General features: G+C 34.4%; 197 protein-coding genes and 1 other RNA gene (1 of these 198 cut by a window edge). 132 read left to right on the top strand and 66 right to left on the bottom strand.

The window, feature by feature from the left end:
• From AAC069_RS10660 to AAC069_RS10625, 8 genes are all read right to left on the bottom strand, one after another.
• Positions 1 to 1752, bottom strand: the 5' portion of a protein-coding gene (locus AAC069_RS10660) for a DNA gyrase/topoisomerase IV subunit A (RefSeq protein ID WP_339920452.1). It extends 885 nt beyond the left edge of the window; the window shows 1752 of its 2637 coding nt (coding positions 1-1752); its start codon is at positions 1750 to 1752; its stop codon lies off the left edge, out of view.
• Between the two features lie 52 nt (positions 1753 to 1804).
• On the bottom strand, positions 1805 to 3667 hold the full coding sequence (locus AAC069_RS10655) for a DNA topoisomerase IV subunit B (RefSeq protein ID WP_339920451.1): 1863 nt from the start codon (positions 3665 to 3667) through the stop codon (positions 1805 to 1807).
• Between the two features lie 137 nt (positions 3668 to 3804).
• Complete coding sequence (locus AAC069_RS10650; RefSeq protein ID WP_339920450.1) at positions 3805 to 4332, bottom strand: NAD(P)H-dependent oxidoreductase; 528 nt, start codon at positions 4330 to 4332, stop codon at positions 3805 to 3807.
• Positions 4333 to 4664: 332 nt separating this feature from the next.
• Complete coding sequence (locus AAC069_RS10645) at positions 4665 to 6869, bottom strand: penicillin acylase family protein (protein WP_339920449.1); 2205 nt, start codon at positions 6867 to 6869, stop codon at positions 4665 to 4667.
• Positions 6870 to 6987: 118 nt separating this feature from the next.
• Entirely contained in the window at positions 6988 to 7419 is a 432-nt protein-coding gene (locus AAC069_RS10640; protein ID WP_339920448.1) for a thioesterase family protein, read from the bottom strand.
• A complete protein-coding gene (locus AAC069_RS10635) occupies positions 7416 to 8591 on the bottom strand; it encodes an acyl-CoA dehydrogenase family protein (RefSeq protein ID WP_339920447.1) in 1176 nt (391 codons plus the stop codon). Before AAC069_RS10635 ends, AAC069_RS10640 begins: the two co-directional genes overlap by 4 nt.
• 27 nt (positions 8592 to 8618) lie before the next feature.
• Positions 8619 to 10766, bottom strand: coding sequence for a 3-hydroxyacyl-CoA dehydrogenase NAD-binding domain-containing protein (locus AAC069_RS10630; protein ID WP_339920446.1), 2148 nt, complete (start codon positions 10764 to 10766; stop codon positions 8619 to 8621).
• A 21-nt stretch (positions 10767 to 10787) separates the two neighbouring features.
• Positions 10788 to 11987: an acetyl-CoA C-acetyltransferase gene (locus AAC069_RS10625; protein WP_339920445.1), complete on the bottom strand. Its 1200-nt coding sequence runs from the start codon at positions 11985 to 11987 to the stop codon at positions 10788 to 10790.
• Between the two features lie 142 nt (positions 11988 to 12129).
• Between AAC069_RS10625 and AAC069_RS10620 the strand changes: the two genes are divergently transcribed.
• The 6 genes from AAC069_RS10620 to AAC069_RS10595 all read left to right on the top strand — a co-directional run bounded on the left by AAC069_RS10620 (position 12130) and on the right by AAC069_RS10595 (position 18329).
• Positions 12130 to 12786, top strand: coding sequence for a transglutaminase family protein (locus AAC069_RS10620; RefSeq protein WP_339920444.1), 657 nt, complete (start codon positions 12130 to 12132; stop codon positions 12784 to 12786).
• A complete protein-coding gene (locus AAC069_RS10615) occupies positions 12786 to 13355 on the top strand; it encodes a TetR/AcrR family transcriptional regulator (protein ID WP_339920443.1) in 570 nt (189 codons plus the stop codon). Before AAC069_RS10620 ends, AAC069_RS10615 begins: the two co-directional genes overlap by 1 nt.
• 355 nt (positions 13356 to 13710) lie before the next feature.
• Positions 13711 to 14430, top strand: coding sequence for a DUF4339 domain-containing protein (locus AAC069_RS10610; RefSeq protein ID WP_339920442.1), 720 nt, complete (start codon positions 13711 to 13713; stop codon positions 14428 to 14430).
• A gap of 567 nt (positions 14431 to 14997) precedes the next feature.
• Positions 14998 to 15336, top strand: coding sequence for a P-II family nitrogen regulator (locus AAC069_RS10605; RefSeq protein WP_091086863.1), 339 nt, complete (start codon positions 14998 to 15000; stop codon positions 15334 to 15336).
• 36 nt (positions 15337 to 15372) lie between these two features.
• A complete protein-coding gene (locus AAC069_RS10600; protein WP_339920441.1) occupies positions 15373 to 16569 on the top strand; it encodes an ammonium transporter in 1197 nt (398 codons plus the stop codon).
• 656 nt (positions 16570 to 17225) lie between these two features.
• Entirely contained in the window at positions 17226 to 18329 is a 1104-nt protein-coding gene (locus AAC069_RS10595; RefSeq protein WP_339920440.1) for a DUF3667 domain-containing protein, read from the top strand.
• 85 nt (positions 18330 to 18414) lie between these two features.
• Here the strand turns inward: AAC069_RS10595 and AAC069_RS10590 are convergent, their stop codons facing one another.
• Complete coding sequence (locus AAC069_RS10590; protein ID WP_339920439.1) at positions 18415 to 18771, bottom strand: hypothetical protein; 357 nt, start codon at positions 18769 to 18771, stop codon at positions 18415 to 18417.
• Between the two features lie 296 nt (positions 18772 to 19067).
• Between AAC069_RS10590 and AAC069_RS10585 the strand changes: the two genes are divergently transcribed.
• From AAC069_RS10585 to arsB, 5 genes are all read left to right on the top strand, one after another.
• Complete coding sequence (locus AAC069_RS10585) at positions 19068 to 19328, top strand: heavy-metal-associated domain-containing protein (protein ID WP_339920438.1); 261 nt, start codon at positions 19068 to 19070, stop codon at positions 19326 to 19328.
• Positions 19329 to 19623: 295 nt separating this feature from the next.
• Positions 19624 to 19956: a metalloregulator ArsR/SmtB family transcription factor gene (locus AAC069_RS10580; RefSeq protein WP_339920437.1), complete on the top strand. Its 333-nt coding sequence runs from the start codon at positions 19624 to 19626 to the stop codon at positions 19954 to 19956.
• 18 nt (positions 19957 to 19974) lie between these two features.
• Entirely contained in the window at positions 19975 to 20445 is a 471-nt protein-coding gene (locus AAC069_RS10575) for a DUF6428 family protein (RefSeq protein ID WP_339920436.1), read from the top strand.
• Between the two features lie 18 nt (positions 20446 to 20463).
• Entirely contained in the window at positions 20464 to 21096 is a 633-nt protein-coding gene (locus AAC069_RS10570) for a protein-tyrosine-phosphatase (RefSeq protein ID WP_339920435.1), read from the top strand.
• A 1-nt stretch (position 21097) separates the two neighbouring features.
• Positions 21098 to 22168, top strand: a complete 1071-nt coding sequence (arsB, locus tag AAC069_RS10565) for an ACR3 family arsenite efflux transporter (RefSeq protein ID WP_339920434.1) — start codon at positions 21098 to 21100, stop codon at positions 22166 to 22168.
• 257 nt (positions 22169 to 22425) lie between these two features.
• Here the strand turns inward: arsB and AAC069_RS10560 are convergent, their stop codons facing one another.
• Positions 22426 to 22800 carry a hypothetical protein gene (locus AAC069_RS10560; protein WP_339920433.1) on the bottom strand — a complete coding sequence of 125 codons (375 nt, stop codon included), beginning with the start codon at positions 22798 to 22800 and terminating at the stop codon, positions 22426 to 22428.
• A gap of 236 nt (positions 22801 to 23036) precedes the next feature.
• Between AAC069_RS10560 and AAC069_RS10555 the strand changes: the two genes are divergently transcribed.
• Positions 23037 to 24080 carry a glycosyltransferase family 9 protein gene (locus tag AAC069_RS10555; protein ID WP_339920432.1) on the top strand — a complete coding sequence of 348 codons (1044 nt, stop codon included), beginning with the start codon at positions 23037 to 23039 and terminating at the stop codon, positions 24078 to 24080.
• 85 nt (positions 24081 to 24165) lie between these two features.
• Here AAC069_RS10555 and AAC069_RS10550 read toward each other — a convergent pair whose 3' ends face one another.
• Positions 24166 to 24912 carry an NUDIX domain-containing protein gene (locus AAC069_RS10550; RefSeq protein ID WP_339920431.1) on the bottom strand — a complete coding sequence of 249 codons (747 nt, stop codon included), beginning with the start codon at positions 24910 to 24912 and terminating at the stop codon, positions 24166 to 24168.
• Between the two features lie 159 nt (positions 24913 to 25071).
• Here AAC069_RS10550 and AAC069_RS10545 point away from each other — a divergent pair, with 159 nt between their 5' ends.
• The 11 genes from AAC069_RS10545 (at position 25072) to AAC069_RS10495 (ending at position 40367) form a co-directional block, all read left to right on the top strand.
• Complete coding sequence (locus tag AAC069_RS10545; RefSeq protein WP_339920430.1) at positions 25072 to 27540, top strand: glycoside hydrolase family 3 C-terminal domain-containing protein; 2469 nt, start codon at positions 25072 to 25074, stop codon at positions 27538 to 27540.
• A gap of 107 nt (positions 27541 to 27647) precedes the next feature.
• Entirely contained in the window at positions 27648 to 28466 is an 819-nt protein-coding gene (panB, locus tag AAC069_RS10540; RefSeq protein ID WP_339920429.1) for a 3-methyl-2-oxobutanoate hydroxymethyltransferase, read from the top strand.
• A 99-nt stretch (positions 28467 to 28565) separates the two neighbouring features.
• Positions 28566 to 29255 (top strand): RNA pseudouridine synthase, encoded by a 690-nt coding sequence (locus tag AAC069_RS10535; RefSeq protein WP_339920428.1) that lies wholly within the window; start codon positions 28566 to 28568, stop codon positions 29253 to 29255.
• 73 nt (positions 29256 to 29328) lie between these two features.
• Positions 29329 to 30657 (top strand): aldehyde dehydrogenase, encoded by a 1329-nt coding sequence (locus AAC069_RS10530; protein ID WP_339920427.1) that lies wholly within the window; start codon positions 29329 to 29331, stop codon positions 30655 to 30657.
• A complete protein-coding gene (locus AAC069_RS10525) occupies positions 30648 to 31385 on the top strand; it encodes a nitroreductase family protein (RefSeq protein WP_339920426.1) in 738 nt (245 codons plus the stop codon). The genes AAC069_RS10530 and AAC069_RS10525 overlap by 10 nt, the downstream gene beginning before the upstream one ends.
• A 42-nt stretch (positions 31386 to 31427) precedes the next feature.
• On the top strand, positions 31428 to 32216 hold the full coding sequence (locus tag AAC069_RS10520) for a hypothetical protein (RefSeq protein WP_339920425.1): 789 nt from the start codon (positions 31428 to 31430) through the stop codon (positions 32214 to 32216).
• A gap of 635 nt (positions 32217 to 32851) precedes the next feature.
• Complete coding sequence (locus AAC069_RS10515) at positions 32852 to 36370, top strand: PAS domain S-box protein (RefSeq protein WP_339920424.1); 3519 nt, start codon at positions 32852 to 32854, stop codon at positions 36368 to 36370.
• Between the two features lie 95 nt (positions 36371 to 36465).
• A complete protein-coding gene (locus AAC069_RS10510; protein WP_339920423.1) occupies positions 36466 to 37326 on the top strand; it encodes a neutral zinc metallopeptidase in 861 nt (286 codons plus the stop codon).
• Between the two features lie 228 nt (positions 37327 to 37554).
• On the top strand, positions 37555 to 37938 hold the full coding sequence (locus AAC069_RS10505; RefSeq protein WP_339920422.1) for a hypothetical protein: 384 nt from the start codon (positions 37555 to 37557) through the stop codon (positions 37936 to 37938).
• 286 nt (positions 37939 to 38224) lie between these two features.
• On the top strand, positions 38225 to 39511 hold the full coding sequence (locus AAC069_RS10500) for a DEAD/DEAH box helicase (RefSeq protein WP_339920421.1): 1287 nt from the start codon (positions 38225 to 38227) through the stop codon (positions 39509 to 39511).
• Positions 39512 to 39821: 310 nt separating this feature from the next.
• Positions 39822 to 40367 (top strand): hypothetical protein, encoded by a 546-nt coding sequence (locus AAC069_RS10495; RefSeq protein WP_339920420.1) that lies wholly within the window; start codon positions 39822 to 39824, stop codon positions 40365 to 40367.
• A gap of 221 nt (positions 40368 to 40588) precedes the next feature.
• Here AAC069_RS10495 and AAC069_RS10490 read toward each other — a convergent pair whose 3' ends face one another.
• The gene (locus tag AAC069_RS10490) at positions 40589 to 41287 is read right to left on the bottom strand and encodes a pseudouridine synthase (RefSeq protein ID WP_339920419.1); all 699 of its coding nucleotides are present in this window, start codon (positions 41285 to 41287) and stop codon (positions 40589 to 40591) included.
• Positions 41288 to 41544: 257 nt separating this feature from the next.
• Positions 41545 to 43080, bottom strand: a complete 1536-nt coding sequence (locus tag AAC069_RS10485; RefSeq protein ID WP_339920418.1) for a YifB family Mg chelatase-like AAA ATPase — start codon at positions 43078 to 43080, stop codon at positions 41545 to 41547.
• A 550-nt stretch (positions 43081 to 43630) separates the two neighbouring features.
• On the opposite strand from AAC069_RS10485, the gene AAC069_RS10480 reads away from it, so the two are divergent.
• The 8 genes from AAC069_RS10480 (at position 43631) to AAC069_RS10445 (ending at position 54996) form a co-directional block, all read left to right on the top strand.
• Positions 43631 to 45103, top strand: coding sequence for a sodium:solute symporter family protein (locus AAC069_RS10480; protein ID WP_339920417.1), 1473 nt, complete (start codon positions 43631 to 43633; stop codon positions 45101 to 45103).
• A complete protein-coding gene (locus AAC069_RS10475) occupies positions 45084 to 45518 on the top strand; it encodes a GNAT family N-acetyltransferase (RefSeq protein ID WP_339920416.1) in 435 nt (144 codons plus the stop codon). Before AAC069_RS10480 ends, AAC069_RS10475 begins: the two co-directional genes overlap by 20 nt.
• A gap of 6 nt (positions 45519 to 45524) precedes the next feature.
• Entirely contained in the window at positions 45525 to 46697 is a 1173-nt protein-coding gene (locus AAC069_RS10470; RefSeq protein WP_339920415.1) for an amidohydrolase, read from the top strand.
• The gene (alr, locus tag AAC069_RS10465) at positions 46669 to 47820 is read left to right on the top strand and encodes an alanine racemase (RefSeq protein ID WP_339920414.1); all 1152 of its coding nucleotides are present in this window, start codon (positions 46669 to 46671) and stop codon (positions 47818 to 47820) included. The genes AAC069_RS10470 and alr overlap by 29 nt, the downstream gene beginning before the upstream one ends.
• Positions 47820 to 48893: an alanine/ornithine racemase family PLP-dependent enzyme gene (locus AAC069_RS10460; protein ID WP_339920413.1), complete on the top strand. Its 1074-nt coding sequence runs from the start codon at positions 47820 to 47822 to the stop codon at positions 48891 to 48893. The genes alr and AAC069_RS10460 overlap by 1 nt, the downstream gene beginning before the upstream one ends.
• 170 nt (positions 48894 to 49063) lie before the next feature.
• On the top strand, positions 49064 to 52057 hold the full coding sequence (locus AAC069_RS10455; protein WP_339920412.1) for an amidohydrolase family protein: 2994 nt from the start codon (positions 49064 to 49066) through the stop codon (positions 52055 to 52057).
• 43 nt (positions 52058 to 52100) lie between these two features.
• Positions 52101 to 53405, top strand: a complete 1305-nt coding sequence (locus AAC069_RS10450; protein WP_339920411.1) for an amidohydrolase family protein — start codon at positions 52101 to 52103, stop codon at positions 53403 to 53405.
• Between the two features lie 277 nt (positions 53406 to 53682).
• A complete protein-coding gene (locus tag AAC069_RS10445; RefSeq protein ID WP_339920410.1) occupies positions 53683 to 54996 on the top strand; it encodes an ammonium transporter in 1314 nt (437 codons plus the stop codon).
• A 179-nt stretch (positions 54997 to 55175) separates the two neighbouring features.
• Here the strand turns inward: AAC069_RS10445 and AAC069_RS10440 are convergent, their stop codons facing one another.
• Genes AAC069_RS10440 through AAC069_RS10430 form a run of 3 tightly spaced genes read right to left on the bottom strand, consistent with a single transcriptional unit; the run spans position 55176 to position 59853 of the window.
• On the bottom strand, positions 55176 to 57209 hold the full coding sequence (locus AAC069_RS10440) for a cytochrome c biogenesis protein CcdA (protein ID WP_339920409.1): 2034 nt from the start codon (positions 57207 to 57209) through the stop codon (positions 55176 to 55178).
• Positions 57209 to 58519 carry a tRNA lysidine(34) synthetase TilS gene (gene tilS / locus AAC069_RS10435; RefSeq protein ID WP_339920408.1) on the bottom strand — a complete coding sequence of 437 codons (1311 nt, stop codon included), beginning with the start codon at positions 58517 to 58519 and terminating at the stop codon, positions 57209 to 57211. Before tilS ends, AAC069_RS10440 begins: the two co-directional genes overlap by 1 nt.
• Before the next feature lie 47 nt (positions 58520 to 58566).
• Positions 58567 to 59853, bottom strand: coding sequence for an anthranilate synthase component I family protein (locus AAC069_RS10430; protein WP_339920407.1), 1287 nt, complete (start codon positions 59851 to 59853; stop codon positions 58567 to 58569).
• 243 nt (positions 59854 to 60096) lie between these two features.
• Here AAC069_RS10430 and AAC069_RS10425 point away from each other — a divergent pair, with 243 nt between their 5' ends.
• Entirely contained in the window at positions 60097 to 60474 is a 378-nt protein-coding gene (locus AAC069_RS10425) for a DoxX family membrane protein (RefSeq protein ID WP_339920406.1), read from the top strand.
• 86 nt (positions 60475 to 60560) lie between these two features.
• Here the strand turns inward: AAC069_RS10425 and lpdA are convergent, their stop codons facing one another.
• Both lpdA and AAC069_RS10415 read right to left on the bottom strand, forming a co-directional pair.
• Positions 60561 to 61964, bottom strand: coding sequence for a dihydrolipoyl dehydrogenase (lpdA, locus tag AAC069_RS10420; protein WP_339920405.1), 1404 nt, complete (start codon positions 61962 to 61964; stop codon positions 60561 to 60563).
• Positions 61965 to 62119: 155 nt separating this feature from the next.
• The gene (locus AAC069_RS10415; RefSeq protein WP_339920404.1) at positions 62120 to 62578 is read right to left on the bottom strand and encodes an Lrp/AsnC family transcriptional regulator; all 459 of its coding nucleotides are present in this window, start codon (positions 62576 to 62578) and stop codon (positions 62120 to 62122) included.
• A gap of 157 nt (positions 62579 to 62735) precedes the next feature.
• Here AAC069_RS10415 and AAC069_RS10410 point away from each other — a divergent pair, with 157 nt between their 5' ends.
• Together AAC069_RS10410 and AAC069_RS10405 are read left to right on the top strand one after the other, a co-directional pair.
• Positions 62736 to 63368: a MarC family protein gene (locus AAC069_RS10410; RefSeq protein WP_339920403.1), complete on the top strand. Its 633-nt coding sequence runs from the start codon at positions 62736 to 62738 to the stop codon at positions 63366 to 63368.
• Positions 63369 to 63388: 20 nt separating this feature from the next.
• Positions 63389 to 64588: an aminotransferase class I/II-fold pyridoxal phosphate-dependent enzyme gene (locus tag AAC069_RS10405; protein WP_339920402.1), complete on the top strand. Its 1200-nt coding sequence runs from the start codon at positions 63389 to 63391 to the stop codon at positions 64586 to 64588.
• 258 nt (positions 64589 to 64846) lie between these two features.
• Here the strand turns inward: AAC069_RS10405 and AAC069_RS10400 are convergent, their stop codons facing one another.
• Positions 64847 to 65887, bottom strand: coding sequence for a cysteine synthase family protein (locus AAC069_RS10400; RefSeq protein WP_339920401.1), 1041 nt, complete (start codon positions 65885 to 65887; stop codon positions 64847 to 64849).
• A 70-nt stretch (positions 65888 to 65957) separates the two neighbouring features.
• A complete protein-coding gene (locus tag AAC069_RS10395) occupies positions 65958 to 68018 on the bottom strand; it encodes a S9 family peptidase (protein WP_339920400.1) in 2061 nt (686 codons plus the stop codon).
• Between the two features lie 142 nt (positions 68019 to 68160).
• Between AAC069_RS10395 and AAC069_RS10390 the strand changes: the two genes are divergently transcribed.
• Positions 68161 to 68481, top strand: coding sequence for a YbaB/EbfC family nucleoid-associated protein (locus AAC069_RS10390; protein WP_091086995.1), 321 nt, complete (start codon positions 68161 to 68163; stop codon positions 68479 to 68481).
• Positions 68482 to 68547: 66 nt separating this feature from the next.
• Here AAC069_RS10390 and AAC069_RS10385 read toward each other — a convergent pair whose 3' ends face one another.
• A complete protein-coding gene (locus AAC069_RS10385; protein WP_339920399.1) occupies positions 68548 to 69567 on the bottom strand; it encodes a GntG family PLP-dependent aldolase in 1020 nt (339 codons plus the stop codon).
• A 91-nt stretch (positions 69568 to 69658) separates the two neighbouring features.
• On the opposite strand from AAC069_RS10385, the gene prfB reads away from it, so the two are divergent.
• Positions 69659 to 70760 (top strand): peptide chain release factor 2 gene (gene prfB / locus AAC069_RS10380; protein ID WP_339920398.1). Its coding sequence is split into 2 segments (ribosomal slippage): positions 69659 to 69721 and positions 69723 to 70760, totalling 1101 coding nucleotides; the frame shifts between segments, so codons are not numbered across the junction.
• A gap of 96 nt (positions 70761 to 70856) precedes the next feature.
• Here the strand turns inward: prfB and AAC069_RS10375 are convergent.
• Positions 70857 to 71573, bottom strand: a complete 717-nt coding sequence (locus AAC069_RS10375) for a L,D-transpeptidase family protein (RefSeq protein WP_339920397.1) — start codon at positions 71571 to 71573, stop codon at positions 70857 to 70859.
• Between the two features lie 235 nt (positions 71574 to 71808).
• Here AAC069_RS10375 and AAC069_RS10370 point away from each other — a divergent pair, with 235 nt between their 5' ends.
• Entirely contained in the window at positions 71809 to 72507 is a 699-nt protein-coding gene (locus AAC069_RS10370; protein WP_339920396.1) for an energy transducer TonB, read from the top strand.
• 66 nt (positions 72508 to 72573) lie between these two features.
• Here the strand turns inward: AAC069_RS10370 and AAC069_RS10365 are convergent, their stop codons facing one another.
• A complete protein-coding gene (locus tag AAC069_RS10365; RefSeq protein ID WP_339920395.1) occupies positions 72574 to 73485 on the bottom strand; it encodes a phospholipase A in 912 nt (303 codons plus the stop codon).
• Positions 73486 to 73670: 185 nt separating this feature from the next.
• Between AAC069_RS10365 and lpxD the strand changes: the two genes are divergently transcribed.
• The 6 genes from lpxD to AAC069_RS10335 all read left to right on the top strand — a co-directional run bounded on the left by lpxD (position 73671) and on the right by AAC069_RS10335 (position 81527).
• The gene (gene lpxD, locus AAC069_RS10360; RefSeq protein ID WP_339920394.1) at positions 73671 to 74669 is read left to right on the top strand and encodes a UDP-3-O-(3-hydroxymyristoyl)glucosamine N-acyltransferase; all 999 of its coding nucleotides are present in this window, start codon (positions 73671 to 73673) and stop codon (positions 74667 to 74669) included.
• Positions 74670 to 74823: 154 nt separating this feature from the next.
• Positions 74824 to 76452 carry a carboxyl transferase domain-containing protein gene (locus AAC069_RS10355; protein ID WP_339920393.1) on the top strand — a complete coding sequence of 543 codons (1629 nt, stop codon included), beginning with the start codon at positions 74824 to 74826 and terminating at the stop codon, positions 76450 to 76452.
• A gap of 476 nt (positions 76453 to 76928) precedes the next feature.
• Positions 76929 to 78131, top strand: a complete 1203-nt coding sequence (locus AAC069_RS10350) for a PAS domain-containing sensor histidine kinase (protein ID WP_339920392.1) — start codon at positions 76929 to 76931, stop codon at positions 78129 to 78131.
• Between the two features lie 347 nt (positions 78132 to 78478).
• Complete coding sequence (locus AAC069_RS10345; protein WP_339920391.1) at positions 78479 to 78991, top strand: GNAT family N-acetyltransferase; 513 nt, start codon at positions 78479 to 78481, stop codon at positions 78989 to 78991.
• A 55-nt stretch (positions 78992 to 79046) separates the two neighbouring features.
• Positions 79047 to 80609, top strand: coding sequence for a S41 family peptidase (locus AAC069_RS10340; RefSeq protein ID WP_339920390.1), 1563 nt, complete (start codon positions 79047 to 79049; stop codon positions 80607 to 80609).
• Positions 80610 to 80900: 291 nt separating this feature from the next.
• A complete protein-coding gene (locus AAC069_RS10335; RefSeq protein ID WP_339920389.1) occupies positions 80901 to 81527 on the top strand; it encodes a hypothetical protein in 627 nt (208 codons plus the stop codon).
• Between the two features lie 81 nt (positions 81528 to 81608).
• Here AAC069_RS10335 and AAC069_RS10330 read toward each other — a convergent pair whose 3' ends face one another.
• Both AAC069_RS10330 and AAC069_RS10325 read right to left on the bottom strand, forming a co-directional pair.
• Positions 81609 to 82655 (bottom strand): AMP-binding protein, encoded by a 1047-nt coding sequence (locus tag AAC069_RS10330; protein WP_339920388.1) that lies wholly within the window; start codon positions 82653 to 82655, stop codon positions 81609 to 81611.
• Between the two features lie 15 nt (positions 82656 to 82670).
• Positions 82671 to 83606 (bottom strand): CPBP family intramembrane glutamic endopeptidase, encoded by a 936-nt coding sequence (locus tag AAC069_RS10325; RefSeq protein WP_339920387.1) that lies wholly within the window; start codon positions 83604 to 83606, stop codon positions 82671 to 82673.
• Positions 83607 to 83717: 111 nt separating this feature from the next.
• Between AAC069_RS10325 and arsC the strand changes: the two genes are divergently transcribed.
• The 3 genes from arsC to fumC all read left to right on the top strand — a co-directional run bounded on the left by arsC (position 83718) and on the right by fumC (position 88558).
• Complete coding sequence (gene arsC / locus AAC069_RS10320) at positions 83718 to 84059, top strand: arsenate reductase (glutaredoxin) (RefSeq protein WP_339920386.1); 342 nt, start codon at positions 83718 to 83720, stop codon at positions 84057 to 84059.
• 148 nt (positions 84060 to 84207) lie between these two features.
• Entirely contained in the window at positions 84208 to 86625 is a 2418-nt protein-coding gene (locus tag AAC069_RS10315) for a TonB-dependent receptor (RefSeq protein ID WP_339920385.1), read from the top strand.
• Positions 86626 to 87160: 535 nt separating this feature from the next.
• Complete coding sequence (gene fumC, locus AAC069_RS10310; protein ID WP_339920384.1) at positions 87161 to 88558, top strand: class II fumarate hydratase; 1398 nt, start codon at positions 87161 to 87163, stop codon at positions 88556 to 88558.
• A gap of 119 nt (positions 88559 to 88677) precedes the next feature.
• Here fumC and AAC069_RS10305 read toward each other — a convergent pair whose 3' ends face one another.
• Positions 88678 to 89880: an NAD(P)-dependent oxidoreductase gene (locus AAC069_RS10305; protein ID WP_339920383.1), complete on the bottom strand. Its 1203-nt coding sequence runs from the start codon at positions 89878 to 89880 to the stop codon at positions 88678 to 88680.
• A gap of 246 nt (positions 89881 to 90126) precedes the next feature.
• Here AAC069_RS10305 and AAC069_RS10300 point away from each other — a divergent pair, with 246 nt between their 5' ends.
• The 3 genes from AAC069_RS10300 (at position 90127) to AAC069_RS10290 (ending at position 92343) form a co-directional block, all read left to right on the top strand.
• Complete coding sequence (locus AAC069_RS10300; RefSeq protein WP_339920382.1) at positions 90127 to 91323, top strand: serine hydrolase domain-containing protein; 1197 nt, start codon at positions 90127 to 90129, stop codon at positions 91321 to 91323.
• A gap of 96 nt (positions 91324 to 91419) precedes the next feature.
• Positions 91420 to 91815: a transfer-messenger RNA gene (gene ssrA, locus AAC069_RS10295) on the top strand.
• 210 nt (positions 91816 to 92025) lie between these two features.
• Entirely contained in the window at positions 92026 to 92343 is a 318-nt protein-coding gene (locus AAC069_RS10290) for a hypothetical protein (protein ID WP_339920381.1), read from the top strand.
• Between the two features lie 70 nt (positions 92344 to 92413).
• On the opposite strand, the gene AAC069_RS10285 is transcribed toward AAC069_RS10290, so the two are convergent.
• From AAC069_RS10285 to AAC069_RS10250, 8 genes are all read right to left on the bottom strand, one after another.
• On the bottom strand, positions 92414 to 92884 hold the full coding sequence (locus AAC069_RS10285; RefSeq protein ID WP_339920380.1) for an OsmC family protein: 471 nt from the start codon (positions 92882 to 92884) through the stop codon (positions 92414 to 92416).
• Between the two features lie 144 nt (positions 92885 to 93028).
• Positions 93029 to 96067, bottom strand: coding sequence for an efflux RND transporter permease subunit (locus AAC069_RS10280; protein WP_339920379.1), 3039 nt, complete (start codon positions 96065 to 96067; stop codon positions 93029 to 93031).
• On the bottom strand, positions 96067 to 96996 hold the full coding sequence (locus tag AAC069_RS10275; RefSeq protein ID WP_339920378.1) for a biotin/lipoyl-binding protein: 930 nt from the start codon (positions 96994 to 96996) through the stop codon (positions 96067 to 96069). Before AAC069_RS10275 ends, AAC069_RS10280 begins: the two co-directional genes overlap by 1 nt.
• Positions 96986 to 98227, bottom strand: a complete 1242-nt coding sequence (locus AAC069_RS10270; protein WP_339920377.1) for a TolC family protein — start codon at positions 98225 to 98227, stop codon at positions 96986 to 96988. Before AAC069_RS10270 ends, AAC069_RS10275 begins: the two co-directional genes overlap by 11 nt.
• Positions 98228 to 98304: 77 nt before the next feature.
• On the bottom strand, positions 98305 to 98739 hold the full coding sequence (locus tag AAC069_RS10265; RefSeq protein WP_339920376.1) for a PepSY-like domain-containing protein: 435 nt from the start codon (positions 98737 to 98739) through the stop codon (positions 98305 to 98307).
• A 152-nt stretch (positions 98740 to 98891) separates the two neighbouring features.
• Positions 98892 to 100043, bottom strand: coding sequence for a serine hydrolase (locus tag AAC069_RS10260; RefSeq protein WP_339920375.1), 1152 nt, complete (start codon positions 100041 to 100043; stop codon positions 98892 to 98894).
• A gap of 59 nt (positions 100044 to 100102) precedes the next feature.
• Positions 100103 to 101371, bottom strand: a complete 1269-nt coding sequence (locus AAC069_RS10255; RefSeq protein ID WP_339920374.1) for a HAMP domain-containing sensor histidine kinase — start codon at positions 101369 to 101371, stop codon at positions 100103 to 100105.
• Positions 101368 to 102048: a response regulator transcription factor gene (locus AAC069_RS10250; protein WP_339920373.1), complete on the bottom strand. Its 681-nt coding sequence runs from the start codon at positions 102046 to 102048 to the stop codon at positions 101368 to 101370. Before AAC069_RS10250 ends, AAC069_RS10255 begins: the two co-directional genes overlap by 4 nt.
• A 181-nt stretch (positions 102049 to 102229) precedes the next feature.
• Here AAC069_RS10250 and AAC069_RS10245 point away from each other — a divergent pair, with 181 nt between their 5' ends.
• Positions 102230 to 102967, top strand: a complete 738-nt coding sequence (locus AAC069_RS10245; protein ID WP_339920372.1) for a phosphatase PAP2 family protein — start codon at positions 102230 to 102232, stop codon at positions 102965 to 102967.
• A 126-nt stretch (positions 102968 to 103093) separates the two neighbouring features.
• On the top strand, positions 103094 to 103945 hold the full coding sequence (locus AAC069_RS10240) for a DMT family transporter (RefSeq protein WP_339920371.1): 852 nt from the start codon (positions 103094 to 103096) through the stop codon (positions 103943 to 103945).
• 66 nt (positions 103946 to 104011) lie between these two features.
• Here AAC069_RS10240 and AAC069_RS10235 read toward each other — a convergent pair whose 3' ends face one another.
• Complete coding sequence (locus tag AAC069_RS10235; protein WP_339920370.1) at positions 104012 to 104779, bottom strand: LexA family transcriptional regulator; 768 nt, start codon at positions 104777 to 104779, stop codon at positions 104012 to 104014.
• A gap of 134 nt (positions 104780 to 104913) precedes the next feature.
• Between AAC069_RS10235 and dinB the strand changes: the two genes are divergently transcribed.
• Together dinB and dnaE are read left to right on the top strand one after the other, a co-directional pair.
• Positions 104914 to 106071, top strand: a complete 1158-nt coding sequence (gene dinB / locus AAC069_RS10230) for a DNA polymerase IV (RefSeq protein ID WP_091087106.1) — start codon at positions 104914 to 104916, stop codon at positions 106069 to 106071.
• Entirely contained in the window at positions 106071 to 109124 is a 3054-nt protein-coding gene (gene dnaE, locus AAC069_RS10225; protein WP_339920369.1) for a DNA polymerase III subunit alpha, read from the top strand. The genes dinB and dnaE overlap by 1 nt, the downstream gene beginning before the upstream one ends.
• Before the next feature lie 30 nt (positions 109125 to 109154).
• Here dnaE and AAC069_RS10220 read toward each other — a convergent pair whose 3' ends face one another.
• Both AAC069_RS10220 and AAC069_RS10215 read right to left on the bottom strand, forming a co-directional pair.
• Positions 109155 to 110840: a hypothetical protein gene (locus AAC069_RS10220; RefSeq protein ID WP_339920368.1), complete on the bottom strand. Its 1686-nt coding sequence runs from the start codon at positions 110838 to 110840 to the stop codon at positions 109155 to 109157.
• A 691-nt stretch (positions 110841 to 111531) separates the two neighbouring features.
• Positions 111532 to 113109 (bottom strand): GMC family oxidoreductase, encoded by a 1578-nt coding sequence (locus tag AAC069_RS10215; RefSeq protein ID WP_339920367.1) that lies wholly within the window; start codon positions 113107 to 113109, stop codon positions 111532 to 111534.
• Between the two features lie 218 nt (positions 113110 to 113327).
• Between AAC069_RS10215 and AAC069_RS10210 the strand changes: the two genes are divergently transcribed.
• The 7 genes from AAC069_RS10210 to AAC069_RS10180 all read left to right on the top strand — a co-directional run bounded on the left by AAC069_RS10210 (position 113328) and on the right by AAC069_RS10180 (position 119481).
• Positions 113328 to 114230 carry a DUF6268 family outer membrane beta-barrel protein gene (locus tag AAC069_RS10210; RefSeq protein WP_339920366.1) on the top strand — a complete coding sequence of 301 codons (903 nt, stop codon included), beginning with the start codon at positions 113328 to 113330 and terminating at the stop codon, positions 114228 to 114230.
• 175 nt (positions 114231 to 114405) lie between these two features.
• Positions 114406 to 114561: a hypothetical protein gene (locus AAC069_RS10205; RefSeq protein WP_339920365.1), complete on the top strand. Its 156-nt coding sequence runs from the start codon at positions 114406 to 114408 to the stop codon at positions 114559 to 114561.
• A gap of 269 nt (positions 114562 to 114830) precedes the next feature.
• Positions 114831 to 115505 (top strand): response regulator transcription factor, encoded by a 675-nt coding sequence (locus AAC069_RS10200; protein ID WP_339920364.1) that lies wholly within the window; start codon positions 114831 to 114833, stop codon positions 115503 to 115505.
• 18 nt (positions 115506 to 115523) lie between these two features.
• Positions 115524 to 116864 carry a HAMP domain-containing sensor histidine kinase gene (locus AAC069_RS10195; protein ID WP_339920363.1) on the top strand — a complete coding sequence of 447 codons (1341 nt, stop codon included), beginning with the start codon at positions 115524 to 115526 and terminating at the stop codon, positions 116862 to 116864.
• A 107-nt stretch (positions 116865 to 116971) separates the two neighbouring features.
• Positions 116972 to 117148: a hypothetical protein gene (locus tag AAC069_RS10190; RefSeq protein ID WP_339920362.1), complete on the top strand. Its 177-nt coding sequence runs from the start codon at positions 116972 to 116974 to the stop codon at positions 117146 to 117148.
• Between the two features lie 140 nt (positions 117149 to 117288).
• On the top strand, positions 117289 to 119067 hold the full coding sequence (locus tag AAC069_RS10185; RefSeq protein WP_339920361.1) for a HAMP domain-containing sensor histidine kinase: 1779 nt from the start codon (positions 117289 to 117291) through the stop codon (positions 119065 to 119067).
• 9 nt (positions 119068 to 119076) lie between these two features.
• The gene (locus tag AAC069_RS10180) at positions 119077 to 119481 is read left to right on the top strand and encodes a response regulator (protein ID WP_339920360.1); all 405 of its coding nucleotides are present in this window, start codon (positions 119077 to 119079) and stop codon (positions 119479 to 119481) included.
• Between the two features lie 95 nt (positions 119482 to 119576).
• Here AAC069_RS10180 and AAC069_RS10175 read toward each other — a convergent pair whose 3' ends face one another.
• The 3 genes from AAC069_RS10175 to AAC069_RS10165 form a co-directional block, all read right to left on the bottom strand.
• Positions 119577 to 120293, bottom strand: coding sequence for a hypothetical protein (locus AAC069_RS10175; RefSeq protein ID WP_339920359.1), 717 nt, complete (start codon positions 120291 to 120293; stop codon positions 119577 to 119579).
• A 193-nt stretch (positions 120294 to 120486) separates the two neighbouring features.
• The gene (locus AAC069_RS10170; protein ID WP_339920358.1) at positions 120487 to 122067 is read right to left on the bottom strand and encodes an NADP-dependent glyceraldehyde-3-phosphate dehydrogenase; all 1581 of its coding nucleotides are present in this window, start codon (positions 122065 to 122067) and stop codon (positions 120487 to 120489) included.
• A 64-nt stretch (positions 122068 to 122131) separates the two neighbouring features.
• A complete protein-coding gene (locus AAC069_RS10165) occupies positions 122132 to 122443 on the bottom strand; it encodes a rhodanese-like domain-containing protein (protein ID WP_339920357.1) in 312 nt (103 codons plus the stop codon).
• A gap of 297 nt (positions 122444 to 122740) precedes the next feature.
• On the opposite strand from AAC069_RS10165, the gene AAC069_RS10160 reads away from it, so the two are divergent.
• From AAC069_RS10160 to AAC069_RS10150, 3 genes are all read left to right on the top strand, one after another.
• Positions 122741 to 123367 (top strand): Crp/Fnr family transcriptional regulator, encoded by a 627-nt coding sequence (locus tag AAC069_RS10160; RefSeq protein WP_339920356.1) that lies wholly within the window; start codon positions 122741 to 122743, stop codon positions 123365 to 123367.
• A gap of 75 nt (positions 123368 to 123442) precedes the next feature.
• A complete protein-coding gene (locus tag AAC069_RS10155; protein ID WP_339920355.1) occupies positions 123443 to 124231 on the top strand; it encodes a sulfite exporter TauE/SafE family protein in 789 nt (262 codons plus the stop codon).
• Positions 124232 to 124307: 76 nt separating this feature from the next.
• Positions 124308 to 125582 (top strand): FAD/NAD(P)-binding oxidoreductase, encoded by a 1275-nt coding sequence (locus AAC069_RS10150; RefSeq protein ID WP_339920354.1) that lies wholly within the window; start codon positions 124308 to 124310, stop codon positions 125580 to 125582.
• 76 nt (positions 125583 to 125658) lie between these two features.
• Here AAC069_RS10150 and cydB read toward each other — a convergent pair whose 3' ends face one another.
• Together cydB and AAC069_RS10140 are read right to left on the bottom strand one after the other, a co-directional pair.
• The gene (gene cydB, locus AAC069_RS10145; RefSeq protein WP_339920353.1) at positions 125659 to 126735 is read right to left on the bottom strand and encodes a cytochrome d ubiquinol oxidase subunit II; all 1077 of its coding nucleotides are present in this window, start codon (positions 126733 to 126735) and stop codon (positions 125659 to 125661) included.
• 5 nt (positions 126736 to 126740) lie between these two features.
• Complete coding sequence (locus AAC069_RS10140; protein ID WP_339920352.1) at positions 126741 to 128072, bottom strand: cytochrome ubiquinol oxidase subunit I; 1332 nt, start codon at positions 128070 to 128072, stop codon at positions 126741 to 126743.
• Between the two features lie 242 nt (positions 128073 to 128314).
• On the opposite strand from AAC069_RS10140, the gene AAC069_RS10135 reads away from it, so the two are divergent.
• The 14 genes from AAC069_RS10135 to AAC069_RS10070 all read left to right on the top strand — a co-directional run bounded on the left by AAC069_RS10135 (position 128315) and on the right by AAC069_RS10070 (position 139198).
• Positions 128315 to 129733: an MBL fold metallo-hydrolase gene (locus AAC069_RS10135; protein ID WP_339920351.1), complete on the top strand. Its 1419-nt coding sequence runs from the start codon at positions 128315 to 128317 to the stop codon at positions 129731 to 129733.
• Between the two features lie 107 nt (positions 129734 to 129840).
• Entirely contained in the window at positions 129841 to 130056 is a 216-nt protein-coding gene (locus AAC069_RS10130; RefSeq protein WP_339920350.1) for a DUF2892 domain-containing protein, read from the top strand.
• Positions 130057 to 130065: 9 nt separating this feature from the next.
• On the top strand, positions 130066 to 130365 hold the full coding sequence (locus AAC069_RS10125) for a DUF202 domain-containing protein (RefSeq protein ID WP_339920349.1): 300 nt from the start codon (positions 130066 to 130068) through the stop codon (positions 130363 to 130365).
• A complete protein-coding gene (locus AAC069_RS10120) occupies positions 130358 to 131194 on the top strand; it encodes a methyltransferase domain-containing protein (protein ID WP_339920348.1) in 837 nt (278 codons plus the stop codon). The genes AAC069_RS10125 and AAC069_RS10120 overlap by 8 nt, the downstream gene beginning before the upstream one ends.
• 195 nt (positions 131195 to 131389) lie before the next feature.
• On the top strand, positions 131390 to 131695 hold the full coding sequence (gene trxA / locus AAC069_RS10115) for a thioredoxin (RefSeq protein ID WP_074722772.1): 306 nt from the start codon (positions 131390 to 131392) through the stop codon (positions 131693 to 131695).
• The gene (locus tag AAC069_RS10110; protein ID WP_339920347.1) at positions 131692 to 131886 is read left to right on the top strand and encodes a DUF6132 family protein; all 195 of its coding nucleotides are present in this window, start codon (positions 131692 to 131694) and stop codon (positions 131884 to 131886) included. The genes trxA and AAC069_RS10110 overlap by 4 nt, the downstream gene beginning before the upstream one ends.
• Before the next feature lie 62 nt (positions 131887 to 131948).
• On the top strand, positions 131949 to 132542 hold the full coding sequence (locus AAC069_RS10105; protein WP_339920346.1) for a TetR/AcrR family transcriptional regulator: 594 nt from the start codon (positions 131949 to 131951) through the stop codon (positions 132540 to 132542).
• Positions 132539 to 133795, top strand: coding sequence for a TolC family protein (locus AAC069_RS10100; protein ID WP_339920345.1), 1257 nt, complete (start codon positions 132539 to 132541; stop codon positions 133793 to 133795). Before AAC069_RS10105 ends, AAC069_RS10100 begins: the two co-directional genes overlap by 4 nt.
• Positions 133796 to 133837: 42 nt before the next feature.
• Positions 133838 to 134716, top strand: coding sequence for an HlyD family efflux transporter periplasmic adaptor subunit (locus tag AAC069_RS10095; protein WP_339920344.1), 879 nt, complete (start codon positions 133838 to 133840; stop codon positions 134714 to 134716).
• 19 nt (positions 134717 to 134735) lie between these two features.
• Complete coding sequence (locus tag AAC069_RS10090) at positions 134736 to 135023, top strand: hypothetical protein (protein WP_339920343.1); 288 nt, start codon at positions 134736 to 134738, stop codon at positions 135021 to 135023.
• On the top strand, positions 135023 to 135919 hold the full coding sequence (locus AAC069_RS10085; RefSeq protein ID WP_339920342.1) for an ABC transporter ATP-binding protein: 897 nt from the start codon (positions 135023 to 135025) through the stop codon (positions 135917 to 135919). Before AAC069_RS10090 ends, AAC069_RS10085 begins: the two co-directional genes overlap by 1 nt.
• 110 nt (positions 135920 to 136029) lie before the next feature.
• Complete coding sequence (locus AAC069_RS10080) at positions 136030 to 136764, top strand: ABC transporter ATP-binding protein (protein WP_339920341.1); 735 nt, start codon at positions 136030 to 136032, stop codon at positions 136762 to 136764.
• A gap of 112 nt (positions 136765 to 136876) precedes the next feature.
• Positions 136877 to 137983 (top strand): ABC transporter permease, encoded by a 1107-nt coding sequence (locus AAC069_RS10075; protein ID WP_339920340.1) that lies wholly within the window; start codon positions 136877 to 136879, stop codon positions 137981 to 137983.
• A gap of 90 nt (positions 137984 to 138073) precedes the next feature.
• The gene (locus AAC069_RS10070; RefSeq protein ID WP_339920339.1) at positions 138074 to 139198 is read left to right on the top strand and encodes an ABC transporter permease; all 1125 of its coding nucleotides are present in this window, start codon (positions 138074 to 138076) and stop codon (positions 139196 to 139198) included.
• Between the two features lie 28 nt (positions 139199 to 139226).
• Here AAC069_RS10070 and AAC069_RS10065 read toward each other — a convergent pair whose 3' ends face one another.
• The 3 genes from AAC069_RS10065 to AAC069_RS10055 all read right to left on the bottom strand — a co-directional run bounded on the left by AAC069_RS10065 (position 139227) and on the right by AAC069_RS10055 (position 149317).
• Complete coding sequence (locus tag AAC069_RS10065) at positions 139227 to 141374, bottom strand: ATP-binding protein (RefSeq protein ID WP_339920338.1); 2148 nt, start codon at positions 141372 to 141374, stop codon at positions 139227 to 139229.
• Between the two features lie 81 nt (positions 141375 to 141455).
• Positions 141456 to 142883 carry a PAS domain S-box protein gene (locus AAC069_RS10060; protein ID WP_339920337.1) on the bottom strand — a complete coding sequence of 476 codons (1428 nt, stop codon included), beginning with the start codon at positions 142881 to 142883 and terminating at the stop codon, positions 141456 to 141458.
• 74 nt (positions 142884 to 142957) lie between these two features.
• Positions 142958 to 149317 carry a PAS domain S-box protein gene (locus tag AAC069_RS10055; protein WP_339920336.1) on the bottom strand — a complete coding sequence of 2120 codons (6360 nt, stop codon included), beginning with the start codon at positions 149315 to 149317 and terminating at the stop codon, positions 142958 to 142960.
• Positions 149318 to 150022: 705 nt separating this feature from the next.
• On the opposite strand from AAC069_RS10055, the gene AAC069_RS10050 reads away from it, so the two are divergent.
• From AAC069_RS10050 to trpA, 21 genes are all read left to right on the top strand, one after another.
• The gene (locus AAC069_RS10050) at positions 150023 to 151336 is read left to right on the top strand and encodes a TolC family protein (protein ID WP_339920335.1); all 1314 of its coding nucleotides are present in this window, start codon (positions 150023 to 150025) and stop codon (positions 151334 to 151336) included.
• A 58-nt stretch (positions 151337 to 151394) separates the two neighbouring features.
• A complete protein-coding gene (locus AAC069_RS10045; RefSeq protein WP_339920334.1) occupies positions 151395 to 152474 on the top strand; it encodes an efflux RND transporter periplasmic adaptor subunit in 1080 nt (359 codons plus the stop codon).
• Positions 152475 to 152706: 232 nt separating this feature from the next.
• Entirely contained in the window at positions 152707 to 155928 is a 3222-nt protein-coding gene (locus AAC069_RS10040) for an efflux RND transporter permease subunit (RefSeq protein ID WP_339920333.1), read from the top strand.
• Between the two features lie 130 nt (positions 155929 to 156058).
• Positions 156059 to 156364: a hypothetical protein gene (locus AAC069_RS10035; RefSeq protein ID WP_339920332.1), complete on the top strand. Its 306-nt coding sequence runs from the start codon at positions 156059 to 156061 to the stop codon at positions 156362 to 156364.
• Between the two features lie 15 nt (positions 156365 to 156379).
• Entirely contained in the window at positions 156380 to 156565 is a 186-nt protein-coding gene (locus tag AAC069_RS10030; protein WP_339920331.1) for a DUF2892 domain-containing protein, read from the top strand.
• Between the two features lie 308 nt (positions 156566 to 156873).
• Positions 156874 to 157305 (top strand): hypothetical protein, encoded by a 432-nt coding sequence (locus tag AAC069_RS10025; protein WP_339920330.1) that lies wholly within the window; start codon positions 156874 to 156876, stop codon positions 157303 to 157305.
• A gap of 2 nt (positions 157306 to 157307) precedes the next feature.
• On the top strand, positions 157308 to 157766 hold the full coding sequence (locus AAC069_RS10020; RefSeq protein ID WP_339920329.1) for a MarR family transcriptional regulator: 459 nt from the start codon (positions 157308 to 157310) through the stop codon (positions 157764 to 157766).
• 24 nt (positions 157767 to 157790) lie between these two features.
• Complete coding sequence (locus AAC069_RS10015; protein ID WP_091087247.1) at positions 157791 to 158423, top strand: nitroreductase family protein; 633 nt, start codon at positions 157791 to 157793, stop codon at positions 158421 to 158423.
• A 264-nt stretch (positions 158424 to 158687) separates the two neighbouring features.
• The gene (locus tag AAC069_RS10010) at positions 158688 to 159227 is read left to right on the top strand and encodes a GNAT family N-acetyltransferase (RefSeq protein ID WP_339920328.1); all 540 of its coding nucleotides are present in this window, start codon (positions 158688 to 158690) and stop codon (positions 159225 to 159227) included.
• A 39-nt stretch (positions 159228 to 159266) separates the two neighbouring features.
• The gene (locus AAC069_RS10005; protein WP_339920327.1) at positions 159267 to 159836 is read left to right on the top strand and encodes a DUF4256 domain-containing protein; all 570 of its coding nucleotides are present in this window, start codon (positions 159267 to 159269) and stop codon (positions 159834 to 159836) included.
• Positions 159837 to 160222: 386 nt separating this feature from the next.
• Complete coding sequence (locus AAC069_RS10000; RefSeq protein ID WP_339920326.1) at positions 160223 to 160678, top strand: MarR family transcriptional regulator; 456 nt, start codon at positions 160223 to 160225, stop codon at positions 160676 to 160678.
• Positions 160679 to 160688: 10 nt separating this feature from the next.
• Positions 160689 to 161321, top strand: coding sequence for an NAD(P)H-dependent oxidoreductase (locus tag AAC069_RS09995; RefSeq protein ID WP_339920325.1), 633 nt, complete (start codon positions 160689 to 160691; stop codon positions 161319 to 161321).
• Positions 161322 to 161360: 39 nt separating this feature from the next.
• Positions 161361 to 161927, top strand: coding sequence for a YceI family protein (locus tag AAC069_RS09990; protein ID WP_339920324.1), 567 nt, complete (start codon positions 161361 to 161363; stop codon positions 161925 to 161927).
• Between the two features lie 330 nt (positions 161928 to 162257).
• On the top strand, positions 162258 to 163658 hold the full coding sequence (locus tag AAC069_RS09985; RefSeq protein ID WP_339920323.1) for an anthranilate synthase component I family protein: 1401 nt from the start codon (positions 162258 to 162260) through the stop codon (positions 163656 to 163658).
• Between the two features lie 70 nt (positions 163659 to 163728).
• Positions 163729 to 164295 (top strand): aminodeoxychorismate/anthranilate synthase component II, encoded by a 567-nt coding sequence (locus AAC069_RS09980; RefSeq protein ID WP_339920322.1) that lies wholly within the window; start codon positions 163729 to 163731, stop codon positions 164293 to 164295.
• A gap of 112 nt (positions 164296 to 164407) precedes the next feature.
• Positions 164408 to 165400, top strand: a complete 993-nt coding sequence (trpD, locus tag AAC069_RS09975; RefSeq protein ID WP_339920321.1) for an anthranilate phosphoribosyltransferase — start codon at positions 164408 to 164410, stop codon at positions 165398 to 165400.
• Positions 165401 to 165485: 85 nt separating this feature from the next.
• The gene (trpC, locus tag AAC069_RS09970) at positions 165486 to 166268 is read left to right on the top strand and encodes an indole-3-glycerol phosphate synthase TrpC (protein WP_339920320.1); all 783 of its coding nucleotides are present in this window, start codon (positions 165486 to 165488) and stop codon (positions 166266 to 166268) included.
• Between the two features lie 158 nt (positions 166269 to 166426).
• Complete coding sequence (locus AAC069_RS09965; protein WP_339920476.1) at positions 166427 to 167029, top strand: phosphoribosylanthranilate isomerase; 603 nt, start codon at positions 166427 to 166429, stop codon at positions 167027 to 167029.
• Between the two features lie 17 nt (positions 167030 to 167046).
• Entirely contained in the window at positions 167047 to 168228 is a 1182-nt protein-coding gene (gene trpB, locus AAC069_RS09960; RefSeq protein ID WP_339920319.1) for a tryptophan synthase subunit beta, read from the top strand.
• A gap of 85 nt (positions 168229 to 168313) precedes the next feature.
• The gene (locus tag AAC069_RS09955) at positions 168314 to 168634 is read left to right on the top strand and encodes a gamma-glutamylcyclotransferase family protein (RefSeq protein ID WP_091087285.1); all 321 of its coding nucleotides are present in this window, start codon (positions 168314 to 168316) and stop codon (positions 168632 to 168634) included.
• 53 nt (positions 168635 to 168687) lie between these two features.
• Positions 168688 to 169449: a tryptophan synthase subunit alpha gene (gene trpA / locus AAC069_RS09950; RefSeq protein ID WP_339920318.1), complete on the top strand. Its 762-nt coding sequence runs from the start codon at positions 168688 to 168690 to the stop codon at positions 169447 to 169449.
• Positions 169450 to 169560: 111 nt separating this feature from the next.
• Here trpA and AAC069_RS09945 read toward each other — a convergent pair whose 3' ends face one another.
• The gene (locus AAC069_RS09945; RefSeq protein ID WP_339920317.1) at positions 169561 to 170112 is read right to left on the bottom strand and encodes a DUF4494 domain-containing protein; all 552 of its coding nucleotides are present in this window, start codon (positions 170110 to 170112) and stop codon (positions 169561 to 169563) included.
• A 182-nt stretch (positions 170113 to 170294) separates the two neighbouring features.
• Positions 170295 to 170699 (bottom strand): hypothetical protein, encoded by a 405-nt coding sequence (locus AAC069_RS09940; RefSeq protein ID WP_339920316.1) that lies wholly within the window; start codon positions 170697 to 170699, stop codon positions 170295 to 170297.
• A gap of 224 nt (positions 170700 to 170923) precedes the next feature.
• Between AAC069_RS09940 and AAC069_RS09935 the strand changes: the two genes are divergently transcribed.
• The 4 genes from AAC069_RS09935 to AAC069_RS09920 are packed head-to-tail and all read left to right on the top strand — an operon-like array spanning position 170924 to position 175551.
• Positions 170924 to 171556: a TetR family transcriptional regulator gene (locus AAC069_RS09935; RefSeq protein ID WP_339920315.1), complete on the top strand. Its 633-nt coding sequence runs from the start codon at positions 170924 to 170926 to the stop codon at positions 171554 to 171556.
• On the top strand, positions 171546 to 172871 hold the full coding sequence (locus AAC069_RS09930; protein WP_339920314.1) for a TolC family protein: 1326 nt from the start codon (positions 171546 to 171548) through the stop codon (positions 172869 to 172871). Before AAC069_RS09935 ends, AAC069_RS09930 begins: the two co-directional genes overlap by 11 nt.
• A 12-nt stretch (positions 172872 to 172883) precedes the next feature.
• Complete coding sequence (locus AAC069_RS09925; protein WP_339920313.1) at positions 172884 to 173963, top strand: HlyD family secretion protein; 1080 nt, start codon at positions 172884 to 172886, stop codon at positions 173961 to 173963.
• 1 nt (position 173964) lies between these two features.
• The gene (locus tag AAC069_RS09920; RefSeq protein ID WP_339920312.1) at positions 173965 to 175551 is read left to right on the top strand and encodes an MDR family MFS transporter; all 1587 of its coding nucleotides are present in this window, start codon (positions 173965 to 173967) and stop codon (positions 175549 to 175551) included.
• A gap of 57 nt (positions 175552 to 175608) precedes the next feature.
• Here the strand turns inward: AAC069_RS09920 and yaaA are convergent, their stop codons facing one another.
• Positions 175609 to 176367: a peroxide stress protein YaaA gene (yaaA, locus tag AAC069_RS09915; protein WP_339920311.1), complete on the bottom strand. Its 759-nt coding sequence runs from the start codon at positions 176365 to 176367 to the stop codon at positions 175609 to 175611.
• Between the two features lie 179 nt (positions 176368 to 176546).
• Between yaaA and AAC069_RS09910 the strand changes: the two genes are divergently transcribed.
• The 4 genes from AAC069_RS09910 (at position 176547) to AAC069_RS09895 (ending at position 181084) form a co-directional block, all read left to right on the top strand.
• Complete coding sequence (locus AAC069_RS09910) at positions 176547 to 177071, top strand: N-acetyltransferase (RefSeq protein WP_339920310.1); 525 nt, start codon at positions 176547 to 176549, stop codon at positions 177069 to 177071.
• Positions 177072 to 177392: 321 nt separating this feature from the next.
• On the top strand, positions 177393 to 178583 hold the full coding sequence (gene nhaA / locus AAC069_RS09905) for a Na+/H+ antiporter NhaA (protein ID WP_339920309.1): 1191 nt from the start codon (positions 177393 to 177395) through the stop codon (positions 178581 to 178583).
• On the top strand, positions 178564 to 179916 hold the full coding sequence (locus AAC069_RS09900) for a TIGR00341 family protein (RefSeq protein WP_339920308.1): 1353 nt from the start codon (positions 178564 to 178566) through the stop codon (positions 179914 to 179916). Before nhaA ends, AAC069_RS09900 begins: the two co-directional genes overlap by 20 nt.
• A 304-nt stretch (positions 179917 to 180220) precedes the next feature.
• On the top strand, positions 180221 to 181084 hold the full coding sequence (locus AAC069_RS09895) for a hypothetical protein (RefSeq protein WP_339920307.1): 864 nt from the start codon (positions 180221 to 180223) through the stop codon (positions 181082 to 181084).
• 47 nt (positions 181085 to 181131) lie between these two features.
• Here AAC069_RS09895 and AAC069_RS09890 read toward each other — a convergent pair whose 3' ends face one another.
• Entirely contained in the window at positions 181132 to 183621 is a 2490-nt protein-coding gene (locus AAC069_RS09890; protein ID WP_339920306.1) for a zinc-dependent metalloprotease, read from the bottom strand.
• 225 nt (positions 183622 to 183846) lie between these two features.
• Between AAC069_RS09890 and AAC069_RS09885 the strand changes: the two genes are divergently transcribed.
• From AAC069_RS09885 to AAC069_RS09865, 5 genes are all read left to right on the top strand, one after another.
• Positions 183847 to 184692 (top strand): methylated-DNA--[protein]-cysteine S-methyltransferase, encoded by an 846-nt coding sequence (locus tag AAC069_RS09885; RefSeq protein ID WP_339920305.1) that lies wholly within the window; start codon positions 183847 to 183849, stop codon positions 184690 to 184692.
• A gap of 3 nt (positions 184693 to 184695) precedes the next feature.
• Entirely contained in the window at positions 184696 to 185205 is a 510-nt protein-coding gene (locus AAC069_RS09880) for a GNAT family N-acetyltransferase (protein ID WP_339920304.1), read from the top strand.
• 116 nt (positions 185206 to 185321) lie between these two features.
• Positions 185322 to 185570, top strand: coding sequence for an Ada metal-binding domain-containing protein (locus tag AAC069_RS09875; RefSeq protein ID WP_339920303.1), 249 nt, complete (start codon positions 185322 to 185324; stop codon positions 185568 to 185570).
• Positions 185546 to 186157 carry an alpha-ketoglutarate-dependent dioxygenase AlkB gene (locus tag AAC069_RS09870; protein ID WP_339920302.1) on the top strand — a complete coding sequence of 204 codons (612 nt, stop codon included), beginning with the start codon at positions 185546 to 185548 and terminating at the stop codon, positions 186155 to 186157. The genes AAC069_RS09875 and AAC069_RS09870 overlap by 25 nt, the downstream gene beginning before the upstream one ends.
• A 106-nt stretch (positions 186158 to 186263) precedes the next feature.
• Positions 186264 to 186524 carry a hypothetical protein gene (locus tag AAC069_RS09865; protein ID WP_091087359.1) on the top strand — a complete coding sequence of 87 codons (261 nt, stop codon included), beginning with the start codon at positions 186264 to 186266 and terminating at the stop codon, positions 186522 to 186524.
• A gap of 250 nt (positions 186525 to 186774) precedes the next feature.
• On the opposite strand, the gene AAC069_RS09860 is transcribed toward AAC069_RS09865, so the two are convergent.
• From AAC069_RS09860 to AAC069_RS09850, 3 genes are all read right to left on the bottom strand, one after another.
• Positions 186775 to 190812: a PAS domain S-box protein gene (locus AAC069_RS09860; protein WP_339920301.1), complete on the bottom strand. Its 4038-nt coding sequence runs from the start codon at positions 190810 to 190812 to the stop codon at positions 186775 to 186777.
• 224 nt (positions 190813 to 191036) lie between these two features.
• Positions 191037 to 192077 carry an RluA family pseudouridine synthase gene (locus AAC069_RS09855; protein WP_339920300.1) on the bottom strand — a complete coding sequence of 347 codons (1041 nt, stop codon included), beginning with the start codon at positions 192075 to 192077 and terminating at the stop codon, positions 191037 to 191039.
• Complete coding sequence (locus AAC069_RS09850) at positions 192067 to 192684, bottom strand: PASTA domain-containing protein (RefSeq protein WP_339920299.1); 618 nt, start codon at positions 192682 to 192684, stop codon at positions 192067 to 192069. Before AAC069_RS09850 ends, AAC069_RS09855 begins: the two co-directional genes overlap by 11 nt.
• A gap of 382 nt (positions 192685 to 193066) precedes the next feature.
• On the opposite strand from AAC069_RS09850, the gene AAC069_RS09845 reads away from it, so the two are divergent.
• From AAC069_RS09845 to AAC069_RS09835, 3 genes are all read left to right on the top strand, one after another.
• On the top strand, positions 193067 to 194038 hold the full coding sequence (locus tag AAC069_RS09845; RefSeq protein ID WP_339920298.1) for a D-alanine--D-alanine ligase: 972 nt from the start codon (positions 193067 to 193069) through the stop codon (positions 194036 to 194038).
• Positions 194039 to 194154: 116 nt separating this feature from the next.
• Positions 194155 to 194610, top strand: coding sequence for a pantetheine-phosphate adenylyltransferase (gene coaD / locus AAC069_RS09840; protein ID WP_091087394.1), 456 nt, complete (start codon positions 194155 to 194157; stop codon positions 194608 to 194610).
• Positions 194611 to 194704: 94 nt separating this feature from the next.
• On the top strand, positions 194705 to 195283 hold the full coding sequence (locus tag AAC069_RS09835) for a PhnA domain-containing protein (protein ID WP_339920297.1): 579 nt from the start codon (positions 194705 to 194707) through the stop codon (positions 195281 to 195283).
• 169 nt (positions 195284 to 195452) lie between these two features.
• Here the strand turns inward: AAC069_RS09835 and AAC069_RS09830 are convergent, their stop codons facing one another.
• Entirely contained in the window at positions 195453 to 196802 is a 1350-nt protein-coding gene (locus AAC069_RS09830) for a DEAD/DEAH box helicase (protein WP_339920296.1), read from the bottom strand.
• A 130-nt stretch (positions 196803 to 196932) separates the two neighbouring features.
• On the opposite strand from AAC069_RS09830, the gene AAC069_RS09825 reads away from it, so the two are divergent.
• Entirely contained in the window at positions 196933 to 198660 is a 1728-nt protein-coding gene (locus AAC069_RS09825; protein ID WP_339920295.1) for a M14 family metallopeptidase, read from the top strand.
• Between the two features lie 6 nt (positions 198661 to 198666).
• Here AAC069_RS09825 and AAC069_RS09820 read toward each other — a convergent pair whose 3' ends face one another.
• Positions 198667 to 199269 (bottom strand): NUDIX domain-containing protein, encoded by a 603-nt coding sequence (locus AAC069_RS09820; protein ID WP_339920294.1) that lies wholly within the window; start codon positions 199267 to 199269, stop codon positions 198667 to 198669.
• Between the two features lie 7 nt (positions 199270 to 199276).
• Here AAC069_RS09820 and pyrE point away from each other — a divergent pair, with 7 nt between their 5' ends.
• The gene (pyrE, locus tag AAC069_RS09815) at positions 199277 to 199927 is read left to right on the top strand and encodes an orotate phosphoribosyltransferase (RefSeq protein ID WP_091087409.1); all 651 of its coding nucleotides are present in this window, start codon (positions 199277 to 199279) and stop codon (positions 199925 to 199927) included.
• Positions 199928 to 199939: 12 nt separating this feature from the next.
• A complete protein-coding gene (locus tag AAC069_RS09810; RefSeq protein WP_339920293.1) occupies positions 199940 to 200332 on the top strand; it encodes an SRPBCC family protein in 393 nt (130 codons plus the stop codon).
• 196 nt (positions 200333 to 200528) lie between these two features.
• Here the strand turns inward: AAC069_RS09810 and AAC069_RS09805 are convergent, their stop codons facing one another.
• Positions 200529 to 201257 (bottom strand): biotin--[acetyl-CoA-carboxylase] ligase, encoded by a 729-nt coding sequence (locus AAC069_RS09805; protein WP_339920292.1) that lies wholly within the window; start codon positions 201255 to 201257, stop codon positions 200529 to 200531.
• A 96-nt stretch (positions 201258 to 201353) separates the two neighbouring features.
• On the opposite strand from AAC069_RS09805, the gene rsfS reads away from it, so the two are divergent.
• From rsfS to AAC069_RS09770, 7 genes are all read left to right on the top strand, one after another.
• The gene (gene rsfS / locus AAC069_RS09800; RefSeq protein ID WP_074722868.1) at positions 201354 to 201725 is read left to right on the top strand and encodes a ribosome silencing factor; all 372 of its coding nucleotides are present in this window, start codon (positions 201354 to 201356) and stop codon (positions 201723 to 201725) included.
• Positions 201726 to 201743: 18 nt separating this feature from the next.
• Positions 201744 to 203669, top strand: coding sequence for an ATP-dependent zinc metalloprotease FtsH (ftsH, locus tag AAC069_RS09795; RefSeq protein ID WP_339920291.1), 1926 nt, complete (start codon positions 201744 to 201746; stop codon positions 203667 to 203669).
• 113 nt (positions 203670 to 203782) lie between these two features.
• Positions 203783 to 204388: a lactate utilization protein B/C gene (locus AAC069_RS09790; protein WP_339920290.1), complete on the top strand. Its 606-nt coding sequence runs from the start codon at positions 203783 to 203785 to the stop codon at positions 204386 to 204388.
• A 1-nt stretch (position 204389) separates the two neighbouring features.
• On the top strand, positions 204390 to 205235 hold the full coding sequence (locus AAC069_RS09785; protein ID WP_339920289.1) for a phosphatidate cytidylyltransferase: 846 nt from the start codon (positions 204390 to 204392) through the stop codon (positions 205233 to 205235).
• Positions 205225 to 205878, top strand: coding sequence for a phosphatidylserine decarboxylase family protein (locus tag AAC069_RS09780; RefSeq protein WP_339920288.1), 654 nt, complete (start codon positions 205225 to 205227; stop codon positions 205876 to 205878). The genes AAC069_RS09785 and AAC069_RS09780 overlap by 11 nt, the downstream gene beginning before the upstream one ends.
• The gene (locus tag AAC069_RS09775; protein WP_339920287.1) at positions 205878 to 206147 is read left to right on the top strand and encodes an acyl-CoA-binding protein; all 270 of its coding nucleotides are present in this window, start codon (positions 205878 to 205880) and stop codon (positions 206145 to 206147) included. The genes AAC069_RS09780 and AAC069_RS09775 overlap by 1 nt, the downstream gene beginning before the upstream one ends.
• 8 nt (positions 206148 to 206155) lie before the next feature.
• Positions 206156 to 206932: a superoxide dismutase gene (locus AAC069_RS09770; protein WP_176980590.1), complete on the top strand. Its 777-nt coding sequence runs from the start codon at positions 206156 to 206158 to the stop codon at positions 206930 to 206932.
• 105 nt (positions 206933 to 207037) lie between these two features.
• Here AAC069_RS09770 and AAC069_RS09765 read toward each other — a convergent pair whose 3' ends face one another.
• Complete coding sequence (locus AAC069_RS09765; RefSeq protein WP_339920286.1) at positions 207038 to 208906, bottom strand: alpha-amylase family protein; 1869 nt, start codon at positions 208904 to 208906, stop codon at positions 207038 to 207040.
• A gap of 322 nt (positions 208907 to 209228) precedes the next feature.
• On the opposite strand from AAC069_RS09765, the gene AAC069_RS09760 reads away from it, so the two are divergent.
• The 7 genes from AAC069_RS09760 (at position 209229) to hemN (ending at position 219112) form a co-directional block, all read left to right on the top strand.
• A complete protein-coding gene (locus AAC069_RS09760; RefSeq protein WP_339920285.1) occupies positions 209229 to 210857 on the top strand; it encodes an OstA-like protein in 1629 nt (542 codons plus the stop codon).
• Between the two features lie 51 nt (positions 210858 to 210908).
• Positions 210909 to 211745 (top strand): prolipoprotein diacylglyceryl transferase, encoded by an 837-nt coding sequence (gene lgt / locus AAC069_RS09755; RefSeq protein WP_339920284.1) that lies wholly within the window; start codon positions 210909 to 210911, stop codon positions 211743 to 211745.
• 40 nt (positions 211746 to 211785) lie between these two features.
• Positions 211786 to 212982 carry an aspartate aminotransferase family protein gene (locus AAC069_RS09750; RefSeq protein ID WP_339920283.1) on the top strand — a complete coding sequence of 399 codons (1197 nt, stop codon included), beginning with the start codon at positions 211786 to 211788 and terminating at the stop codon, positions 212980 to 212982.
• A 132-nt stretch (positions 212983 to 213114) separates the two neighbouring features.
• Entirely contained in the window at positions 213115 to 214509 is a 1395-nt protein-coding gene (locus tag AAC069_RS09745) for a tetratricopeptide repeat protein (protein ID WP_339920282.1), read from the top strand.
• Positions 214510 to 214511: 2 nt separating this feature from the next.
• Positions 214512 to 215264: a shikimate dehydrogenase gene (locus tag AAC069_RS09740; protein ID WP_339920281.1), complete on the top strand. Its 753-nt coding sequence runs from the start codon at positions 214512 to 214514 to the stop codon at positions 215262 to 215264.
• Between the two features lie 331 nt (positions 215265 to 215595).
• Positions 215596 to 217608: a DUF349 domain-containing protein gene (locus tag AAC069_RS09735; protein ID WP_339920280.1), complete on the top strand. Its 2013-nt coding sequence runs from the start codon at positions 215596 to 215598 to the stop codon at positions 217606 to 217608.
• A gap of 139 nt (positions 217609 to 217747) precedes the next feature.
• Complete coding sequence (gene hemN, locus AAC069_RS09730; RefSeq protein ID WP_339920279.1) at positions 217748 to 219112, top strand: oxygen-independent coproporphyrinogen III oxidase; 1365 nt, start codon at positions 217748 to 217750, stop codon at positions 219110 to 219112.
• Between the two features lie 179 nt (positions 219113 to 219291).
• On the opposite strand, the gene AAC069_RS09725 is transcribed toward hemN, so the two are convergent.
• The 9 genes from AAC069_RS09725 to AAC069_RS09685 form a co-directional block, all read right to left on the bottom strand.
• Positions 219292 to 219501: a DUF465 domain-containing protein gene (locus AAC069_RS09725; RefSeq protein WP_339920278.1), complete on the bottom strand. Its 210-nt coding sequence runs from the start codon at positions 219499 to 219501 to the stop codon at positions 219292 to 219294.
• A gap of 32 nt (positions 219502 to 219533) precedes the next feature.
• Positions 219534 to 220235 (bottom strand): sulfite exporter TauE/SafE family protein, encoded by a 702-nt coding sequence (locus tag AAC069_RS09720; protein WP_339920277.1) that lies wholly within the window; start codon positions 220233 to 220235, stop codon positions 219534 to 219536.
• 56 nt (positions 220236 to 220291) lie between these two features.
• Positions 220292 to 220741 carry a FixH family protein gene (locus AAC069_RS09715; RefSeq protein ID WP_091087481.1) on the bottom strand — a complete coding sequence of 150 codons (450 nt, stop codon included), beginning with the start codon at positions 220739 to 220741 and terminating at the stop codon, positions 220292 to 220294.
• 117 nt (positions 220742 to 220858) lie between these two features.
• Positions 220859 to 222277 (bottom strand): cytochrome c oxidase accessory protein CcoG, encoded by a 1419-nt coding sequence (ccoG, locus tag AAC069_RS09710; protein ID WP_339920276.1) that lies wholly within the window; start codon positions 222275 to 222277, stop codon positions 220859 to 220861.
• Positions 222278 to 222303: 26 nt separating this feature from the next.
• Positions 222304 to 223200, bottom strand: a complete 897-nt coding sequence (locus tag AAC069_RS09705) for a cbb3-type cytochrome c oxidase N-terminal domain-containing protein (RefSeq protein WP_339920275.1) — start codon at positions 223198 to 223200, stop codon at positions 222304 to 222306.
• Positions 223201 to 223224: 24 nt separating this feature from the next.
• Positions 223225 to 223395 carry a CcoQ/FixQ family Cbb3-type cytochrome c oxidase assembly chaperone gene (locus AAC069_RS09700; RefSeq protein ID WP_339920274.1) on the bottom strand — a complete coding sequence of 57 codons (171 nt, stop codon included), beginning with the start codon at positions 223393 to 223395 and terminating at the stop codon, positions 223225 to 223227.
• 5 nt (positions 223396 to 223400) lie between these two features.
• Positions 223401 to 225590: a cytochrome-c oxidase, cbb3-type subunit I gene (ccoN, locus tag AAC069_RS09695; RefSeq protein ID WP_339920273.1), complete on the bottom strand. Its 2190-nt coding sequence runs from the start codon at positions 225588 to 225590 to the stop codon at positions 223401 to 223403.
• Positions 225591 to 225592: 2 nt separating this feature from the next.
• Positions 225593 to 225784 (bottom strand): cbb3-type cytochrome oxidase assembly protein CcoS, encoded by a 192-nt coding sequence (ccoS, locus tag AAC069_RS09690; RefSeq protein WP_091087498.1) that lies wholly within the window; start codon positions 225782 to 225784, stop codon positions 225593 to 225595.
• A gap of 95 nt (positions 225785 to 225879) precedes the next feature.
• Positions 225880 to 228258 carry a heavy metal translocating P-type ATPase metal-binding domain-containing protein gene (locus AAC069_RS09685; RefSeq protein ID WP_339920272.1) on the bottom strand — a complete coding sequence of 793 codons (2379 nt, stop codon included), beginning with the start codon at positions 228256 to 228258 and terminating at the stop codon, positions 225880 to 225882.
• Between the two features lie 105 nt (positions 228259 to 228363).
• Here AAC069_RS09685 and AAC069_RS09680 point away from each other — a divergent pair, with 105 nt between their 5' ends.
• Positions 228364 to 229044 (top strand): Crp/Fnr family transcriptional regulator, encoded by a 681-nt coding sequence (locus tag AAC069_RS09680; protein ID WP_339920271.1) that lies wholly within the window; start codon positions 228364 to 228366, stop codon positions 229042 to 229044.
• A gap of 9 nt (positions 229045 to 229053) precedes the next feature.
• Here the strand turns inward: AAC069_RS09680 and AAC069_RS09675 are convergent, their stop codons facing one another.
• Positions 229054 to 230502: an amino acid permease gene (locus tag AAC069_RS09675; protein ID WP_339920270.1), complete on the bottom strand. Its 1449-nt coding sequence runs from the start codon at positions 230500 to 230502 to the stop codon at positions 229054 to 229056.
• Positions 230503 to 230686: the final 184 nt, after the last annotated feature.

The raw sequence follows: 230686 nt of genomic DNA, 5'->3' as shown, positions 1-230686 counted from the left end.
GGATTTACCGTCACGATAAATCACATTATAAATGGTACGTTTGTCACTTTTGTCAAAAATGGCGACGTGAATAATATCTTTACCCACAAAGGTTTTGGCATCCACTTTAGTCACCATCATGCTTCCGTCACGTAGAAAAACAATGACATCGTCAATATCTGAACAATCCGTAACATACTCGTCTTTTTTCAAACTCGTTCCTACAAAGCCTTCTTCTCTATTAACGTATAGTTTAGTATTCCTTAAAATTACTTTTGTAGCTTCGATATCATCAAAAACACGAAGCTCTGTTTGACGTTCGCGACCTTTTCCGTATTTCTCTTTCAGCTTTATAAAATAAGCAATAGCAAAATCAATTAAATGCTCTAAGTCATGTTTTACTTGTTCGATATTTCCTTCTAAAGCTTCAATTTTATCTTGTGCCTTATTGCTATCAAATTTAGAGATACGCATGATTCGGATATCTAACAAACGTAGAATATCTTCTTCTGTTATAGCACGTTTTAAATGTTTAATGTGTGGTTTTAAACCATCATCAACTGCTTGTATAACATCTTCTCTCGTGGTTTTTTCCTCAATGTCACGGTAGATTTTGTTTTCGATAAATATTCGCTCCAAAGACAAGAAGTGCCATTGTTCTTCCAGTTCACTTAATTGAATTTCAAGTTCGCTTTTTAGTAATTGAACCGTTCTGTTAGTCGAAATTTTCAACATATCAGAAACACCTATAAACAAAGGTTTATTGTCTTCAATAACGCAACCTAGTGGCGCTACAGATGTTTCGCAAGCCGTGAAAGCAAATAAAGCATCTATTGTTTTATCTGGAGAAACTCCTGGAAAAAGATGAATTAAAATTTCAACTTCGGCAGCTGTATTGTCTTCAATCTTTTTGATTTTGATTTTTCCCTTATCATTGGCTTTCAAAATACTGTCGATCAAGGTAGTCGTATTTGTCGAAAACGGAATTTGGGTAATCACTAAGGTATTCTTGTCCAGTTGCGCAATTTTTGCACGCACACGCACACGGCCGCCTCGCAATCCATTATTGTAGTTAGAGATATCTGCGATACCCTGAGTCATGAAATCCGGATAAATAGTAAAAGGTTTCCCCTTCAATATTTTTACCGAAGCATCGATTAACTCATTAAAATTATGTGGTAATACTTTTGTCGAAAGTCCTACTGCAATACCTTCAGCACCTTGCGCTAAAAGCAATGGAAACTTAACGGGAAGATTGTTAGGTTCAGCTCTTCTTCCATCATACGACATTCCCCAATCAGTAATTTTAGGACTATAAATAACCTCCAAAGCAAACTTAGACAAACGAGCCTCAATATAACGAGAAGCTGCAGCTCCATCACCGGTCAGGATATTTCCCCAGTTTCCCTGGCAATCGATCAATAATTCTTTTTGCCCAATCTGTACCATCGCATCACCAATACTCTGATCCCCGTGAGGATGGTATTGCATAGTGTGACCCACTACGTTAGCGACTTTATTATAACGACCGTCATCTAACTCCTTTAGAGAGTGCATGATTCTACGTTGAACTGGTTTAAAACCATCTTCAATTGCAGGAACAGCACGTTCCAGAATTACATAGGAAGCATAATCCAGAAACCAATCCTTATACATTCCCGTAACTTTGGTAATAGTATCGTTCTCGTCTTCTCGATTATCATAAAAATGCTGTCCTTCAGGCTTTTTTGATTCTTGTTGCTCTTCTGGATTTATATTTTCTTCTTCGTCCATTTATTTTCTTTGAATTGTATAAGAAAAGCTCTTATCAACTTTATATTATTTTTTATACTGCGTCAATCACGTCTAATTCCACTTTCAAGTTCTTGATGATAAATTCTTGTCGGTCTGGCGTATTTTTCCCCATGTAGAAAGAAAGCAGTTGTTCAATCGAGGTGTTTTTATCCATCATAACGGGATCAAGACGAATCGTATCGCCAATAAAATTTTTAAACTCATCAGGAGATATCTCTCCCAAACCTTTAAATCGGGTAATTTCCGGTTTTGGTTTCAGTTTTTCAATGGCTGCTTTTCGCTCGTCCTCAGAATAGCAATAAATAGTTTCTTTCTTATTTCGAACCCTAAAAAGAGGTGTTTGTAAAATATACAAATGCCCTTCTTTTATCAATTCAGGAAAAAACTGTAGAAAAAAAGTAATTAACAATAAACGAATGTGCATTCCATCGACATCGGCATCCGTTGCGATCACAATATTGTTGTAACGCAGGTTTTCCATGTCATCTTCAATGTCTAATGCAGCCTGCAATAAATTGAATTCCTCATTTTCATAAACAATTTTCTTGCTCATGCCGTAGGAGTTCAATGGTTTTCCACGCAAACTAAAAACGGCCTGTGTATTCACATCACGAGATTTCGTAATCGAACCCGATGCAGAATCTCCCTCAGTAATAAAAAGCGTACTTTCTAGATTCCTCGGGTTTTTTGTATCAGTAAGATGTGCACGACAATCTCTTAATTTTTTATTGTGCAAATTTGATTTTTTAGCTCGGTCTTTGGCTAATTTTCGAATACCTGATAATTCTTTTCTTTCTCGTTCTGCTTGAAGAATTTTGCGTAATAAAGCATCGGCAGTCGCCGTATTTTTATGTAAGTAATTATCTAATTTAGTTTTAACAAAATCATTTACAAAAGTACGCACGGACGGCATCCCTGGTTCCGACCCAATATCAGTAGAACCTAACTTGGTTTTCGTCTGTGATTCAAATACTGGCTCCATCACTTTGATACTAACAGCACTCACAATCGATTTTCGCACATCTGAAGCTTCAAAACTTTTGTTGTAAAACTCACGAATGGTTTTTACAATTGCTTCACGATAAGCCGCAAGATGCGTTCCTCCTTGTGTGGTGTTCTGTCCGTTTACAAACGAATGGTATTCCTCGCTATATTGTGTTTTACTGTGTGTTAATGCGATTTCGATATCCTCTCCTTTCAAGTGAATGATAGGATATTCTAAATCATCTGCATGAATTGTTTCTTCCAATAAGTCTTTCAGCCCATTTTCAGAAAAATATTTTTCTCCGTTGAATACTATTGTTAGTCCATTATTTAGGTAACAATAATTCTTCAACATCTTAATTACATACTCATAGCGGTATTTGTAATTTTTGAAAATGGCTTCATCCGGAATAAAAGTCACCTTTGTTCCTTTTCTCTTCGTGGTATCAATAACATCTTCTTCCAGCATTAAATTCCCTGCTGAAAATTCGGCTGCCTTTTGTTTCTCATCACGAACGGATTCTACGCGAAAGTAATTAGATAAAGCATTTACTGCTTTTGTTCCTACTCCGTTCAAACCAACAGATTTCTTAAAAGCTAAGGAATCGTATTTCCCCCCTGTGTTCATCTTAGAAACTACGTCAATCACTTTTCCAAGAGGAATCCCACGACCGTAATCCCTAACGGTAACCGTTTTATCCTTGATAGTCACCTCGATAGTTTTACCGGCACCCATAACGAATTCATCGATACAGTTGTCCAGCACCTCTTTTAGAAGGATATAAATACCGTCATCAGGAGAAGAACCATCTCCCAATTTCCCAATATACATACCAGGACGCATACGGATGTGCTCTTTCCAATCGAGCGATCGGATATTATCTTCGGTATATTGATTTTGATCTGACATTTTAAATTTTGTGGATTTTGTGCTAATATAGGATATCTCAATATATTTTAAAAGAGTACGCCCTCAAAGTTATTAAGAATGATATTGACAATTGTTTTTACAAACAATTTCATACTTTAAAGAGAACAATTACAATTTTACATTTCGAAATTCCGCACAATTTCTTTGAGTTGGTTGTCTAATTCAGGATTAGTTATCTTCCCGTTTTCAACATCAAAATTACTATAAAAACTAGGGAGTGAGAATGCTGCTTTTATATTTCCTCCGTAATATGGAAACGCATTTTTAGCGATACCCAAAACATTTGCTGCTCCTTTTTTTCCATCTGAGGTGGACATTAGAAGCATTGGCTTTTCCTGAAAAACTTTTCCAGAAATGCGCGAACACCAATCAAAAATATTTTTAAAAGCCGCTGAATAGTTTCCGTTATTTTCAGCCATGGAAACCACTAAAACATCCGCAGTGCCAATTTTATCCAAAAACTTTTGCGCTAACGGATGTTCTCCAATATGCTCTTCAATATCCACACTGAATATTGGCATCTGGTACGCATTTAAATCAAGCACTTCAACTTCTCCGTTTTCAAATAAACCGGCAGCATATGTTGCTAATTTTTTATTGATGGAATTTCTACTGGGGCTTGCGCCAAAGGCTATAATTTTCATAGTTCTTTTATTTCCTTAAAAATACTAAAAAAAAATGGCTTATCAAATTTCAACATGCTGAATTGGCTGTTCTAAATTAGAAGAACAGGGCAGAATTTCGAATCTTGATGTTTTTACGAATGCTTTAATAATGAACTGTATGCTATGATGTACTAAAAGAAATTGGAAAATTATTCACACCACTAACTCAATCGAAAATCTAAAGGCTAAAACTAAAGCTGAGAAGAAAATTACTTAATCACGAATGGTATTTACAACTAGAACTATTTTACGATAAAAACCGCTTAGAAGAAGTTTCTCCCAAGCGGCTTTTTATTATTTTCTATTAGCTGTTATTCTCCGGGGTGGTAGTTTCGTTGCGCATTTTTCTCAACATCTTCTTTGTAGAAAAGTACATCTTTGAATGCGCCTTTCTGATACATTTCTGCTTGATCATTAAAATGTTTCGATTTAGGATCTCCACTATTTCCCCCCGCCAATAAAGACTTAGCTTTTATTTTATCTCCAAATTCTACAGCGCACACGAAACTATTTCCGCTGTAACCATACCTTTTCTTTGTGTTTTTTTGATAACTACTTTTATAAGCTGGTAGACAGCCCCAAAGTGAGGAAGAAGTGCCTATAGGCAAACTGGCAATGGTATCATCATAATCGAGATTTATATCTCCAGACAGTCTTTGAAAACGATTGATTTCGCCCCAAGGAATTCGCCATGTTCCAAATTTAGTTTTCAAATCCTTAACTACCAGTTGCAGTTGCGGTAGCAGTTCGTCCGGAGAAGCATTTTTTGCAAAATTTACTGTGTTTTCAACTTGGTCTAATTCACCTTCATTAATGTAAGTCTTCCTAATGATAGGGTCTAAGATAAATCCCCATTCGTTAGCCAAAGTTGTAGCTACCGAATTCTCGTTTGCATAGTAGTCCCATTTTTTTAAAACGGCTATCGGTTCCGCCAAGTCTGCATAAAGGGTAGTATCTGTTTTTATATTTTTTTCAAAACTAGAAACTAAGGCAGGAATTAGCACCTCAAAAATGGAGAGCTTCGTATCATATCCATCAGCAATTACTTTATCTAAAGTATATTTTTCGCCTTTACTCAATAAACGAACTGCATTTACTCCTCTAAAACTTTCTCCATCCGGTGCCATATAAGGTAAATAGTCCTTCTCTTTCGGACTTTCAGCACCAGCAGCTGAATAGGGTGTGGAATTGCAATTTTGCAGCCAACCACTAGAAGGGTTATAGGAATGAACCGTTTCCGACACTTCATGCAAACCTTTCCATTGTGTTGCTGATGTCGTTCCGTCAACAACTTTCGACCAGTTTAAGTTTTTATCTCTAAGAGGAATAAAGTTCCCATGCCAATAGGCAATATTCCCTTTATTATCAGCATAAACGGTATTATTTGAAGTGTTGGCTTTCAGGTCCATTGCTTTTTTATAGTCGTCAAATCCTTTCGATTTTGTCCTTACCCAGCTTTGAACAAGACTATTCATATTTCTATTACTTGATTTTAGGCTAATCCACTTTCCATCTCTTTCGGCCATTATCGGACCATGGTTGGTAAAGTACGTTTTGAATTCTTTCGCGATTAATTTTCCTTTTTGAAGGTATTTAATCGTAATTGTCTTTTCGATAACAGGTACCAATTTTGAATCGTATTCATAGAATAGTTTTTTATTCTTAGTTATTATTTTTTCTGTATACATATCTGCTACATCGACATTTGAAGAGGTATGCATCCATCCGCAGTTTTCATTAAATCCTTGATATATAAAAAATTGCCCCCAAGTTACAGCTCCATAAGCATTCAAACCTTCTTCACTGCTTATCTGTATTTCAGGTCTGAAATAAAAAGTCGTATGAGGATTGATGTAAAGAATAGCATTTCCTGAAGCGGTTTTGGCTGGAGCCAAAGCAAAGCCATTGGACCCCGTTTGCATGTCTTTTTCCCTTTCAATATAAGAAACCTTATCGCCATTACCGGAGTAAAAAGATTTCAGTTCGCCAGTGGTTAAATCTGCAGTACTTATGGCTCCAATACTTCCGTCTGTCCAAAGTAAAGGAAACCAAGGTTCAAAATGAGTCAATAAAGCAGGCTTTACTTCAGGGTGTTTATAAAGGTAAAAGTTGACTCCATCAGCATAGCCGTTTAATAGTTTTTTCAACCAAGGAGCTGCTTTTTTGTAATCGGCTTTTGCTTCATCTACATCAATGAGAAGACATATCTCCAAATCATTATATAAAACCGATGGCCCTTTGATTTCAGAAAGACGACCCAATTTTTCGATATAATTCATTTCAACACGCTTAAAATCATCTTCACATTGGGCATAAAGCATCCCAAAAACAGCATCAGCATCGGTTTTACCATAAACATGTGCAATACCCCATTTGTCCCTAATAATGGTAACTTCTTGTGCTAATTTTTGAAGTCTATTAATTTCTTTACTAGCTATATCTTGAGAAAATGATTGCAAAATACAGAAGAAGAATAAAAGCAGTAGTTGAGTCGTTTTTTTTGTAATAAGTGCCATTATATCTATGTTATTATTTCTGGTTAGTTAAGATTTACTTTTTTACTGAATTTTACGGTTCAAGTTAGCTATTCTATTCCTTATCAATTTATAAATTATTGTTAATCAATCTAATAAATTAAATGCTTTCTAAATTATTTATTTGAAGGACTAATTCTTTTGGGACTAGAATTTTACTTTGGGTTTTGAAATCAAATAAAATGACCTCATGTGTTTTTATCGCCACTAATTTCTGGCTTTTTTCACTGTAATAAAAAGATTTTAGGACGATTCTATCCTCTCTGATTTCTTCCGTTTTTGTTCCAGTATGGATGGTATCCGGATAGGTTACCGGAGCAATATATTTAACCGACTGGAATCCTAAAATAATACCAGTTTTCATTTTATCATCTTCCGATGAAAAGAATCCAAGCGCTCTAAAATAATCAATCCTGGCTGTTTCGCCCCATCGAACATATACCACATTATTTACGTGTTGCAACGCATCCATTTCTCCCCACTGCACTTCAAAAGTCGAAATAACAGGGTACTGTTTTAAAATATCTTTCATTTTTTCAATAGGTCTTTAAACAATCCGCGGGCGATCACTATTTTCATAATTTCATTCGTTCCTGCATAAATGCGGGCAACACGATTGTCAGCATACATACGAGCAATGGGGTAATCCCACATATATCCATAGCCTCCAAATAACTGTAAACATTCATCAACAACGCTACCGCACATATCAGTTGCCGAATATTTTATCATTGAAGCGGTTTCAGTCGTTAATTTGTGATCCACTAATAATTCAATACAGCGATCTAAAAAAGCCTGATGTATTTGCATTTGGGTGGTACATTCGACTAGTTTGAACTGGGTGTTTTGAAATCCCGCAATCTGAGTTTTAAAAGCCTCTCTTTCCGTCGTGTAAGCGATGGTATCTTCAATTGCTCCTTCGGCTGTTGCTACTGCAAAAATCCCTACTGTCAATCTTTCACGAGCCAATTCTTCCATCATAATTTTGAACCCCATTCTCTCCTCTCCCAGTCTGTTCTCTTTTGGTACTTTTACATTATCAAAAAATAACTCACAGGTGTCTTGAGATTTCATTCCTATTTTCTTAAAAGGAATTCCTTTACTGAAACCCTCCATCGATGATTCCATAATAAGTAAAGTAACTCCTTCCTGATCTGTATTGACATTTGTTTTTACCGCTACAATAGCCATGTCGCACATAAAACCATTGGTTATAAACGTTTTTTGCCCATTTACTATATAATGGTCTCCTTTATCTTCGGCCGTGGTTCTAAGTGCTTTCAAATCACTCCCACAATTAGGCTCAGTCATCCCTATGGCGGTAATCATTTCGCCTTTGGCCATTTGTGATAAATACTTCTGCTTTTGAGCCTCTGTTCCATATTTCAACAAATAAGGCGCTACGATATCAGAATGCAGTGAAAAACCGGGCCCACTAATTCCTTTTTTTGCAAATTCTTCGATGAATAAAGCGTTAAATGAAAAATCAAGTCCTCCGCCTCCGTACATTTCAGGCATATCGATGCACAATAATCCCAAATCCCCAGCTCGTTTCCATATTTCACGGCCTACCATCCCCTCTTTTTCCCAATCATCCAGCTTATCCATTATTTCATTCGAAATGAATTCCTGAATCATTCCTTGCATCATTTTATGTTCTTCTGATGCGTAGATCTTTCTTTCTATTAATATATTCTGTAACATATCTTTCAGTTTTTTAGTTAGTCAATTTTAGTTCTCGTAGAAAACTCGGCCTGTTTCTGCGCTTTTAATTCGTTCTTGTAAACTTTCGGGTATCTTAAATCGCTCTCCGTACTTCGCTTCTAATTTAGTGCTATACAAGGCAAATTCCTCGGCTCCTATATAATCAATGTACGACATCACTCCTCCAGTGTGTATTGGAAATCCTAATCCTAAAATCGAACCTACATCAGCATCTTTAGGTTCTTGAAGCACTCCGGAGTCTAAGCATTTATATGCATCGATAACCATAGCGAATAACAATCTTCTACCCACTTCCTCTTCATCATAACTGGCTTGAGGAGGATAAATTTTTGACCATTCTTTCCAAATTGATTTCTTCTCATTTATTGGATAATCATAAAAGCCTTTCCCTTCTTTTTTACCTGTTCGTCCATGAGTTTCAATGATAGAAACCAAAGTCTGCCGTAAATTAATTTCATGTGGCGTTAAATTGGGGTCTTCGCTCATTATAGCCAACATTAAGTTCAAATTAATCTCATCTGAAATCGCCAATGGACCTACTGGCATACCTATCTTTTTAGCCACATTTTCAATTACAGCAGGCGGAACCCCTTCGGTAAGCATCGCAATTCCTTCATTTATAAATTTACCAAAAACTCTTGAAGTAAAAAAGCCCCGACCGTCATTTACAATAATGGGAACTTTGCCAATCGCTGTTACATAATCTATGGCTGCTGCCAAAGTTCCTTCGCTTGTTTCTTTACCTACAATTACTTCTACTAACTGCATCTTTTCTACAGGTGAAAAGAAATGCAATCCAATAAACTTATTCGGTCTGACCGAGGCTTTCGCAAGTTGGCTTATGGGAATCGTTGAAGTATTCGAAGCATAAATTACCGACGCATCAATCACTTTTTCGGTTTCAATAGTAATCGTGTTTTTTAATTTTTCATTTTCGAAAACGGCTTCAATAATCAAATCACAAGACGCTAAATCAGCATCTGAATCCGAAGCTTTAATTTTTTGCAATAGTGCTTCTATTTTGGCTTCAGTTGTATATCCGTTTTGTAATTTTTTTTGCTCTTGGATCTTTATATAGTCTTTCCCACTTTCTGCTTTTGCTATGCTAACATCTTTCAGCACCACATCTATTCCTGCCTTTGCATTTACATAAGCAATCCCGGCTCCCATCATTCCAGCACCTATAACGCCTACTTTTTTGAAAGAAACTCGGTCATAGCCTTTCGGTTTTGATTTTCCTCTGGCGGCATCGTTTATAAAAATAAAAGAAGCGCGGATAATATTTTTGGTTTCTTTACTAAATAAGGTATCTACAAAATACCGGGCCTCAATTTCTAAAGCTTTATCAATGTGACAGGCTGCGCCATAATAAATCGCACTCAGTACATTTTTAATATGCGGTAAATTTCCATGGGTTGTTTTATAAGCCATCGCATTCGCAACACTGAAAAATTCAGTGACTCCCGAAATTTGTCCAACACCCAATGGAGTTCCGGGGACTTTAAATCTTTTGTTGTCCCAAGGTTGTTCGCTTGATCCCTTAGTAATAATCCAGTTTTTAGCCAGCATTACGATATCATCTTCAGGACTGCATATTACATCGACAAGACTGTCTTTCAAGGCTTGTTCTGCTGTTAGTTTTTTAGACTGTGTAATATATTGGATGGTTTTCTGTGACCCCAGCATTCTCAAAAAGCGTTGTGTCCCACCTGCTCCAGGGAATAACCCAACGGAACATTCGACCAATCCTATATAACTTTTTGGATGGCTACTCATGATTCGGTAATGGCAGGCTAATGCTATTTCGCATCCTCCCCCAAGTGCAAGACCGTTTATGGCAGCCACAACCGGTTTGCCACAAGTCTCCATTTTCCGTAAATAGGTATTGGTTTGCATGAGCATATCAAAACATTCTTCTTTTGATTTATCATAATTTAAAAACCATTTTAAGTCACCTCCGGCTATAAAATCTTTTTTAGCGGAAGCAATAACAATTCCTTTTACGATGTCATCTGCTATGGCTTGGTTTATAGTCGAAAAGAACTCGGCCATAGTTGCTTCATTCATGATGTTTACCGGAGAATCAGCAACATCCCAAGTAACAACTGCGATACCATCATTATCAATACTATATTTTATATGTTTATTAATCATAATCTAAAGGATAATTGGTTTTTAAATACGTTCAATAACGGTTGCTATTCCCATTCCCCCACCAACACATAAAGTTGCCAAAGCGGTACTTTTATTTTGACGTTCTAATTCGTCCAAGGCAGTTCCAAGAATCATGCAGCCCGTCGCTCCTAACGGATGCCCCATCGCTATTGCTCCTCCATTGACATTTACAATAGAATGATCAATATTAAAATGATCCATCAAACGCATTGGAACCACGGCAAAAGCTTCATTAACCTCAAATAGATCAATATCACTAGCATTCATTTTGGCATTTCGCAATGCTTTTTTAGTAACCGGAATAGGCCCTTCAAGCATTATTAAAGGTTCACTGCCCAATACGGCACCCATTCTGATTATCGCTCTTGGCTTTAATCCGAGTTTCTCCCCTACTTCTTTCGAACCAATCAACATTAATGAAGCACCATCAACCAGCCCTGAGGAATTACCAGCATGATGTATATGATTTATTTTTTCGATTTCTAAATATCGATCTATGGCTGTTTGATCAAATAATTGTTCGCCCATTCTTTCAAATGCTGGCGATAATTTAGATAATATTTCTAAAGTTGTATTTGCTCGAATGTATTCATCCTTTGCCAAATGAACCAAGCCATTTATATCAGTCACTGGAATTATGGATTTATCAAAAAAGCCATTTTGTTGCGCAAATGCAGCTCGTTTTTGAGAATTTACCGCAAAGCCATCTACATCGTTTCGGGAATATCCATATTTTGTTGCTATTAAATCGGCAGAAATTCCTTGAGGAACAAAGTGCCCAAAAGCAGCATTGGGTTCCATTAGCCAAGCAGAACCGTCAATTCCCATAGGTACTCTTGACATAGACTCTACTCCACCAGCGATAATCAACTCAGACCATCCTGATTTAATCATAGCTGCGGCCTGATTAATTGCCTCTAGTCCAGAAGCACAGTAACGGTTTAGGGAAACGGCAGAGAGGTGATCGCCATAATTAGAACACTGCGCAGCAACTTTGGCAACATTTCCTCCTTGTTCCCCTGCTTGAGTCACACAACCAACAATTAAATCTTCTACTAAACTAGTGTCTAAATCGTTTCTTTCTTTTAAGGCGGTCAACAAAGTAGTTAATAATTGAACCGGACTAACCGGGGCTAAAGAACCGTTGCCTTTTCCAATTCCCCTGGGCGTCCGAACTGAATCGTAGATATATGCTTCCATTTTTATAAATTAAAGTTACCACTTGGTAACACCAACTAAAAAATGTTACCATACGGTAACAAATATACTTCAATATATCTTAATTTAAATTATTAAAGCATTAATTTTGCACTTAACCAATAGGTTACATAATTTACTCACTATGGAGCAATACACACAAGAGACTTATCATTTCGATTTAACAGACGATAAGATACAAGCTATACACGCCTTTTTAAGTACCGATGGAGCAACGACACCTAAAGAATTTGCGATAAAAGCGTATGAATACGTTCGCGATAACTGGCCGTATTACCCCTATCGTTTTAGTTTAATAAATGAAGACTGGCGCGCATCAGAGTTAACAACCCATAAAAGTGGCCATTGTATTGATAAAGTAATTATTTTGATTGCGATTTTACGAGCACAGAAAATTCCAGCTAGACTGGGGTTGGCAAAAGTAAAAAACCACATAGCGGTAGATCAGATTGTCGAAAAATTTGGCTCAGATGTACTTGTACCGCACGGCTATATCGAGATTTACTTAGATAATAAATGGATTAAAGCCACACCCGCTTTTAACAAAGAACTCTGTGAGCTCCTCAATGTAAAAGTTTTAGAGTTTGACGGAGAAAATGATTCTATATTTCAAGAATTTGATCAAACCGGTAAGAAAGCTTTCATGGAGTACCTTGAAGATTACGGAACTTTTAATGAAGTACCCTTACCGTATATGTTCGAATTATTACAACAACATTATCCCCGCATAATTGAATCCGGAATAACATTAGGCGGTGTATTATCTCTATCCAAATTGTAATGAAAAAAGACAGAGCAGCTACCGAAGAAAAGATCTACACAGCCTTTTTGGATATATTAAAAGAAAAAGGCCCTCAAGGAGTTGGGATAAATGCCATTGCCAAGCAAGCAGGAGTTTCTAAATCATTAATCTACCGCTATTTTGGTGGTATGAAAGGTCTACTGTTGCTTTTTGCCCAAAAAGGAGACTTCTTTAAATCCCTTTCAGTCATTGAGGAAAAAAAAGATAATTTAGAAAATTTAAAAGACTTCATTAAAGAAGGAACCAAAGAATTACGAGAAAACACTTTAACCCAAGAAATTTTACGCTGGCAATTAATCGAAAATAATGAAGACACGAAAAGTCTTTTCAAGTACTTCAACGCACAAGTAGGCAAAACATTTACCACAAACACAAAAGACGAATCCCTTAACTCTGCTTTTCAGCTGATGCTAGGTGGCTATGTTTACTTTACCTTATTATCTAAATTTAATAAAACATTTATTGCAACGGATTTGACATCAGAAAAAACATGGGAAAATTTTGATGAGGCTATAGCCAAAACAATAGAATTGTTCAGTAAAACCTAACGGGAATCTAAAATCTACTATCCTTATTATTACAAGAGAAAGCTATTACAACTTAAGTACAATCTATTCACTCTCCTTCGGAAAAGTAAAATTACAAAGCTTTACGAATCTACCAAATTACTCAAGTCACAATACAACTACTACCATTGTCTTTTCTATAAAACACAAATAAGGATTTTATAAAATAGTTATATAATTACTATATAGTACTGCAATAGGCATGTTGTTTGCTTTCTAATAGAGTCCTTTCTACTATCTGAATAAGAACTATGTTCTTGGACTATTTTTTTAACCAAAGAATGTAGAAAGAACGAAAATGAAAGAATCATAATAGAACCAAATTAAAATAACGCCTATGAATACCTATTACTTACACGACGGAACTACTGATAGCGGTCCTTTTAATTTTGTCGAACTGAAAGAAAAAAAAATAACCAAAACTACTTCCGTATGGTGCGAAGGAATGGAAGATTGGAAAGATGCGGGCGATGTAGAGGAATTACGAAAAATATTATTCTCAACTCCTCCTCCAATAAAATCATTTGTCACTCCCTCGGCTAATTCAATAACTAGATCTTTAAATGAGGTCCGGAGTTTTGCAAGCGCAAATAAAACCCTCCTATTTATCGGCGCAGGAACTTTCGTTTTAATAATTGGAACTTTAATTTTCAATACTATCCTAGAGAGTCGAACCTTAAAATTAGAGGAGAGGAATAATCAAACGGAATACAACAACAAGCAGTATAAAATACAAGAGCAAGAAATTGAAGATCAAAATAATTTTATTGCTGAGCGAGAAAAAATAGAGTTAGAAAGGGTTGGTAAAGAAAGAAAACTGGCCATCAATAGTCGGCTTTTAGATATTAAAAATTTACTTGCCGTTACACACTCCAATTTAAATAATTCAAAAAACGAATTAAATGATGCACGTGACTTTCAGTTTTTGAGAACAAATAATGAACGAGAAGACGAAATTAGTTCAATTGCAAATAACATTGTTTTTTGGCGGAATGAAATCGAAAAACTTGAAAAAGAAATGAGCATGTTATATCTGGAACTTGAAAAAATACACTAAACTAATTCTCAATATTTAGGCATTATCAAGACCTAAATTCTTAATTAATAATCAAGGAACAGCCTTTAATCCAATAAGGATTAAAGGCTGTTTTTTTTATGCCTAATAATCAAAAAAAATACTGCTAACTTTTCTTTACTAAAATAAAAAGCAGAACAACTTAATTTTACTGTAAAAAAAGCAAATACTTATTTTACGTTCTTTTTAACCAAAAAAAATAGATTCGAAACTAATAAAAACGCCAAAAACTATTAAAATAAAATATTTACCCCTAAAAGATAGGGGGTATAAGTAAAAATATCAATTATGAATATTTCGATATTTTACTGTAAAAATACCAAATAACTAAAATTAGGAAGTCATTTTTTGTAATTGATAATTCTTTCCAAATTGGATCAAAAACATCAATTATTCTTTCTTGTCTTAAAGAAAAGTTAATAAATTCGTCAAAATCAGTTACTAAAAATCGTGTCAAAAACGAATTTATTTAACCTATTTCAAAAGTTAAATTAATGAGCACATAATAACCAAAACCAATTAATCAATATTAACTAAATTATCTATCTAATGAAAAAAATCGAAGCTGTTATTCGAAAATCAAAATTTGATGAAGTTAAAGAAGCTTTACACAAAATCGAAGTCAATTTTTTTACCTACTGGGACGTTACTGGAGTCGGCAATGAAAAAGAAGGGCATGTATACAGAGGAATAACCTATAGTACCACAGACATTCAACGAAGATATATTTCCGTTGTCGTTTCTGATCAATTTTTAGAAAAAACAATTGATGCAATTTTAGAAGCGGCATCATCAGGAATGGTTGGTGATGGTAAAATATTTGTTTCTGAAATTCAAGAAACCTATAGAATCAGAACTAAAGAAAAAGGATCTGACGCGCTTAACTAACCAACCTCTATAAACTAACTAATAAAAAAATATACTATGGATACGAATGCTGTATTAGACTTAATGTGGGTGGTAATCTGCGGAATTTTAGTGTTTTTTATGCAAGCCGGATTTACTTTGGTGGAAGCTGGATTTACCAGATCAAAAAACACTGGAAATATAATAATGAAAAACTTGATGGACTTTTGTATCGGTACCATCGGATTTTGGGCAATTGGATACACTATTATGTACGGAGATTCCATCGGCTCATTTATAGGAAACCCAACTTTGTTTTTTGACAGTGTAAAAGACATGCACAGTCTATTTTTTCAAACTGTATTTGCTGCAACTGCAGCTACAATAGTATCTGGTGCTATTGCTGAAAGAACAAAATTTTCTACCTACCTTATCTTTTCTTTAATGATGACCGTATTTATCTATCCAATTTCAGGTCACTGGGTTTGGCAAGGTGACGGATGGTTAACTAAATTAGGCTTTATCGATTTTGCTGGTTCAACTGTTGTACACTCCGTTGGAGGTTGGGCTTCATTGGTAGCTGCTATAATGGTAGGCCCCCGAATTGGGAAATACACAAATGGTTTATCAAACCCTATTCCAGGTCACAATCTAATGATAGGGTCACTAGGAGTTTTTATCCTTTGGCTGGGTTGGTTTGGCTTTAATGCTGGATCTCAATTAGCAATATCCGGTGATAGTGCCAATGCGGTAGCCGGAATTATCATCACAACAAATATTGCAGCAGCAGCAGGAGCTTTGGCTGCCATGTTTGTAACATGGGCACTTTACGGAAAGCCCGACATCTCTATGACCTTAAACGGTGTTTTAGCCGGTCTTGTAGGAGTTACAGCTGGTTGTGCTGCAGTAAGCCCAGTTGGAGCAGCGTTTATTGGACTAATATGCGGTACCGTGGTTGTATTTGCAATTGAATTTATAGACAAGAAACTTAAAGTTGATGACCCAGTTGGAGCAGTTTCTGTACACGGAGTTTGTGGTGCACTAGGAACTTTATTAGTTGGTGTTTTTGCAACTGAAGGTGGTTTACTTTACGGAGGCGGATTTGCTCAATTAGGTGTTCAAGCAATTGGTGTTTTTGCAATAGCTGCATGGGCAATCATTACTTCTTTTATTGTATTATTTATCTTAAAGAAAACAATGGGACTTAGAGTAACTAAAGAAGAAGAAATTGATGGCTTAGACATTCATGAACACGGAACTAATGTGTATAACTAATCAACTCTTAAAAAAATTGAATTAAAAATCACACATCAAAATCAAGCGCGAAGTCTATATAATGAAATAGCGTAAATTATAAATAAAGCCTGTAACAAAAGTATTTTTTTGTTGCAGGCTTTATCTTTTTAGAGTTCAAAACAACATTAATCATTTCAAAAAACAGAATCACACACGACTTTCGATATCTCAATCATCTATAAAATGTCTTTACTCATTAATTTTCATGTGCGATAAAGTAGCATTGTATCATTATTATTTAGTTAATAATGCCCGTTAAGGATTGAAATAAAAATAAGATTACCAATAAGTTACACCCAAGAGGTACATAAAACCTATCAGCTGTCTATATATAATCAATTAGTTATTTTTTTTCACACTGAGTCGCATTAATATTTAATGACCTTACAGGAAATCTTTAGATTGAAACCTACTTAAAGCTGACGATTTTTAATTTATTAACAGATAAAATCTATTTTTATATAATCTGATGCCTGTCAAAGAATATTGTTAACACACCATTCTGATAGCTGATGCCCGGTCAATTGCTATATTACTTATAAAGTTGAAGTATGTTAAATCTTATAGAAATAATAATAGAACGACCTGAAAAATTAATAAATTTACAATCTTGAATTGATTACCAATAACTGCCCATGTCAAAAGAAAAAGTACGTCTAGATAAAACCTGCCTCAATTGTAACCATGTTGCCGACCAACGGTATTGTCCAAATTGCGGACAGGAAAACACAATCAGCCGTAAGTCTTTTCATCATATCTTTATTCATTTTTTTGAAGACTTAACCCATTACGACAATTCCTTTTGGAAGACAATATTTTCTTTGTTTTTTAAACCAGCCGCTTTAACTAAAGCGTACATGTCAGGAAAGCGCTTGTCTTATTTAAATCCTATAAGACTTTATATTTTTATAAGTTTTGTGACTTTTTTAATGATCTCCTTATTTCCTAATAATCCCGAAAAAGAAATTACAGCCGCTGTTACAAAACAAAAACAAGTAATAATACCCACCATAGATTCCTTGCATATAGAAGAAAAGAGCGTAGATGGATTAACAAAGGTCGGGTTGCTATCGCAACAGAACAATGACACGATAAAAAAAATACTACAGCAAACAGATAAAATTGAAAAAATAAAGCAAGCCCAAACTACTGATTCTATTCCGAAAAAAGAAGTTGCTGATTTTGGATACAAATCCATCAACGAATTAGATTCCATCCAGAAACATGGAAGTAAAAAGATACAGGTAAGCGATACCGAATATTGGTTCCTGAAAAAATGGTTAACCGTTAAAGAAGAAAATACAAACGAACAAATTGTAGAAAAGTTCACTGAATCATTTACAAATAATTTACCGAAATTATTGTTTATGTATATGCCAGTTTTCGCCTTTGTTTTATGGCTTTTTCACGATAAGAAAAAATGGTATTACTATGATAGCGGAATCTTTACTCTGCATTATTTTTCATTTATTCTTTTACTGGTGTTGACCCTGTTTTTTATCGATAAAATCTTTATCCTATTTGGGAAAAACCCTATTCTAGAATGGGTACATTTTAGTTTAAAATCGTTGGGGATATTTTGGATGATTTATTATTTCTTTCCGGCACACCGTCGTTTTTACGGGGACAAATTTATAGTCTCCTTAGTCAAAAGTAGTGTTATAATCATTATTAATTCAGTCGTTATTACCTTACTATTAGTGCTTTTTGCATTATATACGTACAGTAATATTCACTAAAAAACCAACAATAATCCTGCTTAAAACTTTAGTTTAACGGCATGATAAGCTGCAATTAATTCAAAAGCTATTTATTGCTATTTAACTATCCATTGTCTTCCTCCAAATCGTTGTGGTTATCACCGCCGATGCTGTAGTGGTTATTCTCTTCATCCTCGCTTCCTATCTCCTCTTGCGCATCGTCTAATTCTGATCCTGGAATATCTAAATCTCCTCCTGACATATCTTCTTCGAAATTTTTTTCATTGAATTCTGTTCGGTTATTAATTTCAACCGGTATTTTCTTTTTAGTGATATCAGCAGGATTGATGTCCCCTTCCTTATGTCCCTTATTGTAGATATCTTCACTTGGCGGATAGTTTATAGAATCCGGTAATTTATCTTTATCTGCTTCTTCCGTTTTCTGAGATTTAGGACTTGGTTTATTATCTTTATTTTCCATCTTACTTAAGGTTTTAACTAATTGATATATAATACACTAAGTTAGTGATTAATTTACAAAAATAGCCGTTATCTCTTTGTTTAAATACAATGAGATAAGTAACCCCTTCTCATCAAAGTCCATTTAACGTAAGTTCAACACCTCTTATTTGTTTACAAATAAAACAGCTAGTATGTCAACCTAAAATACCATCCTGCTTATTATAGTTTGTACCTAATAAATGACTAAATTTATACTACTAAAATAGGGTGCTATTTTCATCTTGTTTTTTTCACTAATCTTAAAACAATACAAACATGAGTTTACTATCACAAAATGTTATTCCAGGAAATCACGGTAAAACTTTTGGAACAAACGCGATGGAAGAAAACGATTTAACAGCAATTAAAAATAGCCTGTTAGAATTAGAAGGAATTGTTGACATTATCCTGAATACTGAAATTTTTCCTCGAGAATTTACGGTACATACAAACCAAATCGTTTCATTAGCAGATATTGAACACAAAGTAAAAACCGTGGGGTTTCATGCTATCGCAAAAGAGACGTTTGAGCTATAGCAGTGCTCGGAAATAAACTACCTCCGAGGATAGCCTAGGGTACTACTAAAATAATTGCCATAGATTCACTGATTTTCAAAAAATTATTTTTTAATGTGTAAATCTGTGGCAAAAAAAAGCGAAACCGAATTACTAGCCGTTACAACTAAAAGATATCAAAAGATACCAAGGAGCTAGCTAGTTCAACTAAACAAGAGTATTCTCCACTACTCTTACTATGTTTCATAAAAATAATTATTCAAAAATTTGCTTGTTACCTAACCATATCGTAATATTGCAATATAAATATATAACGATGGGAATTACTAAAACAGAACACTTTACAGAAGAGCAAAATGAGTTAGCAATCTTAGCGAAAGCGATTGGACATCCTGCTCGTATCTCCATAATTCAGCATCTGATAAAAGTAAACAGCTGTGTTTGCGGAGACATCGTAAACGAATTACCTCTCGCTCAGCCCACGGTATCCCAACACTTAAAGGAATTAAAAAATGCCGGACTTATCAAAGGAAGTTTTGAAGGAAACGCTATTTGTTATTGCCTCGATGAAGAAGGCTTCAATAAAATACGAGGTTTTTTCAACCAAGTAAATACGTATTTAGAAAACAAAAAAAATCAATGTTGTTAATTTTTAAAATATAAAAAAATGAAGTTATCAGAAATTAAAAAACAGCTAAGCACATTAGAAAATGTAACTTTCCTATTGCCAAACGGCACTTATGTTCCAGAACATTTTCACGTTACTGAAGTAGGTTTAATTACCAAAAATTTCATTGACTGTGGAGGAAAAGTAAGAAACGAAACCGTGGTAAACTTCCAATTGTGGGATGCCAATGATTTTGAACACCGTTTAAAACCAAAGAAACTCTTGGATATTATTACACTATCTGAAAAAGTTTTAGGAATTGAAGACTACGAAATAGAGGTCGAATACCAAGCAGAAACTATTGGTAAATACGACTTAGGATTCAACGGAAAGGATTTTATATTATTGAACAAACAAACTGCATGCCTAGCAGAAGATGCATGCGGAATTCCGCAGGAAAAGCAAAAAACAAAATTATCTGAAATTCCAACACAAACGAATAGCTGTACTCCTGGTGGAGGTTGTTGTTAACTAAAATCTACTCCGTATATGTCTCAATTAAACACCAGTACATTCCCTTCGATAGAAAATGAAATTCGTTCTTTTCAATTCGGAACTATTTCTCCGGAAAGAAAAGCAATATTGCTTCCACTTATTGATTTTATTCAAGAGAAAGTTAGCAACGAACAAGACATCCGACTCAACTTTATTTGTACCCACAATTCAAGGAGAAGTCATTTATCGCAAGTATGGGCACAAACGGCGGCAGCACATTTTAATGTGAAAAACGTGTTTTGCTATTCGGGTGGAACAGAAGCTACGGCATTATTCCCGATGGCTGCCAAAACATTAGAACAAGCAGGATTCGAGGTAAACCCTCTTTCTGAAGGCACGAATCCCGTTTACAGCATTAAATATAGTGAGAATGAACATCCTATTATTGGATTTTCTAAAACCTATGACGACAGTTTTAATCCGCAATCCGCCTTTGCGGCAATATTGACTTGCTCAAATGCTGATAACGGCTGCCCTTTTATTGCCGGCGCTGAAAAACGCATCCCGATCACTTTTGAAGACCCAAAAGCGTTTGATAATACACCTCAACAAGAAGAAAAATACAAAGAAAGAAGCATCCAGATTGCAACGGATCTCTTCTATGTATTCTCACAAATAAAAAAATAATATGTCCGCAACTAATTGCACTCCTGCATTAAACAGAAAAAAACTAGGGTTTCTCGATAGTTATTTAACCCTTTGGATATTCCTTGCCATGGCATTAGGTGTTGCCATTGGAAACTTCTTTCCTTCTAGCGGAGATTTTATCAATTCCTTTTCCAGTGGAACCACTAATATACCGTTAGCAATTGGACTTATCCTAATGATGTATCCGCCATTGGCAAAAGTGAAATACGAACAAATGGGAGAAGTCTTTAAAAACACTAAAGTACTAGGTGCTTCCCTATTCTTGAATTGGGTTTTAGGCCCGATCTTAATGTTTGCATTGGCATTAATTTTCCTCAATGGCTATCCTGAATACATGATTGGCGTAATCCTAATCGGGCTCGCGCGTTGCATTGCCATGGTTGTAGTTTGGAACGACCTTGCTGATGGAGATAGAGAATATGCAGCTGGATTGATTGCCTTAAACAGCATTTTTCAAGTATTACTTTATAGTGTTTATGCATATATTTTCATCACCGTACTTCCTCCCTATTTTGGCTATACCGGTTTTGAAGTCAACATCAGTATTGGACAAATTGCCGAGAGTGTCGGTATTTATTTGGGAATTCCCTTTGCATTAGGAATCATCAGTCGATATGCTTTAATCCATTTAAAAGGAGAAGACTGGTTCCAGAATAAATATGTCCCTTTTATCTCCCCCATTACTCTTATCGCTTTATTATTTACAATTGTAATCATGTTTAGCTTGAAAGGAGAATTAATCGTTCAAATTCCTATGGATGTAGTTCGAATCGCCATTCCACTTGTCATCTACTTCACTTTGATGTTTGTATTGAGCTTCATGGTTGGGAAATACTTTGGCGCCGACTATTCCAAAAGTACCGCTATTGCCTTTACAGCCACAGGAAACAATTTCGAATTGGCCATTGCAGTTGCCATAGGCGTATTTGGCATCAACAGCGGACAAGCTTTTGCTGGTGTTATAGGCCCGTTAGTAGAAGTTCCGGCATTGATAGCCTTAGTGAATGTCGCTTTTTGGTTTCGAAAAAAATACTATCCAACTACGGCATAAAAATTAAAAACCACCCTTTTATCTAAAAATAAGAGGGTGGTTTATTTTTTAGGAGCTATTTCCCGTTATCCGCTGTATCTTTATACTTGCCGAAAACGGAAGCTATAAAGGATGCCGCTTCTACCGGGGCTAGGCATTTCGTGCTAAAATGAAACTCCAATTCATTCAAGATCTAAATCTTAAATGCAATAAAACAACTATATTAGCAGAACCGTTCGCATTGCTTAATGAGTAAAGTCAACAGTTAAAAAATTTAACTAAAGCTTAGTTGATTTACCAACCGTCAAATAAATGTGATTGTTGGGATACAGAAATTCCATCTTAGTGTTCTGTTTGTTAATTTTCATATCAACAGTACCTTTCTCATTTTCCAAGGAATAAAGTATGTAATTAGGATCGGGAGCATACACCACTGACTTCATAATTTTATACTTTAATTTCATATTAGTAAAAAAGAATACTACATCATTCTTTTTTCTGTCGAGGAACACAAACGAATATTCATTTCCTGAAATATCGCATTCTCCAATCTTAAAAGGAACTTCGTCAACACAATAGCGCTGCACATTAAACACTTGTTCTTGAGAATACATAGAACCCGACAACAATAAAAGTGCAATAAAATACTTCATGGTTTTTACTTTTCTTAAATTGTACTAGAGTAATACAATCCGATGCACTAATGCAAAACACATGCCACTAAAAAAAAACTTAGACTACAGCCTTATGCTTTTTTACTTAAAGGACCGCTTTCCTTCTTTAGGATATAAAAAAAAATCGTTTCTTTGAAAACTATTTTACAATAGCTAAGAAAATAAGATTTGAAGCTTATATCAAAATACAGATTAAAATAATTTTTATATAAATCATGGGTTTAAAAACAGACATTAACGCATTAAGACGAAAACTGATGCGTCGCCTTACGAAGAACGTCGGTGCTTCACAATTTGATCAAAATATCGATTTGACAAAGGTGGAGTTTAAAAAAATTCTAATTTGTAGACCCAACCCTAGATTAGGGAATCAATTGTTAATCACTCCGCTAGTACAAGATGTTATTGCAACTTTTCCAGACTGTGAAATAGATTTATTTGTCAATGGTGGTCTAGCACCTATTATTTTTAAAAATTACACCAACATAAATCGAATAATTCGTCTCCCAAGAAAACCTTTTAAAGAGATTACTAAATACGTTAAGGGATGGCTTTCCTTAAAAAAATACAGTTATGACATTGTGATAAATGTAGTAGAAAACTCTTCGTCTGGAAGATTATCTGCGCAATTTGTGAATTCAAAATATAAGTTTTTTGGAGATGATGTTGATGATATTCAATTAAAGCACAACGATTATGAGCATATTGCTAAATATCCCGTTTACAACTTTAGACATTACTTAACTAAACTTGGATTTAAAGAAAACAATAGCCCTCTTCCTAATTTAGACTTAAAGCTAAGTCCTTCAGAACTTGCGGAAGCCAAAAAGACACTATATACTATTGTACAAAACGACAAGAAGACCATTTGCATCTTTACTTTTGCTACAGCTGATAAATGCTACCCAGAGTCCTGGTGGGCACCTTTTTATGACCGATTAAAAGCGGAATATTCAGACTACAATATCATTGAAGTATTACCCGTAGAAAACGTTTCGCAAATCGGTTTCAAAGCACCAACATTTTACAGTAAAGACGTTCGCGAAATAGGTGCGCTTATGGCAAACACCGAAGTATTTATAGGAGGCGATAGCGGAATTATGCATTTGGCCAGCGCATCAAAAGTACCTACTGTTGGTCTTTTTTCTCGTGATAATATAAAGATGTATCAACCTTACGGAAACGGTAGTATAGCCATAAATACCAATACTGATTCTATTGATGATTACATTGCCGTATTAGACAAAATTCTTAGATAGTATAGCTTTTATAAATTCAATTACGTCGAATACCGTTTGCGTAAACCATAAAAAAAGAAGCCATCATGCTTCTTTTTTTATTTTATTACCAACCGTTATTTAATCCCTCTTTCAAGGCTTTATCATATTTATCCAAATCAAAACGATACAAGCTCGGAGCTTTATGTGCGCCGCCTTTTCTACTCTCGTCTAGACTCACAAGAATATCATACCGCAGCATTTTTCTATAGAAATTACCGCGATTCAGTTTTTTACCCAGAATAATTTCATACAGTTTTTGAAGTTCGGGCATCGTAAATTTTTCGGGCAGCAAATTATAACCTATCGGCTTATCATTTAACTGCTTTCGCAAAGTGGATAATGCCTTGTCAAAAATAATTTGATGATCCATCATAAATTCCGTTAATTCCTCTATTGGCATCCATTCGCAAGGATCAAAAACTTCATCAATAACTAAATTCACTTTAGAATAATCAACTAAAGCATAAAATCCCACTGAGACAAAGCGCTGCTTATTCCATAATGTATCAGAATACTCCTTAAAAAAACTTTCTGAACGATCTAAATCACCAAAAGTGCTAAATTGGCTCAAGTAAATATTTTCTGCCCCTGTACGGCTTTTAAGAATTCTACTAGCAGCCTCATTTAAATTTTCACGTTTTTTAATATAGCCCCCAGGAAGTCCTAACAATTGTTTTTCCTTCATTTTTAGAACTAATACTTTCAGTGCGCCATCGTGAAACCCAAATACAACACAATCGATAGAGATACTGGGCATGTATATTTCCCAAGACTCCTTCGACTTTTCTTCAATAATTTTTTTGAACTCCATATTATTTAATTGGCCGTAAAAATACGAAACTGATTATAAATCTATCTTTTAAAAACTGATAATCAGAAAAATATCCTTTTTTTATACAAATAACAAAGAAAAATTATTAATATTGCTTCATATTGAAGCAATAAAAGGCTATTAACAAAAAACAACCACATGAGAAGCAAATCAATTTCAACAATCGCAAAAACATCATTGCTTTCTGCATTAGTGTTTTCAGGAATTTCTTGGGCAAGCAACCCAGAGAAAAAAGCCCCAAAAAGCACTCCGATTATAACCGTAAATGGTTTTACATTTTCTGATCTAAATAGAAATGGAAAATTAGATAAGTACGAAGATTATCGACTCTCAACTCAAGACCGAATACAAGACCTTATAAATAAAATGACCGATGACGAAAAGGCAAGTATGCTTATCGGAATTGGAATGCCCGGATTTGATATGGTGGAAGCCAAATTTATTTCTGGTGGTTTTCAAGGAAAAGTTCCCGGAGCTGCAGGTGGAACATTTGAATTAAAACGATTAGGAATTCCTACAGTTGTAGTTTCTGATGGACCTGCTGGACTACGAATCAAGCCAACAAGAGATAATGACGTAAACACCTATTATGCAACTGCCTTTCCCGTTGGAACTGCCCTTGCCTCTACTTGGAATACAGAATTGATCAATAATGTTGGAAAAGCCATAGGTAACGAAGTGAAAGAATATGGAGTTGATGTATTGCTTGGACCCGGAATGAATATTCATAGAAACCCATTGTGTGGAAGAAACTTCGAATACTATTCTGAAGACCCGTTATTGACCGGAAAAATAGCCGCCTCAATTATAAATGGAATTCAATCCAACGGTGTTGGAACTTCTGCTAAGCATTATGCAGCTAATAATCAAGAAACAAATAGAATGAGTGTAAACGCACACATCAGCGAAAGAGCGATGCGTGAAATTTACTTAAGAGGGTTTGAAATCACGGTTAAGGAGTCGCAACCATGGACCATTATGTCTTCCTATAATCTTATTAATGGAACATATACATCTGAAAGAAAAGATTTACTAACCACAATATTGAGAGATGAATGGGGATTCAAAGGATTAGTAATGACAGACTGGTTTGGTGGATACAAAGGCTTTACATCGGCATTTGAAAAAGGTGCAGTCAATGATGTAACTGCACAATTATCAGCTGGAAATGATTTATTAATGCCTGGACTACCTTCACAAAAACAAGCTATTCTAGAGCATATGAAAAGTGGAAAACTATCTGCAGCGGTAGTCAACACGGATTTAACCAGAATCTTGGAATTGGTTTTTAAATCACCATCAATGAATAATTATAAGTATTCTGACAAACCGAATTTAAAAGAAAATGCTGAGGTTACCAGACAAGTCGCTGCTGAAGGAACAATTTTATTAAAAAATGATAATAATACATTACCATTTAATTCAAAAAAATCACCGTTGGCTGTTTTTGGAATTACTTCTTATGACTTTATTTCTGGTGGAACAGGAAGTGGTGATGTGAATGAAGCTTACAGTATCTCACTAATCGACGGTTTGACAAACGCAGGCTTTTCTATTGATACTGAATTAGAGGGAATGTACAAACCTTATGCAGCAGATAAAAAAGCACAAGAATTGGAACGTCGTGAAAGAGAAGGCGGCTTAATGGCCACTCCTCATCGTATCGCTGAATTGGAGTTAAGCAAACAAATATTGGAAAACAAAGCCAAATCATCTGAGATTGCACTAATTACAATTGGTAGAAATGCTGGTGAGAATGCAGACAGAAATGTGGAAAACGATTTCAATTTAGCTATTGATGAGGTAAATTTAATTGACAATGTAGCAGCGGCTTTTCATGCTCAAGGCAAAAAAGTAGTTGTTGTTTTAAACATCGGTGGTGTTATAGAAACAGCAAGTTGGAAAAATAAAGTAGATGCTATCCTATTACCATGGCAACCGGGACAAGAAGGAGGAAATTCTGTTGCAGATGTTTTTACAGGAAAAGTAGCCCCTTCAGGAAAATTAACAATGACTTTTCCCGTAAAATATGAAGATACACCATCTGCAAAAAATTGGATTGGAACTCCCGCTGAAAACCCTACAAGTGTAACGTACGAAGAAGGTGTTTATGTTGGATACCGTTATTTCAATACGTTTAAGGTAAAACCATCTTATGAATTTGGTTACGGATTATCGTATACTTCTTTTCATATTTCAGAAATAAAATTAAGTTCAAATACATTTTCGAATAAAATGGTCGTTACTGTGACCGTGAAAAACACAGGCAAAACAGCCGGTAAGGAAGTAGTTCAATTGTATCTTTCTGCACCTTCACAAAACATTGACAAACCTAGCTCAGAGTTAAAAGCTTTTGGTAAAACAAATTTATTACAAGCTGGAGAAAGTCAAACTATCGTTTTGACATTGAACCCTAAGGATTTGGCATCATTTGTTAGCAACAAAAACGCATGGATTGCTGAAGCCGGTTCTTATAAAGTGGCAATTGGAACTTCATCATTAGACATGAAGGAAACAGCAAATTTCACATTAGCAAAAGAAACTGTAGTTGAAAAAACAAACTCTTCATTTGCTTTGGACACAAAGTTTACAGATTTGAAGCACTAATTCCGTGACTACTTAATTTATAAAAATGGATTCGATGAAAGTCGAATCCATTTTTATATTACATAATCATTTGTTTTACTACTTTTACAACTCATAAAAAGAAAACTATGTCTGTCGCAAAAAAAGATTATAAAAGAATTACCACTAAGTCCTTAATTGAAATGAAAGCAAATGGAGAAAAAATCTCTATGCTTACCGCTTATGATTACACCATGGCTAAAATTGTGGATACAGCCGGTATTGATGTTATTCTTGTGGGTGATTCTGCTTCAAATGTGATGGCTGGACATGAAACAACTTTACCTATTACTTTAGACCAAATGATATATCACGCCTCTTCTGTTGTTAGAGCAATAGAAAGAGCCTTAGTAGTGGTGGATTTACCTTTTGGAAGTTACCAATCAGATCCTAAAGAAGCTTTGCGTTCATCAATCCGAATTATGAAAGAAAGCGGTGGACATGCCGTAAAACTTGAAGGTGGAAAAGAAATTAAAGAATCAATTAAAAAAATATTAAATGCAGGTATTCCAGTAATGGGACATTTGGGTTTAACACCGCAATCGATCTATAAATTTGGAACCTATACCGTTCGTGCCAAAGAAGAAGAAGAAGCTGACAAATTAGTTGAAGATGCTCAATTGTTAGAAAGATTAGGTTGTTTCGCTTTGGTTTTAGAAAAAATCCCTGCTCATTTAGCTGAAAAAGTAGCCAAAAGTATTTCGATTCCAGTAATAGGAATTGGTGCTGGAGGTGGCGTTGACGGGCAAGTACTTGTTATTCACGATATGTTAGGAATGAATAATGAATTTAGCCCTCGTTTCTTAAGAAGATACATGAATCTATACGAAGGAATGACAGCCGCTATTGGTCAATATGTTGCCGATGTAAAATCAAGTGACTTCCCAAATGACAAGGAACAATATTAAAAATAGAAAAGTCAATTCCTTAAAGTAATCTATTTTAAGGAGTTGCTATTAAAATAAGATAATCCCTCGCTTACAATACCTACATTATAAAAATTTATTTTGAAAATAATTTCGAACAAAAACAATCTCCAAGTATTACATGAAGACAACCATATTATTGTGGTGAACAAACGAGTAGGCGATATTGTACAAGGCGATAAAACAGGCGACAAACCTTTATCGGAGGTCGTAAAAGAGTATCTCAAAGAAAAGTACAATAAACCAGGAGAAGTTTTCCTTGGTGTAGTGCACCGTTTAGACAGGCCTACAACCGGAATAGTAGTTTTTGCCAGAACTAGCAAAGCGTTACCCCGCTTGAACGAATTATTCAAAAACAGGGAAACTCAAAAAACCTATTGGGCAATTGTAAAAAACAAACCCGCTAACTCTCAAGACAAACTGATTCATTTCATTAAAAGAAACGAAAAAAACAATACCTCAAAAGCGCACATAAAAGAAGTTCCTGACAGTAAATTAGCGAGCTTGGACTATACTATTTTTAAGGAACTGAACAATTACTTTGCATTAGAAATCAATCTGCATACAGGAAGACATCATCAAATTAGAGCGCAACTTTCATCCATAGGCTCTCCAATAAAAGGAGATTTAAAATATGGTTTTGACCGAAGCAATCCTGATGGTGGCATCCATCTGCATGCCCGAAAATTAGTTTTTGTTCATCCAGTCTCCAAGGAAACGCTATCCATCATTGCCCCAGTACCGAATGAAGTTATTTGGAATGCATTATAATTTTAGTTGAATAAAAAATCATTTTTAAAATTTAAGAATTAACTTGCATAGAAATTAATTATCCAAATTTATAATGAACTATAAGACTAATATCGAATATAGAAAAGAGACTTTAATAAAACTGCTCAATACTATTATAATTCATGAAGATGAGATCATTAAAGCTTTATATGATGATTTCAAGAAGCCTGCTTTTGAGGCCGTTCTAACGGAAACCAGCTATGTTATTTCGGAATTAAAGGACACCATCAAGAATATACACAAATGGGCAAAGCCAAAAAGGGTTTTTCCATCACTGCTAAATTTTCCTTCTAAAGATTATATTTACAAAGATCCTTATGGAAAAGTATTAATTATTGCTCCATGGAATTACCCGTTCCAGTTGGCTCTTTGCCCTTTGGTTTCTGCAGTTGCTGCCGGAAATCAAGTAGTCATCAAACCTTCTGAATTAACGCTTAATACATCCGCTATTATTGCTAAAATAATAGCAAAAACGTTCCATGTGAATCACGTTGAAGTTATTCAGGGTGGTGTCGATGTATCCAAAAATTTACTTTCGCAACGCTGGGATTATATCTTTTTTACCGGAAGCGTTCCCGTGGGAAAAATAGTTGCCCAAGCTGCAGCAGAACACCTCACTCCCGTAACATTGGAACTTGGAGGAAAAAATCCGTGTATTATTGATGAAACTGCTAATTTGAAATTGGCAGCCAAAAGAATTGTTTGGGGAAAATTCATTAATGCGGGACAAACCTGCATTGCTCCAGATTATATCATGATTCAGAAAGACATGAAAAGTAAGTTTATCGACTATATGAAAGAGGAAATAACCGCTGCATATAGCAATAAACCAGAAGAATCCCCTGATTTTGCTAGAATTGTCAATGTTAAAAATTGGAGTCGATTAACCGCGATGATTGACAACGACAAAGTCATTTTTGGTGGCCAATCTGATGAATCGGACTGTTATATAGCGCCAACCCTTATTGATGAATCTGATGTTGACAGTCTTATTATGAAAGACGAAATATTTGGCCCGTTGTTACCTATTCTTGAATATTCCAGTGATGCGGATATACACGCCGTGATTTCAAAATATGAGAAACCATTGTCTTTATATATTTTTACTGAGAATAAAGTATTTGCAAAACAAATTATTCAAAACTACTCTTTTGGAGGAGGTTGTATAAATGACACAGTAGTTCATTTTTCAAATAAACGTTTGCCTTTCGGAGGTGTAGGTCATAGTGGCATTGGTGCCTATCATGGGTCGTTAAGTTTTGACACTTTTTCACATAAAAAATCAATTGTAAAAAAAGCAAATTGGCTGGATTTACCAATGCGATATGCACCGTATAAAGACAAATTAGCTACAATCAAGAAATTACTTAAATGGATTTAATGAAAGAGAAATCAGTAAGCGAAGCCATTCAATACAGACGCTCCGTGCGGGTCTTTAAAGATGAAGCCCTTGATAATGAGAAAGTAAAAGAATGTATCCGTCTGGCTACACTCGCCCCTACAAGCAGTAATATGCAACTCTGGGAATTCTACCAAATTACCTCAGCCGATGTTCTAGAAAAGCTCACGCAAGTAAGCTTTAATCAAAATGCAGCAAAAACTGCCAAGCAAATGGTTGTCGTGGTGGCTAGAAAAGATCTTTGGAGAAAAAGAGTACAGTCTAACGTAACTTTTTTAAAATCACAGTACGGTGAAAAATCAGCTACTGACTATTCGAAAAGAGAAAAATTTGCCCTGAACTATTATCAGAAAATTGTTCCAACGCTCTACTTTGATTTCATAGGAATCTTGGGAGCCGTAAAATTTCTTATTTTTCAAATCATCGGACTATTTAAACCTATTTACAGACAAGCCCGAAGAAGCGATATGCGAATAGTAGCTCAAAAAAGTGCTGCATTAGCCGCGCAAAACTTTATGATTAGTATGGCTGCCATAAATTATGACACCTGCCCTATGGAAGGTTTTGATTCTCTAAGGGTAAAAAGAATATTAAATTTACCGGCTGCAGCTGAAATAAATATGATTATCGGCTGCGGAATTCGAGAAGAGTCCGGCGTTTATGGGGAACGATTCAGAGTTCCCTTTGAAGAAGTCTATTTTAAATTATAAACCAACTTTACTATTTTAAACCACTATTAAACCCAATAAAAAATGAATCTAAAAAAAGACCGTATAGAAGAAATAGTACGCAATGGCTATCAATTAGATTTTGCGAATGTTTTCAACAAAGCATTTGAAAATTATAAAAAAATAGCCCTATATGCAGGACTCATGATATTTGTATTTATGGTAATTTTAATGGCAATCATAGCAAGTGTGGGTATAAGTCTTTTCGGAATAGCTGCACTATCTCAGGAATCATTTCAAGAGTTAAGCCTAAATCTGAAAAACATTAGCGGAGTCTATCTAATTATTTATATGGGAGTATCGATTTTCTTTTCCTCTTTAATTAGTCCATTGCAAGCCGGACTAATTAAAATGGCTTACTGCGCTGAAAGAGATGAGGAATTTCACGTTTCAACCGTTTTTAGTTTTTATAATGCAAAGTATTTTCTGCAAATTTTTGTTGCAACATTTCTAATTTTGATCTGCAGCCAAGGAATAGAAATGGCCTTAAATTATAGTGGTATTAGACTGGTAGGAAGCATGATTTCAGTTGCTATATCTTTTTTTACAATACTAACTATTCCACTTATCATTTTCAGCGACCTAAACGCATTAGATGCGATAAAATATAGTTTTTCAATTGTATTAAAACAACCTCTAATCCTTCTTGGCCTTATACTTGTAGCAATTATTGGATCAATGGTTGGATTTATTGGATGTTGCATTGGAGTGTTTTTCACTCTTCCATTCATGTATTCCATGTACTATGCTATGTACGACGAAATTATCGGATTTGACAATGAGGAAGAAACAGAGACATCTAATCTATTGTAAATAATACGAAACGCGATTTAATTTATTATAAGTAAATCGCGTTTATATTATAAAAAAATCATTAAATTACTAACCTATAAATTTCAATTTTACAATTCAAAAATATATTCTCTATGGTATTTTACTATAGCCTTTTTTATACTATTATTTCAGATTACAGTTCCTTTTGTTGGATAAGCTCTCTAAAAGCAATACTGTCATCTGCGGTCTTCACTGAAATAATCATTTCAAACGAAACCTCTATATTATGGGGAGGGTTACTCCTTTTCATTGCTCATTTATTTTTTACTCTTAAGAATACAAAAAACAAACTAAAGAGTACATTAATTGAAAAAAACAATGAAGAATATCTACGTAATAAAGAATACCAGCTTTATCTTCTATTCTTAGGAGTTGTAAATATTATAGCTGAAATTAATTATGAAATTTTTAGTGTCAGGCCCAAAAGTTTGCTCATATTAAATATCAGTACTGCATTATTCTTTATAATTATATACTTACTTAGTACGAAGTCATCTTTTCTTTTTCGGAACATCCGAACTATCTTCATTGTATTTTATCTATTCTATTTTACGATGATTTGTAGAAATTTACTTTTTAGATCGACCGACATTATACCTGTCATCGCTTTTATAATGAATTTTTATTTTGCGTACATCATTTTTAAACCTATAAAATTATATTGGTATTTTGTGGCATTTGTTTTTTCATACATTGCTGTTGTTACTTATTTTGAAATGCTACCCATTAAAACAACTATAGCATTATTCAATTTTTCTATAATTGTTTTTACGATAAATTATATTCAGCATATCATAGCTCTAAATATTAGGGACAAATTCCGTTTTTCAGATCAAATAATAAATAATGGGAACTCTCTTATTGTTGTATCCACTAGAAACGGAGAAATTTTATTCTGTAGCGAAACGATTACTCCTATTTTAGGGTATTCTGTAGATGAGGTTATGGGAATGCGATTCTGGGAGGTAACTGAAGATCCAGACTTTACTGGTGCAAAATTTCATGAAAACACAACTTCTGAAAGAGTTTTTGTAAGGAAACTAAAGACTAAAAATGGAACATACAAGCATATAGAATGGCATGATAAAAGATATACTGAGGATCTAATAATTGGTATTGGACATGAAGTTACTCAACAAATAGAAACACAAAAAAGATATGAAAACATAGTTGAATCTGCTTATGATATAATTTATGAACTAGACCGTTATGGCGCCTACGTCTTTATAAATAAAAACTCCGAGATAATAACTGGGTTTAGTCTAACAGAATTGTATAGTTCTAAATTTGAGCGTTTAATCAAAGATGGTTATCAACAAAGAGTCCTTGAATTCTATACCAATTCTACAGAAGAAATGGAAAGCTTCCCTACTTTTGAATTTCCTATCATTAAAAAAAATGGAGATGAAATATGGCTTTCTCAAAAGGTAACAATCAATAGAGATGAAAACAGAAAAATAACAGGATATTCAGTAATTGCTAGAGATATTACTTTCCTAAGAACCATTGAAAAAGAAAAAGCAGAACGACAATTAAAAAATCTAAAATACAGCGCTGCTTTAAAAGGGTTCACTGCAAAGAGTTATTCTAATAACGAAAGCTTAGAATACAAACTGCAAACAATTTTAGAAACCACCGCTAAAACAATAGGAATCAATCGTGCGGGTTACTGGAACTATTTTGAAGACAGGATTAGTTGTGTAAAACTATATGATTTTAAAAGTAATACATTTTCATCCGAGCAAGAGATAACAAAAAAATCATCTCCAAAATACTTTTCAACAGTTGAAAACAAAATACAAATTGTCGCTTCAGATGTCTGTACAAATGAAATTACTAAGGAATTATGTGTTGATTATATTCAAGAAAACAACATAGTTTCACTTATCGATACCCCCGTTTTTATTAATGGTGAATTAAAAGGAATTCTTTGTATTGAAGCTACTGAAGACGTGAAGCAATGGGATAATGAAGACATCAATTTCTCACGATCTGTTTCTGATATTATTGCAATAGCATTTGAGTCTAAAATGAGATTGGACATCGAAAACAGATTGACTTATAAAAGTGAGTTACTGGCAGCAATGACCCAATGCACAGAAAAATTTTTAAATAGTAAAGATATTGCCGATATTTTTTCTGATGTATTGATTATTATGGGGAATGCTACCAAATCACATCGTGCCTATTACTATGAAAACGATCCTTCTACTAATTTAATTAGCCAGAAATACAGATGGATAATGAACAATACAACATTAACCGAAAATAACCCTAAACTTCAAAATATACCGTATGATTACTTCGAAGAATTAATTGAACCGATATTAAACAATAAAATTTACGAAGCGACCGTATCCAAAATTAAAAATGAATCATTAAAAAATAAGTTGATTAATGTAGATGTAATTTCATTGATCCTTTTCCCAATTTTCATAAAAAATAAATTTCATGGCTTTTTAGGATTTGATGATACCTCCGAAGAAAAGAAATGGACTGAAGACGAAGTTAATATTCTGCAAACATTAGCCAGAAACGTTGCCTCCTCTATTGAACGTATCGCCGGAGAAACAGCAATTTATGAGAGTGAAGAAAAATTCCGTTTATTAGCCAATAATATCCCAGGCGCTGTTTATCTTTCAGACAATGATGAAAAATTTACCAAAATATATCTCAATGATGAGATTAAAAAGTTAACAGGTTATGATAAAATCGAATTCTTGGAAAAAAGAATTTTTTATATCGACCTAATTCACCCTGAAGATTATGAAAGAGTACTTGGTGAATCTAGAGAGAAGCTATCCAAATCTGAACCTTTCCATTTCACGTACCGCATCTTAAATAAAGCTGGTGAAATCGTTTGGGTAGAAGAGTTTGGTGATGCTGTAATCCACAATGGCAAAATCACTTATATTGAAGGCATAATGCTGGATATCACTAAAAGAAGAATGACGGAAGATGCCATAAAAGGGCTTGAATATGCTGAAGCTGCCAATAAAGCCAAGTCAGAGTTTCTGGCTAATATGAGCCATGAAATCAGAACTCCTTTAAATGGAATCATAGGTTTTACTGATCTATTGATGAAAACTAAGCTTGAAGAAGTCCAGGAAAAACATATGATTACCGTTAATCAATCTGCTCATTCCTTATTAGGAATTGTAAATGACATCCTCGATTTTTCTAAAATTGAAGCGGGCAAACTTGATTTGCACGTCGAAAAACATAAAATTGAAGACATTTTAAACCAAATTATTGATTTAATCCATTACGAATCCAATCAAAAGAAGCTACAACTAGACCTTGTAGTAGCGCCAGAAATACCTGCTTATTTTTGGGTAGATAGCATTAGGTTAAAACAAATCCTAATCAATCTTTTAGCTAATGCCGTGAAATTCACAGAAAAAGGATTTGTAAAACTGGGCATTTCACTAATCAACGGTACTAATTCTAACAGCAAAATCCGTTTTGCTGTGCTTGATACCGGGATTGGAATTTTAAAGGAAAATCAAAAGAAAATATTTAAAGCTTTCTCCCAAGAAGACAGCTCCACAACTAAAAAATTTGGAGGTACTGGTTTAGGCCTAACAATTTCAAACAAATTACTAGGACTAATGGACAGCCGCTTGCAACTTAGTAGCAAACTTGGAGTTGGTAGTACCTTTTATTTCGATTTGGACTTACAAACAACTAATGAGCCAGAAGTAGAAACTATACTTATAAGCGATAAAGAAGTTGTTGACCATTTTGCTTTTCAAACTGATGCTCGATTGGAAGCATTAAAAGTAATGCTCGTTGAGGATAATAAAATTAATATGTTATTGCTCAAAACAATTATTAAAAATGTACTTCCCAAGGCCGTTATTCATGAAATCCCAAATGGATTAGAAGCTGTAAAAGAGTTTGAAAATATTTTACCGGATATCATATTTATGGATATACAGATGCCAATAATGAATGGGTATGAAGCTACAATAGAAATAAGAAAATTAAAATTAGGTGCATCAGTTCCAATAATAGCGATCACAGCGGGCACTGGAGCAGAAGTAAATGACAAGTGTATTGCGGCAGGGATGAATGATTATATTTCAAAACCCATTATAAAGCGAGTGATAGAAGACACTTTATTAAAGTAGGTAACTTCGTAGAAGCACAAAAAGTTTATTTTTAATTAAAAAATTATATATCTTCGATACTCTTTTATAAAAAAAGCATCAAAAATTGAAATCATATGAAGTGGAAAGGACGTAGACAAAGTGACAATGTAGAAGATAGAAGAGGAATGTCTTCAGGTGGTAAAACAGTTGTAGGAGGAGGTATTATAGGGATTATAATACTATTGATAAATGTTTTTGGAGGTGAAAATGCCCAAATGCTTACGCCAGTTTTAGAACAAATGAATCAAGGACAAAGTACTCCTACCGAACAACGGGATCTAACTGCAAAAGAACTGGAAGAGCAAGCCTTTGTGGAAACATTGCTCGCAGATAATGAAGATGTTTGGACTAAAATTTTCAATGAAAATAATTTGAATTACAAAAAACCAAATATTGTATTATTCATTGGTGGAGTTGAAACCGGGTGTGGTAATGCATCATCTGATTCAGGTCCTTTCTATTGTCCTGCAGATCAAAAGGTATATATGGATTTAGCTTTTTTCGAAGAATTGAAAACTCGTTTTGGAGCTCAAGGCGGAGATTTTGCTACTGCATATGTAATCGCACATGAAATAGGCCATCACGTACAAACATTATTAGGTACTTCTGATAAAATGAGACGGTTACAGCAAGGTAAAAGTAAGGCTGAAGCCAATAAATTATCTGTGGCATTGGAATTACAAGCTGACTTTTATGCAGGAGTTTGGACACATTACAACCAGAAAATGAATAACATACTGGAAGATGGAGATCTTGATGAAGCATTAAGTGCTGCACATGCCGTAGGCGATGATGCTATTCAATCTAAGATGCAGGGACATATTGTGCCGGAATCCTTTACACACGGAACATCTGAGCAAAGAAAATATTGGTTTATGAAAGGCTATAAAACGGGTGACATCAAACAAGGAAATACTTTTGACGAAATAAGATAAAAATAAAGACACTAGAATTATTAAAAATCGGGACTCGCTCCCGATTTTTTACGTTTTAAACTACTTCATAGAATGATAACAAATTTTCTTTAAAGCAAAAAAAAATATTATTTAAAATACCATTCATCGACACTTTCCATACAGTCGTCTCTATAAAAATACCTGTTGACTTATAAAAATCATTGCATTTGTTTATATCAATAACTTTATATCAAATAAGTAAACGATATGAAAAACACAAATCAACTAGGATTATGGATGGATGACTCTGTTGCCTATTTAATACAGTTTACCACAAAACCTTTTACAATTCAAACAATTGTGCGTGAGTTCCAAACAGAAGAAAAAAAATCAAACCCTTTAAAAAAAATTTTATTACTAAGTCGTTATAAAGAAACCAGTTTAAACAAACATTATAATAAAATGGGTAAGGAGCTGTTAAAATATGAGAAAATAGTCCTCTTTGGCCCTTCTACCTCTAAACTTGATTTTTTTGACTTTTTAAATGAAGACGAACGTTTTTTGAAATTAAAAATAGAAATCAAGGACGCTGATAAAATGAATGTAAATCAACAGCATGAGTTTATAAAAGAATACTTTGAACAACATTAATATTCTTACATTACAATAATATATCATAGCTTAATAGTAGTCCAAAAGCAATTGTTATAAACTACTTTAATAATTACATTCTCGATAAAGTTATACTATCAATAACTTCATTATTTGACTTGGCATGACCATTCTCCTCCTTGCCCTTCCTTTATTAGATTGAAATGAAATCAATTTTATATTTCAACAAAGTGAAACATTCAAACCAGATAGGAAAAATTAGCAGTATCTTTGCCAGCTTAAGGAAGTAAGCTAAATAATAGTGTTTACTTCATAAACATAATTTATGTCATTTAACTCATTAGGCTTATCTGATGCTTTATTAAAAGCCATCAGCAAAAAAGGGTACACAACCCCTTCTCCAATACAACAAAAAGCAATTCCACCAATTTTAGAAGGAAAAGATGTATTAGCATCTGCACAAACAGGAACAGGAAAAACAGCAGGTTTCACGCTACCAATATTACAGACATTATCGCAGGGAAAACACTTAAGCCACAGACCTATTCGTGCCTTAATATTAACTCCAACGAGAGAATTAGCTGCTCAAATACTTGCTAATATAAAAGAATACGGTGAATTTTTAGATTTACGCTCCGCCGTTATTTTTGGAGGTGTAAACCAGAAGCCACAAGTAGCTCAACTACGACAAGGTGTCGATATTTTAGTTGCCACTCCAGGTCGATTAATCGATTTACAAAATCAAGGTTTACTTACGCTTTCAAAAGTGGAAATCTTAGTTTTAGACGAGGCAGATCGAATGTTAGACATGGGTTTTTTAAGAGACATTGAGCGCATACTGAAGGTATTGCCTGCAAAAAGGCAAAACTTAATGTTCTCTGCAACATTCTCAAAAGATATTAAGAAATTGGCAATGGGTATTTTGCATAAACCCGTTTCCGTTGAAGCTACACCAGAAAACACTACTGTTGATGCTATTACTCAAAAAGTATATCCTGTTGCGAAAGAGAAAAAAACAGAATTGATTATTAAATTGATTACTGAAGGAAACTGGAAACAGATTTTGGTATTTACTCGAACAAAACAAGGTGCAAATAAACTTACTGAAAGCATGATTAGCGCTGGTATTCAAGCAGCAGCAATTCACGGAAATAAGGGACAAGGGGCACGAACAAAAGCTTTAGCTGGTTTTAAAAACGGGAATATAACCGCTTTAGTAGCTACAGATATTGCGGCTCGTGGTTTGGACATTCCATTATTACCTCATGTTGTAAATTTTGAATTGCCTAATATTCCTGAAGATTACGTTCACCGTATAGGTAGAACAGGAAGAGCTGGAGCAAATGGAGAAGCGATTTCTTTATTTAGCCCAGACGAAACTACTTTTTTACGCGATATCGAGAAATTGATTGGTATGAAATTGCCTATCGAAAATATCGCAGGTTTTGAGCCAGATCCTAAAGCATCAACTCAACCTATTAAGCAAGGACAAGGCAGGCAACAACGCAATTCAACGCCAAAGAAACCAAAAACAGAATCTACAAACCGAAGCAGCAATAATAGCTTTGGTCCTAGACGTCCTAATACTAGTAATGACAGACGTTCAAACTAAGAAGTTAAATTTTCTTTTTTTTAGGAGCAGAATGATTTCGTTTTTTTAGACGTCTTCTCCCGCTATACACTACAATCCTTGTGAGGGCTAAACACTAGCCCACACAGGGATTTTCGTTTCTATCGGGGCTATTTAGAGCGCTTAATTTTCAATAATAACATTTTGGAAATACATCTCACAATTCTAAAACACTCAGATAATTTGTAATAAAAATATTATTTATATATTTGTTTAGAAACCGCTACGCAATAGCAACTATCTACCCGGTAGCTGTAATATTTTAGAATGTATATCTAAAAAAGGAAATCATATGAACAAACAGGAGTTTAATGACTTACAAAATAAATTTGGTGAGGAAACTAAAAAAAGAAAGTTTCAAAAAGTCTTCAATTTCTTTTCAACTCTAATTTCTATACTTGGAATAACAGTTATATCTTATTACTTTCTCGAAACATTTTTTATAAAAAATGATACTCAAAAATTAAAAATAGAAAATCAAAATATACAACTTCAGAAGCGTATAACTGAGTTAGAGAATAAGCTGAGAACAAAGGACACAGCTATTTCCATTACATCAGCAACTGAAAACCGAATTCAAGAATTGGAAAAGAAGATTGAGACGTTGAACAATATTATTATTGAAAATCCTGAGAAGTCATTAACAATTCCACTTTTAAATAAAGATATTGAAAACATCAAAAGAGAAAACGAGTTACAAATTGAATTAATTAAGGATAAAGTTGAAAGCGTTGTAGATTTAAATAAGTGGATTCTAGGCTTAATATTTTCGTTATTAATTACAATTGTAATCTCAAACTTGGCCAAAAATAAATCAAAGAATAATCTAGAAGAATAAATTTAATGATTTTTATCTAATGCAAAGTAAAGGCATAGTCTCAAGACTTTGTTTGAAATTTTAATATTCTTAAAAATCCCAAACGATACAAAAGTCTACTGCCTTTTCTCGTAAATGTCTCAAGAATTGATTAAAAATCTGAAATCCGTTCCTCTTTATACTGAAAACAATTATTTCAAAATACAACACTAATTTAAAGAATTAATTTACGAATAAGTATTCTATTCGTACTTATTCAAATCTAGCTCAAGAATAGTACCCACTCTGCTAAACTCTTCATTAATCTTTGCATTCAAGATTAGTTCTTCATTTGTTATTGGATGGTTAAAAATTAACTGATGTGCATGAAGCATCATTCCTTTCATTTCAAAATTCTCCAACCATAATTTATTTTGTTTGTTACAACCATGTGGACGACTTCCTAAAATGGGATGAAAAATATGTTTGAAATGTTTTCGTAATTGATGCATACGTCCAGTTTCAGGAATCGCTTCTACCAAACAATATCGTGAAGTTGGTTGATTGTTAAATTCTAACTCAATTTCGGTACTTTGCAATCGATGAAAGTATGTTATTGCGTTTTGTATTATGCCGTCATCATTGGTTAAATCATAATCAATCGTTAGTTCTTCGGGTGACCAACCACGTAAAATTGCTAAGTATTTTTTTTCGACTTCGCGTGTGGCAAAACGATCATTCATAATTTTTAAAACATCTTTATTCAACGCAAATAACAAGACACCAGATGTTTTGCGATCTAATCGATGAATAGGATAAACGTGTTGCCCTCCTATTTGATTTCTCAATTCTTGAATAGCAAAAACTTTTGCATCGCGCGCGTAAAATGATTTGTGGACCAACAATCCACTTGGTTTATTAATTGCTATAATATATTCGTCCTGGTAAAGAATTTCTAACATTTGGCAAAAATAAAAGAGATTTCGATAGAAAACTCTTTTATGACTTATTTATTTCAATACTTTTCTTTTTTCATTTTAGCTCGAGAAACAAAATAGAAGATTACGATTGCTAAAACTGTTATTAAAATTTTATCCCCCGCTGGCGCAGATTTTCCATCCGTACCCATTCCAATAATAAATCCCATTACGTAAGCAAATAATGTGATTCCTCATTCTACGGAATGACAAAATAGTGGGTTTTTATACTTAACTCTAAATCAACCCAACCAACCATCACGATCTAAGCTTCTATACTGAATTGCTTCAGCAATATGGGACGAAACTACGGTAGGAGCGGCATCAAGGTCGGCGATAGTTCTAGCTACCTTCAAAATACGATCGTAGGCCCGAGCAGAAAGATTCAGTCGCTCCATTGCGGTTTTTAAAAGTTGTTTAGAAGTATCATCAAGAGCACAATATTCCCTAATGTGCTTGGTGTTCATTTGTGCATTGTAATGTATGTTGTCCATTTGCTCAAAACGTGCGGATTGTAATTCTCGCGCTGCCGTCACTCTTTTTCTTATATCAACACTACTCTCCGCCTTTTGATCATCTGATAATTTTTCGAAAGGAACGGGAGTCACTTCGATGTGAATGTCTATTCGATCCAGTAACGGCCCCGAAATTTTACTCAAATAGCGCTGCATCTCATGTGGAGAAGAAGTTTGTGGAGAATCAGGATCGTTAAAAAAACCACTCGGACTTGGATTCATACTCGCAACCAACATAAACGACGAAGGATAAGTCACCGTAAACTTGGCTCGCGAAATCGTTACTTCTCTATCTTCCAAAGGTTGACGCATAACTTCTAACACATCTCGTTTAAATTCTGGTAATTCATCCAGAAACAAAACCCCATTATGTGCCATCGATATTTCACCCGGTTGCGGATAACTTCCCCCACCAACAAGCGCAACATTTGATATCGTGTGATGCGGGCTTCTGAAAGGTCTTTGATTCATCAGACCAACCTCTTTCAATTTACCCGCAACACTATGAATTTTAGTAGTTTCTAATGCTTCTCGCAAAGTCATAGGAGGCAAAATACTTGGCAATCGTTTGGCGAGCATCGTTTTCCCAGCACCAGGAGGTCCTATTAAAATAATATTATGCCCACCCGCAGCGGCTATTTCCATGCAACGTTTAATACTCTCTTGTCCTTTTACATCCGAAAAATCAAACTCTGGAAAATCTAAATCCTTATAAAATTCGGCTCTGGTATCTATTGTTGTTGGTTCTAAAGTTCCTTTTCCTTCTAAGAAATCGATAACTTCCTGAATATTCTCAACACCATACACGTCTAATCCAGTAACGATAGCTGCTTCTTTCACATTTTGCTTTGGAAGAAAAAAACCTTTAAACCCCTCTTCTTTGGCTTTGATGGCAATAGGTAATGCCCCTCGAATGGGTTGTAAGCTACCATCCAGCGACAACTCGCCCATAATGATATATTTATCGACATCAATCGCCTTAATTTGCTCAGACGCAACAAGGATTCCGATAGTCAAAGTTAAATCATAAGCTGAACCTTCCTTCCGCAAGTCGGCAGGAGCCATATTAATCGTTATCTTTTTTCCGGGCATGGAGTAACCATTATTCTTTAGAGCAGCAGCAATTCTATAGCTACTTTCTTTGATGGCGTTATCTGGCAACCCCACTAAATGATATCCAATTCCTTTATCAATATTCACTTCGACTGTAATTGTTGTAGCTTCTACTCCAAATACGGCACTTCCAAAAACTTTAACTAGCATAGAAGATAATTTTATTAAAAATAATGAATTTTAATATACCAATCCTCACAATTTTTAGAATTACATAAAACAATTAGCAAGCCGCCGTTCGCCGATGTATAATAGTAATTCATAACGTAGAATAACACAATCAGTCCAAAAAACAGCTTCGGCTTTTTGCTTATTTCAGATTAAACACGAAGGATAAACAATTCATTCAGCTTAAAAACGAAAAACACATAACTAATTGAATTTCAAATAATTTAATCGATTTTTTAAAACAGATTCTAGTTTGTTTCTATGCCTCGAAAATGTCATTTATGAATCGAGCAAAAAGAGTCTTATTGCTTCCTTAATAGCTTTTTGGATATATTTTCTTATATTTGCCGCTAATAATTTGCTTTTTCGGGGTTAAAAACGAATTATTATCAATAATTCTTACAGCCAAATCTAAGATTTCATAATCCTGAAATCAACTTGAAAAAACATACCTTTTTTGCAGTTCGCTGCATCTTTTGCCTTTTGGAAAAATTCCATTTGCAGGCTACTAAATAATCTGAATTAACAAGAAATGCACATAATAGATTATATAATCTTTGTCGTTTACATGCTGGCTATGTTAGGTGTTGGTCTCTATTTTTTCAATAAAAATAAAACTGCCGAGGACTTTTATGTTAGTGGAAGAAACATGAGCAGCTGGCATATTGGACTATCTGTAGTCGCTACTGATGTTGGTGGTGGATTCTCAATTGGACTGGGAGGACTTGGTTTTACGATGGGAATATCCGGTTCTTGGATGCTATTTACAGGACTTCTTGGTGCTTGGTTAAGTGCCGTATTCCTAATCCCGAAAGTAAGCCAGTTGGGACACAAATATAAATTTTTCACTTTCCCTCAAATCTTCGGTCATTTTTACAATGGAAAAGTCGCTCTTTTAGCTGGTATTATTTCTGCAATTGGGTATATCGGATTCACCAGTTCTCAGGTTTTGGCTGGAGCCAAATTAGCTTCGGCAACAATTGACGGTTTGAATATTCAAACTGCCTTAATTGTCATGGGAGTTATTGCGGTGGCTTATACTTCTATTGGAGGATTAAAAGCAGTGATTTACACTGATACGATTCAATGGTTAATCCTTATAGGTGGATTAGTTTTTATAGGAATACCAGTTGCTTATAATGCAGTAGGTGGATATGATGCCATTAAAGAAACATTAGATCCTAAATATTTATCACTGACTAATGTAACTTGGTATCAATTACTAAATTGGTCCGTCACCATTATTCCTATTTGGTTTGTGGGTATGACGCTATACCAAAGAATTTATGCCAGTAAAGGGGAAAAAGAAGCAAAGAAAGCCTGGATAATTGCCGGAGTTTTCGAATGGCCTATAATGGCGTTTATGGGAGTTATTCTTGGAATGCTAGCAAAAGTAGCTGCAACCAAAGGCATGTTTGACGGAATTACAGACGCTGCGTCAATGGACAGCGAAATGGGATTACCTATTTTACTAGCTACCATTTTACCGATCGGGTTAATGGGGTTGATGCTTTCTTCCTATTTTTCGGCCATACTTTCTACCGCCGATAGTTGTTTAATGGCTGCTTCGGGAAATATCGTTACTGATATTATTGCTAAATTTTCTAAAAAAGAGTTAACTCATAAAAAAGAACTTCAGCTTTCTCAGATCGTAACCTTACTAGTTGGAATTTTTGCGATTTTATTGGCTTCTCAAATGCAAAACGTACTGGAACTGATGCTCTACTCCTACGCCTTTATGGTTTCTGGATTATTCATCCCCGTTCTAGGTGCTTTATTTTGGGAAAAAAGCCACCCAATAGCCGCTTTTTGGAGTATGCTTTTCGGAGGAGCAACCACAATTTTACTTATAATTACCGAAAATAAGTTACCTTTAGGAATAAAATTACCCGAACATTTAGACGCAAATATTTACGGAATAAGTATTTCACTATTATTGTTCGTTACAATATCAATTTATCATCATAACAAAAAAGAAAAACAAAATGGAATTCAAAATAATTAATAGCACTTCAGGAGAAGACAAAACATATACAAATCAAATTATTGCTCAGTTTCTTTTTACTCATTTAGAAGAGTATGGAGATAAAGTTGAAGACATTTTAAAATGTATCGCTTACGTTATGAACCCTGATAAAGGAGGGAATATAGTAGTAGGTTTAGACGAAGATAAAATTGTTGGTGTTGTTATTCTAAACAATACAGGGATGAAAGATTTTATCCCAGAGAATATTTTAGTGTATATAGCTGTTGACAATAGCCAACGCGGTAAAGGATTTGGAAAAAAATTGATGCAAAAAGCAATCTCTATTGCTGAAGGAAACATAGCACTTCACGTAGAGCCAGACAATCCAGCTAAAGGATTATATGAAAAATTAGGTTTTACTAATAAATACCTAGAAATGCGTCTTATCAAATAGTCCAAAATGGAGAATTTAAACCAACGCGTAGAACCACTTGTTCTACTGCGAAAGGAACTACATAAATACCCGGAAGTTTCTGGAAAAGAAGTGGAAACTGCAAAAAGAATCACTTCTTTTCTGGAAAATTATCCAGCTGATGAAGTCATAACTACTATTGGAAAAACTGGAATCATTGCCATTTATAAAGGGGAGAAACCAGGGAAAACGGTATTGTTTAGATGTGAACTGGATGCCTTACCCATTGAAGAAATCAATACGTTCGAACATCGTTCGCTAAGCAATGGTGTTTCTCATAAATGTGGGCACGACGGTCATATGGCAATTTTATGTGGTTTAGCAACCCAATTATCCCAACACAAGCCTGAAACAGGTAGAGTAATTCTTTTATTCCAACCTGCTGAAGAAGATGGTAGCGGTGCGCAAAAAGTATTTTCAGATGCGAAATTTGAAAGATTTCGACCTGATTATGTTTTTGCCTTGCACAATTTACCTGGATATCCAAAAAATCAGATTGTAGTTAAAAACGATACTTTTACTTGCGCCGTGAATAGTATTATAATAAAATTGGATGGGATTACCGCACATGCCGGAGAACCTGAAAAAGGAATAAATCCTGCCTTAGCAATAGCTTCGATTATTACCCAATTTAATACTTTTATTCAGGCTGACATTTCAAAGGAAAATTATTGTCTGATCACTCCTATTTATACCAAAATGGGTAAAAAGGCTTACGGTGTTTCTGCTGGAGCTGGAGAGGTTCATTTTACAGTGAGAAGCGACAGTAATTCTCAGATGAGAAAGATAGAAACCAATTTAGAAAATATAGCCCAGGCTGTTGCAGATGAATACCGATTGAAATGCAACATACAATGGACACAAGGTTTCCAAGCTAACGAGAATGATGAAACGGCTGTTCACTTCATCAAGGAAGCAGCAAAAAAAAATAACTTTGAACTACTGGAAAAACAGACCCCTTTTACTTGGGGAGAAGATTTCGGTTTGTTTACTCAGCACTTTAAAGGTGCAATGTTTGGACTGGGATCAGGAATCGACACGCCAGCCTTACACAATCCAGACTATGATTTTCCTGATGATATTATTGCAACAGGAGTATCTATTTTCCATCATATAAGCAAACATATTACAAATGCACACCAATTCAACAATAGAACTTAATACTACCGCTTATCAAAAGAATCTTTCTTTTCTTCGAACTACTTTTGGAAAAAAAGTAAGAATTTCATGTGTTGTAAAAGGTAACGCTTATGGACATGGAGTGGAGGAAATTGTTTCGATGGCCTATGCTAGCGGCATCACCCATTTCTCCGTTTTTGATGTACAAGAAGCAAAAACCGTAAAAGCAGAATTAGAGGATAAAGCCACTGTAATGGTAATGGGGCTCGTTCAAGACGAAGATATGGAATGGGTGGTTGCTAACAATGTAGAGTTTTTTGTTTTTGATAAAGCTCGCTTGACAAAAGCAGCAAAAACAGCAAAAAAACTTGATAAAAAAGCAATTGTACACATTGAAGTTGAGACTGGAATGAACCGTACTGGCTTTGAAAAAAACGAACTAAATACCGTAATTGCTTTTCTAAAAAAAGAAAAAGAACACGTTTTCTTTAAAGGACTTTGTACCCATTATGCAGGTGCCGAAAGTATAGCGAACTACTATAGAGTTGATAAGCAAATTAAACGATTCGAAGATATTTATCAATATCTTTGTAAGAATGAGCTAAAACCAGAAATAAAACATTCAGCCTGTTCAGCGGCATCAATCATGTTTCCTGAAACTAGAATGGATATGGTACGAATTGGAATCCTTCAATATGGCTTATGGCCAAGCCCTGAAGTATTTGTTAATTTTTTAAGCACAAAAAAAAGCAAGATAGATCCTCTTCAAAGAGTTATTACTTGGAAAAGTAAAATAATGAGTGTGAAAAAGGTGAAAATTGGAGAGTTTATCGGATATGGAACCAGTTTCCTTGCAGAAAGAAAAATGAAAGTTGCTGTTATTCCTATTGGCTATTCCCATGGCTATAGCCGTTCACTAAGCAACCAGGGAAGGGTTCTTATTGATGGACAACAGTGTATTGTAGTTGGCTCTGTAAACATGAATATGATGACTGTTGATGTTACAAACCTTGAATCAGTAAAGAAAGATGATGAAGTGGTGCTTATTGGCTCTCAAAATGATCTTTCTGTATCTATAGCTTCTTTTAGTGACTATAGTAATCAACTGAATTATGAATTATTAACCCGAATTTCGAAAACGATTCCACGTAAAATTATAGAATAATGGCCTTTATAAAACTATACCGAAAAAAATTAGAGGAGAATTATACTTTCTTGAATAATATTTTTGAATCAAGAAATATAGAATGGGGTGTTGTGACGAAGCTTCTATGTGGGAATAAAATTTACTTGAAAGAAATTATCGCATTAGGTGTAAGAGAAATGCATGATTCCCGAATCAGTAACTTAAAAAAAATAAAGGCGCTAGATCCTACGATCCAAACCGTTTATATCAAACCACCTGCTAAACGAAGTATTGAAAATATTGTACACTACGCAGATGTAAGTTTCAATACTGAAATCGATACCATAAAAATGCTTTCTAAAGAAGCAAAAAAACAAAATAAAATCCATAAAATCATTATTATGATTGAGATGGGTGATTTGCGTGAAGGTGTAATGGGTGAAGAACTAGTTGAGTTTTACGGTAGTATTCTAAGTTTACCAAATATTGAAATTCGAGGTATTGGTACCAATCTTAATTGCCTGAGCGGTATAATGCCTACCCAAGATAAATTAATTCAGCTGAGTCTATATAAGCAACTAATCGAAGCTAAATTTAATATTAAGATTCCATGGGTTTCAGGTGGAACTTCTGTAGCGATACCATTGATGCTGAAAAACGCACGCCCTATGGCGGTGAATCATTTCAGAGTTGGAGAAGCACTATTTTTTGGTAAAGACCTATTCACCGGCGAAACGATTAAAGGAATGCACAATGATGTATTCAAACTGTACTCAGAGATTATCGAAATTACTGAAAAACCAGACGCTCCCACAGGTGAATTAGGAGAAAGTGGAGTTGGGAATACTTATGTAATGGAAGATGATGCCGATTTAGGAGTTACTTCTTTACGTGCAATACTGGATATTGGACTTTTGGATATGCAACCACAATATATTGAAGCAGAAGATCCTGATATCACTATCGTCGATGCTAGCTCTGATATGTTAGTAATTGACATTTCAAATTCAAAAAAGAAATATAAAATAGGAGATCTAGTCTCTTTTAAGATACAATATATGGGAGCCTTATATCTCCTAAATTCAGATTACATCGAAAAAACCATTGGTTAGAATACCATTGAAAAATCGTAAAAGGGAAGATAAACAAAAGTTGTCTTCCCTTTTTTAGTGAAATAAAAACAACTCACCACTTAAATAAAATAAACAAGTGTTAATTAATAGATTTTTTAACATTTAAAGACAGTTATTCTATACTTTTAGAGAAAATTAACAAGAAACCTATGAAAAGAATAGTTACCCTTATCTTTTTATTAATTTTTATACCAAAAATTAATGCTCAAGACTACTTTCCTAATAACGAAGGTGTACGAAACAAAAACAACAATTATACTGCTTTTACCAATGCCAAGATTTTTGTAACTCCAACACAAATAATCGAAAAAGGAACTTTACTTATTCAAAATGGAAAAGTAATTGCGGCAGGAACTTCAGTAAACATTCCAAAAAACACTATTACTGTAAACTTAGAAGGAAAATCAATTTACCCTTCTTTTATTGATATGTATACTAGTTTTGGAATGGACAAACCAAAAAAAACAGAAGGTAATCGCCAAAGTCAGTCGTATGATACCAAGCGAGAAGGCTATTATTGGAATGAGCACATCCGTTCAGAAGTCAATGCTTATGACAATTTCAAATACGACCAACCAAAAGCCGAAGAATTATTGAAAGCCGGATTTGGTGTAGTGGGTACGCATGTTCAAGATGGTATCGCCAGAGGAACTGGTTCATTAATCGCTTTAAATAACAGTGATCAAAGTAATCGCTTACTAACCGCTAAAATTTCTAATCATTTTGGTTTTACCAGAAGTGCTACTTCTAATCAGGCCTATCCTAGCTCATTAATGGGTATGATGGCACTCTTAAGACAAGTAAATCATGATTTGAAATGGTATAAAAATGGAAATGCTGAAACTAAAGATTTGTCATTGGCTGCTTTAGCTGAAAACGAAAAGTTAATTCAAATATTTGCTACTGAAGACAAACTCAATAGCATGCGAGCTTCAAAGATCGCTAAGGAATTCGGTTTGAATTATGTTATGAAGGGAATAGGGAATGAATTTGAAAGAATTGAAGAAATTAAAAATACTAATGCTCAATTTATTATTCCAATAAATTTTCCTGAGGCTTACGATGTATCTGACCCAAATCAGGCAAATCAAATGGAATTAAAAGACCTACGCTTTTGGAATCAAGCGCCTACTAATCTTAAAGTTCTAACAGACAATGGAATCGTATTTGCACTGACTACGGACAAGTTAAAAAAAACAGAGGATTTTAGAACAAACCTACTTAGAGCTATACAATATGGGTTTGACAAAACAAAAGCATTAGAAGCACTAACAACGGTACCTGCTTCGCTATTAGGAAAAAGTAATGAAATTGGAAGTTTAAAAATTGGAAACTACGCCAACTTTATCATTACCTCAGGTGAAATCTTTAATGACCAAACGAAAATCTATGAAAACTGGGTTCAAGGGTCTAAATATGTTGTCAATGATATCAATGTGAAAGATATTAGAGGTGAATATGATTTGACTATTGCCGATAAAAAATACAAATGGAAAATTACCGGTGAGATAGAGACTCCTAAATCTGAAGTCAATACTGCTGATTCTAAAAAATTAAGCTCTAAACTTTCGATTTCTAACAACTGGATTTCAAATGTGCTAAAGTCAACCGATTCTACACAAACAACATTCACCCGATTAATAGGCTACATAGAAGACGTACAAACACTTTCTGGAAAAGCGATTTTATTTGATGGAAATGAAGTAAAATGGTCAGCTAATAAAATTGCTCCATTTGTGAAACCTGTGGATTCATTAAAGTTGCAAAAAAACAATGTTATTATGGCTACAACATTTCCGAATGTAGCTTACGGTAATACCAAGAAATTAACTACCGAAACTCTACTATTCAAAAATGCCACGGTATGGACAAATGAGAAAGAAGGTATTATTGAAGAAACAGACGTTCTAGTTAAGAATGGAAAAATCGCCGCTATTGGTAAAAATCTTTCTGATGCATCTGCAACTATTATTGATGCAAAAGGAAAGCATTTGACTAGTGGAATTATTGATGAACATTCTCATATCGCAATTTCTAATGGAGTAAATGAAGGTGGACACAACTCAAGTGCCGAAGTATCCATACAAGATGTAGTTAATTCTGAAGACATAAATATTTATAGAGAACTTGCCGGTGGAGTTACTACTTCACAGTTACTGCATGGTTCTGCAAATCCTATCGGTGGACAATCTGCCATTGTAAAGTGGAAATGGGGACAAGATGCAGATGAAATGCTGTATAAAAACCAACCTAAATTCATCAAATTTGCATTGGGTGAAAATGTAAAACAGTCCAACTGGGGAAATGTAAACCCAACTCGTTTCCCTCAAACAAGAATGGGTGTTGAACAAGTATTTACTGATTATTTTCAACGTGCCAAGGAATATGATCTAGCATGGAAAAACTATAATTCGAAAAAAGGAAAAGGGAATGCTCCCCGTGTAGATTTAGATTTACAAACGGTAGCTGAAATACTGAATAAAGAGCGATTTATTAGTTGTCATTCTTATGTTCAATCAGAAATTTTAATGTTGATGAATGTTGCCGATAAATTTAACTTCAGAGTAAATACCTTCACTCATATTCTAGAAGGTTATAAAGTAGCCGACAAAATGAAAGAACATGGCGTTGGTGCTTCCACTTTCTCAGACTGGTGGGCTTACAAGTTTGAGGTAAATGATGCCATTCCTTATAATGGGCCAATAATGCATAATGCAGGATTAGTGGTAGCCTATAATTCTGATGATGCTGAAATGTCAAGAAGATTAAATCAAGAAGCTGCAAAAGCAGTTAAATATGGAGATATTTCTGAAGAAGATGCTTGGAAGTTCGTGACTCTTAATCCAGCCAAGTTATTGCATATAGATGACAAAGTAGGAAGTATAAAAGTAGGTAAAGACGCTGATATAGTTCTTTGGAACAACAATCCCTTATCTATATACGCTAAAGCAGAGAAAACTCTAATTGAAGGTGTAGTATATTATGATGTTCAAAAAGATGAGCAACAAAGAGTAGCTATTGCCAAAGAAAGAAACGAGTTAATTGGTCAGTTATTACAAGAGAAAAACAAAGGCGCAACTACTCAAGAACCAAAGCGCAAAGAGAAGAAAGAATACCACTGTGATACATTAGAACTGGAATAAATCGAATTTTAAGAATCACAATTACCTAATAAATTATAAACAAATGAATAAACACATATATATATTAGTATTGGTATTAAGTTTATCAATCCTTGCAAATGCACAACAAACACCTGCTCCAAAACAATCAAAATCAATATTGATTCTAAATGCCAAAGCTCATATTGGTAATGGACTAGTAATCGAAAATAGCGCTTTAGGTTTTAAAGACGGTAAGATTACCATGATGGCAGATGCTACAGCAATTAGAATAGATAAAAGTGCCTATGATATTACTATTGATGCCAGCGGTAAAGAATTGTATCCTGGTTTCATAGCACCAAATTCCACATTAGGATTAGTAGAAATTGACGCCATTAAATCATCTGACGACGAAAATGAAATTGGACAAATAAATCCCAATGTAAGAAGTATTATAGCCTACAATGCAGAATCAAAAGTAATTGAAACCGTACGACCTAACGGTGTTTTAATTGCTCAAATTACACCTCGTGGAGGGCGTATATCAGGAACCTCATCTATAGTTCAGTTAGATGCTTGGACTTGGCAAGATGCAGTTATGAAAGAAAATGATGGAATTCACCTTAATTTTCCTTCCAGCTATAAGAAAAGTGGATCTTGGTTTGAGCCAGGAAGTATTGAAGAAAATAAAGATTACAAAACTCAAATCAATGAAATCGTTACTTTTTTGACAAATGCTAAAGCCTATCAAGTAGATAATGTTAAAGAACGTAATTTAATTTTGGAATCGGCAAGAGGATTGTTTGATGGTTCTCAAACTTTATTTATAAATGCTAATGAAGAGAAACAAATTATTGATGCTGTCCAATTAGCTAAAAGTAATGGTATTAAAAAAATGGTAATTGTTGGTGGATACGAAGCATACAAGACTGCTGAATTATTACAAAAAAACAATATCGGTGTACTTTTAAAAAGAGTCCATGATATGCCAGAACATGAGGATGATGATGTCGACCTACCCTATAAAGCGGCAAAATTATTAACCGATAAAGGAGTTTTAGTAGGACTAGAAAATAGCGGCTCTCATGAACGAATGAATACCAGAAACCTACCATTTTTAGCTGGTACATGTGCCGCCTACGGTCTAGACAAAGAGCAAGCTTTGCAATTAATCACTTCTAACACTGCCAAAATATTAGGAATAGATGCTCAATGTGGCACATTAGAAATAGGAAAAGACGCCACCTTATTCTTGTCTGCGGGTGATGCCTTAGACATGAGAACTAATAAAGTATCACATGCTTTTATTCAAGGTAGAATGATAAGTCTGGAAACTCATCAATCTGTACTGAATAAAAGATATAAAGAAAAATACAATCAAAACTAGTTGTCATAAAACAACTTAGTCTTTTCTTATAAAAAACAGACAATTTACGCGATCGTAAATTGTCTGTTTTTTTTTGATTTAGTACAAAACAATAAAATTCTGAATATTCCATTTCCGAATACATTAGCGAATACTTATTTTCCTAGCACAAATCAAACATACCCGCAAAAAAATAGGGGTCAAAATACTAAAAACATAAAAATAATGAGTTTTACATCAATATTAAGAGGGATGTTGAATGATTTTATACTTTTGTCAAAAATTAATTCAAAACAACATGAGAAAAATCGTTTTAAGTATCCTACTAATTTCCCTTTTAGTAGTGACCCTATTTTCAACTTCCATTCTTTCTGCACACCCTATCCCTGCCGAAGCAGTAGCATTCGATACTGGAGATACAGCATGGATGATAGTTGCTACAGCACTTGTTTTAATCATGACTCCTGGTTTAGGATTCTTCTACGGTGGAATGGTAGGTAAAAAAAATGTAATCAGCACAATGTTGCAAAGTTTCATGGCTATGATAATTGTAACCATACTTTGGGTTGTAATTGGATTTGGTTTGTCTTTTGGACCTTCAATTGGAGGTATTATCGGTAATCCTTTGCCTAACTTGTTCTTCCAAGGTGTTGGTACAAACACAGCCTGGGTTGCTGCACCAACTGTTCCCTTTCTATTATTCGCTTTATTTCAAGCAAAATTCGCAATAATCACACCCGCATTAATAACTGGAGCTTTTGCTGAAAGGATTCGCTTTTGGGCTTATCTATTATTCATGGTTCTATTCATCATATTAATTTATGCACCCTTATGTCATATGACTTGGCATCCAGAAGGATTATTCTTCAAGATGGGAGTTCTTGATTTTGCTGGTGGAACTGTCGTACATATGAGTGCTGGTTGGGCAGCATTAGCTGGCGCAATGTTTTTAGGTAAAAGAAAAGCACAAAAATCAAATCCTGCACGTATTACTTATGTATTATTAGGAACTGGTTTATTATGGTTTGGATGGTTTGGATTCAATGCAGGTTCTGCTTTAGGTGCAAATGGATTAGCTGTACAAGCTTTAGGAACAACGACTGTAGCCGCAGCCGCAGCCGGAATGGCTTGGGTATTTCTAGATAAAATTCTTGGTCATAAACTTTCAGCAATGGGAGCTTGTATTGGTACCGTAGTAGGATTAGTAGCTATTACACCTGCCGCAGGGTTCGTAAGTATGCCACATGCAATATTCATTGGTATTTTTAGTAGTATTGTAAGCAACCTTGTAGTAAGTACGTTTCCAAAAGGTAAAATTGACGATGCGTTAGATGTATTTGCTTGCCACGGTGTTGGTGGAATGACAGGGATGTTATTGACAGGAGTTTTTGCTTCTAAAGCAGTAAATTCAGCTGTTACAGATCAGGGACTTATATTTGGTGAAACAACATTATTTGTTCATCAGCTAACGGCTTTGATTATTGTATCCTTATTTGCTTTTTCAGCATCTTATTTCTTATTCTTTATTGTAAATAAGATAACTCCACTAAGAGTAAGTGAAGATAAAGAAGAGTTAGGTTTAGACATCTCTCAACACGGAGAGTTTTTATAAAAGTATTTATAAAAAAACTTGTAGTAAGGCTAGCCTAACACAAAAAATCCCAATCTGAATTTCAGATTGGGATTTTCTATTTCATACCGATTATGAACTTATAGTCCAATAAAAATCGTACTTTCCTATTATGTCAAAAAATCGACACAAGTTATCGGCCAAAGAAAGTATAAATAGTATTATTTCTTAAAATTAGAAATTCCTGATTTCAACCAAGTTCCATATTCTTCAATACTCACATAACTAATAGTTGGCTTTTCTTCATTTAAGCTATTGCCTTCTAAATCCGTTAAAACATATAAAGGCTGTGTATTAGTTTTATATTTTGATATCATAAAATCAGTCCACTTATCCCCTACTGTTTCAATTTCAGAACCTGTTGTTTTCGATATAAACTGTTCGTTTTTAGGCAGATTTCGTTTATCATCAACATACAAAGATATAAGTACTACTTCATTGTTTAGAATAGGCAAAATCATAGCATCAGACCAGACATTATTTTCCATTTTTCTACAATTTACACAGGCATAACCTGTAAAATCAAGCATAATAGGTTTATTTACTGTTTTGGCATAAGCCAATCCTTTTACATAATCATCAAAAACCACTATACCATGAGGTCCACTTTTAGCCCCTTCGGGTAAAATAACACTTGTCACACTACTTGCTGAACCGCCTAATCCCTTAGGACTTTCACTGTATTCTAATGTAGGAGGAAAAGCACTAATGATTTTTAATGGTGCTCCCCAAAGTCCTGGAATCATATACACAGTAAAAGTTAAAGCTAGCAATCCCAACATTAATCGCCCTACTGAAATATGCGTCAATGGACTATCATGTGGTAACGTGATTTTTCCGAATAAATAAAAGGCCAATGTTCCAAAAATAGCAATCCAAATAGCTAGAAACACTTCTCTTTCCAACAAATGCAACTGCAATACCAAGTCGGCATTTGATAAGAATTTAAAGGCTAAAGCCAATTCTAAAAATCCTAAAACAACTTTTACCGTATTCAACCATCCACCAGATTTTGGTAATGAATGCAACCATCCTGGAAACATAGCAAAAAGCATAAATGGTAAGGCTAATGCCAATGAAAAACCAAACATTCCAATAATTGGAGCGATCCCCCCTTTGGAAGCGGCTTCCACCAATAAGGTGCCTACTATCGGTCCCGTGCAAGAGAACGATACAATTGCAAGTGCCAATGCCATGAATAAGATCCCTATAATCCCTCCTCTATCAGCTTGGCTGTCTACTTTATTTGCCCAAGAATTAGGTAACATAATTTCGAATGCACCCAAAAATGAAGCCGCAAAAACAACTAATAAAACAAAGAAAATAATATTAAACCACACATTTGTCGATAGAGCATTCAAAGCATCAGCACCAAAAATCCAGGTTACTAAAAATCCAAGAAGTACATAAATAACAATAATTGAAATCCCATAAATGATTGCATTTCTAATCCCTTTTGCCTTTGTTTTACTTTGCTTGGTGAAAAAACTAACCGTCATAGGAATCATTGGAAAAACACATGGAGTAAGCAAGGCAGCAAACCCTGATAAAAATGCTATAAAAAATATAGACCACAATCCCCTTTGGGTATCTGATTTGGGTTCTGCAACTACTTCTTTTTCAGGTGTCGCAACTACCATGTTACTTGTACCAAGACTCGGAGCTAAAGAATCTTCTTTTATCGTATCACTTTCAACAGCAACTACAACAGCAGCGGCTTCTTTTGGCACTGCGACAACTGCTGTACTAGCAGGTATAGAAAAAGTGAATTTCTTCTCTAAATTAATACATACTTCTTTACAAACCTGATAATTCAACTCGGCTTCAACTTTAGTCAGCTTTGGATTCGTAACATGTATTATCTGTTGTATTTGAGCTTTTCTTTGAAAATACGTTTCATTTACTTCAAAAATATCATTATAAGCCGTTTTGGTTTTGCTTTCTTTCGCTTTACCTACAAGATTAAAATTACCTTTTTGGTTTTTAAAAATAACTTCTAATGCCAGTGGGCCACCATCTGGAGTAAACTGGGAATACAGATGCCAGTCTTTTTCAATTACGCCATCAAAAGTCAACAAATAAGTGTTGTCTGATGTTTTTTCAATTTTTGTTGTCCATTTTACTGGATCTAATATTTGAGCATTTACATTGGCAAAAGCCAAAAAAGTGACAAGGATAACTAATATTTTCTTCATTATTCTAATTCTATTTTTAATATATTTTGTGTTTTGCTTTCTACTCTAAATCGTTCATCTTGTCTAATACCAATAACCCAAACAATTTTATTTCCTGACCATAAGATCCAGACATTTTCTTTTTCTAACAAGGATAATTTTTCATCTTTAAAAAGCTTACTCACTTTTTTCGACTTGCCTTCCATTCCAAAAGGCTGAAAATTATCCCCGTCATTCCACCTGCGTAAAACTAAAGGGAATTCTAATTTATTTTGATCAACAAATATAGCCGAATTTGTAGGAATGTAAATGTCTTCTACTTTACAAAAGCTAAGATTTAAGGGAATCTTAACGTCTTCCATCCCTTCATCAATAAAATACTCCTCCGAAATAGCATCTAAATCAATTGGGCTTAGAATTAGTGAATCCCTGTCCTTCAATAATCGAAACTCAGCAGAAAAAACATGTTTCCCTGATTGACTTTCGACTAAATCATATATATCATCCCAAGCAGTAAAACCAAATTCATGCAACCATTGATATAAATAGGAAGTATAGTTTGGTAATTTTCTTAATTGGTTTAAATCAAAATAAATCCCTTCCTCTTCTTGCTTTGCTACCTGCTGGTACACCATAATAGAAGCGTCTTCAACCATGGCCTGTGATTCCTGCAAATAGGATTGTGTTTTTTGAAACGAAGGAATAAAATGTGGGTTTAATTCTTTTAATAATGGAACTAAATCATGGCGAATCTTATTGCGCAAATACTTATCGGAGGCATTGCTGCTGTCTTCTCTCCACTCTATTTTGTTATCTTTGGCATAGTTTGCAATTTCCTCCCTCGAAAAAAGCAAAAGAGGACGTATAATTTTGTCGTTTTGCGCTGGTATACCGACCAAACCTTCCAGCCCGGTACCTCGGCTTAGATTGATAAGAAATGTTTCTATATTGTCATCTGCATGATGAGCAGTAAGAACATAATCAAACCCCTCTGTTTCCAAAAGCTCATAAAACCAATTGTAACGTAAATCACGAGCTGCAACTTGTGTCGAAAGCTTGTAATCTTTGGCGAAAGCCTCAGTATCAAATTGGGTCAAAAACAGTGGGATATTATTAGTACTAGCATAATCTTGAACAAAATTTTGATCTCCGAAACTTTCTAATCCCCGCAATTGAAAATTACAATGAGCCAAAGCAATTGCGTAGTCCAGTTGATTGAACAATTGAGCCATTACAATACTGTCCAAGCCTCCGCTGGTAGCCAGAAGAAGTTTTTTATTTTCTAAAAAAGGGAAGTTTTGAGTAATATGATTTTTGAGTCTATCTAACATAGTTCAAAAATAAAGATTAAAATTCAATATCGAATTATGAATGTCGATTATTGCAATACTTCACGCATTGCTTTTGCTTTAAGCAAACATTCTTCATACTCGCTTTCTGGAATTGACAACGCAGTAATGGCGCTACCTACAGAAAAAGAAACGTACTGATTTTCCTGATTGTACAAAATACTTCTGATGATTACATTAAAGTCGAAATCTCCACTGGGCGTAAAGTAACCCACTGCTCCACTGTACAATCCTCTTTTAGTTTCTTCCAAGTCTTCAATAATTTTCATGGCCGAAATCTTAGGTGCGCCGGTCATACTTCCCATAGGAAAAGACTTCCTTATAGCATCAACAGCGCCATATTGATAATCTAATTTAGAGGTAACCGTAGAAATCATTTGGTGGACTTGCATAAAAGAATAAATACCACATAGTTCTGTAACCTGTACCGATCCTTTTTGTGCGGTATGCGATAAGTCATTACGCACTAAGTCCGTTATCATAATATTCTCGGAACGCTCTTTCGGGTCTGATGCAAGCCTCCTCTTCGATTCTTCGTCCTCAATTGGATCCAGAAATCGTTTTGAGGTTCCTTTTATAGGTTGCGAAACAAGAAGTTCTCCTTCTTTTTTCAAATACCGCTCCGGTGATGCCGAAAGTAAAAATTGACGGTGATTTTTAAAAAAGACAGCAAATGGAGGTTGAGAAATTTCGTTAAGTTTAAGGAATTTATCCAGTGGATTTATAATCGTATTTTCAGCATAAAATTCCATACAAAAATTAGCTTCATACAAATTCCCCTGATTAATATGAGTGAGCATTTTTGAAATTTTTTTGAGATATTTTTGTTTTGAAATTCTCTGTTTGACTTCAACTGCTGTTGTACGCAATTCTACATCGGTAGTTTGCAAATTTATCTCGTCGAAATCAACCGATAATTCATCATCGCACATGGTTAGATATTGAATTTCGACCTCGTTTCCTCTTAATAAAAATATTTTTTTAGGTTGAAAGAAAAACAAATCTGGAAAATACAAACCATCAAAATTATTCGATTGCAAATCCTCTATGTCATTTTTTAAATCATAAGATAAATAACCAAAAAGCCAGTCTTTTGTAATTTGCTGGTATTGTTTTAAATCCTCAAAAGCATTATGATAGTCTGTTTTTATTGACGTAAAAGCGTCTACTGCTACAACACAATCAAAACTTGAATGCTGCTGCGGATAATCATTACTATCCATAAAAATAACTTCACGAAACTGTTGCGACCAAATTAGAAGTTGTTTTTTAAACAATTTTGGATTTGAAATCGGCTTATGAATTGATGTTCTCAAAAAAATTTTGGCTTTAAAACTCAAAATTACAATAAAAATTTCCCTTTAATATATCGTTATAAGAAAAATCAGTTGTTTTTTTTTGTAAATTTACAATAACACGCTAATATTAAAACACTTAATTAAATTACAATTGTTTTTTTTCTGATAGAAACGGTAATCAAAATGGAATATAGTATTAAAAATAAATGAGCTTTACCGCATCAGAATATTTTAAATTTTTAACCAATAAACCTATATATTATGAAAATTGCTACCATTATTATTCGAACTATGCTTGGACTTCTATTTCTCTTTACCTCTATCAGCTATTTTTTACACTTAAGCCCTGAGCCTGCATCAACTGGAGAGTTCAAAGCATTCCAGCTTGGTTTGATGGCCTCAACTTATTTATTTCCTTTGGCAAAAAGTGTAGAGCTCTTATGTGGTTTATCATTTATAACGGGCAAATTCACCACGTTAGCTAATCTTGTTATTTTCCCTGTAACCCTTAATATATTATTAATTAATTACTTCTTGACACCAGACAACCTTCCGCTCGCCATTTTTGTGTTTGTGGGCAACATATTCCTGATTTTTGCTCATTGGGAAAATTATAAAGGACTATTCAAAATGGATTAATTCCAATTACAATTAAATACCAAAAAAGAAACCCGTTCAATGAACGGGTTTCTTTTTTGGTATACAAAACATAAAAGTCTTTCTGACTATACGTGTAATGCTCTATTATCTGTAGCCGCTAATGCAGCTTCTTTGATTGCTTCCGCAAAAGTAGGATGCGCATGTGACATTCTTGATATATCTTCAGCTGACGCTTTAAATTCCATAGCAACAACCGCTTCGGCAATTAAATCAGCACAACGAGCTCCAATCATATGAACTCCCAGAACCTCATCTGTTTTCGCATCAGCAAGAATTTTTACAAAACCGTCTAAATCTCCACTTGCTCTTGCACGACCTAATGCTTTGAAAGGGAAGGTTCCAGATTTAAATTCCACTCCAGAAGCTTTTAACTGCTCTTCTGTTTGCCCTACCGCAGCCACTTCTGGCCAAGTATAGACAACACCTGGAATTAAATTGTAATCAATATGAGGTTTTTGTCCAGCTAAGATTTCAGCAACCATAGCTCCTTCTTCTTCTGCTTTGTGTGCTAACATCGCTCCACGAACAACGTCACCTATTGCATAAATATTAGGAACATTAGTTTGTAAATGATCATTTACTTCAACCATTCCTCTATCTGAAATTTTCACTCCAGCTTTATCTGCGTTTAAACCGTCAGTATAAGGACGACGTCCAACAGAAACAAGAGAATAATCCCCTTGTAAAGTAATTGTCTCTCCTTTGGAATTTTCTGCCTGTACAGTCACGGCATCACCATTTCTTTCTACTGACTTCACTTTATGTGAAACGTAGAATTTCATTCCTTGTTTCTTTAATACTTTAGTCAATTCTTTAGACAATGAAGCATCCATTCCTGGAATGATTCGGTCCATGAATTCCACTACAGAAACTTGCGCTCCCAAACGTAAATACACCTGACCTAATTCAATACCAATAACTCCTCCACCAATGATGACAAGATGTTTTGGTACTTCTTTTAACTTTAATGCTTCAGTCGAAGTAATAATTCTTTCTTTATCAATTTTGATAAATGGCAAATTAGAAGGTTTAGAACCTGTCGCAATAATAATATTTTTAGCTTCTACTGTTTCGCTAGTTCCGTCCGCTTTTGCAATCGCAACGTGAGTAGCATCTACGAAAGAACCTAATCCTTCTAGAACAGTAATTTTATTTTTGTCCATTAAATATTTTACTCCGCCTGAAGTCTGATCAACAACTGCTTGTTTACGTGCAATCATTTTTTCCAGGTTAACTTTTACTTCACCAGAAACTTCAATTCCGTGATCAGCAAAATGCGCCAATTCAGCATAATGATGTGAGGAAGATAACAATGCTTTTGAAGGAATACACCCTACGTTAAGGCAAGTTCCTCCAAGAGTTGAATACTTTTCGATAATTGCTGTTTTGAAACCAAGTTGTGCACAACGAATTGCTGATACATATCCGCCCGGGCCAGAACCAATAATGACTACGTCAAATGAATTCATAGTATATTTATTTTTGTTGTTTTTTTATAAAATGTTGCACAAAATTAAGGAATTAAGTTTTGTTTAAAGTTTAATATTAAATATATTTTATTAAGATTTTACACTACAACCCATTTAATATGTCGCAAACAATACCTTCTTAGCGGTAAATTTCCTTAAACTTCTACAACCGTTGTGTTTTTAACTTCACTGATCATAAAGGTACTTTGCGTACTGCCAATATGCTGTAAGGTAGTTAACTTTGTGACTAAAAACTCTCTGTAGGCCTCCATGTCTTTCACCACAATCTTAAGGATGTAGTCGTAATCGCCACTTACATGATAACATTCTAACACTTCCTTTAATTGTACTACATCACTTTCAAATCTAGTTACAAATTCTTTCGTGTGTTGGATGAGTTTAAGATGACAAAAAACTACAAATCCTTTTTCAACCTTCCTTTTATTAAGCAACATCACATATTTATCAATAATACCTTCACGCTCTAATTTTTTAATGCGCTCATACACCGCTGTAACCGACAGATTCAATTTCAAAGACAATTCTTTTGTAGTCTTTTTGCTGTCCGTTTGTAATAATAAAAGTAGTTTTTTGTCTATTAAGTCTAAAGTCATTTTGTAGTTTTTTTGGCGAAATGATAAAATATTCGATAAAAATAGAAATAAAATCTACATAAAATCATTATCACAATATAAAAAACTAATTTTAAACCCCATTATTGACAATAAAAACTATATAAACGTCCTTTACATTATAAATAGTACTGTTGTAATGGATGATTTAATAACTTTTGGCCTTTTATGCCTCACCTCTTTTTTTACCCTAATCAATCCATTAGGTACAATGCCTATTTTTTTGACCATGACGACTGATTTGTCAGAACGGGAACGAAGATTCACTGCCAAAAAAGCATCCTTAGTTTCCTTCATCATTATCATTTGCTTTGCCCTTTCGGGACAATTACTATTTAAGTTTTTTGGGATCTCCGTAAACAGTTTTAAAATAGTGGGAGGAGTCATTTTTTTCATGATGGGAATGGATATGCTACAGGCTAGATTAAGCGCTGTAAAAATCAAAAAAAATGAAGTCAAAAACTACGTAAATGATATTTCTATAACACCTCTGGCAATTCCTATGATTTGTGGGCCAGGCGCTATAACAAACGCAATTGTTTTAATGGAAGATGCTTCCTCAATTTCCAAAATAGTGATTCTGCTAGTTTCTATAGCGGTCGTAGTCTTAACCACCTACATCATTCTATTGAGCTCTTCTAAAATTATAAAAGTAATAGGACAAACAGGCATAAATGTAATGATGAGACTTATGGGACTTATCGTTATGGTAATAGCAGTCGAATTCTTTTTTAGTGGCTTAAAGCCAATTATACACGATCTAATAAAATAACTAACTTAAAAAAAAACAACATGAACTTCAACCCCGCAGACAACATTCAAGACTTACAATATTTTGGTGAATTTGGTGGTGTAAACCCATCTATTTCTGACTCTTCTACCTACACTTTCCTTTCGGCAAAAACTATGTTTGACACCTTTGAAGGTAATATGGAAGGCTGTTATTTGTATTCCCGCCATTCCTCTCCAAGTAATTTGTATTTAGACAAAGCGATGGCCGCAATGGAAGGCACAGAAACAGCAAATGTATCCGCTTCCGGAATGGGAGCCATCACACCTACTTTATTGCAATTATGCGGAGCTGGAGACCACATTGTTTCAAGTAGAACTATATATGGAGGAACGTATGCTTTTCTTAAAAACTTCGCCCCACGATTTGGTGTCAAAACCACATTTGTTGACATCACAAAACTAGATGTAGTTGAAGCTGCTATAACTCCAGACACAAAAGTATTGTACTGTGAAACAGTAAGTAATCCTTTATTAGAAGTAGCTGATATAGCTGGTTTATCTAAAATCGCCAAGAAACATAATCTGAAATTGGTTGTGGATAACACCTTCTCTCCTCTATCTGTTTCTCCAGTTAAATTTGGTGCCGACATAGTAATTCACAGTTTGACAAAATATATCAACGGAAGTAGCGATACTGTGGGTGGAGTAACTTGTGCTTCACAAGACTTTATCAATGAGCTAAAAGACGTGAACAGTGGAGCTAGTATGTTACTAGGGCCAACAATGGATAGTATGCGTTCAGCAAGTGTTATGAAAAACCTACGTACACTACACCTAAGAATCAAGCAACACAGTCATAATGCTGCATACCTAGCAGAACGTTTTGAAAAAGACGGAATAAAAACGGTATATCCTGGTTTAAAAAGCCATCCAAGTCACGATTTATTTGCATCGATGATCAATCCAGAATATGGTTTTGGCGGAATGATGACATTAGACATTGGTTCTTTGGCGAAAGCAAATGCTTTAATGGAGTTAATGCAATCACGCAACTTAGGATACCTAGCCGTGAGTTTAGGATTCTACAAAACATTGTTTAGCGCTCCCGGAACCTCTACTTCGAGCGAAATTCCTTTAGAAGAACAAGCCGAAATGGGATTAACTGATGGCTTGATTCGTTTTTCAATTGGTTTAGATAACGACATTGCAAGAACATACGAAATGATGAAAGCCTGCATGCAAGAATTGGATATACTATAATTCAAGACTGCTATAAAAATTTTTTTTTAGTTTTTTTGTTGACCAAAACCCGCTTAAAGGCCATTTAAGCGGGTTTTATTTTTTTATATATAAGTCACTTTTTCAATTTCATTAAACGATATGCTTTTGTAGTATAGCAAATATTTTCAATTGAATAAATAAAAAGAAACCTCCTAAACGTTACTCTAATTTTGAATACAAACAAAAAAACTCCAGATTTCTCTGGAGTTTTTTTTATATCTAAAAATTGTAGTATTCTTATTTAATCATTTCAATTTTCTGAACCTCTTCTTGATGTACACTATCAAAAAATCCTTGTTCGTGCATCCAATCATCACTGTATACTTTACTCATATAACGTGAACCGTGGTCAGGAAAAATGGCAATTACATTACTATTTTCACCAAACTCACCTTCTTCAGCATATTGTCTTATCGCTTGTAAAACAGCTCCAGAAGTATAACCTACAAATAAGCCTTCTTTTCTAGTAATCTCTCTTGCACAATGTGCACTCTCTTCATCGGTAACTTTCGTAAACTTATCGATTGTATCAAAATCTGTAGCCGATGGAATTAAATTTTTCCCTAAACCTTCAATTCTGTATGGATAAATTTCATCGTTGTCAAATTCTTTTGTTTCATGGTATTTCTTCAATACCGAACCAAAAGCATCAACAGCAAGTACTTTAATATTAGGATTTTGTTCTTTCAAGAACTTAGCCGTTCCAGAAATCGTTCCTCCAGTACCACTACATGCAACTAAATGAGTTATTTTACCATTAGTTTGTTTCCAAATTTCAGGTCCTGTAGAATTATAATGTGCGTCAATATTTAACTGATTAAAATATTGATTGATGTAAATTGATCCTTTTGTTTCTTCGTGTAATCTTTTTGCTACATTGTAGTAAGAACGTTCGTCGTCTGCAGATACATGTGCTGGACAAACATAGACTTTAGCGCCTAAACTGCGTAACATATCAATTTTATCTTTGGATGATTTTGAACTTACGGCAAGAATACAGTTATATCCTTTTATGATACTAACCATTGCAATACTAAATCCAGTGTTCCCAGATGTCGTTTCAATTATGGTATCTCCAGGAGATAATATCCCTCTTCTTTCGGCCTCTTCAATTATGTATAAAGCGATTCTGTCTTTCGACGAATGCCCAGGATTAAAAGCTTCTACCTTTGCATAGAAATTACCTTCTAACTTTTCTGTGACTTTATTTAGTTTAATAAGAGGTGTATTTCCTATTAATTCTAAAACACTATTGTAAGCTTGTATTTCTTCTTTCATAAAAAAATAGTTTGTCGAGACCAAATTTATTAGACCCCGAAACGTTGCAAATTTAACAAAATTTTTTGAATTACTTTTTAATTTTCTCTAAATCTAGCAAAAAACTAAATTCCTTCGCTAATTCTTTAAGCGCTTCAAACCTTCCAGACGCACCTCCATGACCTGCATCCATGTTCGTGTCTAAAAATAAAAGATTACCATCTGTTTTCAAGGTTCGTAACTTAGCTACCCACTTAGCCGGCTCCCAATACTGTACTTGTGAATCATGTAAACCAGTTGATATATACATATTAGGATAGGCTTGGGGTTTTACATTATCATAAGGTGAATAGGATTTCATGTACTTATAATATCTTTTAACGTTTGGATTTCCCCATTCGTCATATTCCCCGGTTGTTAATGGGATTGTTTCGTCCAGCATTGTAGTTGCAACGTCTACAAAAGGAACTTGAGCAATCACACCATGATATAGTTTTGGCGCCATGTTTAAAATAACTCCCATCAATAAACCACCTGCTGAACCGCCTTCGGCATATAGATGTTTTGCAGAAGTGTATTTTTGCTCAATTACAAATTTAGAACAATCTATAAAATCCTTAAAAGTGTTTTTCTTTTTTAATAATTTTCCGCCTTCATACCATTGTCTTCCTAAATCCTCACCACCGCGAATGTGCGCTATCGCATAAACAAAACCTCTATCTAACAATGATAGTCTTGTTGATGAAAAATAGGCATCCATGGAATGACCATAAGAACCGTATGCATAAAGTAATAATGGATTTTTACCGTCTTTCTTCAAGCCTTTTCTATATACCATAGAAATAGGTATTAGAGTACCGTCTTTTGCAGTAGCCCAAACACGTTCTTCAATATAATTATCCTTATCAAAGTTACCACCAAGCACTTCCTGTTCTTTCTTGACTTCTTTTTCTTTAGTATTCATATTGAAATCAATAATCGAAGCAGGTGTCGCCATTGATTGATAGGCATATCGTAAAATATCCGTGTCAAAATCAACGTTTGCAGAAGCATGAGCGGTATAAGTTTCACTTTCAAAAGGCAAATAATACTCCTCTTTTCCATTCCAGGGAATGATTCTAATTTCACTCAAACCATTGCTACGCTCTGAAACCACCAAAAAGTCTCTAAAAATATCAATATCCTCTAATAAGACATCTTCTCTATGAGCAAGAACATCTTCCCAATTCTCCATCGCAGTTTTAGATTCAAGCGTTTTCATCAGTTTAAAATTAGTCGCCTTGTCCTTGTTTGTAAGGATATAAAAATGATCTCCAAAATGAGAAATACTATACTCTAAACCTCTTTTTCTTTTCTGGAAAACTTTAAATTTCCCTTCTGGGTTGTCTGCTAATAAAGTCATGAACTCAGTAGTCAAGGTACTTGATGAGCTAATCAAAATATATTTTTTTGATTTTTCTTTACCTACAGCGACATCAAAAGTATCGTCTTTTTCAAAATAAACTACTTCGTCTTCTGACGTAGCTGTCCCTAATTTATGTTTTAGAACCGTATCAGAACGCAAGGTTTCAGCATCTTGAGTGGTATAAAAAATAGTTTGATTGTCGTTTGCCCAAGTGGAATTTCCAGTTGTATTTTCAATTTTATCGCTTAAGATTTCGCCCGTTATTAGGTTTTTTATCTCCAAAGTATAAATTCTTCTTCCCACTAAATCTATTGCATACGTAGCCAATTGATTATCATTACTGATACTTAATCCGCTTAGTTTGAAATATTTTTTGCCTTTTGCTAATTCGTTGCAATCAAGCATAATTTCTTCTTTTGCCGAAAGGCTTTCCTTTTTTCGAGAATAAATAGGATAGTCTTTACCAGTTTCAAAACGGGTAATATAATAGTAGCCGTTATATAAATAAGGAACCGATTCATCGTCTTCCTTGATGCGGGATTTCATTTCCTCAAACAAATCCTTTTGTAAATCCTGCGTATGAGCAGTCATTTTTTGATAATATTCGTTTTCTTTATTCAGATAGTCAATAACTTCCGGATTTTCTCTATCCTTTAACCAATAATAATTATCAACCCTGATATCCCCGAATTTCTCTAATACTGTTGGTATAATTTTAACTACTGGTGGCTGTATTTTTTCTGTCATTTTTTGAGTTTTCATATTTGTAAAGAAGCCACAAAAATAGACAAAGCCGCACTATAACGTATCCGCTTTTCATCTTATTTAACATTGCTTATTCCTTCAAAATTCGTAATTTCGTATTTCAATAATTTTTAAATTATCAAAAATGGATTTAATGGGAATGATGGGTAAACTAAAAGAAACCCAACAAAAAATGGAAGAAACTAAAAAACGCCTGGATACTGTTCTCGTTGATGAGCAAAGTACCGACGGTTTATTAAAAGTTACGATTACTGCGAATAGAAAAATAAAATCAATCACTATTGCCGATGACTTATTGCAAGACAAAGAGCAACTAGAAGATTATATGATTTTAGTGATGAACAAAGCAATCGAGAAAGCGACTAAAGTGAATGAAGCAGAACTTGATGCTGTTGCAAAAATGGATATGCCAATGATTCCTGGAATGGATAATTTGTTCAAATAATCCAAAACAGTTATAAGAATATGAATTATGAGTTAATTTAAAAACTCATAATTCATATTTAATAATTTACATCTTTGACAAGGTTTCTAATACATAAGTATGCATGACTTCCCTATAATCAAGATGCGTTACCATTCTTAATTTTCCCTGTCCCATTGAACTAATGGATATGTTTTTTTGTTTTAGTTTCTCAATTAAAACTTTCTCGCTGTAATTAGGCGCCAACGTAAATATCAAAATATTTGTTTCTACTGGCTCTACTTTGGCAACCCATTCTTTAGTATTTAATATAGATGCTAATTCTTTAGCACGTCTATGATCTTCGGCAAGTCGACTGATATTATTGTCTAAAGCATATAATCCGGCTGCAGCCAAATAGCCTACCTGACGCATTCCTCCTCCTAATATTTTTCGGATTCGCAGTGCGCGATGAATAGTCGCTTTATCTCCTAATAAAACAGAACCTATTGGTGCACCTAGCCCTTTTGATAAGCAAACCGAAATAGTGTCAAATAACTGTCCAAATGCCTTTGGGTCTTGTTTTTTGGCAATTAGAGCATTCCAAATTCGGGCACCATCAAGATGGAACTTCAAATTATTAGCTACACATACTTCTTTTATTTTTTTTAACTCGTCTAACTCATAACAAGCACCGCCTCCTTTATTAGTCGTGTTTTCAACACAAACCAAACTCGTTAACGGATTATGATAAAACTCAGGGTCGTTGATAGCTCCTGCCACTTGTTCGGCAGTAATCATTCCGCGATCACCATCGAGCAAAGAAAAGGAAACCCCACTATTAAAAGATGCTCCCCCACCTTCATAAAGATAAACGTGAGCATACTTATCGGCAATAATTTGCTCTCCTGGATTTGTATGTAGTTTTATTGCCGCTTGATTAGCCATAGTCCCTGAAGGGAAAAATAGCCCTGCTTCCATCCCAAAAATTTGTGCAATAGTATCTTCTAATTCTATTACTGTGGGATCTTGTTTATATACGTCATCACCTACTTCGGCATTGAACATAAACTGCAACATTTCTTGTGTCGGCTTGGTAATTGTATCGCTAATTAAATTTATTTCCATTGATTTATTTTTTATTTCTAACACGGATAAGTCTTCACTTGTTCCTAAGAGAAAAATTTTCTTATTTTTGTCCTACAAAATTACATAATTTATGACAACTACCGAACAAATTAAAGGTATTGTAGAGCGCCTTGGTGCGTTGAGGAGGTATCTTTGACGTTGATGCCAAACTAATTGAAATTTCTAACGAAGAAGAAAAGACTTTTGCCCCAGATTTTTGGAATAACGCGAAAGAAGCTGAACTAATTGTAAGAAATCTTCGAAATAAGAAAAAATGGATTGAAGATTACGATAAAGCAGTCGAAATGACTGACGAATTGCAGTTAGCCTATGAGTTTTATAAAGAAGGAGAACTCACTGCAGAAGAGCTAGACGAACAGTATAGCGGTATCGCAAATCACATTGAAGCGATTGAATTCAAGAATATGCTTTCTGATGAAGGCGATTCTTTAAGTGCTGTAGTACAGATTACTGCAGGTGCTGGAGGTACTGAAAGTTGCGATTGGGCCGAAATGCTTATGCGTATGTACATGATGTGGGGGGAAAAATATGGCTATAAAATAAAAGAACTGAATTTTCAAAAAGGAGAAGCAGCCGGTATAAAAACGGTTACACTCGAGTTTGAAGGGGATTATTCTTTTGGATATTTAAAAGGCGAAAATGGAGTACACCGATTAGTTCGTATATCTCCGTTTGACAGTAATGCCAAAAGGCACACTTCCTTTGCATCCGTATACGTATATCCACTTGTAGATGACAGTATCGAAATTGATATCAATCCTGCCGATATTGAAATTACAACTTCTAGATCCAGTGGTGCTGGTGGGCAAAACGTGAATAAGGTAGAAACTAAAGTGCAGCTTTTTCACAAACCCACAGGAATTCAAATTCAGTGTTCAGAAACACGTTCGCAGCAAGACAATAGACAACGTGCCATGCAAATGCTTCGTTCTCAGTTGTACGAAATCGAATTAAAGAAACAATTGGCGCAACGTGCTGACATCGAAGCCGGAAAAATGAAAATAGAATGGGGCTCACAAATTCGCAATTATGTGATGCAGCCTTATAAATTAGTAAAAGACGTTCGTACTGGCTATGAAACTAGCAACGTCGACGGTGTGATGAACGGTGAAATCGACGAATTCTTAAAAGCTTATCTAATGATGATGGGACAAAGAGACGAAGAAGAATAATTTTCACTTCTATTAATCACGTTTGCTTGTTTAAACTTAAAAAATCCTCTTACTTTCGTTTTCGAAATGGTAAGAGGATTTTTATTTTTTTATTAGCTACAATCCATTTTTTAATACCTCTAAATTCCCCATAATAATAGTTGGGTTTTGCTTGGGGTGTAACCAACTGACAATTGATTTCATATTATTTTCATCAATAGCAACACAACCAGCGGTAAAATAAGGTTCTTTTACACCTAAATGAAAAAATATAGCACTCCCTTTTCCTTTTACAATTGGGTTCGTATTGTATTCAATCACCGTACAATATTTGTAAGCATCATTTTTCAACAGTAAGTTCTCATATGATTTTGCATCAGTAGCTCCTTTGACATACGTATTGTACTGATCTGAGTTGGGGTCATCAATCCATTTGTCTTCAGCCGTAGTTTGTTGGTTTTCCAGCAAAGTATTAAATTGCTTTTCGTACGAGAATAATTTTCCTAAGCGAAATATTCCTGTCGGTGATTTGCCATCTCCTTCTCGTTTTTCACGCGGCAATGCAAAACCATTTTTCCCTATACCGGCTTTTACTGGTTCTTGTTTCACAACCCACAAAGCATCTTTCTTTTCTAAAACTACTAAAAATGCTGCATAGCTACTAGCATCGTTATTATATACAACCAATAACTGACTGGTTTTTTCTAACTTCTCTTTATTCCTATTTGCAATTAATAATGCGTTTTCAATAATATCATTATTAGATTGAGCCTGAAGATTCAAACTAAAGAAACATACGGCCACTAAAAGTAAAACCTGATTTAAAAAATTCATTCAACTATGGTATAATATTCAATAATTATCTATTTCGCCTGTATTCCTATAATTCATCACAAACATAATAATTTATCATTTACGCATTCTGTAAGTTATTTCCAGTAGTACTTTTACGGAAGTCAATCCTAACCTTCACAATAATTCACGGTCATATTTAACATTCGATTTACATCAATAGACTTTATTAAAAAGATTATTTTACTACTTTTGAAGACTAAATTAAACTTTTTTCATGAAAAAATCGCTCGCCCTTCTTGCTTTGCTATTATCAATTTCTATTTACTCGCAAAAAAAAATATATTACACTGAAGACTTTAAAGAATTGCGTTCAACTGAAGGAGCGACGTACTACAGCACTTATGAAGATACTAAAAAAGGTACTACTAGAACCACTTATTTTATAGATGGAACAAAACGTAACTACGATGAATTTTCAAATTTCAAAAAGCGTATTAAAGATGGCGTATCTATCACTTGGTACAAAAATGGAAATAAAGAAAAAGAATTGATTTACAAACATGGGAAAATTGACGGGATTTCAAACCTCTATTATGAAAACATCCAGATCAAACGTAGCGAAAATTACAAAAACGGTGAATTTATTGACGGGAAATGTTTTAATGAAAGCGGAACTGAAATTACTTTTTTTCCTTATTATATACAGCCTGAATTCCCAGGAGGAATAAATGAATTTTATAAATATGTAGCAAAGAATTTCAAAAGTCCTAATAGTGCTAAAGGACGAATAAAAGTTGATTTTGTGGTTGAAATAGATGGCACTTTAAAAGATTTTAAAATAATTGAAGGGCTTAATTATGACATGAATGTTGAAGCATTAAGAGTGCTATTTAATAGCCCGTTATGGATTCCTGGCAAAGTAGACGGGAAAGATGCTCGTGTTAAATACGGCATCCCAATTACGATCAATTAAAATAAATAATTCTTAGCATTTAACTCATTTAATTTTAGCGACTAAAATTAAATGAGTTATTTTTTTTTATAACCATTCAATTAAAGAAACTCCAACACCCACAGTAGTTTGGAGATTGTTATAATCTATCAGCGTTTCACCATAACCGTGGGAAATTAATAGATATCCTTTTAAATTATTTCTAACCGGATAAGACCATGAAAAAGCGGCATTCCCTCTTGCTTTTGAATTAAAACTAAGATTATGACTACCAACAAAAGAAAGGATATTACCGTTTTTGGTATAAATGACATTCACATCTCCCCTACCTACATATTCTGCAATATCAGGATTGTCATCAATTGCAGCTGGCATACGAAACCAAGGTCTCACATACACAGTCCAATTGTTACGTTCAAATCCTGCATGCAGTATAATTCTATTCCAGCTACGGGAAAAAGGATCACTTTTTCCATTTGACTCATGATTTAATGCAACTCCTACCATTCTTGTTTTAAAACCAAATAAATTAAACTTCACAGGGAAATTTAAAATAAGTTCAGGTTCATAGTTAACTTCTCTAAAGGGACGTGAAAGCGCAGTATTATAGATTTGCCAATGTGACTTTTGAGTATAGGCTAACCATAAGTCACCATGACCCCAGAAAATACTTTGCAGTACTTTAGTCTTAAAACTCAATTGGAATTTAGTCTCGATATTATTGTAGTTAATAACCTCAGGCGCTACATAATCCGGATCTGTATTTCCTGATTCAGGCCGTTCATTCGGGTTATTCGTCCAGCGCACGGGCAAAACAAACATAGGCTTGTAAGGAGTAATCAAAAAGGTTCCCCTCACTGAAGTAGTATCCAGTTCCCATCTTTCCGTCATATTTCTAAGTTGCGTTTTACGGTTAAACAAGGCCTGAACCTGAGCATTAACAGTAAAAAAAGAAAAAAGAAGTAGAAAAATAGAAAGCTTAATTTGAAAATATTTCATATTCTAGAATCAAAATTTAATCCGCAAAAATAGTAGTTTGACATCTCACTACGTTACACTTTTATTTTAAAAAGTTATATAAATACTACTTTTAATCTTGTTAAAGTATCTGCAAACATTTGGAACTTTAAGACTAAATCACTTTATTTGAGAATTCTATCATAACCCAATCTATCAGTAACATTATGAAATCTTATACCGTCCAAGAAATAAACGAAGTCCTCAAAGGAGTCATATCTGGTAGTACCTCACAAACAATTACAGCACCTGAGCAACTAGAGGTTGCAACTGACTCTGAAATTTCATTTATTGGAAACAAAAAGTATGAGAAACTATGGTCAACATCTAAAGCTTGCGTTGCTGTTGTAAACGAGGATATTTCAATAGAACCGGGAGAAAACAGAGCTTTCATCAAAGTAAAAAATGCTGATTTAGCGATGTCTCAAGTTTTGGAACTTTTTGCTCATCCAATGCCTCAATTTTATATTGACATTCACCCTACGGCAGTTGTTGATAAATCAGCGACTATCGGAATTGGAACAAAAATAGGCGCCGGAAGTTATGTTGGACCAAACGTAAAAATTGGAGAAAACGCAATCATTTATCCTAATGTCACTATTTTGGATGAATGCACCATAGGAAAGAATACAGTACTGTGGTCTGGAACTGTAGTTAGAGAGCGTTGCCACATTGGTAATGATTGTATTATACATCCTAACGCAACAATTGGCGCAGATGGATTTGGATTTCGTCCTTGTCCTCAAAGAGGACTGGTTAAAATTCCACAAATAGGAAATGTAATAATAGGAAACAATGTCGAAATTGGTGCCAACTCCTGTGTAGATCGTGGCAAATTTAGTTCCACGGTTTTAGGAGATGGTTGTAAAATTGACAATTTAGTTCAAATAGGTCACAACAGTAAATTGGGTCGTTTTTGCATTATGGCAGGACACAGCGGATTAGCTGGTTCTGTAACTTTAGGCGACGGAGTTATTATTGGCGGAAGCGCCTCCATAAAAGATCATGCAACATTAGGAAGTGGCGCAATCGTAGGCGCTGGATCTGGCGTTACCTGCGATGTCCCTGCCGGAAAAACAGTACTAGGTTATCCTGCTGTTGAAGCACGCGATGCCTTAAAACAATGGGCTATTTTAAAACGATTAGTCAACGATTCAAAAAAATAAACAAGTAGATTTTATCATATTCGTAAAAAAACAGGAGTTCGCTTCTGTTTTTTTGGTTTTATATCGAAATTTAATTGGAATCGAACGTAAATAATAAATTTTATTTCGTTCGATTTTGTATTTTAGCGCAAACTATTTATAACACTATTACAACATGGATTTAAACTTCAATAAAAACGAAGATCACAATAAACTTTTACTGTCTCAATTAAGACAAAATTTTTCCAAAGTAAAATTAGGAGGAGGTGAAAAAAGAATTCAAAAACTACATGCTGAAGGTAAAATGACGGCGCGCGAGCGTATTGATTATTTACTTGATCCTAAGGCAAAGTGTATTGAAATTGGAGCTTTTGTTGGTGAAGGAATGTATAAAGAACACGGTGGCTGTCCATCCGGAGGAGTTGTTGTAAAAATAGGATATATCAGAGGAAAACAATGTATTGTTGTTGCTAATGATGCCACGGTAAAAGCGGGTGCTTGGTTCCCTATTACCGCCAAGAAAAATCTTCGTGCGCAAGAAATCGCCATGGAAAACCGCCTGCCTATCATTTATTTAGTGGATAGTGCTGGTGTCTATTTACCGCTGCAGGACGAAATTTTCCCAGACAAGGAACATTTTGGGCGTATATTTAGAAATAACGCCCAAATGAGCAGTATGGGGATTACCCAAATTTCGGCGATAATGGGAAGCTGTGTTGCCGGAGGAGCCTATTTACCTATAATGAGTGACGAAGCCATCATAGTTGAAGGAACAGGTAGTATCTTCCTAGCAGGTAGTTATTTGGTAAAAGCAGCTATTGGCGAAAGTATCGACAATGAAACTTTAGGAGGTGCGACGACGCACTGCGAAATTTCGGGAGTGACAGATTATAAAGCGAAAGACGACAAAGACGCCTTAGACAAAATAAAAAATATCGTTGATAAAATTGGTGATTTTGACAAAGCCGGTTATAGCCGAGTGAAATCAGAAAAACCAGCCTTAGACGAAAAAGAACTATACGGTGTTTTACCCAAAGCTAGAAATGAACAATACGACATGATGGAAATCATCAACCGTCTTGTGGACAATTCAGAATTTGAAGCGTATAAAGATGGCTACGGTCAAACTATAATCACAGGTTACGCAAGAATTGACGGTTGGGCAGTAGGAATTGTAGCTAACCAGCGTAAAGTGGTAAAAACTAAAAATGGCGAAATGCAGTTTGGTGGTGTAATCTATTCAGACAGTGCCGACAAAGCAACCCGTTTTATCGCCAATTGTAATCAGAAAAAAATCCCTTTAGTTTTTGTACAGGATGTCACCGGTTTTATGGTGGGATCTAAATCAGAACAAGGTGGAATCATAAAAGACGGTGCCAAAATGGTCAATGCAGTAAGTAATTCTGTAGTGCCAAAATTCACGGTTATTGTAGGGAATTCCTACGGTGCAGGAAATTATGCCATGTGTGGAAAAGCATACGACCCAAGATTAATTTTCGCCTGGCCAAGTGCAGAATTAGCCGTCATGGGTGGTACACAAGCTGCAAAAGTATTGGCACAAATTGAAGCTTCATCCTTGAAGAAAAGTGGAGAAGAAGTAGATGAGGCTAAAGAAGCTGAATTATTCGCTAAGATAAAAGCCAGATACGACGAACAGGTTTCTCCTTACTATGCTGCTTCCAGATTGTGGACAGATGCGACTATCGATCCTCTAGACACGAGAACTTGGATATCTATGGGTATTGAAGCGGCAAATCACTCCCCTATTGAGAAAAAATTTAACTTGGGTGTAATTCAGGTGTAACAAAGCCTTTTTTATTTCTAGGAGCAGAAAGTCTCCGGTTTCAGAACCAGATCCCTCCCGCTATCCGCTGTATTCCCCAATTTAAAAAAACAAGGCTTGTTGCCTTATTTTATTTAAGTCGGGGGATGCCGCTTCTATCGGGGCTAATCGACTGCGGACTATTTTCAGAACAATCTCATTAAAAAAACAATTGGAATCCCATCCTTATATATGGTTTGCAACGCTTTATTTGGTTCATAAATCTAAGTAAGGTATTCGTTACAAAACAATATCATAGAAAATTAGCTAAATAAAGGTTTGTTAATGATACTAATCCATTGGTAACCATTTCAAACTCTTAAATTCCTTTCCAGGAGCATTACACGATTAAATATTTGACGCTGAGCCGCTAACATCTTCTGATTTTTTTGTATTTTTATAAAAACCAAATATTTTTCTTTAAAAGAAATGGCTTTGGTTTGTAAAAGAACCTCTGTATGGAAAAAGATAAATTGACATATCAAGAATTACTAGACCAAATTGCTGAACTCAAAGAACAGAATGAAATTTTAAGATTACAATCTTCAATTCAAAATGAAGAGGAGCTAGATTATGATTACATGACTATCCTAAACAATATTGGTGATCCAGTTTTTCTAAAGGATGAGCAAAGCAAGCTACTTATTGTAAATGATGCTTTCTGCGAAATGATTGGTCGTTCTAAAGCTGACGCTATAGGCCAGACACTTGCCGAGGTTGTTCCTCCTGAAGAGCAAGAGAGCTTTTTAAAAATTGACAAGCAAGTAATAGCAGATGGAGTGGAAAATATAAATGAAGAATCACTTACAATAAGCGGTGTTGCAACCAGAATAATTTCCACAAGGAAGAGGCGGTTTATTAATTCTGACGGAAAGAAGTTTCTTGTAGGAGTAATTCATGATATCACTGAACGGAAGAAAGCTGAAAATGCACTTAAAGAAAGTAAAAAACTATTAATAGAACTTAATGCCACAAAGGACAAATTATTTTCTATAATAGCTCATGATTTAAGAAACCCGTTTAGTAACATTATAGGAATTTCGGAATTATTAACTGAAAGTCCAAACGACTTAGGGGATGCAGAATGTGAAGAGTACTTAGGCATTATAAATTCACAGGCTAAAGACACACTTATTTTACTTGACAACTTGTTAAATTGGGCACAATCGCAAACAGGACAAATTAGTTTTAACCCAGGTAAAATAATTTTATCAGACGTTATTCCGAAAATAATAAAACTAAATACTTCTCTTTCAAAATCTAAAAACATCTCTTTAAATTATTCCTCATTGGAGAAAACCGAAGTTTATGCAGATGAAAACATGCTGAGAACAATTTTGCGAAATCTCGTTTCCAATGCAATTAAATTCACAAAATTAGGAGGTCACATTAACATCCATGCTGTTTCAAGACAAGATCATGTGGAAATCTCCATCTCTGACAATGGAATAGGAATAAAGAGAGAAAAACTTAAAGAGCTCTTTAAAATATCGACACATATGACTTCGTATGGTACGGCAAACGAAAAAGGTTCGGGTTTAGGATTAGTACTTTGCAAAGAATTTATAGAAAGACACAATGGTAAAATTTGGGTTGAAAGTGAAGAAGGTAAAGGAAGTGATTTCAAATTCATGTTGCCTTTGAACAATTCATATGCGTGAGAACAAAAACTACCTGTAACATTTAAGTCTAAGTTACGATTGCAAAGCCAACAATAAACCCTTTATTGAACAAAGCCGTTCACAATTCTGTTCAAATGCGTTTGTACAAACGCAATACCATGGCGCATATAAACTTCCTACTTATGGAAGCGCACATAAAACAGCCAAAATAATCCATTCGAAAACCCATTTATAACTACCTTTCTTAAAATTATTTTTCCCTATTTTTACGTACAAAAGTAAGAGCTAGTAAATCTAAGTTTAGAAAAAACAGTCACCTATTTCAATGTATTAACCTGAACACGAAACACTACTTTTAGAATAAACTAAATTCCTATCGTATAGCAATGACCTATCATTTTAGAAAAGCCACAAATTCAGAAATCCCACAAATTTGGATCATATTACAACAGGCAATCGCACGTCGAAAAAAAGACGGCAGCAACCAATGGCAAGATGGGTATCCTAATCCAGAAGTGATAAAAAATGACATTGATAAAAATGCAGGTTTTGTTTTGACTGAGGGAGACACTATCATTGGATACAGTGCGCTATTAATAAATGACGAACCTGCCTACGAAAAAATAGAAGGAAAATGGCTTACGAACGGTGATTTTGTTGTGTTTCATAGAGTAGCTATTTCAGAAACACATTTAGGGAAAGGCTTAGCCAAAAAACTACTAGGATTCATAGAAGAATTTGCAATAAGCAACAACATCAGCAGCCTGAAAGCAGATACTAATTTTGATAATTTTGCCATGATGACTATTTTTGAAAAAATGCGGTACAGCTATTGTGGCGAAGTGCATTTTAGAGGAAGTGCCAGGAAAGCATACGAAAAAGTAATCGTTAAACACTAAATAACAGCTCGTTTACACAATAGAAAAACAAAAGTCAAAACCCTTTTCAGAACACATGAGAAAAATAATTCTACACGTTTTTATCGTCCTTTTATTTACCCAATGTAGTTCTGTAAAAAAGCACAATGCACATTTAATGACTCTACTACCCGTAGATCAGTTAAAATCAGATGTCGATTTTACGTATACTAAATTACAAAGCTTACATCCTCAACTTTATTGGTATACTAGCAAGGAAGCTTTAGACTTTAAATTTGATAGTTTAAAGTCCACTATTACTCAACCTATTACCCCACTTGCTTTTTATAAAAAACTGAGCCCTATTGTCGCCGCCGTAAGACAAGGTCATACCTATCTATATCCTGCTTCAAAAGAAATGGCAAAAAAGGAAACGAAAGATCTTATTAAAAAAGGAACGGGTCCATTTTCACAATTTGACTTCGATTTTTTTGACAACAAGTTGTATGTCGTAAACAATAAGTCGTACGACAAAGGAATTCAAGCAGGTGCCGAAGTGATCGCCGTTAATGGTGTAAAACCGTTTGATTTAATTCAGGAATACAACAACTACTACAGTTCTGACGGCTATAATACTACCTTAAAAAATAGTACTTCTGGTAAGCGCTTCTCGTCCTACTTTACCGTAGAAAATGGAATTAAGGACAGCCTAACCTATACTATAAAATACAACGACAGCATTCAATTAATCACCATCAGACGATACAAGGAAGATTCGATTAAAAAACAAGCTCCCAAAATCCGAAAAAAAGTGACTGCGCTAGACAGAGCAAAATCAAGGGAAGCCAGAAGAATGAAACGAGTAAATGGGTATAATACTGATTTGAAAAATTACAATAGAAATTTAGATTTCATCGAAAAAGACAGCAGTGCCGTCATCATGAAAATTAGAAGTTTTAACAAAGGAGATTTCAGACCTTTTTATAAAGAAAGCTTTCGTAAAATTGAAAAATATAAATCCAATACCCTGATTCTTGATTTAAGAGATAATGGCGGTGGACGCTTAAATGAAATTGTTGATTTATACTCTTATCTGGCCGACTCTACTTTTGTATTCTTGGATAAGTCGGAAGTAGTCTCAAAATCAAGCTTGATGGAAGGCGCTTATTTTAATGGAGGTTCTTTTGGCGTAAAAATCCTAAAAGCGATTTACGCTCCGCTGCTTTATTCTTACCTGCTCCTGACGGTTCATAAAGACGATACAGGTAAAAATTGGTATGCTACCCACACAAGACAGCATAAAGTGAATACTAATTCGTTCAAAGGAAAAATCTATGTTCTGATAAACGGCGGTAGCTTTTCAGCTTCCAGTCTTATTTCTTCCAACTTAAAAAGTTCGCAAAGAGTGACTTTTGTGGGAGAGGAAACTGGAGGAGCTTTTAATGGAACAGTAGCGGGATTTATGCCTGTCTTAAAATTACCCAATTCTAAATTAAAAATTAGAATTGGATTAATGATGATGGCTCCTCATCATAAAACCGAAATAAAAGGGCGTGGTATTTTTCCCGACAAAGAAATCAGCACTACCCTTGAAGACCGACTGAAAGAAAATGATCCTGAACTTAACTGGATTTTAAATGACCTAAGAACCAGTCAATAAAACTTTTCAGAAATAAATGATGAATATAACGCTACAGTTATTCAACCAACCTAATTGTATTCAGGATGAATAAATAGTACACAAATTACTTAAAACCATCAAAGAAAATCAGGTTAATGAAAATAAAGTATTGTATAACAGATACTTATAATTATATTTTCTAACTTTATGTAGCTGACTCTGCCATCTAAAGTAAAAATTTTATTTATTGCTTTATGTTATTCTATCTTCTATTTTATGCAATACTAAAATCATAACTGATTAATCTATTGATCCTAAAATATAAATAAGATGAAAAAGTCAACGGTCATGTCTATAATTACAATGCTATTATTTATACATTTAACTGTGGCACAACAGTTAGAGAAAAAAATAGCAATACCTGATTATTCTAAAACATTACTATTGGAGGGTGGCTTAAATCTGTCAGTACCTGTTCATATTCAAATGTATCGCTCACATAGAGTTGGAATTGGGGTTAACGTGCGAGTTTCAAAGAAAATTTCTCCAAAAACAGAACTTGGTATTAGGGGAGAATATGATTACCGCTTTGCAAGGGATAATGGCCCTGATACTACTGATACAGCTAGTGGAAGGGCTTTGCACAAAAACTTCAGTTTATTTGCTCTTAAACCAAACGTGCAATTTGAACTGCGGAAAAATTGGTTTTTAGGTGTTGAAACAGGTGTTGGCTACGCTCTTTCAGACGAAAATAATAGCATTGGTCTTGGTTTTATATCGGAATACAATGGGGAAGCGCAGTTTGGATCGTGCTCTGGAATATATCTTGGTAAATACTTTACCGCTGGTACAAATGATAGAACATTAGGAATATCACTAAATCTGACCAACTTTGTAGCTAAAGGCCATGCCGAAAATACACTTGGCTTAAAATTTAATTACTGCTTTAAGAAGTAAATAAGAAGAAAATTTCTATATTCAAAAAAAGCATCATGATGACTACTCATGATGCATTTTTTTTTTAAAACAGAAAAAAATTTAGATACTTTCTAACATTTCTTGTCTTTTAATTTTTCCGTTTTCTGTCTCGAAGAATTTATCAATATAAAAAACTTCTTTTGGCTTTTCATACTTGTCTAATGAACTATAAATATCCTCATCTAGTGGCAGTTTTTCCCCTTCAATAATTAGTACTAATTTCTCTCCTAAAACAGCGTCTGCAACTCCTCCTACAAAAAATCTGGAATGAATTCCATGTGATAATTTTTCTTCAATTTGCTCTGGAATCAATTTAATTCCGCCGCTATTGACTACATTATCAATTCTTCCCAAAAGAATAAATTGATGATCATTTATTAATTCTACTAAATCATTAGTGACAATAATTTCATCAGAAATCTTTGGTGCATCAATTACTAAGCAATTTTTATCATTTTGTGAAATTTGAATATTCGGTAAAATTGAAAACGCCTTCTCCCCTATCTTTTTGGCAGCAATATGTGTGACAGTTTCGGTCATACCGTAGGTCTCGTACACTTCTGTTTTGCCTTTTAAAAGTCTTTTTTCAAGTGATTTACTCATTTTGGCACCACCAACGATCATTTTTTTTACATCTTTCAATCCTGCCAATGAATTTTCAGCTTGCAAAGGGACCATGGCCACAAAATCATATTTGGTCTCATTCTTTGTTAATGGATGTGAACTTGGTGCAACAAAATCTACATCTAACCCAAGAATAAAACTGCGAACCAGCATCATTTTTCCAGCTATATACTTAGTAGGCAAACAATACAAAGCTTTATCTCCAGGGCTTAATTTAAAAAAATCACCTGTAGCCAAGGCAGAGTTCACCATCATTTGTTTATTTGTTCTAATCATTTTAGGTATTCCTGTAGTACCAGAAGTTTGTAAATCGATATATGGTTTTTCATCAAACCAGTCTAATAAAAAATCACCTATCGACTTCTCAAATTCATCTCCTTCTTTTATCAAACAATAGGACACTCTGCATAAATCTTTTTTATTTAGAGAAAATCCATTCAATTTAAAATCACTGTGTACGTTTTTATAAGTTACTTCTTTCATTACTAGTTTGTTATTTTAAATAGTGTTGTTTTCTTGTATCTGAATTTTACCTGTCAATTTTTCTTTCCAATCGCTCCATTGGTATTTCTTACTAAAGATATATAAAAGTATTGGGTAAATTACCATTACTGGTAATATTACATCCAGTCCAGCTTTAGGCTCAGATATGTCCTTAAATATAGAATGTGTTTGAAAAGCAGACCAGTCTGAAGTAACTAATAAAGCGCTTACTAGATTATTGGCAGCATGAAAACCTAAGGCCAGCTCCATTCCTTCATCCATTAAGGTTAATACTCCTAAAAATAAGCCTGTTCCTATGTAATATACAAAAATGATATTCCCCATTTTTGAAACTTCTGGATTAGAAAGATGCATAGCGCCAAAAATTATTGACGTCATCAGTAAAGGAAACCATTTATTCTTCGTCAGATTAGCAAACCCCTGCATGAGATACCCTCTAAAAACGTATTCTTCTGTACTAGTCTGAATTGGAATTAAAAACACTCCGATAACTACTAATATTGCAAAGGGGACGGGTTTAAAATTCAATACAAAATCACCCGGATTAGTATAGTAAAAAAGTAATGTGGAAATAACCGTAAAAGCAGACCATAAAGAAAAGGAAAAAAAAACCCTCTTCCAGTCAATTTTTGGTCTCGATGTCGTCACGGACCGCATTGTTTGCTTGTGCAGATAACGCACTACAAAAAAAATACCCGCCATGGTAAAAACAAACGAAATCAAAATGAGAAACAAAGTCAAATTCGGGTCAAAAAAATGCATCAACTCGTCATTTCCGGCAGGATAAGGGACTCCTTTTACCTCTGTTTCATAAATTATCCCCAATAGCAACGGAACCTGACCAACAAATGAAGTCGCAATTATTATTACTGAACCAATTAAATATTTCCAAAATTTATTCTCTGAATGTACTCCCTGTTCTATAAACATGTATTATTTCTTTAATTATATATAACTAGTTAGACTATCAAAGTCTACTTTTGTTCCCTCGAAAATACTTTATTTATTTCAATTTTCATTAGTAAAGAAAAAAACAATCACATGATACAAATATACCATAACCCACGTTGCGGAAAATCAAGAAACTGTGTTGCCTATGTAGAAGAGGCAGGAAAAGAATATGAAATCATAAAATATCTAGAAAACCCTCCTACTCTAAACGAACTAGCAGCGCTCTTGAAAAAGTTAAACTTTAAACCATTGGAGTTAGTACGCCAAAAAGAGAAAATTTGGATAGAAAACTTTAAAAATAAAGAAATGACAGACGAAGAAATCATAAAAGCCATGGTCGAAAATCCAATTCTCATAGAACGCCCTATCGTAATTAACGGAGACAAGGCAATCATTGGCAGAGACTTAGAAAAAATGACCCGTTTTCTATAATCTGCAGTAGTTTTATTTAACAGTTTTTTATGATTTGTACATTAAACCATATCTAAAATTTGTAGTCAAATTTGCATAACTAAAATTAGTAATGATGCAGCACTTTTTAAAAAAAATTTTTACCCTCACTTTATTTCTAACCTTTTTTATGAGTTTTTCTCAGCAAGGACAAGGAGGTCCAATGGGAGAAAAAATTAAGATAACAGGAACTGTTATTGAAAAATTAAGCAAACAACCCCTAGAATACGCAACAGTAACCTTCATCAGTTCTAAAAATGCTAAAGTTGTAGCTGGAGGTATTACAAGTCCAAAAGGAGAATTCAATATCGATGTGAATCCAGGAATTTATACCGTTAAAATTGAGTTTATTTCTTTCAAATCAATAGAATTAAAAGACAAAGTACTTAAAGCAAATACTGATTTAGGTACTATCTCATTAAGTGAAGATGCGGCACAACTAAATGAAGTAATTATTCGTGCAGAGAAATCTACTGTCGAGATTAAACTCGATAAAAAAGTATACAATGTAGGTCAGGACATGTTGGTTAAAGGTGGAACAGTAAGTGATGTTTTAGGCAATGTTCCTTCCGTTTCTGTTGATATTGAAGGAAATGTAAGTTTAAGAGGAAGTGATAATGTTCGTATTTTTATCGACGGACGTCCTTCTAATGCTTTGAACATGGCCGAAGCTTTGCGCCAAATTCCTGCCGATGCGATTGATAAAGTAGAAGTAATCACTAATCCATCCGCGCGTTATGATGCTGAAGGAGGGGCTGGTATTTTAAACATCATCCTAAAGAAAGGTAAAAACCAAGGATTCAACGGAGTGTTCATAGCATCAACAGGAATTCCTGAAACCTATGGTTTAAGTGCCAACTTAAATTACAAAACTGAAAAACTGAATTACTTTACTTCTACTGGTTATAATTATAGAACTACTCAAGGAGGAGGATTGACTGATGCAGAATATTTTAATCCTGACGGTTCTACTAATAAATATATCGATGAAAGTCGCAATACAGAGAGAACGAGAAAAGGGATAAGCACAAGATCTGGTGTAGAATGGACCATAAATCCAACTACTTTTTGGACCAATGCTATTAATTATCGAGAAAATACTGGAAAGGATGAAGACTTAGTGAATTTTAATAATTTTGATAGCAATAGAGCTTTCACTTCCAATAATTTCCGCTTAAATGACGGAAATGATAATAGTAATGACTTTGAATTTTCATCTAACTTCATTAAGAACTTCAACGACAAAGGTCATAAATTAACCGCTGACGGATCATTTACTAAAAGCAATGACAAAGAAGATTCCTTTATTAAGGGGGTTAACACTACCTTTCCTGAAAAATCTACTTCAACTAGCACGCTCAACGATGAAGTTCAAGAACAGTATCAATTTCAAGCTGATTATGTTTTACCCATTGGAGAAGGAAGTCAGTTTGAAGCAGGTTATAAAGGAAACTTCAATAATCTAAATAAAGCATATGATATTTTCTCTGATGATAATGGAAATAATGTTGGTAATTTGTTATCAAATACATTAGAATACAAAGAAAAAATCAACGCTCTTTATACGCAGTATGGTTTCAAAGTAAATAAATTTTCTTATTTATTTGGTTTACGTTGGGAAGACACTAACATAGATGTGAACTTATTAGGTTCAGCAGAGTACAATAATAAGAAATACAATAAGTTTTTCCCAAGTGCTTTCGCTACTTATGAAATTTCAGATAAGAGTAGTGTCTCTTTAAGTTACAGCAAACGTTTATCTCGACCTAGAGGACGCTTTTTAGATCCTACTCCTAACGTTTCAAGTAACATCAATATCTTTAGAGGGAACCCGGATTTAGATCCTTCTTTGACGGATAAATTTGACTTTGGATACATCAAACGTTGGGATAAAGTGACTTTCAATACATCTATGTATTTTGAAAATACGGTTGATGTATTCTCCTTTGTACGTTATGAAAGTGGTGAATTTGTAGATGGTACACCAGTAATTCTTAGTACGCCTATCAATATTGGAAAAGAACAAAGATTTGGATTTGAACTCTCTCTAAATTATAATCCATCTAAAATATGGAAAATAAATAGTAGTTTTAATCTATTTAATACTAAAACTACGGGAGATTTCATGTACACCAATTCACAAAACGAGGTGATTGTTCAAAACTTGGATAATGAAGCTTTCTCCTGGTTTACCCGCATCAATTCTCGTTTAACATTACCTGGAAAAGTTGAGTGGCAAGCGAGCGTTATGTATTTTGGACCTAGCAGAACAGCACAAGGTAGAAATCTAAGCTTAACTATGGTTAACACCGCTTTTAGTAAGGATATCATGAAAGATAGAGCGACAATTTCTTTTAACGTAAGTGACATTTTCAACTCCAGTAAAAGAAGATCAGAAACTAATTTACCAAGTGTCAGTTCTTACAGTGAATTTCAATGGAGAAAAAGACAATTCAATTTGTCATTTACGTACCGAATCAACAAAAAGAAAAATGAAAGAGATAAAAATGCCGCAAAAAGTAATGAAGAAGAAGGCGGCGGATTTTAACACTAAAAAGGGATTCATGAAAATGAATCCCTTTTTATATACTTTCAGTAAAGTATAGGCATAAAAAAAAAGGACTCGTACAAACGGGTCCTTTTTTATGTGTCAATCAAACTAAACTGATTGCTCTTTCTTTGCTTTTCTTTTCTCTTTATATGCTTCCCAAGTTGCGCCACCTACCCAATAGGATACGAAACTAACTAAAAAAAACATTAACCAAAATCCCATTGTTAGGATGGTTAAAAAAAGTAAAAAACCTAAGTACTGTGAAAATTCAAACATGTTTTCCGGAATTTTTGAATGTAAGTACAAATGTATGTTTATTATTTTTTCTTAGCAATAAAAATCCAATTCAATTTTCATAAAAAAGTATTTATCCGTATTTTTGAGCTCAATTTAAGGAGCTATTCCCGCTATTCGCTACAATCTTATACGCCAAACAATGGCATACAAGGATTTTCACTGCTATCGGGGCTATGGCATCAGGTAGAGTTCCACAAATTAATTATTAAACTAACACATACAAATCAACAATAAAATGAAATTCAGAATAGAAAAAGACACCATGGGTGAAGTGCAAGTTCCAGCTGACAAATACTGGGGAGCACAAACAGAACGTTCTAGAAACAATTTTAAAATAGGTCCATCGGCTTCTATGCCAAAAGAAATCATAGAGGGTTTTGCATATCTAAAAAAAGCAGCTGCTTATGCTAACTGCGATTTAGGCGTTTTACCTGTTGAAAAACGCGATGCTATTGCTGCTGTTTGCGACGAAATTCTAGCTGGTAAATTAGACGATCAATTTCCATTAGTAATCTGGCAAACGGGTTCTGGTACACAAAGTAACATGAACGTGAACGAAGTGGTTGCTAACCGCGCTCAAGTTCTTAAAGGATTTGAAATTGGTGAAGGCGAACAATTCATTAAAGCTAATGATGATGTTAACAAATCACAATCTTCAAACGATACCTTCCCAACAGGAATGCACATTGCAGCTTACAAAGCAGTCGTAGAAGTTACAATTCCAGGTGTTGAAAAATTAAGAGACACATTACACGCAAAAGCAACCGAATTCAAAAACGTAGTAAAAATAGGTCGTACACACCTTATGGATGCCACGCCACTTACAGTAGGTCAAGAACTTTCTGGTTATGTTGCGCAATTGAACTATGGTTTAAAAGCGGTAAAAAATACCTTAGCTCACTTATCAGAAGTAGCACTAGGAGGAACGGCAGTAGGTACAGGATTAAATACTCCTGCTGGTTATGACGTAACAGTGGCAAAATACATTGCTGAATTTACAGGACATCCTTTCGTAACTGCCGAAAATAAATTTGAAGCACTTGCCGCTCACGATGCCATTGTAGAATCACATGGCGCATTAAAACAATTGGCTGTTTCATTAAATAAAATTGCAAATGACATCCGTATGTTGGCCTCAGGACCACGTTCAGGAATTGGTGAATTAATCATCCCCGAAAACGAACCAGGTTCTTCAATCATGCCTGGAAAAGTAAACCCTACACAATGCGAAGCATTGACAATGGTTTGTGCTCAAGTTATAGGGAATGATGTTGCTATCACTGTAGGTGGAATGCAAGGGCATTATGAATTGAATGTATTCAAACCAGTTATGGCTGCCAACTTCTTACAGTCAGCACGTCTATTAGGAGATGCTTGTATGTCGTTTGACGAACATTGTGCTCAAGGTATTGAACCAAACTACAAACGTATTAAAGAATTAGTTGATAACTCATTGATGCTTGTTACTGCTTTAAATACTAAAATTGGATATTACAAATCGGCAGAAATTGCTCAAACTGCTCATAAAAACGGAACAACTCTTAAAGAAGAGGCCGTTCGTTTAGGGTATGTTACTCCAGAAGATTTTGATGCTTGGGTAAAACCAGAAGATATGGTTGGAAGCCTTAAATAGTTCTAATTAAAGTCATAAATTCAAAACCCTGCAATGTTACATTGCAGGGTTTTTTAATTTAATTTTATCTGTAAGCTAAAAGTATTTGAAGAAGTGACCAGACACTCTTAATTCAGAATCTATTTCCCGTCTACAAAATCCTGTAAATAGCTGAATCTTGCTGTTAATTTTCCTTTTTCAGTCATTTTGGCCCTAGCCAAAATCCCATCTTTATCATCATTAAAGAATGCAGGAATAACGTGCTCCATAAACATTGTTCCAAAACCTTCACTGGCATCTTTTGGCAATTCACATGGCAAATTATCTACCGCCATTACTACGATCGCCGCTGGATGAAATACATCGACTTCTTTATGTTCAGAAGGCAAGTAACCATAGAACGGTTCTGCAATTGTAGATGATCTAAGAGTACAAGCGATAGGACCATCAATGTCACAGGAAACATCCCCTACTACTTTAATTTTACAATCTTTTGACTGCAGCATGTCTTTGGTTAAAATATCTGGTGCATTATTTCCATGAAAATGCCCTGTAATAACAATATCAGATACTTTTGTAAATCGCTCAAAATCACTAACGTATTCCGTTGGATTTTTATAAAAATCTTTACAATCTAAAACTTTCCCATCTATCCTTTTGTTATAATCTAATACTTCAATCTGCGTGTAAACAGCTTGCGCATAATTTTTAGTTAAGTAGTTTTCAATAGAAACTTCCTTGATCTTCATAGCATCCAAAATTTCCTTGATACCGCCACCCACTTTTCCTGATCCTGTAATCACAAATTTTAACGGAGGCAAAACCAGTCTTTTCAAATGATTGATCAGTTCCTCTTTTCCGGATAGTGTCTCTGCTTTAGCTAATTTGAATAATCCAAACTTTAGTCCGAACCCGCGAATCGTATTATAAGCCCCTACAATTCCGGCGTATCTTCCAAAACCAATTAACCTGCGGTTATTTTCGTTGACTATCGTTTCGTGATCATATAAATCGATGTTTTTTTCAAGAATAGTTTGTAGCAATTCCCTATTATAAGGTTGCTTTTTGATTGTATGCGAAAAAAAGAAATACGATTTATTAGCTATTAAAGAGTCCGCTGGAACTTCTTTAACTCCAAATAAAACATCGCAATCATTAATATCATCAACAATTTCTATTCCCAATTCTTTATATTGTTCATCGGTAAAAATTCTGATATCTGAACTTTCCACTTTTATCGTAGCATCCTTATAAAGTTGCTTTAGTCGTAGCAGTTCATCAGGTGAAAAAACAACTCTTCTATCTGGTGGACTCTTTCTTTCTTTTAAAATTCCGAATTTCATATATATTTAAGGCTTTCGTTTTGGCTTATTCTACTTTTGCAAAATCTAATTGTTACAAATATAACACTTTAAACTAAAATTGTTTAATTTTTATAAAATAAATAATCCTTCAATGTATTAAAAGCTGAAGCCCAAAATGATAGTAATTAGAAGTAAAAAACTTTAATAAAATACTGTTAAGGTTTAAAAAAAAATAATCACAACAAAGTTTGATTCTATATATTTGCGTTTCAACTCCACCAAATAATGATCTTTATAAAAAAAGCAAATATACTACAAATACTCATGCTGTCATTGGTTTTGGGTTCCTGTAAACAAAAGAATGAATCCACCACAGCATTACAAGAAACAACTAAAACTAAAAAAGTTGAATTCATAAAAAAAGGGCCAAAACTTTCTGAAAGCTATATAGCATCTAAGAAAAGTTCAATTACTCATTTTTATAATAAAAACTGGCCCCGTAATAGTCTTAATGGAGGCTTTCTAGTCGCTAAAAATGGGCATATTATTTTTGAAAAATATGAAGGACTAGCTAATTACAAAACTAAGCTAGCGATGAGCAGTAGTACACCTCTACATATTGCATCTGTTAGCAAAGTAATTACCGCTACTGCAGTTTTAAAATTAATAGATCAAAAAAAATTAAGTTTAGATCAAAAGTTAAACACTATTTTAAAAGGGTTTCCTTATCCTGACGTAACTATAAAAACGCTCTTAAGTCATAGGACAGGTATGCGTAATTATGCCTATTTCACAGAAAAAAAAGGGATTTGGGACCGTCATAAGATACTTACTAATCAAGATATTTTGACCATCATGGCTACAAAAGGGATTGATTTAGAATTCAAGACAGATACCCGTTTTAGTTATTGCAATACTAATTATGCCATGTTGGCATTAGTTATTGAAAAAGTGACTGGACTTCCATATAAAAAGGCAATGGAGCAAATTATATTCAAGCCTTTAGAGATGAACGACACCTATGTATTTGATTATGAGAAAGACAAAGAAACAGCAACACCGTCTTACAAGGGGAATTTTTCTAAAGTAAATCTAGATTATTTAGATGGTATTTATGGAGACAAAAATATTTACTCTACACCAAGGGATTTATTAAAATTTGATATGGGAAGAAATTCTCCTGAGTTCTTTCCAGCAAAACTTCTGCAAAAAGCCTTCATTGGATACAGTAACGAACATAAAGGAAAAAATAACTATGGCCTAGGTATACGAATGATTAACTGGCCAACCGGACAGAACTTTTATTTTCACAACGGTTGGTGGCATGGTAATACTTCTGCCTATATTACTTTACCAGAGGAAAAAGTGACTATTATAGCATTATCGAACAAATTCAATCGTATGACCTATAAAGTTCGAAATCTATCCGCTCTTTTTGGAGACTATCCTTTCAAATTAGATGACGACGGAAAAGGGGAATGATATTTGATGTTTAATATTGTGAATGCAGATGGCAGATTTCAGTTAAAATACAATACATTTGCAAACTCAAATTAATTTTTGAGTTAGAATAAAAAAGGGGTCGACTGGTTTTGACAGCAAGTCGAATTGAAAAGTAAGCACGTGGAGAACTGGGACAATTCTCGTTAATAAAAGGTTCCAAAACACATACACGGCGAAGGAAACTACGCTCTTGCTGCATAATCTGAATTATAGTAAGATTAGCCTCGTCCTATTAGATAGGAAAGCAGGATTTACCTCGAAAGCTTTGGTTTATAGCGGTCGATAAAGGTGAATCGTAAATTTAAACCTAGATTTCCATAAGCTTCGGGTGGACTTCGAAATAAAGAAGATAAGTATTGAGTGGCTGTTTCTGGCCCGGCTCAATATCGAAAATCTAATCAGGAAATAAACGTGTAGAAAGCCTTTTAGTTGCTTGTTTGGACGGGAGTTCGATTCTCCCCGACTCCACAAAAAGCCTTGTAAATCTTTGATTTGCAAGGCTTTTTTTTTATAAATCAGTACTGGTTACAAATGAGAGCTAGAATCAGATTTGTTCTTTTAGTTAACTGTCAATGAGTACAGATTAAAAATCTGCGCTATCGTAATTGTATTGTTAGTTCTTGGTAGAAAAGTAAGAGATTGAAATTTGAATTCGTAACTTTGAGTAAATCAAAAAAACTAATGAAAAAACTAACGAATAAATCACCTTATTTTGAACTAAGCGGTAGCTCTTATTTTCGTGTAGTTCATCAATTTTTAGACTTTACTCTTTTAGCGACCAAATATCTATCTGTAAATTTTGGTTTTTCAAGATTTATGGAGCTTGTGGAATCCTTTAGGTTGTTCTTATTATCTCGAAGAAAAATTGTTTCGGTGTTCTTGTTCTTAGCCGTTTTGTTTATTGCTACTTCCTCGTTCGCTGCTTCTTCGGCAGCTGTTTTCATAATTACAACTTTCACTTTTAGTTGGACTCTTTTTCTGTCTTCATCTAAAAAATAAACCCCCAACATCGTTGAAATGTAAATAAATTAGCGAAACCACAAAAAGCGCCTTTTAAACTTCTAAGAGTTTATCGTACTTCACAACTTGCCTCATGAACAATCGGAAAATTACAGGAATTAGCAATAAAACAAAGTTCGTTTGCTTTTTTATGTAAACTTATCGCTTCTGCTACTTTATCTTTTTGTGTTATAATCACTTTTGGATACAAGCGAACTTCAATAAAGCGTCCGCTGCCGTTATCTAAAACTTCAAGCGTTGCCTCCGCATTATCAGTGTATGAAAGCACTTCGATTCCGTTTTGGGCACATACATACAAATACGACATCATGTGACAGGAAACCAAGCTACTTAATAACAAGTCTTCCGGATTATACAATGTTGGATCTCCTTTAAAAGCTTTGGCAGCTGAAATATTCAAAATCGGCTTCCCTTCAATGATAACGGTATGGCTTTTACTGTAAATTTTAGAAGTTGAAACCCCCTCCTCTTTGGTGGAAAACCAATTCAATTTTGCTTTAAATAAATGTTTGAAACCCATTGTTTTCTTTTTATTCCAAAAGTAATCAAAACAACGATTGCTTACTTATACTATTTGATTACTGACTTAACTTAGATTTAAAATACTGTCAAGGTATGCTTTTGACGAACAAAATGTAAAACAACCTGCCATTTGATAAGTAAACTATTCTTTATGTTCAATATCAAAATAATACAATAAACTTGGTAGCACTATTAAAAGTAAAGGCATCGCTATTAAAAACCCTCCTATTACCGCTATTGCTAAAGGTTGATGTAACTCTGAACCCGTACCTATACCAATCGCTAAAGGCAATAAGGCAATAATTGCACCTAAAGCGGTCATTAATTTTGGTCGCAAACGGGTTGAAATTGCATATACTAGAGATTGCTTTTTATTATTCGAACTAAGAAAAGTTTCTTTAAATTGTAAATAGGTAAAAATGGCATTTTCACTAATAATTCCAACAATCATAATCAATCCGGTATAGCTACCTACATTTAATGGTGTATTTGTCAAAAACAATAATAAATAACTGCCAGCAATACCCAGAACTGAAATAAACAGCAGGATGAAAGCCACTTTTAGATTTCGAAATAGAAATAACAAAACACCAAAAACTAATAAACACGAAGCCATTAAAATAAGTAATAATTCTTGAAATGATTGCTGTTGGTCTTTGTAAGCTCCAGCATAATCAATATAATAACCACTCGGAAGAGTAACTTTGCTTGATACTTCTTTTTTAATATTTTGCATCACGGTACCTAAATCTTTATTGTCTAACCTTCCGGTAACGACGCACATCATCTGTAAATTTTCTCGCTCTATTTCAGCAATTCCTTTTGAAATCGAAATAGTAACGAGGTTAGTTATTGGGATTGATTTTCCATTTGGTAAAAAAATAAAAATCTTTCTAATTTCTTCTAAATTTCTATTTTGAGTATTGGGGTAAATCATCCGTATTGGTACTGCTTTATCTAACTCTAAAATAGAACCGATCACATTCCCTTCCAGTAACGTTTGCAATTGAAATTGCAAATTAGCCGGACTAATGCCATATTGGGATAATTGATTGTAATTTGGCGTAATACTTATCGATGGCCCAGCATAAACAATTCCATCAAATACATCAGCGGTACCTTCTGTTTTTTCGACTATATGAGCTACTTGCTTTGCGATTTTTTGCAATTCTTGTTGATTGTTTCCAAAAACTTTTACCTCAATAGGAGAAACAGAACTCATTAAATCGCCTAACATATCACCAATCACTTGACCAAAATCGATTCGGAGTGCAGGCTGTGAAGTTTCTACTTTTAATCTAATTTCGTCAATAACATCATTACTAGTTTTAGATCGGTCTTTCTTAAGCTGAATTAAATAATCACCTCTATTGGGTTCAGTTATAAAAAAGCCCATTTGCGTCCCTGTCCTTCTACTATATGCTTCTACTTCTGGAATAGTATGTATTATTTTCTCTACTTCAATTAACATTCGATCCGTTTCTTCTAATGAAGTTCCTGGCGGCGATTCATAATCTAAAACGATACTTCCTTCATCCATCTCTGGTAAAAAACCAGTTTCTAATCGGGGCAAAATTAAAATTATTGAAATAATCAAAAGTGCACAAAAAGAAAAACTCAATAACGGTTTTTCAATAAAATAGGCTACCCAATTTTGGCTTTTAACTTCGTGATGCTCCGTTGTTGATTTTGCTTCAGAAGGATTGCTGCCTTTTTTAGTAAGCAACAAATAAACAACTGGTAATAGGATCCAAGTCACAAAAAACGAACAGATTAATGTAATAATCATCGTATCCGTTAGCACTTTAAAATACGCGCCTGCAACACCACTCATTAATGCAAAAGGAAGAAAAATAACAATCGTACATAATGACGAACCTACCATTGCTGGAAAGAGATAGTGAATTGCTTTTTGCAATAATGCGGTCGTTGGTTCATCAGGATGCTCCTCATGTGTTCTATGGATTTGCTCCACAACCACTATCGCGTCATCAATAATAAGACCTAAAGCAGCAGCGATTGCACCCAGCGTCATTATGTTAAAGGTTTGTCCCGTAAAATATAAGACTAGCAAAGTAGCACAAAGTGTTACCGGAATTACAATTAAAATAGTAGCACTTGCTTTAACCGATTTTAAAAATAAAATAGCCACAATGATTGCTAAAAACAATCCAATTAATAAGCTGTCTGTAACACTTTTTACGGCATCGCCCACAAAACTGGATTGTTCATAATAGGGTTTGATTTTTATATCCTTTGGAATTATTTTTTGCAGTTCTTTCAACTTCTCATCCATATCGGTTGACATGGTAATCAAATTGGCACCAGGTTGCTTTATGATCGCAATTAAGACACTTTCTTTTCCGTTAGCATTTACCTTAATATATTCTTTAGCTTCTTCAATGGCTACCGTTGCTATATCTTTTAACGTTATTATCCCTTTCCCGTTGTTTATAACTACTAGATTCTCTAAATCTGATTTAGTAGTGATCTGAGCATCCGTTAAGGTCAAATATAAAAAGCGATTGTCTGACAAATACCCATTGGAAGTAATAAAATTGGTTTGGCTTAAAACCTGAGAAACGGCCTCTGGAGTGATTCCATAAGCAACCATTTTACTCTGATTGAGTTCAATCCAGTATTCTTTTTCTTTTCCACCTATCACTCTAACTTCGCTTACTCCATCTACTTGTGAAAGAAAAGGCTTTATCGTAAAGTTCGCTATTTTTTTTAATTCAATAGGCGATCTATTTGTGCTTTCCAGTGCGTATCCTATAACGGGGAGAATAGATGGATTCATCTTTTCTACTGTTATTTGAATACCTGCCGGCAAATCAGTTCTAATCTGATTAATTCGGGATTCGATTTGTTGTTTGCTTACATCTAAATCAGCATTCCAATCTACGAAAGCCGAAATTTCACAACTTCCTCTACTGGTCGTGCTTCGAACCGTTTTTAGATTTGGAATTTTCTTGATTGCATTTTCTAATGGTTTAGTCACGGTAACCATCATTTTATCTACCGGTTGCTGCCCTGCATCTGCAATGACTTTTATTTTAGGAAAAGTAATTTCTGGAAATAAACTGGTTTGCATTTTAGAGTATGCAAAAATACCTCCCAATAATACCAAGAAAATTAAAGTGCTTAAACCGCTTTTATGTTTTACAAAAAAATTATTCATTATTTGGCACTTTTTATAATTTTCACTTTGATGGTGTCGCCTACTCCATAGTTTCCAGAAGTGACTATTCTATCTGTTCCTTTAAATTTTGGGGAAATTATTTCTGTTCTTTCTTGGTTTTTTAAACCTATTTGAACCGGAACTTTAATCGCCGTAGAATCATTTTTAAGCAACATAATCCAATACTCCGTTTCTATTTCATTACTTAAAATAGCGGTCTTTGGCAACGTAATTATATTCGATTTATTCGATTTTGGAATGCGTACAGACACGATCAAATTTTCCGGTAAAACGTCATTTGAATTCATTTTTAAAAATACACTTTGCATTTGCGAAGTGGCATCCACAGCAGGAATAAATTGCTTCACTGTAGATGAAATAGATGTTCCATCGGGTAAGTACATCGATAGTTGTTGATTTATCGAAATGTGTTTTTTTAATTCGAAAGGAACATTAATTACCACTCCATAATTATTAGAATCATTAATAATGGCCAATACATCACCTTCTTGAACATAGTTGCCGTTTTCTACATTAACCGCAGTAATAAACCCAGTTGAACTTGATGGAATTGAAACTGCACTACCAAAATTTAATTTAGGATCTAATTTATTTACATCATTTCCCAGTGCAATTGCTTCTTTTGTTTTTATCGAAAATAAACGCTTTCCTTTTGCAACTTTGTCATTCGTTTTTGCATTAACTGCTGTTATATACCCCGTAATGATTGATTTTATAGGTGTTTTTACGATATAAGAAACCGTTCCCGAAACTTCTTCATAATCATCAATTCCTGTCGTGTCAATAGTTGTTACTGTTACTGGAATAATAGTTTCTGTTTCTGTAATTGCCGCTTCTTGTTTTTTACAAGACTGTAAAAGCATTAAAAATAATACAGTTATAAAGGGTATCGTTATCTTATTTTTCATTTGTATTCCAATAATTAAGTTCATTAATTAACAGTAAGCGCTCTGTATTGTTTTGAGCAATCGCATTTGTAATTGACAGTGAATTCCCCAATGCAATAACAAAATCTGGAATAATTGCGTTTCCAGTGACCAATAATTTATTAAAAGCGTCTAGTAGGGTTTTGTTAATTTTCAATTGAGTTTGCAGCTGATCATTAATCATTTCGTTCTGACTTAATTTTAACACAAGCTGTTCTTGCTGTTGTTTAAACTGTCTTCCAAATTGCTTTTTATAGGCCGCATTGGTTTCTAAAGCCAATTTGTTTTTAGTGATTTGTAGTTTTCTTTGATTTCCGTCATAGATAGGAATCGAAAGGTTGACACCAACACTGTTCCCAAAATTCTTATAATATTGACCTACTAAAGTCGAATTGTAACCGGCATCTGCTAACAATAGTAACGATGGTTTATAATTATTAGCAATATTTTGTTTTTGGTTCTGAATGCTCAAACTATCAATTTCAAATTGCTGATTGTAAATAGAATGCTCTGAATTGATGAGTTGCTTCAATTGAATTTGGGGTTCGATTAATACAATGGTCGATTTTTCATTCGTTCCAGATAAATAATTTAGTATTCCTAAATCATTTTCAAATTGATATTTCATCTGAAGCAGGAGCAACTCTTGCTGTTTTACTGTGGATAAAAACAGCAAATAATCAGTTTGTTTGTAAATGGATTTCTGAGTAAACTTTTTAAGAATTTCTAATTCGGAATTCAATAAACCAAACTGCTTTTGAAGATTCAAAAATTGATTGTTATCAGAAAACGCAACGATATATTGCAAACGAATCGCTTTAGCAATATCATTTTTTGTGATTTTCTTATTAACATCCACTTTATCTTTTAATAAAGTGATGGCACCAAGCTGATTGTTTTTTTGGCTTTTGCCAAATATCTTTTGCGAAAAGCTCACTAAACCACTAAGATTTTGCCCATTACTAATCGCAGTATCATACCCATAATTATTAATTACTGGCGCATAATTAGCAAATAGATTTGCATTTAATTGTGGTTTTAAATTGGCTTTATACAATAAGCTATCTATTGACAAAGAACTGGATTGATTGTTTAAATCGTCTAGCAAAGCCGTATTCAAAAGGGCTTTTTCGATAAAAAAATTCACCTCTCTTTTTTGTGAAAAAGAAGCAAATGAAATAAGTGTCGTTATGAAGAGTAAAAAAATTCGCATGGGATAAAGATAAAAAATTAGAACACCTTTATTTAAAAGATGTTCTAATAATAAACACCGTTAATTATTTCTGATTATTAGTCTTTATTCAGTTTTAAGAATTTCCCTGAAGCATCAAAAATCAAATCACATATTTTTCCATCAATTTTAACCTCCGCTTCATAAGTAACTACATTTTTGTTATCTGTAATTTTAGCTGTTTCTTTGATTTTTTTATTAGGATAAGTCGTTGAAAAATAAGTTAATGCTTTTGCAGGCATTTCAGTTTCTGTGATTTCAATTTCTGTGGCAAGTTTATGACCTAATTTATCATAGTTTGCAGAAGCGTCCTTTCCGTTCATTTTAAACTCTGCTTCAAAACCGTCCTTTTCAATATCCCAATCTACTTTTGTATTTGGATACTCTTTCTGAAAAGCTTCTTTAACTACTTTAGGTACTTCTTTCTTGTCTTTAGACTGTGCACAACCTATAGAAGTTATCGCTATAGCGGCAAATAAAATTACATTTTTCATGATTGCTGTTTTTAAATTATTAAACAAATATCTAACATGAATCTATTTCAAATCTATTTTTAAAATTGGTTGAAAGAAAATAAATGTTTGTTGATTCTAATTTAATCTTTCTACTACAATCAAAAGACGAAATTTTATAGTTGTGATTCGTTTTATTTCAACACGTCTAACTGATCAATAATTTGAATAAAAATATCTTGCCAATAATTTGGGTTATAAGAAAGTGAGGAATCACCAAATCGAATAATTTGAATATTCTTTTCCGGATAGAGGTACAAGTATTGACCGTATAGTCCAACAGCATAGAAACTATTGTATTTTAAAGGCCCTATTCCCCAATTATTATTATAATAATGTCTGTTATTATTAGACGGATCTGAATGTGTTGACTGCTCTACCCACTCTTTTGAAACAATTTGATTTCCTTCCCAATTGCCTCTATTGAGATACAATCTACCAAATTTGGCAAAATCAACTGTCCTTGCCTGTAGGCAACAAAAAGCTTTTTCCATACCATTCTCATCATCCCTGTCTAAACTCCAATAGGCGGCTGCTTCCATGCCTAATGGCTTCCAGATTTTAGTCTCTAAGTAATTAGAAACGGGCTTATTTGTTACTCTTTCAATAATTAAGGCTAATAACTGGGTGTTTGCACTGCTATAATGAAATTCTATATTAGGTGCAGTTTTAATAGTTAATGCTGTTATTTCTTTTCTTAAATCATGTCCCCAATAAAATTCTGCATTATCTGAAACAATATTAAATTCCTGATCTGAAAATTTTATTCCTGAAGTATGTTGAAGTAGATTTTTTATTGTAATCTTCTCAAATCCTGGGTTATTTTTAAATTCAGGTAAATAATCAGTAATAGGGTCATTTATACTTTTAATTTTCCCTTCTTCAACGGCTATTCCTATTAATGTGGACACCATTGGCTTGACCATAGAAAACGAAGAGACTAAGGAAGTGTCCCTATATTTACCATTATATTTTTCATACAAAATAGTATCGTTCCGGATGATCATAAACGAAATTGTATTGTGGAGTTTTACGAAGGTATCGAGAGCAACATTCGTTGGATTTAATGACTTATTAGTTAAACCAATCAATTGCCCTAACTTATAATCTTTATCGGGTTTTATAAAATTAAAAACTGGCGATTGATTGTCAATTTTTCTTTGAGGAAAATGTGAAAAGTCATTCTGACCTGGTAATGCACCAAACCGCATAGTGTTATAAACATCACAAGATGAAATCGCTAACATAATTATTCCTAAGAGTAAAAAAATTATTTTGCTTTTCATCACTTTATTGGGTGTTTTTAAATTAGTAAACAAACAACTACAATGAATCTATTTCAAATCTATCTTTTAAACTGACTTAAAGAAAAAACATGTTCATTGTCTTCGTATTTATATAAAACTGTAATCGAATTTGCTTCTGCTATTTCTTTCACTATCGCTAACCCTAAACCAATAGAATTTACATTAGAAGATTTTTTTTCAAAACGCTCAAAAATACTAACCTCATCTAAAGGTTCTAATGAACCTGTATTGCTTATAAGTAATGCTTGGTCTTTTATCGAAATCGTAATTTGTCCGTTCTTAACATTATGTCTTATAGCATTTTGAATTAAATTATTAATTAAAATAAAACACAATTCTGAATTAATTGTAAAATACAACTCCTCAGTCGGTTCACAAACAAACTGTAGTTTTTTATCCAAAATAAAATCTTCATTTATGGCTTTTATTTTTTCAATTAAAGGAAGTAGTGCTACCGTATCTGTTTTTTCGTATTGTTGGTTTTCTATTTTAGAAAGCAATAACAATGATTTATTTATTCTACTCAAACGACTTGTTGCCTCTTCAATAGAAACTAACAACTTCATCGTCTCTTCATTCAACGAGTTTTCTTGAAGTAGTAAATCTATTTTACCCGTAATTATGGCTAATGGAGTTTGAAATTCATGCGAAGCATTTTCTGCAAATTTTTTCTGGTTTTTATAATCACTAATCATTTTTGAAGTCATGTGATTTATAGAAGAATTTAGTTCGCTGAATTCTGTAATTTCATTTGATTCTAATTTTTTATAGTCCGTTGTATTCACACTAAAATCCTTAATATAATCTAAGGTGTTCTTAAATGGTGTCCAAATGAGCTTGGAAATTTTACTATTTATATACGCTGTAACTAAGAAAAGCAAAAGCAATAAAATAATAAAAACAACAGAGACTACTTCCATTAATTCATCATATTCTATGGTACTCTTCCAAACTTTAATCTGATAATTTTTCCCCTTTACAATAGAATTTTGCTCTATCATTTTACTAGAAATATATTCTTTTTCAATCTCAGAATACATTAAAGTATCCTTTATCGTTTGTGGAATTATCCTGTCTTTTTCAATTTCCTTTATATAAACCTCATTATTGACTTCAAATACATTTAAAACAGTTGTATTTCCTTTTGCGATGTAATTTTCAATTACTTTAACTCTCGTTAACAAAATAGATTCATTGCTTTCTCCAATTTCATTTAGAAGAAAAAAATAGATAAAAATGGCAGAAAATAAAATTACCGGAATGGTATAAAGAATATAATATCGGCTCGTTTTTGTTAGTAGCTTCATAGTTCAGTTTTAAAAGTGTAGCCTATGCCATATATGGACTGAATGTAGTCATTACAATGGGCTGCAAGCAGTTTCTTTCTAAGATTTTTTACGTGATTATAGATGAAATCAAAATTATCAAATTGATCCGCACTATCTCCCCACAAGTGTTCCACCAATGCGTTTTTTTGAATAACTCTATTTTTATTGGCAATAAAATAAACTAATAAATCAAACTCTTTTGAAGTTAAGTTAATCGGACTGTTATTAATCAAGACTTTCCTTTCATCTGGGTATAAAGTGATTTCATTGATAACAATTACATCAACTCCATCAAAATTATTGCGTCTAATCAACGCTTTTATCCGTGCATTTAGTTCGGGTAAATGGAAGGGTTTTGGTAAGTAATCATCAGCTCCTAAATTCAACCCATCTATTTTATCATCGAATGAATTTTTGGCAGAAATAATAATAATTCCTGTTTTTGGTCTGCTGTTTTTAATGGTTTTTATTAAATCTAAACCATTGCCATTAGGCAAAGTAATATCTAATAAAACACAATCGTATTCATATACTTGTATTTTTTCGTAGGCACTATTAAAATCATTTGCTACCTCAACTATATTCTTTTCAAGCTCTAAGTATTGAGTGATACTTTTTTGCATTTCTATTTCATCTTCAACAACTAAGATTTTCATAAATTAAGTTTAAGTAAATAATTCGAAAGTAAAAGTAGCACGTAAATCTATTCTAAATCTATCGCCTTTCAAAAATACAGATTTACTACAGAATTCAAATTTATATTTGGGGATTAATTATTTACAATGAAAAACTTCTTATCGTAAACAATAAAAAATGTAACCGCCTTAATTAAAAAAAATGAATCCCAAATTCCTTTTATTAGCATTAATATGCTGTCAATCAATCTTTGCGCAGGAAATTAAAAATGATTCTATTATCACTAAAAAAATCTCTTATAAAGCATTAATTATTCCTACAGTGCTTATTGGTTATGGGGTAATTGGTATTGAGAGTGATGCAATTAAAAATTTAAATGTAGAAATTAAAGAAGAAGTTACTGAAAATATTGATCACAAAATAACGATCGACGATTTTACACAATACCTACCAGCAGCTTCAGTCTATGGCTTAAATGCAATGGGTATAAAAGGTAAAAGTAATTTTAAAGACAGAACTCTAATTTTGGCTACATCCTATCTCTTAGTTGCAGCTACAACGCTACCATTAAAAAACATCACTCACGTACAACGTCCAGATGGTTCCTCATTTAATTCCTTTCCGTCTGGTCATACAGCAACGGCGTTTGCAGGTGCCGAATTTCTTTGGCAAGAATATAAGGATGTTTCTATTTGGTACGGTATTTCAGGCTATATCGTAGCTACAGGTACTGGTTTCTTTAGGATGTATAATGATCGACATTGGTTAACTGATGTAGCAGCTGGTGCAGGAATCGGTATTTTATGTACTAAAACCGCCTATTGGTTGTATCCAAAAATGCAAAAAATGCTTTTCAAAAAAGAAACAAAAGCGGCTGTTATGGTTGCTCCATTTTATAATGGAAAGCAAACAGGAATTGGATTAGTTGGTAGATTTTAAAGTACTCCTAACAAGTTAATAATAGGTTGTCTAAAATTCTTTTCCCTTTTCTAATCTACGCTTATTTACAAACCACTTTTCAAATTATAAATTTGTAGTTTTGTCCTTCTACATCTCGATAATAAAGTGAAAAACAAACTACTCAACATACCTCCAATACCAGCCGTACTTTTTGCGATAATAAGTGTTCAGTCTGGTGCTGCAATTGCAAAAAGTCTTTTTCCTGCTATTGGTGCAGCTGGAACTGCCTCCCTGAGAATAGGTATTTCGGCTATCATACTCTTCGCAGTTTACAGACCAAACCTTTTCAAGATTACCCCAAAGCAATGGAAAGTTGTAATTCCCTATGGTTTGTGCCTCGGAGCTATGAATTTAATTTTTTACATGGCAATAGAGCGTATTCCCATTGGACTAGCGGTAACACTAGAATTTATAGGGCCGTTACTAGTAGCTGTTTTTGGCTCAAAACGTTTTATAGATTATTTGTGGGTACTTCTGGCAGCGGCAGGAATTGTTTTGATTGCTCCGTGGACAAATAACGGAATAAACGTATTAGGTGTCTTATTTGCTTTATTAGCAGGAGCCTTTTGGGCTTTTTATATTGTTTTGGGAGGGAAAGTATCGAAAATAATGAAAGATGGAGAGGCTGTTGCAACCGGAATGCTTTTTGCTTCGCTGTTGATTGTCCCTTTTGGAATAATGGGAAACGGATTCAGTAATCTCACACCAACATTTCTTTCTTTAGGAGTAGCGCTTGCTCTTTTGTCCAGTGCCATTCCTTTTACATTAGAAATGAAAGCACTGGGTCAACTTCCAGCACGTACATTTAGTATTTTAATGAGCCTAGAGCCGGCGGCAGCTTCTATTTGTGCGCTGATTTTCTTGCAAGAATACCTTGCTCTTAACGAGGTGGTAGCCGTTGTTTTTGTAGTAGTCGCTTCCGTTGGATCGACACTTACAGCCAAATCACAAACCTAATGTATATTTTATTTTTAAAGAAATTGGCATAAGCCAAAGCGCTATTCCAGCGGTTCTGTTCTTTAATTAATTAATTTTATTCCCTACTTCTCGGATTTCTCTTCGCAGTTCTCTAAACATGTCCTTTAAACTCTCTGCACTCAAATCATCTGGTGTAAACTCATTAGTAGCAATACTGCAGGCATACTGCCAAATTTCCAGAATCTCCGAAGCTTTAATTTCATAAGGTAAATAAATCGTATTGTCAGAATGCAGCATCAATGCGTTTTTCCCGTTTTTATTCAATCGTTTGTACACTATTCCCTGACTTTTGGTGATCACGATATAGGTTTTCCCGTCCATTACATCACCCAACCTTTCTACATATTGCCCTACGACAAAGGAACCTTTCTTATGTGGCGGCATGGAATCTCCATCTACAGGAAAGGCTCGGAATTTTCCGTTTCGTAAAAAAGGAAGCGAAATATGCTGTAAACTTTCTATAAATTCCGGATCGGCATAACCGCTAAGATATCCTGCCTGTGCTTTATGAGGAACAATTTCTATAATATTCTCCCCTTGCTGGTCAACGGTTATCGGCAATAATATCCTATTGTCTCCCAATTTTAACAAGTCTTCAATGGGTATTTTCTGCACGTCAACCGAGAGTAAAATATCAATACTGACATGGAAATAATACGATATCCTCTTCAAAATATCATACGGAGGTTCAGAACTGCCGTCTTCATATTTGACATACCTTCCTCTTGTTATTAAAAGATTTTGAGCTAGTTTTTCCTGAGAAATACCCTTTTTAATTCTTAGCTGTCTGATGTTGTCGGAAAATAAAGACATAGTTATTTTGTTATAATTTGTAACAGCAAATATACTTTATTTTGTTATAATCTGTACTAATTTTGTAGTTCAAATTTGCCGGAAAAAATTTTAGATGAAATGGATAAATGTATAATTTGAAAAACAAAATCAATATGGCAAGGTCAATAGTACACATGGATATGGACACTTTTTTTGTGTCCTGCGAAAGGTTAACCAACTCAAAACTAAATGGTTTGCCACTCATTATTGGCGGTGGTGACAGAGGCGTGGTCGCTTCTTGTTCCTATGAAGCCCGAACGTTTGGAGTTCGCTCTGCAATGCCCATAAAAATGGCACTGCGCCTTTGTCCGCAGGCAAAAGTAATGAAAGGTGATATGGAATTGTATTCTAAATTATCCCATGATATTACGCAAGTCATTGAAGAGAAAGCGCCTATTGTAGAAAAAGCAAGCATCGATGAATTTTACTTGGACATCACGGGAATGGATCGGTTTCATGGTTGTTACCAATGGACAAACGAACTCTCACAATCAATCACTAAAGAAACAGGATTGCCTTTAAGTTTTGCATTATCGGTTAACAAGACGGTTTCTAAAATTGGAACTGGCGAATCGAAACCAACAGGGAAATTAGAGATTCCAGAAACTATGGTGAAGTCTTTTTTGAATCCGTTGTCCATCCAAAAAATCCCCATGGTTGGCGACGTTACTTTTCAATTGCTTTCGCGCATTGGCATTCGAACCATTCAAACGCTATCAGAAATGCCTGCAGAGGTGCTGCAGCAAATGATTGGTAAAAACGGTATCGATATCTGGAAAAAAGCAAACGGTATTGACAACAATCCGGTGGAGCCTTATACAGAGAGAAAATCAATTTCGACAGAACACACCTTTGGTCAGGACACTATCGACATTCAAAAATTAAAATCAATACTGGTAGGCATGGTCGAAAAACTGGCTTTTCAGTTGCGTTCTGAGGAATGGCTGACCTCAACGGTCGTAATAAAAATACGCTATTCTAATTTTGATACCGAAACAAAACAATGCCGAATCCCATACACTTCGGCTGATCATACTTTGACAAGAAGTGTCACCGAATTGTTTGACAAGTTGTATCAGCGTCGGATGCGGTTGCGGTTAATTGGTATTCGCTTTAGCGGGTTGGTTCGCGGAACGTACCAAATCAATATGTTTGAAGATACGGAGGAAATGCTGTCGCTGTATCAGGCGATGGATCGAATGAAAAAACGCTATGGTTTTGATGCTGTAGCTCGTTGTGCCGGCGCCACTCTCAAAGTAAAAAATAAATAATGTACCTCAACTGCCACTCTTATCACAGCCTGCGTTATGGCACTATTCCCTTAACCGAATTAGTGCAACTGGCCGCCGCATACGGTGTACAATCCATGGCATTAACTGACATAAATACGGTTACCGGAATTTATGATTTCATCAAAGAATGTCAGGCTGTTGCTATAAAACCCATCGTCGGAATTGAATTTCGGTACAATAACAAACTACTTTACATTGGCTTAGCCAAAAATGCTCTAGGTCTTGCCGAAATGAACCGTTTTCTGACCCAGCATAATTTCGATAAAACGCCCCTACCCGCTCAAGCACCCCAATTTCATAATGTAAGTATTATATATCCGATCGAAAATGCTCCTGCTATTTTTAGAGATTTTGAATTTTTGGGTATGCGTCCAGAGCAGCTTCCGATGTTATTTCATAATCAATGGAAAAGCAAACTGGAGAAAATGGTGGTTTTGCAACCAGTGAATTTCAGAACAAAGAGAGAATTTAATCTGCATAAAATACTTCGGGCAATTGATACCAATGTCATTTTATCAAAACTTACCGAAGCCGATTATTGCAGGACATCAGAAACGATGATTCCATTAGAAGAACTGCTGGATAAATTTAGTGATTACCCTCAAATTATTGAAAACACCGAAAGCATCATTGCCGAATGTAATTTTGAATTCGAATTTAAAACACCCAAAAACAAAACCAATTATACAGAAAGTGGAGAAAACGATATCCAGCTACTGACAAGCCTTGCCAACCAAGGCTTAATAAAGAAATATGGCAACAATAATCTTCCAGCACGTGCCAGAGTAGAGAAAGAATTGAAAGTCATCCATGAGCTAAAGTTTAGCGGTTATTTTTTAATTACCTGGGATATTATTCGGTACAGCAACAGCATGGGATTCATGCATATTGGGCGAGGGAGCGGTGCCAACAGCATCGTGAGTTATTGCCTAGGTATTACAGACATTTGCCCGCTCGAATTGGACTTGTACTTTGAACGTTTTTTAAACCTGAACCGCAAAAGCCCGCCCGACTTTGATATTGACTGGAGTTGGAAAGAGCGGGATAGTATTCTCGAATACATTTTTAATCGGTACGGTCGAGATCATGTGGCTTTTTGTGGTACCAATGTAGAATTCAAATACCGTTCGATATTTCGGGAAGTGGGCAAAGTTTTTGGTTTACCCAAAGAGGAACTGGATACTTTGGCAAAAAACCCAATGCAGCTGCACGATACTAATTCGGTAGTTGCTTTGGTGCAAAAATACGGCATGCTACTCGAAAAATATCCCAATCAACGCAGCATGCATTCCTGCGGAGTATTAATTTCAGAAGAGCCAATTACAAATTACACCGTTTTAGAAATGCCCCCGAAAGGCTTTCCCATTGTTTTGTTTGACATGCACGTAGCCGAAGATATTGGCTTTGAAAAATTTGATATTCTAAGCCAGCGTGGCATTGGTCATATTGACGACACGGTGAAACTGGTTAAAAAAAACCGCGGAATTGAAGTCAATATCCGAGATACGGCATTGTCAAAAAATGAAGCAAAGTGCAATGAATTTTTAAGTACTGGAAAAACCATTGGCTGTTTTTATATCGAAAGTCCCGCGATGCGTGGCTTATTGCGAAGACTCAAATGTGAAGATTATAAAATATTGGTCGCTGCATCCTCCATCATTCGCCCTGGTGTGGCGCAAAGTGGTATGATGAAAGAGTACATTTTTAGACACAACCATCCCGATCAATTTGAATATTTTCATGAAACATTCAAAGAACATCTAGGAGAAACCTATGGCGTTATGGTGTATCAGGAAGATGTAATCAAAATCGCACTGCACTTTGCAGGAGTTCCCGCCTCTGATGGAGATATTCTACGTCGGGCGATGAGTGGCAAAGGACGCTCCATGGCAGCATTGCAAAAAGTAAAAGATAATTTCTTTGCGTGCTGTGCTCAAAAAGGACATCCTTTAGCGCTCAGTCAGGAAATATACCGACAGATAGAGTCTTTTGCGGGTTACTCTTTTTGCAAGGCACACTCGGCTTCTTATGCGGTCGAAAGTTATCAAAGTCTGTACTTGAAAGTGTATTATCCTGTAGAATTTATGGTGGCTGTAATCAACAACCAAGGCGGTTTTTATAGGACGGAAGTCTATGTGCATGAGGCTAAAATGTCTGGCGGTATCATCAATACTCCCTGTGTGAATAAAAGCGAGTATGAAGCTACCGTTTATGGCGTTGACGTTTATCTGGGTTTGATGCAACTCGAAGGCCTCGAATCTAAAACAGCACATCGCATCATTGCAGAGCGCAATACGAACGGGAAATACCAATCACTCGAAGATTTTATCAATCGCATTCCGATAGGTATAGAGGGGATCCAAATATTGATTTTCATTGGTGCCTTCCGCTTTACAACTAAGACAAAAAATCAATTGCTCGTCATCGCCAGATTGATTCTGGTGAATTTCAAACCAGAGAATCGGAATTTAATGCTACTTCAGGAACCGGTCAAAGAATACACGCTTCCGGTATTAGAACGTTCTCCTTTTGAAGATGCCTTCGACGAAATAGAACTACTCAGTTTTCCAGTCTCCTGCTCCCCATTCGATTTGTTGCAGACAAAATACCGCGGTGATGTATTGGCCAAAGATTTATTGCAACATCATAAGAGAACCGTGAAAATGCTGGCGTATCTTATTTCGAGGAAACACGTGCCTACCAAAAGAGGTACTATGTATTTTGGAACCTGGATTGATGCCGAAGGAGAATTCTTTGACACAGCCCATTTTGCTGATAGTTTACAGAAATATCCTTTTCAGGGCGGAGGTTGTTATTTGTTATTAGGAACTGTCGAAGTCGATTACCACTTCCCTACTATTACCATCACCAAAATGGCAAAAATGCCGTTCATACCTGACCCGCGTTATTCTAATTCCACAGACCGACAATACAAAGCGCATCAACAAATTAAAGAAGATGTGAGTATGACCCATCGAGCGCCTTATCCACAGGAAATTAATCTACCAAGGCATAAGATGAATTCCAATTGATTATTTTTCGAGTAAAAAACGTTCTTTCTGTTATTTTGGAACCACAATTTTTGCTTTGAAACCTTTATTAATTTGAGAATCGAAAGTAAGTATTCCGTTGACTGCCTGAATACGGTTTTCTGCATTTTGTAAACCATTTTTCAAAACTAGTTTTTCCGAGAAGCCTACCCCATTATCTGAATAGTCTATTTTTAGATTTTTTTGATCGCAATCAAAACCAATGATCACAAAGCTTGCTTGGCTGTATTTTTTCATATTGACCATGAGTTCTTGCAATACTCTTTGTACCGCGATCTTTTTCTCGGTTTTTACTTTCGACCAATCTATTGGATTTCCGTTTTTAATAATGACTTCGGTACTGCGGCTTTTATAGCTACTTAGCATTTGCTTTAAATTCTGGTCAAAACTCTCTCCCGTTTCTATATTACTATTCTCCCTAGAGAAATTTCGCGTCCTAACATATATTTTATCAAGGTTATCTATCAGCGTTTCCTTTTTTACAGGATTCTGTAAATCTTGAGTTTCGGCAAAAGTCATTGCATAAAAAACATCATTGGCCAGTTCATCATGGAGTTGTTTAGAAATACGAGTTTCCGTATTATAACTAGCTTCTAAGCGTTCTTGTCGGTTTTTATTTCTATAATAATTAATCAAATACCCTATAGTTCCAAGTAAAAGAAGGGATCCAAAAACTAAGAGATACTTCTGGCTCTTTTGTGTTTCTAGTTGGAGTAAGGTTTCTGCTCTTTGTCCTTTGTATTTTATATTTTCTAAAGTTGTCTTTCTCGAATCATATTTAATTTTAGCAAACTGATTTTTGGCTTTACTACGTACTGTTTTAATACTATCGTTAAGATTTATGAACAATGTGGCATAGCTGTTCACTCCTTTTTCCAGATTATAAGACATTAAGAGTTCCAACGCCTCTAGTCGTTCATCAATACTTTGATGTTTTGTGGCTACTTTATAAGCCAGTAATGCATTTTCCTTCGATTTTTGATAGTCTCTATTTTTATAAAAATCGGCCAAATGCAAATAGCTTTCAATACTCCTATAGGAATCGTTAATTTTAGTTCTGATTTCTAGACCCTCATTCATTAACCTCAACCCCTCTAGAATCTGATTGTCTTTATAATAAGCAAACCCCAAATTGTCAATAATTATGGCCCTTTTATTGGGTAACGTATCTAAAATATTTGATTTTAAAATTGGCTTTAAAATAGCAATAGCCTTTCTGTACTCTTTTTCTTTTATATAAACAGTAGCGATATTATTGAACGCTGTCACTTTATATACAGAATCGTTTGTTGCTTTTAAAATTGTAGCATAATAGCGAACGGCGTCATCATAATTTTTTACTTCTTTTGCTGCAATTCCGAATAAATTATTTGCAGCCATTTGATATTGCAAATCATTCTTTATGTATGGCAAAGCCTCCATCAAGGTTTCTTCACTACTATAATAATCGCCATAGGTCTGCTGAATATGTGCCATTCCAAGTAGATTATAGGCAATGTAAGGGCTGTTCCCATCACTTACAAATAATTCTTTTGACTTGTTATAATAATAGAAAGCACTATCGACTTTATTATCCCTATAAAACAAATCGCCTAGTTCAGAGTATTTTTTGGCTTGGATGCTACGTTTACTTTTATTGTTTTTAGTACTAGCAGAAACTGTTTTAGTATCTTTTTGACAAGAGGTAATTAAAAACAAAAGCAACAAAATATAAATCGGGGGACGCAACATATAAAATTAGTTTCCCCGAAATTAGTATTAAATAGTAAATTAAAGCTCCTTATTTTGGATTTTTTGAAGGTGTTATGGTAATTATGTTATCCACACACTTCTTATTCCAACGTCAAAGACAGCTAATGCAAAGCACATCAGCAAATTGAAGAAGGTGTGAGCACGACTCATCGAAACACTATCGCATAGGAAGTCAATCTGCCAAGGCATAAGATGTCTAAGACTTTTTTATGATGAAGTTTGTACCGCGGAATTTGTACTTAGTCTAAATGATAAAATTTTGAAATCAAAAATTTCAAAACAAAATAAAGCACGCTTACAACCACTACAAAAGAAATTAGGAAGCTAATCAGATTCACAACAATATTAGGAATAAACTTCAGTCTGGGATGCGAAAAGTAAGGCTCACGATGAAGTCTCTCGTGGAAATTTTCTTTTACTATTTTTATTTTTTTCTTGATAACAACCTATTTTTACGCGCTACACTCACCACTATAAATTGAAAAAACAATTACATCGTTGCAGCTGAATTACTAATTTTAGCCCCCTTTTTGACACTACTAAATTAAACAATTAATTCAATATAAAGTAATTACAAAACGGAAAGAACACGGTGTTTAGCTCTCCGTTTTATCATTTAATCGAATTCTCTGTTGTTTTAGGCTGTTACCTCTTTGGACAATGGAACTTGAGCCATCGCTCTTTCGGCAATTGCTGTGATTGATAACGAAGGATTTACTCCTGGATTTGCTGATATCATAGCGCCGTCAATGACAAACATATTTTCATACCCAAAAACTTTGTTGTTTTTGTCTATTACTCCTTTTGAAGGGTCTTTTCCCATAACTGCCCCACCTAAAACATGAGCCGTCGATGGTATACCGGCAACGGCTTCTAAAACAAAAGAAGTTGCTTTTCCATTAACTATCTTGCTGTATTTATCCGTCAAGTCTCTCGACTCCGGAATATCAGCAGTTGGTTTTACTCCTGAGCTCATATTGGAAGACATTCCTCCAAAAAAGTTGTTCTTAAATTTCAATGTACTGTCTATGGATTGCATGAATAACAAAACGGTAGTACTTTTTGACCAGCTGTTCCTAAAATAAATTTTGAAGTAACTCGAAGGATATTTTAGCAGTTGTTGTACCATATTTACAAAACGAGCTCCTGCATTTTTTCCGTGAGAAATAGGCAAATGAAGTAATTTCCAGAAACCGGATCCCTCAGCATAGCGCACAATTTCTAAATGACTGTTATCATCTGTATGCAATAAACTTCCTATCGCCACTCCTTTTGATAAATTTTTATCTTTATCCAAAGTAGAAACGCTAATCAGGGTTTCATTGTTTGTCCTGATATCGTCTCCTAATTTATCTGACAATAACGGAAGCGATTTCATTTTAAGTTTAAGCAAGAGTTTTACGGTTCCCAATACCCCGCCTGAAAAAATCACCCCTTTTGAAGTGAATTCCTTTTTCTTCTTGAAAAATTGAGTGCTGGACTTAACAGAAATTTTAAATCCTGTTGCTCCCTCCTTACCGTCTATAGGTTTTACATCATAAACTTCATTTTCAGCTAGAATTGTAGAACCTAAATTTTGAGCTAAATAAAGATAATTTTTGTCTAACGTATTTTTTGCATTATGCCTGCAACCCGTCATGCATCCTCCGCAAAAAGTACATCCTGCTCTATCTGGACCTCTACCATCAAAATAGGGGTCTTTTACTTTTTGTCCTTCCTTCCCAAAGAAAACAGCCACATCAGGATGCTCAAATTGATCTTCGCGTCCCAACTCTTTTGCTAATTCTTTTAAAGCAATATCACCATCAAACAATTTTGGATTTTTAGAAGCGCCCAACATTCTAAGCGCTTGTTGATAGAAAGGTTTGAGTTCCGTTTCCCAATCCTCGAGTTCACTCCAGCTTCCTGATTTATAAAAATTAGTTTTAGGAATGGGTAAGGTATTGGCGTAGACCAAAGAACCACCACCAACTCCTGTTCCTGAAATAATTACGACATGCCTGAAAATACTCATTTTCATGATACCAAAGAAACGCAAATACGGCATCCAAAGCCATTTCCTTAGATTCCAATTAGTCTTGGCAAAATCATTCGCCTTGTACCATTTCCCTTTTTCTATTACTAGTACTTTATATCCTTTCTCTGAAAGTCGTAAAGCACTTACTGAACCGCCAAACCCGCTACCTATAATTATATAATCAAAATCGTATTGCATACTTTTAAGTTGTCTTTTAAACGGTTTTCTTTATTTCTAATTTTTGTCAGGTCTTTATGTAAATTCCTCAACAGATTTTAACTTGAACTTTCAAGCCTGTATTATCTTATTTATTTCAACATAACTGCTTACTATAAAGCCTACTAAACTGAAATAAAAATACTAGCTGGCCCTAAAAATAGGCCTTTTCGTATAATAAAAAAACTTATATTTATAAAATGGTAAATAAATTATTTCTTTTGCTGTTTTTAATATCTCCCTTGCTAAGTAATTCACAAGAATATGTGGATCTACTGAACCTAAGCTATTCTAAAACAGGAGATACTTCTTTCGAAAATAGTTCTGAACACACCACTATTTCGATTTTTGACTCTAAAGTAACTTTACCTATTGTTTTAAATGAAAAAACAGCCCTTATCACTGGATTTGATTTCAACATTAAAAAACTACAATTACTTCCTTACTCTAATTTCAGCAAATTATACTACACTCGCCTTAAACTAGGTTTTTCTACTCAGCATTCTGATCGCTGGACCGGAACTTATATCTTACTTCCCATACTAGCTTCTGATTATAAAAATATAGGCGCAGATGATATTTATATGGGAGGAATTGCGGTATGGACGTATAAAAAGCGTAAAAATTTTAATTATAAATTTGGAATATATACTGGTAATGAAGCCTTTGGTTTTTACATTACTCCTTTACTGGGTATTTACTACCTCAACCCTGATTCTCGTTTTGAAATTAGCGCTTTACTACCGGGGTTTTTTGACATGAATTTTGGTGTTTCCAGTAAAACGAGACTGGGAATCGACTATAAAGGAAACTCTGAAACTTTCAAAATTCACAACGATAATCCCCTAACTTATTCAGAAAATAACTCCCTCGAGCTTTCGTCCTACGTTCAAAATAATTCATTTGACAAAAACCTTCTTCTACGTTTAAAAATTGGATATTCTACAAACAGTTATGATGTATATGCCGTTAATGATAAAATTGATCTATCAATTACTCCTTTTAAGTTTGGGAACAACAGAACTAAATTAAATTCTGAATTAGACTATAGTGCTTTTTTAAAGGTCGAAGCGAGATATCGGTTCCCTATTTCCAGGAAATAAAATTGTCATTGAATAAAAAATTATCGAAAATTTTGTTCCTTAAAAAAAATCTTCATTTAAAATTCATTTAAGGAATGTAATTTTGACTTAATAATAAGGCTTTAGATAAAATGAAAACAAATAATCAAATTTCATGTAAAATATTCTAGAAATATTTATATTAGAAGACTTGGTAATGAAGGTTATAGACAAAATTTTCATAATCAGAATTTTAATCGAAATGCAAATAGAAACTAAGGAAGCGCTTTTAACAGAAGTCGATCGATGTCACATCGAACCAGTAACAGTGCTAGAAGGAGTCATCAATGAATTTGAAAAAAAAATAGTTTAAATTTAGTAAATAGTTATTGTTAGTTCGAAAGTCAGTGAAGCAATTTACTGACTTTTTTTTTTAGTTAAGCGCTTTTTTCTGTATTCAGTATTACTTAAAACGATGTCCAAAAATGGTTATATTTGATTTGATTCTCAAAAAAAAAAATCATGAAATGAGATTCATGAATATAAAATACAAAATTAGAGTTAACATGAAAATTAACTACATGTAATTTTTCACGTTATCTGACTTAGATGATTTAAAGCAAAACAACTAATAATTACAAAATGAACTTACTTATAGTTGAAGACAATAAAGAATTGGCAATCGAATTAAAAGAATTCCTTACTAGTTCAGGCTATATATGCAAAATTTCAAATACTTGCGAAGACGCACTTGATGAGGCTAATAGTAACAATTATGACATCATGCTGTTGGATTTAGGTTTGCCAGACGGCAGTGGTTTTGATGTTCTAAAATCTATTAGAAAAAATCAATCTAAAATGGCTGTTATTGTAATTACAGCGCGTGGAGAACTAGACGATAAAATAAATGGATTACAACTTGGAGCCGATGATTACTTGACAAAACCGTTTGCTCTTACTGAATTGCAGGCCCGGTTGTTTGCCATAGTTAGGCGGTTAGGTGGGTTTGCGCAAAACGAACTCGAATTGTATGATTTCAAATTGCACTTGCAAGATTACAAATTGAGTTACAAAGAAATCCCTATAAAATTAACAAAAAAGGAATTTGATATTTTTCAGTATTTAATATTAAATAAAAATAGGGTAATTACGCGTATGCAACTTATTGAACATGTTTGGGGTGACATTCTCGAACTAAGTTCTGATAGTAATTTCATTGATGTTCATGTTAGAAATCTTCGAAAAAAATTAGACAAACACAGCTCGATAGAATGGTTTGAAACGGTTAGAAATGTTGGTTACAGAATAAATATTTAAAAGATTAACAGCCAAAACATGAAATTAAAACATAGACTTTCATTATTCAATATTGTTACTAAATTATTCTTGATAATTATTTTATGGTTTGTGTTACCCTTTATCGTACAAATAGTTATTTACAACAACGCTGATGATGAATTACTAGAAAAGAAAGAAAAGTTTGTTCATAATCTCGATTCTAAAGAAATTAAAGATTTTTTACTGGCTAATGATTCTACAAAAGTGTATGATAGTTTTACCATTTTACATAAAGAATTTATGCAATTAGAAATTTCTCCTAATCAAAAAAAAGCAAGCAAAGATCTATTTTACAATGACATACGAAAAATCGAGAATCAAGAGTCTGAATATCGAATTTTACAACATCATTTTAGATATAACACTACTACCTATCAAATTGAGATAGGAACAAATATTAAAGCTATCGATGATATAATAGCCTTACTTCACTATATAATTATAATCATTTTTTTAGTAGTTACCTTTTTTACATTCATCATAGATCTATTTTACGTTTCTTACCTATTAAAACCATTTCGTGAAATTGTGACAACGAAGATTGCTTTAATCAACGAACCCGAAAAATTTAATCATGTCGAAATACATAGTAAAACTTCTGAATTTAAGGATTTAGATGATGCCTTAAATAATATGATGAGTAGGATTACACAAGCATTTATAAAGGAAAAACAATTCATAGGAAATGTTTCACATGAGCTACTTACCCCTATTGCTATTTTAAAAAATCGATTTGAAAACTTAATTCAAAATCAGTCTTTAGATGATACTGCTATTGATAAAATTTCTGATTCGTTAAATACGCTGGACGCAATGAAAAAAGTAATAAATAATTTACTTTTAATTTCAAGGATAGATAACAAGCAATTTCAAACCAATGACGACATTAGTATTAATTTAATTGTTAGTGAATTAATTGATAATCTAGAAGATAGAATTCAAGAAAGAGAGCTTATGGTCATTAAAAACATCAGTAATAACTTTAAGTTCAAAGGCAATAAAACACTTGTTCAAATCATGCTTGCTAACTTAATGACAAATGCAATTAAATACAATAAGCCTACGGGAACGATTACTATAACGGATAAATTTAGTGACAGTCATTATACCTTGATTATTTCAGATACTGGAATAGGAATAAACGAAGAGCAACTCACTCAAATCTTTAATCGTTTTACGCGTATAAATTTTGAACAAGAAGGCCACGGTATAGGGCTTGCAATTGTAGACAGTATAGCAAGATTAAATCAGATTGAAATTCAAGTAGAATCAGAAATTAATAAGGGAACTTGTTTCAAAGTGATATTCCCCATCCATAAAAAGTTAATAATTAGTTAAAGGGCTTACCATAGTCAAATCTTCATTTCTTCTTCATTTAAGCATTATACATTTGACCTATAAATAAAAACATTTATATCAATATCACCTATTAAATCTTAGAAATTATGAAAAAAGTAATGATGTTAGCAATGTTAGTTTTAGGAACTACAGCTATGGTAAATGCTCAAACAACTCCTGTAAAAGCAACTTCTGTAAAAGAAGTGAAAATGGGAAAACAAAAAAAATCACATAGAAAAGAAGTTAAAGAAGAAGCAAAAAAAGTAGAACTTAATAAAAAATAGAAAGTTATAAGCTGTTTGTTTTTTTTATAAAAGCTATTCAAATATAAATTTGAATAGCTTTTTTTTTATGCCGTTTTTAAACAATTATAAAATTTACATTCCATATATTATTACCAAAACAAATTTTTAAATTTTGTTTGATGTCACAAATTTATTTTACTCACTATAATCTACGTTCTGATCATAGCAAAGTTAAACAAGTCTTAAAGTTTGATGTTATAAGATTTAAAAACATTCTAAGGGATAATTTTAAAGTACCTTTAACAAGTGTTTTCTTTTCTTATAAAATAGATAAACAAATGAATTTAATGAAATTCCATTTACTAATGAATCTGCAAAATAGAAAAAAACTAGAAATTCTAAGCATCATAATTGTGGTCATTTCCATAGTTAGTTTTCTAGGCTATCTATTCAAATTCAGTTTTTATTCAATTTTACCTTATCCTTGGTCCTTACCTATTCAAGTAAATTCCTCAATAAACTTAGTCTTATTTTGTGTTTTGTTACATTTTATAGTTAACAAAAAAAACAATCTTTTTATTAAATATTGCTCAATACTAATAATTGTAAATGGTCTTCTAAATTTACTCTATATTATACACCTTGACTCGGGCATTCTTAATTCAATATTTACTAACCCTATTTTAGATAGTGTATTAATTACCAGGTACACTAATGGCCGTCCTTGCGTAGCAAGTATCCTTAGCTTTACGTTAATAGGGTTTTCTTTTTTGGGGATACGTTCAAAAAATAAAATTTTTAATCAAATAGCACAAGCTACTTTACATCTAGTTACACTAATTTCAATTCTTGCAATCTTAGGCTTATCAGATCACATCCCAAGTTTAGATCAACTCTACTTCTTTAGTAATTTTTCGATATACGGTGCTTTTATGCTCATGTTATTATCCATAATGGCCGCAGCTCTTCAGCCCAATTTGGGTTTTGCTGCAACATTTATTGGTTCTAAAATAGGACACGAAATTAGCCGTTCTTTATTTCCGAAAATATTATTCTCGGTTTTAATCGTAGGATATTTAAAAATTTTAATAGCACGATCAGCTTTAATAAATGAAGCTTCCGCAAATGCACTATTACAAACCTCATATATTTTAATCGCCTTATTTATAATCTACTTTACAAAAGAGAGTTTAAATAAAATTGATGATAAAAGAAAAGAAGCTGAAAGTAAAATTGTCTTAGCAAACAACAGCCTTGAAAAAAGGATTATGGAACGTACAAACCATCTAACGCAACAAAATAAGCAGTTAGAGGAATTTGCATATGTAGTCTCTCACAATTTTAGAGCACCCGTTAGTAATTTACATTCTCTTATAGATTTTTATAAGGAGGAAAAAGACATCAAAATTAAAGACCTATTATTAGAGAAATTTGAAATAACAATAAATAATCTTGATACGACACTAAATGATCTATTAAACGGTATTTCCGTTAAAAATGATTCAAAAAAGGAAAAACACCACTTATTATTCAACAACTGTTTTTTAACTGCAGTCGAATCTTTTCAAGGAGACATTATTAAATCTGGGGCTCTAATCACAAGTGATTTTTCAAAGGCGCTAGGTATAGAATATTCAGCCTTGTATTTAGAAAGTATAATTCAAAACCTTCTGAGCAATGCCTTAAAATATAGTTCCCCTCTACGAACTGCCAAAATTCATTTTGAATCCCATATTATCAACGATGAAGTTGTACTTACGGTTTCTGATAATGGACTAGGAATTGATTTAGAGGAACATGGAAAGGACATCTTTGGGTTTAATAAAGTTTTCCACAAGCATCCTGATGCAAAAGGTGTTGGACTTTTCCTAGTAAAAGCGCAAGTTGAAGGAATGGGAGGAACAATAAGCGTAGAGAGCAAAGTTGATGTTGGAACAAAATTTAAAATTATATTTTAAAACAATATTATGAACAAAAAATTACTAATTGCGATTGTAGACGATGATCTCATTTTCCAATTTATCGCAGAAAGATTGATCGAATCAATTAATTCTGAACACCAAACAATTATATTCTCGGATGGAAAAGAAGCCATCGATTTTATCGATTCTAACCGTAATGAGCTCGATACTCTTCCTGATATTATATTTCTTGATATTAATATGCCAGTTATGAATGGTTGGCAATTCTTAAATAAATATATTGAAATCAAATCGGAAATTAAGAAAGAAATAACGATCTATATAGTTAGTTCTTCAAAAAATCCGGATGACTTTATTAAAGCAGAGAACATAAATGAAGTGACTGATTATATAGTCAAACCTATCAATCGCGAAAAATACACTAGCATCCTAGATTCCTTTTGCAAATAAAACCCCCATTATCATTTTGTTTAAAAAAACTTAATAATAGACATTAAAAAACCGCAAAAGAGCACCCTTTTGCGGTTCGATAGATATTATATACTTTATTCTACTAACTTATAAAAGAACATTTCCGGAACACCTTCTACTCCTGCGTCCATCATCACTTTTTTCTGTTCTTCTGATTTGATCAATGCTTTTGCCTTATCAATATCTGAAATTGCAAATACTATAGTCACTATATTAGGATCATCAATATTTCTTGCCATTCCGCGGTCAATTAAGCCTCCCTCCATTCTTTTGATTATTCCTTCTTCGTCATATACTTTGAGCCAAGCGTCAAAATCTTTTACGCGGTGGGTTACCATTAGTCTATCTTTCAGATTTATTTTTGAATCATCATTTCGAATTACTTCATAAAAACCAAATTTAGGAGTATTCAGCACACCCGCTTTCTTCATTGCGTCCTTGAGGCTGGGGAGCATGCTAAAATCTTTTGCTTTATTGACATCATCCATTTTATCAATTACCATAATCGTATTGGGATTATCCATCCCTCTACCAATAACAAAATGCGAAATTCCATAGGTCATTCGGACTGAATCATGAGCGTCATATGCTAGTCTCCATTTATTGTAGTCAGCAACATCGTGTTTGATTACAATAACCTTAAAAGGCATGAATGCAGTACTCGCGGTATCAACCTCTTCCATTGTACTTACTTCCTCTACTTTTTCAGCTTTGTTGTTTTTACATGAAAAAAATACAACAGTAAAAACTATAACTAAAACTGACATCCACAATCGTTTACTATTTTTCATACTATTACTTTTAAAGTTAATTACACTAAGTAAATATAGTAATAAATACTGATTATCAGATACTTATATTTTAATATAATTGAAAAAGAAAAAAAATATTAGTTTCTTTCTCTAGTGAAAAGAACATAAAACTCCATAAAAAAACCGCCTAATCTTAGAATTAGGCGGTTACTATTATAAGTAGTACTATTTATTATAAAATATAATCAGTCGTAATGAAATTAGACTGATCGCTATTCAATAACGCTTGTAAAATTTCATTGTTATAGTCATTGTCTTTTGAAGCTACGAAAGTTCTAATTGAGAAGGAACGTAATGCATCGTGGATACTCAAGGTTCCCACAGCCGAATCTTTACGTCCTGTAAATGGATAAATATCCGGACCTCTCTGGCAAGAACTATTTAAATTTACACGACATACCAGATTCACTAAAGTATCGATAAGCGGCGCAATAGTTTTAATATCTTTTCCAAACAAACTTACTTGTTGCCCGTAGTTAGACTCTGCCATATCATTTAAAGGCTCTTGTATGTTCTTAAAACTAATAATAGGCACTACAGGTCCAAACTGCTCTTCATGATACACACGCATCTCTTTGTTAATAGGATATAAAACCGCTGGGAAGATAAAATTAGGAGAATGCTCTCCTCCTTTTTCATTAATCACTTTAGCTCCTTTGTCGATTGCATCATCAATCAATTCTTGAATATAAGCCGGTTTTTCTTTCTCCGGTAATGGAGTCAAAGACACAGCTTTGTCCCAAGGGTTTCCAAAAACTAGTGCATCTACTTTAGCAGCGAAACGTTTGTTGAATTCTTCCACTACGTCTTCGTGTACATATAAAATTTTCAAAGCGGTACAACGTTGTCCATTAAAGGATAAACTTCCTGAAATACATTCTTGAATGGCTAGATCTAAATCGGCATCCGCTAATACGATTGCAGGGTTTTTAGCTTCCAAGCCTAAAATTAAACGCAATCTATTCTTATTAGGATGCTGGTCTTGCAATGCTATAGCCGATGTACTGTTTCCAATCAAAGCCAAAACAGTTACTTTTCCTGATTTCATAATAGGAGCAGCTACTTCACGACCGCGACCATATACAATATTGATAACACCCGCTGGAAAACTATTTTTAAAAGCTTCTAATAACGGTGAAATTAATAAAACTCCATTTTTTGCAGGTTTGAACACTACTGTGTTTCCCATAATTAAAGCGGGAATTAGTAACGAAAAAGTTTCATTTAAAGGATAGTTGTACGGTCCAAGACACAACACAACTCCAAGTGGTCCACGACGTACCATGGCATTTACACCTTGACTTTTTGTAAAACGCGCACTATTACGGTCTAATTGTTTGTAATCCTCAATTGTATCGTAGATGTATTCTACCGTTCTATCAAATTCTTTTTGAGAATCAGGAAGTGATTTCCCTATTTCCCACATCAAATACTTCACCACCTCGTCGCGAGTAGTTTCCATTTGAGTAACAAAACGAGTCATACATTTGATACGATCTGCCACTTTCATAGTAGGCCATAATCCCTGACCGTTGTTAAACGCCACATCTGCCGCATGTACTGCCTCTAGTCCTTCTCTTTCTCCCATAAATGGAATAGAACCTAATATGGTTGGTTCGTATTTTTCGGTAGATGAAATTGTAGAAAAAACTGCTGATGTTTGACCATCCCATTTTTTCAACTCACCATTTACTAAATAGGTATCTTGATTTAATAATGTCTTTATCTGAAATTCTTCCGGTATTGCGTTCATTTTTGGTTCTTTTTGATATTATGTTTTATAAGGTATAGCAATAGATTTATATCTATATAAAGTCTCAGGGCGATACGATTTCTCCGTCCCAGCCTAAGATTCCTCCAGTTAAATTAAAAGCGTTTTCTATTCCTAATTCATTCATTATTTCGCAGGCTTTGCCGCTTCTGGCTCCTGAACGACAATAAACATAATAGTTTTTACTCTTGTCTAACGCTTCAATTTCAGAAACAAAAACCGGTCCCTGATGGATATCAATATTTATCGCATTAGAGATTATTCCGTCATTGTATTCATCCTCTGTACGTACATCTAGGATTACCGCGTTTGCATCTCCTTCAAGTTGAGATGCCCAATCTTCTTGTGATAAATTCATAAAACTGTTTTTTGTAAATTTACGATGTTTTTTGATAACAATAAACCTACGATTTTAGAATTAAATAATAAATCAGTGAAAACGTTTTCGCGACTATTTAATAATCAGTCAATTATATATTTCACTAGTAATCATCAAAAATAGTCCACTAAATCGATAGGAAAATTGTCAATTCTTCAGAGAAGATACTGTTAGAAATAAGATGACCAACTACTACATCCGTTCCTTTAACTTATTCAATAATTAACGTACTTTTACATTATTGCACACAAAAGCTAATTCAAACTCAAACTCAAAATGCAAGATTCTCTAAAAAAAACGTTCCCTACTTTTTCCAATGAGTTGATTCAAGATATTCAAAAAAATGCATCAATTCAATCCTTTAAAGCTGGAGATGTAATCATGCGAACTGGTCAGTATATCAACTATACTATGTTGATTACTAAAGGTCAACTGAAGGTTTTTAGAGAAGGGGAGAATGGTGGCGAGTTTCTAATGTATTATTTGCAACCGGGACAAGCATGTGCAGTTTCGATGATCTGTGCTACTAAAAGTCAAACCAGTCAGATAATGGCTAAGGCTGTTGATGATGTGGAATTGATTATGGTGCCACTTGCTTTGATGGAAAAATGGATGATGGAACACCGCACTTGGTATGAATTTGTAATTTTCACATACCGAATCCGATTTGAGGAATTACTAGAGGTCGTAGACAGTATTGCATTTAGGGCAATGGACGAGCGTTTAGAGTTTTATTTGAAACGCCATTCAGATGCCTGCGGCTGCAAAGATTTAAAATTATCACACCAAGAAATTGCGACAGAATTAAATACTTCCAGAGAAGTGATTTCGCGACTGCTCAAAAAAATGGAACAACGCGAATTAGTAAAATTACATCGCAATCACATTGAACTTTTAACCTAAAAAAAAACGACCTATGTGACAATTGTTACTGTTTGCGAAATAAAGAGGAACAACCTTTGTAAGAAAAATTAAGAGATGGAATATATTGGTTATTTAGCTTCAATTATTATCGGTCTTTCCTTGGGTTTAATAGGCGGTGGAGGATCAATACTTGCCGTACCCATTTTAGTGTATCTTTTTAAAATACATCCAGAACAAGCAACTAGTTATTCTTTATTCATAGTTGGGTTCACCTCAATGATAGGTTCATTTAGTCATTACAAATTAGGTAACTTAAAAATTAAATCGGCACTGGTTTTTGCAGTTCCTTCGATCTTATCTTTACTTTTTGTTCGAAAAATTATTCTCCCACTACTTCCCGATATTCTCTTTTCTATTGATAATTTTGACATTACTAAGAATTTATTAATCATGATTGTGTTTGCTTTTCTTATGATTGCAACCTCGGTTTCTATGATTCGAAAATCGAAAAAAGTCAAAGAAGCAAAAGAAATTAACTTTCTGATACTTTCAACAATTGGATTATTTGTTGGGTTAATAATAGGTTTTTTAGGTGCTGGCGGAGGATTTTTAATTATTCCAGCTTTATTATTTTTTGCTAACCTTCCTATGAAGCAAGCCGTAGGAACTTCACTATTCATAATATTTATCAACTCTTTAATTGGTTTTGGTGGTGACTTACTAGGAGGCGTTGATTTAAACTACAAGTTGTTGCTCATTATTTCGGCCATGGCTATCATTGGACTATTTATCGGAACCCAATTGTCTAAAAGAATAGATGGAGCTAAATTGAAACCTGCTTTTGGATGGTTTGTATTGGTAATGGGAATCTATATTATCTTTAAAGAGCTTTTCTTTAAATAAAACGCTATGTAACATAAGTCACTGAAATACAGCAACTAGTATTGTACTATTGTAGTAACTCTAATACTTATCAACCATGCAAGAACATTTTCAAATACTAATTGTTGGCGGCGGTAATGCAGGACTATCTGTTACTTCCCAACTACTTCGTAAAAAAAGCGACCTGAAAATAGGAATCATAGAACCCTCAGAAAAACATTATTACCAACCAGCTTGGACATTAGTGGGTGCCGGTATCTATGACATCAATAAAACAAGACGAAAAGAAAAGGATTATATTCCAAAAAATAGTACCTGGATTATTGATTCCGTTACTGAATTTGTTCCCACTGAAAACAAAGTGATCTGCCAAAGCGGAAAAGAAATCAGTTATCAATATCTAGTTGTAAGCCCAGGTATCCAATTAGACTGGGACAAAATTAAAGGCCTTAAAGAAACTTTAGGGAAAAACAATGTGAGTAGTAATTACTCCTTTGAATTTGCACCAAAAACTTGGGAGTTTATCGAGAACTTTAAAGGCGGAACTGCTGTATTTACAAATCCTTCCACACCCATAAAATGTGGTGGAGCTCCTAATAAAATAATGTATTTAGCCTGCGACTATTGGCGAAAAAAAGGCATATTAGATAAATGTGATGTTCATTATATATCTGGAGGAGCCAGTATATTTGGCGTACCCGAATATGCAGAAACACTTAAAAAAGTATTACAAAAATATAAAATACAAACTCATTTTAGCGCTAACGTAACAGCAATCAACGGACCAACAAAAACAGTTGAATACGAGACTAAAGCCACCGATGAAACGATAAAACAAAGTTTATCTACGATTGACGCTGCTTGTTATTCCATTGCTACGACTAATGATAACGCTGAAACGAAGAAAGTTTCAATGCAATTTGATCTTTGCCATGCAGTTCCACCACAATCAGCACCCGATTTTATTAAAAAAAGCCCAATTGCTGATCCCAATAGTCCTTTAGGATTTGTAGAAGTTGATAAATTTACTTTGCAGCATTCTCGTTTTCCTAATGTGTTTGCCTTAGGCGATTGTACTAATGCCCCTTGCAGTAAAACTGGAGCGGCAATACGAAAACAAGCTCCCGTGGTAGTCGCAAATATTCTAGCCGTATTAGAAGGCAAAGCTCCAACCGAAAAATATGATGGATATAGCGCTTGCCCTATTCCTACCGAATATGGTAAATTAATGCTTGCTGAATTTGATTATGACAACAAACCAAAAATGACTTTCCCATTCGATCAAGCAAAACCACGCTGGACGATGTGGATACTAAAAACCAAGATATTACCTTGGTTGTATTGGAATAAAATATTAAAAGGAACAGCATAATATAAACGTATTCCAACAAAAAACTCCCTTGTCACACTTAATTGACAAGGGAGTTTTTTATATGTATTCTAATAAGTTAATGCTCGCCGTAGCCTACATTATCCATTTTTCCGCTAAACACTTTATATTGGATAATAAAATATGCGATTACCAAGATCAATGCAATTACAAACCAATATACGCCTACTGATAATCCGTAATTATCTGCGGCCACATTATAAATGGTCAAGGAAGGATTAACCGTATTTGTAGAAGGTAAAACATTAGGGAAAATAGAAGCTGCGGTTGAAGTAAACCCTCCTACCAAAAACAAACTTGAGAATAAAAACCCAGCACCATCATGGGTATATGATTTCACTTTAAACAATCCAAAAATACCAATAAAGCATAATAAAGGAAAAAACCAAAGTAGCGGATTATCTATATAATTATGAAAAGGCTGTGGTTCAATATTATGCCAAATTAGCAACGAAAAAATCACCAAAGCGAGCAGTACAAAATTGAGTTTAAAAACGACTTGTTTTAACTTGGGATTCAAATCTGAGTTGGTTTTATAGATGATCCAATTGGCTCCATGAATCATTAAAGCCACCACACTTACAACGCCTAAAAACAAGGTAAACCAATCGATAATCCCTAACTGATCCGCTTTAGGGCTAAATGTAGGATTCCACAAAGGCAAAAAGAAAAAGTGCGCTTCCTGAGTAGAAACTCCATTAGTTACCATTCCAAGGTTTACACCGCGAACCACATTCCCTAAGGCAACACCAAAGAATAATGCCAATAATAAACTAGCTATACCAAACGCTTTATCCCAGACCACTTCCCACATTGGGTGATGTATTTGTCCACGCAATTCCAATCCAATGGCTCGAAAGATAAGCAACCATAAAATCATCATCAAAGGCAAGTAAAAGCCACTAAAGGACGAGGCATATAATGTAGGAAAAGCAAAGAATAAAACCCCTCCTGCGGCAATTAACCAAACTTCATTAGCATCCCAAAAAGGACCAATGGCATTTGTTATCGCTTTTTTATCTTTTTCCGTCTTGGCAAAAAATAAATGAATAATTCCTGCTCCAAAATCATAGCCATCCAAAACGACATAAACTGCTAAAATCCCCATTAAAACAACATACCAAAAGAATTCCATAATCTTTATTTTTTTACAGTTTCGGGACCATTTTTAATTATTTTTCCAACCAAGAGTAGAAACAACAAACCTAACAACAAATACAAACCTACAAACCCCAATAAGGTAAATAAGGTGTTCCCTGAAGAAACTGTGGGCGATATTCCTTCTGATGTTCGTAATAAATTATACACTAACCAAGGTTGTCTTCCTAGCTCTGAGGTATACCATCCAGTAGTATTTGCGATATATGGAAATGGCATCATGAAGAACAAAGCCCATAAAATCCATTTGGTTCCAAATAGCTTTTTTCTAAATAATTGTAAAGCTGCTAAAGACATCAAACCAATAAAAACGGTTCCTAAACCTACCATAATATGATAAGCATAATACAGTCCTGAAATATTGGTAGGATGTGTGTTTTCATCAAATTGATCCAATCCCTTTACAGCAGTATCCCAATTCCCATAAGTCAAAAAACTTAAAACATTGGGCACAGCAATCTTATTATCTAGTTTTTTATCTTTTACGTCAGGTTGTCCTATTAAAACAATTTCGGCTCCTTTTTCTTCGGTATGAAAAATTCCTTCCATAGCAGCAAAAGTTACCGGTTGGTACTTTACCACGTTTTTCGCTAACAAATCTCCTGTAGGCACTGCAACAATTAGACTTGATATTAATCCAAAAACAACTCCTGTTTTTAGAAACATTTTGCCGTAATCTTCATTGCGTTTACTCAAAATATAAAGCGCTCCAATTCCTGCTACAACAAATGAACTGGTTACCAGCGAAGCCGCTTGATTGTGCAAATAAGAAGGCCACAACCATGGATTAGTAAATAAAGCACTAAAATTAGTAAGTACAAATTTTCCATTGGCGAGAATCTCATAACCTACAGGATTCTGCATCCAGGAATGTGTTGCTATGATTAAAAAACCACTCGCCCACGACCCTAAGAAAATGAGAAGCCCTGTTACAAAATGCCATTTATGTCCTATGATTTTTTCACCAAAGAGAAACATTCCTAAAAAGGAAGATTCCAGAAAGAAGGAAAACATGCCCTCCATCGCTAGAGTCTGTCCAATAATCCCTCCTGTTAGTTCTGAAAATTTAGCCCAATTGGTTCCAAACTGAAATTCCATCGGAATTCCCGTCACCACCCCCATAGCAAAATTCAAAGCAAAAATCCTCATCCAAAAATGAGTCGCTTTATTGTAATGTATATCGTCTGTTTTTAGAAATTTCCACTTAAAATAAACAATGATTAAGGACAAACCCATTGTTAATTGCGGAAAAAGATAATGGAAAGTAATCGTGAATGCGAACTGCATTCTATCGTAAAAAAGCATTTCTTCCATACTGAAGTATTTTTTATAGAGATGCCCACAAATTTAACCTATTTAAATAACCTGAATCATTTAAACACTCATTTTATCTGCTGATATTTATCATAGTTTGTGATAATTATAAGTAATAACTTTGATATAGCTAATTAATAGTAGTAAAGGTATATGTAGTAAAGGTATATTATGTAACATTAGTCACTGTGAAATAGAAATACAAGAATTACCTTTGTATAAGAATCTTAAAAAACACTATCATGCAAATAGAACAAATATATACAGGATGTTTAGCGCAAGGCGCTTATTATATCACTTCAAATGGTGAAGCGGCTATTATAGATCCCCTTCGCGAAGTACAACCTTACCTGGACAGATTAGAACGAGATAATGTAAAACTTAAATATATTTTTGAAACGCATTTTCACGCTGATTTTGTTTCGGGACATCTCGATTTAAGTAAAGCGACTGGAGCACCAATAGTATATGGCACGAATGCAAACCCTGAATTTGAAGCGATCATCGCCACTGACGGACAGGAATTTATTCTTGGAGACATCAAAATAAAAGCGCTACACACTCCTGGGCATACCATGGAAAGTACCACCTATTTATTGATTGACAAAAATGGTAAAGAGCATGCTATTTTCTCTGGTGACACGTTGTTTATTGGTGACGTAGGAAGACCCGATTTGGCTCAAAAAGCAGCTTCTATGACACAGGAACAATTAGCAGGAATATTATTTCATTCGCTAAGAGACAAAATCATGACTTTGCCTGATGATGTAATTGTGTATCCCGCTCACGGTGCCGGTAGTGCATGTGGTAAAAACATGAGCAAGGAAACTGTAGGAACCATTGGTAATCAAAAAGAAACTAATTATGCTTTAAGAGCTAATATGACTGAGGCTGAATTTATCAAAGAAGTAACGGATGGCTTATTGCCTCCTCCAGCTTATTTTGGAATGAATGTAGCCATGAACAAGCAAGGATATGAAAGCTTTGAGTCTGTTTTAAACAACGGTATGAGAGCTATTGAGGTAAAAGATTTTGAAGCGGTAGTCGAAGAGACTGGAGCTCTAATCTTAGACACTCGTAAAAATGGTGCTTTCGCCAAAGGATTTATTCCACAATCAATAAACATAGGAATTGAAGGCGACTTTGCTCCATGGGTAGGTGCTTTAATTGGTGATGTAAAACAACCCATTATTCTCGTTACAGAAATAGGTCAAGAAGAAGAATCGGTAACACGTTTAAGTCGTGTAGGATTTGACAACTTAGTAGGTCATATAAACGGTGGTTTTGAAGCTTGGAAAAAAGCAGCCAAAGAAATCGATACTGTCAACAGAATAAACGCAGAAGAGTTTGCCAAAGAAGTTAAAGTAGGCCAAAGCAAAGTTATTGACATTCGTAAAGACAGTGAATATAGCGCAGAACATGTTGAAGATGCATTTAGCAAGCCGCTATCTAGTATAAATGACTGGATCAAAGATATCGATCCTAAAGAACCGTTTTTCTTGCATTGTGCAGGTGGATACCGTAGCATGATTGCCGCTTCGATATTGCAGGCTCGTGGTTTCAGAAATTTCAAAGAAATTGAAGGCGGATTTAATGCTATTGCTAAAACGGAATTGCCTAAAACTGATTTTGTATGTCAAAGTAAAATTTTATCAAAATAAAAATATGGCACAACTACCTGTTAAAGTACTTGTTTTTCAGTAATTTATACCGTAAATTCATAATAACTATTTTAATTCAAGAGTTTTAATTTTTTAAAAGAAATATTATGAAAAAGAATTTAGGTATGACGGACAAAATTATTAGAGGAACTATAGCAGCTATTATCGTAGTAATGTATTTTGCTGATATCATAAGTGGTACTGTAGCAATTGTTTTTGGTAGTATTGCCGCTATTTTATTCATTACAAGTCTCATCAGCTTTTGCCCAATGTATTCCATATTTGGTCATAGTAGCAGTCGCTACAATAAAAGTAAAACGTAATTTAAACTTATGAAGGAAACAGTCAATAAAGACTTAATCTTAAGAGAACGCCTCGCATTACAGCGAACCACTTTAGCAAACCAAACCACTGTATTAGCCTTTATTCGTACCGCGATGTATTTTTTTGTTGCAGGTTTAAGTACCAGAAATCTATTGGCGATTGAAAACAGTCTAATAATCGAAGTTGCATTTTATACGATTGCATTTGTTATTTTAATCTTAGGTCTGCTGAATTTTTTTAAGCACAGAAAGATGATTACTGAAAATAGAAAACACATTGGAGATTATAAATTAGATTATTATGAATGACATATCTTGTTGTACTGTATCCTGTGATAAACCATTAGATCAAGACTATTGGGACGCACAGTATAAAGCAAATACTACTGGTTGGGATTTGGGTTTGGTCTCTCCACCAATTAAAGCCTATATCGATACTTTAAAGAATAAAGACATCGCTATTTTAATTCCAGGTTGTGGGAACACTTACGAGGCTGCCTACCTTCTGGAACAAGGATTTACAAATGTTACGGTAATAGATATTGCTCCTACATTAGTAAAAATTATTGAGCAAAAATTTATAAGCGATACCCGCATACAAGTCCTATTGGGTGATTTTTTCAACCATAAGGGCGAATATGACTTAATTATTGAACAAACATTTTTTTGTGCTTTACCGCCCGTAATGCGTCAAAAATATGTTTGGAAAATGCACGAGCTTTTAGCAAAAGACGGAATACTTGCTGGATTGTTATTTAATCGAACATTTGAGGTAAGCCCACCTTTTGGCGGAAGCCAAGAAGAATATGACTTACTTTTTAAAAATGCATTTGACTTTATCAAATTAGAGAAAAGTGATAATTCTATTGCTCCGAGAAGTAATTCAGAATTGTTTTTCGAATTTAAAAAAAACAGTACTGCTGAAGTAAATCTTTATGAATTTGAAGGAATAACTTGCAGTGGCTGTATGGATACGGTTACTAAAAAGTTTGCAGCGGGTAAGGACGTACTTAATGTAAGCATGAACGGCAATTTTACGGAAGTTCTAATTGTTAGCACTATAGAAATTCCATTAGAAGAACTACAAAAAATAGTTTCTTATGATGACCATTACAAAATAAAGAAAATAACACAATGAAACAATTGCTATTTACAAACTGGCATAGCATGCGCTGGATTCGGCTTGCAATTGGACTGTTTTTAATACAGCAAGCCATACAATATCAACAGATATTATTCGGTTTCATGGCTGCTTTTTTTCTATTCCAATCGATTTTTAATACCGGATGCAGCCTTAATGGATGCTCAGTATCACCTTTAAAGAAAAATAAAAATGAATAATAGTTTTGATAATCTCATAAAATCAGAGAAACCAGTACTAATCGATTTCCACGCTACTTGGTGCGGACCTTGCAAAGTACTCGGACCCATTTTAAAAGAAGTGAAAGACAATTTAGGAGACCGAATTTCAATTATAAAAATTGATGTGGATAAAAACCAACAAATAGCATCTCAGTATCAGGTGCGCGGTGTTCCCACAATGATTCTTTTTCAAGAAGGGAAACAATTGTGGAGAGAATCAGGTGTCTTGGATAAAAATGCTATTATCAAAATCATATTGGAAAAGAGCAACAAATGACAAAAAAAGCCGTGATTCTTACTGGAACAGGTATACTAATTGGTGCCATTGCAGGATATGCATATTACCATTATGTAGGCTGTACCTCAGGAACCTGTGCTATCACGTCTAAACCGCTCAACTCCACTTTATATGGAAGTCTAATGGGTGGTTTACTATTTAATATGTTTGTAAAAAAAGAAAAAAAGTAACTCTCGTTGCTTTTTTTTTCTACCTTTACTAACCAAACGGTTAAACCATAAAGTTAATACTAATGAATACGGAAGAAAAAATATTTAATGCGGCAAGAACTGTGTTCCAAAAAAAGGGGTTCGCGGGAGCGCGTATGCAGGAAATTGCAGATGAAGCGGGAATTAACAAAGCCATGTTGCATTATTGTTTTAAAAATAAACAACTTCTTTTTGAGGCAGTATTCATGAATGCCTTTGGCCAATTGGCTCCTCAAATCAATGCCATCTTTAATTCTAATGAATCAGTTTTTGAAAAAATAACAAAGTTCACCCATAATTATATTTCATTCGTCATTGACAATCCATATTTGCCACCATTTGTAATTCAGGAAATGAACAACAATCCTGAGTTTGTAATGAGATTTCTCAACCATGAAAGCAGACCTAATCCTAGCGTGCTAATTGCCCAAATTGAAAAGGAAATTGAAGCTGGAATAATAAAACCTTTGAAGCCTAAACAACTTTTGATGGATATCTTTTCTTTGACTGTTTTTCCCTTTGCAGCGCAAATGTTAATCAAAGGATTAGTACAAATTTCTGAATCGGAATTTAACGAAATGATGGAAGAACGAAAAACCAGTATTGCTACACAAATTATAAATTCGATAAAAAAATGAGACGAATAAACCTCCTATTTCTACTGCTGTTACCACTATTATCTATAGGCCAGCAAACACTGTCTCTGGAAGAGTGCTATGCTTTATCCAATAAAAACTATCCTATTGCCAGACAAGCTAATCTACTTCAACAAAAATCAGCCTTAGAAATTGAAGCGCTTAATAAAGCGAAACTACCTAAGATTGACTTAAATGCACAAGCAACTTATCAGTCAGATGTAACAGCTCTGCCAATTAGTGTACCAAATGTCACAGTAAACCCACCTAACAAAGATCAATACCGCGCTACCCTAGATGTCAACCAATTAATCTATAACGGCAGTCTGATTAATGCTAATGCAAAAATCAAAGAAGCACAAACAAAAACACTACAGCAACAAACGGCAGTCAACCTCTACCAACTCAAATCTAGAATAAATCAGCTGTACTTCTCCTCCTTTCTTCTACAAGAGCGTCATACTATTTTGATATCAAAACAAGAACAATTAGACGCCAAGATTAAAGAAGTAAAATCCGGAATAAAATATGGCGCTATCCTTCCCGCATCTGAGAAAGTGCTAGAGGCAGAAAAACTAAAAATAAGACAACAGCTCACAGAAATTAAATTTGATAAGAAAAAAGCATTGGAAAGTCTTTCGTCCCTAACGGCGTCGACCATAAATAACGAGGTAACGTTAGTAAAGCCTGTAATTGATTGGAAAATAAGTACGGTAAACAACCGCCCCGAACTGCAATTGTTTGATTTACAAAACGAACAAATTGAAATCTCAAAAAACACAATTTCAAAAAATAATTTACCACGAGTAAATGCATTTGGTCAGGCGGGTTACGGAAATCCGGGACTAAATATGCTAGATAATTCCTTTCAAACTTTTTACATGCTCGGTGTAAAAGCAAATTGGAATGTGTTTGACTGGAATAAATCGAAAAAAGAGAAAGATGCGCTAGTCATATCTGAAGCAATTGTGACTACCGAAAAAGAAACCTTTTTGCTTAATAATGACCTTCAATTGCAGGAAATAGAAAATGAAGTAAATAAGTTGCAGGAAGTAATCGTCACTGATACAGATATTATTTCCTTAAGAGAATACGTCGTAAAATCATCTGATGCACAACTAAAAAATGGTGTAATCACTTCCTCTGACTATTTGGTCGAATTGACAAATCTATACGAAGCCAAAACGAATCAGAAATTACATGAAATTCAATTGCTTTTGGCGAAAGCTAATTACCAAGTTATAAAAGGAAATTAAAAAACCATTTCGGCTTCTAAAGCGAACAATAAATAAACTATTATGAAAAAAATGATTATCGCTCTAATTATAGTAAGTCTAGCGGCTTGCAACAAAAATAACGACAAGGCAGATGGTTACGGTAACTTTGAAGCTACTGAAGTTACGATTTCGGCGGAAGCCAATGGGAAAATTGAATTCTTAAATCTGGAGGAAGGTGCTGTTCTTGAGCCCAATACTTCAATAGGACTAATAGACACCACCCAATTGTACTTGAATAAACAACAATTACTCGCTTCGAAAACCACCATTTTTTCGAAATCAAAAAATGTACAGTCTCAAGCTAATGTTTTGCAAGAGCAACTCAAAACAACGTCGATTGAGCAAAAGAGAGTTCAGAATATGTATGCTGAAAATGCAGCTACAAAACGCCAAGTTGATGAAGTGGAAGGCAAAGTGAACGTATTAAAAGAACAAATAAAGAGCGTAGGAACACAAGATGCGCCAATCCTAAATGAAGCCAAATCGATCGATGTTCAAATAGAAAAAATTAACGACCAAATTGAGAAAAGTAAAATCACCAACCCGATAAAAGGAACGGTTTTAGCCAAATACGCTGAGCCAAATGAAATCACTGCTTTTGGGAAACCGCTTTATAAAATTGCCGATCTATCCGAAATGACGTTGCGCGTATATGTTAGCGAAACCCAACTGCCCAAAATAAAAGCGGGACAAAAAGTTACTGTCAAAATTGATACGGATACCGAAATGAAATCCTACCCCGGAGCGATTTCTTGGATTGCTTCTTCTGCAGAATTTACTCCAAAAGTGATCCAAACCAAAGAAGAACGGGTGAATCTGGTCTATGCCGTAAAAGTGAAAGTCAAAAATGACGGCAGCCTAAAAATTGGAATGCCCGCAGAAATGTGGATCAATAAATAAACCTTTTAGAACAATCAAAATGAACTTAAAAAATCTTCATACAGAAACTAAAGCAGTACAAACTAAACTTCTTTTCTCAGCACCGGAAGGCAAAGTAATTTCATTACAAATTGCAGCAGGAGAACAATTGAAAGAACATCTTAGTAAAGTTCCAGCACTTTTAGTTTGTGTTTCTGGAAATGCTATTTATAAAGACGAAAAAGAATCTGTTTTTAATTTAAAATCGGGTGACTTTGTGAATATAGAACCTGATGTAAAACATCGAATTGACGCAGTAGAAGAAAGTAATTTTTTATTGATTAAATAATGAGTATCCAAGTTCAAAATATTTCAAAATCCTACGCCAAAATCAAAGCTATTGATGCCGTTTCTTTTGAAGTAAAAGAAGGAGAAATATTTGGATTGATTGGCCCTGATGGTGCTGGAAAAACAACTCTATTCCGAATATTGACTACCCTTTTAATCGCTGATGAAGGAAAAGCAAGTGTCGTAGATTATGATGTAATTAAAGATTATAAAGCTATTAGAAATTCAGTGGGATATATGCCCGGAAAATTTTCGTTGTATCAAGATCTAACTGTCGAAGAAAATCTTTCGTTTTTTGCTACCATTTTCGGAACAACTATTGAAGAAAATTACGAACTAATCAAAGATATCTATATTCAAATTGAACCTTTCAAAAAGCGTAGAGCCGGAGCTCTATCTGGGGGAATGAAACAGAAATTAGCTTTGTGTTGTGCATTGATTCACGCACCAAAAGTGTTGTTTTTAGACGAACCAACAACCGGAGTTGATCCTGTTTCTAGAAAGGAATTTTGGCAAATGCTAAAACGTTTGCAACAAAAAGGAATCACAATATTAGTTTCTACACCTTATATGGATGAAGCGTCACTTTGTGATAGAATTGCTTTAATCCAAAAAGGAAAAGTATTAAAAATCGATACGCCACAAGCAATTACTGACAATTACGAAAAAGTGATTTACGATATTCAATCTAAAAATACGCACGGTTTAATTCACGATTTAAAAAACTATCCAAGTCATTACAGTGTCTATGCTTTTGGTGAATTTATTCATTACATCGATAAAAATGTAGATTTTAAACCTATAAATCTAAAGACTTATTTAGAATCTAAAAACCATTCAGAAATAATCATAAAAAAAGCAATAACAACCATCGAAGACGTTTTTATGGACCTTTAATTCAATTATGAATTGTGAATTATGAATTATGAATTCAGCGTTTCTAAAAATAATCTATGAATCTGTAGCAAAAAAATAAAATCCAAATTCGTGAAATTCGTGTTTAAAAAATGAAGAAAGAGAAAATCATACAAGTTGAAAAACTAACCAAAACATTTGGAGACTTCACAGCAGTTAAAGGCATCACATTTGATGTTTATAAAGGAGAAATTTTTGGGTTTTTAGGAGCAAATGGAGCAGGGAAAACGACGGCAATGAAAATGCTTATCGGAATTTCAAGTCCAACTTCTGGCAGCGCCATTGTAGCAGGTTTAGATGTAGCCACTCAAGCGGATTTAGTTAAAAAAAACATTGGCTATATGAGTCAAAAGTTCTCACTATATGATGATTTAACGATTAAGGAAAATATTACTTTTTTTGGAGGAATTTATGGTTTATCTCGTAAAAAAATCAAAGAAAAAACACAGCAACTAATTGCCGAATTAGAAATGCAAAACGTAGCCGATAATTTAGTTGGTTCCTTACCATTAGGTTGGAAACAAAAATTATCCTTTTCTGTTGCTTTATTACACGAGCCTAAAATAGTATTTCTTGACGAGCCTACTGGTGGCGTTGACCCAATTACTAGAAGACAATTTTGGGAAATGATTTACACTCAGGCCTACAAAGGCACAACTATATTCGTTACCACGCATTACATGGACGAAGCTGAATATTGCGACCGTGTTTCCATCATGGTTGATGGCGTTATTGAAGCACTAGACACTCCAAAAAACTTGAAACAACAGTTCAATGTAGATTCTATGAATGATGTGTTTTTAAAATTGGCGAGGAATATAGAGTAATCCCCCTGACCGCCGAAGGGGAAACTAAGTATATTGTAGAAATTCAAACATAAAAAAACTTTGCTGACCTTGCGAAAGCCCTTGCGAAATTAGCGGTTAAACAAAAAATAGAATGAAAAGATTTATTGGTTTTGTAAAAAAAGAATTCTATCACATTTTTCGTGATAAACGTTCTATGTTTATCCTTTTCGGAATGCCAATTGCACAAATTATGTTGTTTGGTTTTGCCATTACAAACGAAATCAACAACGTAAAAATTGCTGTTTTAGACCAATCAAAAGATACTGAAACCCAAAAAATAATCCAAAAAATAAGTAATTCTTCTTATTTTACAATAGCACAAGAAATTAAAACGGAATCCGAAATCGAATCCGTTTTCAAAAAAGGAGAAGTTAAAGCTGTTTTGGTTTTCGAAAAAGATTTTATCAAACATTTGCAAACTCAAAAAAACGCAAAAGTTCAAGTGATCACTGACGCAACCGATCCAAATATGGCCAACACCATTTCTAATTACATTACCTCAATTCTTCAAAATTTTATCCAAGAAAAAAACAGAAACAACAAGCAAGCTTATCAAATTCAAACGCAAACACAACTATTTTATAACCCAGCCATGAAAAGCGTTTTCACTTTTGTTCCAGGCGTAATGACGGTTATTTTAATGCTCGTTTCTGCTATGATGACATCGATTTCAATCACTCGTGAAAAAGAATTAGGTACTATGGAAGTCCTTTTAGTTTCACCATTAAAACCGTTCCAAGTAATTATTGGGAAAGTTTTTCCATACATCTTTTTGTCAGTAATCAACGCCGCAGTTATTCTACTTTTAGGTTATTTTGTTTTTGAAATGCCCATTGAAGGAAGTCTGTTTTTATTAGCCATAGAAAGCGTTTTGTTTATTATATGTGCCTTAGCACTAGGGATTTTAATTTCCACACTATCAGATTCTCAGCAAACAGCTATGATGATTTCGCTATTCGGACTCATGTTGCCCGTGATTTTATTGTCAGGATTTATTTTTCCTGTTTCGAGTATGCCTTTGCCTTTACAGCTCATCAGCAATATTATTCCTGCTAAATGGTTCATAATCATCATCAAAGCGATAATGCTAAAAGGAGCAAGTTTTTCGGTAATCTGGAAAGAAACCTTAATTTTAGTTGGAATGACATTGTTTTTCATCGTAGTAAGCATCAAAAAATACAAAATACGATTAGAGTAAGCAATGGCAATGGCAATGGCAATGGCAATGGCAATGGCAATTTAAAAAAATTCGTGCCTTTGTGCCTTCGTGGCAAAAACAAACCAAAATATGAAAACAATCTTATTCATCATACAAAAGGAATTCAAGCAAATTTTTAGAAATAAAAGCATGCTGCCTATTATTTTTATTTTACCTCTGTTACAATTGGTCGTTCTATCCAATGCCGCGAGCTTTGAAGTAAAAAATATTAAATTATCCTATATCGATCATGACCGCTCTGCAACTTCACGCGAGTTGATCAACAAATTTAAAGCGTCAAGCTATTTCAATGTTAGTTCTGAATTTCAATCTAAAAAAGAAACTAATTTCCAAATGCAAAAAGGAAATATAGATGTCATTCTGGAAATCCCTATTCACTTTGAACGCAATCTAATCAAACAAAAAAATACCAATCTTTCAGTTAGTATCAATGCTATAGACGGTGCTGCGGCAGGAGTTTCTAATGTGTACATTACGCAAATTATTTCCAGTTTCAATCAATCCATACAAACACAACTACAAACTTATAATGATGGAAATACAACGCAACCCGAAAACATTATGACCATTCCGTCCTTTTGGTACAACAAAACTTTAAATTACAAAACCTTCATGGTACCCGGTATTTTAGTTTTATTAGTTACGATGTTGTCTTTGTTTTTGTCCTCTATGAATATTGTTCGAGAAAAAGAAGTGGGAACATTAGAGCAAATTAATGTAACCCCTATTAAAAAACACCAATTTATCATTGGTAAATTATTTCCGTTTTGGGTATTAGGATTGGTGATTTTAACGGTTGGATTAGTCATCGCCAAAGTTGTATTTAGCGTACCAATTCTAGGTAATATCTTTTTGATTTATGGTTTCACTTCTATCTATTTAATACTAATTTTAGGAATTGGACTGCTCATTTCTAATCATACCGAAACCCAACAACAAGCCATGTTCATCGCTTGGTTCTTTACTGTAATTTTTATCTTAATGAGTGGATTATTCACCCCTATTGAAAGTATGCCAACATGGGCTCAAAACTTAACTTATTTCAACCCTATTCGTTATTTTGTTGAAGTTATAAGAATGGTGATGCTAAAAGGTGCAGGCTTTGATGAAATTAAAAATAAAATAGGCATCATTGCACTTTATGCTTTGGCTATAAATGGATTTGCTGTATGGAGTTATAAAAAAACGAATTAGGATTTTGAGTAAAATCTTAAAACTACATTTACTCCTTCACCCACTTGTGTAGCACGGTTTCTAAATCATGTAAAATAATGGGTTTAGAAATATAGTCATTCATTCCAGATTCTAAACACTTATCTTTTTCTTCAATAAAAATTCCAGCTGTCAAAGCAATGATTGGTGGAGATGCAGAACGGCTTAATTTTCGAATTTCAATAGTAGTTTCAAAACCATTTTTTTTAGGCATTTGGATATCCATTAAAATAATATCGAGCGTCTCTTTTTTATAAATCTTTATTGCTTCTTTTCCATCTTTAGCTTCAAAAATGGTACAATTGGGTATTATTTTTTTTATTAATTTTTTTGCCAGGAGCATATTAATTCTATTGTCCTCAACAATTAGAATTTTTGTATTATTCAGATATTCTTTGTGCGGCTCCTTGTACTCAGCCGTCTGATCAAGAAACGGAATAGTATTGATTTTTTTCTTATCTGACTTCTTAAAATCTATTATAAAATGAAAATCACTTCCTTTGCCGTATTTACTCGTAAGAAGTAATTTACTATTCATTAACGCTAACAACTGATTAGAGATTGCTAATCCTAAGCCTGTTCCACCAAATTTTCGAGTAGTAGAAAGGTCTTCTTGCACAAAAGATTGAAATATTTTTTCTTGATTTTGCTGTTTTATCCCAATACCAGTATCCTTTACTGAAAAATGTATTCTGGAAATAGCATCATCATCGGAGGCGATTTCCATAACATTTAACTGTATAGAACCTTCCATTGTGAATTTTAAAGCATTTCCTATCAAGTTTACAATAATCTGTTTTAGCCGTACCGAGTCAGCAAAGATAAAATGAGGTAAATCACCTTCGAGATCTAACACTAGATCAATATTCTTTAAATTTGCCTGATGCTTGAAAAGATTAATCACTTGCTTAGTCAATGCAACAAGATCAACTTCTTCAATATTCAATTCTAATTTCCCTGATTCAATTTTAGAAAAATCCAAAACGTCATTGATAATATCCATCAATATGACTGCAGATTCATTTACTATATTAATATATTCTGATTGATCTATATCGAGATCCGTTTTCATTAACAAATCAGTAAAACCAATTATTCCATTAAGGGGCGTACGGATTTCATGACTCATGTTAGTCAGAAAATTAGATTTAGCCTTGTTTGCAGCTTCCGCTAGATTTTTCGCTATTATCAATTCATTTTGCATTAGTTTTATCTCTGTAATATCAGTAAAACTAATTACAATTTCTGTTAGATTGCCCGTCGAGTCGAGTACTGGAAATCCATTTACTAAAAGTAACAATACCGCTTTAGAATGAGGTCTTTTAACTCCTGCAATGAAGTTATTGAGTGGTTTTCTATTGGCTAAAATTTGGTTAACAGGATATTTCTCAAAGGGTAAAGGCAAATAATTTTCATCCAAAAATTTCCAATCGGGATCTACCGCTTGTTTTCCTTTCAACTGGCCTTCGCTCAAACCAAGCAATTCAGAAGCTTTAGGATTGCTCACTACTATAGATGAGTCTGGGGAATGAACAATAATCCCTTCGGCTAAACTATTTAAAAGACCCCTGAATTTTTCTTGACTATTTCGCAAGGCAAACTCAGCCTCTTTAAGTTCAGAAATATCAATTAATGTTACGTTACACTGTTCATGGTCTATTGAAATAACACCAGATAAGTGACCAAAGAAGGGTTTCTTATCTTTGGTTATAAGATTGACTTCACAAGATTCTTTACCCTTACTTTCAAAAATTTTCTCCAAAAAGGCATCGAAAATATATTTTGTGTCATCAGAAACGAAAAAAGCAAATTGACTATTTAATACACTTGAATGCAGTTTGCCAAGCATATCGGCCCCAGTTAGATTAGCTTCAATAACTTTGCCATCGGTAGAGAGCGTAAAATATGCAGAAGGTGCATAATCATACAATTTAGTATATTTTTCAATTGTATGCTCTGCAAGCTCTTTAGCCAAGAGTAGTTCTTGGTTTTGCATTTCAAGCTCAATTTTATGAACTTCTAATTCGTGAATGAGTTTCAAAGTATTCACTTCGGCAAGTTTTCCGTCAAATTTAGATTGATTTTTATTTTTCTGCAACTCTTCGGCCCTTAACCTAAGAAGTGCAGCAACTTTCGAATTGTTTTCAGCTTTTTCCATCCAAACTAACTATTTTAAATAGTATACAATTATAAAATATATTTTATAATTAGACACTATTTAATTATCGATTCGAAACACTTATTTCGAATCTACAATAGTAAAGTTACGAATAAAACATTGCATTACTTCATGATTATCAACTATATACATGTTCAATGTGAAATCAATATTAATTTTTTGCCCAGTAGCTGTTTCAATTTGGACATTTTCATAATTAACCGGTTTATCCTTCTTTAATTCTTTAAACATATCCTCATTGGCTATTATATTTTTTAAAAATTTGAGTTCCCAAATTGTTTTTTTTACAAACTCTTCTTTGGGATGCCCTAATAATTGAGTCAAAAATGGATTTACATCCGTTATTTTCCCCGTCAAGGAATCAATATAAAATATTCCTTCTTTTGCTGATTCAAAAAGATGATGATAACGTGTCTCTGCTAAAGCCAATGCTTCTTCAATACGTTTACGTTCTGTAATATCTCTAATGATACACTGAATCACTTTTTTATTGTTCACCAAGTACGATGTACTAACAAATTCAACTTTAATCTCCTTACCTTTAGCAGTTTGCAGCGGTAAATTTTCATAACGAACAAATTTCTTTTTTCTTAACTCCGAGAATTTTTCTTTATTAGCTACGATATCTTGAAAGGGCCCTATTTCCCAGATTGCCTTTTCAACGAATTGTTCATAAGAGTAACCCAACATTTCAATTAAATACGGATTAACATCCATAATATCACCTGTTTCTTCATTTAGGATTAGAATACCATCTTTAGCTGATTCAAATAGTCGTCGGTATCGATTTTCCATGACTAATGCCTCTTCAGCCTTTTTGGAAGAAGTGATGTCTGTAAATGTGATTACAATACCATCAATGCGATCATCTAATGTTCGATAGGGCATAATTCGCACATTAAACCATCTTCCATCCCCTGTACCAATTGTATTTTGAATAGGTGCCAGATTTTTGATTACATTCCGTGAATCACGCCCCATATCAGGATAATTCAAATCATTAACTAAGTCTGTAAAAGGCCTGCCGGCATCGTTAGATCGAATTTTAAATAATTTGGTTACAGCATCTGTAAACCTACGAATATTTAGCTCTTTGTCTAGAAAAAGTGTTGCAATCTCAGTACTGTTAAGCAAATTCTTCATGTCATTATTTGCTTGCTCAAAATCACTAAGCTTATTTTGAAGTTCCGCATTTACAGTCTGCAACTCTTCATTTAGACTTTGCATCTCTTCTTTGGAAGTGGTCAGTTCCTCATTAGTTGATTGCAATTCTTCGTTCGTTGATTGCAATTCTTCGTTGATAGATTTCAGCTCTTCCTGCGAGGCTTGCATCTGTTCTCTTGAGGTTAACAAGTCTTGATTTAATTGTCTCAATTCCGCCTCAAGTTCTTGCTGTCTACTTGATAAATTTGGCTTACCAATTTTTTGTTTCAATAAAGTTTGCTCTACAATCTCTCGCTCATCCTTAAAAACAATCAATAAAACCACCTTTACTAAAATTAAATGAATGATAGCAAATAACTTACTCCAATTTTTAGAAGTAACAACGATAACAAAATACGCTACCTACTTAGCCATTTAATCAAAATTTGTTCTAAGTCAACTTCAATAATTGGTTTTGATAAATAATCATCTAATCCTGCCTCTATACACTTTTCTTTATCGCCACTCATTATGCCGGCAGTTATTGCAATAATAGGCGTACTTGGACCACCTAATAACGCTCTGATGTCATGGGTAGCTTCATATCCGTTTTTATTAGGCATTTGAATATCCATTAGAATAATATCCGGTCTTTCTACTTTATATTGTTCGACCGCTTCATTCCCGTCTCTTGCTTCATAAATAGTACAATTAGAGATTATTTTTTTAACTAGTGTTTTTGCTAAAAGCATATTGATTTTATTGTCCTCAACAATTAAAACCTTTTTGTTACTAATACTTTCCATTACCACACGTTCACTTGCCGTAATATATTCATCAACTACCTCTTTCTTGATTTTGAATTTTTGAAATTCAATTTCGAAGAAAAAGTCACTTCCATCTCCATATTTACTAATCAATTGTAATTTACTGTCCATCAACGCCAACAATTGATTTGAAATAGCCAATCCTAATCCTGTTCCTCCAAATTTTCTATTGGTTGAATTATCCTCTTGTACAAATGAATTAAATATTTTATCCTTGTTCGCTAATTTAATTCCAACACCGGTATCTTTTACAGAAAACTTTAAAGTTTTGGTTTTCTTTTTTGATTCTGATACCACATTGATATCCAAACATATTTCTCCAAAACTGGTAAATTTTATTGCATTACTCAATAAATTTACCAAAATCTGTTTTAACCTGACAGAATCTCCTAGTACATATTTTGGAACATTCGCATCTAGATTTAATATTAAATTAATATTTTTTTGGTTTGCCTGATGGCTGAATAAATCAATAACCTGACGCGTCAATTGATACAGATTTACTTCTTCCATATGCAATTCTAATTTTCCGGATTCAATTTTAGAAAAATCCAAAACATCGTTTACAATGTGCATTAAAGAAGCGGCTGACTCATTAATGGTGGTCATATACTCTTCCTGATTCTTTTCCATTTTTGACTTCATCAACAAATGGGTAAATCCTATGATTCCATTCAATGGAGTTCTAATTTCATGACTCATATTAGCCAGAAAATCCGTTTTGGCTTTATTCGCTGCTTCCGATTGTTCTTTTGATTTCAATAATTCAATTTCCATCAACTTACGCTCCGTAATATCAATAAAACTGATTACAATTTCAATGATTTCATTACTTTGATTTTTAACTGGAAAACCATTCACTAAAACCCAAACAATTTTATCACTGTTAGGATGATTAATTCCTAAAGTAAAGTTTTTGACAGCTTCTTTTGTTTTAAGAATAAGGTTTATCGGGTGTTTTTCAATATCAATAATCGAATTATCGTCATTTAGATATTTCCAAATTGGATCTATAGCCTTCTTACCTAAAATTTGTTCGGTACTTAATCCCAATAATTCCGATGCTTTATTATTACTCATAATTACGGAAGTATCTGGTGCATGCACTACAATTCCCGCATCTAGATTATCTAATAATCCTCGATATCTTTCTTCACTTCTCGCTAGTGATTCATCAATAAGCTTCACCTTAGTAATATCACGTGAAAGACAGATGAAATGGGTATCATGTTCCTCCGTTTCTCTCATAGGTGCTATTGACAGTTCATACCAACGCAATTCACCTTTCTTTTCTAAGGTGTATTGACGCCCAGTTGAAAAACCATTTTCAGCAGCTTCACGTATTGCCGAAAAAGCTAAATTTGCAGCATCTGCAAGTAGCACTTCTGAAATTTTCTTGCCAATAAACTGACCTGTAGATTCCGTAAATGAATCTTTATGATGTGAATGATAGTTATAAATCGTACCGTCTAGACCTACTTCAAGCATTAAATCCGGGATAGCATCAATAATCGCCTCCATCTTTTTATTGGCGTTCTTGAATTCTTCTTCGGCCTTTTTAAGGTCAGTAACATCTAACATTGACCCTACAAAACGTGTCGGTTTTCCTTGATCATCTCTTACAATTTTAGCACGTTCGTAAAAACTACCATAAGTACCATCTGCCCTTAAAAAACGAAAATCCTCTGACCAGGTATTTGAGGTCCCAGCGTAACATTCTTCAATGCTTTTAATAACTCTAGCTCTGTCGTCAGGATGCAGCTTAGATCGCCATAGTGCTTTATGTTCCTCAGTGGACAAATCATCACCGTACGAATTTAAATTATCATAAGATATTTTATTATGCCAATTTTCACCACTAATAAAATCCAATTCAAATAAAGCATCATTTGTTGCCGATGCAATTAATTCGAATCGTTCATTTGCTTTCTTAATTGCTTCTTCGGCCTTTTTACGGTCCGTTAAGTCTAACCCCATGCCTAGCAGGCATTTTTTCCCTTCATATTCTATTGCTAAAGAATTGATATAATAGTGTATTTTATTTTTGGCTTTAGTATAAAATTCAACCTCAATCCCAGCAGATTCTTTTTCAAAAACAGTACTAATTCTAGCGCTGATCTTTTCCTTTTCATGTTCATCAAAAAGATCCAATGGACTCATCTGACTAATTTCATGGCCACTGTACCCTGTAACAAGCTCAAAATTTCTATTCCATTTTACAAATTTTCCAGATTCATCATAGAGATAAAATATTCCTGGTAGATTATTTATTATCGTTTCTGAAAGTAGTTTTTCTTTAAAAATTATTTCTTCTGCCTGCTTACGTTCTGTAATATCGGTAACAGTTCCAATGTAGCCTACAATCTCATTATTACTATTTTTTTCCGGAATGGCTTGACCCATCACCCAGGCAATAGTACCGTCAGGCTTTACAAAACGATATTCAGACAATGTTTTTTCACTCTTTCCCGTAGCATTTTCCCAACGATAAAGAATGGCTTTTCTATCTTCTTCATGAACAGCATCTAACCAACCATTACCCAATGCCTTTTGATAGGACAGGCCTGAAATTTGAGTCCAGCTCGGATTGACATAGGTCGTATAACCTGAGGCGTCCGTGCGAAAAATACCAACTGGAGAAACTTCAGTTAGCGTATGGTATCTTTTCTCACTTTGAAAAACGGCTTCTTCCGCTTTTTTATTTTGAATTTCTTTTTCAAACACCTCCAAAGCAAAAGATACATCATCAGTCGCTTCATCTAATAATGCAATTTCTTCGGCATCAAAAAAGTTCTTTTCAGTAGAATAAAGACTAAAAACTCCAATTACTTTACCCCCTTTTTTAATAGGTAATGACATTAATGAATTGAAACCTCGGCTTAATGCATCTTCTTTCCATGGCGTCATAAGAATACAGTTTTCAATGTCATTACAAACAACATACTTCTCCTCTCTTATCGCTGTTCCTACTGGACCTCTTCCTTCTGGTATATCTTTAGTTGAAATTGTTTTAATTTTGGAGAGATACGCCGTATCTTCTCCTGCAACCACTGCAGGTACTAATTCATTATTAACCTCATCTATTAACCCAATCCATGCCATTTTAAACTTCCCTCTTTCAACAGCAATCGTACAGGCCTCTTTAAACAGTGTTTCTTCATCCGTTGTGCGAACGATCATTTGGTTAATCTCACTAATAAACAAGTAGAGTCTATTAGCCTTAATAATTTTTTGCTCTGCTTCTATTCTTTCAGTAATATCTGTAACGATACCATGACAAATTACGGTTCCAGAAGGCTCTACAATAGGTAGTGAATTCACTTCGTGCCACACTAATCCTTTAGTAGGATGATAATAACGATAGGTTCCTTTTAGTGGGACTAGTTCCGTTTTTGTTTTAGTGATTTTTTTAATAACAGCTGCTAAATCATCAGGATGGATCAGTTTAAAAATGCTATTGGCATCTTTTTCGACCTCCGCAAATTCCAACCCATAAATATCGATAATAGCATCGCTTGCATAAGGGTAAGTTAATGAACCATCTTTATTTTGACGCATCGAATAAATTAACCCTGGCGCTGTAGCAGCTATTTTAACAAATTTATCCCTTTCTTTTTCCAATGACTCGATTGCTTCTTTTCTTTCGGTCACATCCCTTAAGTTAGCAATAACTCCCTTCACGCTATCGTAATTAATCAAGTTGCTAAGCATCCCTTCGAGCCATATATACCCCCCATTTTTATGTTTAATCTTAAACAAAACTGGATTTGGAACATCTGGATTACTCAATGTTTTTTGGATTTCCTGCTGCATATATTCCAAATAATCAGGATGGAAATATTCGACGTCAGGCATTTGCCTAAATTCATCAGCTGTGTAGCCTGTAATCCGGGTGGAAGAAGCACTACGAAATATAGTCTTTAAATTTTCATCAAGTACGGTGATAATACCGTCGTTGTTTTCGACCAAGGCACGAAAGTATTTTTCGTTTTGTTTTAATTTTAATTCGATATTTTTTTGTGTTGTAACCTCCCTGAAATTTGCAATTATCCCTTTTACACTGCTGTCGTGAAATCTATTGGTCACAACACCTTCAAGCCAGATATAATGCCCTTTTTTATGTTTTACCTGAAACGACAAAGGAATTACTTCCCCTGGGCTTGCTATCGCATTTTGTATATTTTGATGTATATAATCTAAATAATCTGGGTGAAAGTACTCTTCATGAGCTATGGTATTAAATTCTTCATCAGTATAACCCGTTACTCGCTGTGAAGAAGGACTACGAAATAAAACTTCTAATTTTTCATCAACAACAGTGATAATCCCTTCGTTGTTTTCAACCAAAGAACGGAAGCGTTTTTCGCTTTTTTCAATTTTAAGATCTGCCTCTTTCTCAAGAGTAATATCCCTAAAAAAGATAGAAAGTCCATCTTTGGATGGATAAATATGATTTTCTACCCATCGCTGATTTGGCTTATAATAATCTTCAAATTTAAAATACTCTTGTGTTGTTATCGTTTTATAGCATGCTTTATAAAAAGCGTTATCAACAACCTCAGGAAACTCCGTCCAAATGTGTTTTCCAATCATTTCTGCTGGATCTCGATTTAGAAATTCTCCTGCTTTTATATTCATATAGGTATAACACCAGTTTGAATCTAGTGCAATAAAAGCATCCGTTATACGCGCAAAAGTATTGGTCAGTAATTCGTTGGCACGTTTAATCTCAGTTATGTCTTTAACAAAACCCATGAAGCGATTTTCTGAAAGCTTTACTGAATCTACTCTACTCCATCTAATTTCTCCCGATTTGTGAACCGTTTTAAACTCTCCTTTTGACTCTCCTACTTTCTTTACTTTATTGAAACACATTCCTAAATCTTCTAAAGATTCCTGAAATGTAATTTCCATCATCGACAATTTTAAAAGTTCTTGCTCTGAATATCCAAATATGGAAGAGACTGCTCTATTTACTTCGACAAAAATTCCGTTTTCATCAGCAACAAAAATTCCATCAGGCGCATTTTCAATATAGTTTTTAAACTTACGATTACTTTCTTCTTCTATTAACTGAAGTTTGATTTTAGCTTGAGCTTGCTTTTTTTCTTTTAGCTTTTCAGTAATGATTTTCTTTTCTGATACATCTTGCGTATTTCCTCTAAGAGCAATCACTTCTCCATTTACATCTGTTACAGGAATAACGATTACATGAAGCCATTTTATTCTATTAGCAGAAAAATGGCCCGCCTTTTCAATTTCAAAAGACTTCTTATCCTTTATACATTGATGTATTTTATTTTGAAATTGAATAACCTCTTCTTTTGAAAAACGCTTTAAATAGGATTCAAACAAATCCTCCTTCGGCTTCTTTTTAATTTCGTAGATAGAATATAATTCTTCCGACCAAATCATTTTTTTATTGATTATATCGAATTCCCAACTTCCTATTTTAGCAGTCTTTTGAGCGTCATTTAGCAGTCTCTCGCTTGTAATTAAATTCTGTTGTACTTCCCTTATTTGGGATATGTCTCTTCCAATTCCATAAATAAGTTTTCCGGCGTGGTCGACACTACTAGTCCATTGAATAGTTACAATGGCTCCATTTTTTTTAATATATCTATTTTCGAAACTAATTGAACCCTCACCTTTCGACAATCGTTCTATTTCTAGATTGGTTTCTAGAATATCTTCAGGATGAATAAATGAAACCAAACTATTGCTGAGTAACTCCTTTTTTGTATACCCTAATTTTTTTTTGAATGCTGGATTAACCTCTTTAAAAAACCCATCCATTCCTGCTACGCATAACAAATCTTCGGATTCTTTAATATAGAAATCAAAATTAGCAAAGCCACTACGCCCTTTGCTTAGGTTATTTATCTCCTCTTTTTGATTTTCTATAATCTTGAGTAAGTCATCGTAGGTAGGTTGGGGCAAATTTGTATTCATAAAAAATTAAACTAGATATTAAAAGCTCAAATGCTTTTGAATATAATTATTTATAATCTTTAAACCACTGTATACAGATATAGAGCTATTTTATATGCTATTGATTATCTATCATCTAATGATTTCCATAAGGACGATTGAACCGAATCTACGTCAGAAACCCAGCGATTAGCAATTGAAACTTAAAAATACTATTTAATTCGGTATAAATCAATACTTAGAAATTTAATTTACATTCTATACCTATTAAACTCGTAATTTAAGTGACTACAACTATTCATGTAACAAAACAGGGCTATTTTACCTACAAATTTATCGCAATGTAGTTCAGAACAATTTGCATTTAATCAAATCAATAATAACAGGTCTATTTTAAACTTTTTGCCATTATTGATTATCTCTAACTTCATCTGACTCAACAAAAAACAAACTTTAAATTACTGTCTTACTGATAATTATCATATTATACTTCTTAGAAACTATCTAAATTTATATAATTATTAATCTTAAAATGAAAGTTTAATCCTCGACAGCAAACTACTACTATTCCCTTAATCGCTTTAACCTCAATCTAGCTTACATTTTAATGAACGATTGATCTCATAAACCGCCCTTTTTTCCATTTAATTTCTCGAATGTGACATTTGTTACTGTGTAGCCCTTATTGCGAAATTATCTTTGCCCTAATAATTAGAAACAAAAATTATGAAGAAAATAAATTTAATAGCACTCTTAGCAACCATTTTCATCTCTGCTTTTAGTTATGGTCAAGATACATTGGCTATTTCTAAAACTGATCTTTGGCAGAAGGTGGCCGATAAAAATTTACAAATTAAGATTGCAGATCAGGAGTTTAAATCGGCACAGGCAGATTACAGACAATCCAATTCTTTATTTTTACCCAATATCACCGCTTCACACACGGCTATTGCTACTACTAATCCTTTGATGGCTTTTGGATCTAAATTGAATCAGGCGATTTTGACGGCATCTGATTTTAATCCAGAACTATTAAATAATCCAGATCGAACTACAAACTTTGCCACTAAAATTGAAATTCTGCAACCCATCATCAATATCGATGGATTGTATGGAAGACAGGCGGCAAGAGCAAAGATGAATGCTTATTCGCTACAAACGGAACGCACTAAAGAGTACCTCGAACTAGAAGTCAACAAATCTTTTATGGAATTGCAACTTGCTTATAAAGCTGTTGCCGTTTTAGACAAAGCGAACGCAACTGCTGCCGAAAACTTGAAATTAATAGAAAACTATTTTAAACAAGGGATTCTTCAAAAAACAGATTTGCTATCTGTACAGGTTCGTGTGAGTGAAATAAAAAACCAATTGCAATATGCAAAAAGTAATGTGCAAAATGCCTCTGATTACTTGGCTTTTTTATTGAATGAAGATCTTGGAGACAAAGTATACAAACCCGCTGATGCTTTAGAAAATACCATTAGCATACAAACGATCAACACTTCCCTTTCAGCGAACAGAAAAGATATTCGAGCGATGGATCAATCTACTGAAGCTTATCAAAAAATGTTGTTATCAAGTAAAATGACCTTCTTGCCTCGATTGAATGCTTTTGGAAGTTATGAATTGTACGATGACACACTTTTTGGGACTAACGCAAAAGGATATGTGGTAGGAGCTCAATTATCATGGAATGTATTTGACGGTTATAAATCAATTGGAAAAATGGAAAAAGCGAAGGCTGATTTCCAAAAAGCGGAGATTGAAACACAACAGTACAAAGCTAAAAGCCAACTGGAATTGAATAAAGCAAATCGCCAGCTGAATGATGCTGAGAATAAGGTCAATCTTTCTAAGTTAGATTTAGAACAATCACAGGAAGCATATAGAATTAGAAGCAATCGTTTTACACAAGGTTTAGAAAAAACGACAGACTTACTACAAGCTGAAACTCAAATGTTCAAAAAAGAATTGGAATACTTACAAGCTGTTTTTGAATACAATTATACACAACAGTACTTACAATTCTTAACGAAGTAATAATTAAGAAGAGAGAAAAGAATAAAGATTTAAGACAAAAATAATCAAACGAAAAACCATGAAAAAAATAATAACACTAATTTCAATTTCCCTTTTTATTTTAACATCCTGTAATGGAGAGAAAAAAGAAGCGGTAGCTGAATCTCCTGCAATTGCCGTTACAGTAAGTGGCGTTTCTGAAAATGACAATAGCCCATTTGTAAGTGCAAGTGGGAAAATCGAAGCAGAAAACAGTGCCGATTTGAGTACTAGAATGATGGGCTATGTAACTAAAGTATATGTTCAGATAGGACAAAAAGTAAATGCAGGGCAAACATTAGTAAGTATTAACAACTCTGATTTACTGGCCAAAAAAGCGCAAGCAGACGCTAATATTCTTCAAGCAACTGCAGGGTACAATAGCGCTAAAAAAGATTACGATCGTTTTGTTGCTTTGTTCAAACAACAAAGTGCTTCACAAAAAGAATTAGATGACATGACCGCTCGTTATGAAATGGCCAAAGCGGGACTTGAAGGGGCAAAACAAATGCGAAATGAAGTTTTGGCACAGTTCAATTATTCTAATATTACGGCTCCATTCTCTGGTGTGGTGACTAATACTTTTGTAAAAGAAGGTGATATGGCTAACCCTGGAATGCCATTAGTAAGTATGGAAGGTGCCTCTAAATTAGAGGTAAGCGCCATGGTTTCTGAAACTGATATTACTAGTATAAAAAAGGGAATGCCTGTTAGCATTTTAGTAAAATCATCTAATGAAAAATTGACGGGTAAAGTAAGTGAAGTGAGTTTGTCTGCAAAAAACACGGGTGGACAATATCTGGTAAAAATAAATTTAGATAAAACGGACAGTTCAGTCTTGTCAGGAATGTTTGTAAATGTACAGTTTCCTGTTGAAAACAAATCGAATATTTCCAAAAGTGATGTGATTTTAGTTCCAGAAAGTGCTTTGGTAAGACAAGGTCAACTTACTGGAATATACACTATAGGAAATGAAAATGTAGCGATCTTAAGATGGTTACGTACTGGAAAAACTTATGGTGACCAAGTGGAAGTATTGTCTGGATTATCAGCTGATGAAAACTACATCATCTCTGCTCAAGGAAAATTATTCAACGGAGCGAAGGTAAATGTTCAGTAAAAAAATTAAAGTTTAAAGTTTAAGGTTTAAGGTTTAAAAGTTCAAAAAACAGAACCCCTAAACTGAAAATGAATAAAATAAATATCATTGTTAATTCCAGCGTGAGGGATAGAAGTGAAAATCCTTTTTCGTCAGTTCGAGTTTCCGCTTTTTAGCGGAAGTATCGAGAACAAGAAAAAGATTGAAACGAATAGCCCGACCCTTGTGGTCACGCCCAAATAAAAAAATTATTATGCAAGAAGGAATTTCAGGTAAAATTGCCAATTTTTTCATCAATTCAAAACTAACTATTTTGATGATGATCGGTTTGATGATCATTGGTGTGTACAGTTCTTTTCTTATTCCAAGAGAAGAAGAACCACAAATTAATGTTCCGATGGCCGACGTCATGGTCGGTTATCCAGGAGCGAGCCCTACTGAGGTAGAAAGCCGTGTGGCAAAACCGCTAGAGAAAATCATCTCAAATATCAAAGGGGTGGAACACGTGCATACGATGGCTATGAATGGTCAGGCGATGCTTATTGTTCAATTTTATGTAGGTCAGGATGTAGAGCGTTCGTATGTGAAGTTATACGACGAACTGGCAAAACACGAAGATATGTTCCCAAAAGGAGTGTACAAACCAATGGTAAAAACTCGTTCTATTGATGATGTACCAATGCTTGGAATCACGCTTTGGAGCGACAAAATGGACGATTTTCAGCTGCGTCAAATTGCCGAAGAAGTAACATCTGAAGTTGAAAAAGTAAAAGATGTTGCGATTACTAAAGAAATTGGTGGAAGAAGCCGAGTGCTCAAAGTGATTTTGGACAAAGATAAAATGGCAGAGAATGGCATCGACCCTATGGGTATTATGCAAATGATTCAAGCGAATAATAGCAGTTCGCAATCAGGGAGTTTTGTCAATAACGATGAGGAATATTTAATTACGACAGGGAAGTTCTTAACCTCAGCTGACGATGTAGAAAATCTGGTTGTAGGGATTAATAAAAATATGCCTGTTTACTTAAAACAAGTGGCTACAGTTCAAGACGGTCCGTCTACCGCAAAAAGTTATGTATCCTTTGGGTATAGTAAATCAAACGAAAAATACAAAGACGCAAAATCTGAATATCCTGCCGTAACCATATCTGTAGGGAAGGTCAAAGGTGCGGATGCGATGAAAATTTCGGAGAAAATCATTGATAAAGTAAACCATTTAAAAACTACTATCATACCTAATGATGTTCATGTCGAAGTAACTAGAAATTACGGTGAAACGGCATCAGATAAAGTGGGTGAATTATTGCTACACTTGGGTATTGCAATTTTGGCGGTAACGTTCTTAGTGATGCTTGCTATGGGCTGGAGAGGTGGATTAGTTGTTTTCTTCTCAGTACCATTGACTTTTGCATTGACCTTATTCAGTTATTATATGCTGGATTATACATTAAATAGAATCACGCTTTTCGCCTTAGTATTCGTAGTGGGAATTGTCGTCGATGACAGTATTATTATCGCAGAGAATATGCACAGGCATTTCAAGATGAAGCGATTACCATTTAAACAAGCCGCTATTTATGCGATAAATGAAGTAGGAAACCCAACGATTTTAGCAACATTTACGGTTATTGCAGCTATTTTACCAATGGCGTTTGTATCTGGAATGATGGGACCTTACATGAGTCCGATGCCTATAGGCGCTTCGATTGCCATGATATTGTCGCTGTTTGTTGCATTGACTGTTACGCCTTATTTAGGATATCATTTATTACAAGAAAAAGATACACAAGAACATAAAGAGCAGGAAGGACTAGAAACTAGTTTTATCTATAGAATGTACAACAAGCTGGAACGTCCTTTACTGGAAAGTAGCATGAAGCGAAGAGTACTTGTGGGAGTGACTGTTTTATTATTGTTTGGTTCTGTTGGTATGTTTTTTACCAAATCCGTATTAGTAAAAATGTTGCCTTTTGACAACAAAAATGAATTTCAAGTGGTAATTGATATGCCCGAAGGAACGACTCTGGAAAGAACATCAGCGGTTACTAAAGAAATTGCGCAGTATTTAACCACAATTGCAGAGGTTGTTGATTATCAAAACTACATTGGAACATCGGCACCAATCACTTTTAACGGATTAGTTCGTCATTATGATTTGCGTGGTGGAAGTAATATGGCTGATATTCAAGTGAACTTATTGCACAAAGAAGATCGAAAATTACAAAGTCACGACATTGCTAAAAATGTGCGTCCGCAAATTCAGAAAATCGCTAAAAAATATGGTGCGAATGTAAAAATTATCGAAGTTCCGCCAGGACCTCCTGTTTTGTCAACATTGGTTGCTGAAGTTTATGGTCCAAATTACAAAGACCAAATTAAAGTAGCGCAACAAGTAAAAGATATTCTTCATAAAACAGATGGTATTGTAGATATTGACTGGACTGTAGAAGACAATCAAACAGAATACAAGCTGGAAGTTGATAAAGAAAAAGCAATGCTAAATGGGATTGCACCGCAACAAATAGTTGGGAATTTGACTTATTTATTGAAAGAATATCCTGTTTCTAATTTGTATGCTGAAAATTCAAATGACAATGTAGGTATTGTTCTTTCGCTTGACGATAAAGACAAAACAAGCTTGCAAGACATTCAGAACTTAAAAATAAAAGGAAGCCAAGGGAATATGATTCCGGTGAGTGATTTAGTAAAAGTAAAAACAGATACGTTACAAAAAACCATTTATAGAAAAGATCAAAAACGTGTGGTTTATGTTACCGCTGATATGGCTGGCGCATTAGAAAGTCCTGTGTATGCCATTCTGGGAATGACGGAGAAATTAGACAAAATGAATATCCCAAAAGGATATAAAGTCAATGAATTATACATGGATCAACCAACAGATGAAAGTGATTTCACTGTAAAATGGGATGGTGAATGGCAGATTACTTTAGAAGTATTCCGTGATTTAGGAGTAGCCTTTCTAGTAGCTATCGTGATAATTTACATGTTGATTGTGGGCTGGTTCCAGAACTTTAAAACACCTATGGTGATGATGTTAGCGATTCCGCTATCCTTAATTGGAATTGTGTTTGGCCACTGGTTGTTAGGTGCTTATTTCACAGCAACTTCTTTCATTGGTATGATTGCTTTGGCAGGAGTTATGGTTAGAAACTCGGTTTTACTGATTGACTTTATCGAAATAAGATTGAATGACGGTGTGCAGTTAAAACAAGCGATTATTGAGGCTGGAGCAGTAAGAACCTCTCCTATTCTATTGACAACTGGAGCAGTAGTTATTGGAGCTTCTATTATCTTATTTGATCCACTGTTTCAAGGATTGGCAATTTCGTTAGTATTTGGAGCTATCGTTTCTACTATTCTAACATTGATTGTAGTGCCGTTGATTTATTATGTGACGGAGAGAAAGAAATGGGAAACATCTAACGAACCAACATCTAACGAAGAGCAATAAACAAAAATAGAATGGCACGCAGATAAAACGGATTTGAGTCGATTTCCACAGATTAAAATCCGTTTTTATCCGCTACATCTGCGTTATCCGTGTTCCATTTTTAGTGTACAATTCCAAAACAAAAAAACAAATGAAACTACTTATTATAACCGCCATAGCGGCATTTGACCAAGACATCAAAAAAATGCTAAAACAAGCCGAGGTAAAAAACTTTAGCTACAAAGAGGTAACAGGATTTAAGGATATTTCGGAAGTGTCAATGGAAGGAAATTGGTTTGGAAGCGAAATGAGCGAAAACGAATCCATACTCTATTATGCCTTTGTAGACAATGGAAATGTAGATACATTGATCGAAAAAGTAAACGAATTCAATACGCAGCAAGAAAGTTTATCAAACATTCATGTGGCAGTATTAAATATTGAAAAACACAACTAATAAAAATTATAAAAAATGAAAAATAAAGTATTTAGAATTGTAGTAGGCTCTTTTATCCTAATCAGTTTAGCATTGGCAATCTATGTAAATATAAACTGGTTGTGGTTTACGGTATTTATAGGCGTTAATTTAATTCAATCTGGTTTTACTAAATGGTGTTTATTGGAAACTATTTTGACTAAATTAGGATTGAAAGACTAATTCCAGTTTTGATATAAAATTCAAAATCCGAGTTGCAACAGCAGCTCGGATTTTTTTATGCACTTATTTTTTTGGGTTACTTATGGTTTATTGGCTAGATATAGTCATCGAAAACAAATAAAAAAGGAAAGGAACGAAAATGAATCTAGACCTTGCGATACGTCTCTCGAAAGCTATTTTAGATTTCAAATCAATCATCACTTAATTAGATAAACACACAATATTTTCCCAATAAATTATTGGATACAAAACAATTGACTATATTTGCATCGCACACGATATAAACGACTGCGATTAAAATAAAAACGATGAGTAAAACTATAGAAACTACGTTAACGCAAAATATTTTCAGAATACTATTAGCCTTTTTTATGGTCTATGCTGGATTCAGTCACCTTACTTTTAATAGAGTTGACTTTCAGGCACAAGTACCAGACTGGTTGCCGCTAAGCAAAGACTTGGTGGTAATACTATCAGGCGTAGTAGAAATGGCATTGGGTCTCGGTTTGGCTTTTTGGAAAAAGGAACGAGCAACTTTCGGTTGGGCACTGGCACTATTTTTCGTTTTAGTGTTTCCTGGAAATATTGCGCAATACTTGGATCATAAAGATGCTTTTGGAGCTTTAAATTCAGATAACGCACGTTTAACACGTCTGTTTTTCCAACCCGTACTGATCGCCTGGGCCTTGTGGTCAGCAGGTTCGTATCAAGCTTGGAGAAATAGTAAAACAAACAACTAATTATGGATGATGCTCAATTAAAATTAAGCAACCAAGTCTGTTTCCCGATCTACTCTGCTTCTCGTTTGATCACTAAGGCCTATAAACCTTACTTAGACGAAATGGGGATTACTTATCCACAGTATTTGGTATTAATGGTTCTCTGGGAAAACGATATCCTTTCTGTAAATCAGATTACAGAAAAGCTACTTCTGAACACTAACACTCTTTCTCCATTGCTAAAACGCATGGAGAGAATGCAACTGCTACAACGTAATCGCTCTGAATCAGATGAAAGAAGTGTTATTGTACAGCTTACAGAAAAAGGAAAAAACTTAAAAGACCAAGCAAAGCCCATTCCTGATCAACTCATCAAAATATTGCTTACTGAAAACATCAAGATATCCGATGTACTGCAGCTAAAAGAGATGCTGAATGAATGGATTAAAATACTCACAGAAGACAACAAAAATTTAGAATAAAACAAAAAAATAAAAACAAAGAATATGGAATTATTAGACAAATTAAATTGGAGATACGCTGCTAAAGCGATGAATGGTACAAAAGTATCACAAGAAAAAATTGACAACATAATTGAAGCAATATCACTTGCTCCTACCTCAAGTGGTTTACAACCGTTTGAAGTAATTGTAATTACAAATCAAGAATTAAAAGAAAAAATCAGGCCTATTTCTTGGAACCAATCCGTTGTTACTGATTGTTCTCACTTATTTGTATTCGCTGCCTGGGATACTTATACAGCGGAACGAATTAACAAAATGTTTGATTTGACAAACACCATTCGCGGTTTTAAAAACGAAGGTTGGGAAAATTACCGTCAAATGCTTTTAAATCTTTATCCGCAAAAGGATGCTGAGGAAAACTTTACCCACGCCGCTAAACAAGCTTATATCGCATTTTCTCAAGCTATTGCTGCTGCCGCTTTTGAGGGAGTTGACAGTACACCTTTAGAAGGTTTTGATGCTGATGCATTGGATGAAATTTTAGGATTAAGAGCCAAAGGACTTAGAAGTTGCGTTATGCTTCCTGTAGGTTACAGAGACACTGAAAATGACTGGTTAGTTAATCTTACCAAAGTAAGAAAAAGCAAAGAAGATTTAGTTACTTTAATTGATTAGTAATAAAAAAGTTACTGATTTTATAGAATAAAAAGTGGTTTGGGTTTATACTCAAACCGCTTTTTTTTCTCTATCTTATATCTTATAACTACGCTACTCATGAACGATTCCTTAAATATAGGAAGCGTAAACCGAAAGCTAGCGTAGATTTCTCCTTTGTGACAAACACAAGTTTGTGAATAAATACGCTGTCACTCCCCACAACCAAAATTTTAATTATACCTGTTTATTTCTTATATTCGTTCTGCACAAAACGATACAAAAATGAACTTCAAATCTTTTCCAAAAATAAAATCAGAACGTCTTTTATTAAGAAAAATTGAAGAATCTGATGATGCCGTAATCCTATACCTGCGCTCTGACGAAACGATTAATCAATATATCGAAAGACCAGAAAACAGAAAGACGAAGACTATTGCGCAAGCACTCCAATTTATTAATGAAATAACCCAGGACTACCACAATAATAAATCGGTAACTTGGGGCATTATTTATAAAAACGAACCGCATCTTATTGGAACAATTTGTTTGTGGAACATTTCCGAGAACAATACTATTGCCGAAGTGGGTTACGGTCTTAATCCTGCATTCCAAAATAAAGGAATTATGACCGAAGCACTAATGTGTGTTATTGATTATGGATTCAAAGAACTAAAACTAATCAAGATCGAGGCATTCACCCATTATAAAAATGAGAGCTCTAAAAAACTACTAGAAAAAACTGGTTTTCATTTTATGGAAAACCGAAAAGATCAAGACAATGATTCCAACAGTATCTATGAACTTCTAAATAGTCAGAGTTAACTAATTGCAAGATCTTTCTGCCACTTTAAATAACACCTTATGACAAAGAGTACTAAAAAAGAGTTAGCACCAGACCAAAGTCAAGAACTACTGATGGTACTACAAACCCGTTTTGAGAAAAACAAAAACCGTCATGAAAATCTGGAGTGGACAACGATACAGACAAAGCTGGAAATCAATCCAGAAAAACTTTGGTCCCTCAATGAAATGGAAAATACTGGTGGCGAACCAGATGTTGTAAGTCATGATAAAAAAACAGACGAATTTCTTTTTTATGATTGCGCTACTGAAAGTCCGCAGGGACGAAGAAGCTATTGTTATGACCAAGAAGCATTAGAGTCAAGAAAAAAATTCAAACCAGAAAACAATGCCCTCGATGTGGCAGCAGCCATGGGAATTTCCCTTTTAACCGAAGCAGAGTATAAAGAATTACAGCAACTAGGTAATTTTGACACCAAAACGTCAAGTTGGATAAAAACACCGGCAGCAATTCGAAAACTCGGAGGCACGCTCTTTTGTGATTTTAGATACAACACCGTTTTTGTGTATCACAATGGTGCCGATTCGTATTATGCAGCCAGAGGATTCCGCGGGGTACTGCGAGTCTAAATTTTGGCTGTAGTAGTTTAGATTTATAGAATTGGTAACAAAAAAATAAAAACTAGACGATAAAGTCAGTAGCTACCTACTCTCATTGGCAGCCATAAAAACATATAAATCCTATTTAGTTTTTCATGAAACAATCTAAACAAACCTCTTTAAAAATGATTTAAAAGAGGTTCGTTTTTTACAACTCCTATCAGCACCTCTAAAAAAGCAACTACACCTAGTCTTCAAAACACCTTGTAAAACACTAATTTACAGCTAGTTAAACCTGAAAATACGAATTGTTTTGAAACACTCAATTAAAATTTTAACAAAAAAACAAGAAAACATTTGTATATACAAATAAAATAAGTGTTACATTTGTACCAACAAATAAACAACGTATTGGTATGAAAATTGAAGACATCATAAAGACTACAGCCATTTTGAATAATTCAAATCGAATTATTTTGAATGTAATGTATAGCGAAAACGTAATCAGTGAGAAATTCAATGAAGTTTTGAAACCGTATGAATTATCTGGAGAACAATACAATGTGTTACGCATACTAAGAGGACAAAAAGGAAATCCCGCTAATATGAGTGTCATTCAGGAACGCATGATTGCCAAAACGAGTAACACCACCCGTCTGGTAGATAAATTATTATTAAAAGAGCTGGTTACCCGAAAAGTCTGTCCGGAAAACAGAAGAAAAATAGAGGTTTTGATTACGCAAAAAGGATTGGACGTTTTACATGAACTAGACCCTAAAGTAACTGAGCATGGCAATTACTTCTCAAAAAATTTAAATGAAGAGGAATTAGAGCAATTAAATACATTATTAGAAAAATACAGAAATCAATAAAATATAAATTATGAGTACTTTCTTAGAACACCAAAATTGGAGATACGCAACAAAGAAATTTGATGCCAGCAAAATAATAAACAAAGAAGATTTAAATACTTTAAAAGAAGCTATTCGTTTAAGTTCTTCTTCTTATGGATTACAACCTTACAAAATTATCCTTGTTGAAAACCCAGAATTAAGAGCTAAAATCCAACCTGCTGCCTGGGGTCAATCTCAAATAGTGGAAGCTTCACATCTTATCGTTTTTGCAAATGAAACTCAAATTGCGGAACAATCTATTGATAGTTATGTTAAAAATATAAGTACTACAAGAAACGTACCTATTGATTCATTAAATGGATACTCAGACTTCATGAAGTCAAAAATAGTAACTCTTGATAAAGATTCAAAAAACATTTGGGCTTCAAAACAAACCTATTTAGCCATGGGTAACTTATTAAATGCGGCTGCCGAATTAAAAATTGACGTTACTCCTATGGAAGGTTTTGTTCCTGAGCAGGTAAACGAAATATTAGGATTAGAAAAACTAGGTCTTAATGCTTCTTTAATAGCAACTTTGGGTTACAGACATGATGAAGATGCCTCTCAACATTACAAGAAAGTTAGAAAATCAAACGAAGATTTATTTATCACATTATAATAACAATCAAATTTCAATACAAACAAAAAAATTAAACACATGAAAAATTTAAAATCAATTGCATTAGCATTAGTAGTAGTTTTCGCAACAGCAACTGCATCAGCACAAACTAAAAAAGTAGACGCAACTGCAAGTACAATCAACTGGGTTGGGAAAAAAGTAACAGGACAACATAATGGTACTGTAAATCTAAAAGCGGGAACTTTAATCTTCAAAGGAGACAAATTAGCTGGAGGAACTTTCACTGTTGATATGACTTCATTAACTGCTACAGATCTTTCTGGTGAATACCAAGGAAAATTAAACGGTCACTTGAAATCAGAAGATTTTTTTGGAACTGAAAAATTCCCAACTGCTACTTTAGTATTCAAAACTATCGCAGCAAAATCTAAAACTCTATATACTGTAACTGCAGACTTGACTATCAAGGACAAAACAAATCCAGTAACGTTTGATATTACTGTAAACGGAAATACTGCTACAACAGCTTTCAATGTTGACAGAACTAAATATGACATTAAATATGGTTCAGGAAGTTTCTTTGACAATTTAGGAGACAAAGCAATTTCAAATGAATTTGAATTAGCTGTAGCCTTAAAGTTCTAATATTTTTCAATATAAATACATAAGCCTCAACAAGCAATTGTTGGGGCTTTTTATTGCAATCAGAATAGTAATCTAACAAAAAAGACTGATATTTTAGTTTTTTTTTATTCCTTTCCGATTGTTAAACCAAATTACCTTTATATATTTGTAGTATGAAAATAACAATGAACAATACTTGGTGGTGGAACAATTTACGTCAAACGTCGTGAACTAAGCTCCTATGGTATTATCAACTATAAAAAAAAGGCTTGTCATCACGACAAGCCTTTTTTTTATGCTTATTTTATTTTCAACATCACTTAAGACTTTAAACCTTAAACTTTAAACAACTTGAAATCTTTTATATTTAATACAAAATACAAACAAATTCTCGCAGACACCATAACTCCTGTTAGTGTGTATTTAAAAATACGTGACAAATTTCCGAACAGTCTTTTGTTAGAAAGTAGCGACTATCACGGGAGTGACAACAGCTTTTCCTATATATGTTGCAATCCGATTGCTTCTATAAAAATAGAAAACGAAACGATTTACAAAACCTTCCCAGACGGTACTTCTGAAAAAATAGCTATCGATGCTAACACGAGTATTCCTGAAGTAATCCAAGAGTTTTCCGCACAGTTTAAATCCGAAAAAAATGACTTTAAATTCATCAATAATGGTTTGTTTGGCTACATTTCTTATGATGCCGTTCGCTATTTTGAAAAAGTAACTATTGCCAAAAAAGACAATAGTATTTCAATACCAGATGTCTATTATGCGGTGTATCAAAACATAATTGCCATCAATCATTTTAAAAATCAAGCGTATATTTTCTGCCATAGTTTGGACGGAAAAAATAACATTTCTGAAATTGAACAATTATTGCAATCTAGAAATATTGCTTCCTATAAATTTTTGAAAGAAGGCGAAGGCTTTTCAAATTTAACCGACGACGAGTTCAAACACAATGTGGCTTTGGCCAAAAAGCATTGTTTCCGTGGGGATGTGTTCCAATTGGTTTTATCCAGAAGGTTTACCCAAGGTTTCAAAGGTGATGAGTTCAATGTATACAGAGCGTTGCGAAGCATCAACCCTTCTCCCTATTTATTCTTTTTTGATTACGGAGACTTCAAAATATTTGGTTCTTCACCCGAAGCACAAATTATTGTCAAAGATCGTAAAGCCGAAATACACCCTATCGCCGGAACTTTTAAACGAACAGGTGATGATGAAAAAGACGCGATACTGGCTAAACAATTATCCGAAGACAAAAAAGAAAATAGTGAGCACGTCATGTTAGTCGACTTAGCTCGAAATGATTTGAGTCGCAACGGTCATAACGTAAATGTAGAGAAATACAGAGAAGTACAGTTTTTCTCGCACGTAATCCATTTGGTTTCCAAAGTAACTGGTCATTTACATGAAAAAGCAACAACTATGCAAGTAGTCGCCGATACTTTTCCAGCTGGGACATTAAGCGGCGCTCCAAAACACAGAGCGATGCAACTCATCGAAGAATATGAAAAAACAAACCGTAATTTTTATGGCGGCGCCATAGGTTTTATGGATTTTGAAGGGAATTTTAACCATGCTATTATGATTCGAACTTTCCTGAGCAAAAATCATCAGTTGCACTCCCAAGCGGGAGCCGGAATTGTTTCTGGTTCAGACGAAGAAAGCGAAATGCAAGAAGTGTACAATAAACTCCTTGCGTTGAATAAAGCTTTGGATTTAGCGGAGACAATATAAAAAATAAGTGGTCAGTTTTTAGTATCAGTTGGCAGAACCTGAAACTTTAGACTTTAAACAAAAAAACAAAATGAAAAAAGTATTAGTTATAGATAATTACGATAGTTTCACTTACAATCTAGTCCATTATCTGGAAGATCTAGAGTGCGAAGTGACAGTGTACAGAAACGATGAGTTTGATATTGATGAGATTGCAGGATTTGATAAAATTCTACTTTCTCCTGGTCCTGGAGTTCCTGATGAGGCCGGATTATTGAAAGATGTGATTCGGAAATATGGCCCTACCAAAAGCATTCTTGGTGTTTGTCTTGGGCAGCAAGCTATTGGTGAAGTCTTTGGAGGAACATTGTCTAATTTGGACAAAGTGTATCACGGGGTTGCTACAATGGTAAAAACAGTGGTTGAGGATGAGCTATTATTCGAAGGACTTGGAAAAGAGTTTGAAGTGGGACGCTACCACTCTTGGGTTGTCGATGCGACTTTACCTGAAATGCTGGAAGCTACTTCCTTTGATGAAAATGGCCAAGTAATGTCGTTGCGTCACAGAACGTTTGATGTACGCGGGGTACAATTTCACCCCGAAAGCGTGTTGACGCCAAACGGAAAAAAGATATTAGAGAATTGGTTGAAAGCTTAGATTCTCCAACAGCCCCATTCGAAGGAGAGGGAGCCAAAACAGATACTTAGATTACAGTTTTGAGGTCAAGCAATAAAACTTTAAACCTCAAACTTTAAACAATAAAATCAAAATGAAAAACATATTAAACAGATTGATCAATCATGAAATGCTTTCCGCAGCGGAAGCAAAAGAGGTCTTGGTCAATATATCAAACGGCAGTTACAACCCAAGTCAAATCTCCGCTTTTTTGACGGTTTTTATGATGCGTAGTATTAGCATTGAAGAACTTTCTGGTTTTAGAGAAGCCTTATTAGACTTATGTATCCGTGTTGATTTATCAGATTACAATACAATTGATTTATGTGGGACAGGTGGTGACGGAAAAGATACTTTCAATATATCTACTCTAGCCTCTTTTATCTCTGCAGGAGCAGGAATAAAAGTTGCCAAACATGGGAACTACGGAGTTTCGTCTATTTCTGGCTCTAGTAATGTGATGGAAAAACTGGGAATCAAATTCAGTAATGATGCCGATTTCTTAGAACGAAGTATTGACAAAGCGGGTATTTGTGTTTTACACGCTCCTTTATTTCACCCCGCTATGAAAAACGCAGGTCCAATTCGAAAGGAACTAGCAGTAAAAACTTTTTTTAATATGCTGGGGCCGATGGTAAATCCATCATTCCCTAAGAATCAATTGGTAGGCGTTTTTAATCTGGAACTGGCTCGAATATATTCTTACTTATATCAAAATACGGATGTGAATGTCACCATCCTACATTCATTAGATGGCTACGATGAAGTTTCATTGACTGGTCCCACAAAGATTATCACCAGTTCGATGGAAGGAGTTCTAAATCCAGAAGATTTTGGTGTTAGTCTCTTAGCACAAAGTGAAATCGAAGGAGGGAAAACAATTGAAGAATCAGCCCAAATGTTTACTGACATCATTTCAGGAAAAGGAACAGAAGCCCAAAATAATGTGGTTTGTGCCAATGCAGGAATGGCAATTGCAACAGTAACAAAATGTACGCCGCTCGAAGGATTTCAATTAGCTAAAGAAAGTTTGTTGTCCGGAAAAGGATTGAAAGCCTTGAATAAATTACAAGAGTTAAGTAAATAAAATAGTTTAAAGTTTAGGGTTTAAAGTTGGAGGAACGTTCAGCAACTTTAAACCTTAAACAAAGAAAACTTTAAACAAAAAGAAGATGAACATCCTAGATAAAATAATAATTGATAAAAGAAGAGAAGTTATTCTCAAAAAATCAATCATACCAGCTTCACAATTAGAAGCTTCCGTTTTTTTCTCAAAAAAGATTATTTCATTAAGTGAAAATTTAAGAAATAGCACTTCTGGAATTATTGCCGAGCACAAACGACGTTCTCCCTCAAAAGCGGAGATAAATTATAGTTTCACGGTGGAAGAAGTGGTAAAAGGGTACGAAGATGCGGGTGCATGTGGAATTTCGGTATTGACTGATGGGAAATATTTTGGCGGTTCTTTAGATGATTTACTTTTGGCAAGAGCCTCGGTAAACATTCCATTACTGCGAAAAGAATTCATTGTGGATGAATACCAAATCCTCGAAGCCAAAGCCTATGGAGCCGATTTGATTTTGCTCATAGCAGCGGTATTAACCCGAGAAGAAATCAAATCTTTATCTCAATTTGCAAAGAGTTTAGGACTGGAAGTACTATTAGAAGTACACAATCAAGAAGAATTGGAGAAATCGATTATGCCAACTCTCGACATGATTGGGGTGAACAATAGAAACCTAAAAACTTTTGAAGTAAGTTTAGATTTCAGCAAACAATTGGCTTCACAAATACCGGATGAGTTTGTGAAAATTTCTGAAAGTGGTATTTCATCGATTGAAGCGATAACTGAATTAAAACCCTTTGGTTACAAAGGGTTTCTAATAGGTGAAAACTTCATGAAAACAGAAAATGCGGGAAAAGCGGCTAAGGAATTTATTATGAAACTAAATTAAGGCTGAGAACAAAAAGAATTGTTAAACCCTGAGTGAACTTAGCGCATTCTTCGTGAACTTTGTGATTAAAAATTAAGACAATGATAAACCCAAACAAGTACAACACAACTTCTCCCTCCCCATCAGGGAGGACTGGGGTGGGGATCAAAATCTGCGGAATGAAATACCCCGATAACATACTAGAAGTGGGATCACTCCTGCCCGATTATATGGGTTTTATCTTTTGGGAAAAATCGGCAAGGTATTTTGACGGTATGATTCCAGATTTACCAAACTCTATTAAAAAAGTTGGCGTTTTTGTAAATGAAACCGCAGCTATTATTGCCGAAAAAGTATTGAAACATGATTTACTGGCAGTTCAGTTACACGGAAAAGAATCAGTAGCGTTTTGTGAAGCGTTGCGAAACCAACTTCCAAAAGACATCGAAATCATCAAGGTATTTTCTATACAAGATGAATTTGACTTTAGTATTTTAGAACCATTTGAAGCTGTCTGTGATTATTTCCTTTTTGATACTAAGGGGAAATTACCTGGAGGAAACGGAACAACTTTCGATTGGAAAGTATTAGAAAATTATCCTTCCACAAAACCATTTTTTCTAAGTGGTGGTATAGGACTCGAAGAATTAGATGCAGTTGAACAAATCATAAAAACGAATTTACCCGTTTATGCTATCGATGTAAATAGTAAATTTGAAACAGCGCCGGGATTAAAAAACATAAAACTAGTTAGAGAGCTTCAACAAAACTTGAAACTTTAACCTTAAACATAAAAACAATGTCATACCACGTAAACGAAAAAGGCTATTACGGTGAATTTGGAGGAGCCTACATTCCTGAAATGTTATATCCAAATGTTGAAGAATTACGCCAACAATATTTAAAAATCACTGCAGAACCAAGCTTTCAAGCAGAGTTTGATGCACTTTTAAAAGACTATGTAGGGCGACCAACTCCTCTATATTTTGCAGAACGCTTATCTCAAGAATACAATACAAAAATATACCTTAAAAGAGAAGATTTATGTCACACTGGAGCACATAAAATCAACAATACAATTGGCCAAATTTTACTTGCCAAACGTTTGGGTAAAACCCGTATTATTGCCGAAACTGGTGCAGGTCAACATGGCGTTGCGACAGCAACTGTTTGTGCTTTAATGGGATTGCAATGCATCGTCTATATGGGCGAAATTGACATCAAGCGCCAGGCGCCAAATGTAGCGCGTATGAAAATGCTAGGGGCCGAAGTGCGTCCGGCACTTTCAGGATCCAAAACATTAAAAGATGCGACAAACGAAGCTATTCGCGACTGGATCAACAATCCAGTAGACACTTATTACATCATCGGTTCTGTAGTAGGACCCCATCCATATCCTGATATGGTGGCTCGTTTTCAAAGTGTCATCTCTCAAGAAATAAAAACACAATTGCTGGAAAAAGAAGGAACAGAAAAACCTGATTATGTCATTGCCTGCGTTGGTGGCGGAAGCAATGCTGCCGGTACGTATTACCATTTTTTGGATGATGAAGACGTAAAGATCATCGCTGTCGAAGCGGCAGGTCTAGGAGTAGATTCTGGAGAAAGTGCAGCTACCTCCGTATTAGGAAAAGTAGGTGTGATTCATGGTAGCAAGACCTTATTGATGCAATCTACAGATGGTCAGATTACCGAACCGTATTCCATTTCGGCAGGATTGGATTACCCAGGCGTTGGTCCTATGCACGCTAATCTTTATGCAACGGGAAGAGCACAGTTTATCTCGATTACTGATGAACAAGCGATGCAATGGGGATTAAAACTTTCTAAAATGGAAGGACTTATTCCGGCGATTGAAAGCGCTCATGCCTTTGCTGTTCTGGACGAAATGAAATTCAAACCAGAGGATATTGTTGTGATTAATTTGTCTGGACGTGGCGACAAAGATTTAAATACGTATATTGACTACTTTAAATTGTAAAAAGGGTTAACCCTGAATCATTTTCAGGGCGCTCGCTATCCACACAAGAAGATCAGATTTAAAAATAAATTATAAATAGAAAAAAATGGAAAATTTATTTGCCTACGGTTCCCTAAGAGAAGAAGAAGTACAAAAAACAGTTTTTGGACGGATCCTAAAAGGGGTTCCAGAAAAATTATCAGGATATGCAGTAAAAGAAATACAAATTGAAGAAGAATTCGGAATAGAAACGTATCCAATTATCGTCCCTACCGAAGATAATGAAGACTCAATTCATGGCATAGTGTATGAACTAACGTTAGAAGAACTCTCCCTTTCTGATACTTACGAAGGAAACTCTTATACCAGAATTGAAGTGCCATTGCAATCCAAACAAATGGTATGGGCTTACAGCGCCAAAGTATAAACGATTAAAAAACAGGCTGCAAAACAGATTCAAGATCTGATAAAACAACAAAAATGAACAGAATAAATCAACAATTACAGGCAGACAAAAAGATCCTTTCCATCTATTTTTCTGCTGGATATCCTAACCTAAACGACACTGTACAAATCATTCAGGATTTAGAAAAAAATGGTGTAGACATGATTGAAATCGGATTGCCGTTTTCTGATCCATTAGCCGATGGTCCAACCATACAAGCTAGCTCTACCCAGGCGTTGCATAACGGAATGACTACCCAAAAATTATTTGAACAACTAAAAGACATTCGCAAATCAGTATCGATTCCGTTGATAATCATGGGCTATTTTAACCCAATGTTGCAATACGGAGTAGAGAATTTCTGCAAGAAATGTGCTGAAATCGGTATCGATGGATTAATCATTCCTGATCTTCCAGTTGACGTTTATGCTGATGAATACAAAGCCATTTTTGAAAAATACGGCCTAATCAACGTGTTATTGATTACACCACAAACTTCTGACGAACGCATCGCTTTTATCGACAGCGTTTCAAACGGTTTTATTTATATGGTAAGCTCCGCAAGTGTAACTGGATCACAATCTGGTTTTGGAAGTACACAAGAAGCTTATTTCAAACGAATTGCCGACATGAACCTAAAAAACCCTCAAGTAATCGGGTTTGGAATCAACAACAAAGAAACGTTTAACCAAGCGACACAATTTGCAAAAGGCGCCATTATAGGGAGTGCTTTTATCCAGCACCTAACCGAAAACGGAACAGCTAAAATTGCAGATTTTGTAAGAGCGATTCGATAAACAGATTCAACTACTACCAACTACTATATAAACCGCAAATTCGCAATTTTAAAGACCTTACTGGACTTCATAAATTGCGAATTTGCGGTATTTTAAAAAAAAACAAAACTCTTAGGAAGCCGCTTCTTCTTCTACAGCAAATTCCATAGTATCCTCAGCGTCTGCTACAACTTCAGGTCTAGACGCCTTCAGTGCATTAAACTTTTCTATTTTTTCCAAATCTTCTTCCTCACCAGAGAAATAAGGAAACACATCCATAATAGGAGATTCTGAAACAGCTGGAATGCTATACTCACCCATAGTGCTTTGCATGATACCCATTGTATTATCAAAAGCTTCTTTTACATCGTTTGCCTGTACTAAAAAATACATATTGGTTTTACGTTCTTTACCACTTTCTTCGTCATAAGCCAATAAAGAAATTTTTGATTTAAACCAACGATCACAATTTTCAAAAGGATGAATCTCTGCATAATTAGCTACTTTTATGTTCGTGATTTTAAACTCTTCACTGATGTAAGCCGCCATCTCTTCATTGATTCTACTTTCGGCTTCAGTATACGATAAAGCATCTACCAAATAAGGTTCAGTCGTAATCTTTTGTCCGCCAGTTTCATCTGTTTTTCTATATTTTACTTTGCATTCGTACCAAGTTGTGCTCATCTCTTTATTTTTTAGGATGTCAAAGATAGATTTTAAAGAAAAAAAAATAGGGTATTCATAAAATAGATATTCACAATTTTCGATAGAGAATGTATCACATTTATTATCAGAATTTTAACTGTACAAATATATAACCCCGCTCAACCTTCGTTAAGATGGATGTTTAAGTACAATTTTAAATTTTAGTGAATTGTTTCTTCTTCATTAATATCAACAGCTACAATATCAATTGTTTTATTTGCATAGATATAAATTAGTATTCCTAAACACACTGAGAGGCTAGTTTTCATGTAGTACCCAAAATCGATATTACCAAATCCGTCAGCGATATCTTTAAGAAATTGTCCGAAAAATTGTAATCCTGATGCAATAATTAAAAAAATCATGGCCCAAATTTTAATTCCACTTTTCGCCAATTTATTCTTGGTAATGGTTAGAAAAAGCAAAGTAGACAAAATTACTACGGGTAGTAAAACCATTACCCTAAAACCTACGATTGCTACAAATAAATTATTCGCCAAGAGCAAAATAAAAATCGTCATTACAGCCCAATAATAAGTAGTATTGTTAAATTTAGTCTTTTCCATAATGAATTTTTATTGCTAATAATTACCGCTAATGTATTAAAAAACCAAAGACAAAATAGAAACATCGTAATTCTTTTCTTACACGATTTAAAATTCCAGAACTAAACAAAATCACTTATCATCTTTACAAAACCTTTTTTGTTTTTGTTAATATTATGTTAAATAAAAATTAAACAGCTGTTTAATTTAAACAGTTGTTTAATTTCGTATTGTAATAAACAACTATGTCTAGTAATCCCGATTTTAACGAAAAACAAATTCAAATTCTCTTGGTGGCAGAAACCTTATTTGCCGAAAAAGGATTTGATGGAACTTCCATTCGAAATATCGCAAAAGAAGCCAAGATTAATATCGCCATGGTTTCTTATTATTTTGGTTCGAAAGAACGTTTGCTGGAATCGCTGATATTCTATAGAACCAAAGATTTAAAGATTCAAATAGAAAATTTGTTGGTTGAAGATCTAGAACCCATTGCCAAGATCAACAAGCTGATTGCCATTTACATCAATAGGATTAATTCCAATAAAGGGATTTTTAGAATTCTTCATTTTGAGATGGCCACCAAAAAAAAGGAACTAAATATTAAATCCTTTTACGACTTGCGAAAAAGCAATTTAAAATCGCTTGAAGCCATCATCACCGAAGGTCAGGATAAAGGCGTATTTAGAAAAGACATTTCAATTCCGCTGATAACCCCTACTATTCTGGGTACTTTTTTTCATTTCCATATGAATAAAGAGTATTTCATGGATTTATTAAATATAAATACTGAAGACGTATACAATAATTATATAAATGTCAATCTGACAAAACACATTCAACAAACCATAAAAGCACTTCTGATATATGAAAGTTAGTCAACTCATGCTCTTTGGGATATTCTTTATCGGAATTTCGTCAATAGAAGCGCAAGAAAAAACGAGTTTAACGCTCGGTGAAGCCATTCATTTGGCTTGGGCCAAAAGCAATGAAGTTTCTTTGGCAAACACTAAAGTAAGTACCAAAAAACACGAATTACAGTCGGTTAAAAACAGTCAGTATCCTGATTTGAAAATATCAGGTCAATACCAGCGCTTAACGCAGGCATCCATTGATTTCAAAATAAATAAAAGTAGCGACGCGCAACCGCTTCCTGTCGTAGATCAATTAATGATAGGACAGGTAAGTGCTAGTCTTCCCGTATTTTCAGGTTTTAAAATTCAAAATACCATTAAAGCCTACGATAATATGTATCAGGCTGAAACGGCCGCTGCCATGCAAACCAAAGAAGAAGTGGCGATGATGGTCGTTAATTACTATGCAAGTTTGTACAAAGCACAAAAAACGGTTGAACTTTTAAAAGAAAATCAAAAAAGTGCAAAACAACGTGTTAGTGATTTTCTTGAATTAGAAAAAAACGGAATTATTCCAAGAAACGATTTATTAAAATCACAACTTCAGGTTTCAAAAGTACAGCTTTCATTAGACAGAGCCATCAGTGAATTAAACACGGTGAATTTTGAGCTTGTGAGTCTGCTAAAAATGGACGCCAAGACAAAATTAGAAATCAAAGAAAGTGATTTTGCCGACTTCCTAATGACGAATATTCCAACGAATGACGAACTAGCATTGGGAAACCGTAAAGATTTAGAATCCATTCGACTACAAGAAAAAGCAAGTTTAGCTAATGTTCAAATGGCCAAAAGCGGTTATTATCCTTCTATTTCAATCATTGGCGGGTATACGGCATTAGATTTAAAAAATGTTATCACGGTACAAAACGCTATGAATATAGGTGTTGGTGTCTCATATGATTTAAGCGGTATTCTGAAAAACGGTACCAATGTTAAAATAGCGGAAAGCAAAGCACTTGAAATACAAAATTCAGAAATGATGCTTACTGACTATATTAAAATACAAGTACAGAAAGCCATTGAAGATTATGATCTAGCTTTAAAACAAGATTTAGTTTACAATCAGGCAGTGGAACAAGCATCAGAGAACTACAGAATTATAAAAGACAAATACGATAACGGTTTATCTGATACCAATGATCTTCTTGAGGCTGATGTGGAACAACTGGGTTCCAATATCAATAAAACACTAGCTCGAGCTAATGTGATCCAAAAATACTATGAGTTGCTTTCTGTAAGTGGGCAATTAAACCAAACTTTCAATCTTTCAAAAATATAATCGACACCTAAAATGACTAAGAAAAAAACCAATACCAAGTTTATCATTATAATCACTTCATTAGTACTACTAGGTGTTATTTATGGAACCTATAAGTATGTTCATTCCCTTTCTCACGAAGGAACTGATGATGCGCAGATTGAGAAAAACATGAACCCAATTATTCCAAGAGTATCGGGATATGTAAGTAAGGTGTTTATAAAAGACAACGATTTTGTAAAAAAGGGAGATACTTTGTTTACGATTGACAAGAAAGATTACCAATTAAAAATTGACGAAGCAACAGCAAATTTGGCTGCAGCCGAAGGAAATTTAGAAGTTACAAAAGCCGACATCGGTAGTATTTTGGCCAGTATTTCTGTATCAGAAGCTAATGTAAAATCAGCGGGTGGAAACATTGAAAGCGCTAAAATCAGATTGGATCGTGTCAACAGTGATTACAACAGATATAACAATTTATATAAAAGCCATACGATTACAAAACAACAATACGAGCAGGCATTAGCAGCTAAATTAGAAGCTGAAAATCAAGTACGCATTTTGCAACAGCAAGAAAAAGCAACTGCTTTTCAAAAATCAGTTGTTGTGGCAAAATCAAAAGCAACGGACAAACAAACAGATGTGGCTTCAGCCAATATTAAAAGAGCGAAAGCATTACTTGACTCTGCAATTTTAAATTTAAGTTATACGGCGATCACTGCTGCAATTGACGGGCAGGTTTCTAAAATTGACATTCAACCAGGACAATTAGTTCAACCAGGACAGTCTCTTTTTTATATTATCAACAACAATGAAGCATGGGTTGTAGCTAATTTTAAAGAAACGCAATTAAATAAAATGGTGACTGGACAAAAAGTGACTATCAAAGTAGATGCGTATCCTGATTATGATTTTAATGGAACGGTTACTTCCTTTTCTCCTGCAACTGGAGCGCGTTTTTCTATTTTGCCTCCAGATAATGCCACTGGTAATTTTGTAAAAACGATTCAACGTTTACCAGTAAAAATTAGCATTGATGCAAACAACGATATTGAGAAAATAAAATTATTACGTCCGGGAATGAATGTGGATGTAGACGTACATATAAAATAAAATGGTAATAGGACAAGGAGACGACGATTTAGTCGAATACGGCTTTAGACGGGTTATCATTACAATAACGGCAGTACTTTGTGCTTTGCTAGAAATTGTAGATACCACTATTGTCAATGTTGCACTAACAAACATGAGAGGAAGCCTTGGCGCAACATTAACTGATGTTGCCTGGGTTATTACTGCCTATGCGATTGCAAATGTGATTGTAATTCCTATGACCAGTTGGCTTTCACAACAATTTGGAAGAAGAAATTACTTTGCTGTTTCGATCATTATTTTTACCGTTGCTTCCTTTTTATGTGGTAACGCTACCAATATATGGGAATTAGTGGCCTTCCGATTTATTCAAGGTCTTGGAGGTGGTGCCTTATTGGTAACTGCACAAACGATTATCACCGAGAGTTACCCTATTGCAAAAAGAGGAATGGCGCAAGCTATTTATGGAATGGGTGTAATTGTAGGTCCTACACTAGGTCCGCCATTAGGTGGATATCTTGTGGATCATTTTTCATGGCCTTACATTTTTTACATCAATATTCCTTTAGGTATTATAGCTACCCTTTTGACTTTAAGTTTTGTAAGAAGCCCAAAATATGGAGAAAAACTGAAATCGAATCAAGTCGATTGGATTGGAATCATTCTTTTGGCATCTTTCATTGGTTCACTACAATTCGTACTGGAACATGGACAACAAGATGACTGGTTTAACAACAACTTAATTGTTTTATTAAGTGTCGTTTCATTATTTGGATTAATACTGTTTATCTGGAGGGAGTTAACCTATAAGTATCCAATTGTAAATTTAAGCGTTCTAAAAGACGGGAACTTGAGAATTGGTACTCTTATGGCTTTCATACTAGGTTTTGGTTTATATGGTTCCACATTGATAATTCCAATATATACACAATCCATTTTAGGATGGACTGCTACTGATGCTGGCTTATTGTTGATTCCTGGTTCTATAACTACAGCTTTTATGATGCCTATTATTGGTAAATTGATACAAAAAGGAGTTCCTCAAGGCTACATGATTGGTATTGGGTTCTTAGTTTTCTTTCTATTTACCTTAATGATGCACAATAGCATGACACCAGATACGGGGGAAGAACATATGTATTGGGCATTAATTCTAAGAGGAGTTGGCCTAGGATTACTTTTCGTCCCAATTACTACTTTATCGCTATCTACTTTATCCGGTAAAAACATTGGTGAAGGAGCTGCATTTACCGGTATGATGAGACAATTGGGAGGTTCTTTTGGTATTGCCATAATTACTACTTTTATCACACGATTCAGTCAGGAACACCGCGTCAATTTAATTGCGCATTTAGATAGCAGTAAGTTTGAAGTACAACAACGATTGCTGCTGTTGCAAAAGGGTTTTATGTCAAAAGGCTTCACTGCAAATGAATCTATGAAAAAAGCCTATCAGGCAATTGATTATTCCGTTTTAAAGCAAAGCACTGTTTTATCGTATATGGATATTTTCATGTATCTGGGTATTATGTTTCTCTGTTGTATTCCAATTATATTCTTCATCAAAAAAGGAAAAAACAAAATCAATCCAGCCGATGCAATGCATTAAACCCATAAAAAAACTCCGATTTAAGTCGGAGTTTTTTTATGGATTATTTTAAAAGTACTATCTAGTAAATACTAAATGATCTCCTTTTGAAAGATTAGCATCAAATTGATAGCCATCGTAATTGAAGCCTTTTAAATCTTCTATTGTTTTTGCTTCCGTATCTATAATATACCTCACCATCATCCCCCTTGCTTTCTTAGCAAAAAAACTAATTATTTTAAGCTTTCCATCTTTATAATCCTTAAAGTCTGGAGTGATTACCGGAACTTTCAATGCTTTACTATCTACCGCCGAAAAATATTCAATACTTGCCAAATTGACAAACAGCTCCCCTTTTTCTAATTCTTTATTTAACGATTTTGTTACTTTAGTTTTCCAAAATTCATATAAGTTCTTATCTTCTCCAATGGGCAGCTTTGTCCCCATTTCTAATCGGTACGCCTGAATTAAATCCAATGGTTTCAGTACTCCATATAAACCCGAAAGTATGCGTAAACTATCTTGTAAATTTTCTATTTTTTCTATTGGAATCGAATAACCGTCTAAACCAGTATAAACGTCGCCATCAAAAGCATAGACGGCAGGACGTGCGTTCTCAGGCGTAAAAGGAGTTTTCCAATCTTTATTGCGTTGCCAGTTCAAGTCCGCTAATTTATCTGAAATATCCATTAATGCAGATAGATCTTTTGGGGATTGTTGCTTCAACACTTTCTGGATTTGTCTTGATTCTTTTAGAAAAGCAGGTTCCGTATATTGTGAAGTAGGTAGTTCCTTTTCGAAGTTTAAAGATTTGGCTGGCGATATAACAATTTTCATAAATAATCCTATTTCAGGTTCTTTTTAATATAAAATCAAAAGTACTAATTGAAAAACAATAAACACACATATACAAATCGATTTGTTTAATGACGAAATAGAAAATAAAAATTGCTGCAAATTTTAATTATGCTATTTTTGATTCTGAATTTTATGACACGACCTTCTATTTTTTTATCATGAGCAAAATTGAAATTAAAAAAGCGACTCTATCCGATTTAGAATCGCTGCAAATTATTGGCAAGCAAACCTTCACCGAAACATTTGCATCGGTAAATACTCCTGAAAACCTTTCAAATTACATCGCACAAAGCTTTAATACAGGACAAATAACAGAGGAATTGACTAATCCAGAATCTTCCTTTTACTTAGCCCTATTAGACGCTAAAATTATTGGCTATTTAAAGATCAATTTTGGTAAAGCACAAACTGAGTTAATGAACGAGAATGCAATGGAGATTCATCGTATTTATGTTGTACAGGAATACCACGGTAAAAAAGTGGGACAGTTATTTCTTGATCACGTATGGGAAATAGCTCAGCAAACTCAAGTTGAATATATTTGGTTGGGAGTTTGGGAAGAGAATTACCGAGCGCTTGGATTTTATACTAAAAATGGATTTGTCGCATTTGACAAACATGTTTTTACATTAGGCGATGACATACAAACCGACCTATTATTAAAGCATCAAATAAAAAAATAACTCTTAACAAACATCTTTCATCATATTGAACCCGCATTCACTTTCAGTATTAAAGTAATCATAAACAACCACGTTGTTAGTTTCATTTTAAGAAACCTATCAACTAAATCGTATATCAACCCCTTTCTATTAGTATCGGATTATCAAAAAAACAGAATTTAAATTCCTGTTTTACAATTTTTAATACAGTAACCTCTGATAATATTATCAATTTCTAGGAGGAGATTCGTAACTATTTAGCTATTTTTGTGAATCTACGAATTAGTCGTTTAAATTAGTAACAAAACGGGAATTCTTCCGGTTTTAGGGTAAAAAGAATACATGAAGACAAAAATGAAAAAAACAATAAAGCGCATTTACAATTCAGATTTATTTAATGAATTTTTTGAAAGCGAAAAATCAACAGGTCTTATCCTTATAGCGTGCACCATATTTTCTTTGTTTATGGCAAATTCAATATTTGGGGCACAATACATCAACACCTGGCATATGAAACTGGGAGGAGAAAGTCTGGAATACTGGATTAATGATGGCTTAATGACCATATTCTTTTTATTAATTGGTTTAGAATTAGAAAGAGAAATCTACAAAGGTGAGTTATCAAACATAAAAGATGCTCTATTACCCATATTTGCAGCCTTAGGAGGAATGCTAGTTCCTGCGGGACTGTACTTAATGCTCAACTACGGAACTATTGCGCAAGCTGGAGCAGGTGTGCCTATGGCAACTGATATTGCTTTTGCATTGGGAATTCTGTCTTTATTAGGGAATCGAGTGCCACTTTCTTTAAAAATATTCTTAACAGCATTAGCGGTAATAGATGATTTAGGAGCTATTATGGTTATTGCCATATTTTATACTAAAACTATTCTTTGGTCTAACCTGTTTTATGCTTTAGGTACAATGTTAGTGTTGTTTGTACTTAACCGTATGAAAGTTAAAAACCTGATTCCTTACCTTATTGGTGGGGTAATAATGTGGTGGTTCATGCTTCATTCAGGTATTCACGCTACTGTTACCGGAGTACTATTAGCTTTTGTTATTCCGTTTGGAAATGGAGATAAAGAATCTACCTCATCTATTTTACAGCATTTTCTCCATAAACCAGTTGGTTTTTTTATACTCCCGCTCTTCGCACTAGCCAATACAGCAATTGTTATCAGTTCAAATATTGGAGAAACTATTGCTCAGCATTACAGTATAGGAATCGCTTTAGGGTTAATCGTAGGGAAGCCATTAGGTATTTTTGTCTTTTCACTTGCGGCTGTTTCTTTAGGAATTTGTAAACTCCCCTCTGATTTGAATTGGAGAACAATCATTGGAGTTGGATTTTTGGGAGGTATTGGGTTTACAATGTCGATCTTCATAACTTTACTCGCTTTTGATGACCAAACTATAATTAGCAACGCAAAATTTATCATTCTACTTTCGTCGTTAATAGCAGGATTAGTAGGCTTTATCTTTTTGAAAAAAACTTTAAAAGAAGGCATTGATGAAAACAATAGTAAATAGTCTTTTTGCTTACATCAATTTAAGCAAAGGAGAGGAAGAAAAGAAGAAAGTATTGGATTTCGTAAAGTCCAATATTTCCTTCAGGGGTTCTAATTTATGGATTTTAGCTTGTGCTATAGTAGTTGCATCTATAGGATTAAACGTAAATTCCACCGCAGTTATAATAGGCGCGATGTTAATATCTCCATTAATGGGTCCGATTATAGGAGCTGGTTTTGGGTTGGGTGTTTATGATTTCAATTTACTGAAAAAATCGTTAAAAAATTTACTGATAGCCACTCTTGTTGGCCTCGTTGTTTCTACCCTCTATTTTTATGTCAGCCCGTTTAAAGAAGCGCAGCCTGAATTACTATCTCGAACTTCACCTAATATCTACGATATTCTTATTGCCTTTTTTGGTGGTTTGGTTGGTGCAATAGCCATTACAAGAGTAGAAAAAGGAAATCCAATACCCGGTGTTGCCATAGCAACGGCGCTTATGCCGCCACTTTGTACCGCAGGATATGGCTTAGCATTAGGGAGTTTTAAATTCTTTTTTGGAGCCATGTATTTGTATTCTATCAACTGCGTGTTCATTTGTATTTCTACTTTTTTCATCGTAAAATATTTAAAGTATCCTACCAAAAAACAACTAGACGAGAAAGCCCAAAAACAGGTGAAATATATTATTTCAGGCTTGATCACAGTGTTAATCCTACCTAGTATCTATTTTGCCTACATCTTAATTGAAGAAAAAAAATACCAACACCAGATTGATCTTTTTACAGACAATGAGTTTTCAAACAAAGGAATTGCCATTTTGTATAAGAAAACTAAATTCAATCAAAACCCAAAAAAACTGGAGCTCGGGTTTCTTTCAAAAAGATATAGTGCAGATGAAATTAAGAAACTAAATCTAAGGCTTAAAGCCTATGATATAAACAATACCGTCCTATCTGTAATACAGGACACAACAGATCTTAAAAGCGATATTCTTAACGAAATTAGCTTTAACAAATCACAGCTAAGTAAAAAAGATGTTTCAATTTTAAGTCTAAAAAAACAACTTGTCGCAAATAAGTATGATAACAAAGCCTTATTAGCTGAAATAAAAATTTTGTTTCCTGAGGTAGATAATATTTCAATGTCTAATCATACCTTCAATGAAAGTACTGACAGTACCAAAACAGTACCTGTATTGATATATAAAAGTACAAAAGGCCTTCCTGAAAACTCCGTAGAAAAATTGTCTAAGTGGTTACAAAAACGCTTAGTTAAAGATGATGTCGAAGTATACAGACAACCTATCAAAGCGGTCAATAAAATAGAACCAAAAGGAGTCGTGAAAAAATAACATTATTTAAATACTAATTAAAATTGGTATTTAGTCTCCCTTACTCTTAGTCCACTTGTATAAAAACACGGCTATTCAACGTCCTTTTCTATGCGTAAATAAGCAAGAAACTCCCAATCTAAGCACTTGAAGATTGGGAGTTTCTTGTTTTGATATTTATAGCTGTTAACCAAACATCGTAGTTAATAAATTTACTACAACACAAGCTGTTCATCGTGTATATCTGATACTCAACGATTAGTTCTTTGCTTTAGCTATTTAATGCCCTATATTTAGAATGTGTAATTCTCAAATAAAATAAATTATGAGTAAACCCTTACTTTGGTATTTTAGGAGACATTCTCTTTTGTTTAAAATAAGATTCAAAATGGTTTCTCGGAAATCGTCGTTGGATCGTATTGAGAATTTTTGCTACAATGCTATCAATCCTAAGTATGATATTCCTCCTATCTATTTTCAGCTGAACAACATGATTTTGGCAAAACCAGAAGCCGATTTAAGTGATATTGAAAAAGCCAAAAAAATAGCAAAATGGCTCAGAAACCATATCAAAGGAGGACCAGGACTTGGAAAATCCTCTAACAAAGCGCTTCGGAAAATGATAAGAGGCGAAGGAGGCGTTTGTAGTGACATGTCACAGGTCTATAATAATTTCTGTGTCATCAACGATTTAAAAGTAAAAGAATGGGGGTTGAAAATAATAACAGACAACCACAGTATCCTTGGCGGACATTCCTTTAACGAGGTATACTCTAAAGAATTTAAAAAGTGGGTTATAATTGATGTGTCAAAATCCATATTTTTTTACCATACCAATTCCAAAATACCTTTATCTGTTTTCGATTTAATACAATTAAAAAAAGAAAACAAAGAAATTCATTATTTTGAATTCAACAAAAAAGTTACTGTAGATAAACAATATATCGAGGATATTTATCTTATCCCTAACTCATTCCCTTTTCTGATTACCAATTATTGTAATAAAACCTATGATTACTTTTTGGATAAACTCAGTTTTCTGCCTGAATCAATAGTCCACGGATTAATATACCTCACAGGTAAAAGTTACACTTTTGAATTTCCAACCAAAGAATATAAAGTAGTAAGTCCAGTGACAGAATCGATACGTACAAAGAGCCCTGAAACCTATCCAGTTAACGCCATATAAAAAAAGGTCCGCTCATGAGCGGACCTTTTTTTACTTAATACTTACCTTTATTTAGGATCTAATATCAAAGCGATTCGCTCAATACAATCTGCATAATGGTATTTAGTTTCTGTATTTACAGCACTATTCTTTGCTGTTCCTAATACCGACTTTAAGGTTACTAACTCACCTCTTACCAAAGCGCGTACATCAGATTGTGATACATTGTAATAATCTCCGGAACGGCTAGGTTTAATTTCTTCTTTCATAAGATATTCCATTCTTTCAATATAGGCCCGTTGTAAGTTTCTACGATAAATAGACACTGTTGTGGCGGTATTGGCTTCTTTCCAAATTCCTTTTCGCATATCACGTAGTAAATCTAAAGCAGTATAATTAGCCGTCCCCAAAATTTCGGCATCCATTAATCGACCAATACGATCAAAACTCAACACATTATTCAAATGTCTAGCCTGTAAGTTTCTAAAACGCTCTGTATAACCAGAATAATCTGTATTTCTTAAAGTCTTTACATTAACCAGCCAAGTTGGCGAAGAAAAAGCATTGGTTTGCAACCATTGCATGGCTTCTTGCTGTTGTAATTTAGAAACAACCGTATAAATTACTCCTTTTTGATTAGGCTTCTTAGTATCTTCATAAACACCACCCACATTGGTCACAACATGGCCTACATACCTACTCCATGCGTCTAACATTTCTTTATACAATTCATCTAAATCCTCATAACTATTAGTCACATCACTAGTCCATTCTGACAAATGTTCCGCAACAAATTTCAAGTTTTTAAGTCCGTAGCTACTGGCTTTCATCGAACTATTCCCGATATCTTCTGTTTGAGAAGTAGGATCAAAACTACTGCTTTGTTTACCAAACTTATACATTGGGTCTCCAGCTTTTTCAAGAATCCATTTATCTAATGTAGGTACTTCAGATTCTGGAGAAACTGAATTTGGAATTACTCTGTACCCCCAATTTACTGCATAATGGTCGTAAGGTCCCATTTGTCTGATAAAACGTACTCCTTTGTCTCCTGGTTGCGCTATATAATTGAAACGAGCATAATCCATTAAACTCGCTGCTATTCCGTTTTTTTGTGTAAAAGCTGCATTTCTATAACTCTCGGTATCATAAGCGCAACTCGCTCCCATATTGTGTGGAAAACCTAAAGCATGTCCCACTTCATGAGCAATTACAAAACGCATCATCTCTCCCATTTCCTCTTCACTAGTATTTAGTGTTCTTGCAGAAGGATTAGCGGCACCTGTTTCTAATAAATAGCGGTTTCGGTACGAACGTAGGTGGTTGTGGTACCAGATTACATCACTCTCGATTATTTCTCCTGTTCTAGGATCAGAAACACTAGGACCAACTGCATTACGTGTCGTACTTGCTACATAACGTATTACAGAATAACGCATATCCTCCGGACTAAAATCAGGATCTTCTTCCTTTGTTGGCGGGTCTTTTGCAATAATGGCATTCTTGAAACCTGCTGTTTCAAATGGTTTTTGCCATTCTTCAATACCTTGTTTAATGTATTTACGTAGTTTCTCTGGTGTCGCCGGATCAATATAATATACGATAGGTTTAATTGGCTCAACAAGTTCCCCATTGGCGTAAGCCACAGGATCTTTTGGCTCTAATCTCCATCTGCGAATGTAGGTTTTACTATCAGATTTCAATTCCTCACTTCCATAATCATATTGACTCATGGTAAACCAACCTACCCTTGGATCAGCAAGACGAGGCTGCATCATTTTTTCAGGAAGCAAAATCATCGATTGGTTCATCTGGATACTAATCGTTTCCGTATCTTCAAGTACTGGTGGTTTGCCCGCATTATAAGTAAAATCCTGAATCACCTCTATATTCATTGGAAAACTTTTCATCGCCGTGATAAAACTACGCGAGTCATCCATGCCTTTAACTTTATAAGCCTCTCTCATATTGGCCGATAATCCACTAATAGCCTTAACATCACTTCCGTAAAACTTAGTTACATCGATTACCGTATTGGCTGAATCTTTGCTAAAAGCCGCAATATCAAAGGCATACAAAGTAGGCTCGTAATTGTTATTCTTCACAGAGATACTGATTGGCAAACTATCATTGGCCACCGCAGTGTAAGACTTTAATTTGATTAAAATTTTATCTTGAAAACGTTGCCAAATAACCAACTGCTCGTTTGTTTCCGAACCCGCATTAACATATCCTCCTCCCAAATTAGAAGGCAGCTTTGATAGTCTGCTGACCAAAAGCATATCCTTGTTCAATAATTTATTGGGGATTTCAAAATAATATTTTTTATCTACCTTATGAACTGTAAACAGACCATCATCTGAGATGGCACCTTTAGTAATTACCTTATCGTAGGGTTTAATTGTTGCCTCTGGCTTTTTTTCTGGTGGAGTAACTGCTGGCGCTACTTCAGTCTTTTTATTCTTTTTCTCATCCTTGTGCCACTGTTTTTGGGCGAATGTTAGACTTGGCGCAAAAATAAAAGCAGCCAAAGTAGTCAAAATGAATATTTTCTTCATTTAATGGTTGTTTAATGATTAATCAGCATCAAAAATAATTGTAACCCTTTCTTTAATCGTTTTTATAACTGTATTTAACTTAGAATTAACAATTGTACATGAATAAGTTTATCGTAGCCAAAATATATATTACAGATTATATTTTATTCAAAAACACAATAGAGCAAGTTTCGGATTTTATAAAGACAAAATACTTACGATATTTGCTTTATAAAATGAAATGCAATGAATCCACAGCAAACTATTAATTACAACCGCATTGCCGCAGCAATAGCCTACATCGCGCAAAATTTCAAGGATCAACCCGATCTTGATATAGTCGCTGCCAAAGTGAGTCTTAGCCCCTTTCATTTTCAACGCCTTTTTACGGAATGGGCTGGAACAAGTCCGAAAAAATTTCTACAATACATTAGTGTAGCACACGCTAAACAATTATTAAAAGAGAGTCAAACCACACTTTTTGCAACAGCGCATGAAACGGGACTTTCCGGCACCAGCAGATTGCATGATCTATTTGTCAACATCGAAGGAATGACTCCTGCCGAATATAAAAATGGCGCCAAAAACCTGATTATTAATTACAGCTTTTCCGAAAGTCCGTTTGGGGATATCATTGTGGCTTCTACCAAAAAAGGAATCTGCCATATGGCCTTTTATACTAACGAGGAAACCGCTTTCCTAGAGATGAAATACCACTACCCCAATGCCCAATTTCTACAAATAACCGATTCACTGCAACAGGCCGCACTTCTTATTTTTAATCAAAAAGGGGCTCAACTGCCCCAAATTAAACTACATTTAAAAGGCACTGGCTTTCAGCTTAAAGTGTGGGAAACGTTGCTTAGAATTCCAATGGGACAGTTAGCAACCTACGGAGCTATTGCACAACAAATAGAAAAACCCAATGCCTCAAGAGCTGTAGGTACCGCAATAGGTAAAAACCCCGTAGCTTTTCTAATTCCCTGCCATCGTGTTATCCAAGCGACAGGCGCTCTGGGTGGCTACATGTGGGGAACAACCCGAAAAACAGCAATTATTGGATGGGAATCCGCACAAAAAACCAAACTTTAAACTATGAAAATAGAAAACTCCATTGCTACGGATATCGATGAAATATTCAAATTGTACGCCATCGCATCGGCATACCAAAAAACAAAAAATGTCGTAGTTTGGCCTGACTTTGACCGCCAACTTGTCGAAACAGAACTAGCCGAAAACCGTCAATGGAAACTCCTTATCGACGGCCAAATTGCTTGTGTATGGGCCGTAACTTTCAATGATCCCGAAATCTGGGAAGAACGAGATCAGGATGCCGCAATATACATTCATCGCATTGCAACAAACCCTGACTTTAGAGGCCATAATTTTGTTGGAATTCTAGTGGAATGGGCAAAAGAATATGCACAAAGTATCGAGAAAGGTTTTGTTCGTTTAGACACCTTGGGCAATAATATCAAACTTATTGAACATTATACCAATGCCGGCTTTAATTTTCTAGGGATATTCGATTTACAATCCACAGCGGGATTGCCTGCACACTATCAAACGACCAAAGGTTGTTGTTTGTTTGAAATCAAATTGTAAGCATAAGTTGGGCGTGCCCCTGCGGGTCGGGTCTTTTGTTTCAATCTCTCTTGTCTCGTTTTACAAACGAGACAAGAGAGGATTTCCACTGCAACCCCTCACGCAAAACAAAAACAATGATAGCACATAAACAAATAACAGCCGCCTCACTAAAATCCAAAATCAAACACCAGGAGATTCTCTTCGCAGGAAACAGTAAACTCAAAATTTATGGAACCCTGCACTGCAAATCAGGCAAGCGAATGAAAAAAGAAAATCGAGTATTTTTCACCTCTGAGGCAGAAGCAATTCAAAACAATTTCCGACCTTGTGGTCATTGCATGAAAACAGCATACAAACAATGGATTTATTCAGCACCGAACTAGACGAAAACCAAAACTTGCTCCCCAAAGACGGAACCGTACTCTATTATGGCCATATTATGCCGTTGCAGGAAGCCAACTTTTATCTACAAAATTTACTGGAAATCATTGCCTGGAAAAACGACCAAGCCATCATCTTTGGTAAACTTATTATTACCAAAAGAAAAGTGGCGTGGTACGGCGACACAAATTTCAACTATACCTATTCCAATACCACCAAGCAAGCTTTAATCTGGACTCCGGAGTTACTAAAATTAAAAAACCTCGTTGAAGAAAAAACGGGCGAAACCTACAATTCCTGCCTGCTCAATTTATACCACAACGGCAACGAGGGTATGTCTTGGCACAGTGATGGTGAGAAAGATTTAAAGAAAAACGGAGCCATTGCTTCAGTAAGCTTTGGAGCCGAAAGAAAATTTGCCTTCAAACACAAAGACAGCAAGGAAACGATATCAAAAATTTTAGCCCACGGAAGCTTACTGCTAATGAAAGACGAGACTCAGACTCATTGGTTGCACCGCTTACCTCCTACTACTCGCGTCACTACTCCTAGAGTGAACCTTACTTTTCGAACAATTGAGTTGAAATAAGCAACTACATGTTGTAAGAATAAATAGACAATATCACTAAAAGTGGGTATTGTAAATTACTATTTAAATTTGTGTCTTTACTACAACCTCAACAAACAAAAAAACTATGAAAAGTGAATGGATTGCAACCTATGAAGGTTCTGAAATAAAAGTAACAAATGGCTGGTTTACTGGCGAAAAACTATTTATAAATAATGAATTGCAGGATGAGCAATTAAACTTTATAACTCCAAGTCAAATGACCGGAAAATTAAAGACCAAAAATGGAGCAGAACTAAATATCAAAACCAATCTCTCGGGTTTTTTCTCCGTAAGTTGTAGACTGTTCGTTGACAATAAAAAAGTTGAATTGCAACAAACTAAATAAGCTTTTTAGCATAAAATAATACTGTCGAAAAATCCATTTTCAGCATTCAAACTGGAGTCGTTAGAATGTTGTTCAAGCTCTTAGATACTATTTACAGTACCATTAAATGTAATAACATCTAACACTAGAATAGTTAAATTCAACCTTATAAATAGAGTAAGGCGAGCGCAGCTATTTTATAGATTTATGTCAAATGACAAAAAACACCATGTTTGATTTTTTGTCTTTTGACATTTATCTAATTACTTCTTTATTTTTTCAGCCACTTAATTAACATGTCCTTTAAATCAGAAACAACAATTGGCTTCGACAAATAATCATTCATTCCAGATTCAAAACATTTCTGTTTGTCTTCAGGCATTATTCCTGCTGTGATTGCTATAATTGGAATTTTACTTCCTCCCTCTAATCCTCTTATTTCTAGGGCTGCTTCGTAACCATTTTTATTAGGCATTTGAATATCCATCAAAATGACATCCAACTTTTCTTTTTTACAAATTGCTACTGCCTCATTTCCACCTTCTGCTTCAAAAATCGTACAATTTTGCATTAATTTTTTCACTAGTGTTTTTGCCAAAAGCATATTAATTTTATTGTCCTCAACTATTAAAATTTTTAAATTACTGAGAAACTCCGGAACAACAATTTCGTTATCATTTGCAATAGCGATTTCAGGCTCTACGTTTTCTTTAAGTTCTGTTTTTTGGACTTTAATTTCAAAGAAAAAATCGCTTCCTTTTCCATAAATACTCATCAATTGCAACTTACTGTCCATTAAAGTCAATAGCTGATCTGAAATTGCCAAGCCTAAACCAGTTCCTCCAAATTTTCGATTCGTAGAAGTATCTTCTTGAACAAAAGAATGAAATATCTTTTCCTTGTTCTCGTCCTTGATCCCAATACCGCTATCTTTAACTGAAAACCTCAAGGTTGACCAATTTTCATCTGCAACAGCTACTTCACTAATATCCAATCGTATTTGCCCAAAATCTGTAAACTTCAAGGCGTTGCCTATTAGATTTACTAGCACTTGTTTTAATCTGACAGAATCTACTATGATAAATTGCGGTACATTTTTATCTACATTAAGTAGTAATTCTATTTTTTTTAGATCTGCCTGGTATATAAATAAATCAATAACTTGGTTCGTCAATTTATACAAATCAAGTTCTTCAGTATTCAATTCTAATTTTCCAGATTCAATTTTAGAAAAATCCAAAACATCATTAATAATCTGCATTAATGAAAATGCAGACTCGTTAATGGTAGTCATATACTCCGATTGATTCTTATCCAGATTTGATTGCAACAGCAAATGAGTAAAACCAATTATACCATTTAAAGGAGTCCTAATTTCGTGGCTCATATTTGCCAGAAAATCTGACTTAGCTTTGTTTGCTGCTTCGGCTTGTTTCTTACTATTAATGATTTCGATTTCCATCGATTTCCTTTCGGTGATATCAATATAACTAATAACAATCTCAATAACATTCCCCTTTTTATCAAAAATGGGGTATCCATTTACTAAAATCCAAAATAATTTATTTGCTGTTAAATTTTTAAATCCTAACGTTAAATTTTTAATAGGTTGTTGATGAGAACGTATCCTCATAAATGGAGAATTTATTTCTCCTACTAAATCACCTTCTTCACTGTAAAATTCGCCGTTTGAATAGATATCTTTTTTACTTATTAATTTTTCTTCTTGTAAATTAAATATTTGATTGGATTTTGGATTATGGGCAATTATTGACCCATCTTTTGCAAAAACGATAATTGCGGCATCGAGATTATTTAAAAGTCCACGATACCTTTCTTCACTTTTATGAACGATCTCATCAGCAAGCTTAACGGCTGTAACGTCACGTGAAAGGCATATATAATGAAGATCATGCTCCTCAGATCGTTCCATTGGCGCTATAGAAAGTTCAAACCACAACTGACCTTGCGGTAAATCTAATTTATAGTGAGTACCCGAAGAAAATCCTTTTCTTGCGGCTTCTTGTATTGCTGCCAGACAAATATTGGCCGCTTCCCGAGGCAATATTTCTACAATTTTTTTTCCTAAAAACATTTCTGCTGGGGCGGCTAATAAATCATCCGTTCTAGCATGATAGTTGTAAATTCTACCCTCAATATCAACTTCGAACATTAAATCAGGAATGGCATCAATGACCGCCTCGATTTTTTTGTTGATCTTTCTAATCTCTTCTTCGGCAAGTTTCCTTTCAGTAATATCTGTTACGGTACCAATATATCCCACAATCTCATTAGTAACATTTCGCTCCGGTATAGCTTGGTCGATTACCCATGAAGTGCTACCGTCTGGACGAAGAAAACGATATTCAGACAAATTAACTTTTGCCTGATCTTCTAATGCCTGATCAAACTCTTTTATTATTGACTCTCGATCCTCAGGATGAATCCCATTTTGCCAACCTAAACCTATACATTCATCATAAGTCAACCCGGAAATTTTACACCAACGTGAATTCACAAAAGTAGTATTTCCAAACACATCTGTTCTATATATCCCTACAGGAGATACTTCCGTAAGGGTTTGATACTTCTTCTCACTTTCATAGATTGCGTCTTCTGCTTTCTTCCTTATCTCTTCTTTTTCAAAATTCTCAAGTGCAAAAGCGACATCGCTGGTTGCCTCTTCCAATAATGCAACCTCTTCCTCATCAAAAAAGTTTTTCTCTTTAGAATAAAAGGAAACAACGCCAATTACTTTTCCAAATTTTATTATAGGAACCGAAACTAACGAAGCGTACCCCCTTTTAGAAGCTGGATCTTTCCATGGATCCATAAAAGACGCATTTTGAATGTCGTTACAAACAATATACTTTTCTTCTCTAACAGCAGTCCCAACGGGGCCTTTACTCTCCGGTCCACTATCAATTGGGATAGAAGTAATTATTGACAAATACCCCTGGTCTTCTCCTGCAACCATCACGGGAACAACTTTTTTATTAACTTCATCAATAATTCCAACCCATGCCATTTTAAAACCACCAATGTTTACAGCTATGTCACAGACCTCCATGAAAAGAGTTTGTTCGTCAGTGGTACGAACAAGCATTTGGTTGATTTGGCTGATAAATAAATAAAGACGATTTGTTTTAATGACTTTTCGATTTGCTTCAATTCTTTCTGTCACATCCCTTAGGTTTGCAACTATACCATTAAGGTCCTTATCTTCAAACATGTTGTTTAAAGTGCCCTCTAGCCAAATATAATGCCCTTCTTTATGTTTCACTCGAAATAAAGCCGGTATTAAAACTCCTGGACTAGTAAATGTCTTTTGTTTTAACTCTTGAATATATGCTAACTCATCTGGGTGAAAAAATTCGTTTTCGGGGATTTCGTCAAATTCTTCATCGGTCCATCCAGTTAACTTAGAAGAGGAAGAACTTCTAAACAAACTCCTTTTATCTCTATCAATCAATGAGATAATAGCTTCATTGTTTTCTACTAGAGCGTGAAAACGTTTTTCGCTTTGTTGTAATTTTATCTCTGATTTTTTTTCATCCGTTACATCCCTAAAAAATACAGACAACCCATCAGATGATGGATAAATATGGTTTTCAAACCATAATTCATCAGCCTCATAATAATTTTCAAAGTACAAATACTTTTGGTTGTCCATAGCATCAAGACATGCCTTATAAAAAGGGAGATTTGTCTCTTCTGGGCATATCTTTCTATGGCTTTCACCAATCATTTCAGCCGAATTTACTTTAAAAGTTTCTCCAGCTTTTTTATTCATATAAGTATAACACAAGTTAGTATCAAGCGCTATAAATGCATCAGTTATACGATCAAATGTCTTATTGAGTAAGTCTTTTGAATTTTCCAGATCGGTATTATCTCTACCAATGATATATATAAACTCTTTTGATTCATCGACAGTAGTAGTCCATTGGATTAATACAGCTTCTCCATTTTTTTTAATTATTCTATTCTCAAAATTTATTGAGGTAACACCATTTGACAAAACTGCAAGCTCTGTAATAGATTTCTCTAAATCTTCGGGATGTATAAATGAGGTTATTGGAGAACTTAAAATCTCTTCTTTAGTATAGCCTAGAGTATTTATAAATGCAGGATTTACCTTTTTATAATATCCATCAGTCCCGGCGAAACATACTAAATCCGCTGATTCTTTAAAATAAAATTCAAAACCGTTTCTGAACCCCTCATTTTCAAGAAGTCGTCGATTTTCAATTTCTTGATCTTCTATTTTTTTGAGTAAGGCTTCGTAAGTTGGCTTATCTTCTTTCATGCTCTTTAACAATTGCTATTATTAAACGCTATTTCTAATCTGTAAATATACAATACCTTTAACAATAAGCAACTGGCAGCCAGGATTTAAACTCCTGCCTCAGCCAACTATTTTACTGATTCCCATAACAAAAGAAAAAAAATAAGAAATCCCTCTCGATTAAAATCAAGAGGGATTTTCATTTATGTCAGTATCTCAGACAGTTTTATTGTAGAGTGAGATTATTACTCTCCTTCTTCGGATAAATTAGTTTTAGAATATCCTCTCCATTTCTCAATACAGTCCTGGAAATCCTGAGGCAGTTCAGTATCAAAACGCATCATCTCACCAGTTGTAGGATGAACAAAGCCAAGCGTTTTGGCATGCAAAGCCTGTCTCGGTAATATTTTAAAACAATTGTCTATAAACTGTTTGTATTTCGTGAACGTTGTTCCTTTCAAAATCAAATGACCGCCATAACGCTCGTCATTAAATAAAGTATGACCAATGTGCTTTAAATGAACACGAATTTGATGTGTTCTCCCTGTTTCCAGTTGGCATGAAATCAATGTCACATAACCAAAACGCTCCAACACCTTGTAATGTGTAACTGCTGGCTTCCCTATTTCAGGGTCAGCAAAAACAGCCATTTGCATACGGTCTTTTACGTGACGAGCTACATTACCCTCAATTGTTCCTTCATCGGCAACTACATTCCCCCATACAAGAGCCACATACTCCCTTTCGGATGTTTTAGCTTCAAATTGTTTGGCCAAATGTGACATTGCAGCTTCTGTTTTAGCGATAACTAATAATCCTGAAGTGTCTTTATCAATTCGGTGTACTAGTCCAGGTCTTTCGCTACTGTTCATTGGCAAATTATCAAAATGATAAGCCAAGGCATGTACTAAAGTTCCAGTATAATTTCCGTGCCCAGGATGAACAACCATTCCTGGCTTTTTGTTAATCAACAACAAGCTGTCATCTTCAAAAACAATATCCAGTGGAATATTTTCTGGTACAATATGATTTTCATAAGGCGGATGCGTTAGCATCACACGTACTACATCAAAAGCTTTTACTTTGTAATTCGACTTTACTGTGGCGTCGTTTACAAAAATATTCCCTTCCGTAGCTGCAATTTGAATTTTGTTTCGGGTTGCATTTTGAATCAAACTCATCAAGTATTTGTCAATTCGCAAAGGCGCTTGCCCTTTAGGAACTTCAAATTTAAAGTGTTCGTATAATTCTTCTTCTAAGTCAACTGACTCTACATTATTGTTCATTTGGTAATTCTTCTGTTGGATTTGCATTCTCATCCGTTCCTAAATCTTCTTCATAACTCGCTTTCCCGTCACCTAAAACCAAATCGATTTTAGAAGACTTCAAGACTTTGTCCCCCGGTTTTATGTTTCTTCCTTGGAAACGCATTTCCAGAACCATGTCTTTTCCAAGATTTGGCACATAGGTAATTGTTCCTTCTTCCAGTCCCAATGCTTTTAAAGTAGGAACCGCTTCACGATAGGTTTTATTGACTAAATCCGGAATTTTCACTGATGAAAATCCAGAGCTATTAATTTTAATATAGACTTTTCTTCCTACTTTTACTTTAGCACCAGGTAAAGGATCCTGCTGTACCACAGAAAACTTAGGGTAATCGCTTTTATAATTTACGCTATCCAGCAATACATAATCAAGATCTAACTCATCCAGTTTTTCCTCGACTTGCTCCTCTGTTAATTTACTCAAATTAGGAACTGTAATTTCATTTCCGTGATCTGTAGTAAAAGTCAACCAGTGCATAAAGAGAAATCCCAGTACGGCAATTATCAAAACGGCTAGAAATACTTGAACAAGAAACACACGGCTAGTAAGATATTTACGTAAACTCATAAATTTATTTTTATAATACGGCAAAGATATACCTTATTCGTTTCAAAAAAAATGATAATTTTGTTTAATACTATTTAACGTTAGTCTTTAGAGAAAGTAAAAAAACATTTCTACTTTTGAACCATTAAGAAATCGAGATTAATACCCTGCATTTTAATTAATGTGGTACTAGTTCAAAGAAAAGTGTAACTTGTGTAGAGCAGACATTAATTAGGAGCTATTTCCCGCTATTCGCTATATCTTTTCCTGCTCTCGTTAGAAAACGAGAACAAGAAAAGGATGCCGCTTTTATCGGGGCTAGTTCAATTCGTAATCAAAACAACAAATCCTAAATTTGAGTTTAAATCTAAAACTTTAAACCTGAAACCTTAAACAAAAAAGAATGAAAAACATTGCCATTATCATGGGCGGTTATTCCAGTGAATATAAAATATCATTAATTAGCGGGAATCTTGTACGCCAATATCTAGATAAAACAAAATACAACGGATATTGCATCCACATATTCAAAGAAAAATGGGTTTATGTAGATGATACTGAAACCGAATTCCCAATCGATAAAAATGATTTTTCAGTAACTGTTGACGGAACTAAGATCAATTTTGATTGCGTTTTCAATGCAATCCATGGAACTCCAGGGGAAGACGGACTCATGCAAGCCTATCTTGAATTACTAGAAATTCCACAAACCTCATGTGATTATTACCAAGCTGCACTTACCTTCAATAAAAGAGATACGCTTTCTGTATTGAAACCCTATGGTATTAAAAGCGCCGTTTCTTACTACTTAAATAAAGGAGACAAAATCTATACGGACGAAATTGTAAAAAAAGTGGGATTGCCTTGTTTCGTAAAACCCAATAAAGCAGGTTCTAGTTTTGGAATTTCAAAAGTAAAAACGGAAGCTGAGCTACCTATCGCCATTGAAGTGGCCTATCAAGAAGACAATGAAATCATTATAGAAAGCTTTCTTGACGGTACTGAAGTATCAGTAGGAGTTATCAACTACAAAGGAGTTATAACCGTTTTACCTATTACTGAAATTGTTTCTGAGAATGATTTTTTCGACTATGAAGCTAAATATCTTGGTAAATCACAAGAAATCACCCCAGCGAGAATTTCTGATGAAATGACAGCAAAAGTAGGTGCTATTGCAAAACGAGCCTACGAATTACTAAAAATGAAAGGATTCTCTAGAAGCGAGTTTATCATTGTAAACGATGAACCCTTTATGCTAGAAATGAACACTGTTCCTGGAATGACCAATGAAAGTTTACTACCACAACAAGCCTTAGCGGCAGGGATTTCACTGGAAGATTTGTTTGCAAATGCAATAGAGCTGGCGTTACGCTAAGTTATCAATAAGGGACAATGTCCTCAAAAATTCCAATACAAACTTGGCATTTCGACATAAAAAAACTCTCAAAGAGATATATTTTACATCGAAATAACCAACTAGAAAAAAGTAAAATGAGAAAAGCCATATTTCCTGGATCCTTTGATCCTATAACATTAGGACACGAAGACATCATAAAAAGAGGGGTTTCTCTTTTTGACGAAATAGTTATTGCAATTGGGGTCAATGCCGAAAAAAAGTACATGTTTTCCCTAGAAGAGCGAAAACGTTTTATCGAGGAAACTTTTAAAGATGAACCAAAGGTTACGGTGATAACTTATGAAGGTTTGACCATTGATTTATGCCATAGAATCAAAGCGGATTTCATTCTGCGTGGTTTGCGTAATCCTGCCGATTTTGAATTCGAAAAAGCAATCGCACACACGAACCGACATTTATCAAAAATAGAAACGGTGTTTCTATTAACTGCAGCACGTACTTCGTACATCAGTTCGAGTATTGTAAGAGACGTCATCCGTAATGGCGGAGAATACCAAATGTTAGTCCCAAAAGCCGTGAGAGTTAAGTAGTCTTCAGTTTGCAGTAAACAGACACTAAATATCATAAACGTGTAGGAAGTACTTAAATAACCGTATTTTCGCCAAATCATAACAAATTTCAACAATGAGTATAGAAAGAGAATTAAACAAAAGAAGCGGATCGAAATGTGAACTTTGTGCAGCAACTGAAAACCTAAAAGTATACGAAGTACTACCTACCAAAAAAGGTGGATTGGACGAAAGTATCATGGCTTGCAGTACCTGTATTGACCAAATCGAAACTCCCGGTAATGAAGATCTAAACCATTGGAGATGTCTTAACGACAGCATGTGGAGCGAGCATACTGCAGTACAAGTGGCGTCTTGGAGAATGTTGAGCCGTTTGCGTTCTGCAGGGTGGCCTCAAGAGTTAATCGACCAAATGTATTTTGACGAAGATACTTTAGCCTGGGCTCAAGCAACAGGTGAAGGAGAAGAAGATGAAAATAAAGTCATTCACAGAGACAGCAACGGAGTTATTCTAGAAATTGGTGACTCAGTAGTTTTGATCAAGGATTTAAAAGTAAAAGGTTCGAGTATGGTTGCAAAACAAGGAACTGCAGTGCGTAACATCAGACTAGATCATGAAAATGCCGAATTCATTGAAGGTAAAGTAGACGGACAAACGATCGTAATCATTACACAATACGTGAAGAAAATATAGTAATCAGTCACCTATTTAAAACAAAAAAACGTTAGCAGTACATTTTCTGCTAACGTTTTTTTTATACTTTTCCGATCAATTCAAGTGAGTATTTTCATTTCAGCGCAATTAATAACTGAATACTAAAAAACGGACGACTAATCACTTTTTCAAAACTGAATACTGCAAACTAAGACTCCTCTTCTTTCTTAATCACTTTCCTAGCCACTTCAATTTTGAATTTTTTGCCTTTCATTTTTTCATCCCGGATGTTATGAAGTAAGTCTTTTACTTTATTAAATTTTACTGCCGCAAAAGAAATAAAATCTTTTACTTCAATTAATCCTAAATCACCTTTTTCCAGCTTTCCTTTCTGAGAAAAGAAACCTACAATGTCGATTTTATTTAATTTATTTTTCTTTCCACCACTGATATAGATCGTTTGGTACTGAGGAGGTTTTGGCAATGAAACCGTCTCTTCCACTTTAAAAACTTCCATTCCGTAGTTGATATAATCTACTTTTTTCTCACTCTCATGAGCAATAACATAGGCCGTTCCCGTAGCTAGCATACGTGCTGTTCTACCGTTTCTATGCGTGAACTCATCCTCTTTTGAAGGTAAGTGATAATGGATAACATGATTCATTTCAGGAATATCAAGACCACGAGCTGCTAAATCAGTAGTGATTAAATAACTCACACTTCCGTTTCTAAATTGGATTAAAGCGCGTTCTCTCTCGTCTTGATCCATTCCGCCATGATAATAAGTAGAATAGATGCCTTTTTCGTTTAAAGTGTCGCTGATACGCTCTGCAGCATCTCTATGATTACAAAAAACAATGGCCGACTGTGATTTTAACGAACAAATCAAATTAAACAAACTTCCTATCTTATCTCTTTCCTTAGAAACAACCAATTTTGTAGAAAGATTAGTTTCTTGCTCGTTTTCTGGAATAAAGTCTAAAATCGTCGGATTGACAACTCTGGTGTATTTTGGAATCTCAATATCTGAAGTAGCCGAAACTAATACGCGTTTGTTTAGTTTAGTTAATTTACCAATGATAAATGACATTTGCTCATGGAAACCCAATTGCAATGATTTGTCAAATTCATCCAAAATCAAGGTTTGTATTTTATCTATTCTAAAAGTACCTCTGTCAATATGATCCGCAATACGTCCCGGAGTTCCTATTAAAACAGCTGGCGGATTGCTTAAATTCTTGATTTCGGTGTCAATAGAGTGTCCGCCATAGCAAACATTTACTTTATAATCGGTACCCATTTTTTTCCAAACTTGCTCAATTTGCAATCCTAATTCTCTTGAAGGAACTAGAATTAAACATTGAACCGAAAGAATTTCGGGTTGTAACATTTCTAGTATAGGCAATAAAAAAGCCAGGGTTTTCCCTGAACCTGTAGGTGAAAGTAACAAAACATTGTTATCATTTAAGATTGTTTCTTGTGCTGCTTCTTGCATTTCATTTAGGTTTTCGATGCCTAAATTCAAAAGTATATTGTTGGAATGGTGTCTCTGATTCATTTTGCAAAAGTAATTAAAAAAAGTGGTCAGTTTTTAGTGTTCCTACATCATTTTCATTTTTATGAATTCGATCTTTTAAATTACCCTTAAAAAAATATTACATTTGGCTTACACCATAAAACAACCAGACATGAGATTCTTAACTGTTGCATTCCTATTATTCTCGTTGGCAAGTTTTGCCCAAAAAGATTCTAAATACAGTACTTTTTTCGAAAAAGGAAACGGAAATCAATCGGCAACCTATCAAGAAACTATCGATTATTATACACTACTAGCAACTGATTTCTCCACCATAAAAATGATTGAAATGGGCGCTACCGACAGTGGAGAATCCTTACATCTAGTAATTTTCAATCCTGAAAAATCTTTTAACCTTGCCGAAATTCAAAAAAACAAAGCAGTTCTATTAATTAATAACGGTATTCATGCTGGAGAACCCGATGGTATTGATGCCACAATGCAATTATTTCGAGATTTGGCTTTAGGAAAAATCAAAATTCCAAAGAATACGATTGTATCCACTATTCCGGTTTATAATATCGGAGGGGCGCTGAATAGAAATTCGACTACAAGAGCCAATCAGGACGGCCCAGAAATCTATGGTTTTAGAGGCAATGGTCGAAATTATGATTTGAATCGGGATTTCATTAAATCAGACACTAGAAATACCAAAAGTTTTTCGGAACTCTTTCATAAACTAAATCCAGATGTTTTTATTGACAACCACGTTAGCAATGGCGCCGACTATCAATACAAACTAACGTATATCATGACACAACAGAACCAGTTAGGAACTGTTTTAGGCAACTACTTGGATAAAGAAATGATGCCTTCGATTGTCCTTGATCTACTGAGAAAAAACGTTCCTACTACTCCCTATGTAAATGCTTTCAGCGAAACACCAGACAATGGATTTATGCAATTTTTTGACAGCCCTAGATATTCAACAGGCTACACATCGCTATTTAATACTATTGGATTTGTTGTAGAAACGCACATGCTTAAAAAATATGCAGATCGGGTAAAAGCAACCTACGATTATATGAGCTCCACAATTGATTTTATGGATACCAATTACCAAAAAATCAAACAAATGCGCTTAAAAAACGAAGAGCAATATACGCCTAGAAACTCCTACTCTATCAAATGGGAAATTGACACTACAAAAGTCTCCAAATTTTCGTTTTTAGGTTTCGAAGCCGGGCATAAACAAAGTGAAGTTACTAATGGAAATAGGCTGTTCTATGATAGAAGCAAACCATTCAAGAAAGACATCCGCTATCTAAAAGAATACAAATCTGTAAAAGAAATCACTATCCCTAAAGCGTATATTATTCCAAAGGCGTTTTGGAATATCATTGATTTATTAAAAAGTAATAACATTGCGTTTACACAGTTAAAAAACGACACCTTAATCGAAGTAGAAAGTTATAAGATTGCCGATTATAAAACTTCGGGAGCCGCTTACGAAGGACACTACATCCATAGAGACACTAAAATCGTCACTAAAAAGGAGACTAAGGCCTTCGCCAAAGGTGATTACATCGTTGATGCACAGCAAAAAGGAGTGAAATATTTATTGGAAACGCTAGAACCAGAGGGAATAGATTCTTTTTTTAATTGGAATTTTTTCGATACTATGTTACAACAAAAAGAAGGATACTCTGAATATGTTTTTGAGGATACTGCAGCCCAAATCTTGAAAGACAACCCAAAACTGAAAGCGGAATTCGAACAGAAAAAAAACGATGACCTCCTTTTTGCTAAAAGTCCCGAAGCTCAATTAGACTGGGTATACAAACACTCAGTCTATTATGAAAAAGCGCATTTACAGTACCCAATCTATCGTGTCTTATAAAAAGTACTATTTAACAACTGCTTCTTCTTCAAACAATAATTTGATATTTTCGTACGAATTTTTTAAAGCCATTGGAATTTCCTCTGGCTTCAACCAGGCTACTTTTTCAATTCCTTCTTCTAGTTGACCTTGTGGTACACCGTCAAAATCAGATTGCATTTCAAACCAGTGGGTTATTTTAAGCTTGTATTTCCCATTGCGTTTGAAAACATGATATGTTTTTTGGAGTTTTTTTGTAATTCGCAATTGATTCACTCCCGTTTCTTCTTCGACTTCACGCATCGCAGTATCTTCTATTCCCTCTCCTTTTTCGATACCACCCTTCGGTAAATCCCATTTTCCATTCCTAAAAATGAATAAAATCTCACCTTTTTTATTATAGACAAAGCCTCCTCCTGCCTTACAAACAGGAATTTTAGCTTTCAAAGTCTTCATTATTTCCTTTTCATCGGGATGATAGAGATAGGCTTTTTGAATTTTATTTTGAAATATTTTTACGATAAGTTGCTCAATGTCTATACTTTCCAGTAAGAACAATTGAAAATCTGTTTCTTTTGAAATTTTATTTGTCAAAAAAAGTGGTTTGTCGTTAACAAAAACTTTATACATTTGTATTATGATTTTTAATAAAGATACTGCCGAAAAAACAGCCGAATTGCTTTTACAAATAAATGCAATTAAATTGAATCCAGGAAATCCTTTTACATGGGCTTCCGGATGGAAATCACCTATTTATTGTGATAACCGCCTAATCCTCTCATTTCCAACGATAAGAAATTACGTCCGAGATGAATTTTCTAAAAATATTGAAAAACAATTTGGAAAACCAGATGTTATTGCCGGTGTTGCCACTGGAGCAATAGGAATTGGGATGCTTGTAGCCGAGAGTATGGGGCTTCCGTTCGTATATGTTCGCCCAGAGGCAAAGAAACACGGACGTCAAAACCAAGTAGAAGGTTTCTTGCAAAAAGGACAAAATGTTGTCGTTGTAGAAGATTTAATTAGTACAGGAAGTAGTAGCTTGAATGCTGTGGAAGCCTTGCGCGCAGCTGGCGCTAACATCAAAGGGATGGCAGCCATCTTTACCTACGGTTTTGATGTAGCTGAACAAAACTTTAAAAACGCCAATATTGATTTATACACTTTGAGTAATTATCAAAACTTGTTGAATCTGGCTGTAGCCAAAAGTTATATCTCAGAAAAAGAAGAAAAAACATTGAGAGAATGGAGTGTTACTCCATCTACTTGGGATATTGAAAATAAATAAAATTAACACAATATGAACTTAGAAAGTCCAAAAGTTACTGTTCAAAAATCAGCCCAGGAATTATTCGATTTATTGACTGATGTAAAAAGCTTTGAAAAATTAATGCCGGATAACATCGCTAAATTTGAGGTAATCGGAGAAGATGCTTTTATTTTTGGATTAAAAGGGATGCCAGAGATCAAATTAAAAATGAAAGAAAAAGTAGCACCAAGCAAAGTGGTACTTGGAGCTGCAAGCGACAAACTACCTTTCACTTTAGTAGCAAACATTGATGCTGTTTCAGATAGTTCAAGTGCTGTAAAACTTGATTTTGAAGGTGATTTCAACCCTATGATGGCGATGATGATAAAAGGACCTATTGGTAAGTTTATCGAAACCTTAGCCACAAACATGACTAAACTATAGTTTTCAAATTAAATGAAATTTAAAAGTCCGATTAGAAATTCTAATCGGACTTTTTTTTTGCTAAATGAAACGGACAAACCACAACTCATCATAAAAAATTGACAGGAGCCTTTATTGGAATATAAAAACAGAATCTAAAGTCACTAAAACAATCAGAAATTAAATTAAAAACAACCAACTACAATCTTTATGCTAATCAATACAGCATTTGAATTTCTTTAATACCAAATTCTGAAACGGAATCATCTTCTAAAAGTACCTGAAGCTTTCCCAATGCAGAAACACCCTGAATAATCCCCATAAAATTCTTATCAGAATTGTTTTTGAACGGCATTGGAATTCCTTTTTTGAATAGTTTGTCGGCATACTTTAACCATAACACCTCCGGATGTTCCTTTACTAAATCAATGTTTTGTTTAACCTTTTCAATAATATCAAAAAGCAACAGTTCTTTGTCGAATTGAGATTTGCAAATTACCGCTAATGAAGACGCTTTAGGCAAATTTTCAAAATTTGTTTGATTAATATTCAGTCCTAAACCCACGACCGAAGAAATAGTTCCGTCACTTTTGAGGCTGTTTTCTATCAAAATGCCACCTATCTTAAAATTATATGACATAATGTCGTTTGGCCATTTAATACTTAATTGAGGAATATTATAGCTTTCTAAAACGTTAACAACAGCCACAGCAATAGCGATATTGAGATTATAAATCTGATCTACTTTTAACAATGGATCTTTAATAAAAACGCTCACTATTAGATTCTTACCACCCTCAGAGTCCCATACGGAACCCATTTGCCCCTTTCCTTTGGTTTGTTTTTCAGTAATTACAACGGTAAAGTTATCCAGCTCCTGCTTATTTGATAATCCCTTAAGAAACTCATTTGTTGAATCTATGGCATCGAGTTTGATTAGTTTCATTTTGTAATTATTTATCGAACAGAATTTAATATTATGTTAAGAGCCAAAAATAATCACAAAAAATGGTAACTTTACAAACTTATATAAAAATAATTCATGGCAAAAAAGACTATAAATAATGATGACCTTCTGGCAAACATTATTAAGGGAATCGAAGAAGTAAAAGGAAATGACATAGATATTCTCGACTTAAGAGATATTGACACCGCAGTTTGCGACTATTTTGTTGTATGCAACGGAAACTCAAACACACAGGTTAACGCGATTGTTAACTCCATTCAAAAAACTGTTTCAAAAGAATTAAAAGACAAACCATGGCATGTTGAGGGATCTGACAATGCAGAATGGGTACTTATGGATTATGTTAATATAGTAGTTCATGTTTTCCAAAAACAAATACGCGAATATTATAATATCGAGAGTTTGTGGGGAGATGCAAAAATAACTACAATAGAAAACAAATACTAAAGAAAGAAAAACAGAAGAATGGCTAAAGATAACAATCCAACTCCTAATAAATTTAAAGTAAGCCCTTGGCTAGTTTATACAGCCATCCTACTTATTTTCTTATTTATTAGTTTCGTGACTGGTAGCTCCAGTTTACAAGAACCTGCACAAATAACATCATCTAAATTTAATGAGCTTTTAGATAAAGGTGAAATTCAAAAAGTAATCGTTTACAATAAAGCGGATGCAGAAGTTTTCCTAACTGCTAGCGCATTAAAATTAACTGAAAACAAAAAAGTAGCAAAGGATATATTTGACAGTCCTAACAAAGGACCGCATTATACCTTTATTATAGGTAATGATGAAATATTACAAACCAAGTTAGAGAAAGCAGTTAGCGAAGGTAAATTACAAGATTTCAATTTCTTGTCAAAAAGCAATTGGTCTGATATCTTCATCAGTTTACTGCCTATCATCATTATCATTGGTGTTTGGATTTTTATAATGAGAAAAATGTCAGGCGGCGGCGGTGGCGGCGGCGGACAAATTTTCAATATTGGAAAATCAAAAGCAAAACTTTTTGACGAAAAAACAGACGTAAAAACCACATTTAAAGATGTTGCTGGACTCGAAGGAGCAAAAGAAGAGATACAAGAAATTGTAGAATTCTTGAAAAATCCGGAGAAATACACTAATCTTGGTGGTAAAATCCCTAAAGGAGCTTTACTTGTAGGGCCTCCTGGAACAGGAAAAACTTTATTAGCAAAAGCAGTGGCTGGAGAAGCACAAGTACCTTTCTTCTCTTTGTCAGGTTCTGATTTTGTTGAAATGTTTGTAGGTGTAGGAGCATCACGTGTACGTGACCTATTCAAACAAGCTAAAGAAAAGTCTCCTGCAATCATTTTCATCGATGAAATTGATGCTGTAGGTAGAGCAAGAGGAAAAAGCAATATGTCAGGTGGAAATGACGAAAGAGAAAATACGCTAAATCAATTACTTACTGAGATGGATGGTTTTGGTACCAATTCAAATGTAATTGTATTAGCAGCAACGAACAGAGCAGACGTTTTAGATAAAGCATTGATGCGTGCTGGTCGTTTTGACAGACAAATATTTGTAGACTTACCAGATATTCGTGAACGTGCTGAAATATTCAAAGTACATCTTGCACCATTGAAAAAAGTGGAAGGCCTTGACACTGAATTTTTAGCTAAACAAACTCCAGGATTCTCAGGAGCCGATATAGCTAACGTTTGTAATGAAGCGGCATTAATTGCTGCCAGATACAACAAAACTGCTGTTGACAAACAAGATTTCTTGGACGCTGTTGATAGAATAGTTGGTGGTTTAGAAAAGAAAAACAAAATTGTAACTCCTGGAGAAAAGAAAGCAATTGCTATTCATGAAGCAGGACATGCAACAGTAAGTTGGATGTTAGAGCATGCAGCACCACTAATCAAAGTAACTATTGTTCCTAGAGGACAAAGTCTTGGAGCAGCTTGGTACTTACCTGAGGAGCGTTTAATTGTTCGTCCTGACCAAATGTTAGACGAAATGTGCGCTACTATGGGAGGAAGAGCAGCTGAAAAAGTTACTTTTGGTAGAATTTCTACAGGCGCTTTAAGCGATTTAGAAAAAGTAACCAAGCAAGCACGTGCAATGGTAACAATCTACGGATTGAATGATAAAATAGGAAATGTAACCTATTATGATTCAACAGGGCAAAGTGAATATAATTTCTCTAAACCCTATTCTGAAGAAACTGCAAAAATCATTGATACTGAAATTTCATTACTTATTGAAGGACAGTACCAAAGAGCTATCGATATCTTAGAAGAGAATAAAGACAAGTTGAATCAACTGGCAGATATACTAATCGAAAAAGAAGTAATCTTTAAAGATGATTTAGAAGCCATTTTCGGAAAGAGGACATTTGATAAAAACCTTGAAGAAACAGTATCTTAAATAAGACACTAATTTAATTATTTTTAAAATCTTAATTCAAAATCACCTTTTGAATTAAGATTTTTTTATCTTTGAACGGTTTCAACTTAATATAAAAAGTACCTTAACATAATATGAGTCTTTTCAGAAAAATTTTTGGTTCTAGTATTTCATCTTCAGATGAGGAAAAAGAGAAAGAAAACAGCAGTTTTCTTCCCGACACGAACAGTATGTCTATCGATGAACAATTTATTTATAACTTCAAAAAAAACGGTGGTAAATTTCTATACTGTGAAAATTTAGAAGAGGTTAAAGAACATTTCGAAAATATACTTGAAGAAAATGATTGGTACGAAAGTAACGTACTATGTTATGAACCCAAACTTTTCAATATACTGGATGAAAACAAACTCACCTATGAAAAGGCACCTAATCCTAAGTTCCTTTTTTCCAATTGCGAAAATCTGATAGCCGAAGAAGGTTCTATCTTGTTTTGTTCAAAACAGATAAAACAACACAAACCAAATGAGTTGCCTATTAACATTGTCGTTTTTGCAACAACATCGCAAATTCTCTCCATAAAAAGCGATGGTCTTAGTGCTATAAAAAAGAAGTACGAAGGAGATATCCCAACGAACATTACTGCTATAAAATATTTTGAAAAAGCAAAAGAAGAAGACTTTACCCAATACGGTAGTTCTGCAAAAAATCTTTATTTGCTGCTTTTAGAAGATCTATAACATGAATGAAACCCTTAAGAGATCTATTTCCGGTGCTGTTTATGTTATTTTACTAATAGCTTCCATCCTATTTTCAACAGAAAGTTTTTTCATTCTGTTTGGTGTATTTCTGCTTATCGCTACAGTAGAGTTTTGCAACTTGGTACACATCCATAAAGTAATTCCTTTCATACTTGCCGCTGCGACTTATCTACTCTTTTATAAAATAACAATTGCCACAACTGGCGTACTTTATCAATTAAGGTTTAATAATACATTTGATCTAATCGTGCTATCTGTCACGCTGTTTGTTTTTCTAAAATGCATTCATTTTCTTTTTGATAGTAAAACGGTCAAAATCGATTCTTTTTCAAAATACATTTACCTAATAGGTTACATCATACTTCCCTTTGTAATCATGACAAAAATTCCGTTTGGGATAAACGGCTACAACCCAAAAATCCTTATCAGTATCTTTGTACTTATATGGACCAATGACAGCTTTGCTTATATCGTAGGAAAGTCGATCGGAAAAACAAAATTGTTCGAACGCATATCCCCAAAGAAAACCATAGAAGGTTTTATTGGCGGAGTTGTATTTTGCGTTATTGCCAGTTACTTAATTTCAAAATATTACATCCAGATTGCTGAAGGGAAAATTTTTATTTGGATTATTATTGCCGTAATTGTGGGTGTTTTTGGAACCATCGGTGATTTAATTGAATCAAAATTCAAACGTTTTGCAGGTGTTAAAGACAGCGGAAAAATAATGCCGGGCCATGGTGGCGTGCTAGATCGACTAGATAGTGTTATATTTGTAGCACCAATTGTATTTTTATTTTATCAAATTTTAAATTATGTTTCATAAAGAAGGAACCAAGACTATTTTACTAGGTATTATTTTTACAGCAACTGTATTATTATTATCTGACAATTTTATTGACACTATGCGGCTTAAGAAGCTAGCTCAAATTGGTGCTTTTTTGATATTATTAATCATCTTACAATTTTTCAGAAACCCTAAGAGGTCTGTTATGCTAAATGATAGCCAAATACTAGCTCCAGTGGACGGGAAAGTAGTTGTAATAGAAGAGGTATACGAAGGTGAATATTTCAAAGACAAGCGTTTGCAAGTCTCTATATTCATGTCACCTATAAATGTGCATGTAACGCGCTACCCAATAAGCGGAATTGTAAAATTCAGTAAATACCATCCAGGAAAATTTCTTGTTGCATGGCATCCAAAAGCTAGTGAAGAAAACGAGAGAACAACTATTGTAGTTGAAAACAATACATTCGGTGCTATTCTATACAGACAAATTGCTGGTGCTTTAGCCCGTAGAATCGTAAATTATGCTGAAGAAGGTATGCAAATTGTCCAAGGGACTGATGCTGGCTTCATTAAATTTGGTTCCAGAGTCGATTTGTTTTTACCTATTGGAACTCCAATCGATGTTGTGCTTAATCAAAAAGCAATTGGAGGAAAAACGATTATTGCAACAAAAGGATAATGAATGAAAAAGAATTAGATACTAGGTTTCAGGAAGCTGTAGATATTGCTTCCAAAATGACTCAGGCATCTTTACCACAAGATGTACAGCTACGTCTTTATGCTTGTTACAAACAGGCTACTTTTGGCACTTTAGAACCTAGACAAACATCAACGTATCATTTAAGGGATGCTTTTAAAACTAATGCTTGGATGCAAATCAGTCATCTATCCTCTGATGAAGCAAAAGAGCAGTACATTGAAATAATCAATTCTATTGTGAAAAAATAATACTATCAATGAAAAAAATATCTGTTTTAATATCTTGCTTTCTTATGCTTAGCTTTTTAGTTTCTTGTAACAACAAAAAACTAACAGAAGTAGTGGAAGTTCCATTGCCAACTGCCCAAGAAAAAGTGACTATCGGCTTTCCTGACGATGTAAAAGCAAATAAAGGTTCGTTTCAATTGGAAAAACTACCTTATCCTTATGATGCATTGGCGCCTACAATATCTCCTTTGACATTAGAGATGCATTATTCGAAACATTATCTAACGTATACCAATAATCTTAACAATGCTATTGCTGGGACTGAATATCAAAACCAACCCATCGAAAATATTTTAGCCAAGTTAGACCTGAACAATGCTGATTTAAGAAACAATGCCGGAGGTTATTATAACCATACCTTGTATTGGAAATCAATGGCTCCAAACACAGGAGGCGCACCTAAAGACACACTAGCAAGCGTAATATCAAGAGATTTTGGATCGTACGAAAACTTTGTCACGACTTTTAAAAGTGAAGCAACTAAACAATTTGGCTCTGCTTGGGTTTGGCTGGTTATTGACAAATCTGGAAAACTAAAGGTAACAAGCACTCAAAATCAAGACAATCCATTAATGAAAAACGCAGTTGTTCCTGGAACTCCTATATTAGCTTTGGATTTATGGGAACATGCATACTACCTAGGATATCAATACCGAAGAAGAAACTACATTGATTCTTTTTTCAATGTAATTAATTGGACTAAGGTTAGCGAAAATTACGAGGCTGCCTTAAGGCGAAAATACTAAAAGTCAACACTAATTAAAAAATGCTGATGCACTACCAAAGTAGTATGCATCAGCATTTTTTAGTTTAACCCTGTATTCTGTAGAACTAATCTAATAAAAAGTGTTTTACAATTGGTAAATAAAAGACTCCGAAGGACCAATTTCAACTTGTACCCTTCCCTCTCCATTGCTCACTTCTAACTGAATTACGCTCTTATTATAAAGTTGGTCTGTAATCGTATATTCACCGTCTTTTAAATTCCATTTAGTTATAACATCTTCAGGGATTTTAAGTTCGAAGTTACTAGTTGTAAGCCACGAAAAATTAGTGACCACAATTAGTTTTTGAGTATCTGACCAGCGTGTAAACGCATAAATACCCGGGTCAAAGCCCAAAGTTGATTGTCTGTTCAAAGTTTGAATTTCTTGAAAATCACCCATTAATGCTGAACTCCTAGTAGAGAAATTAAGCAATCTCTTATAGAAATCTCTAAGTGACTTTTCGCTATCCGTAAGTTGACCTCCGTCGAATTTACCATTATTCATCCAGCGTTGATGACTTGGCACTCCAACGTAATCAAAAATAGAAGTTCTAGAATGCGTTCCGAAACCTCCATTTTCATTACCAGCCTCTCCCAATTCCTGACCAAAATAAATCATTGTGGGCGCTGAACTAATCGTTGTGGAAACAACCATTAAAGGTTTTCCTTTTTCTGGAGTACCTGCAAATTCTGGACTAGCCAAACGTTGCTCGTCATGGTTATCCAAAAACTGCAACATATGATGTTCAATATCTTTCATTCCTCGTTGAATGTCAGAAAGCCCATCGGGTAACGAGTTTCCTTGAATTACATCTTTTAATTTATCGTAGGTTTCTACCTTATCATATAAGTAATCCATTTTTCCAAGGCGAATGTAATTGCGGTACTCGCTAGGATTGTATACTTCTGCCAATAAAAAAGCATCTGCATTTTGCATCTTAATCGCTGAGTTCATATAACTCCAAAACTCATAAGGAACCATTTCGGCCATATCATATCGAAATCCATCTACTCCTTTAGCTGTCCAAAACAATGCAATATCCTTGAATTTCTTCCAGGAATCAGGTACGTCTTTGCCTTTCCAAAACTCAAAATGTGCTGTAACTGATTTTGTATCATAGTCAGCTGGAATTTCTGGAAAATCTTTTGAACCGTCTGGACGAATCCCGTAATTTACTTTTACAGTTTCATACCAGTCATTTTTATCTGGTTTTGCCATCCTAGAACCGTTCCCTGTCCATTTAGCTGGAACTTCCGTAAATCTACCATCGCTTAATGGATTTACTTCTCCATTTAAAGGCGCAGCGGTATCCGGCACTTCAAAATGGGAATTTGGAATATAATAGAAGTTATTGTCTTTTGCATATTCAACCGTTCTATCATCGTCAGCACCAAAATCTCTAACTCCTTCAGGATTATTTTTTCCTTCGTATTTTCTTGCAATATGATTGGGTACAATATCAATTATCAGCTTCAACCCTGCTTTATGTGTTCTTGCAACTAGCGCTTCAAATTCATCTAACCGATGTGCTGGATTAACGGCCAAATCAGGATTAACATTGTAATAATCTTTTACTGCATAAGGTGAACCCGCCCTACCCTTTACAACATCCGGGTCGTCATTTGAAATTCCAATCGCAGTATAATCTCTTATCAAAGCATGGTGAGGAACTCCGGTGTACCAAATATAGTTCACTCCTAAATCCTTGATTTCATTAAGAGCTTTTTCAGTAAAGTCATTAAACTTCCCTACTCCATTTTCTTCAATTGTTCCCCAGGGCTTATTATTGGTATTTTTATTTCCGAATAAACGGGTAAAAACCTGATAGACAACTATTTTATTTTCTGCGGTGGTATTTTCTTTTTCTGTATTCATAGGTAATGCTGTAGTCTTACAAGCTGCGGTGACAAGAATTAAACTTATCCCTGTAATAAGAATCGATTTTTTAATCATTTATAGTTAGTATTACTGCCTATGTCCCTTCTTTTTCACAAAAGTAAAGACTTAGATAATTAGTTTCTAAATTTAATCTATTTTTTTAAAATTTGCAGTTCCCCTTGATCAATTAGGACCAATAAACCTCCTGAAAAAAGAACTACAACGTGAGAGTTGGTCTATTTGTTCATAACTTAACGATCGTACTAAAACACTATTAATCAGTAATGGTTTTGAACTTATAAATAAATGCTAATATAGATTAGGATTGTTTCCTTTTTCTTAAATTTGAAAAAAAATAAATCCATTGAAGAAGTCCTTATTTTTCATCTGTTGTTGTTTGGCAATATTAAGTTCAAAATCCGTTTTGGCACAAGCACCAAAAAAAATTATTGTTGAACATTCTGATTTTGCAGATGTTAATCAAGCAGAGATGCCTGACGCCTTTTTACTTACTGGAAACGTGCGAGTTAACCATGATGGTGTAGTACTCACTTGTAATAAGGCCTACTATTTTCAAAAAGAGAATTACATTAAAGCTTTTGGAAATGTGCAATTGGTTCAAGGTGATACTCTATACCTTAACAGTAAATATGCGGAGTATAGTGGTAACGCCAAGAAAGCTTTTGCAACTGGTGAAGCTTTCATGAGTTCTCCAGATGCTACTTTAGCAACGGATACGATAAACTTCGATCGAAATTCTCAAGAAGTATATTACAATACAAAAGGAACAATTATCAATAAAGACAACACATTAGTAAGTAAATCCGGGAAATACTATGTAAATCAAAAAAAATTCCAGTTCCTGACAGCTGTTACAATCACTAATCCTACTTATGTAATAAAATCTAATCATGTAGATTATTTTACAAATTCTGGTCACTCCTATCTTTTTGGGCCTTCGACAATTACAAGTAAGAAAAATTACATCTATACTGAAAAAGGGTTTTATGACACCAAAAGAAACTTGGGCCATTTTCTTAGAAAATCCTATATAAAATATGAAGACCGACTTATTGAAGGAGACAGTTTGTATTATGATCGAAATAAAGAATTCGCTTCGGCAACACGTAATGTAAAAATAACTGATTCCATTAATCGAGGAATTGTAAAGGGACATTATGCCGAAATATATAAAAAACAAGATTCCCTGTTTGTCACTAAAAGAGCGGTAGCTGTGAATTTTGTCGAAAATGACTCTGTCTATATTCACGGTAAAAAATTGATGGTGACCGGTAAAGAGGGCAATCAAATTATTCGAGCCTTCACTAATGTGCGCTTTTTTAAAACAGACATGAGCGGAAAATGTGATTCGATACATTCAAGTTCAAAAACAGCCTTAACAAAACTAATCGGAAACCCGGTACTATGGAACGGTGAAAACCAAATCACAGGAGATATAATGCATCTTATAGGAAACAACGCTACTCAAGAACTTGATTCACTCAAGGTGCTCAACAACACTTTTCTGGTCTCGAAAGACACCCTGGGAACTGGCTATAATCAGGTAAAAGGGCAAAATCTATATGGAAAGTTCGAAGAAGGCAAACTACATGATGTCGATATCGTAAAAAATGCAGAGGTAATCTACTATATGCGGAATGATGCACAAGAACTCATTGGTATCAATAAAAATTTGAGCAGCAAAATCAACCTTATTTTTGAAAATAATGCTGTAGAAACGATTACTTTTTTCAAACAAGTTGATGGAGACATTTATCCTGACAAAGATTTACCAGAAAACGCAAGAAAACTTAGAGGCCTTGTCTGGCGAGGGGATGAACGGATAAAATCAAAAGAAGATATCTTTTCGGATGAAGACAACGAACTCAACGATAAAATGATAAAAGAGGGCGCAACAGAAGATGCAAAAGAAAATGTCCCAATGAAAATCAGAAAGGAAACCTTGAACTACGATAAAAAGAAAAGCCCACCACCTCCAAAAAATGGAAAGAAGGGGAATAAGTAGTTTTCAGAATAAGAAATGTTAAATGCTGCTCAAAGATAAATAGCCTAAAATATGACTGACAAGATTATTTATTGGAATACTGACTCAACAATTATATGGTTAACGGATAGTTTTCCGTTAAAATATTATGGGTTGCTATTTGCCATTGGAGTTTTACTCGGCTATAGCATAGTCAAGAGAATATTTATAAAAGAAAGTGTTCCAGTAGAAACATTAGATACGCTTTTCGTATATGTTGTTGTCGGAACAATTTTAGGAGCCAGATTAGGGCATTGTCTGTTTTATGAACCCGCTTATTTTTTTCAACATCCAATGGAAATTCTTTTACCAATAAAAAAAATTGGAGGAGTTTATAAATTCATTGGTTTTCAAGGGCTGGCAAGCCACGGCGGAACAATTGGGGTTTTGATTGCTATCTTATTGTTTTATAGAAAAAACAAAATAAATCTGTTGTGGCTTTTGGACCGAATTGCAATTGCAGTACCTGTAACCGCTATTTTTATCAGATTAGGCAATTTTATGAATTCGGAGATTTATGGAAAACCTACCAATGGCAATTGGGGTGTTGTTTTTCAAAAAGATGATTTAATTCCGAGACATCCAACGCAGCTATATGAGGCTTTCGCTTATTTTTTAATTTTTATAATCTTACAATTTTTATATAAATCCAACCTTACAAAAAGAGGAGACGGTTTACTATTTGGTATTTTCCTAGTATTATTATTTTCAGCACGATTAGTAATCGAATTTTTCAAAGAAAACCAAGAGGCTTTTGAAAATCAGATGCCTTTAAACATGGGACAAATATTAAGTATTCCCTTTATTATTTTTGGCGTACTGATAATTCTATGGAGACTCAAAACCCGACAAGTAAACCCGATAGTGTAAAAACTATTCTTTATCCTTTTTAAAACTTTAAGCAAAAAACGTGAATCAAGATTTCTTAAAATATCAGGCACAAACTTCTCCCTATCCATTAGGTATGGAAGTATCCTATGCAAAAGGTTCTTATATCTACGATACCAATAATAAAAAATACCTTGATTTTGTGGCAGGGGTTTCGGCATGTACTCTAGGACACCAACCCGCAAGAGTAAACCAAGCTATTAAAGATCAATTAGACAAATACTCACATGTAATGGTTTACGGGGAATATTCCCAAAGTCCGGCGGTCGAATACTGCAAGCTTTTAGCTTCGCTCTTACCTGCTCCTTTAGACAAAACCTACCTCGTTAACTCAGGAACGGAAGCCATTGAAGGAGCGCTTAAGTTGGCTCGACGCGTTACAGGTCGCAGTCAGTTGATTTCTTGTCACAATGCCTACCATGGAAATACGATGGGCTCGATGAGTATAATGGGTTTTGAAGAGCGCAAACAAATTTTTCGCCCTTTGATTCCTGATGTCGATTTCATTACTTTTAACAATGAAGCCGATTTAGCTAAAATAACGACAAAAACCGCAGGTATAGTTTTAGAAACAATCCAAGGTGGTGCTGGTTTTATTCAACCTCATAATGATTTTCTAAAAAAAGTACGCGCACGTTGTACCGAAGTTGGTGCACTTATGATTCTAGACGAAATCCAACCGGGTTTTGGAAGAACTGGAAAACTATTTGGTTTCCAGAATTATGACGTTGTTCCCGATGTTGTTGTAATGGGCAAAGGAATGGGAGGCGGCATGCCAGTGGGTGCTTTTACCGCAGCAACGGCAATGATGGATCTATTGAGTGATAATCCAAAACTGGGGCATATCACCACTTTTGGTGGTCATCCTGTCATTGCGTCAGCCTGCCTGGCCACTTTGCAGGAAATTACTGAAACCGACCTAATGCCTAGAACCTTAGAGAAAGAAAAACTATTTAAATCACTTTTGGTACACCCTTTGATACAAGAAGTCCGAGGAAAAGGGTTAATGCTGGCCGCTATGACAGCTAGCGCAGCAATAACTAATGAAGTGATTTTAAAATGTCAAGACAAAGGCCTTATTTTATTCTGGTTACTATTTGAAGGATGCGCGATAAGAATTACGCCGCCACTTACAATTTCAGACGATGAAATACGTGAAGGTTGCGCAATAATGCTGGAGGTAATGAATGAGATACTTTTGTCGACTACAGTTGATTAACATATAATAATAGCTAAATAAATAAATTGTTTTCTTTTTGTTAATTAAATTGTTCACAACAATTCTGATTTTTCTTCCAATAACAACGAAGGATGCCTAATTTTAAGTAGGCCAAATTCTAAAAATAAAAGTATGCAATTAAGCAACGAAGAAGAAGACTATAACTTATCCCTTAAGAAATTTGAGTCCATGTTGAAAACCAACAAAGTACTCTTTTTTGATTCGGAAGAATTTGAAGAAATTATTCTTCATTATCTCGATATGGGTAAGGCCGCACTGGCAAAAAAAGCACTTAAACTTGCACTGGATCAACACCCTAAATCAACTGGTTTAAAACTAGTTCAAGTAGAAATGCTCGTATTTGACGACAAACTGGATATAGCTGAGAAATTACTCAATGAGCTATATGCCATCGAACCTACGAATGAAGAAATTTTCATTCAAAAAGCCAATATCTACTCCAAAAGAGACCAACATGAGAAGGCGGTGGAATTACTAAATACTGCTTTAGAATATACTGATGATTATGCCGATGTGTATAATTTAATTGGTATGGAATATCTGTTTATGGATAATCTCGAAATGGCAAAACAGAGTTTTATTAAATGTCTCGAAGAAGACCTTGATGATCAATCTGCACTTTATAATGTGGTGTATTGTTTTGAATTTTTAGATCAAAATTTAGAGGCGATTGCCTATTTAAATAAATACATTGATAAAAATCCGTACAGCGAAATAGCTTGGCATCAAATGGGTCGTTTGTATTATGGTGTAAAAGATTATGAAAATGCAATTCGTGCCTTTGATTACGCTACCTTAATCGATGATGAATTCCTTGGTGCTTTCATGGAAAGAGCAAAGGCTTTTGAACGATTAAACAAATACGAAGAGGCGATAGAAAGCTACAGCCGTACCATCGAATTAGACGATGCGACTAGTTATGCTTTGCTTCGAATAGGTAAATGTCATGAGAAATTAGGCAACAAAGTTTTAGCACTTAAATTTTACAATGAAACCGTGCATGAAGATCCTCTTTTAGATAAAGGATGGATTGCCATCACCGATTTTTATGTTCGTCAAAAAAACTATCAAAAAGCGTTATTTTATGTAAATAAAGCCTTAGCAATAGACAATCAAAATCGCTTGTACTGGAAGCGTTATGCTACGATAAACAAACACATAAACTTCTTTGAAGAAGCTGAATTTGGCTTTAGAAAAGCAGTGGAATTTGGCGATCATGAATTAGACACTTGGTTATTCTGGGTTGACATCCTACAATTCTTAGGTGAATTTGAAAGTGCTATTCAAACCTTATTACAAGCATCTGAATATTATCCCGAAGAAAATGAAGTAGAATACCGTTTAGCCGGATTGTACTTTATGATTCAAGATAACACGAAAGCAAAATTTCATTTGAGTAATGGCTTGCGTTTAAACTTTGACAACTATATTATTCTTGAAGATATGTTTCCAGTAGTTTGGACAAAAAAAATGGTTCAGAATTACATTGCAAAACATAAAAAATAAAAATGCAGGATATCATTAAAAAACGCTTTGGTTTATTGGGTCGAAATATTAGCTATTCGTTTTCGAAAGGGTATTTTACCGATAAATTCAAGGACGAGAACTATAAAGAGTATACTTATGAAAATTTTGACATTCAGCATATTGCTGAATTTGAAGACATCATAAAAAACAACCATCAGGAATTAGAAGGAATGAATGTTACCATTCCCTATAAGGAAGCTGTAATGCCTTTTTTAGATAAATTATCAAAAAAAGCAGCATTAATTGGCGCTGTAAATACAATCAAATTTACTAAAAAAGGCAAGTTAAAAGGATACAACACCGATTACTATGGTTTCAAGAAAGCATTAAAGCCATTGTTGCAAAAGCATCACAAGAAAGCACTAATCCTGGGAACAGGTGGAGCCTCAAAGGGTATCGCTTTTGCTTTAGATGAGTTGGAGATTAAATATACTTTCGTCTCAAGAAATGGGAAAGAAAACACGATTTCTTATGAAGAAATTGATGCCGCTACATTTAAAAAAAATCAAATCGTAATCAACTCTACACCTGTGGGAACAAGTCCTGATATCGAAGCGTTTCCATTAATTCCATATGAATATTTTACAGATAAGCATATTGCTTTTGATTTGATTTATAATCCTGCAGAAACGCAATTTCTAAAAAAGGCAAAAGAGAAAGGCGCACAAATTAAAAACGGCTATGAGATGCTCGTTTTCCAGGCCGAAAAAGCGTGGAAGATTTGGAATAAATAAAGTATTCCTTTCTTACATATAATCCTGCATTAAATAACTGTACCGAGGTATAGCCATTTAATGCGGGATTTTTTATTTATATAAATAAACTACTCATTATCAACCCACTAATCCCTAGCCCTGATAGCAGCGGCATCCTTTTTATCTTTAATTTAGTTCAGGATTCTGAACTAAATTAAAGATAAAAAGATATAGCGAATAGCAGGAAATTGCTACAAAAAAGCCTGCTCATCAACCTAAAACCACTATAAATAAGGTAATTATTTTGTATTTCAATATTCCTTTACTATCTTTCGTTTTCGATAAAATAGGAACCTTAAACATTGAAAAAATGTTAGAAGAAAAGAATGACAACCTGCCAGACGCAGATGGAAATGTAGCTAATGATTCAAATGAATCTGTTCAAGTTGAGACCACAATTGCAGAAACCGAAGTGACCGCTACTGAAACAACAGAGGTTGTAGAAGAGAATATTGTCGCGGCTCCTGAAGAAGAAGTGGTTAACACAGATGCTGTAACTGAACATGTAAATCAAAAAGCATTAAACTCAATAGATGATTCTAATGCCGAGGAAAGTGAGGACGAAACTTTAAAAGACCGTCATCATATCCCTATGCAAGATTATGATACATTGTCGATGGAACAGCTTGTAGATGAACTACAAATTCTTGTTGCAAACGACAAGGTAATGTCAGTTAAGGATCATGTTGAAGAAATTAAAAAGGCATTTTTAGCAAAATACAACCATTTTATCGAAGAGAAAAAGGAGGAGTATCATAATGAAAACCCTGATACAACAGAAGATTTTCAATACCATTTCCCTTTAAAAACAAAGTTTGATCAATCTTACTCTACTTATAGAGACAATAAAAACACCCATTTCAAGAGTTTACAAACGAACTTGAAGTCCAATTTAGAAAATAGATTAGCCATTGTTGAAGAACTGAAAGAGCTAATCAATCCACAGGAAAACATCAAAGACACCTTAAAGCATTTTAATGAGTTAAGAGACAGATGGAAAAATGCGGGTTCGATTCCAAAAGACAAATACAACCACGTATGGAATAACTACCATTTTCATGTAGAGAATTTCTATGACTATTTACATCTTGATCGCGAGGCCAGAGACCTTGACTTTAAACATAATTTAGAGCAAAAGCAAAAGATTGTGGCTCGTGTTGAGGAACTTGTGAACGAAGCCGATGTAAATAAAGCCTTTAGAGAATTACAAGACTTACATAGAATCTGGAAAGAGGATATAGGTCCTGTTTCTAAAGAACATCGTGATGAGATCTGGAACCAATTTAGTGATTTGACAAAACAAATGCACGATAAGCGTGAGGTTTTATTTGAAAAACTAAGAGGTACAGAGCTGGAAAACCTAGAAAAGAAAAAAGAAATTATAGCTGCAATTGAAGTTTTGGCAACTGTAAAAGTAAATGCTCATTCGCAATGGCTTGGTCAAATTGAAAAAGTGGAAGCGTTAAGAACTTCTTTTTTCTCTGCAGGAAAAGTACCTTCAGATGTTAACGAAGAAACTTGGGGTGCATTTAAATTAGCCGTTAGAAATTTTAATTCTTTTAAAAATTCATTTTATAAAGAAATTAAAAGAGAACAAAATGAGAATTTAGCCAAGAAAAACGCACTAGTAGCAAAAGCACAAGAGCTACAAGAAAGCACTGATTTTGCTGCTACTACTCCAATCATGAAGAAAATTCAGGACGAGTGGAAACAAATAGGTCATGTTCCAAGAAAATATTCAGATAAAATCTGGAAAGAGTTCAAAGATGCTTGTAATCATTATTTTAACAAGCTAAAAGAGCAAAAAGACGAACATAGCATTGAAGAAATAGAAGCCTTTGACAAGAAGAAAGCCTATTTAGAAACATTGCGTGAATACCAATTGACGGGAGATCATAAAACTGATTTGGATGCTATAAAATTGCATATCGAAACTTGGAAAAATTTTGGAAAAGTTCCTTTTCCTAGAAGGCATATCGAAGGGAAATTTAATAAAATCCTGGATGCCCTATTTGACAAATTGAGTTTGAGCAAAAAAGATACAGATATGTTGCGTTTTGCTAATCGAATGGATCATTTATCAGAAAATAATGATACTCGAAAAATAGAAAACGAAAAGATTTTCTTGATGCGTAAAATTGATGAAGTTCAAAACGAAATTTTACAATTGGAAAACAACATTCAATTTTTTACAAACACGAGAAATGCAAAAAAAGAAAATTCAATTGTTTTAGAAGTTAGAAAAAACATCGCTATTCATAAAGAAAGCTTAGACGTTTGGAAAGAAAAACTAAAACAGCTAAGAAACCTAAAGCAAGAATAAAATAATAAAATATTGTAGATAAAGGCCTCATTCTAGAAGTAGAATGAGGCCTTTTTTATTTCTCCGACTTGAGTATGATAATTATCATTTTAATTTTTCAAAAATCCATCTATTTTTGATTACTGAAAATTGATATCTCATGAAAAACTCTCTAATCCAAAAATATAATGTTCCCGGCCCACGATATACTAGCTACCCTACCGTTCCTTACTGGAATGAAGCGGACTTCGCATATCAAAACTGGATTGATACATTACAAAAATCGTTTACAGAAAGTAACTCCAAAGAAGGCATCAGTCTTTATATACACCTACCCTTTTGCGAGAGTTTGTGCACCTTTTGTGGCTGTAATAAACGAATCACAAAAAACCATACATTAGAAAGCCCATACATAGATGCCGTTTTAAAAGAATGGTCTTTATATTGTAAAATTCTAGGCGAAAAACCAATAATCAAAGAAATTCATTTAGGCGGAGGAACACCAACATTTTTCTCTCCAAAAAATTTAGAAGATTTAATCAACGGTATTTTTTGTTATGCCACAAAGGCAAAAGATTACGAATTTAGTTTCGAAGGACACCCAAATAACACTACGCACGAGCACTTACAAAAGTTATATGACTTAGGGTTTAGAAGAGTTAGTTTTGGTGTTCAGGATTACTCTGAAAAAGTTCAAAAGGCAATACACCGCGAGCAGCCCTTTCACAATGTGGCTAAAGTAACTTTCTGGGCTAGGGAGATAGGCTACACTTCTATAGGGCACGATATTATATTTGGATTACCATTTCAACAAATTGAAGATGTAATTGATACCGTTGAAAAAACAAAATCATTGCAGCCGGATCGATTGGCATTTTATAGTTATGCTCATGTGCCGTGGATTAAAGGTAACGGTCAACGTGGTTTTAAAGATGAGGACTTACCAAAAGATAGTGAAAAGAGAAAGCTGTATCAAATAGGAAAGGAATTACTTCAAGAGAATGGATATAATGAAATAGGAATGGATCATTTTGCCTTAAAAACAGATAGTTTGTATGAAGCATACGAAAACGGCAAACTCCACCGTAATTTCATGGGCTATAGTTCTTCAAAAACACAACTAATGATTGGTCTAGGGGTATCTTCAATAAGTGATAGCTGGTACAGCTTTGCTCAAAACGAGAAAAAAATAGAAGACTATTACCAAATCTTAGAATGGGATAAATTACCTGTTTTCAGAGGTCATTTGTTGACTGACGAAGACCTCATCATAAGAAAACACATTTTAAATTTAATGTGTGAATTTTCAACTCGCTGGACGGATACATCTACTTATTTCAAAGAAATCCCCGAGGTTCTTATTCAACTAAAAGAAATGGAAAAAGACGGACTACTAGAAATGAATAAAGACAGCCTAAAAGTAACAGAAAGTGGCAAGCCCTATATTCGCAACATATGCATGGCTTTTGACTTGCATTTAAAACGAAAAGCCCCAGACACCCAATTATTCTCGATGACGATTTAAAACAAGTCGTCATAAAGTTGAACCAAATTAATTTATATTTTAGTTCAAAGTGTTTTGGTATAATGCCGATATAATAAAACATAAAAACCATTTAAGACTATACACTGCAATTATTGCAACTTATAGCCTTAAATGGTTTTCTTTTTGTTAGTTCACTAAATTCAATTATTCTTCCTTAGTCAACATAGAATATAGTTCGTTATTTTAGCTTTTACTTCGTGTGCATATTCATCAGTTACGACCTCAACATCTGTATTAATACGATGAACTTGATGTTCTAATTCATTGTATTCGTCAAATAATTTTTTAAAATGACTGTCATCCGTTTTTAGTTGATGAATTTTGTCATGAAATTCTGGGAATTCGTGTAATAAATCGTGTCTTTCCATTATATTTATTTTAAATAATTAATAATAGTATTTTAATGACATTGCGGATTTTCTTGTACAAAAAGGCTCATATTTGAAGGAGAAACATAAGGTATCCCTAGACCTAACCCTCTTAAAATAAAAAGTACCCCAATAATAACTGCAACATAAGGAATGACTTTTTGAATTCTGTTTCGAATAGGAATGGTCAAATACGAATTGATGTAAATCACACTACTCATCATGGGTACAGTTCCCAACCCGAATAGAACCATGTACAATACTCCAAAACCAGCATTCTGCATGGCTATTGCACCAAACAAAGCTACGTAAACCATACCGCAAGGTAGAAACCCATTTAATAAACCTATGGTGAATAGTGATTTATAACTCTTGTTTCTAAACTGACTTCCTAAAGTTGTTTTTATTTTAGAAATCAAAACGAAAACAGGTTTAGAAAAATTATATTTTGCGAATATCTTCTCTGGAATCAAAATTACGGCTATCATCGCAATCCCTATAAATATTGATAAATTCTGTTGAATTCCTGCCATAAAAAAACCTTTACCAACCAATCCGAATACAAGTCCAATAGTACCATAAGCAGTCAATCTCCCAATATGATAGGTGATAATTTGAGTCACTTTTTTGGTAGGATTATTTCTGTCGACAGGCAACATCATAGCAATCGGACCGCACATGCCTATACAATGAAAACTACTGATCAGACCGAAAAAAAATGCTGTATATAACATTTGACTCGAATGTTTGAAAGTTGATTATTAATAGTATTGATAATCAACCTTTGTGACTAATTAATGTAAATTGCTTCCTTCGATAAATATTCTGTGCCTTCATATTGCCACTCCATATTAATGTCCCATTGACCGCCTACCAATTTTGATTTAGGTATGAGCAAAGTTGGATTAGATGACGAAATTGGAATTTCAAAATCTAATTTTTTGTTAGACGGTCTATAAAGGGACACTTTTCCTTTAATCTTATTTGGAATAAAAACAGCTGGAAAAACGACAGTTACTCCGGCTTCTGTTTTTGTAAAAACAGGTTTTTCAGCTAAATCATGTGCATTTTGAATCCTCTCCATTTCTTGCTCAAAAACAGCATCATGCTTATAGTATTCTTCGACAACCAATTCATTGTCATATTTCGAATTGGACTGTACTTTAATAACAAAATATAAAATAAAAGCCATGAATAATGCTATAGCGATGGCAATTCCTGTTCCCCAATTTATTTTCATAATACAAAGCCAGCTAACCCCTGAAGGGTAATTCCCGATGGCAAATGAGAATGTTTATTACTATTTATTTCTTGATATAAAATATATTCAATACAAAAACCATAAAAGAACAATTACCTAATCAAAAGTCCTAGGGCTTAGAAAACTTGTTGAACTAGTCACCACTTTTTTACTTCCCTCATAAACCTCAATTTTAAGCGTCGTCTTATCACTTTCCAATAAATACTGATTAATCTCTACAAACAAAGTCCCGTTCTTCATTCCTTGTTTTGGCACTTTGATGGATTGATTTCCTACTAGTTTTAATGATCCTTTAATGCCTACTAATTTGAAATGAACATCATTAAAATCATTGTTTGTTTTATTAATGATTTTATAAGTATAAATATTACTGATATTTTCTCCTTTGTGTTGAAACAATTGTCCCGGTAGTCTTAGGATATTTGCTTCAACGTCATTACGTAGAAATAATAAACCAATTAATATTCCGACTAAAATGGCCAAAATAGCGGTATATCCTTTCATTCTTGCTGTGAATTTGAAAGGCTCTTTTTTCTCTATTTCATCTTCAGATGCATAGCGAATCAACCCTTTAGGCAATCCTACACTCTCCATTATTACATCACATTCATCGATACAGGCAGTACAATTAACGCATTCCAGTTGAGTCCCGTTACGAATATCTATTCCAGTTGGACATACATTTACACATTGTTTACAATCAATACAATCCCCTTTCCCAGTAACTGCTCTATCTTCTTGTTTATTAAATTTTGCCCGGCCTACTTCTTTTTCGCCACGAACAAAATCATAAGCGACATTTATTGATTTATTATCTAAAAGAACTCCTTGTAATCTACCATAAGGACATGCTATAATACAAACCTGTTCTCTAAACCAAACAAAAATAAAATAGAAAACTCCGGTAAAAATAGAAAGCGCTATCAATGTACTCAAATGACTAGATGGTCCTTCTTCAATCATCTTGATCAACTCATCACTACTGATAAGGTAGGCTAAGAAAACATTAGCAATACCAAAAGATATTAATAAAAAGATAGTCCATTTAAAACCCTTCTTTCTGATTTTCTCTGCATTCCATTCCTGTTTAGAAAGTCTAATTTGAGCTCCTCTATCTCCTTCTATCCAAAATTCAATTCTACGGAAAACCATTTCTAAGAATATGGTTTGCGGACAAATCCATCCACAAAATATTCTTCCAAAAATAACCGTAAACAAGATAACAAACACCACTCCCACAATCATAAATAGCACGAATAAATAAATATCCTGCGGCCAAAACGGAAATCCAAAAATATTAAATCGGCGTTCTAAGATATTAAACATCATGAACTGATTGCCATTCACCTTTATAAAAGGATTTGCAATCAGAATAATCAATAAAAAATAACTAACCCACTTTCTATATTCCCAAAATTTACCCGAAGGCCTTTTAGGGAATATAAACTTTCTGTTTCCTTCATCATCGATGGTACCTATGGTATCTCTAAAAGCTTCATCCGGTAACTTTGACATTTTGTGTGTTTTATTTGAACTATTCTTTATTTAACAACCGTAGCGTTATCGTCAACCCAAACCTCACCTTCCGGTGCTTTTGGATCTTTAGGGTTGCTATCTTTTAAAGACAATATATAACTTGCTACTTTCTGCATTTCCTTTGGTTTCAGCGTTCCTTTCCAAGAAATCATTCCTTTTCCATCACGACCTCCATTAACTAAAGTATGGAATACATTTTTAATTCCGCCACCTAAAATCCATTTATCATCTGTCAAGTTTGGACCAATTTGCCCTCCTGCATCAGCTCTATGACAAGCAGCACAATTAGTTGTGAAAATTACTTTTCCTTCTGCCAAATCAGCTGGTTCAGTTAGTAAAACCACGGTCTTCTCATCCATTAAATCTGGAGCGGTTTTCATATATTCTGCGACATCAATTTTAGCTTGAGCCAATTCTTTTTTAAGTTCCGTTTCCTGGTTGTCACCATCCATAACTTCAAAACGAACTAGATAAACTGCGGCGAAAACAATACAACCGTAGAATAAATACACCCACCACGGTGGTAAATTATTATCTAGCTCCTTGATACCATCATAATCATGATTCAGCAATAAACTCCCCTCATTTTCTATTGGCTCTGTCTTAGTAAGCCTTTTCATCAATTTTTTATACCATTCGCTATCTTGAATACTTGAGGTACTCACTTCAGCCATTTCCGCTTTCTGTTCCTCCGTAAGCAACTGATAAGTAATATTATCAATCGCTTTTATTGTAATTTCTATCGCTATTAAAAGAAATAGGAATACTAACAAAAACACCGAAACCATAGGGTATTTTAGAAATGCTGCGCGATCACCTGAGTCGATAAAATATTCCATTGCACCAAGAATGATGAAGAAAATTACCGGTACTCTGACATATGCTGGAATTAATTTTTTCATTTTAATTATTTTGAAATTATACTATTAATTATCGTTCAACGGCATTTGGCTCAATTCATCAATTTTATCCTTTTTATAGGATACAACCCATAAACCCAGTCCCACAAAGAAGCAAAAGAAAATCAATAAAGACAGTATCGGATAGATCTCAACTCCTGCGATGGTTTCCATGTTGTGTTTTATTTGTTCAAACATGATTTTTAGTTTTTAGCGTTATCTTTTACTTTAATATCTGTTCCAAGCCTTTGAATGTATGCGATTAAAGCAACAATTTCTCTTTGATGCATCGGTACAAATTCTTCTCCTCTTGCAGCTGCTTTCTTCTTACTGTCTTCATAACTTTTTACAAAGTCAGGATCTGCATGAAGGTTGTCTTCAATCTTTTGTGATTGTTCTTTAATGGCATTTTTAGCATTTGCAACTTCAGCATCTGTATAAGGAACTCCTAACGTTTGCATCACTTTCATTTTTCCTTCAATATCTGAGATATCTAATGCGCTATTATCGAACAACCATTTATAACCAGGCATAATAGAACCTGCCGAAGTACTTTGCGGACTCCACATATGGTTAAAATGCCAGTTGTCATTGTATTTACCACCTACTCTTAACAAATCTGGACCTGTACGTTTTGATCCCCAAAGAAATGGGTGATCATACACAAATTCACCTGCTTTAGATTGTGGCCCATAACGTTCAACTTCACTACGGAAAGGACGTACCATTTGTGAGTGACAACCCACACAACCTTCACGGATGTATAAATCACGACCCTCTAACTCTAATGGCGTATATGGCTTAACACTTGCAATAGTTGGAATATTAGATTTTACCATTATAGTAGGAACAATTTGGATAACCCCTCCAATTAAAATAGCAATTGTAGCCAATATGGTCAACTGAATTGGTTTTCTCTCTAACCAAGGGTGGAACTTCTCTCCTTTAATTCTACTACTGCTAATTTTTTGTAATTCTGGAGCTTCAGCTAATTCATCTTCGACTTTTGCATTCGCTCTAACTGTTCTTATAACATTATAAGTCAAAACAAACATCCCAATAATATATAAAGTACCTCCTATAGCACGCATCCAATACATTGGCATAATTTGCGTTACTGTTTCAAGAAAATTACCATACGTTAATGTACCGTCAGGATTAAACTGTTTCCACATAGAAGCTTGCAAGAAACCAGCAACATACATAGGAATCGTATAAAGGATAATTCCTAAGGTTCCAATCCAAAAGTGGAAATTTGCCAATTTAAGAGAAAACAAAGGTCCTTTTGTCATTCTTGGAATCAACCAATAAATCATACCAAAAGCCATAAATCCATTCCAAGCTAATGCTCCCACGTGAACGTGTGCAATAATCCAATCCGTGAAATGCGCAATTGCATTTACATTTTTAAGAGATAACATAGGTCCTTCAAAAGTGGCCATTCCATAACCAGTAATCGCAACTACGAAGAATTTTAATACTGGATCTACACGTACTTTATCCCAAGCACCTCTTAAAGTTAGTAAACCATTGATCATTCCTCCCCAAGAAGGCGCCAATAACATAATTGAAAATACAACCCCTAAATTTTGTGCCCAGTTTGGCAATGCCGAATATAATAAATGGTGTGGTCCTGCCCAGATGTATAAAAATATTAACGACCAAAAGTGAACAATAGACAATCGATAAGAATATACTGGACGATTTGCAGCTTTTGGAACAAAGTAGTACATCAATCCTAAATAAGGTGTCGTCAAGAAAAAAGCTACGGCGTTATGACCGTACCACCATTGAACTAAAGCATCTTGAACTCCTGCATAAACTGAGTAACTTTTCATTGGCGATACCGGTATTGCCAAGCTATTGAAAATATGTAACACCGCTACAGTAACGAAAGTGGCCAAATAAAACCATATCGCAACATATAAATGACGTTCTCTTCTTTTTAAAATCGTCCCGATCATATTGATACCAAAAACAACCCAAATCAATGCAATCGCAATATCAATTGGCCATTCTAGTTCCGCATATTCCTTAGATGATGAATACCCCATTGGTAACGAAATTGCGGCAGCAACAATAATTAGTTGCCAACCCCAGAAATTCAGATTACTCAGGAAATCACTAAACATTCTCGCCTTCAGCAGTCGCTGTAAGGAATAATAAACCCCAGCAAACATTGCATTTCCAACGAAAGCAAAAATAACAGCATTGGTATGTAGTGGTCTTAATCGACCAAAACTCAACCACGAAACGCCATCTGTAAGGTTAGGGAATAAAAATAATGTTGCTAATAAAAGTCCGACGGTCATTCCGACTATTCCAAAAACGATGGTAGCGTAAATGAACTTCTTTACAATTTTGTTGTCATAATAAAACTGCTGCATTTCCATAATTAATTGTGTTTTTCTTCTGTTGTTTGTATTTCCTTTTTGGGGGTAATCTTGAGTTCGTCGTCGAATAGCATTCGGACTGATGGCGTATAGTCATCATCATACTGACCACTTCTTACTGCAATTAAAAATGCAATAAAAAATGCCACAGCAACAACTATACTGATGGAGATTAATAAATAAATGACACTCATACCTACAATTTGTGTTTACAAAGGTAACCTGCACCTTTTTTATAAAGTATGACAATTATCATACTTACTTATTATTTGTTAATATTTATCTAAAATTATCTTAATTTCTTAGCGTAAAAATTGCTCATTATTGTAACAAAACTAACAATCGTTATCGTACTCAGTGGCATAATAATAGCTGCGACCAAAGGCTGCAGATGTCCGGTAATCGCAAACGACAAACCCACTACGTTATAGAGTAAAGACAATCCAAAACTCATCCTAATCGTTGTCATTGCCTTTTTAGACAACTTTAAAAAGTAATGTAATTTTTGGAATTCGTTTGCCTCTAAAATCCCGTCGCAAGCTGGTGAGAAAACATTGACATTTTCTGAAATAGAAATTCCGACATTGCTTTGCGCCAATGCCCCTGCATCATTCAAACCATCGCCCACCATCATTACATTTCTTCCTTGTTCTTGCAATTGCTTGATAAATTCCAGTTTTTGCTCCGGCTTCTGGTCAAAAATCAATTCAGTTCCGTAAGGTAACAGTGTTTCTAAAGAAGATTTCTCCCCCTCGTTATCACCGGACAACACTTTGATTTGATATGTATCCTTCAAACTCTTAAACAGACTTTCTAATCCTTCTCTATATTGATTATTAAAAACATACTTCCCAAAGTACTGCTCATTAATAGTAATATGAACCGCCGTTTGCAACACAGTATTCTCGTCTGGACTACCTGCAAATACAGCCGATCCTATTATCACCTCTATTCCTTGAATCTTAGCCCGAATCCCTTTGCCAGTTATTTCTTCAAAATCAGTAATGGCAACACTTTTCATTTCTGGAAGAAAGTCATACAACATCCTACTTAACGGATGATTAGATGCACGAAGTACTGTTTTAATATTAGTTAGACTCTCACTAGATAATGACTTACCTTCATAAGAAATTTGCGCTTTTTTATTAGTGGTTATCGTTCCTGTTTTATCAAAAACAATGGTATCAACTTTAGCCAATTGTTCAATAACTAGTGCATTTTTAAGATAAAATTTCTGTTTACCAACGATACGCAAGACATTACCCATCGTAAATGGAGCAGTTAATGCCAAAGCACAAGGACAGGCCACAATTAAGATTGCAGTAAAAACATTAAAAGCAGTATTTGTGTCGATAAAAATCCAATAACCAAATGCCACAAAAGCAATCAATAGTAACACAGGGGTAAAATACCTGCTTATGGTATCGGTTATACTTTTATGTCTTTGGGCAACAGTTTTCTGAAAAACATCATTACTCCATAATTGGGTGAGGTAACTTTGAGAAACAGAAAACAACACTTCCATTTCTATAACTTTCCCAATCTGTTTTCCACCTGCAAATACTTTGTCACCTGAATTCTTAGTGATAGGAACCGCTTCACCGGTGACAAAACTATAATCGATGGCGGCTTTTTCACTAATTAATATCCCATCAACCGGAATCAATTCCTGGTTCCTGATAAGTAGTCGATCTCCTTTTTCAATATCATAAACAGGAATACTTTCCTCCGAAGAATCACTATTAATTCGAGTAATAGCAATTGGAAAATAAGACTTAAAATCCCTTTCGAAACTCAAGAAACTATAGGTTTTTATTTGAAACATCTTTCCTAACAACATAAAGAATATCAAGCCAGTAAGACTATCAAAAAAACCAGACCCATAATCAAAAACAATATCAACCGTACTTCGTACAAACATCACAATAATTCCCAATGCAATAGGAATGTCAATATTTAGCATTTTAGACCTGATACTTTTATAGGCCGACACATAATAATCGGAGGCGGAGTAGAAAAATGAAGGTAAGGACATGACAAAAATAAGCCAGCGAAAGAACGGTTTATAAGTATCCAACCAATATTCGTTCACATCAAAATATTCTGGAAAGGAAAGCAACATAATATTACCGAAGCAGAAAAAAGCAACTCCTAACTTATACGTCAAACTTCTATCTACATTCTTTTTTCCAGTTTCGTAATTTTCCAGACTAATATAAGGCTCGTAGCCAATGGAACTCAGTAAATAAACAATTTTACTTAGAGAAACAGCTTGGGGATCATACGTAATTCGGACCTTTTTCTCAGGAAAATTAACCTGCGAAGTGCTTATTCCTTTTTGAAGTCGCTGTAAGTTTTCTAAAATCCAAATACAGGAGCTACAATGAATATGCGGTATGCTAAGTGAAACAATAGCCGTAGCCTGTTCTTCAAATTCTAATAACTTTGAAACGATACTTTCGTTTTCTAAGAAATCATATTTGCCTTTAATATCAAGTGGGGTTGCTCCAGGGGATTTTTCAAAATCATAATAGCATGTCAAATCATTGACGCTGAAAATTTCGTACACGGTTTTGCAACCGTTGCAACAAAAATTTTTATCGTCAAAAATAATTTCATCTGCTTTAATAACATCTAAACCACAATGGAAACAATTTTGTGTGTCCATAATTTTGCTCATTTTACCTGATGCAAAGCTCTTAAACGAATGTTAATAAAAATATGATATATGTCATATAAATTCGTAAATTTACCGACCTAATCCCCTCTTATAATGTCAAAATGCGAACAATGTATTGTTAGAGAATTCAGCTCACTGAAAGCTCTTAATAAAGATGAACTGGTAAAACTTGCCGGTTGTAAAACATCACGCATTATCCGAAAAGGAGAAGTCATTTTTGAAGAAGGAGAAAATGTAAATGGAATATTCTGTATTAAGGACGGGGTTTGTAAACTTACTAAATTAAGTCCCAATGGAAAAGATCATATTGTCAAACTAGTCTCAAAAGGAGAATTACTAGGCCAACGCTCTATGATTAGTGAAGAACCCGTTAACTTAAGCGCCGTTGCGCTTGAAGACATGGAAGTGTGTTTTATTCCAAAAACCGAAGTCATGGGATTCTTTGATAAAAACAATCAGTTTTCAATGAATGTAATGAAAACGATATGCGGTGACTTAAAAGAAGCCGATAGCCACACAGTCAATATGGCTCAAAAAACCGTGAAAGAACGATTAGCTGAAACGCTGCTTTATTTACACGAAACCTTTGGAAAAAACGAAGATGACTCCTTAAAAATTCAACTATCAAGAGACGAGTTAGCCAGTATGATAGGGACAGCAACTGAAAGCTGTATTCGTTTACTGTCTGATTTTAATAAATTGGGATTAATCAAATTAGTAGGTAAAAAAATTACTATTATTGACATTAGTAAATTAAAAAAGATCTCCGAATAAACAGCTTCACTATTCTTTTTTATTCATCATAAAATAGTAAACAGGAATTCCTAAAAACACTATTCCAAGTCCTAAACCTGTATTTAAAGTATCATAGACCAATAATGTGATACATATTGCCGAAGTTATTAATACATAAATAGCGGGTACAAAAGGATAGCCAAAAGCTTTATATGGTCGTTCAGTATCTGGTTCTTTTTTTCTAAGAACAAATACACCAATAATAGTTAAAATATAAAAGAGTAAAGACGCAAAAGTCGCATAGGTGAGTAAGTCACCAAACTTACCTGAAACTGCCAATACACAAGCCCAGACACATTGTACCCACAAAGCCTTAGCTGGAACTTGGTTTTTATTTAATTCTGTTGCTTGTTTAAAAAACAAACCGTCTTTTGCCATAGCATAAAACAATCTACCTCCCGAAAGTATCAATCCACTGTTAGCGCCAAAGGTAGACACCATAATAAGCGCAGCCATTACAAAAACACTAACATTACCCATAATCATACCAGCTGCCGCTGCTCCTACTCTGTCGTTACTTGCAAACATGATTCCACTATCAAAAACAGTTGTAGCACCAGGTGTTCCTTGCATTGGTAGTAACGCTAAATAAGCTACGTTTGCCAACACATAAATAATAGTAACAATCAAAGTACCAAGGAATAAACTACGTGGAATATTCTTTTTAGGCTCTTTAATTTCTCCTGCAATAAAAGTCACATTATTCCAAGCGTCACTAGAAAACAATGAATTAATTATTGTTGCTGCTGCTGCTCCTAGAATTGCTGTTCCTGCCAATTTTGTAACCGTTACTGTTCCGTCCGAATTAAGTACCGTTTTACTAGCATCCCACATATTAGTGAAGTTATTCACCAAAACATCCGTTTTTAATCCCACATAAATTCCTAAAATAATTAAAGCGAATAAAGCAATCAATTTAGCCGAAGTTAGAATTAGTTGTACCGCTTTTCCAGTTTTAACCCCTTTAGTATTAATGTAGGTTAATAAAATAATACTCAAAATAGCCAGTAACTTACTGTTTGTAAAAGTTATAGAACTACTAATTTTAAACAAAGTATCATCTAAAAAAGGAAAAAATATAGCGGCGTAACTTGCAAAAGTCACTGCTATTGCAGCAATTACTCCTGTTTGAATCACGGTAAAAACCGTCCATCCATATAAAAAGGAAACTAATCTTCCGTAAGCACGCTGAATGTAGACAAATTGTCCGCCAGCGTTAGGCATCATTCCGGCCAACTCACCATAACTTAATGCAGCAGCCACAGTAATTAAACCCGTAACCACCCATATTATCAACAACCAGGCAGCAGAACCAATGTCACGCGCCATTGCTGATGTTACTATAAAAATCCCTGAACCTATCATAGAACCAGCTACTAAACTAGTAGCATCAACTAATCCTAACGAGCGTTTTAACTCGGTTTTATTTTCCGACATATTCTATTTATATCAATTCAAAAAAATTATAACTTCTTCGCTTCTTCCCAATCTGGAATACTTGAAAATCATAGATTTTCCAATTCCTAATTTTTCGGAAGCCGCTTCGCTTCTTCCAATTTGGAATATTTGAAAATCATAGATTTTCCAATTCCTAATTTTTCGGAAGCCGCTTCGCTTCTTC

The organism is uncultured Flavobacterium sp., from assembly GCF_963974175.1.
Taxonomy (GTDB): domain Bacteria; phylum Bacteroidota; class Bacteroidia; order Flavobacteriales; family Flavobacteriaceae; genus Flavobacterium.
The sequence above is the reverse complement of the archived record's forward strand: the minus strand, read 5'-3'. Positions and strand labels throughout refer to the sequence as shown.

What these genes read in the sequence shown, in the direction of transcription:
- AAC069_RS10655 (WP_339920451.1), bottom strand. Translation starts at nt 3,667, where the DNA reads ATGTCAGATCAAAATCAATATACCGAAGATAATATCCGATCGCTCGAT.
- AAC069_RS10650 (WP_339920450.1), bottom strand. Translation starts at nt 4,332, where the DNA reads ATGAAAATTATAGCCTTTGGCGCAAGCCCCAGTAGAAATTCCATCAAT.
- AAC069_RS10645 (WP_339920449.1), bottom strand. Translation starts at nt 6,869, where the DNA reads ATGGCACTTATTACAAAAAAAACGACTCAACTACTGCTTTTATTCTTC.
- AAC069_RS10640 (WP_339920448.1), bottom strand. Translation starts at nt 7,419, where the DNA reads ATGAAAGATATTTTAAAACAGTACCCTGTTATTTCGACTTTTGAAGTG.
- AAC069_RS10635 (WP_339920447.1), bottom strand. Translation starts at nt 8,591, where the DNA reads ATGTTACAGAATATATTAATAGAAAGAAAGATCTACGCATCAGAAGAA.
- AAC069_RS10630 (WP_339920446.1), bottom strand. Translation starts at nt 10,766, where the DNA reads ATGATTAATAAACATATAAAATATAGTATTGATAATGATGGTATCGCA.
- AAC069_RS10625 (WP_339920445.1), bottom strand. Translation starts at nt 11,987, where the DNA reads ATGGAAGCATATATCTACGATTCAGTTCGGACGCCCAGGGGAATTGGA.
- AAC069_RS10620 (WP_339920444.1), top strand. Translation starts at nt 12,130, where the DNA reads ATGGAGCAATACACACAAGAGACTTATCATTTCGATTTAACAGACGAT.
- AAC069_RS10615 (WP_339920443.1), top strand. Translation starts at nt 12,786, where the DNA reads ATGAAAAAAGACAGAGCAGCTACCGAAGAAAAGATCTACACAGCCTTT.
- AAC069_RS10610 (WP_339920442.1), top strand. Translation starts at nt 13,711, where the DNA reads ATGAATACCTATTACTTACACGACGGAACTACTGATAGCGGTCCTTTT.
- AAC069_RS10605 (WP_091086863.1), top strand. Translation starts at nt 14,998, where the DNA reads ATGAAAAAAATCGAAGCTGTTATTCGAAAATCAAAATTTGATGAAGTT.
- AAC069_RS10600 (WP_339920441.1), top strand. Translation starts at nt 15,373, where the DNA reads ATGGATACGAATGCTGTATTAGACTTAATGTGGGTGGTAATCTGCGGA.
- AAC069_RS10595 (WP_339920440.1), top strand. Translation starts at nt 17,226, where the DNA reads ATGTCAAAAGAAAAAGTACGTCTAGATAAAACCTGCCTCAATTGTAAC.
- AAC069_RS10590 (WP_339920439.1), bottom strand. Translation starts at nt 18,771, where the DNA reads ATGGAAAATAAAGATAATAAACCAAGTCCTAAATCTCAGAAAACGGAA.
- AAC069_RS10585 (WP_339920438.1), top strand. Translation starts at nt 19,068, where the DNA reads ATGAGTTTACTATCACAAAATGTTATTCCAGGAAATCACGGTAAAACT.
- AAC069_RS10580 (WP_339920437.1), top strand. Translation starts at nt 19,624, where the DNA reads ATGGGAATTACTAAAACAGAACACTTTACAGAAGAGCAAAATGAGTTA.
- AAC069_RS10575 (WP_339920436.1), top strand. Translation starts at nt 19,975, where the DNA reads ATGAAGTTATCAGAAATTAAAAAACAGCTAAGCACATTAGAAAATGTA.
- AAC069_RS10570 (WP_339920435.1), top strand. Translation starts at nt 20,464, where the DNA reads ATGTCTCAATTAAACACCAGTACATTCCCTTCGATAGAAAATGAAATT.
- arsB (WP_339920434.1), top strand. Translation starts at nt 21,098, where the DNA reads ATGTCCGCAACTAATTGCACTCCTGCATTAAACAGAAAAAAACTAGGG.
- AAC069_RS10560 (WP_339920433.1), bottom strand. Translation starts at nt 22,800, where the DNA reads ATGAAGTATTTTATTGCACTTTTATTGTTGTCGGGTTCTATGTATTCT.
- AAC069_RS10555 (WP_339920432.1), top strand. Translation starts at nt 23,037, where the DNA reads ATGGGTTTAAAAACAGACATTAACGCATTAAGACGAAAACTGATGCGT.
- AAC069_RS10550 (WP_339920431.1), bottom strand. Translation starts at nt 24,912, where the DNA reads ATGGAGTTCAAAAAAATTATTGAAGAAAAGTCGAAGGAGTCTTGGGAA.
- AAC069_RS10545 (WP_339920430.1), top strand. Translation starts at nt 25,072, where the DNA reads ATGAGAAGCAAATCAATTTCAACAATCGCAAAAACATCATTGCTTTCT.
- panB (WP_339920429.1), top strand. Translation starts at nt 27,648, where the DNA reads ATGTCTGTCGCAAAAAAAGATTATAAAAGAATTACCACTAAGTCCTTA.
- AAC069_RS10530 (WP_339920427.1), top strand. Translation starts at nt 29,329, where the DNA reads ATGAACTATAAGACTAATATCGAATATAGAAAAGAGACTTTAATAAAA.
- AAC069_RS10525 (WP_339920426.1), top strand. Translation starts at nt 30,648, where the DNA reads ATGGATTTAATGAAAGAGAAATCAGTAAGCGAAGCCATTCAATACAGA.
- AAC069_RS10520 (WP_339920425.1), top strand. Translation starts at nt 31,428, where the DNA reads ATGAATCTAAAAAAAGACCGTATAGAAGAAATAGTACGCAATGGCTAT.
- AAC069_RS10515 (WP_339920424.1), top strand. Translation starts at nt 32,852, where the DNA reads ATGAATTTTTATTTTGCGTACATCATTTTTAAACCTATAAAATTATAT.
- AAC069_RS10510 (WP_339920423.1), top strand. Translation starts at nt 36,466, where the DNA reads ATGAAGTGGAAAGGACGTAGACAAAGTGACAATGTAGAAGATAGAAGA.
- AAC069_RS10505 (WP_339920422.1), top strand. Translation starts at nt 37,555, where the DNA reads ATGAAAAACACAAATCAACTAGGATTATGGATGGATGACTCTGTTGCC.
- AAC069_RS10500 (WP_339920421.1), top strand. Translation starts at nt 38,225, where the DNA reads ATGTCATTTAACTCATTAGGCTTATCTGATGCTTTATTAAAAGCCATC.
- AAC069_RS10495 (WP_339920420.1), top strand. Translation starts at nt 39,822, where the DNA reads ATGAACAAACAGGAGTTTAATGACTTACAAAATAAATTTGGTGAGGAA.
- AAC069_RS10490 (WP_339920419.1), bottom strand. Translation starts at nt 41,287, where the DNA reads ATGTTAGAAATTCTTTACCAGGACGAATATATTATAGCAATTAATAAA.
- AAC069_RS10485 (WP_339920418.1), bottom strand. Translation starts at nt 43,080, where the DNA reads ATGCTAGTTAAAGTTTTTGGAAGTGCCGTATTTGGAGTAGAAGCTACA.
- AAC069_RS10480 (WP_339920417.1), top strand. Translation starts at nt 43,631, where the DNA reads ATGCACATAATAGATTATATAATCTTTGTCGTTTACATGCTGGCTATG.
- AAC069_RS10475 (WP_339920416.1), top strand. Translation starts at nt 45,084, where the DNA reads ATGGAATTCAAAATAATTAATAGCACTTCAGGAGAAGACAAAACATAT.
- AAC069_RS10470 (WP_339920415.1), top strand. Translation starts at nt 45,525, where the DNA reads ATGGAGAATTTAAACCAACGCGTAGAACCACTTGTTCTACTGCGAAAG.
- alr (WP_339920414.1), top strand. Translation starts at nt 46,669, where the DNA reads ATGCACACCAATTCAACAATAGAACTTAATACTACCGCTTATCAAAAG.
- AAC069_RS10460 (WP_339920413.1), top strand. Translation starts at nt 47,820, where the DNA reads ATGGCCTTTATAAAACTATACCGAAAAAAATTAGAGGAGAATTATACT.
- AAC069_RS10455 (WP_339920412.1), top strand. Translation starts at nt 49,064, where the DNA reads ATGAAAAGAATAGTTACCCTTATCTTTTTATTAATTTTTATACCAAAA.
- AAC069_RS10450 (WP_339920411.1), top strand. Translation starts at nt 52,101, where the DNA reads ATGAATAAACACATATATATATTAGTATTGGTATTAAGTTTATCAATC.
- AAC069_RS10445 (WP_339920410.1), top strand. Translation starts at nt 53,683, where the DNA reads ATGAGAAAAATCGTTTTAAGTATCCTACTAATTTCCCTTTTAGTAGTG.
- AAC069_RS10440 (WP_339920409.1), bottom strand. Translation starts at nt 57,209, where the DNA reads ATGAAGAAAATATTAGTTATCCTTGTCACTTTTTTGGCTTTTGCCAAT.
- tilS (WP_339920408.1), bottom strand. Translation starts at nt 58,519, where the DNA reads ATGTTAGATAGACTCAAAAATCATATTACTCAAAACTTCCCTTTTTTA.
- AAC069_RS10425 (WP_339920406.1), top strand. Translation starts at nt 60,097, where the DNA reads ATGAAAATTGCTACCATTATTATTCGAACTATGCTTGGACTTCTATTT.
- lpdA (WP_339920405.1), bottom strand. Translation starts at nt 61,964, where the DNA reads ATGAATTCATTTGACGTAGTCATTATTGGTTCTGGCCCGGGCGGATAT.
- AAC069_RS10415 (WP_339920404.1), bottom strand. Translation starts at nt 62,578, where the DNA reads ATGACTTTAGACTTAATAGACAAAAAACTACTTTTATTATTACAAACG.
- AAC069_RS10410 (WP_339920403.1), top strand. Translation starts at nt 62,736, where the DNA reads ATGGATGATTTAATAACTTTTGGCCTTTTATGCCTCACCTCTTTTTTT.
- AAC069_RS10405 (WP_339920402.1), top strand. Translation starts at nt 63,389, where the DNA reads ATGAACTTCAACCCCGCAGACAACATTCAAGACTTACAATATTTTGGT.
- AAC069_RS10400 (WP_339920401.1), bottom strand. Translation starts at nt 65,887, where the DNA reads ATGAAAGAAGAAATACAAGCTTACAATAGTGTTTTAGAATTAATAGGA.
- AAC069_RS10395 (WP_339920400.1), bottom strand. Translation starts at nt 68,018, where the DNA reads ATGACAGAAAAAATACAGCCACCAGTAGTTAAAATTATACCAACAGTA.
- AAC069_RS10390 (WP_091086995.1), top strand. Translation starts at nt 68,161, where the DNA reads ATGGATTTAATGGGAATGATGGGTAAACTAAAAGAAACCCAACAAAAA.
- AAC069_RS10385 (WP_339920399.1), bottom strand. Translation starts at nt 69,567, where the DNA reads ATGGAAATAAATTTAATTAGCGATACAATTACCAAGCCGACACAAGAA.
- AAC069_RS10375 (WP_339920397.1), bottom strand. Translation starts at nt 71,573, where the DNA reads ATGAATTTTTTAAATCAGGTTTTACTTTTAGTGGCCGTATGTTTCTTT.
- AAC069_RS10370 (WP_339920396.1), top strand. Translation starts at nt 71,809, where the DNA reads ATGAAAAAATCGCTCGCCCTTCTTGCTTTGCTATTATCAATTTCTATT.
- AAC069_RS10365 (WP_339920395.1), bottom strand. Translation starts at nt 73,485, where the DNA reads ATGAAATATTTTCAAATTAAGCTTTCTATTTTTCTACTTCTTTTTTCT.
- lpxD (WP_339920394.1), top strand. Translation starts at nt 73,671, where the DNA reads ATGAAATCTTATACCGTCCAAGAAATAAACGAAGTCCTCAAAGGAGTC.
- AAC069_RS10355 (WP_339920393.1), top strand. Translation starts at nt 74,824, where the DNA reads ATGGATTTAAACTTCAATAAAAACGAAGATCACAATAAACTTTTACTG.
- AAC069_RS10350 (WP_339920392.1), top strand. Translation starts at nt 76,929, where the DNA reads ATGGAAAAAGATAAATTGACATATCAAGAATTACTAGACCAAATTGCT.
- AAC069_RS10345 (WP_339920391.1), top strand. Translation starts at nt 78,479, where the DNA reads ATGACCTATCATTTTAGAAAAGCCACAAATTCAGAAATCCCACAAATT.
- AAC069_RS10340 (WP_339920390.1), top strand. Translation starts at nt 79,047, where the DNA reads ATGAGAAAAATAATTCTACACGTTTTTATCGTCCTTTTATTTACCCAA.
- AAC069_RS10335 (WP_339920389.1), top strand. Translation starts at nt 80,901, where the DNA reads ATGAAAAAGTCAACGGTCATGTCTATAATTACAATGCTATTATTTATA.
- AAC069_RS10330 (WP_339920388.1), bottom strand. Translation starts at nt 82,655, where the DNA reads ATGAAAGAAGTAACTTATAAAAACGTACACAGTGATTTTAAATTGAAT.
- AAC069_RS10325 (WP_339920387.1), bottom strand. Translation starts at nt 83,606, where the DNA reads ATGTTTATAGAACAGGGAGTACATTCAGAGAATAAATTTTGGAAATAT.
- arsC (WP_339920386.1), top strand. Translation starts at nt 83,718, where the DNA reads ATGATACAAATATACCATAACCCACGTTGCGGAAAATCAAGAAACTGT.
- AAC069_RS10315 (WP_339920385.1), top strand. Translation starts at nt 84,208, where the DNA reads ATGAGTTTTTCTCAGCAAGGACAAGGAGGTCCAATGGGAGAAAAAATT.
- fumC (WP_339920384.1), top strand. Translation starts at nt 87,161, where the DNA reads ATGAAATTCAGAATAGAAAAAGACACCATGGGTGAAGTGCAAGTTCCA.
- AAC069_RS10305 (WP_339920383.1), bottom strand. Translation starts at nt 89,880, where the DNA reads ATGAAATTCGGAATTTTAAAAGAAAGAAAGAGTCCACCAGATAGAAGA.
- AAC069_RS10300 (WP_339920382.1), top strand. Translation starts at nt 90,127, where the DNA reads ATGATCTTTATAAAAAAAGCAAATATACTACAAATACTCATGCTGTCA.
- AAC069_RS10290 (WP_339920381.1), top strand. Translation starts at nt 92,026, where the DNA reads ATGAAAAAACTAACGAATAAATCACCTTATTTTGAACTAAGCGGTAGC.
- AAC069_RS10285 (WP_339920380.1), bottom strand. Translation starts at nt 92,884, where the DNA reads ATGGGTTTCAAACATTTATTTAAAGCAAAATTGAATTGGTTTTCCACC.
- AAC069_RS10280 (WP_339920379.1), bottom strand. Translation starts at nt 96,067, where the DNA reads ATGAATAATTTTTTTGTAAAACATAAAAGCGGTTTAAGCACTTTAATT.
- AAC069_RS10275 (WP_339920378.1), bottom strand. Translation starts at nt 96,996, where the DNA reads ATGAAAAATAAGATAACGATACCCTTTATAACTGTATTATTTTTAATG.
- AAC069_RS10270 (WP_339920377.1), bottom strand. Translation starts at nt 98,227, where the DNA reads ATGCGAATTTTTTTACTCTTCATAACGACACTTATTTCATTTGCTTCT.
- AAC069_RS10265 (WP_339920376.1), bottom strand. Translation starts at nt 98,739, where the DNA reads ATGAAAAATGTAATTTTATTTGCCGCTATAGCGATAACTTCTATAGGT.
- AAC069_RS10260 (WP_339920375.1), bottom strand. Translation starts at nt 100,043, where the DNA reads ATGAAAAGCAAAATAATTTTTTTACTCTTAGGAATAATTATGTTAGCG.
- AAC069_RS10255 (WP_339920374.1), bottom strand. Translation starts at nt 101,371, where the DNA reads ATGAAGCTACTAACAAAAACGAGCCGATATTATATTCTTTATACCATT.
- AAC069_RS10250 (WP_339920373.1), bottom strand. Translation starts at nt 102,048, where the DNA reads ATGAAAATCTTAGTTGTTGAAGATGAAATAGAAATGCAAAAAAGTATC.
- AAC069_RS10245 (WP_339920372.1), top strand. Translation starts at nt 102,230, where the DNA reads ATGAATCCCAAATTCCTTTTATTAGCATTAATATGCTGTCAATCAATC.
- AAC069_RS10235 (WP_339920370.1), bottom strand. Translation starts at nt 104,779, where the DNA reads ATGTCTTTATTTTCCGACAACATCAGACAGCTAAGAATTAAAAAGGGT.
- dinB (WP_091087106.1), top strand. Translation starts at nt 104,914, where the DNA reads ATGGCAAGGTCAATAGTACACATGGATATGGACACTTTTTTTGTGTCC.
- dnaE (WP_339920369.1), top strand. Translation starts at nt 106,071, where the DNA reads ATGTACCTCAACTGCCACTCTTATCACAGCCTGCGTTATGGCACTATT.
- AAC069_RS10215 (WP_339920367.1), bottom strand. Translation starts at nt 113,109, where the DNA reads ATGCAATACGATTTTGATTATATAATTATAGGTAGCGGGTTTGGCGGT.
- AAC069_RS10210 (WP_339920366.1), top strand. Translation starts at nt 113,328, where the DNA reads ATGGTAAATAAATTATTTCTTTTGCTGTTTTTAATATCTCCCTTGCTA.
- AAC069_RS10205 (WP_339920365.1), top strand. Translation starts at nt 114,406, where the DNA reads ATGAAGGTTATAGACAAAATTTTCATAATCAGAATTTTAATCGAAATG.
- AAC069_RS10200 (WP_339920364.1), top strand. Translation starts at nt 114,831, where the DNA reads ATGAACTTACTTATAGTTGAAGACAATAAAGAATTGGCAATCGAATTA.
- AAC069_RS10195 (WP_339920363.1), top strand. Translation starts at nt 115,524, where the DNA reads ATGAAATTAAAACATAGACTTTCATTATTCAATATTGTTACTAAATTA.
- AAC069_RS10190 (WP_339920362.1), top strand. Translation starts at nt 116,972, where the DNA reads ATGAAAAAAGTAATGATGTTAGCAATGTTAGTTTTAGGAACTACAGCT.
- AAC069_RS10185 (WP_339920361.1), top strand. Translation starts at nt 117,289, where the DNA reads ATGTCACAAATTTATTTTACTCACTATAATCTACGTTCTGATCATAGC.
- AAC069_RS10180 (WP_339920360.1), top strand. Translation starts at nt 119,077, where the DNA reads ATGAACAAAAAATTACTAATTGCGATTGTAGACGATGATCTCATTTTC.
- AAC069_RS10175 (WP_339920359.1), bottom strand. Translation starts at nt 120,293, where the DNA reads ATGAAAAATAGTAAACGATTGTGGATGTCAGTTTTAGTTATAGTTTTT.
- AAC069_RS10170 (WP_339920358.1), bottom strand. Translation starts at nt 122,067, where the DNA reads ATGAACGCAATACCGGAAGAATTTCAGATAAAGACATTATTAAATCAA.
- AAC069_RS10165 (WP_339920357.1), bottom strand. Translation starts at nt 122,443, where the DNA reads ATGAATTTATCACAAGAAGATTGGGCATCTCAACTTGAAGGAGATGCA.
- AAC069_RS10160 (WP_339920356.1), top strand. Translation starts at nt 122,741, where the DNA reads ATGCAAGATTCTCTAAAAAAAACGTTCCCTACTTTTTCCAATGAGTTG.
- AAC069_RS10155 (WP_339920355.1), top strand. Translation starts at nt 123,443, where the DNA reads ATGGAATATATTGGTTATTTAGCTTCAATTATTATCGGTCTTTCCTTG.
- AAC069_RS10150 (WP_339920354.1), top strand. Translation starts at nt 124,308, where the DNA reads ATGCAAGAACATTTTCAAATACTAATTGTTGGCGGCGGTAATGCAGGA.
- cydB (WP_339920353.1), bottom strand. Translation starts at nt 126,735, where the DNA reads ATGGAATTCTTTTGGTATGTTGTTTTAATGGGGATTTTAGCAGTTTAT.
- AAC069_RS10140 (WP_339920352.1), bottom strand. Translation starts at nt 128,072, where the DNA reads ATGGAAGAAATGCTTTTTTACGATAGAATGCAGTTCGCATTCACGATT.
- AAC069_RS10135 (WP_339920351.1), top strand. Translation starts at nt 128,315, where the DNA reads ATGCAAATAGAACAAATATATACAGGATGTTTAGCGCAAGGCGCTTAT.
- AAC069_RS10130 (WP_339920350.1), top strand. Translation starts at nt 129,841, where the DNA reads ATGAAAAAGAATTTAGGTATGACGGACAAAATTATTAGAGGAACTATA.
- AAC069_RS10125 (WP_339920349.1), top strand. Translation starts at nt 130,066, where the DNA reads ATGAAGGAAACAGTCAATAAAGACTTAATCTTAAGAGAACGCCTCGCA.
- AAC069_RS10120 (WP_339920348.1), top strand. Translation starts at nt 130,358, where the DNA reads ATGAATGACATATCTTGTTGTACTGTATCCTGTGATAAACCATTAGAT.
- trxA (WP_074722772.1), top strand. Translation starts at nt 131,390, where the DNA reads ATGAATAATAGTTTTGATAATCTCATAAAATCAGAGAAACCAGTACTA.
- AAC069_RS10110 (WP_339920347.1), top strand. Translation starts at nt 131,692, where the DNA reads ATGACAAAAAAAGCCGTGATTCTTACTGGAACAGGTATACTAATTGGT.
- AAC069_RS10105 (WP_339920346.1), top strand. Translation starts at nt 131,949, where the DNA reads ATGAATACGGAAGAAAAAATATTTAATGCGGCAAGAACTGTGTTCCAA.
- AAC069_RS10100 (WP_339920345.1), top strand. Translation starts at nt 132,539, where the DNA reads ATGAGACGAATAAACCTCCTATTTCTACTGCTGTTACCACTATTATCT.
- AAC069_RS10095 (WP_339920344.1), top strand. Translation starts at nt 133,838, where the DNA reads ATGAAAAAAATGATTATCGCTCTAATTATAGTAAGTCTAGCGGCTTGC.
- AAC069_RS10090 (WP_339920343.1), top strand. Translation starts at nt 134,736, where the DNA reads ATGAACTTAAAAAATCTTCATACAGAAACTAAAGCAGTACAAACTAAA.
- AAC069_RS10085 (WP_339920342.1), top strand. Translation starts at nt 135,023, where the DNA reads ATGAGTATCCAAGTTCAAAATATTTCAAAATCCTACGCCAAAATCAAA.
- AAC069_RS10080 (WP_339920341.1), top strand. Translation starts at nt 136,030, where the DNA reads ATGAAGAAAGAGAAAATCATACAAGTTGAAAAACTAACCAAAACATTT.
- AAC069_RS10075 (WP_339920340.1), top strand. Translation starts at nt 136,877, where the DNA reads ATGAAAAGATTTATTGGTTTTGTAAAAAAAGAATTCTATCACATTTTT.
- AAC069_RS10070 (WP_339920339.1), top strand. Translation starts at nt 138,074, where the DNA reads ATGAAAACAATCTTATTCATCATACAAAAGGAATTCAAGCAAATTTTT.
- AAC069_RS10065 (WP_339920338.1), bottom strand. Translation starts at nt 141,374, where the DNA reads ATGGAAAAAGCTGAAAACAATTCGAAAGTTGCTGCACTTCTTAGGTTA.
- AAC069_RS10055 (WP_339920336.1), bottom strand. Translation starts at nt 149,317, where the DNA reads ATGAATACAAATTTGCCCCAACCTACCTACGATGACTTACTCAAGATT.
- AAC069_RS10050 (WP_339920335.1), top strand. Translation starts at nt 150,023, where the DNA reads ATGAAGAAAATAAATTTAATAGCACTCTTAGCAACCATTTTCATCTCT.
- AAC069_RS10045 (WP_339920334.1), top strand. Translation starts at nt 151,395, where the DNA reads ATGAAAAAAATAATAACACTAATTTCAATTTCCCTTTTTATTTTAACA.
- AAC069_RS10040 (WP_339920333.1), top strand. Translation starts at nt 152,707, where the DNA reads ATGCAAGAAGGAATTTCAGGTAAAATTGCCAATTTTTTCATCAATTCA.
- AAC069_RS10035 (WP_339920332.1), top strand. Translation starts at nt 156,059, where the DNA reads ATGAAACTACTTATTATAACCGCCATAGCGGCATTTGACCAAGACATC.
- AAC069_RS10030 (WP_339920331.1), top strand. Translation starts at nt 156,380, where the DNA reads ATGAAAAATAAAGTATTTAGAATTGTAGTAGGCTCTTTTATCCTAATC.
- AAC069_RS10025 (WP_339920330.1), top strand. Translation starts at nt 156,874, where the DNA reads ATGAGTAAAACTATAGAAACTACGTTAACGCAAAATATTTTCAGAATA.
- AAC069_RS10020 (WP_339920329.1), top strand. Translation starts at nt 157,308, where the DNA reads ATGGATGATGCTCAATTAAAATTAAGCAACCAAGTCTGTTTCCCGATC.
- AAC069_RS10015 (WP_091087247.1), top strand. Translation starts at nt 157,791, where the DNA reads ATGGAATTATTAGACAAATTAAATTGGAGATACGCTGCTAAAGCGATG.
- AAC069_RS10010 (WP_339920328.1), top strand. Translation starts at nt 158,688, where the DNA reads ATGAACTTCAAATCTTTTCCAAAAATAAAATCAGAACGTCTTTTATTA.
- AAC069_RS10005 (WP_339920327.1), top strand. Translation starts at nt 159,267, where the DNA reads ATGACAAAGAGTACTAAAAAAGAGTTAGCACCAGACCAAAGTCAAGAA.
- AAC069_RS10000 (WP_339920326.1), top strand. Translation starts at nt 160,223, where the DNA reads ATGAAAATTGAAGACATCATAAAGACTACAGCCATTTTGAATAATTCA.
- AAC069_RS09995 (WP_339920325.1), top strand. Translation starts at nt 160,689, where the DNA reads ATGAGTACTTTCTTAGAACACCAAAATTGGAGATACGCAACAAAGAAA.
- AAC069_RS09990 (WP_339920324.1), top strand. Translation starts at nt 161,361, where the DNA reads ATGAAAAATTTAAAATCAATTGCATTAGCATTAGTAGTAGTTTTCGCA.
- AAC069_RS09980 (WP_339920322.1), top strand. Translation starts at nt 163,729, where the DNA reads ATGAAAAAAGTATTAGTTATAGATAATTACGATAGTTTCACTTACAAT.
- trpD (WP_339920321.1), top strand. Translation starts at nt 164,408, where the DNA reads ATGAAAAACATATTAAACAGATTGATCAATCATGAAATGCTTTCCGCA.
- trpC (WP_339920320.1), top strand. Translation starts at nt 165,486, where the DNA reads ATGAACATCCTAGATAAAATAATAATTGATAAAAGAAGAGAAGTTATT.
- AAC069_RS09965 (WP_339920476.1), top strand. Translation starts at nt 166,427, where the DNA reads ATGAAATACCCCGATAACATACTAGAAGTGGGATCACTCCTGCCCGAT.
- trpB (WP_339920319.1), top strand. Translation starts at nt 167,047, where the DNA reads ATGTCATACCACGTAAACGAAAAAGGCTATTACGGTGAATTTGGAGGA.
- AAC069_RS09955 (WP_091087285.1), top strand. Translation starts at nt 168,314, where the DNA reads ATGGAAAATTTATTTGCCTACGGTTCCCTAAGAGAAGAAGAAGTACAA.
- trpA (WP_339920318.1), top strand. Translation starts at nt 168,688, where the DNA reads ATGAACAGAATAAATCAACAATTACAGGCAGACAAAAAGATCCTTTCC.
- AAC069_RS09945 (WP_339920317.1), bottom strand. Translation starts at nt 170,112, where the DNA reads ATGAGCACAACTTGGTACGAATGCAAAGTAAAATATAGAAAAACAGAT.
- AAC069_RS09940 (WP_339920316.1), bottom strand. Translation starts at nt 170,699, where the DNA reads ATGGAAAAGACTAAATTTAACAATACTACTTATTATTGGGCTGTAATG.
- AAC069_RS09935 (WP_339920315.1), top strand. Translation starts at nt 170,924, where the DNA reads ATGTCTAGTAATCCCGATTTTAACGAAAAACAAATTCAAATTCTCTTG.
- AAC069_RS09930 (WP_339920314.1), top strand. Translation starts at nt 171,546, where the DNA reads ATGAAAGTTAGTCAACTCATGCTCTTTGGGATATTCTTTATCGGAATT.
- AAC069_RS09925 (WP_339920313.1), top strand. Translation starts at nt 172,884, where the DNA reads ATGACTAAGAAAAAAACCAATACCAAGTTTATCATTATAATCACTTCA.
- AAC069_RS09920 (WP_339920312.1), top strand. Translation starts at nt 173,965, where the DNA reads ATGGTAATAGGACAAGGAGACGACGATTTAGTCGAATACGGCTTTAGA.
- yaaA (WP_339920311.1), bottom strand. Translation starts at nt 176,367, where the DNA reads ATGAAAATTGTTATATCGCCAGCCAAATCTTTAAACTTCGAAAAGGAA.
- AAC069_RS09910 (WP_339920310.1), top strand. Translation starts at nt 176,547, where the DNA reads ATGAGCAAAATTGAAATTAAAAAAGCGACTCTATCCGATTTAGAATCG.
- nhaA (WP_339920309.1), top strand. Translation starts at nt 177,393, where the DNA reads ATGAAGACAAAAATGAAAAAAACAATAAAGCGCATTTACAATTCAGAT.
- AAC069_RS09900 (WP_339920308.1), top strand. Translation starts at nt 178,564, where the DNA reads ATGAAAACAATAGTAAATAGTCTTTTTGCTTACATCAATTTAAGCAAA.
- AAC069_RS09895 (WP_339920307.1), top strand. Translation starts at nt 180,221, where the DNA reads ATGAGTAAACCCTTACTTTGGTATTTTAGGAGACATTCTCTTTTGTTT.
- AAC069_RS09890 (WP_339920306.1), bottom strand. Translation starts at nt 183,621, where the DNA reads ATGAAGAAAATATTCATTTTGACTACTTTGGCTGCTTTTATTTTTGCG.
- AAC069_RS09885 (WP_339920305.1), top strand. Translation starts at nt 183,847, where the DNA reads ATGAATCCACAGCAAACTATTAATTACAACCGCATTGCCGCAGCAATA.
- AAC069_RS09880 (WP_339920304.1), top strand. Translation starts at nt 184,696, where the DNA reads ATGAAAATAGAAAACTCCATTGCTACGGATATCGATGAAATATTCAAA.
- AAC069_RS09875 (WP_339920303.1), top strand. Translation starts at nt 185,322, where the DNA reads ATGATAGCACATAAACAAATAACAGCCGCCTCACTAAAATCCAAAATC.
- AAC069_RS09870 (WP_339920302.1), top strand. Translation starts at nt 185,546, where the DNA reads ATGGATTTATTCAGCACCGAACTAGACGAAAACCAAAACTTGCTCCCC.
- AAC069_RS09865 (WP_091087359.1), top strand. Translation starts at nt 186,264, where the DNA reads ATGAAAAGTGAATGGATTGCAACCTATGAAGGTTCTGAAATAAAAGTA.
- AAC069_RS09860 (WP_339920301.1), bottom strand. Translation starts at nt 190,812, where the DNA reads ATGAAAGAAGATAAGCCAACTTACGAAGCCTTACTCAAAAAAATAGAA.
- AAC069_RS09855 (WP_339920300.1), bottom strand. Translation starts at nt 192,077, where the DNA reads ATGAACAATAATGTAGAGTCAGTTGACTTAGAAGAAGAATTATACGAA.
- AAC069_RS09850 (WP_339920299.1), bottom strand. Translation starts at nt 192,684, where the DNA reads ATGAGTTTACGTAAATATCTTACTAGCCGTGTGTTTCTTGTTCAAGTA.
- AAC069_RS09845 (WP_339920298.1), top strand. Translation starts at nt 193,067, where the DNA reads ATGAAAAACATTGCCATTATCATGGGCGGTTATTCCAGTGAATATAAA.
- coaD (WP_091087394.1), top strand. Translation starts at nt 194,155, where the DNA reads ATGAGAAAAGCCATATTTCCTGGATCCTTTGATCCTATAACATTAGGA.
- AAC069_RS09835 (WP_339920297.1), top strand. Translation starts at nt 194,705, where the DNA reads ATGAGTATAGAAAGAGAATTAAACAAAAGAAGCGGATCGAAATGTGAA.
- AAC069_RS09830 (WP_339920296.1), bottom strand. Translation starts at nt 196,802, where the DNA reads ATGAATCAGAGACACCATTCCAACAATATACTTTTGAATTTAGGCATC.
- AAC069_RS09825 (WP_339920295.1), top strand. Translation starts at nt 196,933, where the DNA reads ATGAGATTCTTAACTGTTGCATTCCTATTATTCTCGTTGGCAAGTTTT.
- AAC069_RS09820 (WP_339920294.1), bottom strand. Translation starts at nt 199,269, where the DNA reads ATGTATAAAGTTTTTGTTAACGACAAACCACTTTTTTTGACAAATAAA.
- pyrE (WP_091087409.1), top strand. Translation starts at nt 199,277, where the DNA reads ATGATTTTTAATAAAGATACTGCCGAAAAAACAGCCGAATTGCTTTTA.
- AAC069_RS09810 (WP_339920293.1), top strand. Translation starts at nt 199,940, where the DNA reads ATGAACTTAGAAAGTCCAAAAGTTACTGTTCAAAAATCAGCCCAGGAA.
- AAC069_RS09805 (WP_339920292.1), bottom strand. Translation starts at nt 201,257, where the DNA reads ATGAAACTAATCAAACTCGATGCCATAGATTCAACAAATGAGTTTCTT.
- rsfS (WP_074722868.1), top strand. Translation starts at nt 201,354, where the DNA reads ATGGCAAAAAAGACTATAAATAATGATGACCTTCTGGCAAACATTATT.
- ftsH (WP_339920291.1), top strand. Translation starts at nt 201,744, where the DNA reads ATGGCTAAAGATAACAATCCAACTCCTAATAAATTTAAAGTAAGCCCT.
- AAC069_RS09790 (WP_339920290.1), top strand. Translation starts at nt 203,783, where the DNA reads ATGAGTCTTTTCAGAAAAATTTTTGGTTCTAGTATTTCATCTTCAGAT.
- AAC069_RS09785 (WP_339920289.1), top strand. Translation starts at nt 204,390, where the DNA reads ATGAATGAAACCCTTAAGAGATCTATTTCCGGTGCTGTTTATGTTATT.
- AAC069_RS09780 (WP_339920288.1), top strand. Translation starts at nt 205,225, where the DNA reads ATGTTTCATAAAGAAGGAACCAAGACTATTTTACTAGGTATTATTTTT.
- AAC069_RS09775 (WP_339920287.1), top strand. Translation starts at nt 205,878, where the DNA reads ATGAATGAAAAAGAATTAGATACTAGGTTTCAGGAAGCTGTAGATATT.
- AAC069_RS09770 (WP_176980590.1), top strand. Translation starts at nt 206,156, where the DNA reads ATGAAAAAAATATCTGTTTTAATATCTTGCTTTCTTATGCTTAGCTTT.
- AAC069_RS09765 (WP_339920286.1), bottom strand. Translation starts at nt 208,906, where the DNA reads ATGATTAAAAAATCGATTCTTATTACAGGGATAAGTTTAATTCTTGTC.
- lgt (WP_339920284.1), top strand. Translation starts at nt 210,909, where the DNA reads ATGACTGACAAGATTATTTATTGGAATACTGACTCAACAATTATATGG.
- AAC069_RS09745 (WP_339920282.1), top strand. Translation starts at nt 213,115, where the DNA reads ATGCAATTAAGCAACGAAGAAGAAGACTATAACTTATCCCTTAAGAAA.
- AAC069_RS09740 (WP_339920281.1), top strand. Translation starts at nt 214,512, where the DNA reads ATGCAGGATATCATTAAAAAACGCTTTGGTTTATTGGGTCGAAATATT.
- AAC069_RS09735 (WP_339920280.1), top strand. Translation starts at nt 215,596, where the DNA reads ATGTTAGAAGAAAAGAATGACAACCTGCCAGACGCAGATGGAAATGTA.
- hemN (WP_339920279.1), top strand. Translation starts at nt 217,748, where the DNA reads ATGAAAAACTCTCTAATCCAAAAATATAATGTTCCCGGCCCACGATAT.
- AAC069_RS09725 (WP_339920278.1), bottom strand. Translation starts at nt 219,501, where the DNA reads ATGGAAAGACACGATTTATTACACGAATTCCCAGAATTTCATGACAAA.
- AAC069_RS09720 (WP_339920277.1), bottom strand. Translation starts at nt 220,235, where the DNA reads ATGTTATATACAGCATTTTTTTTCGGTCTGATCAGTAGTTTTCATTGT.
- AAC069_RS09715 (WP_091087481.1), bottom strand. Translation starts at nt 220,741, where the DNA reads ATGAAAATAAATTGGGGAACAGGAATTGCCATCGCTATAGCATTATTC.
- ccoG (WP_339920276.1), bottom strand. Translation starts at nt 222,277, where the DNA reads ATGTCAAAGTTACCGGATGAAGCTTTTAGAGATACCATAGGTACCATC.
- AAC069_RS09705 (WP_339920275.1), bottom strand. Translation starts at nt 223,200, where the DNA reads ATGAAAAAATTAATTCCAGCATATGTCAGAGTACCGGTAATTTTCTTC.
- AAC069_RS09700 (WP_339920274.1), bottom strand. Translation starts at nt 223,395, where the DNA reads ATGTTTGAACAAATAAAACACAACATGGAAACCATCGCAGGAGTTGAG.
- ccoN (WP_339920273.1), bottom strand. Translation starts at nt 225,590, where the DNA reads ATGGAAATGCAGCAGTTTTATTATGACAACAAAATTGTAAAGAAGTTC.
- ccoS (WP_091087498.1), bottom strand. Translation starts at nt 225,784, where the DNA reads ATGAGTGTCATTTATTTATTAATCTCCATCAGTATAGTTGTTGCTGTG.
- AAC069_RS09685 (WP_339920272.1), bottom strand. Translation starts at nt 228,258, where the DNA reads ATGGACACACAAAATTGTTTCCATTGTGGTTTAGATGTTATTAAAGCA.
- AAC069_RS09680 (WP_339920271.1), top strand. Translation starts at nt 228,364, where the DNA reads ATGTCAAAATGCGAACAATGTATTGTTAGAGAATTCAGCTCACTGAAA.
- AAC069_RS09675 (WP_339920270.1), bottom strand. Translation starts at nt 230,502, where the DNA reads ATGTCGGAAAATAAAACCGAGTTAAAACGCTCGTTAGGATTAGTTGAT.